General features: G+C 70.2%; 217 protein-coding genes, 1 tRNA gene, 1 other RNA gene and 1 riboswitch (2 of these 220 only partly in view). Of the genes, 131 read left to right on the top strand and 88 right to left on the bottom strand.

The annotated features are described in order from the left end of the window. Positions 1-1,134: the 5' portion of a DUF4340 domain-containing protein gene (locus G495_RS0104505; protein ID WP_028586817.1), read on the bottom strand. It extends 231 nt beyond the left edge of the window; the window shows 1,134 of its 1,365 coding nt (coding positions 1-1,134); it begins with the start codon at positions 1,132-1,134; its stop codon lies beyond the left edge, outside the window. 229 nt (positions 1,135-1,363) lie between these two features. On the opposite strand from G495_RS0104505, the gene G495_RS17650 reads away from it, so the two are divergent. From G495_RS17650 to G495_RS0104395, 22 genes are all read left to right on the top strand, one after another. Beyond that, a complete protein-coding gene (locus tag G495_RS17650; protein ID WP_084457842.1) occupies positions 1,364-2,176 on the top strand; it encodes a tRNA lysidine(34) synthetase in 813 nt (270 codons plus the stop codon). Between the two features lie 14 nt (positions 2,177-2,190). Beyond that, positions 2,191-3,093 carry a M23 family metallopeptidase gene (locus G495_RS0104495; RefSeq protein WP_028586816.1) on the top strand — a complete coding sequence of 301 codons (903 nt, stop codon included), beginning with the start codon at positions 2,191-2,193 and terminating at the stop codon, positions 3,091-3,093. 168 nt (positions 3,094-3,261) lie between these two features. Then, positions 3,262-5,232 carry an asparagine synthase (glutamine-hydrolyzing) gene (gene asnB / locus G495_RS0104490; RefSeq protein ID WP_028586815.1) on the top strand — a complete coding sequence of 657 codons (1,971 nt, stop codon included), beginning with the start codon at positions 3,262-3,264 and terminating at the stop codon, positions 5,230-5,232. Next, entirely contained in the window at positions 5,229-6,398 is a 1,170-nt protein-coding gene (locus G495_RS17645; protein WP_051445064.1) for a glycosyltransferase family 4 protein, read from the top strand. Before asnB ends, G495_RS17645 begins: the two co-directional genes overlap by 4 nt. Further along, on the top strand, positions 6,395-7,027 hold the full coding sequence (locus G495_RS0104480; RefSeq protein WP_281171686.1) for a sugar transferase: 633 nt from the start codon (positions 6,395-6,397) through the stop codon (positions 7,025-7,027). Before G495_RS17645 ends, G495_RS0104480 begins: the two co-directional genes overlap by 4 nt. 85 nt (positions 7,028-7,112) lie before the next feature. After that, positions 7,113-8,252 carry a DegT/DnrJ/EryC1/StrS family aminotransferase gene (locus tag G495_RS0104475; RefSeq protein ID WP_156939574.1) on the top strand — a complete coding sequence of 380 codons (1,140 nt, stop codon included), beginning with the start codon at positions 7,113-7,115 and terminating at the stop codon, positions 8,250-8,252. Between the two features lie 4 nt (positions 8,253-8,256). After that, positions 8,257-10,140: a polysaccharide biosynthesis protein gene (locus G495_RS0104470; protein ID WP_028586812.1), complete on the top strand. Its 1,884-nt coding sequence runs from the start codon at positions 8,257-8,259 to the stop codon at positions 10,138-10,140. Between the two features lie 66 nt (positions 10,141-10,206). Then, positions 10,207-10,986 (top strand): flagellar biosynthetic protein FliR, encoded by a 780-nt coding sequence (gene fliR, locus G495_RS0104465; protein WP_028586811.1) that lies wholly within the window; start codon positions 10,207-10,209, stop codon positions 10,984-10,986. Positions 10,987-11,008: 22 nt separating this feature from the next. Further along, a complete protein-coding gene (flhB, locus tag G495_RS0104460) occupies positions 11,009-12,076 on the top strand; it encodes a flagellar biosynthesis protein FlhB (RefSeq protein ID WP_028586810.1) in 1,068 nt (355 codons plus the stop codon). 37 nt (positions 12,077-12,113) lie between these two features. Next, the gene (flhA, locus tag G495_RS0104455; RefSeq protein ID WP_028586809.1) at positions 12,114-14,216 is read left to right on the top strand and encodes a flagellar biosynthesis protein FlhA; all 2,103 of its coding nucleotides are present in this window, start codon (positions 12,114-12,116) and stop codon (positions 14,214-14,216) included. Between the two features lie 38 nt (positions 14,217-14,254). Then, positions 14,255-15,340 carry a flagellar biosynthesis protein FlhF gene (locus G495_RS0104450; RefSeq protein WP_028586808.1) on the top strand — a complete coding sequence of 362 codons (1,086 nt, stop codon included), beginning with the start codon at positions 14,255-14,257 and terminating at the stop codon, positions 15,338-15,340. A gap of 55 nt (positions 15,341-15,395) precedes the next feature. After that, complete coding sequence (locus tag G495_RS0104445) at positions 15,396-16,181, top strand: MinD/ParA family protein (protein WP_425387594.1); 786 nt, start codon at positions 15,396-15,398, stop codon at positions 16,179-16,181. Then, a complete protein-coding gene (locus G495_RS0104440; protein ID WP_028586806.1) occupies positions 16,135-16,923 on the top strand; it encodes a FliA/WhiG family RNA polymerase sigma factor in 789 nt (262 codons plus the stop codon). The genes G495_RS0104445 and G495_RS0104440 overlap by 47 nt, the downstream gene beginning before the upstream one ends. 14 nt (positions 16,924-16,937) lie before the next feature. Next, on the top strand, positions 16,938-17,324 hold the full coding sequence (locus G495_RS0104435) for a chemotaxis response regulator CheY (RefSeq protein ID WP_028586805.1): 387 nt from the start codon (positions 16,938-16,940) through the stop codon (positions 17,322-17,324). A gap of 36 nt (positions 17,325-17,360) precedes the next feature. Further along, entirely contained in the window at positions 17,361-18,074 is a 714-nt protein-coding gene (locus G495_RS0104430; protein ID WP_028586804.1) for a flagellar basal body-associated FliL family protein, read from the top strand. Further along, complete coding sequence (locus G495_RS0104425) at positions 18,075-18,407, top strand: hypothetical protein (protein WP_028586803.1); 333 nt, start codon at positions 18,075-18,077, stop codon at positions 18,405-18,407. It begins immediately after the preceding gene. A 38-nt stretch (positions 18,408-18,445) separates the two neighbouring features. Beyond that, a complete protein-coding gene (locus G495_RS0104420) occupies positions 18,446-18,865 on the top strand; it encodes a hypothetical protein (RefSeq protein ID WP_028586802.1) in 420 nt (139 codons plus the stop codon). Between the two features lie 166 nt (positions 18,866-19,031). Then, on the top strand, positions 19,032-19,904 hold the full coding sequence (locus G495_RS20175) for a hypothetical protein (RefSeq protein WP_028586801.1): 873 nt from the start codon (positions 19,032-19,034) through the stop codon (positions 19,902-19,904). Positions 19,905-19,940: 36 nt separating this feature from the next. Next, a complete protein-coding gene (locus G495_RS0104410; RefSeq protein WP_342667794.1) occupies positions 19,941-20,972 on the top strand; it encodes a tRNA dihydrouridine synthase in 1,032 nt (343 codons plus the stop codon). Between the two features lie 49 nt (positions 20,973-21,021). Further along, positions 21,022-21,867, top strand: a complete 846-nt coding sequence (gene ispH / locus G495_RS0104405; RefSeq protein WP_028586799.1) for a 4-hydroxy-3-methylbut-2-enyl diphosphate reductase — start codon at positions 21,022-21,024, stop codon at positions 21,865-21,867. Between the two features lie 39 nt (positions 21,868-21,906). Further along, positions 21,907-22,878, top strand: coding sequence for a chemotaxis protein (locus tag G495_RS0104400; RefSeq protein ID WP_028586798.1), 972 nt, complete (start codon positions 21,907-21,909; stop codon positions 22,876-22,878). Positions 22,879-22,905: 27 nt separating this feature from the next. Beyond that, entirely contained in the window at positions 22,906-24,567 is a 1,662-nt protein-coding gene (locus G495_RS0104395) for an NAD+ synthase (protein ID WP_028586797.1), read from the top strand. A gap of 260 nt (positions 24,568-24,827) precedes the next feature. On the opposite strand, the gene G495_RS0104390 is transcribed toward G495_RS0104395, so the two are convergent. After that, positions 24,828-26,819: a FapA family protein gene (locus G495_RS0104390; RefSeq protein WP_028586796.1), complete on the bottom strand. Its 1,992-nt coding sequence runs from the start codon at positions 26,817-26,819 to the stop codon at positions 24,828-24,830. A gap of 790 nt (positions 26,820-27,609) precedes the next feature. Here G495_RS0104390 and G495_RS17635 point away from each other — a divergent pair. Continuing rightward, the gene (locus G495_RS17635; RefSeq protein ID WP_051445062.1) at positions 27,610-28,161 is read left to right on the top strand and encodes a TetR/AcrR family transcriptional regulator; all 552 of its coding nucleotides are present in this window, start codon (positions 27,610-27,612) and stop codon (positions 28,159-28,161) included. Continuing rightward, complete coding sequence (locus G495_RS17630) at positions 28,158-28,595, top strand: pyridoxamine 5'-phosphate oxidase family protein (protein WP_051445061.1); 438 nt, start codon at positions 28,158-28,160, stop codon at positions 28,593-28,595. The genes G495_RS17635 and G495_RS17630 overlap by 4 nt, the downstream gene beginning before the upstream one ends. Here G495_RS17630 and G495_RS20170 read toward each other — a convergent pair. The 3 genes from G495_RS20170 to hypD all read right to left on the bottom strand — a co-directional run bounded on the left by G495_RS20170 (position 28,588) and on the right by hypD (position 31,712). Beyond that, the gene (locus tag G495_RS20170) at positions 28,588-29,472 is read right to left on the bottom strand and encodes a sensor histidine kinase (protein WP_169734350.1); all 885 of its coding nucleotides are present in this window, start codon (positions 29,470-29,472) and stop codon (positions 28,588-28,590) included. The genes G495_RS17630 and G495_RS20170 overlap by 8 nt on opposite strands. 137 nt (positions 29,473-29,609) lie before the next feature. Continuing rightward, positions 29,610-30,617 (bottom strand): hydrogenase expression/formation protein HypE, encoded by a 1,008-nt coding sequence (hypE, locus tag G495_RS0104370; protein ID WP_028586795.1) that lies wholly within the window; start codon positions 30,615-30,617, stop codon positions 29,610-29,612. Positions 30,618-30,620: 3 nt separating this feature from the next. Then, positions 30,621-31,712 carry a hydrogenase formation protein HypD gene (hypD, locus tag G495_RS0104365; protein WP_028586794.1) on the bottom strand — a complete coding sequence of 364 codons (1,092 nt, stop codon included), beginning with the start codon at positions 31,710-31,712 and terminating at the stop codon, positions 30,621-30,623. A gap of 224 nt (positions 31,713-31,936) precedes the next feature. Between hypD and G495_RS0104360 the strand changes: the two genes are divergently transcribed. From G495_RS0104360 to G495_RS0104310, 11 genes are all read left to right on the top strand, one after another. After that, complete coding sequence (locus G495_RS0104360) at positions 31,937-32,623, top strand: HD domain-containing protein (protein ID WP_156939573.1); 687 nt, start codon at positions 31,937-31,939, stop codon at positions 32,621-32,623. Next, positions 32,580-33,497, top strand: a complete 918-nt coding sequence (locus tag G495_RS0104355) for a D-alanine--D-alanine ligase family protein (protein WP_028586792.1) — start codon at positions 32,580-32,582, stop codon at positions 33,495-33,497. Before G495_RS0104360 ends, G495_RS0104355 begins: the two co-directional genes overlap by 44 nt. A 3-nt stretch (positions 33,498-33,500) precedes the next feature. After that, complete coding sequence (locus G495_RS0104350) at positions 33,501-34,787, top strand: 3-deoxy-D-manno-octulosonic acid transferase (protein ID WP_051445058.1); 1,287 nt, start codon at positions 33,501-33,503, stop codon at positions 34,785-34,787. A gap of 6 nt (positions 34,788-34,793) precedes the next feature. Beyond that, positions 34,794-35,537: a 3-deoxy-manno-octulosonate cytidylyltransferase gene (gene kdsB, locus G495_RS0104345; RefSeq protein ID WP_028586790.1), complete on the top strand. Its 744-nt coding sequence runs from the start codon at positions 34,794-34,796 to the stop codon at positions 35,535-35,537. Then, on the top strand, positions 35,537-36,664 hold the full coding sequence (gene carA, locus G495_RS0104340) for a glutamine-hydrolyzing carbamoyl-phosphate synthase small subunit (RefSeq protein WP_028586789.1): 1,128 nt from the start codon (positions 35,537-35,539) through the stop codon (positions 36,662-36,664). The genes kdsB and carA overlap by 1 nt, the downstream gene beginning before the upstream one ends. 102 nt (positions 36,665-36,766) lie before the next feature. Further along, entirely contained in the window at positions 36,767-37,585 is an 819-nt protein-coding gene (locus G495_RS0104335) for a tetratricopeptide repeat protein (RefSeq protein ID WP_028586788.1), read from the top strand. 187 nt (positions 37,586-37,772) lie between these two features. Further along, entirely contained in the window at positions 37,773-39,194 is a 1,422-nt protein-coding gene (locus tag G495_RS17620; protein ID WP_051445057.1) for an FAD-binding protein, read from the top strand. A gap of 29 nt (positions 39,195-39,223) precedes the next feature. Beyond that, positions 39,224-39,838, top strand: a complete 615-nt coding sequence (locus tag G495_RS0104325; protein ID WP_028586787.1) for a winged helix-turn-helix domain-containing protein — start codon at positions 39,224-39,226, stop codon at positions 39,836-39,838. Next, positions 39,835-40,923, top strand: a complete 1,089-nt coding sequence (locus G495_RS0104320; RefSeq protein WP_028586786.1) for an N-acetylneuraminate synthase family protein — start codon at positions 39,835-39,837, stop codon at positions 40,921-40,923. The genes G495_RS0104325 and G495_RS0104320 overlap by 4 nt, the downstream gene beginning before the upstream one ends. Beyond that, entirely contained in the window at positions 40,920-41,903 is a 984-nt protein-coding gene (locus tag G495_RS0104315) for a hypothetical protein (protein WP_028586785.1), read from the top strand. The genes G495_RS0104320 and G495_RS0104315 overlap by 4 nt, the downstream gene beginning before the upstream one ends. Further along, the gene (locus G495_RS0104310; protein ID WP_169734349.1) at positions 41,896-42,864 is read left to right on the top strand and encodes a glycosyltransferase family 2 protein; all 969 of its coding nucleotides are present in this window, start codon (positions 41,896-41,898) and stop codon (positions 42,862-42,864) included. The genes G495_RS0104315 and G495_RS0104310 overlap by 8 nt, the downstream gene beginning before the upstream one ends. Here the strand turns inward: G495_RS0104310 and G495_RS17615 are convergent. From G495_RS17615 to G495_RS0104245, 13 genes are all read right to left on the bottom strand, one after another. Next, on the bottom strand, positions 42,816-44,510 hold the full coding sequence (locus G495_RS17615; RefSeq protein WP_051445056.1) for a glycosyltransferase: 1,695 nt from the start codon (positions 44,508-44,510) through the stop codon (positions 42,816-42,818). The genes G495_RS0104310 and G495_RS17615 overlap by 49 nt on opposite strands. A gap of 28 nt (positions 44,511-44,538) precedes the next feature. After that, on the bottom strand, positions 44,539-45,522 hold the full coding sequence (gene galE, locus G495_RS0104300; protein ID WP_028586783.1) for a UDP-glucose 4-epimerase GalE: 984 nt from the start codon (positions 45,520-45,522) through the stop codon (positions 44,539-44,541). Positions 45,523-45,524: 2 nt separating this feature from the next. Further along, a complete protein-coding gene (locus tag G495_RS17610) occupies positions 45,525-46,823 on the bottom strand; it encodes a glycosyltransferase family 4 protein (protein WP_035250910.1) in 1,299 nt (432 codons plus the stop codon). Next, positions 46,820-47,614 carry an FkbM family methyltransferase gene (locus G495_RS20165; RefSeq protein WP_051445055.1) on the bottom strand — a complete coding sequence of 265 codons (795 nt, stop codon included), beginning with the start codon at positions 47,612-47,614 and terminating at the stop codon, positions 46,820-46,822. The genes G495_RS17610 and G495_RS20165 overlap by 4 nt, the downstream gene beginning before the upstream one ends. Further along, positions 47,611-49,701: a glycosyltransferase family protein gene (locus G495_RS20160; protein WP_028586782.1), complete on the bottom strand. Its 2,091-nt coding sequence runs from the start codon at positions 49,699-49,701 to the stop codon at positions 47,611-47,613. The genes G495_RS20165 and G495_RS20160 overlap by 4 nt, the downstream gene beginning before the upstream one ends. A 104-nt stretch (positions 49,702-49,805) precedes the next feature. Then, on the bottom strand, positions 49,806-50,981 hold the full coding sequence (gene pdxA / locus G495_RS0104280; RefSeq protein ID WP_156939572.1) for a 4-hydroxythreonine-4-phosphate dehydrogenase PdxA: 1,176 nt from the start codon (positions 50,979-50,981) through the stop codon (positions 49,806-49,808). Positions 50,982-51,065: 84 nt separating this feature from the next. After that, positions 51,066-51,374 (bottom strand): isoamylase early set domain-containing protein, encoded by a 309-nt coding sequence (locus G495_RS0104275; RefSeq protein ID WP_028586780.1) that lies wholly within the window; start codon positions 51,372-51,374, stop codon positions 51,066-51,068. 60 nt (positions 51,375-51,434) lie between these two features. Then, complete coding sequence (gene glgA, locus G495_RS0104270) at positions 51,435-52,892, bottom strand: glycogen synthase GlgA (RefSeq protein WP_028586779.1); 1,458 nt, start codon at positions 52,890-52,892, stop codon at positions 51,435-51,437. Between the two features lie 45 nt (positions 52,893-52,937). Beyond that, positions 52,938-53,411 (bottom strand): NUDIX domain-containing protein, encoded by a 474-nt coding sequence (locus tag G495_RS0104265; RefSeq protein WP_028586778.1) that lies wholly within the window; start codon positions 53,409-53,411, stop codon positions 52,938-52,940. Between the two features lie 2,337 nt (positions 53,412-55,748). Then, a complete protein-coding gene (locus tag G495_RS0104260) occupies positions 55,749-56,378 on the bottom strand; it encodes an L-threonylcarbamoyladenylate synthase (RefSeq protein WP_245588364.1) in 630 nt (209 codons plus the stop codon). Next, a complete protein-coding gene (locus G495_RS0104255) occupies positions 56,366-56,956 on the bottom strand; it encodes a TrmH family RNA methyltransferase (RefSeq protein ID WP_028586776.1) in 591 nt (196 codons plus the stop codon). The genes G495_RS0104260 and G495_RS0104255 overlap by 13 nt, the downstream gene beginning before the upstream one ends. A gap of 268 nt (positions 56,957-57,224) precedes the next feature. After that, positions 57,225-57,623: a response regulator gene (locus G495_RS0104250; protein ID WP_028586775.1), complete on the bottom strand. Its 399-nt coding sequence runs from the start codon at positions 57,621-57,623 to the stop codon at positions 57,225-57,227. 7 nt (positions 57,624-57,630) lie between these two features. After that, positions 57,631-58,059 carry a response regulator gene (locus tag G495_RS0104245; protein WP_028586774.1) on the bottom strand — a complete coding sequence of 143 codons (429 nt, stop codon included), beginning with the start codon at positions 58,057-58,059 and terminating at the stop codon, positions 57,631-57,633. Positions 58,060-58,357: 298 nt separating this feature from the next. Between G495_RS0104245 and G495_RS17595 the strand changes: the two genes are divergently transcribed. The 13 genes from G495_RS17595 to G495_RS0104185 all read left to right on the top strand — a co-directional run bounded on the left by G495_RS17595 (position 58,358) and on the right by G495_RS0104185 (position 69,485). After that, positions 58,358-59,791 carry a sigma-54 interaction domain-containing protein gene (locus tag G495_RS17595; RefSeq protein ID WP_051445054.1) on the top strand — a complete coding sequence of 478 codons (1,434 nt, stop codon included), beginning with the start codon at positions 58,358-58,360 and terminating at the stop codon, positions 59,789-59,791. Then, positions 59,788-60,132 carry a NifB/NifX family molybdenum-iron cluster-binding protein gene (locus G495_RS0104235; RefSeq protein WP_028586773.1) on the top strand — a complete coding sequence of 115 codons (345 nt, stop codon included), beginning with the start codon at positions 59,788-59,790 and terminating at the stop codon, positions 60,130-60,132. The genes G495_RS17595 and G495_RS0104235 overlap by 4 nt, the downstream gene beginning before the upstream one ends. A 358-nt stretch (positions 60,133-60,490) precedes the next feature. Continuing rightward, entirely contained in the window at positions 60,491-60,871 is a 381-nt protein-coding gene (locus G495_RS0104230; protein WP_028586772.1) for a hypothetical protein, read from the top strand. Between the two features lie 76 nt (positions 60,872-60,947). Next, the gene (locus G495_RS0104225; protein ID WP_051445053.1) at positions 60,948-61,496 is read left to right on the top strand and encodes a hypothetical protein; all 549 of its coding nucleotides are present in this window, start codon (positions 60,948-60,950) and stop codon (positions 61,494-61,496) included. A 45-nt stretch (positions 61,497-61,541) separates the two neighbouring features. Then, positions 61,542-63,023: an SLC13 family permease gene (locus G495_RS0104220; protein ID WP_028586770.1), complete on the top strand. Its 1,482-nt coding sequence runs from the start codon at positions 61,542-61,544 to the stop codon at positions 63,021-63,023. 95 nt (positions 63,024-63,118) lie between these two features. Then, the gene (locus tag G495_RS17590; RefSeq protein ID WP_051445052.1) at positions 63,119-64,579 is read left to right on the top strand and encodes a transferase; all 1,461 of its coding nucleotides are present in this window, start codon (positions 63,119-63,121) and stop codon (positions 64,577-64,579) included. Positions 64,580-64,884: 305 nt separating this feature from the next. Further along, complete coding sequence (locus tag G495_RS0104210) at positions 64,885-65,526, top strand: hypothetical protein (protein WP_035250908.1); 642 nt, start codon at positions 64,885-64,887, stop codon at positions 65,524-65,526. Then, complete coding sequence (cbiQ, locus tag G495_RS0104205) at positions 65,523-66,284, top strand: cobalt ECF transporter T component CbiQ (protein ID WP_028586768.1); 762 nt, start codon at positions 65,523-65,525, stop codon at positions 66,282-66,284. Before G495_RS0104210 ends, cbiQ begins: the two co-directional genes overlap by 4 nt. After that, complete coding sequence (locus tag G495_RS17585) at positions 66,281-67,081, top strand: energy-coupling factor ABC transporter ATP-binding protein (RefSeq protein ID WP_051445051.1); 801 nt, start codon at positions 66,281-66,283, stop codon at positions 67,079-67,081. The genes cbiQ and G495_RS17585 overlap by 4 nt, the downstream gene beginning before the upstream one ends. Before the next feature lie 190 nt (positions 67,082-67,271). Next, complete coding sequence (locus G495_RS17580; protein WP_051445050.1) at positions 67,272-67,595, top strand: hypothetical protein; 324 nt, start codon at positions 67,272-67,274, stop codon at positions 67,593-67,595. Positions 67,596-67,993: 398 nt separating this feature from the next. Beyond that, complete coding sequence (locus tag G495_RS0104190; protein ID WP_028586767.1) at positions 67,994-68,782, top strand: sirohydrochlorin cobaltochelatase; 789 nt, start codon at positions 67,994-67,996, stop codon at positions 68,780-68,782. A 77-nt stretch (positions 68,783-68,859) separates the two neighbouring features. After that, positions 68,860-69,072 carry a type II toxin-antitoxin system HicA family toxin gene (locus G495_RS20905; protein ID WP_084457835.1) on the top strand — a complete coding sequence of 71 codons (213 nt, stop codon included), beginning with the start codon at positions 68,860-68,862 and terminating at the stop codon, positions 69,070-69,072. Further along, entirely contained in the window at positions 69,069-69,485 is a 417-nt protein-coding gene (locus G495_RS0104185; RefSeq protein WP_028586766.1) for a type II toxin-antitoxin system HicB family antitoxin, read from the top strand. The genes G495_RS20905 and G495_RS0104185 overlap by 4 nt, the downstream gene beginning before the upstream one ends. Positions 69,486-69,716: 231 nt before the next feature. Here the strand turns inward: G495_RS0104185 and G495_RS20900 are convergent, their stop codons facing one another. From G495_RS20900 to glgP, 3 genes are read right to left on the bottom strand one after another with little or no spacing between them, the layout of a single operon-like run. Next, positions 69,717-70,382, bottom strand: coding sequence for a CatA-like O-acetyltransferase (locus tag G495_RS20900; protein WP_084457833.1), 666 nt, complete (start codon positions 70,380-70,382; stop codon positions 69,717-69,719). Between the two features lie 11 nt (positions 70,383-70,393). Then, the gene (locus G495_RS20895; protein ID WP_084457901.1) at positions 70,394-71,626 is read right to left on the bottom strand and encodes a deoxyguanosinetriphosphate triphosphohydrolase family protein; all 1,233 of its coding nucleotides are present in this window, start codon (positions 71,624-71,626) and stop codon (positions 70,394-70,396) included. 47 nt (positions 71,627-71,673) lie between these two features. After that, the gene (gene glgP / locus G495_RS0104180) at positions 71,674-74,241 is read right to left on the bottom strand and encodes an alpha-glucan family phosphorylase (protein ID WP_028586765.1); all 2,568 of its coding nucleotides are present in this window, start codon (positions 74,239-74,241) and stop codon (positions 71,674-71,676) included. A 380-nt stretch (positions 74,242-74,621) separates the two neighbouring features. Between glgP and dut the strand changes: the two genes are divergently transcribed. The 4 genes from dut to G495_RS0104160 all read left to right on the top strand — a co-directional run bounded on the left by dut (position 74,622) and on the right by G495_RS0104160 (position 77,571). Beyond that, positions 74,622-75,113, top strand: coding sequence for a dUTP diphosphatase (gene dut / locus G495_RS0104175; RefSeq protein ID WP_028586764.1), 492 nt, complete (start codon positions 74,622-74,624; stop codon positions 75,111-75,113). A gap of 16 nt (positions 75,114-75,129) precedes the next feature. Continuing rightward, a complete protein-coding gene (locus tag G495_RS0104170; protein ID WP_028586763.1) occupies positions 75,130-76,329 on the top strand; it encodes an aspartate aminotransferase family protein in 1,200 nt (399 codons plus the stop codon). A 105-nt stretch (positions 76,330-76,434) separates the two neighbouring features. Beyond that, positions 76,435-76,632: a hypothetical protein gene (locus tag G495_RS0104165; protein ID WP_028586762.1), complete on the top strand. Its 198-nt coding sequence runs from the start codon at positions 76,435-76,437 to the stop codon at positions 76,630-76,632. Positions 76,633-76,710: 78 nt separating this feature from the next. After that, a complete protein-coding gene (locus tag G495_RS0104160) occupies positions 76,711-77,571 on the top strand; it encodes a 50S ribosomal protein L11 methyltransferase (protein ID WP_028586761.1) in 861 nt (286 codons plus the stop codon). A gap of 248 nt (positions 77,572-77,819) precedes the next feature. On the opposite strand, the gene G495_RS17575 is transcribed toward G495_RS0104160, so the two are convergent. Continuing rightward, complete coding sequence (locus tag G495_RS17575) at positions 77,820-78,635, bottom strand: substrate-binding periplasmic protein (RefSeq protein ID WP_035250905.1); 816 nt, start codon at positions 78,633-78,635, stop codon at positions 77,820-77,822. A 50-nt stretch (positions 78,636-78,685) separates the two neighbouring features. Then, a complete protein-coding gene (locus G495_RS0104150; RefSeq protein ID WP_028586760.1) occupies positions 78,686-79,027 on the bottom strand; it encodes a carboxymuconolactone decarboxylase family protein in 342 nt (113 codons plus the stop codon). A 290-nt stretch (positions 79,028-79,317) separates the two neighbouring features. Between G495_RS0104150 and G495_RS0104145 the strand changes: the two genes are divergently transcribed. Further along, positions 79,318-81,063 carry a YeiH family protein gene (locus tag G495_RS0104145; protein ID WP_028586759.1) on the top strand — a complete coding sequence of 582 codons (1,746 nt, stop codon included), beginning with the start codon at positions 79,318-79,320 and terminating at the stop codon, positions 81,061-81,063. Positions 81,064-81,155: 92 nt separating this feature from the next. Next, positions 81,156-81,422: a hypothetical protein gene (locus G495_RS17570; protein ID WP_035250903.1), complete on the top strand. Its 267-nt coding sequence runs from the start codon at positions 81,156-81,158 to the stop codon at positions 81,420-81,422. Positions 81,423-81,590: 168 nt separating this feature from the next. Here G495_RS17570 and G495_RS0104130 read toward each other — a convergent pair whose 3' ends face one another. From G495_RS0104130 to G495_RS0104120, 3 genes are read right to left on the bottom strand one after another with little or no spacing between them, the layout of a single operon-like run. Next, positions 81,591-82,379 (bottom strand): aminotransferase class IV, encoded by a 789-nt coding sequence (locus tag G495_RS0104130; protein WP_028586758.1) that lies wholly within the window; start codon positions 82,377-82,379, stop codon positions 81,591-81,593. Continuing rightward, a complete protein-coding gene (locus G495_RS0104125) occupies positions 82,376-83,641 on the bottom strand; it encodes a chorismate-binding protein (protein WP_028586757.1) in 1,266 nt (421 codons plus the stop codon). The genes G495_RS0104130 and G495_RS0104125 overlap by 4 nt, the downstream gene beginning before the upstream one ends. Then, positions 83,613-84,149: an anthranilate synthase component II gene (locus G495_RS0104120; RefSeq protein ID WP_028586756.1), complete on the bottom strand. Its 537-nt coding sequence runs from the start codon at positions 84,147-84,149 to the stop codon at positions 83,613-83,615. The genes G495_RS0104125 and G495_RS0104120 overlap by 29 nt, the downstream gene beginning before the upstream one ends. A gap of 163 nt (positions 84,150-84,312) precedes the next feature. Here G495_RS0104120 and bioA point away from each other — a divergent pair, with 163 nt between their 5' ends. Further along, a complete protein-coding gene (gene bioA / locus G495_RS0104115; RefSeq protein ID WP_245588363.1) occupies positions 84,313-85,647 on the top strand; it encodes an adenosylmethionine--8-amino-7-oxononanoate transaminase in 1,335 nt (444 codons plus the stop codon). Continuing rightward, positions 85,644-86,276, top strand: coding sequence for a dethiobiotin synthase (bioD, locus tag G495_RS0104110; protein WP_035250901.1), 633 nt, complete (start codon positions 85,644-85,646; stop codon positions 86,274-86,276). Before bioA ends, bioD begins: the two co-directional genes overlap by 4 nt. Before the next feature lie 77 nt (positions 86,277-86,353). On the opposite strand, the gene G495_RS0104105 is transcribed toward bioD, so the two are convergent. Then, positions 86,354-88,567 (bottom strand): STT3 domain-containing protein, encoded by a 2,214-nt coding sequence (locus G495_RS0104105; RefSeq protein ID WP_156939571.1) that lies wholly within the window; start codon positions 88,565-88,567, stop codon positions 86,354-86,356. Positions 88,568-88,715: 148 nt separating this feature from the next. Here G495_RS0104105 and G495_RS0104100 point away from each other — a divergent pair, with 148 nt between their 5' ends. From G495_RS0104100 to G495_RS0104050, 11 genes are all read left to right on the top strand, one after another. Next, positions 88,716-89,369, top strand: coding sequence for an endonuclease III domain-containing protein (locus tag G495_RS0104100; protein WP_028586752.1), 654 nt, complete (start codon positions 88,716-88,718; stop codon positions 89,367-89,369). Continuing rightward, on the top strand, positions 89,369-90,487 hold the full coding sequence (locus G495_RS0104095; RefSeq protein WP_028586751.1) for a murein hydrolase activator EnvC family protein: 1,119 nt from the start codon (positions 89,369-89,371) through the stop codon (positions 90,485-90,487). The genes G495_RS0104100 and G495_RS0104095 overlap by 1 nt, the downstream gene beginning before the upstream one ends. Before the next feature lie 66 nt (positions 90,488-90,553). Then, entirely contained in the window at positions 90,554-91,840 is a 1,287-nt protein-coding gene (locus tag G495_RS0104090) for a S41 family peptidase (protein ID WP_028586750.1), read from the top strand. A 37-nt stretch (positions 91,841-91,877) separates the two neighbouring features. Then, positions 91,878-93,260 (top strand): divergent polysaccharide deacetylase family protein, encoded by a 1,383-nt coding sequence (locus tag G495_RS17565; RefSeq protein ID WP_051445049.1) that lies wholly within the window; start codon positions 91,878-91,880, stop codon positions 93,258-93,260. Positions 93,261-93,277: 17 nt separating this feature from the next. Further along, entirely contained in the window at positions 93,278-94,246 is a 969-nt protein-coding gene (locus tag G495_RS0104080; protein WP_028586749.1) for an ABC transporter substrate-binding protein, read from the top strand. Between the two features lie 112 nt (positions 94,247-94,358). After that, positions 94,359-95,246 (top strand): ABC transporter permease, encoded by an 888-nt coding sequence (locus G495_RS0104075; protein ID WP_028586748.1) that lies wholly within the window; start codon positions 94,359-94,361, stop codon positions 95,244-95,246. Further along, the gene (locus tag G495_RS0104070; protein ID WP_028586747.1) at positions 95,240-96,034 is read left to right on the top strand and encodes an ABC transporter ATP-binding protein; all 795 of its coding nucleotides are present in this window, start codon (positions 95,240-95,242) and stop codon (positions 96,032-96,034) included. Before G495_RS0104075 ends, G495_RS0104070 begins: the two co-directional genes overlap by 7 nt. 63 nt (positions 96,035-96,097) lie before the next feature. Then, on the top strand, positions 96,098-96,520 hold the full coding sequence (ndk, locus tag G495_RS0104065; protein WP_035250898.1) for a nucleoside-diphosphate kinase: 423 nt from the start codon (positions 96,098-96,100) through the stop codon (positions 96,518-96,520). Positions 96,521-96,527: 7 nt separating this feature from the next. Then, positions 96,528-97,319, top strand: coding sequence for a pyrroline-5-carboxylate reductase (proC, locus tag G495_RS0104060; RefSeq protein ID WP_028586745.1), 792 nt, complete (start codon positions 96,528-96,530; stop codon positions 97,317-97,319). A gap of 261 nt (positions 97,320-97,580) precedes the next feature. Beyond that, the gene (locus tag G495_RS0104055; protein WP_051445048.1) at positions 97,581-97,913 is read left to right on the top strand and encodes a helix-turn-helix transcriptional regulator; all 333 of its coding nucleotides are present in this window, start codon (positions 97,581-97,583) and stop codon (positions 97,911-97,913) included. Next, the gene (locus tag G495_RS0104050; RefSeq protein ID WP_028586743.1) at positions 97,903-99,153 is read left to right on the top strand and encodes a type II toxin-antitoxin system HipA family toxin; all 1,251 of its coding nucleotides are present in this window, start codon (positions 97,903-97,905) and stop codon (positions 99,151-99,153) included. Before G495_RS0104055 ends, G495_RS0104050 begins: the two co-directional genes overlap by 11 nt. Before the next feature lie 125 nt (positions 99,154-99,278). On the opposite strand, the gene G495_RS21600 is transcribed toward G495_RS0104050, so the two are convergent. From G495_RS21600 to G495_RS0104040, 3 genes are read right to left on the bottom strand one after another with little or no spacing between them, the layout of a single operon-like run. Further along, on the bottom strand, positions 99,279-99,755 hold the full coding sequence (locus G495_RS21600) for a hypothetical protein (protein WP_156939570.1): 477 nt from the start codon (positions 99,753-99,755) through the stop codon (positions 99,279-99,281). 53 nt (positions 99,756-99,808) lie between these two features. After that, on the bottom strand, positions 99,809-102,007 hold the full coding sequence (locus tag G495_RS0104045; RefSeq protein WP_028586742.1) for a RelA/SpoT family protein: 2,199 nt from the start codon (positions 102,005-102,007) through the stop codon (positions 99,809-99,811). Between the two features lie 12 nt (positions 102,008-102,019). Then, positions 102,020-103,675 (bottom strand): peptide-binding protein, encoded by a 1,656-nt coding sequence (locus tag G495_RS0104040; protein WP_028586741.1) that lies wholly within the window; start codon positions 103,673-103,675, stop codon positions 102,020-102,022. A 229-nt stretch (positions 103,676-103,904) separates the two neighbouring features. On the opposite strand from G495_RS0104040, the gene G495_RS0104035 reads away from it, so the two are divergent. Next, positions 103,905-107,111 (top strand): DEAD/DEAH box helicase, encoded by a 3,207-nt coding sequence (locus tag G495_RS0104035; protein ID WP_028586740.1) that lies wholly within the window; start codon positions 103,905-103,907, stop codon positions 107,109-107,111. Between the two features lie 110 nt (positions 107,112-107,221). On the opposite strand, the gene G495_RS0104030 is transcribed toward G495_RS0104035, so the two are convergent. The 4 genes from G495_RS0104030 to G495_RS17555 all read right to left on the bottom strand — a co-directional run bounded on the left by G495_RS0104030 (position 107,222) and on the right by G495_RS17555 (position 110,777). After that, positions 107,222-107,980, bottom strand: coding sequence for a class I SAM-dependent methyltransferase (locus G495_RS0104030; RefSeq protein WP_028586739.1), 759 nt, complete (start codon positions 107,978-107,980; stop codon positions 107,222-107,224). Beyond that, positions 107,940-108,581, bottom strand: a complete 642-nt coding sequence (locus G495_RS21595) for an alpha/beta fold hydrolase (protein ID WP_051445047.1) — start codon at positions 108,579-108,581, stop codon at positions 107,940-107,942. The genes G495_RS0104030 and G495_RS21595 overlap by 41 nt, the downstream gene beginning before the upstream one ends. Beyond that, positions 108,578-109,768: an 8-amino-7-oxononanoate synthase gene (gene bioF, locus G495_RS0104020; RefSeq protein ID WP_028586738.1), complete on the bottom strand. Its 1,191-nt coding sequence runs from the start codon at positions 109,766-109,768 to the stop codon at positions 108,578-108,580. Before bioF ends, G495_RS21595 begins: the two co-directional genes overlap by 4 nt. Positions 109,769-109,829: 61 nt before the next feature. Further along, a complete protein-coding gene (locus G495_RS17555) occupies positions 109,830-110,777 on the bottom strand; it encodes a cation diffusion facilitator family transporter (RefSeq protein ID WP_051445046.1) in 948 nt (315 codons plus the stop codon). 348 nt (positions 110,778-111,125) lie between these two features. Here G495_RS17555 and G495_RS0104010 point away from each other — a divergent pair, with 348 nt between their 5' ends. From G495_RS0104010 to G495_RS0103995, 4 genes are read left to right on the top strand one after another with little or no spacing between them, the layout of a single operon-like run. Beyond that, positions 111,126-115,370: a response regulator gene (locus G495_RS0104010; RefSeq protein ID WP_028586737.1), complete on the top strand. Its 4,245-nt coding sequence runs from the start codon at positions 111,126-111,128 to the stop codon at positions 115,368-115,370. Continuing rightward, positions 115,367-116,278 (top strand): CheR family methyltransferase, encoded by a 912-nt coding sequence (locus G495_RS17550; protein ID WP_051445045.1) that lies wholly within the window; start codon positions 115,367-115,369, stop codon positions 116,276-116,278. The genes G495_RS0104010 and G495_RS17550 overlap by 4 nt, the downstream gene beginning before the upstream one ends. Continuing rightward, positions 116,275-116,856, top strand: a complete 582-nt coding sequence (locus G495_RS0104000; RefSeq protein ID WP_028586736.1) for a chemotaxis protein CheB — start codon at positions 116,275-116,277, stop codon at positions 116,854-116,856. The genes G495_RS17550 and G495_RS0104000 overlap by 4 nt, the downstream gene beginning before the upstream one ends. Beyond that, positions 116,849-117,853: a GGDEF domain-containing response regulator gene (locus tag G495_RS0103995; RefSeq protein ID WP_028586735.1), complete on the top strand. Its 1,005-nt coding sequence runs from the start codon at positions 116,849-116,851 to the stop codon at positions 117,851-117,853. The genes G495_RS0104000 and G495_RS0103995 overlap by 8 nt, the downstream gene beginning before the upstream one ends. Positions 117,854-117,895: 42 nt before the next feature. Here G495_RS0103995 and G495_RS0103990 read toward each other — a convergent pair whose 3' ends face one another. From G495_RS0103990 to G495_RS0103925, 14 genes are all read right to left on the bottom strand, one after another. Further along, the gene (locus G495_RS0103990) at positions 117,896-118,759 is read right to left on the bottom strand and encodes a YitT family protein (protein WP_028586734.1); all 864 of its coding nucleotides are present in this window, start codon (positions 118,757-118,759) and stop codon (positions 117,896-117,898) included. A gap of 77 nt (positions 118,760-118,836) precedes the next feature. Then, a complete protein-coding gene (gene ablB, locus G495_RS0103985; RefSeq protein WP_028586733.1) occupies positions 118,837-119,685 on the bottom strand; it encodes a putative beta-lysine N-acetyltransferase in 849 nt (282 codons plus the stop codon). Continuing rightward, a complete protein-coding gene (kamA, locus tag G495_RS0103980; RefSeq protein WP_028586732.1) occupies positions 119,675-120,991 on the bottom strand; it encodes a lysine 2,3-aminomutase in 1,317 nt (438 codons plus the stop codon). The genes ablB and kamA overlap by 11 nt, the downstream gene beginning before the upstream one ends. 29 nt (positions 120,992-121,020) lie before the next feature. Then, a complete protein-coding gene (locus tag G495_RS0103975) occupies positions 121,021-121,743 on the bottom strand; it encodes an amino acid ABC transporter ATP-binding protein (RefSeq protein WP_028586731.1) in 723 nt (240 codons plus the stop codon). Between the two features lie 9 nt (positions 121,744-121,752). Then, positions 121,753-122,412 (bottom strand): amino acid ABC transporter permease, encoded by a 660-nt coding sequence (locus G495_RS0103970; RefSeq protein ID WP_028586730.1) that lies wholly within the window; start codon positions 122,410-122,412, stop codon positions 121,753-121,755. A 48-nt stretch (positions 122,413-122,460) separates the two neighbouring features. Further along, on the bottom strand, positions 122,461-123,255 hold the full coding sequence (locus G495_RS0103965) for an ABC transporter substrate-binding protein (RefSeq protein ID WP_051445044.1): 795 nt from the start codon (positions 123,253-123,255) through the stop codon (positions 122,461-122,463). 788 nt (positions 123,256-124,043) lie between these two features. Beyond that, positions 124,044-124,547: a single-stranded DNA-binding protein gene (locus tag G495_RS0103960; protein ID WP_028586728.1), complete on the bottom strand. Its 504-nt coding sequence runs from the start codon at positions 124,545-124,547 to the stop codon at positions 124,044-124,046. Positions 124,548-124,559: 12 nt separating this feature from the next. Further along, a complete protein-coding gene (locus tag G495_RS17545) occupies positions 124,560-124,940 on the bottom strand; it encodes a hypothetical protein (protein WP_051445043.1) in 381 nt (126 codons plus the stop codon). An 8-nt stretch (positions 124,941-124,948) separates the two neighbouring features. Continuing rightward, positions 124,949-125,599, bottom strand: a complete 651-nt coding sequence (locus G495_RS0103950; RefSeq protein ID WP_028586727.1) for a biotin/lipoyl attachment domain-containing protein — start codon at positions 125,597-125,599, stop codon at positions 124,949-124,951. Between the two features lie 42 nt (positions 125,600-125,641). Then, a complete protein-coding gene (locus tag G495_RS0103945) occupies positions 125,642-127,903 on the bottom strand; it encodes a carboxyl transferase domain-containing protein (protein WP_028586726.1) in 2,262 nt (753 codons plus the stop codon). Between the two features lie 90 nt (positions 127,904-127,993). Then, a complete protein-coding gene (locus G495_RS0103940) occupies positions 127,994-129,409 on the bottom strand; it encodes a biotin carboxylase N-terminal domain-containing protein (RefSeq protein ID WP_028586725.1) in 1,416 nt (471 codons plus the stop codon). Positions 129,410-129,428: 19 nt separating this feature from the next. Continuing rightward, positions 129,429-129,821, bottom strand: a complete 393-nt coding sequence (locus G495_RS0103935) for a PilZ domain-containing protein (RefSeq protein WP_028586724.1) — start codon at positions 129,819-129,821, stop codon at positions 129,429-129,431. Between the two features lie 11 nt (positions 129,822-129,832). Further along, positions 129,833-130,570, bottom strand: a complete 738-nt coding sequence (locus tag G495_RS0103930; RefSeq protein ID WP_028586723.1) for an OmpA/MotB family protein — start codon at positions 130,568-130,570, stop codon at positions 129,833-129,835. Continuing rightward, positions 130,560-131,318, bottom strand: coding sequence for a motility protein A (locus tag G495_RS0103925; protein ID WP_028586722.1), 759 nt, complete (start codon positions 131,316-131,318; stop codon positions 130,560-130,562). The genes G495_RS0103930 and G495_RS0103925 overlap by 11 nt, the downstream gene beginning before the upstream one ends. Before the next feature lie 123 nt (positions 131,319-131,441). On the opposite strand from G495_RS0103925, the gene G495_RS0103920 reads away from it, so the two are divergent. Next, on the top strand, positions 131,442-132,266 hold the full coding sequence (locus G495_RS0103920; RefSeq protein WP_028586721.1) for a purine-nucleoside phosphorylase: 825 nt from the start codon (positions 131,442-131,444) through the stop codon (positions 132,264-132,266). A gap of 47 nt (positions 132,267-132,313) precedes the next feature. Here G495_RS0103920 and G495_RS0103915 read toward each other — a convergent pair whose 3' ends face one another. After that, positions 132,314-132,637 carry a hypothetical protein gene (locus tag G495_RS0103915; RefSeq protein WP_028586720.1) on the bottom strand — a complete coding sequence of 108 codons (324 nt, stop codon included), beginning with the start codon at positions 132,635-132,637 and terminating at the stop codon, positions 132,314-132,316. Positions 132,638-132,914: 277 nt separating this feature from the next. Between G495_RS0103915 and G495_RS0103910 the strand changes: the two genes are divergently transcribed. Beyond that, positions 132,915-133,235, top strand: coding sequence for a YbjQ family protein (locus G495_RS0103910; RefSeq protein ID WP_028586719.1), 321 nt, complete (start codon positions 132,915-132,917; stop codon positions 133,233-133,235). An 80-nt stretch (positions 133,236-133,315) separates the two neighbouring features. Here the strand turns inward: G495_RS0103910 and G495_RS0103905 are convergent, their stop codons facing one another. The 6 genes from G495_RS0103905 to G495_RS17535 form a co-directional block, all read right to left on the bottom strand. Further along, complete coding sequence (locus tag G495_RS0103905; RefSeq protein WP_028586718.1) at positions 133,316-133,864, bottom strand: hypothetical protein; 549 nt, start codon at positions 133,862-133,864, stop codon at positions 133,316-133,318. A gap of 134 nt (positions 133,865-133,998) precedes the next feature. Further along, a complete protein-coding gene (locus G495_RS17540) occupies positions 133,999-135,765 on the bottom strand; it encodes a putative bifunctional diguanylate cyclase/phosphodiesterase (RefSeq protein ID WP_051445041.1) in 1,767 nt (588 codons plus the stop codon). Between the two features lie 605 nt (positions 135,766-136,370). Continuing rightward, entirely contained in the window at positions 136,371-136,994 is a 624-nt protein-coding gene (locus G495_RS21590; protein ID WP_156939569.1) for a hypothetical protein, read from the bottom strand. Then, complete coding sequence (locus G495_RS21585) at positions 136,978-138,033, bottom strand: hypothetical protein (RefSeq protein ID WP_156939568.1); 1,056 nt, start codon at positions 138,031-138,033, stop codon at positions 136,978-136,980. The genes G495_RS21590 and G495_RS21585 overlap by 17 nt, the downstream gene beginning before the upstream one ends. 243 nt (positions 138,034-138,276) lie before the next feature. Continuing rightward, positions 138,277-138,363, bottom strand: a tRNA-Leu gene (locus G495_RS0103895). Positions 138,364-138,400: 37 nt separating this feature from the next. Then, complete coding sequence (locus G495_RS17535) at positions 138,401-138,850, bottom strand: PaaI family thioesterase (protein ID WP_035250896.1); 450 nt, start codon at positions 138,848-138,850, stop codon at positions 138,401-138,403. A gap of 249 nt (positions 138,851-139,099) precedes the next feature. Between G495_RS17535 and G495_RS0103885 the strand changes: the two genes are divergently transcribed. Continuing rightward, positions 139,100-139,780 (top strand): DUF554 domain-containing protein, encoded by a 681-nt coding sequence (locus tag G495_RS0103885; RefSeq protein ID WP_028586717.1) that lies wholly within the window; start codon positions 139,100-139,102, stop codon positions 139,778-139,780. Between the two features lie 321 nt (positions 139,781-140,101). Continuing rightward, positions 140,102-141,142 (top strand): sensor domain-containing diguanylate cyclase, encoded by a 1,041-nt coding sequence (locus G495_RS17530; protein ID WP_035250894.1) that lies wholly within the window; start codon positions 140,102-140,104, stop codon positions 141,140-141,142. Between the two features lie 102 nt (positions 141,143-141,244). On the opposite strand, the gene icd is transcribed toward G495_RS17530, so the two are convergent. Both icd and G495_RS17525 read right to left on the bottom strand, forming a co-directional pair. Next, positions 141,245-142,396, bottom strand: a complete 1,152-nt coding sequence (gene icd, locus G495_RS0103875) for an NADP-dependent isocitrate dehydrogenase (protein WP_028586716.1) — start codon at positions 142,394-142,396, stop codon at positions 141,245-141,247. Positions 142,397-142,747: 351 nt separating this feature from the next. After that, entirely contained in the window at positions 142,748-145,174 is a 2,427-nt protein-coding gene (locus G495_RS17525) for a GGDEF domain-containing protein (RefSeq protein ID WP_084457830.1), read from the bottom strand. A gap of 305 nt (positions 145,175-145,479) precedes the next feature. Between G495_RS17525 and recQ the strand changes: the two genes are divergently transcribed. Further along, entirely contained in the window at positions 145,480-147,696 is a 2,217-nt protein-coding gene (recQ, locus tag G495_RS0103865) for a DNA helicase RecQ (protein ID WP_028586715.1), read from the top strand. A gap of 347 nt (positions 147,697-148,043) precedes the next feature. Next, a complete protein-coding gene (locus G495_RS0103860) occupies positions 148,044-148,433 on the top strand; it encodes a response regulator (protein WP_028586714.1) in 390 nt (129 codons plus the stop codon). Between the two features lie 250 nt (positions 148,434-148,683). Here G495_RS0103860 and G495_RS17520 read toward each other — a convergent pair whose 3' ends face one another. After that, positions 148,684-149,562, bottom strand: a complete 879-nt coding sequence (locus G495_RS17520; RefSeq protein WP_156939567.1) for a TonB-dependent receptor — start codon at positions 149,560-149,562, stop codon at positions 148,684-148,686. Positions 149,563-149,737: 175 nt separating this feature from the next. Here G495_RS17520 and G495_RS0103850 point away from each other — a divergent pair, with 175 nt between their 5' ends. From G495_RS0103850 to G495_RS0103785, 14 genes are all read left to right on the top strand, one after another. Beyond that, positions 149,738-151,132, top strand: coding sequence for a sigma-54-dependent transcriptional regulator (locus G495_RS0103850; RefSeq protein WP_028586713.1), 1,395 nt, complete (start codon positions 149,738-149,740; stop codon positions 151,130-151,132). 970 nt (positions 151,133-152,102) lie between these two features. Further along, complete coding sequence (locus G495_RS17515) at positions 152,103-152,273, top strand: Flp family type IVb pilin (protein ID WP_035250891.1); 171 nt, start codon at positions 152,103-152,105, stop codon at positions 152,271-152,273. A gap of 142 nt (positions 152,274-152,415) precedes the next feature. Beyond that, on the top strand, positions 152,416-152,964 hold the full coding sequence (locus tag G495_RS0103840) for an A24 family peptidase (protein ID WP_028586712.1): 549 nt from the start codon (positions 152,416-152,418) through the stop codon (positions 152,962-152,964). Between the two features lie 18 nt (positions 152,965-152,982). Next, positions 152,983-153,828 (top strand): Flp pilus assembly protein CpaB, encoded by an 846-nt coding sequence (cpaB, locus tag G495_RS0103835; protein ID WP_028586711.1) that lies wholly within the window; start codon positions 152,983-152,985, stop codon positions 153,826-153,828. Next, positions 153,812-155,299, top strand: a complete 1,488-nt coding sequence (locus tag G495_RS17510) for a type II and III secretion system protein family protein (protein ID WP_051445039.1) — start codon at positions 153,812-153,814, stop codon at positions 155,297-155,299. Before cpaB ends, G495_RS17510 begins: the two co-directional genes overlap by 17 nt. Before the next feature lie 11 nt (positions 155,300-155,310). Next, the gene (locus tag G495_RS0103825) at positions 155,311-155,589 is read left to right on the top strand and encodes a hypothetical protein (protein ID WP_028586710.1); all 279 of its coding nucleotides are present in this window, start codon (positions 155,311-155,313) and stop codon (positions 155,587-155,589) included. Positions 155,590-155,603: 14 nt separating this feature from the next. Next, on the top strand, positions 155,604-156,815 hold the full coding sequence (locus tag G495_RS22745) for a CpaE/TadZ family protein (protein ID WP_051445038.1): 1,212 nt from the start codon (positions 155,604-155,606) through the stop codon (positions 156,813-156,815). A gap of 2 nt (positions 156,816-156,817) precedes the next feature. Next, a complete protein-coding gene (locus G495_RS17500; RefSeq protein ID WP_035250886.1) occupies positions 156,818-158,275 on the top strand; it encodes a TadA family conjugal transfer-associated ATPase in 1,458 nt (485 codons plus the stop codon). Then, positions 158,272-159,237 carry a type II secretion system F family protein gene (locus G495_RS0103810; RefSeq protein ID WP_028586709.1) on the top strand — a complete coding sequence of 322 codons (966 nt, stop codon included), beginning with the start codon at positions 158,272-158,274 and terminating at the stop codon, positions 159,235-159,237. The genes G495_RS17500 and G495_RS0103810 overlap by 4 nt, the downstream gene beginning before the upstream one ends. A 9-nt stretch (positions 159,238-159,246) precedes the next feature. Then, the gene (locus G495_RS0103805) at positions 159,247-160,188 is read left to right on the top strand and encodes a type II secretion system F family protein (RefSeq protein WP_028586708.1); all 942 of its coding nucleotides are present in this window, start codon (positions 159,247-159,249) and stop codon (positions 160,186-160,188) included. A 14-nt stretch (positions 160,189-160,202) separates the two neighbouring features. Continuing rightward, complete coding sequence (locus G495_RS20155) at positions 160,203-161,762, top strand: SPOR domain-containing protein (protein WP_051445037.1); 1,560 nt, start codon at positions 160,203-160,205, stop codon at positions 161,760-161,762. Between the two features lie 26 nt (positions 161,763-161,788). Continuing rightward, entirely contained in the window at positions 161,789-162,220 is a 432-nt protein-coding gene (locus tag G495_RS0103795; RefSeq protein WP_245588362.1) for a TadE/TadG family type IV pilus assembly protein, read from the top strand. Between the two features lie 46 nt (positions 162,221-162,266). Then, on the top strand, positions 162,267-163,466 hold the full coding sequence (locus G495_RS0103790) for a vWA domain-containing protein (RefSeq protein ID WP_028586706.1): 1,200 nt from the start codon (positions 162,267-162,269) through the stop codon (positions 163,464-163,466). A gap of 14 nt (positions 163,467-163,480) precedes the next feature. Then, entirely contained in the window at positions 163,481-163,978 is a 498-nt protein-coding gene (locus tag G495_RS0103785) for a TadE/TadG family type IV pilus assembly protein (protein WP_051445036.1), read from the top strand. Here G495_RS0103785 and G495_RS0103780 read toward each other — a convergent pair. After that, positions 163,975-164,514, bottom strand: a complete 540-nt coding sequence (locus G495_RS0103780; RefSeq protein ID WP_028586704.1) for a hypothetical protein — start codon at positions 164,512-164,514, stop codon at positions 163,975-163,977. The genes G495_RS0103785 and G495_RS0103780 overlap by 4 nt on opposite strands. A 171-nt stretch (positions 164,515-164,685) precedes the next feature. Here G495_RS0103780 and G495_RS17490 point away from each other — a divergent pair, with 171 nt between their 5' ends. Continuing rightward, positions 164,686-166,989, top strand: a complete 2,304-nt coding sequence (locus G495_RS17490; RefSeq protein ID WP_035250883.1) for a PAS domain-containing hybrid sensor histidine kinase/response regulator — start codon at positions 164,686-164,688, stop codon at positions 166,987-166,989. Between the two features lie 88 nt (positions 166,990-167,077). On the opposite strand, the gene G495_RS0103770 is transcribed toward G495_RS17490, so the two are convergent. From G495_RS0103770 to G495_RS17465, 8 genes are all read right to left on the bottom strand, one after another. Next, positions 167,078-167,440: a PilZ domain-containing protein gene (locus G495_RS0103770; RefSeq protein ID WP_028586703.1), complete on the bottom strand. Its 363-nt coding sequence runs from the start codon at positions 167,438-167,440 to the stop codon at positions 167,078-167,080. 15 nt (positions 167,441-167,455) lie between these two features. Further along, complete coding sequence (locus tag G495_RS0103765; RefSeq protein WP_028586702.1) at positions 167,456-167,731, bottom strand: HU family DNA-binding protein; 276 nt, start codon at positions 167,729-167,731, stop codon at positions 167,456-167,458. A 466-nt stretch (positions 167,732-168,197) separates the two neighbouring features. Next, complete coding sequence (locus G495_RS0103760; RefSeq protein ID WP_028586701.1) at positions 168,198-168,893, bottom strand: response regulator; 696 nt, start codon at positions 168,891-168,893, stop codon at positions 168,198-168,200. Next, positions 168,883-171,288, bottom strand: coding sequence for a PAS domain-containing sensor histidine kinase (locus G495_RS20150; protein WP_051445035.1), 2,406 nt, complete (start codon positions 171,286-171,288; stop codon positions 168,883-168,885). Before G495_RS20150 ends, G495_RS0103760 begins: the two co-directional genes overlap by 11 nt. 256 nt (positions 171,289-171,544) lie before the next feature. Continuing rightward, entirely contained in the window at positions 171,545-172,678 is a 1,134-nt protein-coding gene (locus tag G495_RS20885; protein WP_084457826.1) for a GNAT family N-acetyltransferase, read from the bottom strand. A gap of 97 nt (positions 172,679-172,775) precedes the next feature. Then, entirely contained in the window at positions 172,776-174,008 is a 1,233-nt protein-coding gene (locus G495_RS17470) for a M20 family metallopeptidase (RefSeq protein WP_051445034.1), read from the bottom strand. A gap of 3 nt (positions 174,009-174,011) precedes the next feature. Then, a complete protein-coding gene (locus G495_RS0103735) occupies positions 174,012-175,580 on the bottom strand; it encodes a KamA family radical SAM protein (RefSeq protein ID WP_035250881.1) in 1,569 nt (522 codons plus the stop codon). 20 nt (positions 175,581-175,600) lie between these two features. Next, positions 175,601-176,977: an ATP-grasp domain-containing protein gene (locus G495_RS17465; protein ID WP_035250880.1), complete on the bottom strand. Its 1,377-nt coding sequence runs from the start codon at positions 176,975-176,977 to the stop codon at positions 175,601-175,603. 314 nt (positions 176,978-177,291) lie between these two features. Between G495_RS17465 and G495_RS0103725 the strand changes: the two genes are divergently transcribed. From G495_RS0103725 to G495_RS17455, 3 genes are all read left to right on the top strand, one after another. Then, complete coding sequence (locus G495_RS0103725) at positions 177,292-178,275, top strand: TAXI family TRAP transporter solute-binding subunit (protein ID WP_028586699.1); 984 nt, start codon at positions 177,292-177,294, stop codon at positions 178,273-178,275. A gap of 143 nt (positions 178,276-178,418) precedes the next feature. After that, complete coding sequence (locus G495_RS17460; RefSeq protein ID WP_051445033.1) at positions 178,419-180,614, top strand: TRAP transporter permease; 2,196 nt, start codon at positions 178,419-178,421, stop codon at positions 180,612-180,614. Then, positions 180,611-181,018: a zinc ribbon-containing protein gene (locus G495_RS17455; protein WP_051445032.1), complete on the top strand. Its 408-nt coding sequence runs from the start codon at positions 180,611-180,613 to the stop codon at positions 181,016-181,018. Before G495_RS17460 ends, G495_RS17455 begins: the two co-directional genes overlap by 4 nt. Positions 181,019-181,097: 79 nt before the next feature. Here the strand turns inward: G495_RS17455 and G495_RS17450 are convergent, their stop codons facing one another. The 3 genes from G495_RS17450 to ribB form a co-directional block, all read right to left on the bottom strand. Next, positions 181,098-183,077, bottom strand: a complete 1,980-nt coding sequence (locus G495_RS17450) for a methyl-accepting chemotaxis protein (RefSeq protein ID WP_156939566.1) — start codon at positions 183,075-183,077, stop codon at positions 181,098-181,100. Further along, positions 183,074-184,429, bottom strand: coding sequence for an HD domain-containing phosphohydrolase (locus tag G495_RS17445; RefSeq protein ID WP_169734348.1), 1,356 nt, complete (start codon positions 184,427-184,429; stop codon positions 183,074-183,076). Before G495_RS17445 ends, G495_RS17450 begins: the two co-directional genes overlap by 4 nt. 424 nt (positions 184,430-184,853) lie before the next feature. Beyond that, positions 184,854-185,546, bottom strand: coding sequence for a 3,4-dihydroxy-2-butanone-4-phosphate synthase (gene ribB / locus G495_RS0103700; RefSeq protein ID WP_028586698.1), 693 nt, complete (start codon positions 185,544-185,546; stop codon positions 184,854-184,856). 118 nt (positions 185,547-185,664) lie between these two features. Next, positions 185,665-185,816: riboswitch (FMN riboswitch) on the bottom strand. Positions 185,817-186,332: 516 nt separating this feature from the next. Here ribB and G495_RS20145 point away from each other — a divergent pair. After that, the gene (locus G495_RS20145; protein ID WP_051445030.1) at positions 186,333-188,771 is read left to right on the top strand and encodes a methyl-accepting chemotaxis protein; all 2,439 of its coding nucleotides are present in this window, start codon (positions 186,333-186,335) and stop codon (positions 188,769-188,771) included. 383 nt (positions 188,772-189,154) lie between these two features. Further along, on the top strand, positions 189,155-189,691 hold the full coding sequence (locus G495_RS0103690; protein ID WP_028586697.1) for an HPP family protein: 537 nt from the start codon (positions 189,155-189,157) through the stop codon (positions 189,689-189,691). A 245-nt stretch (positions 189,692-189,936) separates the two neighbouring features. Here the strand turns inward: G495_RS0103690 and G495_RS0103685 are convergent, their stop codons facing one another. The 16 genes from G495_RS0103685 to G495_RS0103620 form a co-directional block, all read right to left on the bottom strand. After that, positions 189,937-190,272: a Mor transcription activator family protein gene (locus G495_RS0103685; protein ID WP_028586696.1), complete on the bottom strand. Its 336-nt coding sequence runs from the start codon at positions 190,270-190,272 to the stop codon at positions 189,937-189,939. Continuing rightward, positions 190,269-190,736: a gp16 family protein gene (locus G495_RS0103680; protein WP_051445029.1), complete on the bottom strand. Its 468-nt coding sequence runs from the start codon at positions 190,734-190,736 to the stop codon at positions 190,269-190,271. The genes G495_RS0103685 and G495_RS0103680 overlap by 4 nt, the downstream gene beginning before the upstream one ends. 316 nt (positions 190,737-191,052) lie before the next feature. Continuing rightward, positions 191,053-191,322: a hypothetical protein gene (locus G495_RS0103675; RefSeq protein WP_156939564.1), complete on the bottom strand. Its 270-nt coding sequence runs from the start codon at positions 191,320-191,322 to the stop codon at positions 191,053-191,055. A gap of 12 nt (positions 191,323-191,334) precedes the next feature. Beyond that, a complete protein-coding gene (locus G495_RS22975) occupies positions 191,335-192,312 on the bottom strand; it encodes a DNA cytosine methyltransferase (RefSeq protein ID WP_425387599.1) in 978 nt (325 codons plus the stop codon). A gap of 16 nt (positions 192,313-192,328) precedes the next feature. Then, positions 192,329-192,395, bottom strand: an RNA gene (locus G495_RS20875) — hammerhead ribozyme type II. Then, positions 192,394-192,645 carry a hypothetical protein gene (locus G495_RS0103670; RefSeq protein WP_028586693.1) on the bottom strand — a complete coding sequence of 84 codons (252 nt, stop codon included), beginning with the start codon at positions 192,643-192,645 and terminating at the stop codon, positions 192,394-192,396. The genes G495_RS20875 and G495_RS0103670 overlap by 2 nt, the downstream gene beginning before the upstream one ends. Before the next feature lie 12 nt (positions 192,646-192,657). After that, positions 192,658-193,344 carry a DUF2786 domain-containing protein gene (locus G495_RS17435; RefSeq protein WP_051445028.1) on the bottom strand — a complete coding sequence of 229 codons (687 nt, stop codon included), beginning with the start codon at positions 193,342-193,344 and terminating at the stop codon, positions 192,658-192,660. Continuing rightward, positions 193,337-193,612, bottom strand: coding sequence for an HU family DNA-binding protein (locus G495_RS0103660; protein WP_028586692.1), 276 nt, complete (start codon positions 193,610-193,612; stop codon positions 193,337-193,339). Before G495_RS0103660 ends, G495_RS17435 begins: the two co-directional genes overlap by 8 nt. Positions 193,613-193,629: 17 nt before the next feature. Next, positions 193,630-194,142, bottom strand: a complete 513-nt coding sequence (locus G495_RS0103655) for a host-nuclease inhibitor Gam family protein (protein ID WP_051445027.1) — start codon at positions 194,140-194,142, stop codon at positions 193,630-193,632. Between the two features lie 20 nt (positions 194,143-194,162). Beyond that, complete coding sequence (locus G495_RS0103650) at positions 194,163-195,317, bottom strand: AAA family ATPase (protein ID WP_028586690.1); 1,155 nt, start codon at positions 195,315-195,317, stop codon at positions 194,163-194,165. Beyond that, a complete protein-coding gene (locus G495_RS0103645) occupies positions 195,310-197,058 on the bottom strand; it encodes a DDE-type integrase/transposase/recombinase (RefSeq protein WP_028586689.1) in 1,749 nt (582 codons plus the stop codon). The genes G495_RS0103650 and G495_RS0103645 overlap by 8 nt, the downstream gene beginning before the upstream one ends. Further along, a complete protein-coding gene (locus tag G495_RS0103640) occupies positions 197,055-198,170 on the bottom strand; it encodes a hypothetical protein (RefSeq protein WP_028586688.1) in 1,116 nt (371 codons plus the stop codon). The genes G495_RS0103645 and G495_RS0103640 overlap by 4 nt, the downstream gene beginning before the upstream one ends. 9 nt (positions 198,171-198,179) lie before the next feature. Next, positions 198,180-198,494 (bottom strand): helix-turn-helix domain-containing protein, encoded by a 315-nt coding sequence (locus tag G495_RS0103635; RefSeq protein ID WP_028586687.1) that lies wholly within the window; start codon positions 198,492-198,494, stop codon positions 198,180-198,182. Then, positions 198,494-198,694, bottom strand: coding sequence for a hypothetical protein (locus tag G495_RS0103630; RefSeq protein WP_028586686.1), 201 nt, complete (start codon positions 198,692-198,694; stop codon positions 198,494-198,496). Before G495_RS0103630 ends, G495_RS0103635 begins: the two co-directional genes overlap by 1 nt. Continuing rightward, positions 198,691-198,864, bottom strand: a complete 174-nt coding sequence (locus G495_RS21580) for a hypothetical protein (RefSeq protein WP_156939563.1) — start codon at positions 198,862-198,864, stop codon at positions 198,691-198,693. Before G495_RS21580 ends, G495_RS0103630 begins: the two co-directional genes overlap by 4 nt. Beyond that, a complete protein-coding gene (locus G495_RS0103620; protein ID WP_028586685.1) occupies positions 198,854-199,192 on the bottom strand; it encodes a hypothetical protein in 339 nt (112 codons plus the stop codon). Before G495_RS0103620 ends, G495_RS21580 begins: the two co-directional genes overlap by 11 nt. An 88-nt stretch (positions 199,193-199,280) precedes the next feature. Here G495_RS0103620 and G495_RS0103615 point away from each other — a divergent pair, with 88 nt between their 5' ends. Next, a complete protein-coding gene (locus G495_RS0103615; RefSeq protein WP_028586684.1) occupies positions 199,281-199,652 on the top strand; it encodes a hypothetical protein in 372 nt (123 codons plus the stop codon). 159 nt (positions 199,653-199,811) lie between these two features. On the opposite strand, the gene G495_RS0103610 is transcribed toward G495_RS0103615, so the two are convergent. Both G495_RS0103610 and G495_RS0103605 read right to left on the bottom strand, forming a co-directional pair. Next, on the bottom strand, positions 199,812-200,258 hold the full coding sequence (locus G495_RS0103610; protein WP_156939562.1) for a hypothetical protein: 447 nt from the start codon (positions 200,256-200,258) through the stop codon (positions 199,812-199,814). A gap of 43 nt (positions 200,259-200,301) precedes the next feature. Then, positions 200,302-200,532, bottom strand: coding sequence for a DNA-binding protein (locus G495_RS0103605; protein WP_035250874.1), 231 nt, complete (start codon positions 200,530-200,532; stop codon positions 200,302-200,304). A 112-nt stretch (positions 200,533-200,644) separates the two neighbouring features. Between G495_RS0103605 and G495_RS22970 the strand changes: the two genes are divergently transcribed. The 32 genes from G495_RS22970 to G495_RS0103445 form a co-directional block, all read left to right on the top strand. After that, positions 200,645-201,010: a helix-turn-helix domain-containing protein gene (locus G495_RS22970; protein ID WP_084457823.1), complete on the top strand. Its 366-nt coding sequence runs from the start codon at positions 200,645-200,647 to the stop codon at positions 201,008-201,010. Positions 201,011-201,127: 117 nt separating this feature from the next. Further along, positions 201,128-201,688: a hypothetical protein gene (locus tag G495_RS0103595; protein ID WP_028586681.1), complete on the top strand. Its 561-nt coding sequence runs from the start codon at positions 201,128-201,130 to the stop codon at positions 201,686-201,688. Between the two features lie 211 nt (positions 201,689-201,899). Further along, positions 201,900-202,220, top strand: a complete 321-nt coding sequence (locus tag G495_RS0103590; protein WP_028586680.1) for a putative holin — start codon at positions 201,900-201,902, stop codon at positions 202,218-202,220. A 50-nt stretch (positions 202,221-202,270) separates the two neighbouring features. Continuing rightward, positions 202,271-202,879: a transglycosylase SLT domain-containing protein gene (locus G495_RS0103585; RefSeq protein WP_028586679.1), complete on the top strand. Its 609-nt coding sequence runs from the start codon at positions 202,271-202,273 to the stop codon at positions 202,877-202,879. Next, the gene (locus tag G495_RS0103580; protein WP_156939561.1) at positions 202,876-203,394 is read left to right on the top strand and encodes a hypothetical protein; all 519 of its coding nucleotides are present in this window, start codon (positions 202,876-202,878) and stop codon (positions 203,392-203,394) included. The genes G495_RS0103585 and G495_RS0103580 overlap by 4 nt, the downstream gene beginning before the upstream one ends. A gap of 1 nt (position 203,395) precedes the next feature. After that, on the top strand, positions 203,396-203,518 hold the full coding sequence (locus G495_RS22740) for a hypothetical protein (RefSeq protein WP_281171683.1): 123 nt from the start codon (positions 203,396-203,398) through the stop codon (positions 203,516-203,518). Positions 203,519-203,616: 98 nt separating this feature from the next. After that, the gene (locus G495_RS20140; protein WP_156939560.1) at positions 203,617-203,883 is read left to right on the top strand and encodes a hypothetical protein; all 267 of its coding nucleotides are present in this window, start codon (positions 203,617-203,619) and stop codon (positions 203,881-203,883) included. Beyond that, a complete protein-coding gene (locus tag G495_RS0103565) occupies positions 203,880-204,173 on the top strand; it encodes a VpaChn25_0724 family phage protein (RefSeq protein WP_028586677.1) in 294 nt (97 codons plus the stop codon). The genes G495_RS20140 and G495_RS0103565 overlap by 4 nt, the downstream gene beginning before the upstream one ends. Before the next feature lie 2 nt (positions 204,174-204,175). Next, entirely contained in the window at positions 204,176-204,736 is a 561-nt protein-coding gene (locus G495_RS0103560; RefSeq protein WP_028586676.1) for a DUF3486 family protein, read from the top strand. Beyond that, on the top strand, positions 204,733-206,094 hold the full coding sequence (locus tag G495_RS17420) for a terminase large subunit domain-containing protein (protein ID WP_084457819.1): 1,362 nt from the start codon (positions 204,733-204,735) through the stop codon (positions 206,092-206,094). Before G495_RS0103560 ends, G495_RS17420 begins: the two co-directional genes overlap by 4 nt. Beyond that, entirely contained in the window at positions 206,094-207,629 is a 1,536-nt protein-coding gene (locus G495_RS0103550; protein ID WP_028586675.1) for a DUF935 domain-containing protein, read from the top strand. Before G495_RS17420 ends, G495_RS0103550 begins: the two co-directional genes overlap by 1 nt. Further along, a complete protein-coding gene (locus G495_RS0103545; protein WP_028586674.1) occupies positions 207,616-207,849 on the top strand; it encodes a hypothetical protein in 234 nt (77 codons plus the stop codon). The genes G495_RS0103550 and G495_RS0103545 overlap by 14 nt, the downstream gene beginning before the upstream one ends. Further along, a complete protein-coding gene (locus G495_RS17415; RefSeq protein ID WP_245588361.1) occupies positions 207,842-209,227 on the top strand; it encodes a phage head morphogenesis protein in 1,386 nt (461 codons plus the stop codon). Before G495_RS0103545 ends, G495_RS17415 begins: the two co-directional genes overlap by 8 nt. A gap of 375 nt (positions 209,228-209,602) precedes the next feature. Continuing rightward, positions 209,603-210,673 carry a phage protease gene (locus tag G495_RS0103535; protein ID WP_028586673.1) on the top strand — a complete coding sequence of 357 codons (1,071 nt, stop codon included), beginning with the start codon at positions 209,603-209,605 and terminating at the stop codon, positions 210,671-210,673. Between the two features lie 9 nt (positions 210,674-210,682). Beyond that, the gene (locus G495_RS0103530; RefSeq protein WP_028586672.1) at positions 210,683-211,084 is read left to right on the top strand and encodes a hypothetical protein; all 402 of its coding nucleotides are present in this window, start codon (positions 210,683-210,685) and stop codon (positions 211,082-211,084) included. Positions 211,085-211,095: 11 nt separating this feature from the next. Continuing rightward, positions 211,096-212,139: a Mu-like prophage major head subunit gpT family protein gene (locus tag G495_RS0103525; protein WP_211234128.1), complete on the top strand. Its 1,044-nt coding sequence runs from the start codon at positions 211,096-211,098 to the stop codon at positions 212,137-212,139. A 9-nt stretch (positions 212,140-212,148) separates the two neighbouring features. Continuing rightward, entirely contained in the window at positions 212,149-212,382 is a 234-nt protein-coding gene (locus G495_RS17410) for an HI1506-related protein (protein WP_035250872.1), read from the top strand. Continuing rightward, positions 212,382-212,798, top strand: coding sequence for a gp436 family protein (locus G495_RS0103515; protein ID WP_028586670.1), 417 nt, complete (start codon positions 212,382-212,384; stop codon positions 212,796-212,798). The genes G495_RS17410 and G495_RS0103515 overlap by 1 nt, the downstream gene beginning before the upstream one ends. Positions 212,799-212,800: 2 nt before the next feature. Further along, on the top strand, positions 212,801-213,244 hold the full coding sequence (locus G495_RS0103510) for a phage virion morphogenesis protein (RefSeq protein ID WP_028586669.1): 444 nt from the start codon (positions 212,801-212,803) through the stop codon (positions 213,242-213,244). Then, positions 213,244-213,765 (top strand): phage protein Gp37, encoded by a 522-nt coding sequence (locus tag G495_RS17405; protein WP_051445024.1) that lies wholly within the window; start codon positions 213,244-213,246, stop codon positions 213,763-213,765. The genes G495_RS0103510 and G495_RS17405 overlap by 1 nt, the downstream gene beginning before the upstream one ends. A 3-nt stretch (positions 213,766-213,768) precedes the next feature. Continuing rightward, the gene (locus tag G495_RS20865) at positions 213,769-213,942 is read left to right on the top strand and encodes a DUF2635 domain-containing protein (RefSeq protein ID WP_084457817.1); all 174 of its coding nucleotides are present in this window, start codon (positions 213,769-213,771) and stop codon (positions 213,940-213,942) included. Then, positions 213,943-215,415: a phage tail sheath subtilisin-like domain-containing protein gene (locus G495_RS0103495; protein WP_028586668.1), complete on the top strand. Its 1,473-nt coding sequence runs from the start codon at positions 213,943-213,945 to the stop codon at positions 215,413-215,415. It begins immediately after the preceding gene. 9 nt (positions 215,416-215,424) lie between these two features. Next, positions 215,425-215,772, top strand: coding sequence for a phage tail tube protein (locus tag G495_RS0103490; protein ID WP_028586667.1), 348 nt, complete (start codon positions 215,425-215,427; stop codon positions 215,770-215,772). Between the two features lie 2 nt (positions 215,773-215,774). Continuing rightward, positions 215,775-216,173: a phage tail assembly protein gene (locus G495_RS17400; RefSeq protein WP_035250869.1), complete on the top strand. Its 399-nt coding sequence runs from the start codon at positions 215,775-215,777 to the stop codon at positions 216,171-216,173. Between the two features lie 127 nt (positions 216,174-216,300). Next, complete coding sequence (locus tag G495_RS0103480; protein WP_028586666.1) at positions 216,301-218,244, top strand: phage tail tape measure protein; 1,944 nt, start codon at positions 216,301-216,303, stop codon at positions 218,242-218,244. After that, positions 218,241-219,491, top strand: a complete 1,251-nt coding sequence (locus G495_RS0103475) for a DNA circularization protein (protein ID WP_028586665.1) — start codon at positions 218,241-218,243, stop codon at positions 219,489-219,491. The genes G495_RS0103480 and G495_RS0103475 overlap by 4 nt, the downstream gene beginning before the upstream one ends. Then, positions 219,484-220,518: a phage baseplate assembly protein gene (locus tag G495_RS0103470; RefSeq protein WP_028586664.1), complete on the top strand. Its 1,035-nt coding sequence runs from the start codon at positions 219,484-219,486 to the stop codon at positions 220,516-220,518. The genes G495_RS0103475 and G495_RS0103470 overlap by 8 nt, the downstream gene beginning before the upstream one ends. After that, positions 220,518-221,156, top strand: coding sequence for a phage baseplate assembly protein V (locus G495_RS0103465; protein ID WP_028586663.1), 639 nt, complete (start codon positions 220,518-220,520; stop codon positions 221,154-221,156). The genes G495_RS0103470 and G495_RS0103465 overlap by 1 nt, the downstream gene beginning before the upstream one ends. A gap of 1 nt (position 221,157) precedes the next feature. Next, positions 221,158-221,592, top strand: a complete 435-nt coding sequence (locus G495_RS0103460; protein WP_028586662.1) for a phage GP46 family protein — start codon at positions 221,158-221,160, stop codon at positions 221,590-221,592. Further along, positions 221,593-222,651: a baseplate J/gp47 family protein gene (locus tag G495_RS0103455; protein WP_028586661.1), complete on the top strand. Its 1,059-nt coding sequence runs from the start codon at positions 221,593-221,595 to the stop codon at positions 222,649-222,651. Then, positions 222,651-223,250, top strand: coding sequence for a YmfQ family protein (locus tag G495_RS0103450; protein WP_028586660.1), 600 nt, complete (start codon positions 222,651-222,653; stop codon positions 223,248-223,250). The genes G495_RS0103455 and G495_RS0103450 overlap by 1 nt, the downstream gene beginning before the upstream one ends. A gap of 1 nt (position 223,251) precedes the next feature. Beyond that, a protein-coding gene (locus G495_RS0103445; RefSeq protein WP_028586659.1) for a hypothetical protein crosses the window boundary here: on the top strand, positions 223,252-223,739 show its 5' portion. It continues 145 nt past the right edge of the window; 488 of the gene's 633 nt are visible here — the first part of the coding sequence; the start codon lies at positions 223,252-223,254; the stop codon falls past the right edge of the window.

Genomic DNA, 223,739 nt, shown 5'->3' with positions numbered 1-223,739 from the left:
CTTCTCGCCGCCGCGCAGGCCCAACTCCAGGCGCAACCGCTCGCGCGCGCCGGGGGGCGGCGTCTCCAGCGGCCCGAATTCGTACTGCAAGTCAGTAAGACGCCACAGGAGCATGTCAATCCCCGTCAGGGCGCCGGGGAGCCCCTGGACCCGCCAGCGCCTGCCGTCGCGCTCGGCGCGCAGCTCCTGGCCGGAAACCGAAAGCACCAGCCGATCGACCGCGCCCGGATCGAGGGCGGCCAACCGGCGGTCGGCGAACGAAAAAGCATTTCTGTCTACTTTGGCGACCTGCCCCGGGTCAAGCAGAAAGTAGGCCTCCTGGCGGCTGGAGAGCGCCGTCCAGGGCCCGGCGCCATCCGCCGGGGCGAACAGTTTCAGGGCGTGCTCCCCGGCGCCGCGCTGGCGCAGGGTCACCAGCAGGTCGGGCTCGCGGCCCGGGGCGGGGGCCTCGGGGGCGGGCCCCAGGGCCTGCAGGGTGCGCAGCTCGTGCAGCCACAGGTCCAGGGCCTCGGCCAGGGCGGGCTGCCCGGCGCGCTCGGCCGGGCGAACGAACGCGGGGCCCGCCGCGCCGCGGGCGATCTCCACCGCCTGGGAACCCCGCCCCAGGGTCACCGCCTCCACCTGCCCGGGATCGAAGTCCAGCAGCCGCAGGTCGAGGTAGTGCCCGGCGGGGCGGCCCAGCACCTGGGCATACTCCCGGGCCAGCAGGACGACCCCGCCGCCCCCGCGCCGGGCGAAGACCCCCGCGCCCTTGGCATCCGGCGCGCCGATTTCCAGGCGGTCGGCGTCGTTGATGGTCAGGCTGGCGGCAGATCCCAGGCCGGAGCGCTCCGGCCCGGGATCGTCCACCCGGGCCAGCGGCCGGTTGCGGGCCAGGAAATCCAGCAGCGCCTCCACCCGGACCGGATCGGCCAGGGGCTGCCCGGCGGCGCCGGGCACGCGCAGGGCCCAGCCCCCGCCCCGGGCCTCCAGGGCGTATTCCCCGGCAGGCCCGCTCACGGCGATGCGCACCACCTCGCCCGGGGCGTACTCCGGCCACGCCCCGCCAGGGCGGGACGGCTTCCTGCCCGGCAGGGCCAAAAGGGCCACAAGAGCCAGGGCGGCCACAAGAGCCAGGGCAGCGTGCTTCTTCATGGTCATTCCGTGGGGCAGGCCCGGGCGGGCGGTTCGTCGCGCCGGGTGGCGCGCGAGGACATGACTATGTCCACGCCTTCCGGGTGTCAAGGCGCGCGGCGCGCCTCGCGGCGGGCGGGGGGCGGTTGCGTCCGGCCCGGGTTTGCCGTACACAGGCCCCGGGTGCCCGCCGCCGCGCGGCCCCGCTCCGCACCATCCCGAACACACCCGCGAGGTCACAGAAAACGCCATGGCACAATGGGGAAAGCTCAACTACGCCCAGCAGCAATGCCTGGGGGCCGTGGGCAAACTGATGCAGCAGGCCGCAATGCTCGCCCCGGGGGCGCGCGTGGGCGTGGCCGCCTCGGGCGGGGTGGACAGCTGGCTCATGCTCCAGGTGCTGCTCATGCGCCAGCGCATCGTGCCCTTCCCCTTCGAGCTGATGGTGCTGCACGTGAACCCGGGATTCGACGCGGGCAACCACGCGCCCCTGGCCCAATGGTGCCGCGACAACGGCGTGGCCGCGCACATCGAGCTGACCGACCACGGCCCGCGCGCCCACTCCGAGGAGAACCTCAAGGCCTCGGCCTGCTTCTACTGCGCCCGGCTGCGGCGCAAGGCGCTGTTTGCCCTGTGCCGCACCTACGGGCTGACCCACCTCGCCCTGGCCCACACCGCCGACGACCTGGCCACCACATTCTTTATGAATCTTTTCGAAACGGGCAAGGTCCACGGCCTGGGCATGGCCGAGGACTTCTTCGGGGGGCGGCTCAAGGTCATCAGGCCGCTGCTTTATCTGGAGAAAAAGATCGTCATCAAAGCCGCCAAGGCCTTCGGCCTGCCCGTGTGGTCCAACCCCTGCCCCAGCGCCGGAGCCACCCGCCGATCCGACTGGGAAGCGTGGCTGGACGAGCACTACCGCCGCGCCCGGCACATCCGCCCCAACGTGCTCCAGGGCCTGCAGCGCTGGCAGCTTGACAGAACCGCCGGGAAGCAAGTAGGTCATGGTAGCTCTTCCGGAGGGATTCCCGGCCCGCAAAAATCCACGGCCTTTTCCGAGTGATGATTGGGAGGCGTATGCTTTTTCGAAAATACCACATCGTGGTCTTCAAGGATAACGAAGGGTGTTCCCGAAAGCTCCGCCTGCGGGGTTGGCTGCTGTTCGTCCTGGCGGGCCTGACTGCGGGGCTCATCGCCGGCAACGTCTATTTCTGGCGCACCTACTCCGGCTACTCGTCGGCCCAGACCGCCCTGGACGAGGCCCAGAAGACCGTCCAGGAACAGCGCACCCAGCTGCTGTCCCTGGCCTCCAAGATCAAGAATCTCGAAAAAGACCTCATGCGCATCCGCGACTTCGACTCCAAGCTGCGGGTGATGATCAACCTCGACCAGGAACGCGACGGCGGGACCTCCCTGGGCGGCAGCACGCCGTCCGACTTCTCCGAGAACTACCTGCCCATGCACCGCCAGGAACTGCTGGCGCGCAAGATGCACAACTTCCTGCACCAGCTGAACACCGACACGCAGATGGAGGAAGTGCGCCAGCAGCAGCTGATGCACGTCATCCGCGACAACCGCGAGCTGTGGGCCGCCACCCCGAGCATCTGGCCCACCCAGGGCTGGATTTCCTCCGATTTCGGCTACCGGACCTCGCCCTTCACCGGCAAGCGCGAGTTCCACAAGGGCCTGGACATCTCCGCGCCCCAGGGCACGCCCATCTACGCCCCGGCCAAGGGCGCCGTGACCTTCTCGGGGCGCGACGGCAGCTACGGCCTGGCCCTGACCGTCAACCACGGCTCGGGCATTGCCACCCGCTACGCCCACCTGCACTCCGCCGCCGTGAAGAGCGGCCAGAAGATCACCCGCGGCCAGCTCATCGGCTACGTGGGCAGCACGGGCCGCAGCACCGGGCCGCACCTGCACTACGAGGTGCGCCTGAACGGAGTCCCGGTGAACCCGATGCGCTATATCCTGAACTAGCCGGCCACCGGCACCACGAGCCCCCAGCCCTCTTGCCGGTTCGCCAACGCAAGAGGGCTTTCTCTTGGGCCCGGCCCGGCGCTCCCCTGCCCGGGAGCCCGAAGGGCCGCCAGGAGCCAGCCAGGAACCCACCATGACCCAACGCCCCGCCCCCCGCAGGAACACGCCATGTGCGGCATAGCCGGATACTGGAGCCCCACCCCGCCCCCGGGCGGGCATGAGCCGGTCCTCGAAGCCATGGCCCTGGCCATGGGCCACCGGGGCCCCGACGCCAGCGGCGGCTTTGCCGACCCCCAGGGCGGCCCGGCCCTGGCCCATGTGCGGCTGTCCATCCTCGACCTCTCCCCGGCGGGCGCCCAGCCCATGCACTCCGCCGACGGCCAGCTGACCATCAGCTACAACGGCGAGGTCTACAACTACGAGGCCGTGCGCCGCGAGCTGGAAGACCTGGGCCAGGCCCCGGCCTCGGGCTGGCGCGGCCACTCGGACACCGAGGTCATCCTGGAGGCCGTGCGCGCCTTCGGGCTGCACGGCGCCCTGTCGCGCTTCGTGGGCATGTTCGCCTTCGCCCTGTGGGACCGGCGCGACCGCTCCCTGACCCTGGTGCGCGACCGCCTGGGCATCAAGCCCCTGTACTACGGGTTCGCCGGGCCGAGCCTGCTTTTCGGCTCGGAATTCAAGCCCCTGCGCCGCCACCCGCACTGGACCGGCGGCGTGGACCCCGGCGCCCTGGGCCTGTTCCTGCAAACCCTCTACGTGCCCGAGCCGTGGAGCATCCACCCCGGCTTCCTCAAGCTGGAGCCCGGGCACAGCGTGCGCCTGACCGCCGCCGACCTGGCCGCGCGCACCCTGCCCGCGCCGCGGGCCTTCTGGTCCCTGGACGAAGCCGTGCGCCGGGGGCGCGAGGCGCCCTTCGCGGGCTCCGACGCCCAGGCCGTGGAGGCCCTGGAGGCCCTGCTCACCGACGCCGTGCGCCTGCGCACCGTGGCCGACGTGCCCCTGGGGGCCTTCCTCTCCGGCGGGGTGGATTCCTCCACCGTCACCGCCCTGCTGCAAAAAATCAGCACCCGCCCGGTGAAAACCTTCACCATCGGCTACGCCGAGGCCGGGTACGACGAGGCCGCCCACGCCGAGGCCGTGGCCGCGCACCTGGGCACCGAACACACCACCTTGCGCGTGAGCCCGGCCCAGGCCCGCGAGGTCATCCCCCTGCTGCCGCGCTTCTACGACGAGCCCTTTGCCGACGCCTCGCAGATTCCGACCTACCTCGTCTCGCGGCTGGCCCGCGAGCAGGTGGTGGTGGCCCTGTCGGGCGACGGCGGCGACGAACTGTTCGGCGGCTACAACCGCTACCTGCTGGCCCCCGCGCTGTGGGCCCGGGCCGTGCGCCTGCCCCGGGGCCTGCGCCGGGCCCTGGGCGCCCTGCTCGAAGGCCCGGGCGGCGGCGCCGTCAGCGCGGCCATCGAGGCCCTCCAGCGCCTGCGGCCCCCGGCCCGGCGCCAGCTCATCGTGCGCGACAAGCTGCACAAGCTGGCCGCCGCCCTGGGCGCGTCCTCGCGCGAGGCCTTCTTCCACGCCCTGGCCTCGTGCTGGGCCCACCCCGAGGCCGTGGCCCTGGGGGCGGCCCTGCCGCCCACGGCCTTCACCGACCCCGCCCGCTGGCCCGGCCAGCCGGACTACGCGGCCTGGATGATGGCCATGGACATGCGCACCTACCTGCCCGGCGACGTGCTGCACAAGGTGGACCGCGCGTCCATGGCCGTGGCCCTGGAAGCCCGCGTGCCGCTCATCGACCACCGCGTGGCCGAATTCGCCCTGACCCTGCCCCTGGCCATGAAGCTGCGCCAGGGGCGCGGCAAATGGCTGCTGCGCCAGGTACTTTACCGCCACGTGCCGCAGGAGATCTTCGACCGGCCCAAGCAGGGCTTCGGCGTGCCCATCGACCAGTGGCTGCGCGGCCCGCTGCGCGACTGGGCCCGGGGCCTGCTGGAGCCCGCGCGCCTCGCGCGCGAAGGGTTCCTGGCCCCCGCCCCCGTGGCCCGCGCCCTGGACGAGCACCTTTCGGGCCGCGCCAACCGCCAGTACCAGCTCTGGGCCGTGCTCATGTTCCAGGCCTGGCTGGAGGAGTACGGCTCGTGAGCGCGCCGCGCGTGCTGCTGGCCTCCCACGCCGGGGTCAACGTGGCCCTCATGCGCCGGGCCCTGGTGCGCCGCCTGCTGGCCGAAGGCGCCGAGGTCCACGTGGCCGTGCCGCGCGACGCGCACTTCGACGCCGTGGCCGCCCTGGGGGTCCGGGTCCACCCCTGGGCCATGGCCCGGGGCAGCCTGCGCCCGGGCGCGGCCCTGGCCTCGGTGGCCGCCCTGCGGGCCATCGTGGCCGCCGCGCGGCCTCAGGTGGTCCACGCCTTCACCCACCAGCCGAACATCTTCGCCCGGCTGGCCGTGGGCCGCGCCCGGCCATTGGTCAACTCCGTCACCGGGCTGGGGTCGAATTTCCTGGGCCAGGGCGCGGGCGGGGCGCTGCGCCGCGCGGTGTTCCACACCCTGTACCGCGCCACCCGCGCGCGCTGCGCGGCGCTGATCTTCCAGAACGACGACGACCGCGCCCATTTCGCGGCCCACGGGCTGATCGGCGCCGCGCCCGCGTTCATGGTCCGCGGCACGGGGGTGGACGTGGCCGCCCTGCGCCCCGGGGCCGAGGACGCGGCCCGGGTGACCGCAGCCCGCGCGGCCCTGGGCCTGGGCCCGGAGCATGTGGTGCTGACCCTGGCCGCGCGGCTCATCCGCGACAAGGGCGTGTTCGAATTTCTGGACGCCGCCCGGGCCCTGGCGGCGCGCCACCCCCGGGCGCGCTTCCTGCTCGTGGGCGAGCCCGACCCCGGCAACCCGACCTCGCTCTCCCCCGAGGCCATGGACGCCACGCGCGCCGACGGCGCCGTGGTCTTCGCGGGCTGGCGCGACGACATGCCGCTCATCTGGGCCCTGTCCGACGTGGCCGTGCTGCCCTCCTACCGCGAAGGGCTGCCCGTGAGCCTCCAGGAGGCCCTGGCCTGCGGGCTGCCCGTGGTCACCACCCAGGCCCCGGGCTGCCGCGAGATCGTCGCCCCCGGCGAAAACGGCCTGCTGGTGCCCGTGGGCGACGCCCCGGCCCTGGCCCGGGCCATGGCCACCCTGCTGGACGACCCGGCCCTGCGCCAGCGCATGGGTCAGGCGGGCCGCCGCCGCGCCGAGGCACTCTTCAACGCCGACACCCTGGCCGGGGAGATCGTCGCGGTCTACCGGCGCATCTGCAAGGAGTTCCCGTGAACACGGAACACATGGCCCTGTACGCGCGCATCCCGGCCTGGAAGCGCTGGATGGACGTGATCCTGGTGCTCGCCCTGGCCCCGCTGTGGCTGCCCCTGGCCGGACTGGTGGCCCTGGCGGTGCGCGCCCGGCTGGGCGCCCCGGCGGTCTTCCGCCAGCAGCGCGCGGGCCTGGGCGGACGACTCTTCACCATCTACAAGTTCCGGACCATGACCGACGAGCGCGACGCCTCGGGGGCGCTGCTGCCCGACGAGCGGCGCCTGCCGCGCTTCGGGCGCATCCTGCGCGCCACCAGCCTGGACGAGTTGCCCGAGCTGTGGAACGTGCTGACCGGGGACATGAGCCTGGTCGGCCCCAGGCCGCTGCTGCCCCAGTACCTGCCGCTGTATTCGCCCGAGCAGGCCCGGCGCCACGAAGCCCTGCCGGGCATCACCGGCTGGGCCCAGATCCACGGGCGCAACGCCATCACCTGGCCCGAGGTCTTCGCCCGCGACGTCTGGTACGTGGACAACATGAACCCCCTGCTGGACCTGGCCATCCTGGCCCGGACCGTGGGCGCCGTGTTCGCGCGCCGGGACGTCAACGAGCCCGGCGCCGCCACCCGCACCCCGTTCTCCGGAAACGGATAACCAGGCGTTGTCTGCGCCCGGGTTTTCGGATACACCCCCCGGCAGCGGCCCCGTCCCGGGGCCACGCAGCAAGGAGCGGACAATCGTGCACGACAGAATCTTCCTGTCCTCCCCGCACATGGGCGGCAGCGAACTGCGATACGTCGAACAGGCTTTTGCGGACAACTACATCGCCCCGGTCGGCCCGCACATCCCGGCCTTCGAGCAGGAGTTCGAGGCCGTCATCGGCCACGGGCACTGCGTGGCCGTGGCCTCGGGCACGGCGGCCCTGCATCTGGCCCTGCGCCTGGCGGGCGTGAGCCCGGGCGACGAGGTGCTCTGCTCGGACCTGACCTTCATCGCCTCGGCCTCGCCCATCGTCTACCTGGGCGCGCGCCCCACGTTCATCGACGCCGATCCCGCCACCTGGAACCTGGACCTCGAGGTGCTCGAAGCCCACCTCTCGGCCCGGCGCCGCGCGGGCGGGCCCATGCCGCGCGCTCTGGTGGTGGTGCACCTCTACGGCCAGCCCTGCGACATGGACGCCGTGGGCGCCATCTGCGCCGAGTACGGCGTGGCCGTGGTCGAAGACGCCGCCGAATCCCTGGGCGCCCTGCACCAGGGCCGCCAGACCGGCACCTTCTCCACCACGGCGGTGTTCAGCTTCAACGGCAACAAGATCATCACCTGCGGCGGCGGCGGCATGTTCGTCGCAAAGGACAAGGCCCTGGCGGATAAGGCCCGTTTCCTGTCCACCCAGGCCCGCGACGCCGCGCCGCACTACCAGCACTCCGAGCTGGGCTACAATTACCGCATGAGCAACATCCTGGCCGCCGTGGGCCGGGGGCAGATCGAGGTGCTGGCCGCGCGGGTGGAGCAGAAGCGCGCCCTGTTCGCGGGCTACGTGGAGCGCCTGGGCGCCCAGCCCTGGATCGAATTCATGCCCGAGGTGCCCACGGGCCGCGCCAACCGCTGGCTGACCTGCGCCCTGCTGGGCGACGACGCCGCCTCGGGCTACCGCATGCGCGAGGCCGTGCGTCTGGCCCTGGAAGAAGCCAACATCGAGTCGCGGCCCATCTGGAAGCCCATGCACATGCAGCCGGTCTTCGCCCAGGATGCCTTCGCGGGCCCCGGCGCCGACGAGGCGATGTTCGCCCGGGGCCTGTGCCTGCCCTCGGACACCAAGATGACCGAGGCCGACCTGGACCGTGTCTGCGAGCTGGTCGTCCGCGCGGCCAGGGGCTAGCCCGATGATCCACAGGCTGAAGTCGTACAACTTCTATGTCTTGCTGGTCATGGACGCCGCCCTGGTGCTGGCGGCCCACGGCCTGAGCTACCTGATCCGCTTCGAGGGCGCCCTGCCCGCCGAGCACGCCCAGCGCCTGCTCGACACCCTGGGCCCCCTGCTGGTGGTCAAGCTGCTGTGCTTCCTGGCCTTCGGGCTGTACCGGGGCATGTGGCGCTACACCAGCCTGTCCGACATGGCCAACATCGCCAAGGCCGCCTCGGCGGCCACGCTGCTCATCGTCGGCTACCTGGTGCTGTCGCGCAACTTCGCGGGCTATTCGCGCTCGGTGTTCGTGCTCGACTGGTTCTTCACCATGGCCTTCGTGGCCGGGCTGCGGGTGGGCATCCGCCTGTTCTACGGCATGGGCTTCGTGGACCTGCCCTCGGTCTTCAGGCGCCACTGCCCCGCCAGCGTGGCCACACGCTGCGTGGTCATCGGGGCGGGCAACTCCGCCGAGCGCCTGCTGCGCGACATCGGCGGCAACCCCCGGGCGGGCATCCAGGTGGCGGCCCTGTTCGATGACGACCCCGGCAAGCAGGGCCGCGAGCTGCACGGCGTGCCGGTCATCGGACCCGTGCGCGCCCTGGGGCGCTGGATGGAGTCCGACCAGTTCCGCGCCCGCGAGGCGCTCATCGCCATCTCCAACATCTCCGGCCCGGGCATGCGCGAGGTCATCGGCCACTGCGAGGCCTCGGGCCTGGCCTACCGGCGCATCCCCAGCCTGGCCGAGCTGGCCCAGGGCAAGGTCACGGTCAAGGACCTGCGCGACGTGGACTACAAGGACCTGCTGGGCCGCGAGCCCGTGCACCTGGACATGGAAGGCATCGCCGGCTACCTGCGCGGGCGCACGGTGCTGGTCACCGGGGCGGGCGGGTCCATCGGCTCGGAACTGTGCCGCCAGATCGTGGCCTTCGAGCCCGGGCGCCTGCTGCTGCTCGACGCCAGCGAGTCCAACCTCTACGCCATCCAGATGGAGATGGAGCACGAGCGCGGCTTCAAGCGCTACGAGGCCCTGCTGGGCTCCCTGCAGGACACGGACTGGACCGCCCACGTGCTCGACACCTACCGCCCCGAGGTCATCTTCCACGCCGCGGCCTACAAGCACGTGCCCATGCTGGAGGAAAACCCCTGGCAGGCCGTGCTCAACAACGTGCTGGCCACGCGCAACCTCGTGGAGGCCGCCGTGGCCCGGGGCGTGGAGCGGCTGCTGGTGGTCTCCACCGACAAGGCCGTGCGGCCCACCAATGTCATGGGCGCGTCCAAGCGCATCACCGAAAAGATCATGCAGGCCAACTGCGGACGCGGCACGCGGCTCATGGCCGTGCGCTTCGGCAACGTCATCGGCTCGGCGGGCTCGGTGATCCCGCTCTTCCGCCGCCAGATCGAGCGCGGCGGCCCGCTGACCATCACCCACCCCGAGGTCACCCGCTTCTTCATGACCACCGAGGAGGCCTGCCAGCTCATCCTCCAGGCCGGGAGCATGGGCGAGGGCGGCGAGATCTTCGTGCTCAAGATGGGCAAGCCCGTGCGCATCGCCGACATGGCCGCCGACCTGATCCGCCTCTCGGGCAAGGAGCCCGGGCGCGACATCGAGATCAAGTTCATCGGCCTGCGCCCCGGCGAAAAGCTCTACGAGGAGCTGATCACCGCCGACGAGGGCGTGGTGCCCACCGGGCACGAGCAGATCATGGTCCTGCGCAGCGAGGCCTGCGCCCACGCCGGGCTGGACGCCGCCCTGGAGGCCCTGCGCCGGGCCGCCGAGGCCCGCGACCACGCGCGCATCCGCCAACAACTTGTCGAGATCGTGCCCGAGTACGTGCCCGACCACAGCCACGACAGCAAGTAATCCCGGCCACTTGGGCGCCCACCGCCCCGGGGGCGCCCCTGGCCCGGCCTTTGCAACAGGCCGGGCATGGACCTGTTCACCTTCGCCCCCGCCCACGCCCTGAGCTTCCTGCTGACGCTCATCCGCGTCAGCCTGGTGCTCTTCGTGCTGCCCTTCTTCGGCGGGGAGACGGTGCCCAACGCGGTCAAGGCGGCGCTGTGCATCGTGCTGTCCTGGGCCCTGTGGCCCCACCTCTCCTTCCCCGGCGAACTGTTCCCCAAAAACCCCTGGCTCATCGGGCTGATGGTCCTTGGCGAAATGGCCATCGGGCTGTGCCTCATGCTCGTGGTGCGCTTCCTGTTCGCGGCGGTGCAGACGGGCGGGCAGCTCATCGGCTTCCAGATGGGCTTTTCCATGATCAACGTCATCGACCCGCTCACCGGGCAGCAGGTGGTCATCACCTCGCACTTCCTCTACATGACCACCCTGCTGACCTTCCTGGCCCTGGACGGGCACCTCTACCTGCTCCAGGGCCTGGCCGACAGCTTCACCCTGGTGCCCCCGGGCGGGGTGGTGCTCAGCGCGGCCCTGGGCCAGGGCCTGCTGGATCTGGCAGGCAGCATCTTCGTGCTGGCCATCAAGATCGCGGCCCCGGTGATGGCCGCGCTGTTCCTGGTGGACCTGGCCCTGGCCCTGGTGGGCCGCGCCGCGCCGCAGATGCACGTGCTGATCCTGGGCTTCCCCATCAAGATCGCCGTGGGCTTCTTCTTCCTGAGCATCCTGTTCACCACCCTGGCGCGCTACGTGGGCAACTTCATCATCGACATGGGCCCGACGTTCCGGGGCCTGCTCGGCACCATGGCCTGACCCGGGCCCCAAGGACGCAACCGTGGCCAAAGATCCCAGCAAAACAGAACGCGCAACGCCCAAGCGGCGCAAGAAGGCCCGCGAGGAGGGCAACGTCGCCAAGGGCATGGAGCTGCCCAAGGCCACGGTGCTGCTGGCGGGGCTGGCGGCCCTGCACCTGTTCATCGGGCTCATCGCCGGCGAGCTGCGCAAGATCTTCTCGCTGTTCCTCAACCGCGCGCCGGAAATGGAGCTGGGCACCGAGAGCGTCTACGCGCTGCTGCTGGACATGAGCGGCAGCCTGGCGCTGATGGTCCTGCCGCCCATGGCCCTCATGGGCGCCGTGGCCTTCCTGACCCAGCGCCTGCAGGTCGGCCCGCTGTGGACGACCAAGGTCTTCGAGCCCAAGTTCGCCAAGATGTTCAACGTGCCCGCCTCGCTCCAGCGCATGTTCTTCTCGCCCAAGACCGCCGTAAACCTGGTCAAGAACATGCTCATGGCCGTGGTCATCGGCATCGCCCCGGCCATCGTGCTGACCCAGGAGATCGAGAAGGCGGGCGGGCTGTTCTACGCCAACGCTGCGGGCGTGGCCTCCTACATCCTGGCCGCCGGGTCCAAGATGGTGCTCTACGCCCTGGTGCCCATGCTGCTCATCGCCATCGCCGATCTGCTCTACATGCGCTGGGACTACGAAGAGAACATCAAGATGAGCAAGGACGAGGTCAAGGACGAGCACAAGCAGCAGGAGGGCGACCCGGAGATCAAGCGCAAGCAGCGCGAGAAGATGATGCAGTCCATGGCCAAGCGCATGCTCCAGAACGTGCCCAAGGCCGACGTGGTGGTCACCAACCCCACGCACATCGCCGTGGCCCTGCAATACGACCCGCTGCAAAGCCCGGCGCCGCTGGTGCTGGCCAAGGGCGCCGACCACCTGGCCGAGAAGATCAAGGAGGTCGCCCGCGAAAACCGGGTGCCCATCCGCGAGAACGTCACCCTGGCACGGGCCTTGTATAAGAGCTGCGAAGTGGGCGACTCGATCCCCGAGGAACTCTTCCAGGCCGTGGCCCAGATCCTGGCCCAGGTCTACAAGATGAAGCGCAGACGGAACTGACGGCCCCCGGGAACCCCAGCCACAAGGTGTCAAAGCAATGGCTTCAAACAGCGGCGCGCTGAATCTCGATTACGGGCGCTTCGAAAAGCAGGGCGACGTCCTGCTGGCGACGGGCGTGGTCATCATCCTGTTCGTGATGCTCATCCCCCTGCCCACCATTTTTCTAGACATTCTTTTGACATTCTCCATCAGCCTGAGCCTGGTGGTCCTGGTCACGTCCATGTTCATGACCAGCCCCCTTGAATTCTCCATATTTCCCACGTTGTTGCTGGTAACGACCATGCTGCGCCTGGCCCTCAACGTGGCCTCCACGCGGCTCATCCTGCTCACCGGCGACACCGGCCCCGAGGCGGCAGGCAAGGTCATCCAGACCTTCGGCCAGTTCGTGGTCGGCGGCAACTACATCGTGGGCATGGTCATCTTCCTCATTCTTTTCGCGCTGAACAAGATGGTCATCGTCAACGGCACCACGCGCATCGCCGAGGTGGCCGCACGCTTCACCCTGGACAGCCTGCCCGGCAAGCAGATGGCCATCGAGGCCGACCTGAACGCCGGGCTCATCGACGAGAAGGAGGCCACCTCCCGGCGCCACGCCATCCGCAAGGAGGCCGACTTCTACGGCGCCATGGACGGCGCGGGCAAGTTCGTCTCCGGCGACGTGAAGGCCGGCATCCTCATCACGGCCATCAACCTCGTGGGCGGCATCCTCATCGGCACCCTGCAAAAGGGCATGAGCTGGTCCGACGCCGCCCAGACCTACACGCTTCTGACCATCGGCGACGGCCTGGTGGCCACCATCCCCTCGCTCATCGTCTCCACCAGCGCGGGCATCATCGTCTCGCGCGCGGCAGCCGAGGCGCGCATGGGCCAGGAGTTCCTGGCGCAGCTGACCTACCACACCCGAGCCCTCAAGCTCGTGTCGGTGATCCTGGTGGTCTTCTCCCTGGTGCCGGGCATGCCGACCCTGGTTTTCCTGGCCCTGTCGGGGCTGGTGTTCTTCATGTCCACCCTGTCGGCCCGCCACCGCGAGGCCCAGGGCGACCAGGCCCGGGCCAAGGCCCAGGCCCCGCAGACCCTGGACACCCCCGAGGAGGTCCAGACCCTGCTGCCCCTGGACATGCTGGAGCTGGAAGTCGGCTACGGGCTCATCCCCCTGGTGGACGAGGAGCAGGACGGCAACCTGCTGGCGCGCATCCGCTCCATCCGCCGCCAGTTCGCCCTGGACATGGGCGTGGTGGTGCCCTCGCTGCACCTGCGCGACAACCTCCAGCTCAAGCCCGGGCAGTACTCGGTGCTCATCAAGGGCAACCAGGTGGCCTCGGGCGAGATCATGGTGGACCACCACCTGGCCATGGACCCCGGCGACGCCAAGCACCGCATCCAGGGCATCGAGACCATGGAGCCCGCCTTCAACCTCCCGGCGCTGTGGATTCCCGAGGCCCAGAAAGAGGAGGCCATGCTCGCCGGGTACACGGTGGTCGATCCCTCCACGGTCATCGCCACGCACCTGACGGAAATCTTCAAGCGCAACCTGCACGAGTTCCTGGGCCGCCAGGAGGTGCAGGAGCTGCTGGACAACCTGGCCAAGCGCACCCCCAAGGCCGTGGAGGAGCTGGTGCCCGGCACCATGGACCTGGGCGCGGTGCAGAAGGTGCTGCAAAACCTGGTGCGCGAGCACATCTCCGTGCGCGACCTGCTCACCGTGGTGGAGACCCTGGGCGACTACGGCCGCACGGTGAAGGACACCGACCAGCTCACCGAGTACGTGCGCTCGCGCATGGGCCGCACCATCATCAAGCCCTACCTGGACTCCAAGGGCACCCTGCCCATCGTGACCCTGGCCCCGAAGATCGACAAGGCCTTCAGCGAGAACCTGCGCCAGACCGAGCACGGCGCCTACCTGGCCATGGACCCGGCCCTGGCCCAGCGGATCATCAGCCTCATCAACGACGCCGCCGAGCGCGCCGTGAACACCGACGGCCAGCCCGTGCTGCTGACCACCCCGGCGGTGCGCCCGCACATGGCACAGCTGCTGCATAGGTTCATCCCGAACCTGCCGGTCATCTCCCAGGCCGAGATTCCGGCGGACGTGAAGTTGCAGACCCTGGCCCACGTGGACATGCCCGGCAATGGCAACTGATTTGAGAGCGCAACCCACAGACCGCACGGACAGGCCCCATGCAGGTTAAGACGTTCACAGCCAAGGATGCCCAGGCCGCCATGGCCCGGGTCAAGGCCGAGCTGGGCGGCGACGCCGTGATCCTGGCCACCCGCAAGTGCGCCGAAGGCGGCAGGAGCTGGTGCGAGATCACCGCCGCCCTGGACTCCCCGCTGCCCCAGGCCGCGCCCGGCGACGACGCCCTGGCGGCCCCGGCCCCGGGCTGGGGCGAGTGGCACCGCGAGTGGGACCAGATCAAGGCCCACCTCACGGCGCTCATGCGCCCGCAGCTCGACCTGGGCGCCCTGGCCCCGCGCCAGCGCCAGGCCCTGGAGCACCTGGAGGCCGAGGGCGTGGGCGAGGGCGCCGTCATGGCCCTGGCCGCAGGTCTGCGCGCCGACCGCCAAGCCTCCATCCTGGCGCCCCTGGGCGCCATGGTCAGCGCCGTCCCCTTCGACGCGCGCCACTGGCCCCAGCGCCTGCACGCCGTGGCCGGGCCCAGCGGAGCGGGCAAGACCACGACCCTGTTGCGCCTGGCCCTGGCCTGCCAGCAGGCCCGCCCCGGGGCGCGCATCCTTATCGTCAACGCCGACGCCGCCCAGGCCAAGGGCCGGATGTTCCTCAAGCATTACGCCGAGCTGTCGGGCATCACCTTCCGCGAGGCCGCCAGCCCGCGCGAGCTGGCCGCCGTGCTCGCCGCCGGACAAAAGTTTGACAAGGTCTTCCTGGACCTGCCCCCCGTGGGCACGGGGCTGACCCTGGACGGCTACCTGAAGCTGCTCGGCCTGTCGGAGCGCGACGACCTGGCCGTGCATCTGGTGCTCTCGCCGCTGTACGCCGGCGCCCAGCTCTCCCGCTACCTGCGGGCCTACAAATCCCCGAAAACGGCGTCCCTCGTCTGGACGAAGCTCGACGAAGCCTGTAACTACGGGGACATCGTCAACGCCGCGTACGCTACGGGCCTGCCCGTGTCGGCCCTGTCCTTCGGGACGGGGCTGCGGGGCACCCTGGTGCCGGCCAAGGCGGTCATGCTCTGGAAGCTCCTGTTCAAGCACGAGCTGCCGCAAAGCCCCATCGAGGAAAAACGTGGCCGATACGCTCACTAGGGAAAGGCCCGCCCCCCGCGCAGGACGCGCCAAGGCCACACCGCAGGTCATCTCGGTGACCTCCGGCAAGGGTGGGGTCGGCAAGACGAACATCGCCGTGAACCTGGCCTGCCTGCTGGCCCGCGCGGGCAAGCGCGTGGTGCTGCTCGACGCCGACCTCGGCCTGGCCAACGTGGACGTGGTCCTCGGGCTGACGCCGGAGAAGAACCTCTTCCACCTCTTCCAGGAAGGGGCCGAGCTGGCCGACATCCTCCTGCCCACGCCCCACGGCTTCTCCATCCTGCCCGCCGCCTCGGGCGTGGGCGAGATGCTGGAGCTGCACACCGGGCAGAAGCTCGACCTGCTGGAATCCATGGACGCCCTGGAAGACACGGTGGACTTTCTCATCGTGGACACCGGCGCGGGCATCAACGAGAACGTGCTCTACTTCAACCTCGCCGTGCAGGAGCGGCTGCTGGTGCTCACCCCCGAGCCCACCTCGCTGACCGACGCCTACGCCCTGATCAAGGTGCTCAAGGCCGAGCACGACGTGGACCGCTTCCGCGTGCTCGTGAACATGGCCCGCACGCCCAAGGCCGCCCGCGAGGTCTACGCCAAGCTGCACGCCGCGTGCGACCATTTCCTGTCGGGCATCTCCCTGGACCTGGCGGGGGTGGTACCCTTCGACCCCGGGGTACGCGCGGCGGTGGTCCGCCAGATCCCGTTCACGGTGCTGGACCCGGACGGTCCGGCCTCCACAGCCCTGGCGGATGTCGCCAGGAAGGCAACCTCATGGAAGGGAACGGCACAGCTCGATGGAAACATTAAGTTTTTCTGGAAAAAGCTCCTCTTCCAGAACTGAGCCGTGGAAGCTCCTCGAAACCGGGGAGTGCCCGTGGGTCCAGTTCAGCCCCAGGGAGCAGGACGTCATCGTCCGCCACTTCGCCCCCAAGGTGAAGATCCTGGCCCTGCGCCTCAAGGGCAAGCTGCCCCAGCAGGTGGACCTGGGCGAGCTGATGTCCGCCGGAACCCTGGGGCTCATCGAGTGCCTGCGCAAATACAAGCCCGAGCTGAACATCAAATTCGAAACCTACGCGGAGAACCGCATCAAGGGCGCCATGCTCGACGAGCTGCGGCGCATGGACTGGTTCTCGCGCGGGCTGCGGGCCCGGGTGCGCCAACTCGAGGACGCCACCCTGACCCTGGAACGCCAGACCGGGCACAAGCCCACCCAGGAGGAGCTCATGCGCGAGACCGGCCTGTCGCGCAAGGACGTGGAGTCGGGCCTGGCCGCCCTGCAGAACCAGCTCTGCCTGAGCCTGGAAACCATCCAGGACCACTTCTCTGCCGAGAACGGGGCGCACAACGACAACGAGCCCTACCGCTCCGCGGCCATGCAGGATGTTGTTGACAAAATCGCCAAGCTGATAGACGAGTTGACCCTCCGCGAGAAACTGGTATTATCCCTCTATTACAGCGACGAGTTGAACATGCGGGAAACTGCGGAGGTCATGGGCATCACCGAGGGTCGGGTGTCCCAGCTCCACTCCCAGGCCCTCAAGAAGCTGCGACACAAATTCCGGGCCGCCTACGGCCTCGATTAGAGCGGGAGATTTTCATGGCTTACGACAAAAACATGCGCGTCCTCGTCGTGGACGACTTCTCGACCATGCGCCGGATCATCAAGAACATCCTGCGCCAGCTCGGCTTCAACAACATCGTCGAGGCCGACGACGGCAGCACGGCCTGGGAAGTCCTCAACAAGGACAAGATCGACTTCATCGTTTCGGACTGGAACATGCCCGAGATGCCGGGCATCGACCTGCTGCGCAAGGTGCGCGCCAGCGAGGAGTTCCAGCACATCCCGTTCCTGATGGTCACTGCCGAGGGCTTGCAGGAGAACATCATCGAGGCGGTCCAGGCCAAGGTGTCCAACTACATCGTCAAGCCCTTCACCGCCGAGACCCTGTCCCAGAAGATCGACAAGATCTTCGAGCGCAAGTAGCGGCCTCCGTAGGCGCCTTGCGCACCGGTGGTCCCCATGGTTCCCGACGCCAACATCGCGGACGGCCTCGCCGACAACGTCAAGGCTGAACTCGATGCCGAGGAACTGACCGCCAACCTCCCCAAGGAACAGCAAAAAGTCGAGCTGGACCTTGAGGATGCCCCGTTCCTTGAAGAAGAGGAGGAGGAAGAGGAGGAGCAGCCCCAGGAGCAGCCCGCCGCTCCTGTCGCCCTCGAATCCGCCGCCGACGGGCCCAAGCCGTGGTTCCGGCGCAAGGAGATCATCATCCCCGCCGGGGCCGGTGCCCTGGCCCTGCTCGTGCTGCTGCTGTGGCTTGTGCTGCGCGCCGCCCCCGAGCCCGAGGCCCCGGCGCCCGCGCCCGAAGAGCTGGCCACGCAGCCCGGGGACGAGCCGCTCCCCCCGCCCGCCGAAGAGGCGCAGCCCCAGGAGTACATGGTCACGCTGGCGCCCTTCTGGGTGGAACAGCGCGACGACAAGGGCGCGGTCCGCTTCCTGGTCTGCCAGTTCACCGCCGTCACCAACGACGAGAAGCTCTCGTTCGAGATAACCCAGAAGACCACCATCCTGCGCGATGCGGTTTTCTACTATCTCAAGAACAAGGACCTGACCTACCTGTCCGACAAGACCAACGTGGAGGCGCTCAAGACGGACCTGTTGTCCGTCATGAACCAGTACCTGAGCGTGGGCAGGCTGGAAACCATCCTGGTGGACCAGTATCTGGTGAAATAGATGCCTGCGACCATCAACCTCCCGGTCCTGCTGGCCCAGCTGCCGCACCTGGCCAAGCTGACCAGCGCCGAGCAGTCGGGGCCCGCCAACCAGGCGCGCTTTTCCGAGGCCCTGTCGCGCCAGCAGCAGGAGTTGGCCAAGGACCAGGTCCAGCAGATCGACAAGAAGGAAAAGACCGCCGTGGCCGACGAGCATGGCCGCGGCGGCGGCGCCCCCCCGCAGCCCCGCCGCGAGGCGCGCCGGAGGGCCGACGCCAAGGACGCCCCGGACGCCCAGGACGAGCCCCAGCCCAAGTCCCCCTGGGCCGGGAACATCATCAATCTCAAGATCTGAAACCCGGCCAGCCGCGCCCCAACCCCCAGGACCGCCGCATGTCCCCGTCCCTGCTCCTGCTCTTCCTGGTCAGCCTCACCGAGCTCGCGCTGCTGGTGGTGGTGCTGGTGTTCTTCCTGCGCCTGCGCCGCTCCGAGGCTCTGCTCGGCGCCCTCCAGGAAAAACAGGAACTGCTCCTGCGCAAGCTGCACTTCAACGCCGAGCTGGAGCAGGAGCTGGTGTCCACCTTCGCCAAGCGCCAGGAGGTGCTCGCCGGGCTGGACCAGCGCCTGCAGGACCGCGCCGCCGAGCTGGAAAAACTGCTGCGCCAGGCCGAGCAGGTCAGCCGCTCGCCGCGCTTTCTGCGCGAGGTGGTGCTCTCGGGCCACCGCCAGGGCAAGTCCGCCCAGGCCCTGGCCCTGGCCACCAGCCTGTCCGTGGACGAGGTCGAGCTGATCATCGGCCAGGCCGAGGGCTAGCTGGCCGTTGCCCCATTCCTTTATTCCAGGCCGTTCGACAATGGTGAACTGCAAGGCGCAAAAACAATCCAGGACCGCCGCGTGCCCGGACGGACGCGGGGGCCCGGCCTGGTTGCGCGCCGCAGCAGGTCGTCATTTCGGGGCGGCCCGCTAGGGGCCGGGCGCCATGCGCATCCAGGGCGACGGCGCGGGATCGGGCGGCGGCAGCCACGGCGGCGGCGACCGCCCCGGGGCCTTCCGCCGCAGGCACCGCCCCGGCGAGCGCCTTGCGGGCCGCGTGCTGCGCCGCGAGGCGCCCGGGCTGGCCTGGGTGGACATCCAGGGCCTGGAGCTGCTGGCCAGCATCGCCTCGGACCCCGCCCCCGGCACGGTGCTGCTCTTCGAGGTGCTGCGCACCGACCCCGACATCCTGCTGCGCGAGCTGCATGTGGCCCGCGCGGCGAACGACCCCCTGGGCCCGGCTGCCGACGCCTTCTGGGCGGCCCGCTCGCGGTTCGAGGCCCATGCGGGCGCCCTGCGCGAGGCCATGGCCGCCGCCGGGGCGGACCCTGCGGCCCGCCAGGCGGCCTTTGCCCGGGCCCTGGCCGCCGACCCCGGGCTGGACGCCCTGTTCCAGACCCTGGAGCAGGCCCGCGCCGCCGCCAGCGCCCTGACCGCCGCCCGGGGCGCAGGCAGCCTGGAATACCGCCCCTGGCTGCTGCCCTGGGCCCTGTCGGGCGAGATGCTCGTCGCCGCGCGGCCCGCTGCGGCTGGCGCCGCCGCCCTCGTGGAAACCACCTTCGCCTTCGCCGTGCCCGGCCCGGGCCAGTGCGAGCTGCGGCTTCTGGAAAGCCCGCCCCGGGCCAGCGCCCGGCTGCTGGCCGAGCACCCCGACCGCGCCCGCGACGTGCTGCGGGCCATGCAGGACGCGGGCTGGCCCGGGCCCGGGGCGCGCCTTTTCGCCCCCGCGCCCCTGCCTGCGGCGGCCCGGGCCGGAGTGCTGGCCCCGCTGCTGTGCGCCGCCTCCCTGGCCCGCCCGCGCCTGTCGCGCAGGGTCTGACCCGCGCACGCCTTGTGTTCCGCGTCCCGGGATGCTATGCGCGCCCTGTACGCCCCGGCGCCGGGGCCCACCTCCAGCCCGCCCGTGCCCATGCACCACCCCGACAGCCCGCCCATCACCGCCGACGCGCCCTGGCTCGCGCCCCTGGCCGGATTCTCCGACCTGCCCTTCCGCCTGCTGTGCCGTGAGCACGGCGCCGCCGTGGCCGTGACCGAGATGGTCAGCGCCAAGGGCCTGTGCCACGACAGCTCCGGCACCGCCGACCTGCTGGCGACCACCCCCGCCGACGCGCCCCTGGTGGTGCAGCTCTTCGGCTCGGAGCCGCAGTATATCGAGCGGGCCGTGGGCCTGTTGCTGGAGCGGGGCTTTGGCTGGTTCGACCTCAACGCGGGCTGCCCGGTGCGCAAGGTGGTCAAGACCGGGGCCGGGGCGGCCCTGCACAACGACCCCGACCTGCTGGTGGCCCTGGCCGGGCGCATGGCGGCCCTGGCCGGGCCGGGCCGCTGCGGGGTCAAACTGCGCCGGGGCTGGGCCGCCGGGCAGGACAACTACCTGGAGCTGGGCCGGCGCCTGGCCGACGCGGGCACGGCTTGGCTGGCCCTGCACCCGCGCCACGCCCGCCAGGGCTACTCCGGCGAGGCCGACTGGGCGTGCCTCGCGGCCCTGGCCCGGGCCGTGGACATACCGGTCATTGCCAGCGGCGACCTGTTCGACCCCGAGGCCGGGGCCCGCTGCGTGCGCGAAACCGGCGTGGCCGGGGTCATGTTCGCCCGGGGGGCGCTCTACGGGCCGTCCATCTTCGCGCGCTACCGGGCCCTGCTGGCCGGGCGCGAACTGCCCGCCCCCGCCCCGGCCGAGCTGGCGGCGACCATCCGCCGCCACGCCGCCCTGGCCCGCGAGCACCTGCGCGAGCGCCACGCCCTGCTCCAGATGCGCACCATCGTGCCGCGCTACGTGCGGCACATGCCCGGAGCCCGGGCCCTGCGCGCCCGGCTGGTCCAGTGCCGCACATGGGACGAGCTGGACGCGCTGGTATCCGCCTTTCTCCTGGACAGTTCCCCGCAATAGTTTCATATTGAACAGATTGCGTATTCCAAAAGCAGCACAAGGACCCGCAATGCGCGTCATTCTCGCCGAAACAGCCGGATTCTGCATGGGCGTCAGCCTGGCCCTGAAGCGCCTGGACGCCGTTCTCGAAGGCGCCGCTGGCGCCCCCATCTGCACCCTGGGGCCGATCATCCACAACCCCCAGGTTCTCGAAATGTACGAACAGCGCGGCGTGCAGCGCATCAACGGCCCCGGGGAGGCCCGGCCCGGGAGCACGGTCATCATCCGCGCCCACGGCGTGCCCGTGGGCGTCGAGCGGCTGCTCAAGGAGCGCGGGGTGGACATCGTGGACGCCACCTGCCCCAAGGTGAAAAAGGCCCAGCTGCTCATCGAGCGCCAGGCCCAGCGCGGGCGCACGCTGCTGCTCTACGGCGAGGAGAACCACCCCGAGGTGCAGGGCCTGCTGTCCTACGCCTCCACCAAGGCCCTGGTCTTCGACAGCCCCCAGGCCCTGGAAGGGCGCCTGGAGCGCGACCGCGAATACGTGCTCGCCGCCCAGACCACCCAGGACAAGGAAGTCTTCCGCCAGATCAAGGAATACGTCCAGGCCCGGACCTCGCGCCCCCTGCCCGTGCTGGAAACCATCTGCAACGCCACGCGCGTGCGCCAGGAGGAAGCCATCGCCATCGCCCGCAGGGTGGACCACATGGTGGTGGTCGGCGGCTACGAGAGCGGCAACACCCGCCGCCTGGCCAAGGTCGCCGCCGAACAGGGCGTGCCCTGCACCCATGTGGAGACCGCCGCCGAGCTGCGCAGCGCCGATTTCGAGGGTTGCACCACTGTCGGCTTGACAGCGGGCGCCTCCACCCATGATAAGACAATCGAGGAAGTACGCGCCCTGCTCGAGGCGCTCTAACCGGACCCGCGCGACCGGCAGGCCGCGACTGGAGGCTCCATGTCCCAGACCAACATCCTTCTCGAAGCCGGAACCAACGAGCTGGAGATCGTCGAATTCTACATCGACGAGGTCTCCCCCTCCGGGGCCTCCTACCAGGGCTACTACGGCGTCAACGTGGCCAAGGTGCTGGAGATCATCCGCAAGCCCAAGATCACCGAGATGCCCGAGGTCAACCACCCCTCGGTGCTCGGGGCCTTCAACCAGCGCTCGCACATCATCCCCCTGGTGGACCTGGCCCTGTGGCTGGGCAAAAGCCGCACCGAGGCCGACTCGCCCAAGGTCGTGGTCACCGAGTTCAACCAGGTCACCACCGCCTTCCTGGTCTCGGGCGTCACGCGCATCCACCGCATCAGCTGGGAGGAGGTCGAGCAGCCCAACCGCTACGTGTCCTCGCTGTCCAACAACTCCATCACCGGCGTGGTCAAGCTCGAAGGCCGCATCGTCTTCATCCTCGACCTGGAGAAGATCGTCGCCGACTTGAACCCCAGCCTGGGCCTGCGCCTGGACGAGACCATCGACTGGACCTCCACCCAGGGCTACAAGGCCCTGGTGGCCGACGACTCGGCCCTGGTGCGCGAAATGCTCAAGGACCTGCTGCAAAAGGCGGGCTTCGCGGTGGAGACCGTGGTCAACGGCCGCCTGGCCTGGGAACGCCTGGAACGCTTCCGCGACGCCGCCCAGGCCGAGGGCCGCCCCCTGTGGGACTACGTCAACGTCCTGGTCTCGGACATCGAAATGCCCAGCATGGACGGCCACAACCTCACCGTGCGCGTGCGCCAGGACCCCTTCCTGAAGAACCTGCCGGTGATCCTGTTCTCCTCGCTGATCACCGACAAGCTGCGCCACAAGGGCGACTCCGTGGGCGCCGACGAGCAGGTCTCCAAGCCCGAGGTCTCCCGCCTGGCCCTGCGGGCCCGCGAAATCATCGAACAGCGCATGGCCGCCGGGGGGGCGCCCGCCCAGGGCTGACCGCGGCCCGCCCCTGCCTCCGCCGCCATGCGCATCGCCCTGCTCCAGACCGACCCCACCGTGGGCGACCTGCCCGGCAACGCCGCCCTCATCGCCGAGGGCGTGCGCGCCGCTGCCGCCCAGGGGGCGGACCTGTGCCTGACCCCCGAGCTGGCCCTGCTGGGCTACCCTCCGCGCGACCTGCTGCTGGTGCCGTCCTTCGTGCAGGCCGCCGAGGCCCGCCTGACGGAGCTGGCCCGGGAGCTGGCCGCGCTGCCGCCCGTGCTGGTCGGCACGGCCTGGCCCACCCCCGGGGCGCCGGGGCGCCCGCTGTACAACGGCGCGGCGCTGCTGCGCGCCGGGCGCGTGCAGACCCGCTTCCCCAAGACCCTGCTGCCCACCTACGACGTGTTCGACGAGGACCGCTACTTCGAGCCCGGGCCCGGCCCGGGCTGCTTCGAGCTGGACGGGCGGCGCGTGGCCGTGACCATCTGCGAGGACCTGTGGAACGACTCCCAGTTCTGGGAGCAGCGGCGCTACCCCGGCGACCCCATGGGCGCCGTGGCCACCCTGGGCGCCGACGTGGTGGTCAACCTCTCGGCCTCGCCCTTCACCCTGGGCAAGCAGCAGGTGCGCCAGAAGATGCTCGGCCACCTGGCCGCCAAATACCGCGTGCCCGTGCTCTACGCCAACCAGGTCGGCGGCGCCGACGACCTCGTGTTCGCCGGGCGCAGCATGGCCTTCGGGCCGGACGGCGCCCTGCTGGCCCGGGCCCGGGCCTTCGAGCCGGACCTGCTGGTGGTGGACCTGGGCGCCGGCGGCGCCCCGCCCGCCCCCGGGCGCGTGGAGGCCGACGACTTCGCCCCGGAAAGCGAAGCCTGGCGCGCCCTGGTGCTGGGCACGCGCGACTACGCGCGCAAGTGCGGCTTCACGCGGGTGCTCCTGGGCCTGTCCGGCGGCATCGACTCGGCCCTGACCGCCGCCGTGGCCGCCGCCGCCCTGGGGCCGGACAACGTGCTGGGCGTGCTCATGCCCTCGCCGTGGTCCAGCCCCGGCAGCGTGGACGACTCCCTGGCCCTGGGCCGCAGCCTGGGCATCGAGACCATGACCCTGCCCATCGCCCCGCTCATGGCCGCCTTCGACGCCGCCCTGGCCCCGGCCTTCGCGGGCGCCGCGCCCGATGTGACCGAGGAGAACATCCAGGCCCGCATCCGCGGCAACCTGCTCATGGCCCTGTCCAACAAGCGCCGGGCCCTGCTGCTCACCACGGGCAACAAATCCGAGCTGGCCGTGGGCTACTGCACCATCTACGGCGACATGTCCGGCGGGCTGGCCGTGATTTCCGACGTGCCCAAGACCCTGGTCTTCCGCCTGTGCCGCTGGCTGAACGCCAGCCAGGGTCGCGAGGTCATCCCCGCGCCCATCATCACCAAGCCGCCCTCGGCGGAGCTGCGCCCCGGCCAGAAGGACGAGGACTCCCTGCCGCCCTACGACGTGCTGGACCCGATCCTGGAAGGACTGGTGGAGCGCCGCCAAAGCCCCGACGAGGTGGCCGCCCGGGGCTTCGATCCGGCCCAGGTCCGCCGCGTGGCCGCCCTGGTGGCCGGGGCGGAGTTCAAGCGCCGCCAGGCCGCCCCGGGCCTGAAGATCACCGACCGCGCCTTCGGCACCGGCTGGCGCATGCCCCTGGCCAGCCGCCTGCGCACCTGAGCCCCGGCAAGGGGACACCGGGACGCAGCGCCCAAACCCGGACAGCAGCAAGAGACACTCCAAAACTGCGGGCCCCCGCAACGGGCGCAGCCCCTGCCCGGTCACGGCTGCCGCCCCAGGCGGCCTGTCGGATGCCCAGGCCGTCTGGAAATGGTAGGCGGCAAGGCGGGGAAAAATCCAGGACACGCAGTGCATCCCGTCGCCACACGTGTTCAGGATGTTTGCACTGGCGCAGCAGATCGCCGCTTTGGGGTTGCCCGCTAGCGCAGGACCTTGATGCCCTTGGTCCGGCGGCTCCAGGTGAAGGCCACGCCCTGCATGGGCTCCTCCAGGCGCAGGGCCGCCCCGCCCATCTTGATGACCACCCCCGGATGGGCCGTGCCGCGCACGGTGATGCGCGCCGCGTCCACCGTTTCCATGAGCATCCGGGCCAGTTCGGCCAGGGCCTTGCCCACCTCGGCCACGCGCGCGGACAGCTCGCGGCGCACGGCCAGCACATGGTCCAGGGTTTCGCGCCGGGCCGGGGTCAGGGCCGCCAGTTGCTCGGGGGTCAGGCGGGCCAGCCCGGCGTCGATATGCGCCAAGCGCCGCTTGAGGGCGCGCTTTTCCTCCACCAGGGGCCGGGCCTCGGGCACATCCTGGGACAGGGCCAGCACCGTGGCCACCCCCAGGGTGGACCCGGCCTCGTCGGTCTCGATGCCGCGCCCGGCCACCACCGTGCCGCCCATGATCCGCCCACCCGGGCTGGTGACGCGCACCAGCCCGCCCGCGCGGACCATGAACCCCGCGTGCACGGTGCTGTGGGCGATGTAGCGCGCCACGGTCACATCGCCTCCGGCGGTGATGCCCGCGTTCTGGGCGAACAGCGCGCGCACGGAGCCCCCGGCGCGGATGCCGGGCCCCTCCTGGCTCGCCCTGGCGCCGGGCGCCTCGCCGGACATGGCGATGCCCCCGCCCACCACCACGTCGCCGCCGCAGTCGATGGCCGCGTCCTCCACGGTGCCGTCCACCAGCACGCTGTGCGGGGCGTACACGGCGAACCCTGCGCCCACGCCCCCGCGCACATGCACCGACCCCTCGCTGACCCGCACATGCCCCGTGGAGAGATCCACGTTGCCGGGCACCACCAGCAGGTCCGAAATTTCCAGATGATTGCGCAGGCGCAGCACCACACCCGTGGCCGTGGCGCGCAGCAGGGCGTCGTCGTCCGGGACAGGCTCCACGCCCCGGCCCAGGCGCAGGCCCAGGGGCTGCCCCTGGCGCGCGGGCACCACGGCGCCGAACACGTCCATCCCCGGCTCGCCCGGCGTGGGCGGATGGATGCGCGCGATGTCCTGGCCCGTCTCCACCACGGGGCTGAAGCCGCGCTCGCGGTAGTCCATGCGCCCCTGCTCGTCCATCTGCCCCAGGGTGCTCTTTTCGGCCACCAGCAGTTCCAGGGCCTCGTCTGTGCCGTGCTTGGGGGCCCGGCCTGCGGCCAGCGTGACCCCGGCCACGGGCCGCCCCGTGGCCCAGGCCTCGTCCAGGGCCCGGGCGATGGCCCCCAGGTCCACGCCCTGGACCACGCCCAGGCGCACCAGTTCCTCCTCCACCCGGCTCAGGGTGATGCGCTGGCCTGCGGCGTCGAAGCCGTGCAGGGTGCCCGTGACGGCCAGCCGGTCGTTGGAGACGACCAGCAGCGGCTCCACGCGCACCTGGCCCTCGTCGGCGCGCACCGTGCCCGCCACGGTGGCCATGAGCGTGCCGTCGGCCTCGCGACGGCACCCGGCGTCGCGGGGCAGCACCAACTCGCCCGGGGGCTCGTCGCCCGGCGGGGGCACGGGGGCTCCCAGCAGGTCGCGCCCGGGCCGGGCCTCGCGGGCCGGGTGCAGCCGGGCGAAGGCCATGTCCGGCATCACGGGCCGGGTCAGGTCCACCAGCGGCTCGAACACCGCGTCGCGGCCCGCCTCGGGCGCGCGGCCCCGGGCCAGGGGGACGGCGCGGGGGTCGCCGCCCGCCGCCAGCAGGGCCACCACGCGGTCCATGGCCTCGGGGTCAGCTTCGGCGGCAACACCCGCCTGACGCACGGCGCGACGCAGGGCGGCGGCGTCCAGGGGCCGCCCCTGGCCCCGGGCCGGGCTGTGGCACTCCACGGTCAGGGTCATGCGGTCGTCGGACAGGCGCAGGCCGACCACGGCGTCGCGGTCGGGGCCGCCGGGGTGCTCGGGGTCGGGCGGACAGGGCGGCAGGGTGGGGGAACGCTTGAAGACCATGGGGCTTCCGGTGCGCGCAATGCCCCGGGGCCGGGCGCGATTCCCAATGGCCCCAAGGGGATGGAGAACGTCTTACCCTCGTGGTAGCACCCCCGGGGCGGACCTGCAAAGGGAATCTCACCCCGCGCCCCGGACGACGGGCTGCCTCTCTCAGGAGCACTGGCGCCAATCCCAGTGGCGCCCCGCGCCCGGGTAGCCCGACCCCGCTTCCCCTGCCTCTCCGCCCGGCACGGGGCGAGGCCGGGTTGACCGTGCCAGGAGCCCCGCTCCCCCGGGGCTCCCCGCCCGATGCCACGGAGACGGCAAACGGCGGGTGGTCCACAGACCGCGCCCGGGAGGCACCGCCACAGACACAGGCCAGATGGTCAGGCCACACCCCTGGACCATCCGGAACAGACCGCTCCCCCTGCTTTTCTTCTCTTTTCCCGCTCAGGCGCATTGACAACAGGCCCGCGACGCAGTAGACAATACCATACCGTATGGTATTCAATAAAACAAAACCGCCGGGAAGAACCGCAACGCCTCGGATGCGTTGGCAGTCACGGCAACCGACAAAGGCCGACGGCGAGCGGTAGTCCCGGGGTGAAGGCCAAAAGCAAGCGATACGCCCAGGGCAAAAACCGCCGCCAAGCGGCACGCCCGGGGCGGAAGTCAAAGGCGAAAGGCGCGCCCGGAGCGAAGGCCGACGGCGATGCACAAGACGACAGCGGGGACGGGGAAGCGAAACATGCGGCGCGTAAAGGCCATTACCCCCAGGGTGCCGGGCCCTGCCAAAGGAAGCACGGCCCCCGTGGCCCCGGCGCCCCGCCGCAGCCGCGACGACCTGCTGGCCCAGGGTCTGGCCCTGCTGGCCGAGGGCGGCATCGACGCCCTGACCATCGACGCCCTGTGCGCGCGCATGGGCGCGACCAAGGGCTCCTTCTACCACCACTTCGCCGGGCGGGACGACTTCCTGCGCGCCCTGCTGGAACACTGGGCCGCGCTGCGGCCCGCACGCGCCTCCCGCGCCCGCAGCCCGCGGCGGCGCATGGAGGCCCTGCTGCCCGCGGCCCAGGGCCCCGAGGCCGCCATCCGCGCCTGGGCCATGCGCGACCCCACCGCCCGCGACTACCAGCGGCGCGTGGACGCCCGGCGCCTGGGCGAACTGGAGGCCCTGCTGGGCGAGGCCACGGGCGACCCCGCCCGGGCGGCCCTGCTGGCGCGCATGGGCTACGCGCTGCTGCTGGGCGCCCAGGCCCTGGCGCCGCCCGCGGGCCCCGCCCAGCGCGCGGCCATGCTCGACCTGCTCTGGAAGGAACTGTGCATCCGCCCGGCCCGGGGCCGCGGCAAGGAGGATTCATGACCGGCGAGATGTCCTGGACCGAAGTGAAACGCACCCTGGCCGGCGCGCGCTTCCGCGCCCTGGCCACCGTGGGCGAGGACGGCGTGCCCCAGGTCACGCCCATCGGCTCGGTGGTGCTCACCGCCGAGGGCCGGGGGTTCTATTTCGAGGACGATGCGGCGGTGCTGCCGGGCAGCCTGGAGCGCGCGGGCGAGGTGGCCATCCTGGCCGTGGGCGGCGCGGGGGGCTGGCTGCGGCGGCTGGTGCGCGGCGCCCTGCCGGGCGGCCCGGCCCTGCGGCTTCGGGTCCGCGCCGGACGGCGCCGGGCGGCCACCGGGGCCGAGCGGGCCCTGCGCCTGTCCGGGGCCGGGCTCCTGGGCCGGGGGGTGCGCTTCGTGCGCGAGTTCACCGTGCAGGGCGTAACCCCGGTGCACCTGGGGGCGCTGCTCAAGTAGCGCCTGCGCCCGCCGTTTCCCCGGGCCCGGCCAGGGGCACGCGCAGTACGGCCCGGGTGCCCGCCCCGGGCAGGAAGTCCAGGCTGCCGCGCATCTGGGCCGTGAGCCCGCCGAGGATGGTCATGCCCATGGACTGGGCCGTGTCGGGGTCCAGGTCCGTGGGCAGGCCCACGCCGTCGTCGGCCACCTCGGCCTCCAGCCAGCTGCCATCGGCCCGCAGGGCCACGCGCACCGTGCCGCCCTGCTCCGGAGGAAAGGCGTGCTTGAAGGCGTTGGTCAGCAATTCGGCCAGGGCCAGGCCCAGGAAGGTCGCCCGGTCCACCCCCAGCACCACACCGCCGCCATCGGTGTGCAGGGCGATGCCCCGGCGCTGGCCGTCGTAGGCGCCCAGCAATTCGCGGCCCAGGGTTTCCAGGTAGCGGCCCATGTCGATGCGCCCCTGGCCGTGCTCGCGGCCCAGGGCGTCGTGGACCAGCCCCAGGGCGCGGATGCGCCGGGCGCAGTCGGCCAGCCGGGCGCGGTCCTGCGGGTCGGCGAACTGGGCGGCCTGGAGCTCCACCAGCCCCACGGCGGTCTGCATGTTGTTCTTCACCCGGTGGTGCAGTTCGGAGAACAGCACGTCCTGCTCACGCAGCAGCGCCCGCAGCCGCGCGCGGTCCTCTTCGCGTGCGCGCAGCTCGCCGTGCAGCAGCACGAAAAGCAGCCCGGCGGTCACGCAGACGAAGAACGCGCCCTTGTAGGTCTGCACCAGGGCATGGGCGCGCGGGTCGGGCACCAGCAGGGCCACGGCCTGATCGGAAAAGACGATCCACAGCCCGGCGAACAGGGCGTACAGCGCAGTGATGCGCACGGCGGGCCACAGGAACGATGACGGCACGGCGTCTCCGGCGGCGGGTCGCAGGGGCGCGCCCCATGCGCGCCGCCCGGCCCAGGCCTGCATTCTAGCAAAAAAGCACGCGGCCCGCAGCCGGAAAACCGACGGCGGGCCACGGAAAACAGCAGGCCACGCCGCGCCTAGCAGATGCGCGGCAGCTGCTCGCCTTCGAGCATGTTCAGCAGGCGCTTGCCGCCCAGGGCCGTGCGCAGCACGACCTTGCCGGGGTTGGCCGCCGCGACCGTGCCCACGCGCCGCGCGCCCGCGCCCTTGGGGTCGGCGTGCAGCAGGGCCAGCGCGGCCTCGGCCTTGGCCTCGGGCAGGATGCAGATGAGCTTGCCCTCGTTGGCGAGATACAGCGGGTCCAGCCCCAGGAAGGCACAGCCCGAGCGCACGGCGGGAGTCACGGGAATGGCGCCCTCGTCCAGCTCGATGCCCACGCCGGACTGCCCGGCGATCTCGTTCAGGGTGGTGGCCAGCCCGCCGCGCGTGGGGTCGCGCAGCACATGGATGTCGCCCACCTCCAAAAGCAGCCGCTCGGTCAGGCCGTTGAGGGCCGTGCTGTCGGAGAGCACGGGGGTCTCGAAGGCCAGGCCCTCGCGCTGGGCCAGGATGGCCAGCCCGTGGTCGCCCATGGTCCCCGACACGAGCACCGCGTCGCCGGGCGCGGCGCGGTGGCCGCTGGGGTGCTCGGCCACGAGCATGGTGCCCACGCCGGTGGTGTTGATGAAGATCTTGTCGGCCATGCCCCGGGGCACGACCTTGGTGTCGCCGGTGACGATGCTCACCCCGGCGTCGCGCGCGGCCTGGCCCATGGCCTGCACGATGCGTTCGAGCTTCTCCAGCTCGAAGCCCTCCTCCAGGATGAAGGCGCACGACAGGTACAGCGGCCGCGCCCCGAGCATGGCCACGTCGTTCACCGTGCCGTGCACGGCCAGCGAGCCGATGTTGCCGCCCGGAAAGAACACCGGATCGACCACGAAGGAATCGGTGCTCATGGCCAGGGGGCCCTGGATGTCCAGGAAGGCCGCGTCGTCCATGCGCGCCAGCACGGGGTTGTCGAAGTGGCGCAAAAAGAGTTCGCTGATCAGCCGCTGCGAGGCCTTGCCGCCGCTGCCGTAGTCGAGAAGGATATGCGTGGCGTCCATTGTCTACATCTCCAACTGGTACTTGTAATAGGCGGCGCAGGAGCCCTCGGTGGAGACCATGCACGGCCCCACGGGCTTGGCCGGGGTGCAGGCCTTGGCGAACAGCGGGCAGCGGTCGGGGGTCAGCTTGCCGCGCAGCACATCGCCGCAGCGGCAGCCGGGGATGGGCTTGGCCTCGGCCATGGTCAGCCCCAGGGTCTTCTGGGCGTCGAAAGCCTCGTATTCGGGCCGCAGGGCCAGCCCCGAGCCGGGAATCATGCCGATGCCGCGCCACAGGGCATCGGCGGGCGTGAACACGGACTCCATCACCGCCACGGCCTTGGGGTTGCCCAGGTCCTGCACGGCGCGGCGGTAGAGATTGACCACCTCGGCCCGGCCCTCCTTGCGCTGGCGCACGATGTCCAGCAGCGATTGCAGGATGTCCAGCGGATCGAAACCGGTGATGGCCGCAGGCAGGTGGAAGTCCTCGGCGATGAAGCGGTAGGGCTCCAGGCCGATGATGGTCGAGACATGGCCGGGCATGACCAGGGCGTGCAGGTTCAGCTCCGGGTCGCCCAGCAGCGCGCGCAGGGCCGGGGGCACCAGCTTGTGGAAGGACAGCACCTGGAAGTTACCCACCCCCGCAGCGCGCGCGGCCTGGAGGGTCGCCGCCACGGTGGGCGCCGTGGTCTCGAAGCCGATGCCCAGGAAGACCACCGTGGCCTGCGGGTTTTCGCGGGCCAGGGTCAGGGCGTCGAAGGGCGAGTAGACCACCGCCACCCGCGCCCCCTGGGCCATGGCGTCCTTGAGGCAGGTGCCGCCGGGCCCGGGCACGCGCACCAGGTCGCCGAAGGTGGCCACGATGACCCCGTCGCGCCCGGCCAGGTCCATGTACATGCCCACCTCGCTCTCGTGGGTCACGCACACCGGGCAGCCCGGGCCGGACAGGTGGACCACCCCCGGGGGCAGCATGGAGCGCAGCCCGCTGCGGAAGATGGCTACCGTATGCGTGCCGCAGACTTCCATGAAGCGCAGCTCGCCGTCCAGCTCGCGGTGGATGGCGTCCAGCACAGCCTTGCAGAGTTCAGGATCACTGAATTTGTCGAATATGCTCACGTGCGCTCCCAGGTCCGGTCGCATCCGGTTGCAGGTTGGGCGCAGGCGGCCTGCGCGCCGGGGCGCTCCCGCCGGACCATCGCCCCGAGGCCCGGCCATACTACGAAAGCCGCCACGACCTCAAGGCCGACCCCTTTCTTTTTCACGGTGACGCTGGTAGAACCCTGGGCACCGGACGCACGGCGCGCCCGGCGTGCCCCCACAAGCCCCGGACCACGCGACGCATGACCCCCCAGCCCCAGCACGCCGCCCCCACAGGCCCCGCAGCCCGCCCCCACGGCGAACGGGCCGCGCAGGACCCGGCCCTGCTGGCTCCGGCCCTGCCCCCGGACCCCACGGAATTTCCCGTGCCGTCGGACGCCGAGTGCCGGGCCCACTGGGACCGCTGCGCCATGCCCGCGCACATCCGCGCCCACAGCGCCCTGGTGGGCGAGATCGCCTGGTCGCTGGCCGCGCGCGCCGAGGAGCGCGGCGTCATCGCCCCGGGCTGGGCCCGGGCCGTGCGCGCCTCGGGCCTCTTGCACGACCTGGCCAAATTCTACTGCGTGCAGCACGGCGGCGACCACGCCCAGCTCGGCGCAGCCTGGGTGCTGGCCTGCACGGGCAACCCGGCCCTGGCCCAGGGCGTGATGCACCACGTCTGGTGGCCCTACCCCATAGACCCCGCGCGTTATTTCCTGCCCCTGGCCGTACAGTACGCCGACAAGCGCGTGCGCCACGACACCGTGGTGTCCCTGGGCGCGCGCTATGCGGACCTCTTTGAACGCTACGGCAGAAACGAGACGGCCCGCGAGCGCATCGACGCCGCCTTCCGCCAGGGCCGGGCCGTGGAACACACCCTGAGCGAACTCCTGGAGGTCAAGCTCCATGCGTGTCCTTTTGATAGCGGGCGGCTGGTCGCCCGAACGTGAAGTCTCCCTGTCGGGAGCGCGGGGCATCCGCCGCTCCCTGGCCCGCCTGGGCCACGAGGTGGCGGACCTCGACCCCGTGGCGGACCTGGGCGGCCTGCTGGACGCCGCCCGCCGGGCCGACTTCGCCTTCATCAACCTGCACGGCGCCCCCGGCGAGGACGGGCTCATCCAGGCCATGCTCGACGTGGCGGGCTGCCCCTACCAGGGCTCGGGCCCGGCGGGCTCCTATCTGGCGCTGAACAAGAACGCCTCCAAGGCCGTCTTCCGCGACCGGGGCCTGCCCACGCCGGACTGGGAATTCGTCCCGCGCGACCCCGGGCCGGACTTCGCGCCCCGGCTGCCCTACCCCCTGTTCGCCAAGCCCAACACCGGCGGCTCCAGCGTCTGCGCCACCCGCGTGCGCGGCGGGGACGAGCTGCCCGCCGCCCTGGGGGCCATCTTCGCCTCGGGCTGCGAGGCCCTGCTGGAGCCCTACCTGCCCGGCGACGAGCTGACCTGCGGCGTGCTGGGCGACGAGGCCCTGCCCCTGGTGGCCATCCGCCCGGCGGGCGACGCCCCGTTCTTCGACTACGCCAGCAAGTACGAGGTCGGGCGCTGCGAGGAGATCTGCCCCGCGCCCGTGCCCCGGGAGCTCAGCGAGGAAATCCAGGCCATCACCCTGGCGGCCCACCGGGCCCTGGGCCTGTCCGGCTACAGCCGGGCGGATTTCCTGGTCCGCGACGGCAAGCCCCTGCTGCTGGAGATCAACACCCTGCCGGGCATGACGCCCACAAGCCTCCTGCCCCAGGAGGCCGCCGCCGTGGGCCTGGACTTCGACGCCCTCATCGCCCGGCTCATGGAGCTCGGGCTGGCGCGCGCGCGCGGGGAGGCCTGAGCCATGGGCCTGACCGGCAAATGCAAGGCCCTGCTCGGGCTGTACGACCTGCTCTGGCCCGTGGCCATCCCCGCCCTGTGGCTGGCCCCGCGCCTGCGCGAGGGCTTTTCCGAACGCCTGCTGCGCAACGCGCCCGACGGCTTCGTGGACGTGTGGATGCAGGCCGCCTCGGGCGGCGAGGCCTACCTGGTGCGCGAGCTGGCCCTGGCCCTGCCGCAGGCCCTGCCCGAAGAGCGGCCCCTGCGCATCCTGGCCACCACCAACACCAGCCAGGGCCGCGAGGTGCTTGCGCGCGCCGCCGCCGAGGTGGCCGAGCTGCGCCCCGGGGTCAGCCTCATTCCCGCCTACTGCCCCTTTGACCAGCCCGCCATCATGGCCCGGGCCATGGAGCACGCCAGCCCCCGGGTGCTGGTGCTCCTGGAGACGGAAATCTGGCCCGGGATGCTGGCCGCCGCGCGCGAATTCGACGTGCCCGTGATGCTGGTCAACGCGCGCATGAACACCCGCAGCCTGGCGGGCTATCTGTGCGCGGGGGCCCTCTTGCGCCAGCTCGCGCCCGAGCACGTCCTGGCCGTGTCCGACGACGCGGCCCTGCGCTTCTCCATCCTCTTCGGGGCCTCGCGGGTGGAGCGCATGCACAACATCAAGTTCGACCGCTTCCCGGCGCAGCCGCCCCGGGAGCCCGAGGGCGGGCCCGTGCGGGCGGTCATGGGCGACGGCACGCCCTGGGCCGTGTGGGCCTCGGTGCGCCAGCAGGAGGAGCCCGACGTGCTGGCCGCCCTGCGCGAGGTCCGCGCCGCCGAGCCCGGGGCCAGCCAGGCCGTCTTCCCGCGCCACATGCACAGGCTCGACTTTTGGCGCCAGGCGTTGTATGAGGCCGGGCTGTCGCCAATCATGCGCTCGGCCCTCGCGGCAGCGCCCGCGCCCGGCTCGGTGGTGGTGTGGGACACCTTCGGGGAGCTGGCCGGGGCCTACGAGTTCTGCACTGCGGCCTTCGTGGGCGGCAGCCTGCGCCCGCTGGGCGGGCAGAACTTCCTCGAACCCCTGGGCCACGGCGTGGTGCCCGCCATCGGCCCGCACTGGTCGAACTTCGCCTGGGTGGGCCGCGAAATCGTGGACCAGGGTCTGGTCATGGAAGTGCACGGCCCCCGGGAGCTGGCCCAGGCCATGCTCGGGGCCCTGCGCCGCCCCGCGGCGCGCGACGACGTGCGCGCCAGGGTCGCGGCCTACGTGGACGGCCGCCGGGGCGGAACCCGGCAGGCCGCCGAACGCATCGCAAGCTACCTCTAGAACGCCATGCCGCAACTGCCGCCCTGCTACGGAATCATCCCCGCGCGCTACGAATCGTCGCGCTTTCCGGGCAAGCCCCTGGCCGATATCCTGGGGCGGCCCATGTTCTGGCACGTCTATCAGCGCGCCATCCAGTGCCCGCTGCTGGGCCGCGTGGTCCTGGCCACCGACGACCACCGCATCTACAACGCCGCCTGCCGCTACAACGTGCCCGTGGTCATGACCGGGGCCGACCACGCCAGCGGCACCGACCGCGTGCTGGAGGCCGCCGAGCAGCTGGGCCTGCCCCAGGACGCCGTGGTGGCCAACATCCAGGGCGACGAGCCCCTGCTGGCCCCGGAAATGCTCACCGAGCTGCTGGAGCCCTTCGCCGACCCGGCCATGCGCGTGACCACCCTGGCCGCGCGCATCGACGCCGCCCAGGCCGCCAGCCCCGATCAGGTCAAGGTGGTCTGGACGAAGCGCGGCGGAGCCTTATATTTTTCCCGGGCGCCCATCCCGTACGACCGCGACGGCGTGCCCGGGGCCTTCTGGGGCCATGTGGGCCTGTACGCCTTCCGCATGGAGGCCCTGCGGCGCTTCGTGGCCCTGGGCCCCAGCGAGCTGGAAACGCGCGAGCGCCTGGAGCAATTGCGCCTGCTGGAAAACGACATCCCCATCTACGTGGTGCCCACCACCCACCGCACCTGCGGCGTGGACCGGCCCGAAGACGTGGACAAAGTCATAGCGAGACTCTCGGAGAACGCCTGATGAAAGCATTCCTGGCACTGGAAGACGGTACCTTTTTCGAGGGCCTCTCCTTCACCGGCAAGGGCAACGCCCAGGGCGAGGCCATCTTCAACACCGGCATGAGCGGCTATCAGGAAGTGCTCACCGACCCGTCCTACGCGGGCCAGATGGTGTGCATGACCTACCCGCTCATCGGCAACTACGGCGTGAACCTCGACGACGTGGAATCCAGCCGGGTGTGGGTCGAGGCCTTCATCGTCAAGGAATGCTGCAAGGCGCCCAGCAACTGGCGCGCGAACAAGAGCCTGCCCGATTACCTGGCCGAGCACGGCGTCATGGGCATCGAGGGCATCGACACCCGCGCGCTCACGCGCCATCTGCGCATCCACGGCGCCCAGCGCGCCGTCATCAGCACCGACGACGCCACCCCCGCCGAGCTGGTGGAGCGCGCCCGGGCCATCCCGTCCATGGAAGGCCAGGACCTGGCCTCGCGCGTCTCGCCCGCCGAGCCGTACGTCTGGACCGGCACCCAGCCCGCCCCGGCCGCCATCACGGACGGCAGGCACCAGTGGCGCGGCACCGGGCCCAAGGTCGTGGTCTACGATTTCGGCATCAAGTGGAACATCCTGCGCCTGCTGGCGGAGCAGGGCTTCGACATCCTGGCGGTGCCCGCCGGAACGTCCGCGGCCCAGGTCAAGGCCCTGGCGCCCGACGCGGTGTTTCTCTCCAACGGCCCCGGCGACCCGGCGGCCATCGAGGGCGTGGTGGAGGCCGTGGCCGAGCTGGCGGAGCGCTACCCCACGGCGGGCATCTGCCTGGGCCACCAGATCCTCGGCCTGGCCCTGGGCGGCAGGACCTACAAGCTCAAGTTCGGCCACCACGGCCTGAACCACCCGGTCAAGGACCTGACCACCGGGCGCATCGAAATTTCCTCGCAGAACCACGGTTTCTGCGTGGACATCGCCAGCCTGAAGGACGTGGAGATCACCCACGTGAACCTGAACGACCAGACCCTGGAAGGCTTCCACCATACCAAGAAGCCCATCCTGGCCATCCAGCACCACCCCGAGGCCAGCCCCGGGCCCCACGACAGCCGCTACTTCTTCCACCGCTTCCGGGAGATGGTCCGCCAGCACGCAGGCATCTAGACTTTACGCCCCGAAAGAGGCAATACTCCTGGCACTGCATTGCCGGGCCGTGAGCGGACGCGGCCCGCGCAACGCCGCCAAACAGCGGGAGGGGCACACTGCATGTCCAGCGAGCTCATCAAAGCCAGGTCAAAAATATCCAGCATCAAGAGCTACCTGAAGCAGGACAAGCTCTTCCCGGCCATTGTTTCCCTGCACGAAGCCATCGGCATCATCGTGCGCACCCCGCTCATCAAGCACGAAAAGGACGAGTTCGCCCGCAGCCTGGACAGCGCCCTGGATCTGTTGAACAACGACCCGGGGTTCCGCAAGATCTGCCCCATGGTCCTCAAGCACACCGAGGGCCAGGAAAAGGAGCTGCTGACCACCCTCAAGGAGCTGCTGGACGACCTGCAGGGCTCGGCCGTGGCCGAGGCCCAGCAGATGCTCCAGGCCCTGGATGACACCAAGCGCCTGCAACTGGCCCGGGGCGGGGAGCTGCTGGCCCAGGGCAAGATCAAGGACGCCAAGTTCGTCTTCAACAAGCTCGTCCTGCAATTCCCCGACGACACGGACCTCAAGTACGAGATCTCGGAGCTGTTCCTGCGCCACGAGCGCAACAAGGAAGCCCTGCAATGGCTCACCGAGGCCCTCAAGGACTTCCCCGAGTCCGCCCACCTCTACAACCGCGTGGGCATGGTCCTGCGCAAGATGGGCGAGTTCGAGATGAGCGAGAAGTACTATATGAAGGCCGTGCGCCTTTCCAAGGACGACGCGGGCCTGTTCTTCAACATCGGCAGGCTGTACATCGACTGGGAGCGCTGGGAAAAGGTGGACGAAATGGCCACCCGCGCCCTGGAGATCAACGACAGATTCACCGAGGCCCGCAAGATGCGCGCCTTCGCCACCAAGAAGCTCAAGAAGACCGAAGAGCAGGCCTGATTCCGCCCGCGCCGCCGCCACAGACGGGACGAAGGGAGCCCGGGGCGGGGCCGGCCCCCTGACGCAGCATGCTGTCCCTGTTGCGTGAACCGGCAGCCCGGGGCGGAAGCCCGGCCCCTGCGCCGGTTCCGGCCCCGGCCCGGCGGGCCGACGCGTTTTCCCCCACCCCAGCCCTGCGTGAGGCCCCATGCCCGACCAGCCCCTGCGTTGCGACGTGCTCGTGCTCGGGGCCGGGCTGGCGGGCCTGCGCGCCGCCTGGGCCGCCGCCGAGGCCGCGCCCGGCGCGCGGGTGCTGCTGGCCGCGCCCCTGGCCGGGCCCTCGGGCTCGGCCCTGGCCAACGTCAACGCCCGCCTGGGCGTGCTGGCCCCGCCCGCCGACGCCCAGCGCGAGGCCCTGGCGGCGCGCATCCTGGCCCTGGCCGCCCCGGGCCGGGCCGATCCCGCCCTCGTTGCCGCCCTGCTGGAAGACGCCCCCGCGCGGGTGGCCGAGCTGGCCGCCCTGGGCGTGCCCATGGAGCGCACGCAGGGCGGCGCCCTGCGCCTGCACCCGGCCTGCTTCGCCCAGGACCACGCCTGCGCCGCCCTGCTCACCGAGCTGCCCCGGGCCCATGCCCTGCTGGCGGCCCGCGCCCGGGCCCTGGGCGCGGCAACACTGCCCGGGCTGGCCGCCACGCGGCTGCTTGCGGGCCCGGACGGCGCGGCCTGCGGGGCCCTGCTCACGCGCTTGGCCGACGGCGCACCCGTGGCCGTGGCGGCCCGGGCCGTGGTCGCCGCCCTGGGCGGCCCGGCGGGGCTGTTCGGCGCCACCCTGGCCGGGCCCGGGAGCCTGGGCCTGGGCCCGGGGCTGCTGGACGGCACCGGGGCGGCCCTGGCCCACTGCGGCTGCGTGCAGTTTTTCTGGAGCGAGGTGCCCGGCGGGGCGTTCTTCCGCGTCCACACCCTGGCCGCGCCCGGGGCCGGGCTGCGCGGGCCGGGCGGCGCCGTGCGGCCCCTGCCGCCGGAACTGGCGGCCCACGCGGCCGCGCGCGCCACGCACTGCCCGGCCTCCTGGGGCCTGCCCGACGCGGCCCTGGACCGCTTCCTGGCCGCCCGCCTGGACGAGGCCGGAACCCTGGCCGTGGCCCTGGCCGATGGCCGGGCCACGCGCATCGCGCCCTGGGCCCACAGCGGCAACGGCGGCGCCCTGGTGAACCCGCACGGCGCCACCACGGTGCCGGGGCTGTTCGCCGCCGGGGAGTGCGCCACGGGCATGCACGGCGCCGACCGCGTGGGCGGGGCCATGGTCGCCGCCGCCCTGGTCTTCGGGGCCCGGGCCGGGGCCAGGGCCGCGCGCCACGCCCTGGCCGCCGCGCCCCTGCCGGATAAAATGTTCACCGACTTAATGAACAACCCCAGGGAAAAACCTGCCCCCGGGGCCCGCACCGCGCGACCCGCCGCCGCGCCCCTGCCCGCAGACGCCCCGGGTGCGCTGCTGACTGGCGACACTCATTATATTGAAATAATAAAGCAAAATACTCTCATCGCCCTGATGGAATCCCCCTCGCCCCTGGAGGAGGCGGCCCTGCGTTCGGCTTTGACTGTGGTGCGCGATTTGCATACGATCGATTGACCACTGAACGATTTGCCGGGAGGTCCGCCATGCTGCCCCACCAGGGCCGGTTCGTCCGGCCCAGCACCGCCCAGCGCACCCTGACCTTGCTCGAAGCCCTGGCCGAGGCGCCGGACCTGTCCCAGTCCGTGCTGGGCGAGCGCGCGGGTCTGTCTCCGGCCATGGTCAACACCTACCTGCGCGACTTCCAGACCCAGGGGCTCGTCGAGGCCCGCCCGGTCAACGGCAAGAGCTTCCGCTACGAGCTGACGCCCCGGGGCGAAGGCGAACGCCGCGCCCTGCTGGGCGACTACTGCGCCGAAATCGTGCGCAGCTACACGGCCATCAAGGCCCTGGTGCGCGCCAAGCTGGCACGGCTGGAAACCGCCGGGCACACGCGCCTGGCCCTGTGGGGCGCGTCGGAAACCTGCGAGGTCGTCCTCGCGGCCCTGGGCGCCACGGGCCTGACGGTGCTGGCGCTGCTCGACAGCGACCCCGCCAAGCACGGCACCGTGCTCGGCGGGCATCCCATCCTGCCGCCCGAGGTATTGCCCGGCCTGCGCTGCGACGCCGTGGTCATCACCTCCTTCGGGCGCGGCGACGACATCGAGGCCCGCCTGCGGGCCATGCCCGGCGCCGCCGGGGTGGAGGTGGTCCGGCTATGAACGCGCAACGCCCCGTGCGCCTGGCCTCGGGCCGGGCCATCGGCCCCGGGCAGCCCTGCTTCCTGGTGGCCGAAATCGGCAACAACCACCAGGGCGACGAGGCCACGGCCCGGCGGATGATCGAGGCCGCCGCCGCCGCCGGGGCCGACGCCGTGAAATTCCAGAAACGCGACGTGCGCGCCCTGCTGACCCGCGCCGGGCGCCAGGCGCCCTACACGGGGCCCAACAGCTTCGGCCCGACCTACGGCGCCCACCGCCAGGCCCTGGAGCTGCCCCAGGACGCCCTGGCCCGGCTCAAGGCCCGCGCCGAGGCCCTGGGCCTGGTCTTCTTCGCCTCGGCCTGGGACGCGCCGAGCCTGGACGCCCTGGCCGCCCTGGGCGTGGAGCTGCTCAAGATCGCCTCGGCGGACCTGCCGACCCTGCCACTCTTGCGCCGCGCCGGGGCCCTGGGGCTGCCCGTGGCGCTGTCCACGGGCATGAGCACCATGGACGAGATCGCCGTGGCCGTGGCCGAGCTGCGGGCTGCGGGCACGCCGCTCATCCTGCTGCACTGCAACTCCTCGTACCCCTGCCCGCCCGAGGACGCCGCCTTGCCCGTGCTGCCCGCCCTGGCCCGGCGCTTCGGGCTGCCCGTGGGCTATTCCGGCCACGAGGCCGGGCTGGCCCCCAGCCTGGGCGCCGTGGCCCTGGGCGCCTGCATGGTCGAGCGCCACTTCACCCTGGACCGCGCCCTGCCCGGCACGGACCACCAGGCCTCCCTGGACCCCGAGGGTTTCGCGCAACTGGCGGGCATGGTCCGCGAGCTGGAAGCCGCCCTGCGCGTGCGCCGCAAGACCGTGACCCCCGCCGAGCGCGCCACGGCGGCCAAGCTGCGCAAGAGCGTGGTGGCCGCGCGGCCCCTGGCCCCGGGCACGGTGCTCACCCCCGCCGACCTGGCCGTGAAGTGCCCGGGCACGGGCCTGTCGCCCCTGCACTGGGACGCGCTGCCCGGGCGCGTGCTGCTGTGCGCCCTGGAAGCCGACGAGCCCCTGGCCTGGGACGACCTGGCCCCGGCCCGGGCCGCCGGGGCCGGAGGCGGCACGTGAACATCCTGATGATCGCCGTCAACGACCCGGCGGGCACGGCCAGCGGCCTGGCCGACGCCCTGAACCGCCTGACGGCGCACCGCTGCCGCGTGGCGACCCTGGAAACGCGCTACAACCACGGCTGGCGCAAGGACCTGCACCTGCCGGACCTGGACGAGGCCGGGCTGGCCGAGCTGGAGGCCGCCCTGCGCGGGGCCGATGTGTTCCATTTCCACATGACCGCCGACGAACACCTGCGCCTGGGGCCCTTCCTCCCGGCGGATTTCCTGCGCGGCAAGCTGGTGGTCCACCACCACCACGGGCACCCCGACTTCCGGGCCCACCCCGAAAAATACCGCGCGCGCTACGCCCGGCGGGGCCGGCGCAACCTGCTGGTCTCCACGCCGGACCTGTTGCGCCTGCTGCCCGAGGCGCGCTGGCAGCCCAACGCCGTGCCCGAGCACGCCCCGGCCTACCGGCCCCCGGCCCGGCGCCCCCCCGAGCCGCCCCGGGTGGCCCACGCGCCCACGCGCAAGGAGCTGAAGAACACCGCCGACCTGCTGGCCGTGGTGGCCGAACTGCGCGCGGACGGGCTGGACCTGGAGCTCGAACTCATCGACGACGCGCCCCACGCCGAATGCCTGCGCCGCAAGGCCCGCTGCCACATGGCCTTCGACCACATGCAGGGCTACTACGGCATGAGCAGCCTGGAATCCCTGGCCCAGGGCGTGCCCGTGGTGGCGGGGCTGGACGACTGGTGCGCCGGGCACATGCGCGCCTTCGCCGGACGCGCCGAGCTGCCGTGGATCGTGGCCCGCGACCGGAGCGAACTGCGCGCGGCCCTGGCCCGGCTGGCGCGCGACCCCGAGGCCCGCGAGGCCGCCGGACGCGCCGCGCGCCGCTTCATGGAAGAGTGCTGGTCCGAGGCGCGGGTGGTGGCGCTGCTGGACAACTTCTACGCCGGGCTGCGCCCCGACCATGCGGGGGCAGGCCGTGCGTAGCGCGCTGCACCCCACGGGGCTGGCCCTGGTGGTGCCCTGCCGCGACTGCGCCGCGTTCATCGGCCCCTGCCTGGACTCGGTGCTGGCCCAGGACTGGCCCCACTGGCGGCTGCTGGTGGCCGACGACGCCTCCACCGACGGCACGCAGCGCGCCGTGCGGCCCTACCTGGACGACCCGCGCATCACCTGGCGCAGCCTGCCCGCGCGCGGCGGACTCATGGCCAACACCCGGGAGGCCCTGGCCCGGCTGGCCCCGGCCCCGGCGGAGGTGGTGGCCGTCCTCGACGGCGACGACACCCTGCTGCCCGGGGCCCTGGCGCGGCTCATGGAGGAACACGCGCGCGGGTTCGACGTGGTCTGGACGGACATGGAGATCGAAGGCCTCGCGGGCTCCACGGGCCGGGCCCTGCTGCCCGGGGTGCCCGTGCGCCAGCAGCTGTGGTGCCTGTCGCAACTGCGCAGCTTCAAGGGCTACCTGCTGCGCGGGCTGCCGCCCGCCTGCCTGTGCGACCCCACGGGCCAGCCCTGCCGCGCGGCGGGCGACCTGGCGCTGTATTTCGCGCTCATCGAACGCGCGGGCGCGGCCAAGGCCGCCTTCGTGCCCGAACGCCTCTACCGCTACCGCCGGCACGCGGCCAACAACTGCCGCGCCCTGCGCGCCGAGCAGCTCGCCAACAACCGCCACCTGCGCGCCCTGGCGCCCCTGCCCATGCAGACGGAATTTTTCGATTTCACCGAGACGCTGCATGACCCGGACGGCAACGCGCTGGACAAGCTCGGCCTGCGCGAGTTCGGCCAGGCCGTGCGCGCGCGCCACCCCGAGCCCTTCAGCGTGCGCGTGGCCCACGTCATTCCCCGCGCCCGGGAGGACTCCTGGCGCGCGTACCACGGGCTGTGGATCGCCCCGGGCGTCTATCTGGACGGGGTATTCGAGGACGAGGCGGGCTCCGGGGAGCCCTGAGCGGGCGGGTCCATGGCGCGCACGGTGGCGGCCAGGGCGGCCCCGCCGCGCGCGGCCAGCACGGCGTCGAAGCGCCCTCCGGCGCTCCGGGCCAGGGCGGCGTCGCGGGCCAGGGCCAGTTCCTCCAGGCCCTGGACCAGACGCATGGCCCGCAGGTTCGCCAGGCCCAGTTCCAGCCCCAGGCGCCAGTCGCCGGGCGCGCGCAGCCCGAGCCAGGAGAGCACCGACAGGCGGAACTCCGCCGCCCCGGGGTGGCGCGCGGCCACGGCGTCCAGGCGGCGCATGATTCCGGGCCGCCCGGGGGCCAGCTCGTTGGCCCACAGCAGACATTCCAGGGCCGTGCCGGGCACGGTGCGCGCGGGGTCGAAGCGCAGCCCGGGCTGCATGTCCCGCCCGGCACGCTCGCACTCCCCGGCCCAGGCCAGCAGCAGGTCCACGGGGCCCGCCCCGCCCTGGTCCCCCAGGCTCCGGGCCCGGGCGTGGGCCAGCCAGAAGGCCCGGGCCAGCTCCGCCTCTCCGGCGCGCAGGGCCGCGCCCGAGGCCGCCAGCCCCGCCTCCAGGTCGCCCGTGAAGCGGCCCTGGTCCAGGGCGGCCCGCAGCAGGCGCAGCAGTTCCCCGGTTTCGCCCGTGCGCCACAGGGTGCGCACCAGCCCGGCGAAGGCCCAGGCCTCGGCCCAGACCAGGGGCCCCAGGGCCCGCACCACGGGTCTGGCCGGGGCCTCGACCATGCCGCCCTCGGCCAGCCGCGCCACGGCGTGCCAGGCGTGGGCGTCGGCCCCGGGCCCCCGGGGCGCCGTGCCCGCCGCACGGGCGGCCAGGTCCAGGATGGCCGCGCAGCGGTGCCCGGGCAGGTGCTCGCGCTGCACGCGCTCCCAGGCCGCGCGGCCCATGGCCTCGGCCCGCCAGGGGTCGGCCAGCAGGCCCCGCGCCAGAGCGTCCAGCTCGTGGATGTCCGCGAACTCGGCCACCTCCGCCCCCGGCTCGAACAGGTGCCCCACCCCGCCCTCGGCGGCCTGGTTGAGCACCGCGCAGCCGCACGAGGCGGCCTCGAAGAGCCGGAAATTCACCTCGCTGCAAATGGCCTCGTTGGGCACGATGCGCGTATCGCAATACACGTCGAGCATGGCCTCGGTGTCCAGCCCGTCCAGGTGCGTCAGGCCGTGGCGCTGCGCCAGATGCCCGACCATGCGCCTGCGCGCGGGGCGGTCCGCCGTGACACGGGCCACGAGGCACAGGGCCCGCCCGCGCGCGGCCCAGGGCCGCCAGGGGCGCGCCGTGCCGAACCACGGCAGGCAGGCCACCCGCCCGGCGCCCAGGGCTTCCAGGCGCCGGACCCAGGGCAGTTGCGAACAGAGCACGGCGTCGAACTGCCGGGCGTAGGCGTGGTGCCACCAGGCATTGAGATGCACGTCCACGGCCCAGAAGAGCTTGGGGCAGGCCAGCTCGCCCAGGCCCATGAGGATGGTGCGCGGGGACAGGCGCTCCACTTCGAGCACCAGCTCCGGCCACGCGGCGTCCAGGCCCCGGGCCGCCAGCTCCGCGGGCAGGTTGCGCGGCCCGGGCTCCAGGGCCAGGTCCAGCACCTCGTGGCCCAGCGCCCCGAAGGTCCGGGCCATGACCCGCTGGTTGACGACGACGATGCGCATGGCGGTCAGTCCCGTGCTCCGGCGCGGCTCAGGCCCGGGTGGCGTGCCAGCGCCAGGCCGTGCCCACGATGGTGTCGATGTCCGTGAGCTGCGGGGTCCAGCCGAGCACCGCGCGGGCGCGCCCGGCGGCGGCCACCAGGGCCCCGGGGTCGCCCGCGCGGCGCGCGGCGGCCTCCCAGGGCACGGGGCGGCCCGCGGCACGCTCCACGGCGCCCAGCACCTCGCGCACGGAGTTGCCGCGCCCGGTGCCCAGGTTGAGCATCCCCGGCGCGCCGCCGCCTTCCAGATGCCCCAGGGCCAGCACATGGGCCCGGGCCAGGTCGGTGACGTGCACGTAGTCGCGCACGCAGGTGCCGTCGGGGGTCGGATAGTCGGTGCCGAAGACCCGCAGCGGCCCGCGCGTACCCAGGGCCGCGCCGATGGCCAGCGGCACGAGGTGCGTCTCGGGGTCGTGGTCCTCGCCCAGCTCGCCGTCGGGGTCGGCCCCGGCGGCGTTGAAATAGCGCAGGCTCATGTGCCGCAGCCCGTAGGCCGCGCCGTAGTCGGCCAGGATGGTCTCGATCATCAGCTTGGAGCGCCCGTAGGGGTTCACCGGGGCCTGGGGGTGGGCCTCGTCCATGGGCGCGCCGGGGGTCACGGGCTCGCCGTAGGTGGCGCAGGTGCTGGAAAAGACCACCGTGGCGCACCCGGCGCGGCGCATGGCCTCCAGCAGGGCGATGGTCCCGCCCACGTTGGTGGCGTAGTACTTGCCGGGGTCGGCCACGCTCTCGCCCACATAGGCGAAGGCCGCGAAATGCAGCACGGCCACGGGCCGGAACAACGCGAACACCGAATCCAGCAGGTCCGCGTCGCGGATGTCGCCCTCCACCAACGGGCCCCACTGCACGGCCCAGGGGTGGCCGTAGACCATGTTGTCCACGGTCACGGGCGTGTATCCGGCCCCGGCCAGGGCCTTGCAGGTGTGGCTGCCGATGTATCCGGCCCCGCCGGTAACCAGGACATGCCCGGGCATGGTCACCCCCTCCGGCCCGCGCGGCGCGCGAGCAGCTCCGCATACAGGTTCACGTAGGCCCGGGCCTGCGCGGCCAGGGGGTAGCGCTCCAGGGCCACGCTGCGGCACAGCCGGGCACGGCCCGGCCCGGCAGGCCCGCCCAGGGCCCAGCGGATGCCGTCGGCCAGCCCGGCGGCGTCGCCCGGGGGCACGAGCCAGCCGGTGCGCTTGTGCTCGACCATGTCGGGGATGCCCCCGGTGTCAAAGCCCACCACCGGCGTGCCGCAGGCCAGGGCCTCCAGCACCACGTTGGGCAGGTTGTCCTCCAGGGAGGGCAGCACGTACACGTCGGCCATGGAATACAGCAGGGCCAGCTGCGTCTCGTCGGTGACGTAGCCCGCCGGGAGCACGGGGAACGGCAGGCGCGGGGCCTGGCCGCCGAATTCGCCGAACATGGCCAGCACCACCGGGGGCGTGCGCCCGTCCGCAGCCAGCAGCTCCAGGGCGCGCACCAGAAAGCGCAGCCCCTTGCGCCGGTTGTGGACCCCCGCCGCGCCGAACAGCACCACCCGCGCGCCCTCGGGCACGCCCAGCTCGCGGCGCACGGCCTCGCGGCTGTAGGGGCGGAACACGTCCACCGGCAGCCCGTAGGGGATGACCCGCACGGGGAACCGGCCCAGCAGCGCGCTGGCCCCGGCGCAATCGCCCAGCCAGCGGCTGGGGGTGACCACCGTCAGGTCCAGCCCCGCGTAGGCCGCGCGGCGGGTCTCGAAAAAGCGGCGCGAGGCGTCGGCCTCGTCCGCCGAGCCCAGCAGCGGGCAGGCCCCGCAGGCCTCGCGCCAGCGCTGGCAGCCCACGCTGTAGTGGCAGCCGCCGGTGAAGGGGTTCATGTCGTGCAGCGTCCAGACCACGGGCCTAGAGGCCAGCAGCGGCACATCGCGCGCGAAGTCCACCATACCCGCCACCCAGTGCAGGTTGAGCACGTCGGCCTCGCCCACGGCGGCCACGGCGTCCAGGGGCGTGTCCGCCCAGGGGTCGCTGAACAGCTCCAGGTCCGCCGAGCGGTTGGGGTACGGCCCGAGCAGTTCCTGCCAGCGGCGCGAGGCCGCCGTCCAGCCCGGGGCGATGGTCTCGCCGCCGGGGGTGGCCGCCGGGGCCTGGCCGCCGGGGCCCGGCAGCAGGCGGATGCTGGCGTCGTCGCCGCGCCGCTTGAGCACGAGCATGGTGCTGTCCACGCCCTCGGCCAGCAGGCCCGCGTGCAGGCGCTGGGCGCTGGTGCCCGCGCCGCCGTAATGCTGCATGCACAGATGCACGACTTTCACGTTCCGGGCCTCCAGGCAAAGACGGTGAAGCAGAATTTGTCGCTGGCCAGGCGCGGGAACGGCGGGCGTTCGTCCGGCGCCAGCCAGGAGGCGTTCTCCAGGTCGGCCAGCACATAGCGCAGGCCCGCGGCGTCCAGCACGCCGAAGATGTCGCGCAGGGCGCCCGCCTCGTGCCCGAAGCGGTGGACCTCCATGACCAGCCGCCCCACGGAGCCGAGGACATCGGCGCAATCGGCCAGCAGCTCGTATTCCGCGCCCTCCACGTCGAGCTTGAGCAGGTCCGGCGGGCGGGCGGCGATGAGGTCACGCAGGCGCACGCTGGGCACGGCCACCGCGCCGGGCCCAGCCCCGCCCACATGCCCGGAGTCATCCATGGTCATGGCGAAGCGCACGCCCGCGTCGTCGGTCCACAGCGCGCCGTGGTGCGGGGTGACGTTGCCCAGGCCGAAGGAGGCCACGTTCCTGGCCAGCATGGCGAAGATGCGCGGGTCGGCCTCGTAGGCGTGGACCTCGGCCCGGGGGAAGCGCGTGGCGAAAAACAGCGCGGCGATGCCGATGTGCGCGCCGCAGTCCAGGATGTACGGTGCGTCGTGGGCGGGGCGGAAGTCGTAGTACCCGCGCCCGAGGATCTGCACGCACTGGTGGTAGAAGCTGTGCAGGTCGGCGTAGTGCAGCTCGCGCCCGTCGATGCGCGCCCGGCCCGGCACGCGGCGCGGCAGCCCGCCCAGCACCGGGGCCAGCCGTTCCAGCACCTCGCGCAGGCTGCCGTCCAGGGAAACGGCGGTGCTCATGGCGCGACCTCCTGCCCGGCGGGGCTGGCCTGCGGGGCGCTCCGGCCCTGGCCACCACGCTCGCGGGCCAGATGGCGGCGCACGATGGCGTCGAAGAGCACGGCCTTGCGGCGCATGGAGTGGTCGCGCAGGCAGCGCTGGCGGCCCCGGGCGGCGATGGCCTCGCGCTCCCCGGGGTGGGCTAGGTAGTGGCGGACCTTGTCCAGCAGCTCGCGGGCGCTGGAATAGGTCTCGATCTCCAGGCCGGGAGTGAAGAATTCCGCAAGGTTGTCCATGGCCTCGGTGAGCACGAAGACCCCGGCGCCCGTGGCCTCGAACAGGCGCATGTTGGCCGTGTCGCGCCCGCCGATGTCCACGGCCATGCCGGTCTGTGGGTCATGGCCGACGTGGGTGGCCCGGGCGTCGAAGGCGATACGCCCGCTGCGCAGGGCGCGGTGCATGGCCACGCCGTAGACCGGGGGCCGCTGCCAGCGCGCCAGGTGTTCGGGCAGGCCCCGGGTCTGGCCCGAGAGGTACAGCCCGCAGGAGAAGCCGCCCTCGGGGCGCCCGGCGGCGCGGGCCAGGGCCTCCAGGTAGCGCCCGCGCCTGCGGTGCTGCCCGGGGGTGAACTGGCCGGAGAAGACCACGTCGCAGTCGGGCTCCACGCCCTCGGCGGCGCGGGCCAGGGCCTCGGGCACGCCCGGCGAGAAGGCCTCCGCCGCCCCGGCGCCGATGCGCAGGGCGAACTCGCGCAGCGGGCCCATGGACGAGAGCAGCACGTCGATGCCGCGCCAGTCCGTTCCGGGCGGGATGTCCGCCGCGCGCCAGCCCAGGGTCAGGGCCGGGCGCAGGGCCAGGGAACGCACGAAGGGCCCGTCGAAGGTGATGGAATCGCTGCAATAGAGCACGTCGGGCGCGAATTCCTCGATCTGCCTGCGGGCGATGGCGCGCACCCACTCGCCCTGGGGCAGGGGCAGGCCGCGGTCGGCCATCCAGCGCCGCTGGGCGTGGGGGTTGTTGGCCACAACGAGCCGGGCTTCGTAGCCCTGGGGCCCCAGGTGCGGGGCGACCATGTGCACGCCGCTGAAGCCGTCGTCCACCAAGGCCTGGACCTGGGCCTCGTAGCGCGCCCCGGCCAGGCGGGGCATGCGCTCGTACACGCCCTGGATGCTCTGGGGGTAGAAGGTGTGCACCTGCATGAGCCGCAGGGGCCGGGCGACGGCGGGCCGGGGCTCCACGGCCTCCAGGCGCCCGGCGTCCGGGGCCTGCTCCGGGGCCTGCGGGCCCAGGCCCACGGCCCAGTTGCGCCGCCAGCGCACCTCGTAATCGAAGCGGCCCTCCCACAGCAGCATGGTGTTGACCACCGAGGCCCGCAGCAGCATGAGCGCCGAAAACGCCTTCTCGCGCAGGGTGGACGGGGCGGTGTGCATGTCCAGCAGCACCGGGGACTTCAGGCCCCGGCGCGTCTCGGCGTCGTATTCCTCGAAGACCAGCGCGCCGTTCCACAGCCGCACCTGCCACAGGTGGTTGGAGACCTCGGCGGTGTTCAGGAACATGTCCTTGCCCGGCGAGGGCGTCTCCACGTAGCCCCGGGGCGCCACGCGCATCAGCTCCTCGCAGGCCCGGGCCGGGTCGGCGCTGTGCTCCAGCACATGACAGCAGGAGACGAAATCGAACTCCCGGTCGGCAAAGGGCAGGTTTTCCACGGCGCAGCGGTGGACCCGGCGGCCTTCCAGCGCCTTGAAGGGCTGCCCGGCCCGGCCCACGGCGTCGTCGTCGGGGTCGAGGTCGGCCAGGTCCGTGGCCAGGGGAAAGGGCACGTTGCCGCTGCCCACGTCCAGCACCCGGTCGCCCTCGGCCACCGGGAAGCGGAAATGCCGCCGCTGGTAGAGGGTGTAGCGGTCGCGCCCGGGCAGGGCCTGGTAGCAGTCGTGGCACAGGGCCAGGATTTCCACATGGGCCTGGGGCCAGGTTTCCAGCAACTGCTCGAAGAGGTCGAAGGCCTGGATCTCGCGCCCGTGTCGGAAAAGTGCCACCGCCCGGGCCAGGCCGTCGGTCAGGCTGTCCAGGGGGATGCGCAGGGGCCGCCTCAGGAATTGTTCATTCATTGCACGTCCTTGTGCCCGGCGTGAAAGAAAAGGAAGCGCCGCGGGAAGGACCGGCACGGTCCTCCCTGCGGCGCAGGTAGCAATAAGTGTACCGGACGGCGGGGTCAGGCCAGCAGGCGCTCGGCCAGGGCCAGGGCCGCGCGCAGGCTGCCCGTGTCGGCCACATCGCGGCCCGTGAGGTCGTAGCCCGTGCCGTGGTCCACGCTGGTGCGCACCACGGGCAGGCCCAGGGTCACGTTCACGGCCTCGCTGAAATGCAGCAGCTTGAGCGGGGCCAGGCCCTGGTCGTGGTACATGGCCAGCACCGCCGAGTAGCGCCCGGCGGCGGCGAAATGGAACACCGTGTCCCCGGGCAGCGGGCCCACGGCGTCGATGCCGCGCGCCCGGGCCGCCTCCACCGCCGGAGCGATGATGTCGCGGTCCTCGGTGCCGATGCGCCCGGACTCCCCGGCGTGGGGGTTGAGGCCGCACACGGCCAGCGGCGCGCCCGCAAGCCCCTGGCGGACCATCAGCGCCCAGGTCAGCTCCAGGCAGCGCAGGATGCGCTCCCGGGTCAGCAGGCGCGGCACCTCGGCCAGGGGCGGATGGGTGGTGGCCAGGCTGACGCGCAGCCGGGGCCCGCACAGGTGCATGCAGACCCCGTCGCGGCCCACGCCCAGGCGCTCGGCCAGGAACTCGGTGTGCCCCGGGAAGTCGAAGCCCGCCTCCTGGAGCATGGCCTTGTGCAGCGGGCAGGTGACCAGCCCCGGGGCGGCCCCGGCGCGCAGCAGGTCGCAGGCGGCGTCCAGGGTCAGCCCGGCGGCGCGTCCGCCCTCGGGGTGGGCCTGGCCCGGGCGGGGGGTGAAGGTTTCCAGCCCCGGGGGCACGCGCAGCCAGACCCCGGGCCCGGGCGCCAGGGGCCCGGCGGGGTCGGCCTCGGCCCAGAAGCGCGGCAGGCCCAGGCGGGCGCGGTGCAGCTCCAGGACCTGGCGCGGGCCGATAAGCACCAGGGGCCGCGCCGGGGCGGCCCCGGCCCCCAGCACGCGGCAGACCAGCTCCGGCCCCAGGCCGTTGGGATCGCCCAGAGTCAGCAGCAGGGGCGCCCCGGCGCCGGAGGCCGTGGCGGCGACGCCCCCCGAGGACGCCGCACACGGAGCCGCCCCCGTCGCCCGGGGCGCGGGCGCGTGGGCCGTGGCAGGCGCGGCAGGCGCAGGGGTTGCAGAGGGCGCGGCAGGCGCGCCGGGCGCAAGGGTCGCGGAGGTCGCGGGAGCCTGGGCAGGCGCGGCGGTGGTGGCGGTCATGGCGGGCCCTGTTCTACGGCAAAGCGCCGCCGTGGTCCAGCCCGTGGACCCCGGCGGCGCGAGGCTTTGGAGGCGGCAGGTGCCCTACACGTCCACCACGGAGTTGTCGCAGTTGCCGAAGACGCTGCGCACGTAGCGGTCGGCGTCCCAGTCGTTCTCCCAGCGCATCTCGTCGATCAGGTAGCGGTACTCGTAGGCGCGCCCGGAATCCAGCTCCACGGTGACGGTGAAGTCGCCGTTCTTGAGCTTCTTCATCTGGGTGGCGTAGACGTTCCAGTCGTTGAACTCGCCGACCAGGGCGGCATTTTCGGCATCGGGCGCGGCCTCCCGGGGCAGGCGGAAGGTCACCTTGGCCCGGGCCTTGGACTTCAGGTACTGCTTCTTCAGGCTCATGGTCTCGTTCCTCCCGGGCACGGGCGGGCCGGGCACGGCATGTGCCGGCGGCCCGCGCCCCTAGATTTTCGCTCCCAGCGAGCGGTAGACATCCAGGTATCCCTGGGCCGAATCGTCCCACGAAAACGCCGTGCGCATGCCGCGCTCCTGCAGGGCCTGCCACGCGGGGGCGTCCTCCCACACGGCCACGGCCCGGCCCACGGCCTCCACCAGCCGCGCCGGGTCGGGCGCGTCGAAGGTGAAGCCCGTGGCCCCGGGCGCGGGATGGGGCACGATGGTGTCGCGCAGCCCGCCCACGGCAGTGGCCACCGGGGGCGTGCCGAAGCGCAGGGCGTACATCTGGGTCAGGCCGCAGGGCTCGTAGCGCGAGGGCATGAGAAAGATGTCCGTTCCGGCCTGGATGTAGTGGGCCATCTCTTCGGTGTAGCCGATGTGCGCCCAGACGCGGCCCGGGTAGCGCTCGGCCATGTCCGCCAGACGCGCCTCGAACTCCAGGTTGCCCTCGCCCAGCACCACCAGCCCGACGTTCAGGCGCATCAGCTCGTCCATGGCCGCCAGCACGAGGTCGATGCCCTTCTGGCGGCGCAGGCGGCCGATGAAGCCCAGGATGGGGCGCCTGGCCAGGGCGGGGTCCAGGTCGTAGGCGGCGATGAGGTGCTCCTTGCAGACCTGCTTGCCCGCCAGGCTGCCCGGGCCGTAGGGCATGGGCAGGTAGCGGTCCGCCCCCGGGTCCCAGACCTCGTAGTCCGCGCCGTTGAGGATGCCGTGCAGGCAGCCCTTGCGGCGACCCAGGATGCCTTCCAGCCCGCAGCCGAACTCGGGGGTGACGATCTCGCGGGCGTAGCCGGGGCTAACGGTGGTGATGCAGTCGGCGTAGGCGATGCCCGCCTTGAGCAGGTTGAAGTCGCCGTAGAACTCCACCCCGTCCATGCCCCAGGCCTCCCAGGGCAGGCCGCTGGTTTCGAACAGCCGCGAGGCGAAGCGGCCCTGGAAGGCCAGGTTGTGGATGGTCAGCACGCAGCGGGTGTCGGCCAGCAGCGGGTCCTTGGGCCGGGCGAAATGCAGGAAGGCGGCGGCCACGGCGGTCTGCCAGTCGTGCAGGTGGATGACCGCCGGGGGCGTCTCCAGGCGGCGGGCCCAGGCCAGGGCCGCCCGCGCCAGGAACACGAAGCGCTCGCAGTTGTCGAAGTAGTCGCCGTGGTGCGTGCAGTAGTAGTAGCGGCGGTCGAAGAACTCGGCGCGGTCGATGAAATAGACGGGCACGCCCTGGAAATTGGCCATGTACACGTCGCAGGTGATGGGCGCCCAGGGATAGCCCACGGGCACGCCGGGGCGCACCAGATGGATGGGGTGCCCGCCCGTGGACATGCGCCCGTACAGCGGCGTGACCACGGCCACGTTGAGGCCCTGGCGCGCCAGGGCCGCAGGCAGCGCGCCCAGCACGTCGCCAAGGCCCCCGGTCTTGGAGAAGGGGTATATTTCAGAGGTAACGAGCAACACGGGCGGTGCGCTTGGCATGGGGCGGTCGTCCTGCGTCGGCAATCGGGCCACGCTAGCAGCGGTTCATGACGGTTTCACGGCAAGGCGCGCCAGCCCGGAGGCGAAATCCTCCAGGATGCGCCCGTGGTCGAAAGCCAGGGGCGCGGGCAGGCCGTCCAGGGGCCAGAAACGGGCGCGCGCCGCGTCGTCCCCGGCGCGCAGCCGGGTGAGGTCGGCGGCCTGGGCCGTATAGACCACGCTCAGGGTCTGCCCGCGCGGGTCGCGCCCGGGGTCGGAATACACGCCGAGCAGCCCGGTGAGCGTCACCTCGAGCCCGGTTTCCTCGCGCGCCTCGCGCACGGCGGCAGCCGGGGCGCTCTCGCCCAGGTCCACGAACCCGCCGGGCAGGGCCCAGCCATGGGGCGGGTTGGCCCGCTCCACCAGCAGCACCCCCCGCGTGGGGTCGTGGATCACCACGTCCACCGTGGGCAGCGGGTTGCGCCGCCGGGCGGCGGCCCCGCCGCACAGCGGGCAGACGTCAGGACCTTCCTGGGCCATGGGGCTCGCCTCCGGGCAGGCGGACAGACCCGCCGGGCTTGCGCTCCGGTCCCGTCGCGTCCGGGCCGGGTGGCGGTTGTGAAAACGCTATCATGCTCAGACATATGACAATGACAGCAGAAAGACAAGAATGATTCCCAGAAACCGGGCTCCAAGGTCCGCCAGCGCAACCCGGCGCAGGCACCCCAGGATTGTTCTCCCGGCGGGCATCCCCCTGGCCGCAGGGTCGGAAACCGGCCTGCGGCGGCGCTTTATGGGTAAAAGATTTTGGCCCCGGGCCAAGCCGGGGCCGCAGACGGCGGGAACGGCAAAGGCCGCCGGGCCCGGCCGGGCGGCAGCGGGCAGCGCCAGGGCGGGCATGACATCCAGCCGGGGGGGGCCGAGGGGCCCCGGCGCGCCGGGCCCGCAGCGGCCCGGCAGCACACCCGCGCAGGCCGGGAACCGGGGCCCCACCCCCAGCGCCCGCGCGCAAACGGCGTCCCTGGTTGCAAACCAAGACTCCCCTGTACACCCTGCCCGCGCCCCCACGCAAAAACTGGAAACCGGCTTCCAGGCCACCACACCCGAAAGCCGATTTCCAGCGAAGGTTCGTCAAAGGACAACACTCCTCTAGCACGGAGCGTGCCAAAGGGGCCGCGCGGGACACAATTCATTTTAGGCAAATGAAATCAATATCTTGACTCCTGTCCGCTCGGCCCGCCCCACTCCCCGAACCCTGGGCGGGGGCAAGATTTTTGTACCGCCCGGGCCCCGGATGCGCCCCCGGCCCGGGTTGCGGCAAATTTTTTGTACCCCAGCCGGACACGCAGTCCGCAGGGCGGCCAGGACGCCCGCAGCCGCGCAAACCCGGAAATCGGGGCAGCCCAGGCCGCGCGCCGTCCATGATGTACTGACCGCCCCGGAGCCCCGGCAAAGCCCAGCCCACGCGCCCGCGCAGCCCGCGCCCTTGGCCAGGGCGCCCCCGCAAGCAACCAACGTCCGGCTGCGCATGCGCAGCAACCACCTCGCGCCCCGCCCGCGCAGGCCCGCGCGCCGGACCCTGCTGCGACAGATGGACGCCGAGGCCCGCGCCGCCCGCGCACGCGCCACCCGCAGGTTTCCGTCATCGTGGTGGATTCCACCGGCCGCGCCCCGCACGCGCACGCGCCACCCGGAAGCCAGGCGCCCTCCCCGCCGCGCCCCCACGCAAAAACTGGAAATCGGCTTCCAGGCCACCACACCCGAAAGCCGATTTCCAGCGAAGGTTCGTCAAAGGACACCACTCCTCTAGCACGGAGCGTGCCAACCGGGGCACGCACGGAGGCAAACAATACTAAATCAAATAAAATAGCGACTTATACCCATAGACAGCCCCAGCGCCCGCGCCCCGAAGCCTCGGGCGGGGGCAAGATTCTTGTACTGCCCGGGCGGCCAGGGCCTGCCCGGGCCCGGGCGCGGTAAAAATCTTGTACCGCCCGGCCCGGCCCGGCTGGCGTTGCCCGGGTCGGGGGACAGGCCGATGGGCAGGCGAAGGACGGGGCGAGGGGCAGGCCGATGGACGGAGCGACGGGCTGGGCGAGGGACGGAGCCGCATGACGCAGGCCCAAACGGAAACCGGCTTCCGGGCCACCACAACCCGAAAGCCGGTTTCCAACGAAGGAAGGAAAGATGCTTTTGCTCTAGCATGTCCCGTGCCAAACCATGTCCGGATGACCAGTTAAAAAATAGCCCTTTTATTCAGGCACATTACTGGCAAAGCCGCCGAAAGCGCCAGGCGGACGAGGCCAGGAAGGGTTCAGGATATTCTACTCCCCCCGGGGCCTGCCGGGCTGCGGGCGGCCCGGGGGCAAGGATCTTGAACCACGTGCCCGGGGCGGGCGGTGGTCCGGCGCGTCCTGCTGCCCGCGCGGGGCCTGGGCGGGCGGCACCGCGCACCGCACAGAAATCGCAAGGCTGGGCAGGCGGCGCGGTGCCAGGACAGAAGGCACGGCCCCGAAGCGGGAAGCGCGGCGGCGGGACAGGCGGCGCGGCGCCGGAGCGGAAAACGCGGCGACAGGGCGAGGGACGCCGGAAAGGGTTCAGGATATTTTACTCCCCCCGGGGCCTGCCGGGCTGCGGGCGGCCCTGGGGCAAGGATATTGAACCGCGTGCCGGGGGCCGACGGCGCAGCGCACCGCGCAGAAGCGAGCAAGGCCGGGGTGGGCAGCGCGGCGCCGGGCGAAAGCACCGGGGAGGGTTCAGGGCATGCGCTTCCCGGGGGCTTCCGAGTTGCGCGCGGCGCCGGGCAAAGATCTTGAACCACGCGCCCGGGGCGGCGGCGGCCCGGTGCGTCCTGCTGGTCGCGCGGGGCCGGGGGAATCAGGCTGCCGGGCGCGGGTCGAAGCCCGCCCGGCGCAGGGCGTCCAGGTCCACGGCACCCAGGCGATGGACCACCAGCGCGGCCCCGCCCAGGGGTTCGACCACCGTGGACGGCGCTCCGCCAGCCGGAGCCGGGCCCAGGCCGACCACGCAGTCCACCCGGGCGACCAGGGCGGGGTCCAGCTCCTGCTGCCGGGCTGCGGCGGGCCTGCCGCTCAGGTTGGCGCTGGTGGCCACCAGGGGCCGCCCTGACTGGTGGCACAACTGGGCCGCCACGGGGTGCGACGTCACCCGCACCGAGGTCAGCCCGCGCGCGTCGCACACCCCCGGGGGCAGGCCGGGCGCCGCGCGCACCAGCACCGATAATGGCCCCGGCCAGAACAGCTCGCCCAGACGGAAGACCTCGGGCGTGGGCCGCGCCGTGACCAGGGGCAGCTGCTCGGGCCCGCAGATGACCAGGGGCAGCGGCTTGGCCGGGTCGCGGCCCTTGATGCGCCCCACGCGCGCGGCCACGGCCCGGCTCGTGCCGTCGCCGCCCAGGGCGTAGAGCGTTTCGGTGGGATAGACCAGACAGCCCCCGGCGGCGATGACCTCCAGGGCGCGTTCCAGGCCGGGCTCTAGCGGGCGCACCAGTCGTGCTCCATGGCCGCGATTTCGGCCTCGGAAAAACTCGGGGTGTCGTACAGGCCCGCCGCGCTGCGCTGGCGGAAGGCCTCGTAGAGGATGATGGCCGCAGCCACGGACACGTTCAGGCTCTGGACCATGCCCATCATGGGGATGAAGATCTGGTCAGGCACCAGGGCCTCCAGCTCGGGCGACACGCCCCGGTGCTCGTTGCCCAGCACGATGGCCGTGGGCCGGGTCAGGTCCCAGTGGGTCAGGGGCCGGGCGGTCTCGGAAAAGCCCGTGGACAAAAGCTGGAACCCGCGCGCGCGCAGGTCGCCCGCCAGGGCCGCCGCGTCGCTGTGGCGGCGCTGGGCCACCCATTTGCGGGCCGACGCCGAGGACTTGGCCCCCAGGTTGGGAAACGCCGTGTCGGTGTAGTACAGGTCGATCTCGTGGACCCCGAAGGCGTCGCAACTGCGCAGGATGGCCGAGACATTGTGCGGGTCGTGGATGTTGGCCACCACCAGCCGCAGGTCCTTCTGCCGGCGCATGAGCACCTGGCGCACGCGGGCTTTGCGGTCGTCGGTCCTGCATTCGGGGATTCGTTTCACCGCGCTCCTCGTGCGGCGCACACGGCTGCGCTCCTTGCGGGGGGCCGCCGCGGCCATGGCGTCGTCGTTCATGCTCCACCTCCGGGTCGCGGGCGGCCAGCGCCGTGCCCGCAACCCGGCTGGGCATACACGTTTTTCCGGCGCTTGGAAACCGTTCGCGCTCCGGGCCCGGGGCGCAAGACTCCGGGCCAAGGACGCAAACCCCCGGGGCGCGGGGCGCCCCGGGGGTGCGGAAGATGCCCGGCCCGCCGGGCGGGCCTCAGGCCGGTGCGCTCTGGGCGGCCGCCTGGCGGATCGTGGCCAGCAGGTCGTCCAGTTCGCAGGGTTTGAGCAGGTAGTCAAAGGCCCCCAGGGCCAGTCCCTCGCGGGCGGCCCGCTCCGAGCCGTGGCCGGTGAAGATGATCACCGGCAGCTCCGGGGCCATGGCCTTGACTATGCGCAGCAGTTCGATGCCGTCCATGCCCTCCATTTTCAGGTCCACCACGGCCACGTCGAAATCGGCCCGCCGCAGGGCGCGGATGGCCTCGCGGCCCGAGCCCGCCATGTGGACATCCAGGCCCCGCCGGGCCAGGCGCCTGCCCAGGGCCTCGACGAACCCGGGTTCGTCGTCCACCAGCAAAAGGCGCAGGGCCTGGTCTGTCGTGGCCGTCCGGGTCATGGCCGCCCTAGTCGCCCCGGCGCAGGGCGATGCTTTCGGCCTCGGCCTGGAGGATGCGCGCCTCGTGGCCCTGGTGGCGCTGGGCGGCCTGGCCGACCTTGGCCACGAGGTCCTCGATCTCGCAGGGCTTCATCAGGTAGTCGAAAGCCCCCAGGCGCATGCCTTCGATGGCCGTCTCCACCGTGCCGTGCCCGGTGAGCATGATGACCTCCACCAGGGGGAATTCGGCCTTGATGCGCCGCAGGGTCTCGACGCCGTCCATGCCGGGCATTTTCACGTCGAGCACCACGACCTCGGTGCCTGCGGTCTGCAGCGCCTCCAGGGCCGCCTCGCCGGACAGGGCGGTACGCACCACCATGCCCCGCTTGGTCAGCCGCTTCTCCATGGCCTCCACGAAGCCCTGCTCGTCGTCCACCAACAAGACCTTCTCGTGCATGTTGCCTCCTCGCGGATCGTGGCGGGGCCGGGGCCTTGCCCACCCTGCGCCCGTCGCGTTGTCCTGGGCCCGCCGGGCCCCTGTTGTTCCACCTTGCACCCGCCGAAGCGGGTGTTCCGTTCACTTCTTCACATAGGTCCATTGCACAGGAAACAAGCGATATGTCAACAAAAACCCAAGGGTTCCCCGCACCCGACCCAAAATTGCCCCTTGCCAACCCGTTTCAAAATGTTTCATAATCAGGTCAACTGATGGACCCAACCCAACGAAAAACAAGGACCACGACGGCACCACGCCCATGACAGACACCCCCCCGCCCCGGGCCGCCTCGCGCATCCACGGCGTGTTCGACGTTCCGGTGCCCTTCCTGGCCCTGCTGGACGAGATTCCCCTGGCGGTGCTGCTGCTGGACCGCCAGCGCACCGTGGTGGCCCTGAACCAGGCCGCCGAGGTGCTCACGGGCTTCTCGGCCCGGCGCGCCGTGGGCCTGCCCTGCCGCCATGTGCTGCGCGCCAACACCTGCGTGCGCGGCTGCCCGGTGGCCGAGCTGTCGCGCGGGTCCGGCCCGCTGTGCCGCGAGGGCGACATCATCAGCGCCGACCGCCTCAAGCTGCCGGTGCGCATCACCGCCTCGGCCCTGCAGGACGAGGCCGGGCGCCTGGCCGGATACATGGAAACCATCGAGGACCTGCGGCTGTTCCAGCACCTGGAGCCCAAGAAGATGAACGCCCTGGGCTACGCGGGCTTCATTGGCCAGAGCCCGCGAATGGGCGGGGTGTTCAAGCTTCTGCCCAGCATCGCCCAGACCGACTCCTCGGTGCTCGTCACCGGGGAGACCGGCACCGGCAAGGACCTGCTGGCCGAGGCCCTGCACCAGGCCTCGGACCGGGCCAAGGGCCCCTTCGTCAAGGTCAACTGCGGGGCCCTGCCCGAAACGCTGCTGGAATCCGAGCTCTTCGGCCACGTCAAGGGCGCCTTCACCGGCGCGGTGGAAAGCAAGAGCGGGCGCTTCAAGCTGGCCCACAACGGCACACTGTTCCTGACGGAAATCGGCGACCTGCCCCTGTCGCTCCAGGTCAAGCTGCTCTCCTTCCTGGACGACAAGACCGTCCACCCCCTGGGCGGCACCAAGGGCCTCAAGGTGGACGTGCGCATCATCGCCGCCACCCACCGCGACCTGGAGGCCATGGTCCGCGAGGGGCGCTTCCGCGAGGACCTGCTGTTCCGGCTCAACGTGGTGCGCATGCACCTGCCGCCCCTGCGCGAGCGCGGCGGCGACGTGGAAATGCTGCTCGACCACTTCCTGAGCCAGTTCAGCGCCACGTTCCAGAAGCGCATCGGCGGCTTCGAGCCCGCGGCGCGCAAGCTGCTGCTGCGCTACCCCTACCCCGGCAACGTGCGCGAGCTGCGCAACATCGTCGAATACGCGGTCAACGTCTGCGACGGGGAGATCGTCTCCCTGCGCCACCTGCCCACGTACATGACCCGCCCCGAGGCCCTGCGCGCCGATGCCCTGCCCCTGCCGCCCGCCGACGCCCTGCGGCCCCAGGCCGTCCGGGCCCCGGTGTCCAGCTGGCGCGAGGCCGAGCGCGAGCTGATCCTCGACGCCCTGACCCAGGCCCGGGGCAGGCGCGGGCGGGCCGCAGAAATCCTGGGCTGGGCGCGCAGCACCCTGTGGCGCAAGATGCGCGCCCACGGCCTGGAAACCGCCGCCGAGGAGCCCCGGACATGAAGGCGCTCATCACCCTGGACCTGGACACCGTCGCCCCGCGCTTCGACCTGACCGCCGATGTCTGGATCGGGCGCATCGACCCCGACGGGACGGTGCGCAACGCCAAGACGCTGGTGCTCTCCTCAGCCTCGGCGGACGAGCTGTGCAAGCTGGTGCTGACCGAGAAGATCGAGGTGGTCGTCTGCGGGGCCATCGAGGACAAATACTACGAATACCTGCAATGGAAGGACGTCACGGTCCTGGACTCCGTGGTCGGCGCCCTGGACGCCGTGGTCCAGGCCCTGGCCCGGGGCGCCCTGGAGCAGGGCGCCGCGCTCCCGCTGCGGCCCGGGGCGGACTGACCCTGCGGGCGCCCGCCTGCCCCCGTCCCGCGTCTTTTCCGCGCACGTTCCATTCACGAACAAGCAGATGGCGCTTGTGCGACGCTCTGTAAAAACAGAGAGTTCCAGTTGCAAACCATTTTTTTGTTCCATTGTGTTTCATAATGAATCGTTCATTTTGTTTCAAATAGTCGCAACATTCCCGCCCCCTGTATCCCCTCCAGTATAACAACCTGAAAATAAAGTATCTTTCCCCTTGGCACGCTTCGTGCTCAAGGGGAATGGCTTGTGAATTTTGTGTCCAGAATTTTAGTAAACAAAATCAACGCTATGCCGTGTGGCCGCCCAAAATCCCACGGCTGGCGCGGATGGAAGACGGATGGACTACCGCGTGCTGTTCATAGCGCCGGAAGACGGCTTCAGGCTCAAGGTCGCGGACAGGCTTGCGGACTGCGGCCTGGACGTGCAGGCCGAGGCCGACCCCGACGAGGCCGTGCGCGCGCTGGCCGACCGGGGGGCCGAGGTGGTGCTGTTTGCCGCCGGGGAGGAGCACGACAAGGACCTCGCGCTGCTCACGCGTCTGCTGGCCGCCGCGCCCCGGGCCGGGATCATCCTGCTCGAGCCCGGCGGCGACGTGGACTTCGCCATGCAGGCGCGCCGCCACGGCGTGTTCGACGACATCCTCATGCCCTTCGAGATGGCGGACCTGCTGGCCAGGATCGAGCAGGCCGGGCGCGCCGCCCGGGGCACCCAACGCTGAACGGGCGCCCCCGGGGCGCCGCAGGGCACACAAGGCCAGCCTGGGGCTGGCCGCAACTTCGCCAGGAGGCAGGCTCATGGAAATGACCATCAAGGAACTCATGATTCCCGTCGCGGAGTACGTCACCGTGCGGACCGGGGACACCCTGGCCCAGTACTTCCAGGCCCTGGAGGCCGACAAGGCCGCCAAGGGCGGCGCCCACAGCCACCGCGACGCCCTGGTCATGGACGCGCAGGGCCAGGTGGCGGGCAAGGTGACCATGCACGACGTGTTCCTGGCCCTGGAGCCGGGCTACAAGAGCATCCTCGACTCCCTGTCCGAGACCTCGGTGCTCACCCCGGCCTACCTGGCCGGAATCTATAAGGACTTCGACCTGTGGGCCAAGCCCCTGCCCAACCTGTGCCAGCGCGCCGCGCAGCTCACCGTGGGCGAGATCATGCATGCGCCCGAGCAGGCCGAATTCGTGGACGAGGACGCCACCGTGGACGTGGGCCTGCACCGCTACGTCATGGGCGTGCACCAGCCGCTGCTGGTGCGCGGCGCGGGCGGGCGCGTCACGGGCGTGCTCCGCTTCGGCGACGTGTTCAAGCGCATCAAGGACCTGACCCTGGCCTGCGCCCTGTAGGCCAGACACCCTTTTCAACCGACCACACAGAGGGAAACCGCAATCATGAACGCAGCAGCTACGGCACCAAACCAAGGCTTCGACTGGAAGCGGCTCGTGTTCCTGCTCACGGGCGTCACGCTGTTCACCATCGTCTACTTCTCCCCGGCCTGGCCCGACGCGGTGGACCCCATGGGCGAGCATTTCGTCCTGACCCGCGAAGGCAAGGGCGCCCTGGCGGTGTTCCTGCTGGCCGGCATCTGGTGGGTCTTCGAGGTCGTGCCCATCGGCGTCACCTCGCTGATGATCGGCATCCTCCAGGCCGCCTTCCTCATCCGCCCGGCCAAGGTCGCCTTCAAGGACTTCATGGACCCCTCGGTGCTGTTCATCTTCGCCTCGCTGGTCATCGGCGCCGTGTTCACCAAGACCGGCCTGACCAAGCGCATGGCCTACAAGATGCTCGACGTCGTGGGCGAACGCACCTCCATGATCTACCTGGGCTCCTTCGTGGTCTGCGGCCTGCTCACGCTCATCATGGCCCACACCGCCGTGGCCGCGACCCTCTATCCGCTGCTGGTGGCCATCTACGGCCTGTATTCCGACGACCCGCACAAACCGACCAAGTTCGGCAGGGGCCTGTTCATGGGCATGGCCTTCGTGGCCGGGGCGGGGTCCATCGTCACCCTGCTGGGCGCCGCGCGCGGCGCCGTGGCCCTGGGTTTCTACAAGGACATCATGGACAAGGACGTCAGCTTCTTCGAACTGACCTACTACATGGCGCCCATCGGCTGGCTGATGATCTTTTTGCTGTGGGGCTTCTTCATGGTCGTGTGCAAGCCCGAGAAGAAGACCATCCCCGGCCTGCGCCAGAAGGCCCGCGAGCTCAACGCCGGCCTCGGGCCGCTCTCGCGCCACGAGATCCTGGCCGCCATCATCGTCGGCACGGCCATCCTGGCCCTGAGCCTGCGCTCCTTCATCCCGGCCCTGAACGCCATCGACAAGACGGCCATCATCCTCCTGTCCACGGTGCTCTTCTATGTCTTCCGCATCCTCGACCTCAAGGACCTGGAAGAGGTGCCCTGGAACATCGTGCTGCTCTTCGCCGGGGCCATGTCCATCGGCTTCTGCCTGTGGGAGACCGGCGCGGCCAAGTGGCTGGCCGTGAACTGGCTGGCCATCTTCAAGGAGGCCCACTGGTTCGTGTTCGTCATGTCCATCGCCTTCTTCGTCATGGTCATGACCAACTTCATCATGAACGTGGCGGCCATCGCCATCTCCCTGCCGGTGGCCCTGGTCATCGCGCCCTACCTGGGCGTGACCGGCGAGGTCATCCTGTTTGCCTCGCTGGTCACGGCGGGCATGCCCTTCCTGCTGCTGGTGGGCGCGGCGCCCAACGCCATCGCCTACAACTCGCGCCAGTTCACCAGCGGGCAGTTCTTCATGCTCGGCATCCCGGCCAGCATCATCCTGATGATCGTGGTCGGCCTGGCCGTGTTCGTCATCTGGCCGCTGATGGGCATGCCCACGACCCTGCCCTCCGGGGGCTAGACCATAAAAGACCGTTCGCGTAGACAACAGGGGCGGCGCCGGGTCGGGCTGGCGCCGCCCCTGCCCTTCGCGAACCAAAGAAAGGCGGTACATCCATGAATCAGTTGAATAATCTGCTTGAGAGCATCATCACCCGCGTCAACGTCAACCTGCGCGAATACGCCGACGTCGGGCCGCACATCCGCGACCTTGTGCCCCACGAGCATTTCGCCAGCTTCTACGCCTTCTACGCCCTGACCCTGCACCATCCCCTGCATTTCATGTTCCGCGAGTCCTGCCTGTCAGGCACCTATTTCCTGGGCAAGTGCGAAGTCCAGCGCTCCATCCTCTACAAGAGCGACATCCGGGGCGACGAGCTCAAGCGCCGGGGCGACGTGTTCGACGTCGATGGCATGAAGATCAAGCTCTACACCGACGAATTCATCGCCATCCGCGACAGCTTCCTGCTCAAGACCCTGGTCCACAACTACTCCCACGACCCGGAAAACCTGGAAAAATTTGCCATCCGCAACACCGTGGCCCTGCACTGGTCCAACATCCACGGCTCGCCCGTGGAGGGCTGCCTGCTCGAGCCCTTCGCCACGGTGGACTTCACCAGCGCCCACAACTGCGTGTTCGGCGCCCACAGCTACGTGCAGGTCGGCGAGCTGTCGCACACCTACGTCAAGCCCGGGCGGGTCTGGGTCCGCTCCGAGGGCGCCTTCGAGTTCGACTACCAGTTCCCCCAGGAGGTCCTCGACCGCTTCGTGCACTACGAGGTCGGCAGCTGCCCCTCGGGCATCATGATGGACTACGTGGAGGACCGCAAAGAGGACTTCATCCCCGTCTACTCCTCCGTGACCCAGGCCGCGTCCATCCCCGTGCCCCGGGGCGCCTCGCTGTCGCCCTACGCCGTGGTCAAGGGCGAGACGAGCATCGACGAGAACGTGCTGGTCTGCCAGCGGGCCTACCTGGCCGAAGCCTCCCTGGGGCGCGGCGCCAACGCCCAGGAGAACTGCTACATCGTCCACTCCCGCCTGGACGGCTATAACGTCACGGCCCACGGCGGCAAGATCATCCACGCCCACTGCGCGCCCAACTGCTTCGTGGGCTTCAACGCCTTCGTCCACGGCACCCCCGAGCACCCCCTGCAGATCGGCAAGGGCTGCATCGTCATGCCGCACACCATCATCGACGCCACCGAGGCCCTGGTCATCCCCCCGGGCACCCTGGTCTGGGGCTTCATCCAGAACGCCGAGGACCTGCGCAACAACTCCATGCCCCTGGCCCGGCTGCGCGACTTCAGCGGCGAGACGCGCTTCGGCACCATGCGCTTCTCCGGCAGCGGCCGCGCCTTCGTGGACGCCTTCTCCAACCGCATCCAGCACATCCTGGAGGCCAACGGCGCCTACTACGACCCCGCCACCGGCCAGGGCGCAGGCCACGCCCAGATGAACAACGACATGGCCTACAACATCGTCCAGCCCTACCCCGCCGGGGACAAGCAGGGCCTCTACCCGACCCTGGAGATCAGCCCCGCGCGAGAGAACATCTTCGGGGACGACGGCGACGACTAGCCCCGGCCCCGCCGGACCTGCCCATGCCTTCCGCCCCGGGCCGCGCTGCGGCCCGGGGTTTTTTCCGCCTGTGTCCCGGCGGGCGCCGGTTCCATGCCGCCGCGCGCGCCTCCCGCGTCCCGGCGCGCATGCGCCGCGTTGGCGCCCCGCCGCACCCGTGCCCGGCGCGCGCGCCCAGGCCGCCCCGCCCTCCCGGGGCATGCCTGCGCTATGGCACTTCGCCCGGGAATGTGATACGCGCCATCCACCGGGCGCCGCGCCCGGCAACGCGCCGCCTGGGGCGGCCATGCCGACGGAGAACCGCCATGTACCCTGCCCGCACCTTGCGCGCCGCCGCCCTGGCGGCCCTGGCCATCCTGACCCTGGCCGCCCTGCCCGGCGCGGCCCTGGCCCACCGGGCCAACGTCTTCGCCTATGTCGAAGGTGACACGATCCATGTCGAAACATCCTTCAGCGGCGGCAAACCGGCCATGAACAGCCCGATAGAGGTCTACGACGCCGCCTCGGGCGCCCTGCTGCTGACCACGCAGACCGACGCCAAGGGCCTGGGCGCCTTCGCCGTGCCCCAGGCCGCGCGCGAGGCCCGGGCCGACCTGCGCCTGGTGCTGCTGGCGGGCGAGGGCCACCGCGGCGAGTGGGTCGTCAAGGCCGGGGAATACCTGGCGGACCAGGAAGCCGCCGCGCCCGCCGGAGGCGCCGCGCCCCAGGCCGCCGCAAGCCCCGCGCCCCAGGCCACCGGGGCCGCCCCCGCCGCCCTAGTGGACGAAGCCGCCCTCAAGCGCATCGTGGCCGAGGCCGTGAGCCACGAGCTGGCGCCCCTGCGCCGCTCCCTGGCGGCCATGGCCGAGCCGGGCCCCACGGTCCACGACGTGCTGGCGGGCATCGGCTACATCCTGGGCCTGTTCGGCATCGCCGCCTGGATGCACAGCCGCAAGGCGTCCCGGTGATCGAGGAGCGCCTCCAGGGCGGCCACGGGCCGCTGCACCGCCTGGACCCGCGCGCCCGCCTGCTGGCGGCGGCGGCGTGGTCCGTGGCCGGGGCGGTGGTCCAGGGGCTGCCCGTGGCCCTGGCGGCCCTGGCGGCCTCGGCCCTGCTGCTGGCCGCCGCGCGCCCGCCCCTGGGCGAGGTGGCCCGCCGCCTGGGCGCGGTGAACGTTTTCATCGCCTTCTTGTGGCTGCTCATGCCCTTCAGCACGCCCGGCGACCCCACCTTCTCCGTGCTCGGGTTCGCCGCCACGCGCCAGGGCCTGGAGCTGGCCGCCCTCGTGACCCTGAAGGCCAACGCCATCGTCCTGGCCTTCATGGCCCTGGTGGCGACCATCCCGGTCCAGGACCTGGGGCACGCCCTGCGCAAGGTGGGCGTGCCGCACAAGCTGGCGCTGCTTCTGGTCTTCACCCACCGCGCCATCCAGGCCATGGCCGACGAGTACCGCCGCATGCGCCAGGCCATGACCGTGCGCGGCTTCGTGCCCCGCACCGGCCTGCACACCTGGCGGGCCTACGCCTGCCTGGCGGGCATGATCCTCGTGCGCGGCATGGACCGCGCCGAGCGCGTGCGCGAGGCCATGCTCTGCCGGGGCTTCACCGGCGAGCTGCGTTCCACCAGCCCGCTGGCCGCCCGGCCCGTGGACCATATCTTCCTGGCCGCCATGCTCTGCGCCTCGGCGCTGCTGGCCTGGGCCGGGCTTTGGAGAGCCGCGCCATGACCGCTCCGCTGTTCGAGCTGCGCAAAATCACCTACGGCTACCCGGGGCGCCAGCCCGTGCTGCGCGAGCTGGATTTCGCCTTCGCCGGAACCGAGCGCATCGGGCTCATCGGCCCCAACGGCTCGGGCAAGACGACCCTGGCGCGCATCGTCATGGGCCTGGCCCGGCCAAGCGCCGGGCAGGTGCTGCACCACGGCCAGCCCCTGGAGCACGACCGCGACTTCACGGCCATCCGCCGCGAGGTGGGCCTGCTGTTCCAGAGCGCCGACGACCAGCTCTTCTATCCCTCGGTGCTCGAAGACGTGGCCTTCGGGCCGCTGAACCTGGGGCTCGCGCCCGCCGAGGCGGTGCAGCGCGCGCGCGAAACCCTGGAGCGCCTGGGCCTTGCGGGCTTCGAGCGGCGCATCACCTACAAGCTCTCGGGCGGGGAGAAGAAACTCGTGTCCCTGGCCGCCGTGCTGGCCATGCGGCCCCGGGCGCTGTTCCTGGACGAGCCCACCAACGCCCTGGACACCGACACCCGCGCCCGGCTCATCGCCATCCTGGACGAGCTGGACATCCCGCGCATCATCATCTCCCACGATTTCGACTTCCTGGCCCAGACCACGCGGACGATCTACGCCCTGGCCGACGGGCGCGTGCACTTCGACGGGCAGACCGCGACCCACGAGCACATCCACGCCCACGTCCACGCCCATGTGCACACCCACGCCCACGGCGGCGTGCCCCACGTCCACGAGGGCGACCACGAGCACGCCCCCGGGCCTGGATGCGCGGGCGGCGGCGACCCCGCCTAGAAAACTGCGGAAAAAGTCCTTTTCCGGGCCGCGCAAACATGATGAGGTGGCGGCGCGGACAATCCCGGGCCGACGCGCGGCAGGCCAGCCGCCGGGGCCCGGATTTCTTGCGCGCCCCGGCCTGCGGCCCCGAAACGGCGGCCGGCCCGGCCCGCGGCGGCGCCATGCACGGACACGACAAGGAGCATCCATGGCCTTTCATCTGCGCGAGCACAGTTTCGACGCCACCCTGGAGGCGGCCAGCGAGTACGAGGACGCCGTGGTGGTCCACGGCTGGGTGAACCAGGGCGGGTTCTGGCACGTCCACGCCTGGGTGCAGACCGGGGCGGGCGTGGTGGACCTCACCGAGACCCGCGAGCCCCAGGACCCGGCGGCCTACTGCGCCCGCCTGGGCATCGACCCCGCCCACACCGTGCGCTACGGGCGCGTGGAGTTCTTCACCCTGTTCGCCGAGCACGGCCACATGGGCCCCTTCGACCCGGCCTTCGAGGCCGCGCGGCCCGAGGGGGAGTAGCGGCGCGGGGCGCCCGCGCGGCGCCGGGGCGGCAACGGGGTGGCAGGGCTCGGTTCCCGCGCGACACCGGGGCGGAGCCGCTGCGACAGGACGCGCGGCATCCGGACGGCGATGCGCCGGGCGCCAAGCGCGCGAGGCGGGCGGACGGCCCGGATTTCGCCCACGCCCCGGCCCAGGGGGCGCGAAGCCTCCCGGGGCGTGCCTGGCCGCGCGCCAGGGGCAGGCCGTTCCCCGGCGGCAGGAACCGCGCGCCCGAGGCCCACACGCAAGACGCGCCCAGGCTTGTGTGGCCGCGCCCGGGGCGTGTCTGGCCGCGCTGGCGGGCAGGCCGTTCCCTTGCGGCAGGAACCGCGCGCCCGGGGCTTCTCGCCGGGCGCGTTGTCTGCTAGGAAAGGCGGATGAAGAAAGGAATCCTGCTGGTTGCCTTCGGTTCAAGCCGCCAGGAGGCGCATCTGACCCTGGACCGCTTCGACGTGCGCGTGCGCGAGCGCTTCCCGGGCCTGCCCGCGCGCTGGGCCTTCACCTCGGGGGTCGTGCGCGGCAAGCTGGCCGAGTCGGGCATGAAGACCGACTCCGTGCCCAAGGCCCTGGAAAAGATGTGGTTCGAGAAGTACACCCATGTGGCCGTGCAGTCGCTGCACGTCATCACCGGGCGGGAATACGACGGGCTGGCGGCGGATGTGGCGGGTTTCAACGCGCCGGGGCGGGCCTTTGCCGGGCTGGCCCTGGGCGGCCCGCTGCTGCGCGGCCCGGCAGACGTGCCCCCCGCCGTGGAAGCCATCCTGGCCAACCTGCCGCCGCAGCGCGAGCCCGGCGACCCCGTGGTGCTCATGGGCCACGGCACCTGGCACGCGGGCGACAGCCTCTACGACCTGCTCTACGACGCCCTGCGCGCCCGCACGAATGATGTGTTCCTGGCGACCATGGACGGGCGGCTGACCATCGCCGAGGTCCGCGACGCCCTGCTGGCACGCGGCGCCACCCGCGCCTGGCTCCAACCCCTGCTGGCCCTGCCCGGCCGCCACGTCCACCACGATATGTGCGGCCCCCAGCCAGGCTCCTGGGCCACCATCCTGCGCACCTCCGGCATCACCCCCATCTGCGCCACCACCGGCACCGCCGAATACCCCCAGTTCGCCGCCCTCTGGCTCGACCATTTGGAGGAGGCGGTGCGGGAGTTGGGGTGATTTCTATATAGAGTGCGCACAATCTGCATTCTCCCAGAAGCCTTGACACCAATGCGCATAATGCGCATCATCCCCTCATGACCAGCCGCGAAGTCATCCGCAAACTGGAGCAGGCCGGATTTCAAAAGGTCGGGCAGCGTGGCAGTCATTTGAAGTTGCGCCATCCGGACGGCAGGACGGTGATCGTTCCGGACCCGCGCAAGGACATCAAGCTTGGGACTCTGCGCAGCATCGAGCGGCAGGCGGGCGTCCCGCTCCTGCCCACGCGGCCCCCGCGAGGTACGTCATGAAGTATCCTGTCATCGTCCATACCGACCCGGACAGCCCGGGCTACAGCGCCAGCATCCCGGATTTCCCGGGCTGCTTCACGGCGGGCGACACCCTGGAAGAACTGGCCGCCAACGTCCAGGAGGCGGTGGAACTCTACCTGGAAGACGAAGCCCTGGCTCCTCCCGCCCCCTCCCCCCTGGAAACCGTCCTGGCCAGCGAGGACGCCCGGGACGGCGCGGTGCTGGTCATGGACGTGGACATGGCCTTCCTCAAGCGCAAGGCCGTGCCCGTGAACATCACCATGCCCATGCATGTGCGCAACGCCATCGACCGCGCGGCCAAGGCCCGGGGCATGACCCGCTCGGCCTTCATGGTCGAAAGCGCCCTGCAGGCCGCTGGCCGCCGGGGTGGCGGCGCGGTGGGCGTCGGATAACGCACGCACCGGACGCTTCCATCAAACAAAACAGGCCCTGCCGCCAGCGGCAGGGCCTATTCTTTTTCCTTTCTCTTCTTCAAACAAACCGGGCCGACGCTCCGCCCCTCCTTCACCATCCACCCCACGCCCTTCTGCGCCACCACCGGCACCGCCAAATACCCCCAACTCGCCGCCCTCTGGCTCGACCATTTGGAAGAGGCGGTGCGGGAGTTGGGGTAAGGGCACTGGCTATAAAAAATATCGATGTGGTGAGATTAAAATTTCACTCATCGCATCATAAAACTTCCCCAGATGAACACCGTCGATAAAACTATGAAGAGCTTCGACAGCAACAGACATTGTATGATTGTCTTTAGAAATTTTTCCGAATATCACCCTGGGAACAGTATCATGCCAGGGGTCTCCCCACGGATTACCAACAGAATAAAAATCAACCATCCTCACGCCACTAATATAAATCAAACCCTGAGAATCGCCCCCGCACGGGGTCAATGTATAGTCATATATGCAACTAGATTTTGCCTTTTCAACATTTTCGTTGAATGATGAAAATTCATCAGAATACTTTGCAATACAGTTGCAGTGAAGAGATTTTCCAGGAATAGAGTGAGTAAATGCGGCGTCAACACGACTAAAAACAACAGGGCGTAAATCTATAATTCGCATTTTAAACTCTGGAATGGCATTCACAGCGCGCATTATAGAATAATAAATGCACGTTGACAAAGAAGGTCTCACCTCACCTTTCTCGAGTCGAAACTTCAAAAGTTCTGCGACGGACACTTTCGCAGTGATGGAAATCCGAGGATCTCTTCTTTCTTGAAAAAATGAAAAATGCCTAGCTCTCTCCCATTTTTCGATATCAATATTTTCAAAACTGAAATTCTTTGGCATTTCATTCAACCTCAAAACGTAATTGTTTCTTTGAATTTTTTAATTGCATACTGATCTGTCATTCCTGAAATAAAATCAATACACGCAATAATCCTGTCTTCTACATTTTTCAAATTATAAACCTTTTCGATCTCAGCATACTTTTCTTCGACGCCAGGAATTCCGACAGAATAGACGGACAAATAGAATTCAAAATCTTTAAACAGTGACGGATAAAAACCACGCAACTCATCACACAGATTTTTTTGGTCATGAGCTACTGCATCAACCATTTCCATTAACACCTCAAAGAGTCCATTGATAATCCGCTCGACAAAAAGCTTGTATCTTTCAATATTTTTATGTCTATATATCTTCTCGTAACAAAAATCTTTAACATCTTTCATCAATTGAGCTGCATTTTGAGAAAAACATATACCGCCACGGATAGAACTTTCCTTACACAAATCAACAATGAAGCAATGGATTAGAACCGTATTATTCGCTCGGAGGCTGCCTTCAAAGCCACCCCTACTGAGCATTTTATCTACCTGATCAACGTCTGATGCTTTTAAAATGTTCAGATTGAGGGCGTCCTCAATGTCCCTCCCAAGGTAAGCAATTTTATCAGAAACCTTTACAACACATCCTTCCCATGTATAAGGCTGAACTTGACTAGCCTTTTCAATATCATATAAATTTATTTTATCCTCACGCGGAATAATTTTGTGGTCGTCAACTTCACCACAGTGACACACAATCCCATCTCGCACAGCATATGTCAGATCAAGATTCACATATTTGCCTTCTGGCCCCTCTAGAATCTCTATACTATCGACAAATCTAAGACTATTTTTTTCGTGCCAAAAAGTTCTGCCAGGAAGTCCTGCAGAGACTATCCTCTTGAGAACCTCTTCACCTTTGTGTCCAAAAGGTGCATGACCTAAATCATGCCCCAATGATATTGCATCTGTTAGCTCATGATTGAGTCCAAGGAATGTCGCGATAGTTCTGCTTATAGAACTGACGTGATTGACGTGCTCTATTCTTGTACAGACATGATCATTAGTCGTTGCAAAAAAGACTTGGGTTTTGTGTTTCAACCTCCTATATGCCAAACTGTGCAAGATGCGGGTATAATCGCGTTCAAATTCAGTCCTGATCTCATCTTTTTTGCTATAAAGTTTGTGTGCCCTGCTAATTGCATCTTCCCATTTCCGAGCCCCTGGGACCATTGCCTCAGCTTGAAAAAGCCCTTTTTCCATACCCTCAAACTCCTCAAAATTTAAAACAACATACGGACAATCCCCCCTCACGCCCAGCGAATCAACCCCAGCGACCTCGGGTCGAGGAGGTTGGGGTGGCGGGGGAGCATGCGGATGGTGAAGCCGAAGCGGCCCGGTTCGCCGGGCTTGAGCATGCCCGCGTAGCGCAGCCAGCCGTCGGAGGTGTTGCCTGCCGGTTCCATGACCTTGGCCTTGCGGGCGGTGAAGGAGCCGTCCTGGTCCAGCGGGCCCGCGTAGATTTCCACGCTCACATGCTCCGGGGCGATGCCGTTGAGGTCCACCTCGCAGACCACGTCCACCGCCTCGCCGACGAACAGCCGCCCGGCGGCCTCGCGGGCCTGCACGGCGCGCACCGCCGTGCCGCCCCAGCGGGTCATCATCTCCATGCGCCACTCGGCCAGCTCGCGGGCCTTGGCAAAACCCTCGGCGGACAGGGTGCGGAAGTTCTCCGAGGCCGGGATGTAGGCCATGCGCGCGTAGTCCTCCACCATGCGGTGGGCGTTGAACACCGGGCCCAGGGCGAACAGCGCGCGCTTCATGCGCCGAATCCAGTTGCGCGGCAGGCCCCCGTGCCCGCGCTCGTAGAACTCGGGCACGATATCCGTCTCCAGCAGGGTGTGCAGGGTCTGGCTTTCCACGAAGTCCTGGTGCTCGGGGTCGTCGTAGATTTCGCCCTGGCCGATGGCCCAGCCCAGGCTGTTGTCGCGGCGGTAGGCCTCGGCCCACCAGCCGTCCAGGGTGCTGACGTGCAGCACGCCGTTGGCCATGGCCTTCATGCCGCTGGTGCCGCAGGCCTCCAGGGGCACGCGCGGCGTGTTCAGCCACACGTCGCAGCCCTGGACCATATAGGCCGCGCTCTCCATGTCGTAGTCGGGCAGAAAGACCATCTTGTTGCGGCACTCGGGGCTGCGGCACAGCTGCACCAGCTCCTGGATCAGCCGCTTGCCCTCGTTGTCGCGCGGGTGGGCCTTGCCCGCGAAAATGAACTGCACGGGCCGCCCCGCGTCGTTGATGAGCCGCAGCAGGCGGTCCTTGTCGCGCAGCAGCAGGTTGGCGCGCTTGTAGGTCGCAAAGCGCCGGGCAAAGCCGATGGTCAGGGCCTGGGGGTCGAGCACGTCGTCGGCGGCCTCGATGTCCTTGTGGCGCGCGCCCCGGGCGATAAGCTCGTCGCGCAGGCGCTGGCGCACGAAGCCCACCAGACGCTCGCGCAGCCGCTCGTGGGTCCGCCACAACTCGGCGTCGGGGATGGTCTCCGCGTTGCGCCACACGCGCTCGCAGTCCGGGTCCTCGCGCCAGTTGCCGCCCAGGAAGCGGTCGTACAGCAGGGCCATTTCGTCGGCCACCCAGGTGGGCTGGTGCACGCCGTTGGTCACCGCGCCGATGGGCACATCCTCCAACGGGAACTGCGGCCAGACGCGCTCCCACATCTTGCGCGAGACCTCGCCGTGCAGCTTGCTCACGCCGTTGTTGAAGCGCGACAGGCGCAGGGCCAGCACGGTCATGCAGAAGGGCTCGGCGTCGTCGCGCGGGTCCTCGCGGCCCAGGGCCAAAAAGACCTTGAACGCCAGGCCCATGTCGCGGGCGTAGGGCTCGAAGAAGCGCTGCATCAGGTCCGGCGGGAAGCGGTCGTTGCCCGCCGGGACCGGCGTGTGCGTGGTGAACACGCAGCTCGACGCCGTCAGCTCCATGGCCGCCTCCAGGGGCAGGCCCTTGTGCTTCATGAACACGCGGATGCGCTCCAGCCCCGCAAAGGCCGAATGGCCCTCGTTCATATGGATCACCGAGGGCGTGAGCCCCAGCGCCGCCAGGGCCTTCACCCCGCCGATGCCCAGCAGGATTTCCTGCTTGAGGCGCATTTCCAGGTCGCCGCCGTACAGGCGGGTGGTCAGCTGGCGGTACTCGGGCGGGTTCTCGGCGATGTTGGTGTCCATGAGATACAGCGCCACGCGGCCCACGGCGGCCTTCCACAGCTGCACCGTCACGCCCTGGCCCTGGTAGTCCAGCGCGAACTGCACCGGGTGGCCCTGCTCGTCGGCCACCAGCGTCAGGGGCATCTGCTCGAAATCGTAGACCGGGTAGCGCTCGTTCTGCCAGGCGTCGGGCGTCAGATACTGGCGGAAATAGCCCTGCTGGTAGCACAGCCCGATGCCCACCAGGGGCAGGTTCAGGTCGCTGGCGGACTTGAGGTGGTCGCCCGCCAGGATGCCCAGGCCGCCGGAATAGATGGGCAGCGAGGGCGCGATGCCGAACTCGAAGGAGAAATAGGCCACCACGGGCTGCCCGGCCTCGCGGGCCTTGAAGTCGATGGCCGAGGCCGTCTTGCCCAGGTAGCTCATGAGGTCCGCGTGGGTCTCGCCCAGGCGGTCCAGGAAGAGCTGGTCGTTGGACAGGTCCGTCAGTTCCTGCTGCGACATGGCGTTGATGAAGGCCACGGGGTTGCCGTCGCTCTCGCGCCAGCGCCGGGCGTCGATACGCGAAAACAGCGCCTCGACCTTGTCGTTCCACGAGAACCAGAAGTTGAAGGCCAGGTCCCACAGGGGTTTGAGGTTCCTGGGCAGCTTGGGCACGACGCTGTAGGTCTGGATGGGCTTCATGGAAGGCTCCTCCCCGAGGGGGGTCATCGTCATGGTGCGCGGCGCCCGGGCGCACGCGGCGCGGGAAGCGCGGGGGGCGCCCGGACGCGCGGCGCGGCGCTCTGCCGCGGCGGGTCCGGTTGCCGGTTCGATTCGCCGTTCTCCCTATCTGCCAACCCGGGGCGGAAAAGGCAAGGCCGACGGCACCGCCCGCCCGCGCCCCCGGGCCCGGAGCGGCTTGGGGCCGGGGTTATTCTGGACAAGAACGCAGCGCGCTCCCCCGGCCCGGGGGCCCGCCCGGGCTTTGACTTCGCCGGGCAATGGGGCTACTGCAATCCGACCGCCCGGCGCCCCTCCCCGGGGCCCCGGGCCATGCCCCGCACCGCAGCCAGGAGCCGCCCATGCCCCCCGCCCCGCCGTCCGCCGCCCCGGCGCTCCCCACCGTCGAGGTCAAGGTCAAATACCTGCGCCCCCTGCTGGAGGACGCCCCGCCGCGCCCCGGCACCCCGGGCAGCGCAGGCATCGACCTGCGCGCCTGCATGGACGAGGACGTGGTGGACATCCCCGCCGGGGGGCGCCACGCCTTCCCCACGGGCATGGCCATCGAAATCACCACCCCCGGGGTGGCGGGCTTCGTGTTCTCGCGCAGCGGCCTGGGCACCCGCCAGGGGCTGACCGTCAGCCAGGGCGTGGGCGTCATCGACCCCGACTACCGCGGCGAAATCATCGTCTCGCTGCTCAACACCTCCGGCGAACGACGACAAATCCGGCGCGGGGAGCGCATCGCGCAGCTTGTGCTGCTGCCCGTGTACCTGGCGGCCCTGGTGCGGGCCGAGGAACTTTCCGACACCAGCCGCGCCGCCGGCGGGTTCGGTCATACCGGAACCGTGTAACGCCACGGAGACATTCATGAGCGCTTTCGACGACCTGAAGGCCAGGGACGAACAGTCCATCTGCAACACCTATGGCCGCTATCCCCTGGCCATCGACCGGGCCCAGGGCTGCCACGTCTGGGACCTGGACGGCAAACGCTACCTCGACCTCGTGGCGGGCATCGCCGTGTGCAGCTTGGGCCACAGCCGCCCCGAGCTGCTGGAGGTCATCACCCGCCAGTACGCCAAGCTGGTCCACGTCTCCAACCTGTTCTACCAGCGCGAGCAGTCCGAGCTGGCCGAAAGGCTGCTGGCCACCAGCCACGCGGGCAAGGTCTTCTTCTGCAACTCCGGCGCCGAGGCCAACGAGGCGGCCATCAAGCTCGCCCGGCGCTTCATGCGCACCGTGCGCGGGCGCGAGGCCTACGAGATCCTGACCCTGTCGGGCTCCTTCCACGGCCGGACCCTGGCCACCGTGACCGCCACCGGGCAGGAGAAATTCCGCCAGTATTTCGAGCCGTTGCCCGGCGGGTTCACCACCGTGCCCAAGGGCGACCTGGAGGCCATGCGCGCCGCCATGGGCCCGCAGACCGCCGCCGTGCTGGTGGAGGTCGTCCAGGGCGAGGGCGGCGTGCGGCCCCTGGACGGCGACTACCTGCGCGCCGTGCAGGCCCTGTGCCGCGAGCGCGACGTGCTGTTCATGATCGACGAGGTGCAGACCGGCATGTGCCGCACGGGCCGCTTCTGGGCCCACCAGCACCACGGCCTGACCCCCGACGTGTTCACCGTGGCCAAGCCCCTGGCGGGCGGGCTGCCCATGGGCGCCATGTTCGCCACCGACGAGGCCGCGCGCGGACTGACCCCCGGCACCCACGCCACGACCTTCGGCGGCGGCGCCCTGCTGTGCGCCGTGGCCGCCAAGGTCGTGGACATCATGCTGGACGAGGATCTGGCAGGCCGGGCCGAGGCCATGGGCGCCTACGCCCGTGAGCTGTTCGCGGGCATCGCCGCGCGCAACCCCGGGGCCATCGCCGAGGTGCGCGGCCTGGGCCTGATGCTCGCCGTGGACCTGGGCCGCCCCGCCGCCGACGTGTGGCGCGCCCTGCTGGACCGGGGCTTCATCTGCAACCTGACCCAGGAAACGGCCCTGCGCCTAGTGCCACCCCTGGTCATCACCCGCGAGGACCTGGACGCCTTCGCCGCCGCCCTGGAAGACATCCTGCGCGCCCGACCCTAGCGGGGCGCCACGCGCCAAGGGCCGCCGGAGCACCCCGGCGGCCCTTGACCGCCCTGGCAAAAGCCCTTAGTTGGGAGGCAGAACCCCGGAGCAGGACGCACCGCCATGGTGAGCATGAACACCGAAGACCGCAGCGTGGAGCCCGCCAGCCCGGCGGCGGACACCGCCCCCGTGGGCACGGCCCCCCAGGCCGCCCCGGCGGGCCAGGAGCCCGCCTACGCCGCGCCGCCGCCCCTGAGCCCGGCCCCGCCCCTGCACTACCCCGAACAGATGACCGGCAGCGTGGTGGACACCCTCGTCTGACCGCCCCGCGCGCCCCCGCGCGCCCCGGCCCCTGGCCGCCCTGCCCCCCGACCCTTTTTCCTCGCCCCACGGAGCCCCATGAAGACCCTGCTGCGCATCACGGCCCTGGTGCCGCCGACCCTGGTGGACGACCTGACCCTGCATCTGACCCTGCACGTTCCCGGCGGCTGGCAGGAGGAGGAACAACCCGACGGGCGCACGGCCTTCACCCTGCACCTGGAGCAGGGCGCCGCCGCCCAGGCCCTGGTCCAGGACCTGGCCGCCCGCTGGCCCGAGGCCGAAATCACCCGCGACGAGGTGCAGGAGCAGGACTGGGCCCTGGCCTGGCGCGAATTCTTCACCCCGGTCCACGCCGGGAGCACCTTCACCGTACTGCCGCCCTGGCTGGCGGACCAGGCCCCCGAGGGGCGCATCCCCATCGTCATCGAGCCCAAGCAGGCCTTCGGCACCGGGCACCACGGCACCACGGCCCTGTGCCTGGGCGCCCTGGCCGGGCTGCGCGAGCGCGGCCTGCTGCACGCGGGCGACGATTTCCTGGACCTGGGCACCGGCTCGGGCATCCTGGCCCTGGGCTGCTGCCTGCTGGGCATGCACGGCGTGGGGCTGGACATCGACCCCCTGGCCGTCGAGAACGCCGTGGAGAACCGGGCCATCAACGGCGCGGACGACCGCCTGCATCTGGCCGTGGGCAGCCTGGACGCCCTGGCGCCCGGGCGCACCTTCCGCCTCGTGCTGGCCAACATCCTGGCCGGGCCCCTCAAGACCATGGCCCCGGAGCTGCGCGCCCGGGTGGCCCCGGGGGGCTGCCTGGTGCTCTCGGGCATCCTCACCGAGCAGGCCGACGCCGTGGCCGAGGCCTACATGGCCCTGGGCCTGCCCGCGCCGCGCCGCGAGCACAGCGCCGAATGGACGGCCCTGGTCTGGGAGCGGGTGGACTGACGGAGCGCCGCAACGCCGAACGCCGCAGGCCGGGCCCGTTTCCGGGCAGCCTGCGGCGTTGGCCGTTGCAATGCGCCGGAAAGCGGCCCCGCCGGCGCCCGGAGGGCCGTTGCAGCGCCTGTGCGCAGGCCGCCCGGCACTGGGGCGGCTGACGGCACGGAAGACCTCCGCATTTGCTGCGTCCATGCCGAACGCGAAGCGCGGATGTTCTGCGGCAATGCCGCCGGGAGCCGGTGCAGGACGCTCCGCTAGGGCACCAAGGCCCTGGCTGCCAGGGCCCGGCCTTGGGGCGAGGCGCGAAACGCCGCCAAGGCGGCGGCAAAGCGCAGGGGCAGGTCGCCGCCCCGGGCGGCGGCGATGGAAAAGGCCAGATACTGCGGCTCCTGCGACACCGGCGGCTCAAGAACGACCAGCCGCTCCAGGACCGGGTCGCCCTGGAAATGGCCCAAAAAGCTCCGCTCCTTCACCAGGGCCAGATCCACCCTCCCGCGCAGCAGCAGCCCGGGCAGCGTCTGCGTGCTTTCCACCTCCACCCGCCGCAGGTCCGGGGCCGTGTCGATGGGCCCGCCGAAGGCGACCTCGCGCACCAGCCCCACCCGCAGCCCGGCCAGGGCCGCCAGATCGCCCGTCCAGCGCCGCGCTGCGGCGCTCCCGCGCAGGGCGACCAGCACGCTGCGCGCGACATGCAGCACGTTGCCCTCCAGAAACAGCATGTCCGCCTCGCGCTCCGGGGTCCGGGTCACGAAGCTCACGGCGTCCACCTGACCCACGCGCGCCAGGTGCAGCGCCCGGACCCAGGGCACGCTATGGAATTCCACGGTCATGCCCAGGCGGGCCGCCGCACCGCGCAGCAGATCCGCGTGCAGGCCCAGGACCTCGCCGTCCTGCTCGTATTCCAGGGGCGGGGACGGGATGTCCCCCCGGGCCACCACCAGCACGCCCCCGGGGCCTGCCAACGCCGGGAGGCACCACGCCGCCCACAGCAGCGCGGCGCAGGCCAGGGCCGTCAGCAGGCGCGCCGCCCCACGGGCCGAAAGGGTCGAAAGGGTCGAAAAGTCCATCATGCCCTTCCATGCCCCATCGGGCGCCCGGCGTCAAACGCCCCGGCGGGCCATCAGGCCCCGAACACGGCGTCCATGACCTCCAGCGCGAAGCGCGCCGACACCGTGGCCGGGCCGCCGCCCATCTCGATGCCCACCTCCACGGCCTCGAGCACCTCCTCGCGCGTTGCGCCCGCCTCGGCGGCTTGGCCGATATGCCACTGCATGCACGACTCGCAGTCGATGACCACCGAAATGCCCACGGCCACCAGCTCCTTGGCCTTGCGCGGCAGGGCGCCGTCGGCATAGGCCGCGCGTTCCATCTCCAGGAACGCCGCATAGACCTTGGAACCCGTGCCCACCAGCCGGGTGTGCGCCAGCTTGCGCCGCCTGTTCATCTCTTCCAGCTTGCCCATGGTCAGCCCTCCCGGGGTGCGGTTGCCGCGCCTGGGTGCAAACCCGGGTTTGCACCGACGCACCGCGAGTTTGCACCAGCCCGGTCCGGGGCGCAAGATATATCCTGCAATACCAGGGCGATATGCGCTTGCCCCAACTGGCACAAACCTTGCCTAGGGCCCATCAACACGCGCGTTCAGCAATCGGCGCCGCCCCCGAACCCTCGGGCACCCGCGTCGGAGGCGCTGCCGCTTGCGGAACGCGACCGCACCCTCAACACCGTTTGCACATACCGAGGAGGAATCCGCACATGGCTGAAAACACCGCAAAGGCCAACGTTGTCGTCGACAACGCCAAGGCTTCCTGGTCCGACCTGTGGACCAAGGAAGACTACTGGGCCATCTGGCTCGGCGCCCTGCTGCTCATCGTCGGTTGCATGATCTTCCTGCCCCGCCCGCCCGCGGGCATGGGCGAGGTCTTCGACAAGTCCAACGCCATCATGCAGGCCGAGGCCGAGCGCGCGCCCATCAAGACCGTGACCTGGTACCAAGCCCAGGACGCCAAGGAGAAGATCAAGGCCAGCGGCGAGCCCTACGCCAAGGCTCTCTCCAAGTGGCTGACCAAGCCCAAGGGCTGGTCCGACAATCCCCTGGATTCCGTGATGCTCACCCAGGCGCAGGCCGACGCCAAGAACGCCAAGGCCATGCCCAAGTACGAGGAGGCCAAGCAGAAGGCCGCCGCCGCCCTGGAGGCGGCCCTGGCCGCCGAATCCCTGGCCGCCGGCGCCGGCTTCCAGGACGAGGCCCTGAATCTGGCCGCCGAGGAAAAGATCGACGCCTGGCGCAAGGCGCGCAACGCCGAGGGCAAGGCCAAGTCCAAGACCGAGGGCAAGGCCTACAACATGATCCCCAGCCTGCTGGCGCTGATGGTCGGCCTGGGCCTGTTCTTCTCCATTGGCATCAAGGCCATGGGCAAGGACACCGTGGGCTTCCTCAAGGGTTTCGTCGTGGTCTTCGCCCTGGCGACCCTGGCCTTCCTGCTGGGTGAGCAGTCCACCATGAAGCACTACGGCGTGGGCGATGCGGTGTGGGCCATCTTCATCGGCATGCTCATCGCCAACACCATCGGCACCCCCAAGTGGGTCAAGCCCGCCCTCGAGGTGGAGTTCTTCATCAAGACCGGCCTGGTGCTGCTGGGCGCCGAGGTGCTCTTCAACAAGATCATCGCCATCGGCGTGCCGGGCATCTTCGTGGCCTGGGTGGTCACGCCCATCGTGCTCATCTGCACCTTCATCTTCGGCCAGAAGGTGCTGAAGATCCCCTCCAAGACCCTGAACATCGTCATCTCCGCCGACATGTCCGTGTGCGGCACCTCGGCGGCCATCGCCACCGCCGCCGCCTGCCGGGCCAAGAAGGAAGAGCTGACCATGGCCATCGGCCTGTCGCTGGTCTTCACGGCCATCATGATGATCGTCATGCCCATGTTCATCAAGGCCACGGGCATGCCCTACATCCTGGGCGGCGCCTGGATGGGCGGCACCATCGACGCCACCGGCGCCGTGGCCGCTGCGGGCGCCTTCCTCTCCGAGAAGGCCCTGTACGTTGCCGCAACCATCAAGATGATCCAGAACGTGCTCATCGGCGTCACCGCCTTCGGCGTGGCCGTGTACTGGTGCACCCGCGTGGAATGCGAGGGTGGCCGCACCGTGGGCGTGGGCGAAATCTGGAACCGCTTCCCCAAGTTCGTGCTGGGCTTCCTGGCCGCCTCCATCGCCTTCTCCTGGATCTACGCCTCCATGGGCGAGGACGCCGGGTTCACGGTGATCGACCAGGGTATCCTGCGCGTCTTCACCGGCTCCTTCCGCGGCTGGTTCTTCTGTCTGTCCTTCGCCGCCATCGGCCTGGCCACCAACTTCCGTGAGCTGCGCCACTACTTCAAGGGCGGCAAGCCGCTCATCCTGTACGTGTGCGGCCAGACCTTCAACCTGATCCTGACCCTGCTCATGGCCTACATCATGTTCTACAAGGTGTTCCCCGAGATCACCGCGCAGATCTAGGCCTCACCTCGCCTCATCCCCGCCCGGCGGGTGGCTGCGGCCACCTGCCGGGCGCAACCCCCGGCCCCCGGGCCGGGCAGCGGAGCCCGAACATGGAAGAAAAAAGCACCCTGCGCCGCTGGACGAGCTTCGTCCTGGCCCTGGCCGCCACCTGGGCGGTCTGCTTCGTGGCCGCGCCCGCCTTCGTGGAGCACAACCAGACCATGGCCCAGATGGCGCGCTTCATCGACGAGTCGGGCATCAACACCGGCAAGTTCTACTACACCGACGTGGAAGCCTGCGCCGTGGCCAACCACAACGCCCGCAACACCGTGGCCTTCCTGCCCCACGGCCCCGGCCCCGCCCAGGGCGTGGACTAGCTTTCCAGGCGCCCGGGGCGCCGCGCAGCGCGAAACCTCCACCCTCCCGCGCCAGCGGCCTCCCGTCACCGGCCCGCCCGGCGCCCGGGGCACAGCAAAGAAGAAGCCCGGCATGGCCCCCCATGCCGGGCTTCGCCTTGCCCGGGCCCCGCGGCGGCCCGCGCCGCTTCAGCGGGCGTGGATCAACGCGTCGGCCCCGGCGCAGGGGCCGAACTCGGGCGCAAAGCGCACCTCGCCCAGCCGTGCCACCGGGCGCATGCCCATGAGCGAATTGAGCGCCCAGGCGTGGGCGTAGCGCCCCAGCTCGTCCAGGCGCACCGGGCGCGCCTCGACGCCCAGAGCCCCAGCCACGCAGGCCAGGGCCACGCTGGGCAGGATGCCCGGGGCCGCGTCGCCCGCTCCGGGCGGGGCCGGGGTCACCAGTCGCCCGTGGTCCGCCAGGACCAGGGCCGCCGTGGCCGTTTCCAGCAGGTGCCCGTCCGGCGCGGCCAGGGCCGCGCCGTCGAAGCCGCGCTCCAGGGCCGCCCGGTGCTCCAGGTGGTAGAAGAGGTGGTTCATGGTCTTGTGCGCCCCCAGCCAGCTGTGCAGCGGGCGCGGCGACAGCGCCAGGCGCAGGGCACGGTCCGGCGCCAGGGGCTCGTAGGGCGCGGCGCAGACCACGGGCCGGGCCACGCCGTCCTGCACCGGGAACAGCAGGTTCACCCGCCCGGGCCGGTGCAACAGCCCGCTGCGCGCCGCCACCTCGGGGATCACCGCCGCCATGTCGCAGCGCTCGCAGCCCGCGCCCAGGGCCTCCAGGCTGGCGTGGGCCCGGGCCAGGTGCTCGCGCAGGCGGCAGGGCGCCGCCCCGTTCCAGTACAGCGTCTCGAACACGCCAAACCCGTAGCGCAGCGCCTCGGCGCCCACGTCCAGGGCCAGGCCACCCTCGCGCATCTGCCCGTCGTGATAGAAGATCATCGCGCCCCCAGGGCCAGGAACTTCTCCGCCTTGGCCATGGTTTCGGCATACTCCATTTCCGGCACGGAATCCACGACGATGCCGCTGCCCGCGAAAAAGGAAAACACACCGTCGCGCGCGTCCTTCCAGCCGGTGCGGATGGCCACCGAGGAATCCATGTCGCCCTCGCCGCGCACCACCAGCAGGCAGCCGCAATACAGCTCGCGGGCGTGGGGCTCCAGGGCGTCGATGATCTCCAGGGCGCGGCGCTTGGGGCAGCCGGTGACCGAGCCCGGGGGGAAGGCCTCCAGCAGCAGATCCAGACAGGTCCGCCCGGGGCGCAGCCGACCGTGGACCTCGGAATACATCTGCAACAGCCCGTCCACGGCGAAGATGGCCTTGTGCCGCCCCACGCGCACCGAGCCGTACTCGCAGGAGCCCGACATGTCGTTGCGCACCAGATCGACGATCATGGACAGTTCGGCGTCCTCCTTGGGCGAGGCCGCCAGGCGGCTCTCGCAGGCCGCGCGGTCCCCGTCCAGGGCCAGGGTGCCCTTGATGGGCTGCGAGAGCACCGCACCCCCGACCACGCGCAGGAAGCGTTCCGGCGAGGTGGAGACGATCTCGAAGGGCCCGTGGCGCAGCAGGGCGTAGTACGGCGCCGGGCGCGTGCGCCACAGGTGAGTGAAGAGCCCCGGCGCGTCCAGGTCCGGCGCGTGGAGCCCGAAGCGGATGGACAGGTTGAGCTGGTACACGTCCCCGGCGCGGATGTGCTCCAGGGCCCGGGCCACCCCGGCCTCGTACTCCGCGCGCGACAGGCTGGCGGTCACGGGCCCGGGCGCGGGGGGCGTGAAGAGGCGCGGCGCGGGCGGGGCCTGGGCCAGGCGCTCCAGGCGGCGCACGGCGGCGGCGTCGGGCCCGCCGATGCTCGCCCGGCGGCTGGCGGCGTCGTATTCCAGCCAGGCGCCGTACTTGCGCAACAGCACCCCGGGCAGCGCCCCGGGCCGGGCCGAGGGCACCCCGCGCAGGGCCAGGCCGTGGCCGTAGCCCACAAAGCCCAGGGCCGGGTCCGGCGTGGCGAAGCAGAAATCCGCCAGGGCCCCCGCCGGGGTTCCGGCAGGGGCCGCCAGCTCCGCGCGCGGGGCAAAGCCGATCATGCTGCGCGTGGCCCCCGGGCAGCCAGGGCCGGAGAGGAACAGGTCCGCCCCGCCCTCGCTGGCCAGGGTCCCGGCCAGCGCCGCGAAGGCGGCGGGCTCAAGACAGCCCGAGGTGTTCCAGGGCATGGCGGATGAAGAAGCCCCCGTCGGGGGTCAGGAAGGATTCGGGGTGAAACTGGTAGCCCATCAGGGGCCGGGAGACGTGACGGGCAGCCATGGGCGCGCCGTCACGGTTCACGGCCAGGACTTCGAGCCCCTCGGCCACGCGCTCCAGGTACAGCGAGTGGTAGCGCGCCACAAGGCGCTCCCGCCCGGCGAAGACGATGGCCTCGGCGCGCCCGTGGACGCAGCCCGGCAGCCGCCCCGTGGCGCCGCCCAGATGGGCGTTGATGATCTGCAAGCCCAGGCAGATGCCCAGCACCGGGAGGCCGGAGTCCAGCAGCGGGCCGTGGCCGGGATGGTCCTGCGGGCTGCCCGGCCCGGGCGAGAGCACCACGAGATCCCAGCCCCCGGGGCGCACCCCGCCCAGCCGGGCGCGCGGCAGCACCACCACCCGCGCCCCGGTTTCGGCCACCAGCAGGTGTTCCAGGTTGCGGGTGAAGCTGTCGTCGTTGTCGATGAGCAGAATGCGCATGGGGGTTCCGCCTGAAGGTCGCCCGCAGGGCGCAGGCCGCAGGCAGTGTGCGCGAGGGCCGTTGCGTTGTCAACGATTCCGGCCCCGGGCGGCGCGGCCCCGGCGCGGGCCGGGCGATTGACAACCCGGCGCCCATGGGCAACAACCGGGGCACGGAGCGCCCATGACCCATTCCCCCGACGGCTCCCCGCCGCCCCCCGTGCCCATGACCGACCGCGAACTCATCGCCTACGACCGCGCCCACATCTGGCACCCCTACGCCAGCATGGCCGACCCGCTGCCCGTGCACGCCGTGGCCTCGGCCTCGGGGGTGCGTCTGCGGCTGCACGACGGGCGCGAGCTGGTGGACGGCATGGCCTCCTGGTGGGCGGCCATTCACGGCTACGGCCACCCCGTGCTGGTCCGCGCCCTGCACGAGCAGGCCCAGGCCATGGCCCACGTCATGTTCGGCGGGCTGACCCACCGCCCGGCGGTGGAGCTGGCCCGGCTGCTGGTGGAGCTGACCCCCGCCCCGCTCACGCGCGTGTTCTTCGCCGACTCGGGCTCCGTGGCCGTGGAAGTGGCCATCAAGATGGCCCACCAGTACTGGCTCTCGCGCGGGGAGACGGGCCGCACGCGGCTTCTGACCGTGCGCGGCGGCTACCACGGCGACACCTTCCAGGCCATGAGCGTGTGCGACCCCGTGACCGGGATGCACCAGGCCTTCGAGGGCGTGCTGGCGCGCCAGGTGTTCGCGCCCGCGCCGGGCCCGGCCTTCGGCCAGCCGTGGGCCGAGGCGCATAGTGCCGAATTCGCCCGGCTGCTGCGCGCCCACCGCCACGAGCTGGCGGCGGTGATCCTCGAGCCCGTGGTCCAGGGCGCGGGGGGCATGCGCTTCTACAGCCCGGACTACCTGCGCCGGGTGCGCGAGCTGTGCGACGAGACCGGCGTGCTGCTCATCGCCGACGAAATCGCCACCGGCTTCGGGCGTACCGGGCGGCTGTTCGCCTGCCAGTGGGCGGACGTGGCGCCGGACATCCTGTGCCTGGGCAAGGCCCTCACGGGCGGGACCATGACCCTGGCCGCCACCCTGGCCACGGACCATGTGGCCGAGACCATCTCGCAGGGTCGCCTGGGCACGCTGATGCACGGGCCGACCTTCATGGCCAACCCCCTGGCCTGCGCCGTGGCCCTGGCCAGCGTGCGCCTGCTGCTGGACTCACCCTGGCAGCAGCGCGTGGCGGCCATCGAGGCCGGGCTGCGCCGGGGCCTGGAACCCTGCGCCGGGCTGGGCACCGTGGCCGACGTGCGCGTGCTGGGGGCCATCGGCGTGGTGGAGACGACGCGCCCGGTGAACATGGCGGCGATCCAGGACTTTTTCGTCTCCCGGGGCGTGTGGGTGCGGCCCTTCGGCAGGCTGGTCTACCTCATGCCGCCCTACTGCATCGCCCCCGCCGACCTGGACCTGCTGACTGCGGCCCTGGCCGAAGCCGTGGCCCGCAAGGAGCATTTCGCATGAGCGCCCCCCTGCCCCCGCGCCTTTTCGTCACCGGCACGGACACAGGCGTGGGCAAGACCGTGGTCAGCGCCGTGCTGCTGGCCGGGCGCGGCGGGCACTACTGGAAGCCCGTGCAGAGCGGCGCGGATGAGGACTCCGACAGCCAGACCGTGGCCCGGCTGTCCGGGCGCGGGCCGGGCTGCCTGCTGCCCGAGGCCTACCGCCTGGCGGCGCCGCTCTCGCCGCACCGGGCCGCGCTGCTCGAAGGCGTGCGCATCGACCCCGCGCGGCTGGCCCTGCCCGAGGTGCCCGGCGGCGGGCCGCTGGTGGTGGAGGGCGCCGGGGGCGTGCTGGTGCCCCTGGCCCCGGGGCTGCTCATGGCCGACCTCATGGCCACCCTGGGCCTGCCGGTGCTGGTGGTGGCCAGAAGCGGCCTGGGGACCATCAACCACACCCTGCTCACCGTGGGCGAACTGCGCAGGCGCGCCCTGGACGTGGCCGGGGTGGTGCTGTGCGGCCCGCGCGACGCCGCCAACCGCGAGGCCATCGAGAGCTACGGGCAGGTGCGCGTCGTGGCCGAGCTGGAGCCGCTGCCCGAGCTCTGCCCCGCCGCCCTGCGCGCGGCCTGGGCGCGCTGCTTCCCGGGCTAGCGCCCGCCCGCGCAACGTCAGGCGCCCCGCCCCGGGTCATCCGGAGCGGGGCGCCCGCGTTTGCGCCTGGGGCGGCCTCAGTTCACGCGGTAGGCCCGGCACCAGGGGCCATTGTCCACCACCAGGGTGAAATGCGGCTCGAACTCCCGGGGGTCGTCCAGCAGCATGCGCACCATCATGGAATTGTAGACCCGGGCCTCCATGATGAAGGCCTCGCCCGTGGCCCGGTTGACCACGGCGAAGGGCGCCCCGGGGCGCAGCCAGTCGCGCGTGCGCACGCTGCCGTCCTGCTCCACCAGGGTCAGCCCGGCCAGCTGGGCCGTGCGCCCCGTGGCCGCGCGCAGGGCGCCTCCGGCCAGGTCCAGCGCCGCCCCGGGCAGCGGCGAGGACTTGCCGCCCCACGCGGCCCCCGTGGCCAGGCTGCGGTTGCCCAGGGTGCTGATCACGCCCAGGTAGGCCATGTTCTCCCAGGCCAGCACCAGGTACTGCTCGGGCGGCGCCACGGGCAGCGCGGGCCGCTCCACGGCCAGGCGCTCCACGAAGGCCATGGCCGCCTCGCCGCCCATCTCCGCCAGCCCGCGCACGGGGTCCACGCTGAAGAATTCCACCAGCGCCCCGGCCCGGGGCAGCTTGCCCGAGGCCTTCTGGAGCCGGATCTGCTGGGCCATGTCCGCCCCGGTGTAGGCGATGATGCCCGCCGCCTGGGCCGGGGAGGTGCTGGCGTGGGCCAGGGCCAGGGGGTAGATCCAGCCCCCGGAGTGCCGCCCGCCGTCGCCGAAGGTCTCGCGCCGGGCGTAGTACTGCGCGGCGTAGCCGTAGTCCCACCATTGCCAGAGCACGGCGTCCGGCGCGGCCAGGGTGTCCAGCTCGCGCAGGGTGTCGGCGAAGACAGGCGACAGCACGCGCTGGGGCGGCAGCCCGCGCGCGGGCAGGCCCAGGGCCAGCAGGCAGGCCGCCAGCAGCACGCCCTGGGCGCCCAGGCGCAGCACCTCGCGCCGCGAGGCCGCAGCCGCCAGGTCGGCCACCAGCAGCCCCAGGCCCAGGCCGATGGCCGCCCCGCCGTACATGGCGAAGCGCGTGCCCAGCCACAGGCTGGCCAGCCCCAGCCCCAGCAGCGGGGCGAAGGCCAACAGCAGCGGCCTGAGCACCACGGCCAGGACGTACCCGGCCAGCCCAGCCCAGAACAGCCACGCCGCCCCGCCCACCAGCAGTTGCATGTTGGCCCAGCCCACGCTGGCGGTCTCGCGCACGGTGGAGATGACCGACGGCAGGGCCAGCCCCTGGCGGACGTGGGCCGCGCCCACCTCCGCGCCCGTGGGGTCGAGGTAGACCAGCAGCAGGTTGTAGGCGCCCTGGGCCCGGGGCAGCAGGCTCGTGGCGCCGAGGGCGGCCAGGGCCACGCATCCGGCCACGGCGCCCAGGTGGTGCGCCCGCACATCCTGCGGGCGCTTCCAGGCCAGGGCGGCCAGGGCCAGCCCCGCAGCCAGGGCGGGCCAGCCGTGCTCCATGATCCCCAACAGGGCGGCCAGCCCCAGCAGCAGCCCCGTGCGCTGCCCGGGCCGGGCCAGCAGCAGCCCCAGGGCGCCCATGCCCCAGATCATCGCCAGCAGCAGCGGGCGGCCGGACACATAGAAACGCGCGGAGCACAGGGCCAGCAGCCCCAGCAGCACGCCCCCGGCCAGGGCCAAGTGCAGGGGCAGCCCCCCGCCCTCGCGGGGCCCGGCGGCGCCCCCGGGCAGCCAGCCCGGGCGGCACTGGGGCACCAGCCAGACGTACAGCCCCGCCGCCATGGCGCAGGCGAAGAACAGGCTGAGCATGTCCGTGTCCAGAAAGCCGATGCGCGAACGGATGAAGAAACCGAAGCACGAGGCGGCCACCAGCCCGGCCACGGCCCCGGCCTCGGGGCGGCCCGCCCGGGCGGCAGCCAGGCACAGGGGCAGCGCCGCCAGCCCTGCGGCCAGGGGCGGCAGCCAAAAGCCCAGGTCGCCCAGGGCGATGCCCGTGGCCGCGTGCAGCAGGGCCAGGGCCCGGGCCAGGGGTTCGCCCAGGTCGCGGCTGGTCAGCTGGGCCCCGGCCAGGAAGGCGTAGCCGTCGTGGGTGGCCAGCATTCGCTCGCCGCCGGAAAGGAAGGACTCGTCCAGGAAGGTGCCGAGTTCCATGAGCCGCAGGCCCACGCTGGCGGCCCAGGCCAGGGCCGCCGCAAGCCAGAAGCGCGGCCCCAGGCACTGGCGCAGGGCGGCGGGAGCGGGAACAGGGGCGAGCAGGGAACGCAACGACGGCAATGGCTGCATGGACGGCCTCAACGGTGAGGTTGCGGGAAATCGTCCCGCGTTCTACACTGGGCCCCGCCGGGAATCCCCCCGGCGCAACCCAACGGGCCCGGCACCAACCCCCCGGCCCACCCGGACCCACCCGGGCCCACCCGAACCCACCTGGACAATGAAACGCCCGCAACTGCTCCTGGCCATGCACGACGCCATGCTCGACGCCCTGGGCCCCAGCGGCTGGTGGCCCGGCGACACGCCCTTCGAGGTCGCAGTCGGCGCCGTGCTGACCCAGAACACCAACTGGAAGAACGTCGAGAAGGCCATGGCCAACCTGCGGGCGGCGGGGGCGCTGGAGGCCCGGGCCATGGACGCCCTGCCCGCCGGGCGGCTGGCCGAGCTGGTGCGGCCCTCGGGCTCCTTCAACGTCAAGGCCGCGCGGCTCAAGAACCTGCTGGCCCTGCTGCGCGACGAGGCCGGCTACGACATCGCCGCCCTGTCCGGGCGCGGGCTGGACGCGCTGCGTCCGCTGCTGCTCTCGGTGCGCGGCGTGGGCCCGGAAACGGCGGACAGCATCCTGCTCTACGCCCTGGGCGAGCCGACTTTCGTCGTGGATGCCTATACCAGACGCATTCTCGCCCGTCACGCCCTTATTCCCGAGGACGCCCACTACGACGAGGTGCGCGAATTCTTCATGGACGCCCTGCCCGGCGACGCGGCGCTGTTCAACGAGTACCACGCGCTCCTGGTGCGCGTGGCCAAGGACTTCTGCCGCAAGGCCGCGCCCCTGTGCGCGGGCTGCCCGCTGGAACCCTTCCTGGACCGCTGATGCCCACGCGCGCCCTCCTGCCGACCCTGGCCCTGGCCCTGACCGCCCTGCTGCTGGCCGCCCCGCGCCCCGCCCCGGCGGGCAGCGTGGAGCAGTCGCTGCGGGCCAACGAGCAGCTCGCGCGCCAGGGCAAGGAAAGCCTGACCCGCCTGACGGCCCAGGAGCGCGGGCTGCACGGCGACTTGGCCCGCATCGAGGACGACCTGGACGCCCTGCGCGCCAGCCTGGGCAAGCACGAGGCCGAACTCAAGACCCTGGACAAGCGCATCGCCCAGGCCCGCGCCGGGCACGACGCCCTGGCCCGCGAGCAGCAGGCCGCCTCGCGCGACCTGGGGCGGCTGGCCCGGGCCCTGTGGCCGCTGCGCGTGGCCGACCTGCACGCCCGCTCCGCCGCCCGCGGCTGGGACGAAGCCGACCGCCGCTTCACCTGGGGCTCGGCCCTGTACGCCGACGCCCGGCGCACCGCCAAGGACATGGCCGCGCGCAGCGAGCGCATGGCCCAGAGCATCGCCGAGCAGCAGCGCCTGCGCGCCCAGGCCGAAACGGCCCTGGCCGCCGTGAACGCCGACAAGGACGCCATGCTCGGCAAGCGCCTGGACTTCGTGCGCCGCATCCGCGAGGTGCGCGCCGAACGCCTGAACCAGGAACAGGCCCTGGAACAGCTCCTGGCGGCCATCGAGGACCTGGAATACCGCATGCAAGCCACCGGGGCGGGCAAGTTCGAGGATCTCAAGGGCAAGATGCCCTGGCCTGTGGAGGGCCAGCGCCTGTCGGCCAAGGCCATGGCCGAGTCCGGCGCGCGCGGCCAGGGGGGCGGGACGGGCTTCGCCACAGCCGACGGGGCGGCGGTGCGCGCCGTGTTCCCGGGCCGGGTGGTGCTGAGCGACCTGCTGCGCGGCTACGGGCACGTGGTCATCGTGTCCCACGGCGACAACTGGTACACCCTCTACGCCTTCCTGCGCGAGGACGCCGCCGAACAGGGCCGCGAGGTGGCCGCCGGAGCGGTGCTCGGCCACACGGGCTACTACCCGGCGGCCAAGGGCCCCGGGCTGTATTTTGAGTTGCGATCCGGCCAAAAAGCAATTAACCCTGTTCAGTGGCTCGCGCAACGGCCCTAGCCTGTTCGCGGCCTCCCCACCCGAACCAAGGCCCCCAGCGCGGGGCATGACTCCGGAGGCATCTTCATGCGTTTCGCCGCCTGGCTTGGCACCTTCCTGCTCCTTGCCCTGCTGACCCTCGCCACGCCGCCCTCCATGGCGACGCAGGACGACCCCTACGCCGCCCTGGGCCGCTTCAGCGACGTTCTCGACCTGGTGGAAAAGAACTACGTCCACGAGGTCACGCGCGACGAACTGGTCAACGGCGCCATCAAGGGCATGCTCGAGCAGCTCGACCCGCACTCCACCTACATGGAGCCCGAGGAATTCCAGGAGATGCAGATCCGCACCACCGGCGAGTTCGGTGGCATCGGCATCGAAATCACCCTGCGCGACGGCCGCCTGACCGTCATCGCGCCCATCGAGGACACCCCGGCCTTCGAGGCCGGGCTCAAGTCCGGCGACATCATCCTGGAAATCGACGGCCAGAGCACCCAGGGCATCTCCCTGCTCGAAGCCGTGAACAAGATCCGCGGGCCCAAGGGCTCCACCGTCTCCCTGACCCTGATTCACCAGGGCGAGACCAAGCCCTACACCGTGTCCATCAAGCGCGCCACCATCCCCATCCGCGGCGCCAAGAGCAACGAACTCGAGCCCGGCTACCTCTACCTGCGCCTGATGAGCTTCAACGAGAACACCACCAAGGAGATGCGCGATGCCATCTCCGACTACACCAAGAAGAACGAGCTCAAGGGCATCGTCCTCGACATGCGCGGCAACCCCGGCGGCCTGCTCAACCAGGCCGTGGCCGTGGCCGACACCTTCCTGTCGGGCGGCAACATCGTCTACATCAAGGGCCGCGACGAGGCCTCGCGCGAGAACTTCGACGCCCGGCCCTCGGCGGCGGACGTGGCCGCGCCCATGGTCGTGCTCATCAACGCGGGCTCGGCCTCGGCCTCGGAAATCGTGGCTGGCGCCCTGCAGGACCGCAAGCGCGCCCTCATCCTGGGCGAGCGCAGCTTCGGCAAGGCCACGGTGCAGACCATCATCCCCCTGTCCGACGGCTCGGGCATCAAGCTGACCAAGGCCCTGTACTACACCCCCGGCGGGCGCTCCATCCAGGCCGAGGGCATCGTGCCCGACATCGTCGTGCCCTTCGAGGAGCCCGGCGAAGCCCAGGGCAACGGCCCCGTGATGCGCGAAAAGGACATGCGCGGGCACATCGAGGTCGGCGGGACCGACAAGCCCAGGCATGGCCAGGCCGAGCTCACCGACGAGGTGCGCCTGCGCCTGGAGCGCGACAACCAGCTGCGCATGGCCCTGCAGTTCGTGAAGAAGCTGCCCGACATGGGCCTCATCGGCGCGGGCAAGTAGGCCCGCGCCCAGGGCCGGGCCAGGACGCCACACGCCCATGAGCGACGACACCAGCGACACCCGCCCCGAGGGCGCCCGGCCGGGCGCCCCCGGCGAGGCGCCCGGCGGCGCGGCCCCCGCAGCCGCCCCCGGCGCCCCCGGCAGCAGGAGCGCGGCCAGGGCCGCCCTGCGCCGCGTTCCGGCCTGGGCCTGGGCCGCCGGAGGGCTGGCCGTGGCCGTGCTCGTGGGCATGCTGGCCGCTGCCGCCCTGCGCCCGGCGCCGCCAGCGGACCCGGCGCCCCTCCCGGACCCGCAGGCCGCCGCCCCCGCCCTGCCCGCGCCCGGGGCCGGGGCCGAGGCTCCCGCACTGCCCCCCGCCGCCCAGCCCGGGGCCGACGCCCCCGCCCTGCCCTACGAGGAGCCCCAGGACCCGGGCCTGGAGCGGACCATCCGCCAGATCGACTTTGCCCTGCTGGAGACCCTGCTCTTCACCGGCTACGACCCGCACGCCATGACCATCCGCGAGACGCGCCTGGAGACCCGGGGCGAGGACCGCTACCACTTCCAGGTGGTGGACATCGAACTGGAAAACGGCCCGGAGCGCTTCGTGGACATCCTGGCCCGCTCGCTGGCCAAGTGGGCTCCCGAGGCGGCCCTGGCCTCCGGCGGGCAGGGCAGCTACACCGTCGCCGTGGCCGGGGTGCCGACCCATGTGCTGGAGTTCGCCACCCCCGCGCCCGCGCCGGGCCCGGCCGAGCCCCGGCCCGCGCGCCGGGGCGGGCTGCTGGCCATCGTCATCGACGACATGGGCCAGGACCTGCGCTACGCCCGCGAGCTGGCGGCCCTGCCCTTCCCGGTGACCTTCTCGGTGCTGCCCGGCACGCCGCACAACCGCGAGGTGGCGGCCCTGGCCGCGCGCTCCGGGCGCGAGCTGCTGCTGCACCTGCCCATGGAGCCCAAGGGCTGGCCGGGCATCAACCCCGGCCCGGGCGCGCTGTTCACCTTCATGGTGCCCGACGAGATGCGCCGCGTGCTGGCCGCCGACCTGGCCGAGATTCCCGGGGCCGTGGGCGTGAACAACCACATGGGCTCGCGCTTTACCAGTGACGCCGACGGCATGGCCGTGGTACTCGACGAACTCAGGGCCCGGGGGCTGTTCTTCCTGGACAGCCTGACCGCCCAGGGCAGCACCGCCGTGCGCCTGGCCCGCGAGATGGGCCTGCCGGTCTACCGGCGCAGCGTCTTTTTGGACAACGTGCGCGACGTGGGGGCCATCACCCGCCAGATGGAAAAGGCCGCCCGCTCCGCCGCCGCCACCGGGCAGGCCGTGGCCATCGGCCACCCCTATCCGGAAACCCTGGAAGCCCTGAAGCAATGGGCCCGGCGCGAAGGCCGCACGGAGACCATCGTGCACCTCAAGGAACTCAAACCGCTCAACTGACCAAGGGAGAATCCGCCATGAAACGCCTGTCCATTCTCACCGTGCTGGCGCTCGCGGCCTGCCTGACGGCAACCGCCGCCTGGGCCAAAACCTACACCGTGTCCGTGAACCAGTTCGTGGAGCACCCCGCCCTGGACGCCGTGCTCAAGGGCCTGCAGGACAGCCTCAAGGAGCAGGGCTTCGAGGTCAAATACAACGTCCACAACGCCCAGGCCAACATGGCCACCGCCAACCAGATCGCCCAGGCCATCGCCGGCGAGAAGCCCGACATGGTGGTGGCCATCGCCACGCCCAGCGCCCAGGCCTGCGCCCAGATCATCAAGAAGGCCCCGCACATGGCCCAGGTGCCGCTGCTCTTCTCGGCGGTGACCGACCCCAAGGGCGCCGGGCTGGTGGATGACCTCCAGGCCCCGGGCGCCAACATCTCCGGCGTGTCGGACATGACCCCCGTGGACCGGCACCTGGAAATGATCATGGAGATCATGCCCGGCCTGACCGACCTGGGCGTGGTCTACAACTCCGGCGAGGCCAACTCCAAGACCCTGGTGGGCATGCTGCGCGAGGCCTGCCAGGCCAAGGGCGTGACCCTGCACGAGGCCTCCGTGGCCAAGACCGCCGACGCCTACCAGGCCACCAAGAGCCTGGCCGGGCGCGCCCAGGCCGTCTACGTGCCGACCGACAACACCGTCATCGCGGCCCTGGAATCCCTGGTCAAGGTCTGCGAGCAGAACAAGATGCCCCTGTTCGCCGCCGATGTGGACTCCGTGCCCCGCGGCGCCGTGGCGGCCCTGGGCTTCGACTACTACCTGCACGGCAAGCAGACCGGCGCCATGGCCGGGCGCATCTTCGGCGGCGCCGCCGTGGCCGAAACGCCCGTGGAGTTCCAGCAGGGCATGAGCCTGCACCTGAACCTGCCCGCCGCCGCCGCCCAGGGCGCGAACATCCCCGAGGCCGTGCGCGCCAAGGCGGACAAGGTCGTGGAATAAGGGGCCCCTTGCACTTGGCCGCAATACACGGTAAGGGCGCGGCCTGGCCGCGCCCTGCCTTTTTTCCGGCCCCGGCGCCCCCAAGCACCCTTTTGCAACCGGATTACGCCCCATGAGCCTTTTCGCCCTTCTGGGAGCCCTGGAGCAGGGCCTCGTCTACGGGATCATGGTCCTGGGGGTCTACCTGACCTTCCGGATCCTCGACTTCCCGGACCTGACCGTGGACGGCAGCCTGCCCCTGGGCGCCGCCGTGTCCGCCGTGTGCATCACCAGCGGCATGCACCCCGCCCTGTCGCTGCTGGCGGCCATGGGCGCGGGTTTCGTGGCGGGCATGGTCACCGGGCTGCTCAACACCAAGCTGGGCATCCTGCACCTTCTGGCCTCCATCCTGACCATGACCGCCCTGTATTCCATCAACATCCGCATCATGGGCGGGCCCAACGTCTCGCTGCTGGGCGTGGACACGGTGCTCGACCCGCTCATGCGCGCGGGCCTGCCCGGCTACTACGCCTCGCCGCTGCTCTTCGCCGCCCTGGCCGGGGCCGTGGTCCTGGCGCTGATCTGGTTCCTGTACACCGAGCTGGGCCAGGCCATGCTGGCCACCGGCGACAACCGCCAGATGATCACCAGCCAGGGTGTGGACACGCACAAGGTCATCATCTTCGGGGTCGGCCTGTCCAACGCGCTGGTGGCCCTGGCGGGCGGGCTCATCGCCCAGAACCAGGGCGCGGCGGACGTGAACATGGGCGTGGGCACCATCGTGGCCGGGCTGGCCTCGGTCATCGTGGGCGAGACGGTGTTTGGCAACCGCTCCCTGCCCCGGGCCGTGGTGGCGGCCATCGTCGGCTCCATCATCTACCGCGTGGCCATCGCCCTGGCCCTGGGCCTGAAGGTCGGCTCCTTCACCTTCACCCCCAGCGACCTAAACCTGATCACCGCGCTGCTGGTGGTCGTGGCCCTCACGGCGCCCAGGCTCAAGAAGAGGCTGCGCAAATGCTAGAACTCTCCGGCCTGACGCTGTATTTCCACAAGGGCAGCATCAACGAGGTCCGCGCGCTGTCGGGGGTGGACCTGACCGTCCACGAGGGCGATTTCATCACCGTCATCGGCTCCAACGGCGCGGGCAAGTCCACGCTTTTGAGCGCCCTGGCGGGCACCTACGCGCCCCACGGCGGCAGCGTGACCATGCGCGGGCAGGACATCACCCGCTGGCCCGAGCACAGGCGCGCCCGCTTCATGGGCCGCGTGTTCCAGGACCCCCTGCGCGGCACCTGCGCCAGCCTGTCCATCGCCCAGAACATGGCCCTGGCCCTGCGCCGGGGCAAATGGCGCGGGCTGTCGCGCGGGGTCACCGCCGCCGACCGCGCGCTGTTCGCCACCGAGGTCAAGAAGATCGGCCTGGGCCTGGAGTCGCGCCTGGACGACCGCATCGGCCTGCTTTCCGGCGGCCAGCGCCAGGCCCTGACCCTGCTCATGGCCACCATGGTCCGCCCCGACCTGCTGCTGCTGGACGAGCACACCGCCGCCCTGGACCCCAAGACCGCCAACCAGACCCTGCTGCTCACCGAGCATCTGGTGACCTCGCAGAACCTGACCACCCTCATGGTCACCCACAACATGAACCAGGCCATCAAGCTCGGCAACCGCCTGATCATGCTGCACCAGGGCGAGATCATTCTGGATATTTCCGGCGAGGCCAAGGCCGAGCTCACGGTCAACGACCTGCTGGCCCAGTTCTACAAGGTCAAGGGCGAGGAATTCAGTTCCGACAAGATGCTGCTCACGTAATCCCCGGCGGCCCGGTTCTTCCCTCCGGGCCGCCGTTTTCCGCAACCAACACTGGAGGATACAATGGCTCTGGAACGCACCTTTTCCATCATCAAGCCCAACGCCGTGGCCAAGAACAAGGTCGGCGCCATCCTGGCCATGATCGAGGCCGCCGGCCTGAAGATCGTGGGCACGCGCATGATCCACCTGACCCGCGCCCAGGCCGAAGGCTTCTACGCCGTGCACCGTGAGCGGCCCTTCTTCGGCTCGCTGTGCGACTTCATGTGCTCGGGCCCGGTGGTGGTCTCCGTGCTCGAAGGCGAGAACGCCGTGGCGCGCTACCGCGAGATCATGGGCGCCACCAACCCGGCCAACGCCGCCGAGGGCACCATCCGCAAGCTCTACGCCGACGACATCGAGGCCAACGCCGTGCACGGCTCCGACGGCCCCGACACCGCCGCCGTGGAAATCGCCTACTTCTTCAACGCGCTGCAACTGGTGAGGTAAGACGACCATGACCTGCATCGGCTTCATCGGCGTGGGCAACATGGGCAGCGCCATCATCCGCGGCCTGGCCCCGCGCGGCGACGTGACCCTGATGGGCTACGACCTGAACTCCGCGAGCCTTGCGGCCCTGGCCCCCGTGGGCCTGCGCGCCGCCGCCTCGCCCCGGGAGCTGGCCGAGGGCTGCGACATCGTCCTGCTGGCCGTGAAGCCGCACCAGGTCAAGGCCGTGCTGGAGGAGATCGGCCCGGCCCTGAACCCGGGGCGCACCGTGCTGTCCATCGCGGCGGGCGTGACCATGAAGAAGCTCGTCAAATGGGCCGACCCGGCCCCGGTGGTCCGAGTGATGCCCAACACCCCGGCCATGGTCGGCGCCGGGGTCTTCGCCCTGTGCCTGGAGGACGACCGCCTGGGCCAGGAGCGCAAGGACTTCCTGGTGGCCCTCTTCCAGGGCCTGGGCCAGGTCCATGTGCTGCCCGAAAAGCTCTTCGACGCCTTCACGGCGGTGGCGGGCTCGGGCCCGGCCTACGTGTTCTACTTCATGGAGGCCGTCATCGAGGCGGGCGTGACCCTGGGGCTCACGCGCCAGCAGGCCACCGAGATGGTCCAGGGCCTGTTCACGGGCTCGGCCAAGCTGGCCGCCGAGTCCGGCCAGCACGTCAGCGTGCTGCGCGAAATGGTCTGCTCCCCGGCGGGCACGACCATCGCAGCCCTGAACGCCTTCGACAAGAAGGCCGTGCGCGCCGCCATCGTCAAGGGCGTGCTCAAGTCCGCCAAGCGCAGCCAGGAGCTGGGCGACTAGCCCGGCGCAGGCGAAGCGAGAAAACCAGGGCCCGGTCCGCGTTTGCGGGCCGGGCCTTTTTGCGCGGGGCGCGGGCGCGGCTGGGCGTTGCGCCCTGCGTGGCGGTTTCCGGACGCCAGCCGTTTGCGCGACTGTGGGCTGCGCGGGCGCGGGCTGGGCGGGCAACGCGGCGGGCGCGCTGCTGCGCATGACAACAATTTGCAAACTTTAATTTGCATTATCATTAACAATGCAATATAAACATTGCAAATGGAGGACACCGTGAAGGGCTACGACACCATCCCGGACACCGTACTCCGGCGGCTCAAGCAGGTTGGCGAGAACATCCGGGTCGCCCGCCTCAACCGGAATTACACCGCCGAAAAGCTCGCCGCGCTGGCCGGGACGAACCGGGAAACCCTGCGCCGCATCGAGAACGGCCACCCGGGCGTGGGCATCGGGTATGTGGCGAGCGTGCTGTGGGCCTTGCAGCTCGACGAGGACCTGGGGCTGATCGCCGCGCCGGACCGGGACGCCCTGGGCCTGACGCTGGCGGCCCCGGCCCGGGGCAGGCGCGCCAGAACGGCGCAGGACGGCGCAAAGTATGACTTCTGAAGCCACCGTGTACATTCATCTGCCCGGGGACGGCTTCGTGCCTGCGGGCATCCTCGAATTCCTCCCCGCCCGGAACCAGAGCGTCTTCACCTATGGCCGCCGCTACGTGCAGCGGCCCAACGCGGTGCCCATCGACCCCGTGCACCTGCCGCTCTCCTTCACCGGCCAGGCCGTGACGCCCCGGGGGGTGCCGATGTTCAACGCGCTGCGCGACGCCGCGCCCGACCGCTGGGGCCGGAAGGTGCTGGGCCTGCTGGCCGGGCGCCCCGCCGAAACCCTCACCGAGTTCGAGCTGCTGACCGCCCACCACAGCCCCCGGCGCATCGGGGCCCTGGCCTTCGGCCCGTCGCCAACCTCGGGCCCGCAAAGCATGGCCCCCTGGGCGGGCGCGCAGGACCTCTTCGCCCGCGACGAGGCGCAGCTCCGCGAACTGGCGCCCCTTGTCGAACGCATCGCGGGCGCCTCCGAGGAGGAGCTGGCCGACCTGCGCGGCGCGCTGCCCGACGACGCCTTCCTGAAGGCCCTGACCTCGCTCTACAGCGTCGGCGGCGCGCGCCCCAAGGCCATGGTCGAATTCGAGGGCGAACCCTGGATCGCCAAGTTCCCCAAGGGCGACGACGCCTGGAACGAACCCCTGGTGGAGCACGCCACCATGACCCTGGCCGCCCGGTGCGGGCTCGACGTGGCCGCGACCCGGATCGCCCAGGTGGGCGGGGCCACCGTCCTGCTGGTCCGGCGCTTCGACCGCGACCGGGAGGGCCAGCCGCAACACATCGTTTCCGGGTTCACCGTCATGGACGTGCAGGAGGACGGCGACTGGGGCAGCTACCAGGACCTGGCCCTGGCCGCCCGGCGCCTGGGCGACGACAAGGCCGCGCAGGAGCTGTTCAGGCGCATGGCCTTCAACGCCCTGTGCGCCAACACCGACGACCACCCCCGCAACCACGCCTTTTTCGTCACCCGCAACCAGGTGCGCCTGACCCCGGCCTACGACCTGGTGCCGCGGCAGACCCGCGCGGCCCGCTACGACCTGGCGCTGCGCTGCGGCACCTACGGCCCCGAAGCCTCCACCCGCAACCTCCTGAGCGCCACCGCCCCCTTCGGCCTGCCCCCGGCCCAGGCACGCCAAATCCTGGACGAAATGCGCGACGTCGTTGCAGGCTGGCGCACCCACTTCACCCAACTCGGCGTCCCGCCCAGGGACATGGAAGAGCTGTCGCAAAGATTTCAGGCAAGGTAGCCCAGAAAAACCAAGGCCCGGCCCGCGTTTGCGGGCCGGGCCTTCTTACATCCTATGGAACCCAGCACAAACGAAGAAGAACAAATACACTTCATTTAAATATACATCATCAAACAAAAGGATTGTCAATAACTTGACAAAGACCTGGCCGTAGCCAATGCATCCCATCTTTTCAAGACAGGATGCACTCTTGTCGGCAAACAATCAATATGATGAGCACAGCAGTTTTTTATATTTTGCATTCCTTCTCCATCAACAAAATTACCAACACTAGAATTATCACATCCAGTCACACGCTGAAGTGTGGAGAATTTTAACACATATATTTGGTTACAATAGTAATACGTTGAATTATCCACCCAGCGCCTATCACCAATTTTGTATTGCGAACAAATCTCTCCATGCTTCCCTCCTGTGTCTCGAGAAAAGAGAGGCAGCCAAAAACTTGTCATCCTTTTGTGTTTATAACCGATGCACAACGCATAATGCGGGCTATCAACATGATTCACCTCACTTGTGCAGCAACATCGATCAACAAAACCAAAATCAAAGAAAAATACACGTCCCCTTGCAACATCATACAACTTTTGAATTCTCGACATCGCTTCATCCTCCTATATGCAAACAAATTTCACATTAAATCAGCGTATCCCCCTCACCCCTCCCCCTTGCCCGCCTCGCGCACGGCTTCCAGCACGTTTTCCAGTGATGAAAGCTTGTTCAGCGCCAGGTAGAGGTGGTCGGTGTCGCGGACCTCGATGGTCAGGTGCAGTTCGCTGTTGCCGTCCACGTTGGAATTGAAGGCGCCCGCGTCGATGTTCACGTCCACCTTGTCCAGGGCGGAGGCGATGCGTGAGAGCATGCCGCGCGCGTTGCGGCAGACCACGCGGATCTTGGCCGGGAAGGGCTGTTCCTGCTGGCCCTCCCAACTCACGGCCAAAAGCCGCTCGGGCTCCATGGTCTGCACGTTGGGGCAGTCGGTGGTGTGCACGGTCACGCCCCGGCCCCGGCTGATGTAGCCGATGATCGCGTCGCCGGGCACGGGGTTGCAGCACTTGGAGAAGCGCACCAGCACGTCGTCCACGCCCTTGATGCTGATCTTCTCGCCAGGGGCGGCGGGGCGCTCGGCGGGCTTGTCCGCCCCCGGGGCCGGGGTGCGGCGGGCGCCGTCCTCGGGGCGGCGCACCTCCTTGCGCTCGTCCTCGTCCAGGCGCGGCACCAGCCGGTTGAGCACCTGGCGCGGGGTCAGCCGCGAATAGCCCACCGAGGCGAACAGCTCCTCCACGTCCTTGAAGGAAAAGAACTCGGCCACCGGGCCCAGCAGGCCTTCCTTGTGGACCTTGGCCACGTTGACGCCCATGCGCCGGCCTTCCTTCTCCAGCATTTCGTGGCCCAGGGCGATGGCCCGGGCGCGCTCCTCGGTGCGGATGAAGTGCTTGACGCGCGTGCGGGCCTTGGCGGTCTTGATGAACTTCAGCCAGTCGCGACTGGGGCGGCGGTTCTTGTCGGTGATGATCTCGATGGTGTCGCCGTTGCGCAGCTTGCGCGACAGGGGCACCAGCCGCCCGTTGATCTTGGCCCCGGCGCAGTGGTCGCCCACCTCGGAGTGGATGAGGTAGGCAAAATCCACGGGCGTGGCGCCGTCGGGCAGCTCGCGCACCTGGCCCTTGGGCGTGAACACATACACTTCGTCCTTGAACAGGTCGAAGCGCAGCGATTTCATGAACTCCTTGGGGTCGGCCTCGTCCTTTTGCCAGTCCATGATCTGCCGCAGCCAGGAGTAGCGCTCCATGTCGCGGCTGGCGGTCTTTATCGAGCCCTTTTCCTTGTAGCTCCAGTGGGCCGCCACGCCCAGCTCGGCCAGCTTGTGCATCTCCTCGGTGCGGATCTGGATCTCGATGCGCTCGCCCTCGGGCCCGACCACGGTCGTATGCAACGACTGGTACATGTTGGCCTTGGGCATGGAAATGTAGTCCTTGAAGCGCCCGGGCACGGGCTTCCAGTCGGCGTGGACCAGGCCGAGCACGGCGTAGCAGTCCTTGATGGTCGCCACCACCACGCGGAAGGCGATGAGGTCGTGGACCTCGTCCAGGGTCAGACCCTGCTGCTCCATCTTGCGCCAGGTGCTGTAGACGTGCTTGACCCGGCCCGACACGTCGGCCTTGATGCCGTTGTCCTTGAGCTTGCGCAGGATGAGCTGCACCACGCGCTCGATGTAGTCGCGCCCGTTCTCGGCGTAGTGGTCCAGCCCCTTGGTCACCTGGTCGGACACGTCGGGGCGGATGTGCTTGAAGGCCAGGTCTTCCAGCTCGGTCTTGAGCAGGTGCAGCCCCAGGCGGTTGGCCAGGGGCGCGTAGATGTCCATGGTCTCCTGGGAGATGAGCTTGCGCTTGTGGGGCTTCTGGAAGTCCAGGGTGCGCATGTTGTGCAGGCGGTCGCACAGCTTGACCAGGAGCACGCGGATGTCCTCGCTCATGGCCATGATCATCTTGCGCATGTTCTCGGCCTGGGCTTCCTCCTTGGAGTCGAAGGACATCTGCATCTGGCTGATCTTGGTCACGCCGTCCACGATGTCGGCCACGTCCTCGCCGAACTGCGCGTCGATCTCCTCCACCTCGGCCTTGGTGTCCTCCACCGTGTCGTGCAGGAGCCCGGCGGCGATGGTCGCGCCGTCCAGGCGCATCCCGGCCAGCTCGTAGGCCACGTCCAGCGGGTGCGAGAGATACGGCTCGCCGGACAGGCGCACCTGCCCGGCGTGGGCCGCGGCGGAGAACACGTAGGCCTTCTGGATCAGCGCCCTGTCCGCTTCGGGCAGGTAGCTGCAACGGTCGAGAATGTCCGTGATGCGGATCATGCGCGCGGTGCCCTACTGCTGCATGGTGGAACGCTGGAGTGCCTTGGGAATCCACCACTTCTCGAAGTTGTGGCTGATGCCCGCCGGGGCGGGCTCGATGCCCTGGATGCGCGCGGCCACCACGGGCAGCGCCAGGGGGCAGTACAGGAACGTGTAGGGCTGGTCCTCGTGCAGGAGCTGCTGGACCTTGTCGTACACGGCCTTGCGCTCGGCCTGGCCCAGCAGGTGGCGGCCCTCGTCCAGCAGGGCGTCGAGCTCGGGGTTCTTGTAGCCCACGAAGTTCAGCCCGCCGGGCTCGGCCTGGGAGGAATGCCACACGTTGTACAGGTCGGGGTCGATGATGATGTTCCAGCCCATGACCAGGGCCTCGAAGCGGCCCTTGTCGATGAACTCCTTGATGAAGGCCGACCACTCCACGGTGCGGATCTTCACGCGCACGCCGATGGCGGCCAGGTTGGCCTGGATGATGGTCGCGGCCTTGATGCGCGACTCGTTGCCCTGGTTGGTCATCAGGGTGAACTCGAAGGGCCGCCCGTCCTTGTCCAGCACGCCGTCGCCGTTGGTGTCCGTCCAGCCCGCCCCGGCCAGGAGCGCCCGGGCGGCCTCGGGGTCGAAGGGATAGTCGCGGATGGCGTCGTTGTAGACCCAGGTGCCGGGCTTGTAGGGGCCGATGGTCGGCTGGCCCAGGCCCAGCAGCACGCCCTTGACGATGGCCTGCTTGTCGATGGCGTGGGCGAACGCCCGGCGCACGCGCACGTCGGCGAACATGGGGTTGGACAGGTTGTAGCCCACATAGGTGTAGCCGAAGGACAGATACTGGTACTTGCGGAAATTGGCCTCCCAGTCCGGCCCGCTGGTCTGGAAGCTGTACTGCTGGGGGGTCAGGTCCATGAGGTCGAGGTTGCGGGCCTTGAGCTCCATGAACATGGTCGCCTGGTCGGGGATGATGCGGTAGATCACGCGGTCGAAGTGCGGGCGGCCCTCGAAGTAGTCGGGGTTGGCCGTGAGCACCAGGCGGCTGCCCTGGGTCCACTCCGTGAGCCGGTAGGGCCCGGCGCCCACGGGCGCGCGGGCAAACGGCGTGTCCAAGATGTTCTGGTTCTCCAGCACGTGCTTGGGCAGGATGTCGAGCATCCACGAGGTCAGGGCCCGGGCCAGGGGCTTGTCGTAACGCACCTCGAAGGTGTAGCGGCCCGTGATCTTGAACTCCCTGACCTGCTTGTAGCTCTCGGCATAGGCCGTGGGCACCTCGGGGTCGATGTAGAGCTTGTAGGTGAACTCCACGTCCTCGGCGGTCAGCTCCTGGCCGTCGTTCCACAGGATGCCGGGGCGCAGCTCGAAGCGGATGAGCCGCCCGCCGTCGAGCACTTCGAAGGATTTGGCCGCCCGGGGCTCTATTTCAAGATTCTTGTTGTACTTGAGCAGCGAGACATATAACAGACTGGCCACCTCATGGGAGGCCGAATCCGAAGCCAGGGGCGGGATGAGGTTCGACGGCTCGCCGATGCTGGCGGTGACGTAGGTGCCGCCGTCCTCGGGGGTTTCGGGTATCGCCACGGCCTTGCCCGGACCGTCTGCGGGCCGCTGCCCCTCGGGGGCGGAGTCGCAGCCCCAAAGCAGCAGGCCCAACACAAGGAAAAAGCAGGAAAAGAAACGTCTGTCGGGCATGGTCTTTCCGGTCTTGCCTTTCTTGTGAAATGTGCTATTTACATCCGCCCCCGCACGGCGCACGGCGCATTGCCGGGACTTGCGAGTATGGACCACGGCGCCCAAAAAGCCAAGGGGCTCTTGCCAACCCCGCAAATTTTGGTACCATCACGGACCAGGGCGCCCGATCCCCCGACCCCCACAGCCCACCGGAAAAACCCGGCCGGGCGCACACGAGGCCAAGGCACACATGGACAGCGGAGAAGAGAAGGTCGTCGAGAGCCTTCTCCAGGAATTCATCAATTTTACCGTCCCCGAATACATCGTCGAGGGCGCCCACGCCATCCTCGCCGCAGGCGGGGTGCAGAAGCTTTCGCTCAACAAGCGCGAGGGCTACTGGGACGTGGAAGGCCAGATCGAGGGCGACGACTTCCAGTCGTACAGCCCCGAGCTGGGGCTGAACCTCGCCGGCGGCGCGGTGAACTTCTACTGCAACTGCCCGGACTCGTTCTCGGGGGTCTGCCGCCACGTCGCGGCCACGGCCCTCAAGCTCTACCAAACCTTCGAGGTCAAGGATGAGGCCGCGCCCGTGCGGCCCCACGCCGACTGGCGCCAGACCTTCCGCGCCTACTTCTCCACCGAGCCGGACCCCGAGGCGGGCAAGCACTATCTGGTCTACCGCTTCTACCCCGAGCACGGGCGCCTGCAGGTGGCCTTCTTCCGCGCCCGGCAGAACAAATCCGGCCTGTCCAACGTGCAAAACGAGGTCACCCTCGCCCAGATCATCGAGAACCCCGACTGGTGCGAAATGGCGCCCATGCTGCCGACCCTGGCCCGGCAGATCGCCCACTACCTCGACTATGCCGGGCACCGGGTGGAGATCCCCTCGGGCCTGCACTCCTGGTTCTTCCGCGCCATCCGCGGCGAATACTACCTCTTCTGGCAGGACACCGAGCAGCCCGTGCGCATCGAGGTCAAGACCATGCGCCTGCGGCTGTCGCCAGTCATCGCCGACGAGGGCCTGTCCTTCGACGTGATGCTCTCGCGCGAGGGCAAGGTGCCCTTCTCCATCCGCGGGCAGGAGGTCTTCCTCTACGGGCGCATGCCGCTGTGGGTCTGCCTGAAGCAGACCTTCTACCCGGTGCAGACGGGCCTTGAGCCCGAGCTGATCAAATCCATGGTCGAGTCCGCCCCGGTCATCCCCCAGGAGGACATCTCCGAGTTCCTGGACCGCGTCTGGACGCGCCTGCCCGCCTCGGACCTGCACGGGCAGGAGGAATTCATCGAGCGCATGAAGCCCATCTTCGTGCCCGCCGCCTACAGGCCCAAGCTCTACCTCGACGAGGAAGGCAGCCTGCTGACCCTGCGCATCCAGAACATCTACGACACCGAGCACGGCGAAGCCTCCCTGCCCGGCCCCAACCCCGACCTGCAGACCGGCAGCTACCAGTACGGCGGCAAGTCGTACCTCATCCTGCGCGACCAGGGGGCCGAGGGCGAGCTGACCCAGATGCTGGTGGACATGCACTTCCAGCCGCGCAACAACGAGAACTGGTTCCTGGAGCCCGAGGAGGCCATCGCCTTCCTGCTCGACGCGTACCCCTCCCTGGTGGCCAAATACCGCGTCTACGGCGAGAAGAACCTCTCGCGCTACAAGGTCCGCCTGACCACGCCGACCATCGTCGCCGAGGTGCAGACCGAGGAAGAGCAGAAATGGTTCAACCTCGAACTGGCCGTGGACTACGACGGCCAGCGCGTGGACATGGACACCATCTGGGAGGCATGGACCAGCGGCAAGCGCTACGTGCAGCTCAAGGACGGCACCTACACCAGCCTGCCCGAGTCCTGGCTGGAAAAGCTCGGCCACAAGCTGCGGGCCATGGGCCTGGACCCGGCCAAGCCGCCCAAGAAGGAGTTCCAGCAGTTCGAGGCCCCGGTGCTGGACAAGATCCTCGAAGACCTGCCCGAGGCCCGGGTGGACGGCTTCTGGGAAGAGCTGCGCACCAAGATCCACAACTTCACGGCCATCCGCCAGCTCGACGCGCCCAAGGGCCTGAACGCCAGCCTGCGGCCCTATCAGGCCCAGGGCCTGTCGTTCTTGAACTTCCTGCGCGAGTACGGCTTCGGCGGCATCCTGGCCGACGAGATGGGCCTGGGCAAGACCATCCAGACCCTGTCGTTCATCCAATCCATGGTCGAGCGCAAGATGGAGGGCCCGAACCTCATCGTCGTGCCCACCTCAGTGCTGCCCAACTGGGAGCGCGAGGCCGAGAAGTTCGTGCCCGGCCTGACGCGGCTGACCATCTACGGCTCGCGGCGCGACAACCTCTTCCACCACATCGGCGAGTCGCACCTGGTGCTGACGACCTACGCCCTGTTGCGCCACGACCTGGAAGAGCTCCAGAAGTTCGAGTTCAACTCCATCATCCTGGACGAAGCCCAGAACATCAAGAACCCGAACACCATCACCGCGCGCAGCGTGCGCAAGCTCGACGCCAAGCTGCGCGTGTGCCTCTCGGGCACGCCCATCGAGAACAACCTCTTCGAGCTGTGGAGCCTGTTCGAGTTCCTCATGCCCGGGTTCCTGGGCTCGCAGCACTCCTTCCAGCGCGGCGTGGTCAAGCCCATCAAGGACGGCGACGAAGAGACCCTGGATTTCCTGCGCACGCGGGTCAAGCCGTTCATCCTGCGCCGCACCAAGAGCCAGGTGGCCAAGGACCTGCCGCCCAAGATCGAGAACGTGCAGTACTGCGCCCTGGCCGACGAGCAACTTGAACTCTACGCCAAGCTGGCCAAAAAGCTCAAGGAGCAGGTGCTGGCCGATGTGGACGAGAAGGGCATGGCCAAGAGCCAGATGTCCATCCTCGACGCGCTGCTCAAGCTGCGCCAGATCTGCTGCCACCCGCGCCTGCTCAAGCTCGACATGCCCGGGGTGTCCACCAACCTGCCCTCGGGCAAGTTCGACGCCTTCAAGGACATGGTCACGGACATCATCGAGGAAGGCCACAAGGTGCTGGTCTTCTCGCAGTTCGTGCAGATGCTGCACATCATCCGCTCCTGGTTGCAGATCAGCGACATCCCCTTCGCCTACCTCGACGGCGCCTCCAAGGACCGCTTCGAGCAGGTGGACCGCTTCAACCAGGACCCGGACATCCCCATCTTCCTGATCTCCCTCAAGGCGGGCGGCACGGGCCTGAACCTGACCAGCGCCGACTACGTGATCCACTACGACCCATGGTGGAACCCTGCCGTGGAATCCCAGGCCACGGACCGCACCCACCGCATCGGCCAGACGCGCCAGGTCTTCTCCTACAAGATGATCTGCCAGAACACGGTGGAGGAGAAGATCCTCCAGCTCCAGGACATGAAGCGCGGGGTGGCCGAGTCCATCATCCCCGGGCAGGACTCCTGGAAGTCCCTGACCCGCGACGACCTGGAGATGCTCTTCGAGGTCTAGGGGTTCGGGCGAAATCCGAAAACACCAACGGCCCGCCGCGTATCGCACGCGGCGGGCCGTTTGGCGTTGAGGCCTGCCCTGTTGCCTCCGCCCGGGGCCGGGCGGACGCCCTACCCCTCCCGGCGGCCCCACAGCAGCACGGCGCGGTACGTCACGCGCACCCCGCCGGGCACGGCGAACAGCTCCGCGTAGCGCCGGGCGAAGGCCTGCCAGCGGGCCGGGGCGTGGGCGCGCGGGGCCGGGGTGGCCGTGGCGCCGGTGCGGCGCAGCCCGGCCAGGGCCTCGCGCACCGTGGGCGCCACCTGCACGCTCTCCCACTCGCGCCACTGGAAGGCGATGCCCGGGGCGGCGCCGAGGATGGCCGCATACTCCCGGGCCGGGCGCAGGGGCAACACGGAGCCGAAGCCCGTCTCCGCGCTGGCCCGGGCCAACTCGGCCAGGGTGCCCTCCACGAACAGCGCCAGGGCGAAGGCCCCGCCCGGGGCCAGCAGTCCCAGGTTGGCGGGGATGGAGCGCCACGGGTCGCGGTACCACTGCATGGCCGAGGCGCTGAGCAGCAGGTCCGCCCGGCCCGGGCGCAGGGGCGCGGCCTCGCCGTCGGCCACCAGGGCCGCCTCGTGCGGGCCGCGCAACGCGAGCCGGGCCAGCATGCCCGGGGCGAGGTCCAGGCCCACGTAGCGGCTCCAGACGCAGCGCGCGCGGGCCAGCTCCGTGAGCAGCCCGCCTCCGGCGCCGATTTCCACGGCCAGGCCGCAGGGCCCGGCGGGCAGCGCCGCCGCGCAGGCCCGGGCCGCCTCGGCCTGGGCCTGGGCCGCCCCCGCGTAGGTCTCAGCCGCGCGGCTGAAACGCGTCGCAACCCGTTTCTTCATGCAGGATGGCCATGAGGATGTCTTCGGGAACATGGTGCCCGGCGTCCACCAGCGAACGCCAGGAGCCGGACAGCAGCCCGGCCACGTGGGCCGAGGCCTCCAGGGGCAGCACGCGGTCGCCCGCGCCGTGGACCACGCGCACCCGCGCGCCGTCCTCCCCGGCGGCCAGCACGGCGCGCGAGGTCAGCAGGTAGTCCAGGCCCCGGGCCAGGGCCGGGCCGTGGGCCTCGGGGGCCTCGGGCAACGCCCCGCGCAGCCCGCAGGAGCGGTGGAAGGCGCGCACCGTGCGCCGGGGCCCCTCGGCGGCCACGGCCTCGCGCATGGCCCGCACCGGCTCGCGGGGCACGTAGTCGCAAAAGGCCACGAAAGGCGCCACCAGCACCACCCGGCGGAACAGCGGGAACAGCCCGGCCCGCAGGCGCAGCACCATGTGCGCCCCCGTGGACCACGCCACCAGCACCTGCCCGCCGCCCGCCAGCCGCGCCGCCAGCCCGGCCTCGTCGGCGTCCACGAAGGGCACCACGAAGTCCAGGGCCTGCGCCAGGCGCGGATACAGCGCCGCGTACCCGGCCCAGCCGGAAACAAAGGCCCCCAGGCTCACGCCAGCCCCCCGCGCGAGCGGGCCACGGCCAGCTCCTCGAAGGCCGTGTGCACGCGCTCCATGTCGGCCTCGGTGAGGTCCGCCCGCAGGGACACGCGCAGCCGCGCCGTGCCCTCGGGCACCGAGGGCGGGCGGATGGCCGGAACGAGCACCCCGCGCTCCATGAGGAAATCGCGCGCGGCCAGGGCCGTGGCGTTGTCGCCCAGGATCACGGGGATGATCTGCGTCACCGAGCGCCCCGTGGAGAAGCCCAGGGCCGCGAGGTGGTGGCGCAGGTCGGCGGCGCTGTCCAGCAACCTGCGGGCCTTGGCGCCCCCGGCGGCCACCAGCCGCAGGGCCGCCAGGCTGGCCCCGACCACCGCCGGCGGCAGGGCCGTGGAAAAGATGAAGGGCCGCCCGAAATTGCGCAGCATGGCCACCACGTCCTCGCGCCCGGCCACGTAGGCCCCGTGGGAGCCCAGGGCCTTGGAGAAGGTGCCCATGTGCACGTCCACGGCGTCGGAAAGGCCCAGCTCGTGGGCCAGCCCGCGCCCCTCGCCCAGCACGCCCGTGGCGTGGGCCTCGTCCACCACCGTCAGCGCGCCGTGCTCCTGGGCCAGCTCCACGATGCGCGCCAGGTCGGCCACGTCGCCGTCCATGCTGAACACGGTGTCGGTGACGACGATCTTGCGCGGGGCGTCGCCGTGGCGTGCCAGCAGCTCCGCCAGGTGCTCCATGTCACCGTGGCGGTAGCGCGCGTGGACCGCGCGGGCCAGGGCGATGCCGTCCACGATGCTGGCGTGGTTCAGGCGGTCGGAGAAAACCACGGTGTGGCGGTCGGCCAGGGCGGCCATGACGCACAGATTGGCCGCGTAGCCCGAGCCCAGGAGCAGCGCGGCCTGCTGGCCCTTGAACCCGGCGGTCAGGCGCTCCAGCTCGTCGCACAGGGCGAAGTTGCCCGTGACCAGCCGCGAGGCCCCGGCGGTGGTGCCGTATTCCTCCACCGCGCGCACTGCCGCCGCGCGCAGCTCGCCGCGCCCGGCCAGGCCCAGGTAGTTGTTGGAGGCCAGGTTCAAAAGGCGCCGCCCCTGCCACAGCACCGTGCGGTCCGCCCCGCGGTCCACGGGGGGGATCTCGCGCCACAGGCCCCGGGTGCGGGCCTCGGCCAGGCGGGCGGCCATGTGCTGGTTCCAGTCGAATGCGCTCATAGGAGGTGTACGGCTACCGGAAAACGCGATGATGCGCAACGCCGGGCCGGGGCCGGGCGCCTCAGCCCGGCCCGGGCGGGCAGCTCCCGCAATTGCCGCTTCCGGCGCAGGCCCCGCCCACGGCGTGGCCGTCGAAGGAGGTCGGCTCCTCCACGGGCTCCACGTGGATGGTCACCAGGGTGCCCGGCAGGCGCGAGATGATGGCCAGCTCCACGGCGTCGCACAGGGCGTGGGCCCGGGCCACGGAGGTCGAGCCGGGCATGAGCAGGTGGAAATCCACGAAGCGGCGCGCGCCGGACTTGCGGGTGCGCAGGCCGTGGTACAGGGCGTCCTGCCCGGCCACGGCGCGGATGGCCTCGTGGATGGCGCGCATCTCGGGCTCGGGCAGGGCCTTGTCCATGAGCCCGCCCAGGGAGCGGCGCACCAGCCCCAGCCCGGTGCCCACGATGTTCACGGCCATGACCACGGCGATGACCGGGTCGAGCACGGCCCACGAGGGCGGAGCCACCAGCAAAACGGCCAGCCCACCCACCAGCCCCACCGAGGTCCACACGTCGGTCATCAGATGCCTGGCGTCGGCCTCCAGGGTGATGCTGTCGTAACGCCGCGCGGCGCGCAGCATGCCCCGGGCCGTGAACCAGTTCACCCCCGAGGCCGCCAGGGCCATGAGCAGGCCCAGGCCCAGGCTTTCCAGGGGCTGCGGGTTCAGGAAGCGGCCCACCGCGGCCCAGACGATGCCCCCGGCGGCGACGATGATCAGGACGCCCTCGGCGCCGCTGGAAAAATACTCGGCCTTGCCGTGGCCGTAGGCGTGGCCGTCGTCGGCGGGCTGCACGGCGACGGTGAGCGCCCACAGCGCGAGCATGCCCGCCGCCAGGTTCACCAGCGATTCCGTGGCGTCGGAGAGCAGCCCCACGGACCCGGTAAGCGCCCAGGCCCCGAACTTCAGGCCCAGGGTCAGCAGCGAGGCGGCGATGGAATAGTACGCGTAGCGCACGGGCGAAGGCATGGCGGCTCCCGGCCGGAAGATGCGCGCCGCTCCCCGGGCCGGGCCCGGCGGCGCAGGCGCCCAGTATAGGCCCCCCGGGCCCCGGATTCAAGGCCGCAGGGGCACCGGGCGCCGCCCCCCGGGGGCAACACGGGCCTTATGCACATGTAGAAAACTCCAAAAACCATGCAACACCGGCCAGAGTGGGGCATTACGCTTGCAAAAATCGCATGTTACATGTATGTGACGGATTGTTCTCCGGCTGGCCGAAACGCGGGTTTTGTGAAAAACCCCCGCACCGCAGGCCGACGCCCCAGCCAACCGCCGCACCCGAGTTCCGGCGCGGCCCCAGCGCACGCGAGGCAGCCCATGCTCCGATTCGCAGACATCCGCATGAAGCCCAAGCTGGTCCTTTTGTTCCTGATGACCGGCGCCCTGCCCCTGATTTTCGTCGGCTGGCTGGGCACGCGGCTGGCCTCCCACGCCCTGACCACGCAGGCCTTCGAGCACCTGCGCACCGTCCAGCACATCAAGGCCGCGCAGATCGGCGACTTCTTCCGCGAGCGCGAGGACGACCTGCGCATGCTGGCCGAAAGCCTGCAAACCGCCGCCGCCCTGCAGGAGCTGGAGCAGCACAAGGCCGGGGCCAGCGGCCTGGCCGAGCACGCCATGGAAGCCCGCGTGTTCCAGGCCGTGCGCAGCCAGTACCTGCCCTACTTCACGCAGTACGTGCGCACCTTCGGCTACCACGACGTGTTCCTGGTCTCCCGCGAGGGCCAGATCCTGTTCTCCACCCGCTCCGACGCCGCCCCGGGGACCATGCTCGCCGTGGGCCCACTGGCCGACTCCAACCTGGCCGATGTCTGGCGGCAGGTGACCACCTCCTTCCGCCTGCGCTTCGTGGATTTCGCGCCCTTCACCCCGGGCGGCGGCATCGAGTCGGCCTTCATGGGCCACCCCGTGTTCGCCCCGGGCGGCGAACTGCTGGGCATGGTGGCCGTGCAGCTCTCGCCCGACACCTTCGAGTCGCTGATGCGCACCCGCCAGGGCATGGGCGAGCGTGGCGAGTCGTACATCATCGCGCGCGATGCCGACCGCGGCACCTACGCCTTCCGTTCGTCCATGCAGACCATGGGCGGCGGGTCCTACGTCATCGGGCGCGTCCTGGCGCCCACGCCCTACTGGATCCAGGCCTTCCAGGCCGGGCCCGAGGGCGGCGCGGGGCAGTATCTGGACAGCGAGGGCACCCCCGTGCTGGTGGCCTACACCCCGCTGCACCCCCACGGCCTGGACTGGGCGCTGCTCTCCAAGATGGACGTGGCCGAAGTCACCGCTCCGGCCAAGGTCCTGCTCGGGCGCCTGTCCCTGGCTGGCGGGTTCCTGCTGCTGGCCGTGGCCGTGGGCTCCTTCCTGTTCACCCGCCGCCTGGTGCGGCCCATCGACCAGGACGTGGCCTTCGCCCAGGCCATCGCCGACGGCGACCTTTCGGCCCATCTGGACCTGGACCAGCGCGACGAGCTGGGCACCCTGGCCCGGACCCTGAACCGCATGGCCGGCAGCCTGCGCGACATCGACTGGCTGGCGCGCGGCAAGCAGGGGCTGGACGACGCCCTGCGCGGCGTGCACGACCCCGAAGACATCGCCCGGCGCTTCATCACCTATTTCGCCTCGTTCTGCCAGGCCCAGGTGGGCGCGGTGTATGTGCGCCCCGAGGGCGCCGATTTCCTGGACCTGGTGGCGGGCTACGCCTTCTCCGACCGCCAGGGCAACCTGTCGCGCTTCGCCATGGGCCAGGGGCTGGTGGGCCAGGTGGCCCTGGAGCGCCAGACGGTAGTCTTCTCGCAGCTTGGTCCGGGCGAGGCCCCGCCCATCAGCTCCGGGCTGGACGAGCGCGTGCCGCCCTACACGCTCATCGCCCCGGTGGTCCACGAGGCCGAAGTCCTGGGCGTGGTGCTGCTGGGCGCCACCGCACCCTTCACGCCGCTGGCCCGCAGGCTGGTGGCCGAAAGCCTGGACAACCTGGCCGTGCATTTCCTCACCGCCCGCTCGCACCAGGTGATCCAGGACCTGCTCGACCAGGCCCAGGAGCAGGCCGAAGCCCTGCGCAGCCAGCAGGACAAGCTCGCGCGCGCCAACGAGGACCTGGAAGGCCAGGCCGCCGCCCTGCGGACCTCCGAGGCCGAACTCCAGGCCCAGCAGGAGGAGTTGCGCGTCACCAACGAGGAGCTGGAAGAGCAGACCCGGGCCCTCAAGGCCTCGGAGGAGAAGCTCCAGGCCCAGCAGGAGGAGCTGCGCGTCACCAACGAGGAGCTGGAAGAGCGCACCAAGGCCCTGGAAAAGCAGCGCTCGGCCCTGCGCCAGAAGAACATCGACCTCTTGCGCGCCCAGGACCTCATCGAGCAGAAGGCCCACGACCTGGAGGTCGCCAGCAAGTACAAATCGGAATTTCTGGCCAACATGTCCCACGAGCTGCGCACGCCGCTCAACAGCATCCTCATCCTCTCGCAGCTCCTGGCCGACAACGCGGCGGGCAACCTGACCCCCAAGCAGGTGGAATCGGCCCGGGCCGTGAACTCCTCGGGGGCGGACCTGCTCTCGCTCATCAACGAAATCCTCGACCTGTCCAAGGTCGAGTCGGGCAAGGTGGAGGTGGTGCCCGAGGAACTGCCCGTGCGCCGCGTCACCGCCGACCTCTCGCGCATCTTCGCCGAGATCGCCGCCGACAAGGGCGTGGCCTTCGTGGTGGACGTGGCCGAGAACGTTCCGCCCGTGCTGACCACCGACGCCCAGCGCCTGCAACAGGTGCTGCGCAACCTCATCTCCAACGCCTTCAAGTTCACCGAGCAGGGCTCGGTGACCCTGGCCATCGCCCGCCCGGCCCCGGAGGCCAACCTCGCGGCCAGCGGGCTGGTCCACGCCTCGGCCCTGGCCTTCGCCGTCACCGACACCGGCATCGGCATCCCCGAGGACAAGCAGGCCGTGATCTTCGAGGCCTTCCAGCAGGCCGACGGCACCACCAGCCGCAAATACGGCGGCACGGGCCTGGGCCTGTCCATCTCGCGCGAGCTGGCGCGGCTTTTGGGCGGCGAACTGCAACTGCAAAGCGCCCCGGGCCAGGGCTCGACCTTCACCCTGTTCCTGCCCGAGACCTACACCGCCCCCGAGCCCGCCCCCGGCCAGGAGCAGGCCCCCAAGACGCGCGCGGCCCGCGCCCGCGCCCAGGCGGCCCCCGAGCGGGCCGTGGCCGACCCCGCCCGGGCCGAGGCCGCAGCCGCCCCGGCACCCGCCCCGGCCCAAAAGCCCCGGCCCGCCCCGGCCCCCGAGGCCCAGGCCGAGCAGGCGCCCGAGCCCCGGCCCGCCCCCGCCGAGGCCGCCGAGCCCACCGCGCCCCTGGAATCCACGGACCAGATTCCCGACGACCGCAAGTCCATCAAGAAGGGCGACCGCGCGCTGCTCATCGTCGAGGACGACCCCAACTTCGCGCGCATCCTCGTGGACATGGCCCACGACCGGGGCTTCAAATGCCTGGTGGCGGGCGACGGCGAAACCGGCCTGCACTTCGCGGACTACTACCGCCCCAGCGCCGTGGTGCTGGACATCGGCCTGCCCGGCATCGACGGCTGGACGGTCATGGACCGCCTGAAGAGCAACCCCGAGCTGCGGCACATCCCGGTGCATTTCATGTCCGCCGCCGACGAAACCCTGGACGCCATGCGCATGGGCGCCGTGGGCTACCTGACCAAGCCCGTGACCCTGGACGCCGTGAACAAGGCCCTGGCGCGCATCGAGGGCGTGCTCTCCAAGCCCGTGAAACGGCTTCTGGTGGTCGAGGACGACAAGCTCCAGCGCGAGAGCATCCGCGAGCTCATCGGCAACGGCGACGTGGAGACCGTGGCCGTGGAGACCGGCGAGGAAGCCTACGAAATGCTCGAGACCGAAACCTTCGACTGCATGATCCTCGACCTCGGCCTCAAGGACATGTCCGGCTTCGAGCTCTTGCGGCGCATCCGCAACGACGGCGTGGCCGGGCGGCTGCCCATCATCGTCTACACCGGGCGCGAACTGAGCCGCGAGGAGGAGGAGGAGCTGTCGCGCCACGCCGAGAGCATCATCATCAAGGGCGCGCGCTCCCCCGAGCGCCTGCTGGACGAGACCACCCTGTTCCTGCACCGCGTGGAGGCCAACCTGCCCGAGGACAAGCAGCGCATGCTGCGCATGGTCCACGACAAGGAGGCCATGCTCGCGGGCAAGAAGATCCTGCTGGTGGACGACGACATGCGCAACGTCTTCGCCCTGTCCAGCGCCCTGGAGGCCCATGGCATGGAGGTGGCCATCGCCCGCAACGGCCGCGAGGGCGTGGAAAAGCTCTCGGCCAACCCCGAAACCGACCTCGTGCTCATGGACATCATGATGCCCGAGATGGACGGCTACGAGGCCATGCGCGCCATCCGCAAACGCAAGCGCTTCCAGGACCTGCCCATCATCGCCCTGACCGCCAAGGCCATGAAGGGCGACCGCAACAAGTGCATCGAGGCCGGGGCCAGCGACTACATGGCCAAGCCCGTGGACACCGACAAGCTCTTCTCGCTTTTGCGCGTGTGGCTGTACCGATGACCAGGAGCAACGGCCAGCCCCCCGCCCCGCCGCCCGAGGCCCCCGACGCCCCCGACGCCGGGGCCGACGTGCTGGGCATCGAGATCGACTGCCTGCTGGAGGCGGTCTTCCGGCGCTGGGGCTACGACTTCCGCAACTACTCGCGGGCCCATGTGCGCCGCCGCCTGCTGCACCGCATGGAACTATCCGGCATGCCCTCCATCCCGGCCATGATGCACCACGCGCTGACCGAGCGCGAATTCTTCGGCTCGCTGCTGGCCGCGCTGTCCATCAACGTCACCGAAATGTTCCGCGACCCGCCCTTCTACCGCGCCCTGCGCGAGGAGATCGTGCCGCGCCTGCGCACCTGGCCCTTCGTGAAGATCTGGCACGCGGGCTGCGCCACGGGCGAGGAGGTCTACTCCATGGCCATCGTGCTGCGCGAGGCCGGGCTGGAAGGCCGCGCGCGCATCTACGCCACGGACTTCAACCCCGAAGCCCTGCGCCAGGCCAGGGACGGCATCTACCCCCTGGACGCCATACGCAACTACACGCGCAACTACCAGGCCGCCGGGGGCGAGGCGTCCTTCTCGGACTACTACACCGCGCGCTACGACTCGGCCCTGCTCGACCGCGCCCTGCGCGAGCATGTCGTCTTTTCCGAGCACAACCTCGTCACCGACGGGGTCTTCGGCGAGATGCACCTCATCTTCTGCCGCAACGTACTCATCTACTTCAACGCCCAGCTCCAGGCCCGGGCCCTGGACCTGTTCCACGACAGCCTGTGCCCGGGGGGCTTCTTGTGCCTGGGCACCAAGGAGAGCATGCAGTTCTGCGGGCACCCCCAGGCCTTCGAGCAGGTGCTGCCGGGGCAGAAGATCTTCCGCCGCAAGCTGGCCCACGGCATGCCCGAAGGAGCCGAACCGTGAGCCCGCGCCGCCTGCGGGCCGTGGTCATGGGCGCATCGGCGGGCGGGCTGGAAGCCCTGGCCCGGGTGCTGGGCGCCCTTAAGGCCGACTTCCCGCTGCCCATCGCGGTGGTGCAGCACGTGAGCCCGGTGGCGGACGGCTCCATCCCGGCGCTGCTCGACGACCGCTGCCGCATCCGGGTCAAGGAGGCCGACGAAAAGGAGCCCCTGCAACCCGGAACGGCCTATTTCGCGCCCGCCAACTACCACCTGCTGGTGGAGCAGGACGCGACCCTGTCCCTGTCCACCGAGGCGCGGGTCTGCTTCGCGCGGCCCTCGGTGGACGTGCTTTTCCAGTCCGCTGCCGTGGCCTTCGGCCCCGCCCTGGCGGGGGTGGTGCTCACCGGAGGCAACGAAGACGGCAGCCAGGGCCTGGCGGCCATCGCCCGCGCGGGCGGGCTGACCATCGTCCAGGCCCCCGAAACCGCGACGGCCCCGGAAATGCCCCGGGCCGCCCTGGCGGCCACACCGGTGGACCATGTCCTGCCCCTGGAGGACATCGGGCCCCTGCTTGCAAGGATGGCGCACGACCATGACTGAACGCATCAAGATCCTGGCGGTGGACGACCGGCCCGAAAACCTCCTGGCCATCGAGGCCCTGCTCGACGGCCCAGAGGTGGAGGTGGTCAAGGCCCACTCGGGCCAGCAGGCCCTGGGGCTCATGCTCGGCGAGGATTTCGCCCTGGTACTGCTCGACGTGCAGATGCCCGAGATGGACGGCTTCGAGACGGCGGAGCTCATGCGCGGGCACAAGAACACGCGCAGCGTGCCCATCATCTTCGCCACGGCCATCAGCAAGGAGCAGAAGCACATCTTCCGGGGCTACGACGCGGGCGCCGTGGACTACATGTTCAAGCCCCTGGACCCCGACATCCTGCGCAGCAAGGTGGACGTGTTCCTGCGCCTGTACCGCCAGCGCCGGACCCTGGAGGACAAGACCCGCGAACTGGACGCCAAGGTCCACGAGCTGGAGGAACTGCGCCGCCAGCTCGAGCGTTCCAACGCGCTGCTGGAACGCCTGTCGGCCATCGACGGCCTGACCGGCATCTACAACCGCCGCCGCTTCGACGAGGTGCTGGACATGGAGTGGCGCCGCGCCCAGCGCAACAAGACGCCCATCGCACTGATCTTCGTGGACCTGGACTGCTTCAAGAACTACAACGACCACTACGGCCACCTGGCCGGCGACGACTGCCTGCGCCACGCGGCGGAGGTCATGAGCAGCGTGCTCAAGCGCCCGTCGGACACCATGGCCCGCTACGGCGGCGAGGAGTTCGCGGCCATCCTGCCCGGCACCACGGCCAAGGACGCCGCAGCCCTGGCCGAGCAGATGCGCGCCGGGGTCCAGGCCCTGGACATGGACCACGCCTGCTCCTTCGTCACCCACTGCGTGACCGTGAGCATGGGCGTGGCCAGCATAATCCCCGAGCGCGGCGCCCAGCCCTCGACCCTGGTGGCCGCTGCGGACACGGCGCTCTACGAGGCCAAACAGACCGGGCGCAACCGCGTGATCATCCACCCCGACGCCGCGGCCTGAGCCGGGCCGGGGCCGCGACTCCGGCCCGCGCCCGGCGCCCGGTCAGTAGATCTTGCGCCGCGAGAACGACGAGCCCAGGACGTTGAACGTGTTCTCGGCGATGAACAGGGCGTGCTCGTCGGTGGTGAAGACGACCTCCTCCAGGCGCTTGAGCTGCACGTTGTTGACCACGGTCATCAGGATGTCCTTGGGCCTGCCAGTGTAGGCGCCCCGGCCCTGGATGAACGTGCCCCCCAGGCCCATCTCGGCGCGGATGCGCTCGCAGATCCGCCCGCTGGCGTCGGAGATGACGTAGACCACCTTGCGCTGGGAGAACATGGCCAGGCAGTAGTCCACCACCACCGAGGTGATGAAGACCATGATCAGCGAGGCGATGACCAGGTCCACGTCCAGGGTGGTGAAGCTCAGGGAAAACAGCCCCAGGTTGAAGACGAAGTAGAACTTGCCGATGCCGATGTTGTAGCGCTGGAAAAGCAGCACGGCCACGACGTCCAGGCCGCCGTTGGACCCCAGCGACCGCAGCACCATGCCCGCCCCCGCCCCGCAGACCACCCCCGCCGCGATGGCCGCGTGCAGCGGATCGCGGATGCCGAAATCGGCCTGGATCAGCTCGAAGGCCGCCGAGGCCACGACCATCGCCCACAGGCTGTAGTACAGGAAGCGGCGGCTGACGAAGACCCAGGCCAGGGCGAACAGCGGGATGTTGAGCAGCAGGTACAGCACCCCCGGGCTGGCCAGCCCGGTGGCGTAGTGCACCAGCAGCGCCACGCCGAACACGCCCCCGGCGATGAACCCGTGGGGCGCCACGATGGCCTTGGCCCCCAGGGCAAACAGCACCGACCCGGCCAGGATCAGCGCCAGGTTCCAGGGCACGGAGTAGGTGTAGTCGAAACGCGAATGGGCCATGGAGTTCCTCGCACCGCGCGGGCGCGGCGGGCCACCCCGCCGCGCCCGCGCGCTTGGTTCTGCCGGAGGCCGCGCCCTCAGGCCCGGCGCCGGTACCAGACGTTCATGCTCTCGATGCCGCCGGCGATATGCGTGTTGTTCACCAGCGTCCCGGCGAACTGGTAGCCCTGGCGGGCGAAGGTCACGTTCATGCCGTAGGACGCGCCCCGGGCGATGGTGTAGAACAGGTCCACCCCGCGCCGGGCCATTTCGGCCTCCAGGGCGCGCAGCAGGTGGCGGGCCAGGGCCAGCCCCCGCTGCCGGGGCAGCACGGCGAAGTCGGTCATCTCGACATTGCGCGCCGCGTAGTCCGGCTCGGCGGAGGCCAGGCCCACCAGCTCCGCCCCGCGCCAGGCGCCCATGAAGACGACGCCCAGCTCCATGGCCCGGCGCAGGTAGGCCGGATCGTGGATGGGAAACGGATAGCTGGCAAAGACCCGGGCGTACAGCGCGGCCATGGCCTCGACGTGCTCCGGGCCGGGGCAGGCCAGGGTCAGCCCCGGGGGCAGCGCGGGTGCGCGGCGCGGCGCGGCGGCCTTGGCCCGCGCGGCGCGCACCACGCTGGCCAGCTCCGCCGGGTCGGCGGGCTCGCGCCGCCGGGGGCAGAGATACTTGCCCAGGAACGCCCCGTCCTCGCGCCCGGCGAAAAACCCGGGCACGACGGCCTCCTGGCGGTAGCCCCGGCGCAGGAAATAGCGCTTCTCGCGCGCGGGCACCTTGGCGAAGACCTTGGTGTAGCCCCGGCGCCGGGCCAAGTCGTCGAGCACGTCCACGATCTGCGGGCAGTCGTCGGGGTCCAGGTGCATCAGGTACACGCGGTTGGACAGCGGCCCATGCTGCACCGTGGAGCCGCCCAGGGCGGTGATGCGGTCGGCGCTAGTGGTCATGGCGCCTCCGCTCCAGGCGCTCGTTGCCCCGGGGGGTCAGGCTGCGCGTGTCGTCCCAGTCGGTAATCAGCTTCTCGATGCCCACGGCGGTCCATTCCTCGGCGTCGTCGGTCTTCAGGCTCAGGTTGCAGGCGTCGCAGCGGCGGTCGCATTCCGTGGCCTGGTAGGCGTCCGGCTCGTCGTAGGTGGTGATCACGCCCTCGTAGTTGCGCAGCACGATCTTGTTCACGCCCCAGGACAGGATGTAGTTGGGCATGACCGGAATCTTGCCTCCTCCGCCCGGGGCGTCGATGACGTAGGTGGGCACGGCAAGGCCGCTGGTGTGCCCGCGCAGGCTCTCCATGATCTCCATGCCCTTGCCCACGGGGGTCCGGAAATGCGTCAGCCCCTCGGAGAGGTCGCACTGGTAGAGGTAATAGGGCCGGACCCGCGCGCGCACCAGCTTGCGCACCAGCTCGCGCATGATGCGCGGGCAGTCGTTGACCCCGGCCAGCAAAACGCTCTGGTTGCCCAGGGGGATGCCCGCGTCGGCCAGCCGCGCCAGGGCCTGGCGCGACGAGCGCGTCAGCTCGCGCGGGTGGTTGAAGTGCGTGTTCAGCCACAGGGGGTGGTGGGTGCGCAGCATGGCCGTCAGGTCGTCGGTGACGCGGCAGGGCAGCACCACGGGCATGCGCGTGCCGATGCGCACCACCTCGACGTGGCCGATGCGCCCCAGCTCGCCCAGAATCCAGTCCAGCCGCTCGTCGGAGAGCATCAGCGGATCGCCGCCGGACAGCAGCACGTCGCGCACCGCCGGGGTGTTGCGGATGTAGGCCAGCCCGGCTTCGAGGTCGCGGCGCGAGGGCACGCCCTCGGCGTCGCCCACCTTGCGTTTGCGCGTGCAGTGGCGGCAGTACATGGAGCACAGGTTGCTGACGTGGAAGAGCACCCGGTCGGGGTAGCGGTGGGTGATGCCCGGGGCGGGGCTGTCGCGGTCCTCGTGCAGCGGGTCGGCCATGTCGTGGGGGCCGATGTCCAGCTCGCGCGGCGAGGGGAAGGCCTGGCGGAACACGGGGTCCCCGGCGTAGTCCGCCCCGTCGATGAGCGAGAGGTAGTACGGCGTGACGGCCATGGGGAAGCGTTCGACGGTGGCGGCCACGCGGGCCTTGTGCGCGGCGTCCAGGCGGATGCCCGCCAGGCGCTCGAAGGTGTCCACGTCGCGCACCGAATGCCTGATATGCCAGCGCCAGTCGGTCCAGTTGCCCTGGTCGGCCCCGGCGCTGATGCGACGGGCGACCTCGCGTTGGTGTGCGTTGAAAACCTGCATGGTCCTCCTGGGGTTGGGGTTGCGGCGGCCTACAGAATCTGGGCGAGGAACTCGCGGGTCCTGGGCTGCTCGGGGTTCTCGAAAATTCGTTCGGGCGGGCCCTGCTCCACCACCACGCCCTGGTCCATGAAGTACACACGGTCGGCCACCTCGCGGGCGAAGCCCATCTCGTGGGTCACGACCATCATGGTCATGCCTTCGGTGGCCAGTTGGCGCATGACGCCCAGCACCTCGCCCACCAGCTCGGGGTCCAGGGCGCTGGTGGGCTCGTCGAAGAGCATGGCGTCGGGCTCCATGGCCAAGGCCCGGGCGATGGCCACGCGCTGCTTCTGCCCGCCCGAGAGCTGGCCGGGATAGGCGTCCACCTTGTCGGCCAGGCCGACCTTGTCCAGGTAGGCCAGCCCGGTTTCGCGGGCCTGGGCCCGGGGCACGCCCTTGACCTGCACCGGCCCCTCCATGACGTTGCCCAGCACCGTCATGTGCGGGAACAGGTTGAAATGCTGGAAGACCATGCCCACCCGGGTGCGCATGCGGTTCAGGGCGCGTTCGTTGTCGGGCAACGGCTTGCCGTGGATGTGCACTGCGCCCTGCTGGAAGTCCTCCAGCTTGTTCACGCAGCGCAAGAGCGTGCTCTTGCCCGAGCCGCTGGCGCCGATGACCACCACCACCTCGGACTGGTCCACCCGCATATCCACCCCGCGCAGGACGTGGTTGTCGCCAAAATACTTGTGCAGGCCGCGAATATCGATCATGGCGCCCTCCTAGGCGTAGCCCCCGGCCTCCAGGCGCCGCTCCACCCTGCGGAAAAGCACCGTGAACAGCCCCGTGTAGAGCAGGTAGAACAGCGCGGCGATGGTCAGCATCTCCATCATCATGAAGTTGCTCGACGCCAGTTGCTGGGACTTGAGCAGCAGCTCGTTGATGGTGATGGTGCTGGCCAGGGACGAATCCTTGAGGGCGATAATGAACTGGTTGCCCAGGGGCGGCACCGCGCGCTTGAGGGCCTGGGGCAGGATGATGCGGCGCATGGCCCGGGCGTGGGTCATGCCCAGGGAGCGCGCGGCCTCCATCTGCCCGCCGGAGATGGAGCGGATGGCCCCGGCGAAGATCACCGCGATGTAGGCCCCGTTGTGCACGCCCAGGGCCAGCACCGCCGAAGGAATCGCCGCCAGCCCCAGCACCCCGCGCAGGCCGTAGTAGATGAACAGCAGCTGGAGCAGCAGCGGCGTGCCGCGAATGACGTAGATATACAGCCGGGCCGGGCCGTTCAGGGCCAGGCGCGGCGACAGGCTGAGGAAGGCCGTGCCCAGCCCCAGGCCCAGGCCCAGGGCGATGCCCAGCACGGTGACCTGCAGGGTCATCCACGCGGCGGGAAGGAAAAAGGGGAAGTAGTGCGTCAGCGCCGAAACGTCGTAGTGCATGGCTGTGCCTCGGGAAGCGGGGCGGCGCGTGCCGCCCCGGTGGAGATGCTAGCGGACGGAAACGTCCACCCCGAGCCACTGCCTGGAGAAGGCCGTGAGCGTGCCGTCCTGGTGCATGGCCGCCAGGGCGGCGCTCACCGCGTCGCGCAGGGCGCCGTCGTCCTTGCGGAAAGCCACGCCGATGTCCTCGCTGCGCAAGGGGCCGCCCAGCAGGCGGATGGCGAACTTGCCGCTGTTCATGGCCCCGATGCCCACCACGCGGTCGGTGATCACGGCGTCCACCACGCCGCTGTTCAGTTCCGTCAGGGTCTGGGTGTCGTCCTTGTAGAGCCGGATTTCCCCCGCGCCCAGGGCCTTGGCATCGCCCTCGAAGGTCGTGCCGGTGACCAGGCCCACCGTGCGGCCCGCCAGCTCGGCGGGGTCTGCGAAGGACACGTCCTCGCGCACCAGGAGCTGGGCCCCGGAGTAGTAGTACGGCACCGAGAAATCCACGACCTTGAGCCGCTCGTCGGTGATGGCCATGCTGCCCAGGATGCCGTCGTAGGCCCCGGCGCGCAGGCCTTCGATGATGCCGCTCCATTCGGTGGTCACAGGCTTGAGGGCCACGCCCAGCCGCTTGGCAACCTCGCGGGCCACGTCCACGTCGAATCCGACCAGCTCGTTGTTTTCGTTGTAGAAGTTGAAGGGAGGATAGCCGCCACTCATGGCGAAGCTGATCTCCCCGGTGGCGCGCACGCGCTCCAGGGCGTTTTCGGGTTCCTTGCCGCACCCGGCCAGCAGCAGGGCCGCAAGGCCCACAGCCAGCAGCGGCAGGACGCAGGATCGTTTGACGATGGTCAGCATGGGCTGCTCCTTGGTTGAGGAAACGCGCCGGGAGACCCGCAGCGACCCGGCCCGGCCAGGGCGGCGCGGGCCCGGGGGCAGGCCGGGTGTCCGAAAGGGGCGCGAAGGGGGACGGTGCGCGGCGTGGCGGCCCGTGCCGCAACGCCTCTCATGCACCAGAATCGAGCAGGGAGACAGGAATTTGAGGACGAACAGAAACGCGGAATCCACCTCTCAATCCTGAACACTCGACGCAAACCTCGTCATTGTATACAGGCATATCGCGGTCAAGTCAAATCAACACCAAGACATGAAAATCGCCACAAATGGACACAACAGAACTCTATTTCATGCGTAAATCAAAATATGAAACGCAAAAAAATTCAAATTTGAAAACTATGAACATACTCTGTGCAGCAAAAGACATACAAGAACATATGCGCCACGGCCATCCACCGCGCCGCCCGGCGCCACGCAGCCCGGGAGTCCGCAACGCTCTGCCTCGCCTCGCCTTGCGCCCGCCCCGGGCCCCCTCCCCGACCCCAGGCCAATGCAGTGGCGCGCCTCAAAAAACAAGGCGAACGCACAAGATGCAGCACGCTTGGTCTTGAATATTCAGCACCCATACCCAGGGACACAACTCCGCAAGCAGGACAGGGGCGGCGCAGTCCATGGCCCCGCAACGTCCGTGCGCAACGCGCAAAAAAGGGAAGGGCGGTGAACCGCCCTTCCCAGTGCATCAAGTCCTGTTGCTGGCCGCGCATCGACGCTGGCCCAGCGCGCCATCGAGCGCCATGCGGAACAAGGAATCAGAACGGCACGTCGTCCATGCCGCTGGCCTCGCTGGGGAAGGCCGGTCCGAGATCCTCGTCAGCGGGCGGGCCCTGGTACTGCTGCCTGCGGTTGCCGCCCTTGGCCGGAGCGGCCTGGCGCGCGGGGGCCTGCTGGGCCTGGGGGGCGTCGTAGCCGCCCTGGGAGGCGCCCTTGGGGTCCAGGAACTGCACGCGCAGGGCCTTGATCTCGGTGGTGTAGCGGTCGGAGCCGTCCTTGTCCTGCCATTTGCGCGTCTGCAGGCTGCCCTCGACGTAGACCAGGCTGCCCTTGTGCAGGTAGTTGGCGCACAGCTCGGCCTGGCGGCTGAACACGGCCACGCGGTGCCATTCGGTCTGCTCCACGCGCTGGCCCTGCTTGTCGGTGTAGCTCTCGTCGGTGGCCACGTTCAGGTTGCAGATGGCCGCGCCGCTCTGGCTGTAGCGCAGCTCGGGGTCACGCCCCAGCCTGCCGATGATCATGACCTTGTTCAGCGATGCCATGTCGTTCTCCAGTTAACGTTTTTCCTTGGGCCTCGATACGACGAAAGGCGCTTCGGGCGCAAGAGGTTCAATGTCGTCCAATGTGGCCTCCAACGTGTCGGACAGGCGGTTGGCCAGGGTCGCATCCCAGGCGGCCAGGGCGCGCTCCAAGTCGTCGGCCAGGGCCTGGGCCCGGGCGGCGCCCTGCTCCAGGGCCTGGCGCACCTCGGGCGGGGCCTCCAGGCGCAGCACGTCGGCCAGGTCGCGGGCCAACTCCAGCACCCCGCGCGCGGGGCCGCCGGGCAGGGCCTGCTCGCCGCGCCAGGCCAGATGCACGAGCCGGGGCCAGTCGCGGGCCACGTCTTCGGGGCGAAAAGTGGTGGCCACGACGCGGATCTGGAGGTTCCTGCCCATGGGCCGCGCTAGGTGCGCTCCTCCCATTCGCTGCGCACGCGGTTGACCACGTCCTGGATCACGGGCAACTGGTCGGGCGGGCACACGCCGATGAGCGGCTGCCCGGCCTCGACGCTGTTGTTGTCCTTGAAGTACACGGCGTAGATCATGCCCTCGGGGCCGCTGTAGTGCAGCGCGGCTTCGCGCTTCATGCGCGAAACGATGAACAGCTCCTGCCCGTCGCGCACGCGCACGGACTGCGGGCCGTAGGCCTTGATCTTGGTGTCCACCTCGGGGAAGAAGTAGTACTTGGCCTGCTCGCGGGCATGGAACAGGTACAGCGTCTTCTTGAGGATCTCCTGGATCACCTCGTCCTTGGTCAGGTAGTGGCGCAGGGTGAAGAGCACCGTGCCCGCCTCGACGAAGCGCCCGGCGTGCTCGGAATAGACCTTCTCCACCTCGCCGCGCATGGGCGCGCGCACGGGTTTTTTGTTGCGCTCGCGCTCCAGGTGGGCCAGCAGCGTGCCGGGGCGCTCGCCCCAGGTGCCCTCGGGCCCGGTGACCTTGGCGCCCGGCTCGGTGATCACATGCTCCACCACGCCCGTATGCGGGGCCGCCACCTCTACCAGCTTGTAGGGGGCGGACTTCATTTCCTCAAGCAAAGCCTTGACATCCATCACAGGGGATTCCGTCCTGTTGTCGTTTTGCGCAGGCCCGGTCGCCTAGCGGTAGTAGAGATTGCGCCCGCCCATGGTCTGCAGGGCCTGGTGCAGGTTGGCGCGCAGCTCGCGGCGGTCCCAGATGCCATGGATATGCCCGCGCGACAGGGCCTGGTGGGCCACATGGTAGTTGGGCGGGATGTCCATGCCGGTGGTCTCCTTGATGACCCCGGGCCCAGCGAAGCCGATATTGGCGCTGCGGATGGCGAACTGGTAGGGCGAGCAGCCCAGGAAGCTGGCCACCGGCCCCGCGTAGGAGTTGGTGTCATAGACCACGATGTACAGCCCGCCCGCCTCGATGTAGCGGCGCACGGCCATGGTGCAGCGCGGCATCTGGATGACGCCGTTGACGCCCTCCTGGATGCGGATGCCCGCCGTGCCGTGGACGTAGGCGATGAAGGGATAGTGCTTCTTGCGCGCGCGCTCGGCGGCGCGGATGAACTTCTCGCCCTCGGCGGCGCCCACGCTGCCGCCCCGGAAGGTGCCCACCAGGGTGGCGCAGATGACGTTCACGTGCTTGATGCGGGCCTCGAAGGTCACGCAGGCGGACTTGAGGTTCGTCTCGGCCTTGGCCTTTTCCAGCTTGGCCGACAGGCCGTCGTAGTCCAGGGGGTTGCCCGACTCCACGCTGCGCGAGAATTCGAAGATGGACCCGTAGTCGAAGACGTTTTGCAGGTACCACTGGTATTCCATGCGGAAATGGTGCCCGCAGGTGGGGCAGACCCCGGCGAAATCGCCGAACAGATCCGGGGCCCAGATGTCCTTGCAGCCGTGGGTTTCCGCGTTGGTACAGGTCAGCACGCGGTCCTCGCGGGCCTGCGGGCTCACGTAGACGCCGGGGGCGTCGCAGGTGCCCTGGTCCCAGCACGACAGCTCGGTCAGGCTCTTGCCGGCCTCCTCGGCGCAGCCCGAGGCGCGATCCAGGGCCAGCACGCGGCGCACCCAGCGCACGGGCACGGCGGCCTTGTCGCGCACCACCTGGATCTCGCTGCCGATCTCCTCCATCATGTGCGTGAACTTCTTCTTGTGCTTGCGGAAGAAGTCGTACTTGAAGAACGAATAGGCCGACCAGCCTGCCTCGCGCGCCAGGCGCTCGACCTTCTTGCGCAGGGGCGAGTTGTCGATGTAGGCGTGGCGGCTCATGCGCCGGAAGCGCTGGTAGCGCCGCCAGGTCAGGCGGTCGCGCGCCCCGGCGGAGAGGCTCCAGCGCACGTAGATGTCTTCGGCGCTGGCGTTGCGCTTGTTGCGCTGGGCCGACAGGGTCATGGCCCGGAAGAACTTCCAGCCGCGCACGTTGAGCACCACCTCGTCCGTGGCGCGGATGATCTCGGAGCGCAGCACCTTGAAGAAGTCGAAATGCTCGGGGCGTGCGCCCAGCGGCGGCTCCTGGATCACGCGGTCCACGTAGCCCATGGCGCGGTTGTCGTCGGCGGTCATCTTCAGGCGCCGGGCGCAGGTCTCGATGAGCTCGGCGCTGGCGCGCTGGCCGTCGCGCAGGCGGCCCTCGATGGCCGCCGCGCCCTCGGGGCTGATCACCGAGTAGTAGCCGTGGGAGAGCATAAGCCGCACGTCCGCCAGGCCGATGGCCTCGGCCCCGCCCGAGCCGCCCTCGGAGAACACGGCGATGACCGGCACCTTGAGCCCGGCCATTTCGTAGAGGTTGCGCGCGATCTGCTGCGCGGCACCCGGGTAGTCCTCGATGGGGTAGGACCCGGGGGTGAAGACGTAGGTGTGGATGGGGATGTTCTCGGTCTCGGCCACCTGCATGTAGTGCTGGGCCTTGGCGTTGCCCCAGGGCTTGACCGAGCCGCCGTTGCGGAACTCCTCGCCGTGGCCCTTCTCCTGGCCGATGACCATCACCGGCTGGTTGTAGACCTTGCCACCCACGCGGCGGGCGATATAGGCCCGGGCGATGAGCATGCTCGGGTCGATGTTGTACTCGCCCTCGCCGCCGATCTCGGTGTAGTTGTCGTAGACGTTTTCCAGGATATCCTTGAGGCAGATGCGCTGGGGATGGCGCACGATGCGCACCTTGTCCATGGGCGTCAGGTCGCGCTCGAGCTTCTTCTCCAGGAAGACGTAGAGGTCTTCCAGGGCTTCGAGCTGGCGGCCGGCCTCCTGGGCCGACATGTCGGCGCCGTTGGCCGCAAAGTCCGCGAGCTTGGATTGCAGCAGCTCGATGTTGGCGTTTTCCTTCTCGGCGAAGATGTCCTTGATATAATTGAGCCGTTCCGTGAGGCTCAGGATGCGCTTTTCGATGTCCATGGCTGTCCGGGGGATGGCCGACGCGGCGGTGCGCCCCGCGCGAGGATTCGGGCGGGGCGGGCTGGCGCCGGGGGTTGAGGCGCGGCGCGCCTAGAAAACCAGCAGGTTCTCCGTCTTGTGACGCAGAAATTCCACGTTGGACTTGAGCTCCACGCCTGTGGAATCTGTACCGTCCAACACCAGCTTGTCAAGGAACTCAAGGCCGCGCGCCTTGGCCTCGGCCAGGTCCTTGCCCCAGATGATGGCCAGGGCCAGGTTGGGGTCGAAGTCCGTGGGAATCTGGTAGGGCTCGTCGGTGGGCACCTGGGTGTACACCGACAGCCAGGGCGCGGGCTCCCAGGCGAAGGTGTCGATGCGCCCGGCCCAGGGGGTGAACTTGTTGTCGGGGTCCTCGGCGATGAGGCGGTACTCGATGCCCACGCCCTCGAAGGTGATGTCCTTCTGGGTGTAGCCGGGGCGCTCGCCCAGGGCGCAGCGAATCTGCTCGGCGATGAGGTCCACCCCGCCCTTGCCCGCAATGCGCGAGATGACGGCGGACACGCCGTTCTCCACCTGGATGCGCGTGTTGACCTCCATGAGGAACGGCTCGCCCTTGGGGGTCACGATCCATTCCCAGGTGCCCACGCTGTCGTAGCCCGCCTCGCGGGCGATGGCCAGGCTGTGGTCCTTGATGGCCTCGAGCACCCCGGCGGCGTCGAAGCCGTAGCGCACCTCGGCGGGGGCGAACCCCGGGGCGACCTCGATGCGCTTCTGGCGGCCCGTGGACTGCACGGAGCAGTTGCGGGTGCCAAAGTGCAGGGGCTCGCCGCCGTGGCGGTCGCCCAGCACCTGGACCTCCAGGTGGTTGAAGTCGAAGATGCGCTGCTCCACGAGCACGCCCTCGTCGCCGAACTGGCGCTTGGCGTAGTTGCGGATGCGCCGGTAGGTCATGCGGAAGGAATCGATGTCGTGGATTTCCTCGATGCCCATGCCGCCGCCGCCCGCCGAGGCCTTGAGCAGCACCACGGGCCGGGCCACGCCCTGCTCCTGCTGGAAGCTGAACAAATTGGCCGCGATCTCCTCGGCCTCGGGCTCGTCGTAGAGCGGGCGGTCGGACCCCGGCACCGTGGGCACGCCCAGCCCGCGGGCCAGGCGCTTGGTATTGATCTTGTCGCCCAGCTCGCGGATCACGCGCCAGGAGGGGCCGATCCACGTCAGGGAACGCATGCGCTCGGTGACGCGCCGGGCGAAACGGAAGTCCTCGGCGAAGAATCCGTAGCCGGGGTGGATTGCCGTTGCGCCCGCATCGTCTGCTACCGCAAGTAATTCATTGGCGTCCTGATAGGACGAAATCCTGTACAAAGAACCCGGGCCGCCCTTTTCCCGGGCCAGGCGCACATGCCCGGAGTGGGCATCGGCGGCGGTATGGACACAAACAAAATCCAGGCCCAATTTGATACAGGCCTGGGCTATCCTCATGGCGATCTCGCCCCTGTTGGCTACCAGTACTTTTCCTTTGGTGGGCACGTTCCTTGTCCTGGTTGGATCATTGGCTCTGCTGCTTCTTGCGCAGGGCGATCATGCGCTTTTGGACCTCGAGGACGAGCTTGTCGAGCTTGACCTCCTGGCGGCGTTCCAGGGCTTCGAAATTGCAGCCCACAAGGCCGTTGTCCAGGATGCGCATGACCTTGGCGCGCAGCTTGGGGATGAACACCTTCTTGTTGATGAGCAGGTCGAACTCGAGCTGGGCTCCCGGCGCGTAGGGCGCGCCCCCCGGGGCCTTGAAGGCCAGGCCCATGGCGGACACGTCCATGACCTCGCAGGTCGCGCCGCGCTCGGGGATGAAGACCCCAAGTCCGGGAATCTTGGCGCGGAAGGCCCGGCGCTGGGCGCCCTGCTCGTCGCCGGCGATGGAAAAGGACAATTCCTCGGAAGACATGGCGACTCCTGCTACTTGCTCACCTGCTTTTCGAGCACGATCTCGACGCGGCGGTTGCGGGTGCGGTTCTCCTCCGTGTTGTTGGGGAACAGGGGCTCCATGTCGGCCAGCCCCGTTGCTGTCAGCCGCTTTTGGTCGATACCGAGCTGCATTAAATAGCGCAAAACATACACGGCCCGCAAGGACGAAATTTCCCAGTTATCCTTGAAGCGTGAGCGCGGGCTGGGGGGCACGTCGTCGGTGAAGCCCTTGATGTTGATCTGCTGGTCGTTGGCCTTGACCAGGAAATCCTTGAGCTGGCGCAGGACCTCCTGGCCGCGCTCGTTCAGCTCCACCTCGCCGCTGGCGAACAGCACGTCGCCGGGCAGGCGCAGGGTGATCTTGCCCTCTTCGAGCACGGCGCCGACCACGCCCTCCACGCCCTTGCGGGTGATGAAGGTGCGCACGTCGGAAAAGACCTTGCGCTGGGCCTCGATGAGCTGCTTTTGCAGCATCACCGTGTCCAGGATGGCGGCCTCCTCGCTCTTGACGCGGGCGGTCATGAGCTGGTCGTCCTTCTTGCCCAGGGCCAGCTTCACGGACAGGAACGAGTCCGTGAACTTCTTGGGGTCCAGGGTGGACATGGAATAGAGCAGGATGAAGAACACCAGCAGCAGGGTGACCAGATCCGCGAACGTCAGGATCCATTCGTTCCTTTCGGGCTCCAGCTCCTCGGTGCCGAGGACGGATTCCCACTTGTCATCGGCCACTGCTCTTGCGCTCCTTGGGCGGCTCGAACGAGGACAGCTTCTCGTACACCAGCCGCGGGTTGTTGTTCTCCAGGATGGACTTGGCGCCCTCGAAGATGATCTGCAGGTGCAGCTCCTCCTGGCTGGTGCGCGCGCGCATCTTGCCCGCGAAGGGCAAGAAGATCAGGTTGGCCATGATGGTGCCGTAGAAGGTGGTCAGGATGGCCACGGCCATGGCCGGGCCCAGGGAGGTCGGGTCCGAAAGGTTGGAGAGCATCTGCACCAGGCCGATGAGGGTGCCGATCATCCCGAAGGCCGGGGCGTAGCCCGCCAGCTTCTGGAACACCTCGATGGAGATGTTGTGGCGGCGCTTCATGGTGCCGATTTCGATGGTCAGGGTGTCGCGGATGAGCATGGGGTCGGCGTTGTCGGCGATGAGCTGGCAGGCCTTCTTGAGGATGGGGTTCTCAGTCTGGATGTTCTCCAGGGCGATGAGGCCCTCGCGGCGGCTGATCTCGGCGATGCGCACCATGATGTTGACCACGTCCTCGACCTTGCCCTTCTTCTTGGCGAACATGGACAAGGCGCCCATGTGCGAGTCGATGACGTCCTTCAGGGGGAAGGTCACGCAGATGGCCGCGAAGGTTCCACCCACGACGATGAGCAGGCCCGGCCCGTTGTAGAACAGGCTGAGGTCCCCGCCCATGGCCATGGCCCCGATGACGAGCACGAAGCCGAGTATGGAACCAAGTAGGGTGACGATATCCATGCGTGATGCTCCGCTAGTGTTGCTCCGGCGTTGACACACAGGTGGAATGCGTCAACACTCTCCCCCGGATGGCCGCCGGGGCCGACCAGTTCCGCCAACCCCGTCCCGAAGACTCATACAATTATGCAAAACATCGAAAAAGTCCAGAAAGCTGCGGACTTCATCCGCGCGGGCCTGCCCGCGCCCCATGCGGCGCGCATCGCGGTCGTCCTGGGCACGGGCCTTGGCGCCTGGGCCGACGGCCTGGCCGAGGTGGCCTCCTTCGACTACGCGGCCATCCCTGGCTTCCCGTGCTCCACCGTGCAGAGCCACGCCGGAAAGTTGACGGCGGCCCTGGTGGGCGAGGTGCCCGTGTGGGTCCAGCGCGGGCGCTTCCACCTCTACGAGGGCTGGTCGCCCGCCGAGGTCTGCATGGGCGTGCGCACCCTGGCCGCCCTGGGCGTCTCGCGGCTGATCATCACCAACGCCGCAGGCGCCCTGAACCCCCAGTTCGACGCGGGCGGGCTGATGCTCATCACCGACCACATCAACTTCACCGGGGCCAACCCGCTCATCGGGCCCAACCAGGACGCCTGGGGCGAGCGCTTCCCGGACATGAGCCGCATCTACGACGCCGGGCTGCGCGATCTGGCCCTGGAGCGGGCCCGCGAGCTGGGCATTCGCCTGGAGCGTGGTGTCTATATCGGCGTAAGCGGGCCAAATCTTGAGAGCCCGGCGGAAACCCGCGCCTTCCGGCTGCTGGGGGCCGACGCCGTGGGCATGTCCACCGTGCTGGAGGTCATCGCCGCGCGGCATATGGGCCTTGCGGTGCTGGGCATCTCGTGCCTGACCAACAAGAACCTGCCCGACTGCATGGGCGAGACCTCCCTGGCGGACGTCATCGCCCAGGCCGAGGCCGCCGCCGGGCGCCTGTCGCGCCTGCTGGGCGCCGTCATCGCCTCGGCCTGACCCGGCCCGCGCCCGGGGCTGGCCGCCGCCCCGGGCCGCGCCCGGCCTCAGGCCTGGGAGTTAGGGTACGGCGCCACCACGTCGTCCATGTCCATCTGTTTGGCGCGGAAGCCGTCGGCCTCGATCACGTAGCGGGTGAGCAGGTTCTCGTCGTGGTCGATGATGTCCAGGCCGCTCTCGTGCCCGTCGGCCATGGCCTCCATGACCCGCAGCACCACGTCCTCCACCTGCTCGTACTCGCCGTCGTGCTCGATGGTCACGGTGCCGTCCGCGTAGCTGACCTCGTCGAAATCGAGCACTTCCTCCAGGCGTTCGAAGGCCTGGGGCGAGATGCCGTTGAACGTGCCGAAAATCTTCACACCCTTGCGCATGGCCTCTTCTCGCAGACAGGTTCCCGGGGCGCCCCGGGGTTCGGGTTCCTGCCCTTTACCTAATTCCCCGGTTTTTGAAAGTCGAGGGAAAAGCGGACCCTTGACGCCGCAGGCCCCGCCGCCGCGCCCCCCGGGGCAACGATTCCTGACAAATCTTTGGTTTACGGCATGTTGCCCCGTTGGCAAGGTGTTTGCTTGAAGGAGGGCGATCCGCGCGGCCAGTGCCAGCGGTTCGACACCTCGCATCCCGCAAGCCCAGTTTCCAAGGAGGACCACCATGCTCTCGCTGCTCAAACGCCCCGAGCCCGAAGGCGCCCAGAGACAGAAGATCGACAGCGCCAAGGACCTGTTCACCTCCGGCCAGTTCCAGGTCGTGACCACCGGGGACATGCCGGGCAAGGCCGTGCGCCGCATCATCGGGCTCGCCGCCTTCCGGGCCTATGACATGGAGCAGGCCTTCTACGGCATGATCACCCGCGCCCTGACCAACGGGGCCAACGCCATCGTCGGCTACCAGGAAAACGTGGCCTTTCATCCCGACGGCAGCAAGTACATCTCCTGCTACGGCACCGCCGTGCGCGTGGTGGACGCCAAGTAGCGCCAAAGCCCCTCGCCGAACGCAAACGGGGTGCGGCCTTGCGGTCGCACCCCGTTTTTTTGCATGGCGTGGGCGGGGCCCTAGAGCCCGGCCTTGCGCTCGAGCAGCAGCTCGTAGGCCTTGAGCCCCGCGTAGGAGGTCAGGTCGCGCCCGTCGAGCACCGTCTGGTCGAGGATGATGCCGTCGATGGTGCGCCCGGCGCTGACAAAGCGCGTGAGGTGCATCAGGAAGGAGGCCTCGGCGAAGCGCTCCGAGCCCAGGGTGAAGTCCAGGGCGTCCACCTGGAACCTGCCGCTGCCCAGGTAGTTCACGCGGTGCGCCCGGGCCGTCTCGTTCAGCCAGGCGCGGAAGTCGGCCAGGGTCAGGTCCTGCGCCGCCTTGCGCACCGCAGTCTCGCTCACGCCCAGGCGCGTGACGCGCACGACGATGTAGCTCATGTCGCGGCCATCGGGCAGCAGGAACATGCGTTTGTCCAGGTCGGCCATGGGGTCGGCCTGGACGGCAGGGGCGGATGAGGCCGCAGGGGCGGCCTTCTGCGCCCCGGCTCCTGTGGTCTGGCAGCCCGCCAGGGCCAGCCCCGCGACAAGCAGCAGGGCCAGCAGCGCCCCGCCCAGGGTAAACCGTGCCATCGTCCGCCTCCGGTATGCGTCAGGGTTGCGGGCCGGGGCGGCGCCCCGGTCCGCGCATTGGATACACCGGGGCGCGGCGTTTGCCAAGCCCGGCCCGCAGGGCCGTGCGGCCCGGGGCCCGGGCGCCCTGGCCCTCAGGCCCCCACGGCCAGCGGCGCGCTCCCCGGCCCGCCCTCGCGCCCCCCGGCGTACAGCGCCCTGCCGAGCAGGGCCCCGGCGGCGTGCGCGTCCACCGCGCGGGCGTAGAGCCAGCCCTGGGCGCGGTCGCAGCCCAGGGCCCGCAGGGCTTCGGCCTGCCCGGGCGTCTCCACGCCCTCGGCCACCACGTCCATGCCGAAGGTGCGCCCCAGGCCGATGATGGCCCGCACGGTGCCGCCATGGACCGGGCTGTCCACCATGCGCGCGATGAAGGAGCGGTCGATCTTGATGGTGTCGAAGGGGAAGCGGTGCAGGTTGGACAGCGACGAGTAGCCCGTGCCGAAATCGTCCATGACCAGGGACGCGCCCATGGCCCGCACGGTGCCGATGGCCTGCTCCACCTCGCTGGAGGGGTCCAGCAGCAGCGATTCGGTGATCTCGATCTTGAGGCGGCTGGCCGGGGCGCCGCTGGCACGCACGATGGCTTCGAAGTCCCTGGCCGCGTCGTGGCGCATGAAGAAGCGCGGCGACAGGTTGACGCTCACCGTGGCCTGGCCGGGCAGCCCGGCCCCGGCCCAGGCGCGCAGCTGGCGGCAGGCCTCGCCCAGCACCCAGCGGTCGATGTCCATGATCAGCCCGGCCTCCTCGGCCAGGGGGATGAACTCCCCCGGGGGCAGCAGACCGCGCTCGGGGTGCTGCCAGCGGATGAGCGCCTCCACCCCGGACACCGCCGCGCTCTCCAGGTCCACTATGGGCTGGTAGTGCAGGATCAGCTCGTCGCGCGCCAGGGCCCGGCGCAGCTCGGCCTCGCACTCCAGCAGGCGCAGCGCGTGGCGGTGCATGCCGTCGTCGAACAGGGCGTAGCCCGCCTTGCCTGCGGCCTTGGAGCGGTACATGGCCGTCTCGGCGTCGCGCATGATGTCCTCGGCGCTTTGGTAGCGGCCCGCGCCCAGCACCACGCCGATGCTCACGCTGCTGAAGAACTCGCGGTCGCCGAAGCGCACCGGCTCGCCCAGGGTTTCGCGGATGCGCTCGATGACGCCCCTGACCTCGCGCAGCTCCCAGGCGTCGGGCAGCAGCACGGTGAACTCGTCGCCGCCAAAGCGCGCCAGGGTGTCCACGTCGCGCAGGCAGGAGCGGATGCGCGCCGCCGCGCAGTTCAGGAACTCGTCCCCCGCGCGGTGGCCCAGGCTGTCGTTGACCAGCTTGAAGCGGTCGAAGTCCAGGAAGAGCACGGAAAAATCGTAGTCGTCGTGGCGCCGGGCCAGGCGGTGGGCGCTTTGCAGCCGCTCCATGAACAGCGTGCGGTTGGGCAGGCCGGTCAGGGCGTCGTGCAGGGCGGCGTGGCGCAGGCGGACCTCGGCCCGGCGCACGGCGGAGCGGTCCTCCAGGGCGGCCACAACGCACAGGGGCCGGCCCTGCCCGTCGCGCAGCACGGCCCCGCTGCGGCGCACGGTGAGCGCCTCGCCGTCCGGCGCGGGCAGGTCTTCCTCCACGACGAACTCGTCGCGCAGGCCCTGGGCGCATTCGCGCAGCAGCTCCGGCAGGTGGGCCGCGCCGCCGCCGTTGCCGTTGCCGGAGCACAGGCAGCGCCCCCGCCAGCAGTCGTCGTCCCCCAGGCCCAGCAGGCTGCGGGCCGCAGGGTTGCACTCCAAAAGCCGCCCGCCCATGTCCAGCACCTGCAACGGCGTGCCCAGGCGCTCCATGAGGGGCCACAACTCTCGAACCGGATCGTGCGCCAGATGCGAATTGACCTTGCCCATCGCCACTCCTTTGGCCGGGGTTCACCAGGGCCGGAGCCATAAATATTGAAAATGAAAATCAGTGTCAACACAAGGCGGCGGGATTTATTGACGCAGGCCAGGAACTTGCGCGCGGGGCGGGGCGTCCGGGCAGGCCCGGGCCGACGGTACGAACGCGCAGCCCGCTCCAGGTCCGTGGACGCCCGGACCCGCCCGGGCCCGGCCAGGGCAGGGGTCGAGGCACGGGCAAAGGCTCGGGGCGCAGAACGCCGAGCCCCGTCTCCAGCGCTGCCCAGGCCCATACCCTGGTCACGCCCGGGCATGGCCAGAGCGCCGGGCGTCATCCTGGGCTGCGGCGCGCGGAACCCAGAGCTCTGCCGAGGCCCTGCCTGCCCGGCCCGGTCAGGGCCTGCCGCCACGGCCCCACCCCGCTCCGCCGGAATCCCACGCCCAAAAAACAACAGGTCCCCGCACCCTTTTCGGATGCGGGAACCTGTTGCCAGAGGGGTGTAGAGGCACAACCGCAATGTGCTGGGCCTAGAAGGAATACAAAAGAAAGCCAAAGAAACTATCCCACATGTTGTCCTGCCTAACGCCTCTGCGCTTTGGACAGTCTCCGTTCGCTATCAGGTGTCCGCTGAGTGAGAAGCGTCTTCATCCTTCTTTGGAGTGATCATTTTCCCATACCCATCAGGAACAATTGGCCTTGCAGAAGCAATGATGTTCTGATTATCAAAGGCCTGGGGTCGAACCCGCTCATGATGTTTGGCCGCTTCTATGTTCAATCTGCTGCGAATTCTCTGCAAGCTCAATACACCAGGAATCAATGATAATGCACGGATGGCTACATACCACACCATGAAGGCAATCGCACCACTTAACCAAGGGGCGGATAAAGAACGCAAAGAGTCTGCTGCCAAGACTTCCTTATCGTGGGGGGCGACGGCTACGCCTAGGACGAGCACCAAGACTGACACGAAGGCTATCCCGAGCAACGCAAGCCATAGCTTTTGCTGAATCTCGAGAGCGGTCCCAAGTTTCTTCGCCTCGGCAGGTGACACGAAGTCGGGCTGGGTAAATCCGGCGGTAATCGGTATCACCTGAACCAGCGCGGCCACGAGTAGTCCAAGAAAGGCGAAGAGCCCATTGGCCATGCCTTCCCAAACTGAAAGGTTCACCCAGCGGTGGGCGGCAATGCCTACCGCAACCGCTGATACCAGTTGAAAAATATGCTTAAGTCTGCTGTCCACGTTGCACGCCGTCTGTTATTTTCCCATTGGAGACAAAAACATTATAGGCTTCGAGCATCGATCGCAAGACATCTTCTGGTTGGAGCAGGCTGGTTGGCCTTTTGGCTTCCCCTTCACCGTGGGTAACAAAAAGGACACTCGCAGGATGTTGTAAACGCACCGTTCCATCTGGAGCCTGCCGTCCATCTTTGCCACGAACCTGCAGTTGGCTATCAGGGAGATTCCTCAATCCAACTTCCAGATCCTTCAGTATGGCACGGCTCATTTTCCGCTTTTTTGTTTTATATCCGATGTGAACTTCCACTGAAAGTGAGCCATCTTCAGGTAATTTTTGCATTATTTTTTCAACATCGGCCTCATTATCAATCAGGGCAACAAGAACTTTTCGGGCCTTGAGCCAGCCAGCTAGCAACGTTTGGCTCAACCCCCCCGACTCTTCAACCACGGTCTCTGTTGGAAGCGACTCCGGTCCAGCCTGCCGCGTGACCGTTCCTCCGACGATGACTTCCCTAATGTCCTCGAGATCACCTCCTACCGCCTGTGCGTCGAACTTGCTGGCAAAGACGACCTTGACCCCTTTAGGCAGGACGCCCGTTTTATCTGCCAATAGCCACGAAAAATATTCTTCCGCAGCTTCGGTCCGAAGAGACTGACTTTGCAGGAGAAATACATGGTCATTTTTGACCATCCAGTACATCAGCGAGTGGATCAGTTCACCATTCTCCGGCTTCGGCAATTGTTGGACATCCGCCATAGGAGCGTCTTCTTTGCTGTCATCGAAGAGTGCTTGAGTTTGGTCTTTCGTAAAGTGTGTGATGTCCCCAAAAAGGTAGTCTTTTTCGACCGCCAAAGCGTTGATAAAAAGGCTATCTTCATCTCGCCTCAACATCCTGAGCCGGTACCTCTCTTTGAGCTTCGCGGGAGAACCTTGAGGCTGGTGCTCAGCGGCCTGCCTAACGAGTTCTTCAAAGCTCTTCCTTGGCGGATTCGTGTCCCATGTGAAACGACGGTAGTGGACGGTCACAGGCTTGCGCCACATGCAGCAGAACCTCCAAGGGATTTAGACAATGCGGTTGAAAGTCATTGATCAATAAAGCTCTATGTGTCATGACGCATCCGTTGTCAAGGGGCGTGGATAGGCCCTCGGCGTATAGATTTCGGCGAAGTCACTGCGCGGTCACGCCGCTTGGCCGCCCACGGCACCACCCCGCTCCGCCGGAGTCCCACGGCCAAAAACAACAGGTTCCCGCACCCATTTCGGATGCGGGAACCTGTTGTTCAATGGTACCGGGGGCGGGAATCGAACCCGCACATTGTCGCCAATGCCAGATTTTGAGTCTGGTGCGTCTACCAGTTCCGCCACCCCGGCCAGTGCCCGGTTTTCCTATGGCATCGCCCGGGCGGCGTCAAGGGGTATCGGGCGCGGCGGCCTCGGGGCCGGGCCTGCGGGGCATGACCAGGAAGGAGCCCGAGGCGCGGGCCAGCAGGCGGCCATCGCTGTCGGTGACGCTGGCCTCGGCGAAGACGATGGTCCGCCCCCGGCGGACGACCACGGCCCGGGCCCGCAGCGCCGCGCCGGGCCGCGCGGGCGACAAAAAGCGCACCGAGCACTCCACCGTGGCCGTAATCAGCCCCTCGGCCAGCCCGCCGATGACCGCGTGGGCCATGGCCTCGTCGGCCAGGGTCGCCAGCACGCCCCCGGCCACCACGCCCCCGCCCTGCACCAGCCCCGCGTTGGGCGGCAGGCGCAGGGTCGCCTCGCCGTCGGTGACGTGCTCCACCTCCACCCCCAGGGTGGCGAACAGCGGGTTCACCGTCTGCCCAGGCTGCTGCAACGCGTCGAGATAGCTGCGCATCGTTTCCTCCTTTGGCCCGCTCTCCCCTGGGGCCACCATGCCCGCGAACCGCCCCGGGCGCAACCCCGCGCGCCCGCGGTGCTGTTCGTGGACCACGCGGCTTCGTGCATCCGCAACCCCGCGCGCCCGCGCCCCGCCGTGGGGCAGCTCCAGGCTTTTGCGCCGGGTGGCGCAACCCCGCGCGCCCGCGCGCCCGCGCCGCCCACCCGGGGCTTGTGTTTCGCGGCGCCATGGCCTAACAGCGTCCCGATGCTGCCTGTGGGAACCATCGTCAACGTGCTGGCCGTGCTGGTCGGCGGGGCCGCCGGGCTGCTGGCGGGCAACCGGCTGCCCGAGCGCTTACGGCTGGTGGTCTTCCAGGGGCTGGGGCTGTGCACCCTGGCCATCGGCGTGACAATGATCCTCAAGATGCACAACCCGCTGGTGGTCATCTTCAGCGTGGTCATGGGCGCGGTGGCGGGCGAGCTGCTCGGGCTGGAGCGGCGCTTCGAGGCCCTGTCGGAACGGCTCAAGGCGCGGCTCAAATCGGACAACGAGCTGTTCACCGACGGGCTGGTCACGGCCTTCCTGATCTTCTGCGTGGGCTCCATGACCATCCTGGGCGCCTTCGACGAAGGCCTGCGCGGCGATCCCACGCTGCTGTTCACCAAATCCATGCTCGACGGCTTCGCGGCCATCGCCCTGGCGGCGACCTACGGGCTGGGCGTGCTGTTCTCCGTGGTCCCGCTGTTCCTGTACCAGTATGGCCTGACGCTGTTCGCCGGGCTGCTCCAGCACCTGTTCACCGAGGCCATGATCGCCCAGCTCACGGCCACGGGCGGGGTGCTCATCCTGGGCATCGGGCTGAACCTGCTCAACATCAAGCGCATCCCGCTGACCAACTTCCTGCCCGCCTTGCCCCTGTGCGTGCTGCTGTCATTCTGGTTCTAGCCTTCCCCCACAGGCCTCCCCGTCCCTTGCGGGGCACCCTGCGCACAGGGGTGCCCGCTTTGTAAAAACATAACCTTGCGCACCCCCCTGTACGCATGCAAAACATATTAACGATATAGCAAAGCCGACATACCGTATCAGCGAACGAAACACCATCAGCATGCGGCGTCTCGTCACGGTTACTGCGGCGAAACTGGCTTTACGGGCTGCGCGACGCTTGCCTCCCACTCCACCCTTTGGCATGCTCCGCTAACACCACACCGCTTTGCGGAGGCGATGCGCCGCGCCCAGGCCTCCCCCCGCAGCCCAAGGAGGCCCCCGATGCCAGACCCCAGTGCCGGGACGGTTCTCACGCCGGACGTCCTGACCCAAATCATCGACACCCAGACCGCCATCGTGAAGCTGGGGCAGGATCTGGGCGCCGTCATGCACCTAATGGCCGAGCGGCTGCCCCTGCTGACCGGAGCCGGCGGCGCCATCGTCGAACTGGCCGAGGGCGAGGAGATGGTCTACCGCGCGGTGTCGGGCATCGCCCAGTCCAACCTGGGGCTGCGCCTGCGCCGCCAGGGCAGCCTCTCGGGCCTGTGCGTCGCAACCGCCGACATCCTGACCTGCCACGACAGCGAGCAGGACCAGCGCGTGGACCGCGACGCCTGCCGCAAGGTCGGGCTGCGGTCCATGGTCGTGGCTCCGCTGCTGCACGCCGAGACAGTGGTGGGCGTGCTGAAGATTCTCTCGCCCGAGGCGAACCACTTCAACGAGCTGCATATCGAAATCCTTTCCCGCATGTCCGAGCTCGTGGCGGCAGCAATGTTCTATGCGGCGCGCCACGAGCGCGACGAGCTCTACCACCTGGCAACCCACGACAGCATGACGGGGCTAGCCAACCGGGCCCTGTTCTACGACCGGCTGCGCCAGGCCATGACCATGGCCAACCGCAACGCGTCGTGCCTGGGCGTCATGATCCTCGACATGGACGGCCTGAAGGCCATCAACGACACCCACGGCCACCGCGCGGGCGACGCCGCCATCAGCGAGCTGGCCGAGCGACTGCACGCCGTGTCGCGCCAGTCGGACACCGTGGCCCGCCTGGGCGGCGACGAGTTCGGCGTGGTGCTGCCCGAGGTCCAAAGCCTGGACAACGCCCGCAAGCACGCCGAGCGAGTGGAAAGCGCCGTCTGTCGCCCGTTCAGCTTCGAGTCCACGCCCCTGGAGCTCGGGGCCAGCATCGGCGTGGCCTTGTTCCCCACCGACGGCACGAACGTGGAAGGCCTGCTGGAGAAGGCCGACCAGGCCATGTACCGCGTCAAGCGCACCCGCAAGAGCCGCGACGGCGGCCCCCGGAGCACGGGCGAACAGTAGCCCGCCCCGGCAGGCTCGCGCGGCCATGAAAAAGCCCCCGCTTTCCACGAAGGCGGGGGCTTTTGCCTGCCGCACGGGCGGGCGTTCTGGGCGCACCGGGCGCTACAGGGCCTGGCCCAGCAGCTCGCCGAACTCGCGACAGCCGACCACCGTGGCGCCCTCGATCTGCCCGGCCAGGTCCACGGTGACGCGGCGGCGGGAGATGACGGTATTGACGGCGGCGTGGATCAGCGCGGCGGCCTCGGGCATCCCGGCGTGCTCCAGGAGCATGGCCCCGGAGAGGATCAGGCTGCCGGGGTTGGCCTTGTCCTGCCCGGCGATGGTCGGCGCCGTGCCGTGGGTCGGCTCGAAGAAGGCCAGCTCGTCGGACATGTTCACGCCCGGGGCCAGCCCCAGGCCGCCGACCTGGGCCGCCAGGGCGTCGGAGATGTAGTCGCCGTTCAGGTTGGTGGTGGCGATGACGCTGTAGTCGCGCGGGTACATCAGCACGTTCTGGAACATGGCGTCGGCGATGCGGTCCTTGATGACCACGGGCTTGGCGCCCCCGGCCTTGGCCTCGTCCTCGGTCATCACGCTGGCGGCGAACTCCGCGGCGGCCACCTCGTAGCCCCAGGCCCGGAAGGCGCCCTCGGTGTGCTTCATGATGTTGCCCTTGTGCGAGAGGGTCACGCTGGGCTTGCCGTGGTCCAGGGCGAAGCGCAGGGCCTTGCGCACCAGACGCTTGGAGCCCTTGGCCGTCATGGGCTTCACGCCCACGCCCGCCAGTTCGTCCACCTGGGCGCCCAGCTCGTCGCGCAGAAAGGCGATGAGCTTTCTGGCCTCGGGGGTTCCGGCGGCGTATTCGATGCCCGCGTACACGTCCTCGGTGTTCTCGCGGAAGACGACCATGTCCACGTCCTGCGGGCGCTTGACGGGCGACTCCACGCCCTCGAAATAGCGGATGGGCCGGATGCAGGCGTAGAGGTCCAGCACCTGGCGCAGGGTCACGTTCAGGCTGCGGAAGCCCTTGCCCACCGGGGTGGTCAGCGGGCCCTTCATGGCCAGGGTGGCGCCGCGCAGGGCGGCCATGGTCTCGTCGGGCAGGTGGCTGCCGGTCTCGCGGTAGGCCTTCTCGCCCGCCAGCAGCTCGACCCACTCCAGGGCGCGCGCCCCGCCGTAGGCCTTCTCCACTGCGGCGTCCAACACGGGCCGCCCGGCGGCCCAGACTTCGGGGCCGATGCCGTCCCCCTCGATATAATAGACCTTGGTGCTCATGGACCCTCCGAAAAATCGATTTTGGCAACAGGTGGTCGTGTGCCATACCGAAAAGGGCCCGCTTTGTCCATTGGCGCACAAGCCGCGCCCCCGCAGGGGCTGGGCGCCGGGGGCCAGGGCGACGCTGCGGGCGCGGACAGCAGGCCGGGGCCGCCATTCGCGGCCAGCCCGCGCCGCAGCGGCTGCGCGGGCCAGAAGGGCGGCCCGGGTGCGGCCCGGGAAATGCGAACACGCGGCAAAGGGTGGCAGAACTCGCGGTGGCCCGGGCCGCCAGGGGCGGGGCGGCCCGGGCCGGGCGTTGCGCGGCGGGCCTCAGGGCGGGGCCTGCATCGAGGGAGGAAAACCCGGCGGTTACTGCCCGGCGGCGGCGGCCAGGGGCGCGGGCAGCGGCTCCGCCCGGGGGGCGGCGGGCGGCGCCCCGAGCGGGCAGGCGGCCTTGGCCTCGGCTCCGGGGGCCCCGGCCACGCCGCCGCGCCGGTCGCGCACGTAGGAGTTGCCGTCGATGCTCTTGGCGTACTTCTTGACCTCGGCGGCGCGGTGGCCCAGGGCCGAGAGGTCGCACACGCCCATGCAGTCCACGATGGCCAGGGACACGGAAATGAGCGGGAAGCGGCGCGTCTCGCCCTCGCGGCCCTTGCATTCGATCCAGCCGCGCTCGCGGTCGCTGGGCATGTAGCAGCGGCGGATGAGCCGCCCGAAGCAGCGCACGATGGCCTTGCAGATGCGCTCGGCGCGGTCCTGCTCGCACATGATGACCATGTCGTCGCCGCCGATGTGGCCCACGAAGTCGCGCTGCACGCCGCCATGGCGCCGCGCGGCCCAGTCCATGATCCGCGCCAGCATCAGGATCACCTGGTCGCCGTTCTTGAAGCCGTAGGTGTCGTTGTAGACCTTGAAGTTGTCCAGGTCGGCGTAGATGACGGCGAACGGCGTGCCCGTGTTGCAGCGCCGCTCCAGCTCCAGCTCGATGGCCACGTTACCCGGCAGGCCCGAGAGCGGGTTCATGCCCTTGGCCATTTCCACCTGGGCCGTGGCGATGACGTCCATCATGTGCTGCACGGAGACCACGCCCAGCAGATGCCCGCGCTCGGTGACCACGATATGGTCGAAGACCTTGGCTTTCTTGCGCTTCATGGCCTCGCGGGCCACGTTTTCCACGGCGGTGGTGCCCTCGGCGTACAGCGGCGAGGGGTCCATGATCAGGCTCACGGGGCGGTTGTAGTACAGCGCCAGGCCGTACTGCGACGACAGGGCCTGGTCCAGGTGGTGGTTCATGACCAGCCCCACGGGCCGGTCGGCGCGCATGACGACCACCGAGCCCATGAGCCCGGCGCCGCGCAACAAGTCCTTGACCTCGCTGACGCTGGTGTCCTGGGTCACGGTGGGCGCCTTTTCCACCAGGTCGCGCATCACCGCCGAAAGCTTACGGTCGGCGACCATGCCGCGCCCGCCGCGCGAAAAATGGCGCTGCACCTCGGGCGGCAGCCCGGGCTTGGGGTAGCCGGGCCGCGCCAGGAAGAACCCCTGGCCGTAGTGCACGCCCATGCGCATCAAGGTGGCCAGCTCGCCCTCGTTCTCGATGCCCTCGGCGATGAGCTGGCAGCCGATGTTGTCCGAGAACGTGACCAGGGTCTCCATGAGCGCGCGCTTGACCGGGTTGTGGTCGATCTCGCGCACCAGCGACATGTCCTCCTTGAGGAAGTCCGGGCGGATCTCGGCGATGGACCACAGCCCGGAATAGCCGGTGCCCACGTCGTCCACCGCCACCTGGAAGCCCTGGCTGCGGTAGTGGTCCAGGGTGCGGTGGAACAGGGCGAAATCGCGCACGCTGTGGCGCTCGGTGATTTCCAGCACCACGTCGGAGGGCGCCAGGCCGCTCTTGCCCAAAAGGCGCACGGTCTCGCCCGGCGAGAAGGCGGGATCGACCATGGTCCGGGGGTGGACGTTGAGGAAGAGCTTCTGCTCGGGGCCGATGGTGCCCAGGCGGTGGATGGCGCTCTCGCGGCAGGATTTCTCCAGGGCGAAGACCTGGTCCACCTCCTCGGCGAAGTCGAACAGCACGGCGGGGGACTGGAAATGCGAGCCCTCGGGACCCCGGGCCAGGGCCTCCCAGGCCAGGATGGAGCCGGTGTCCAGGTCCACGATGGGCTGGTAGGCACTGCGGATGAGCCGGTCGCTGACGATCTCGCGGAACTCCTTGAGCAGCGAGAGCTTGGTCACGTCCAGCGCCCCGGCGGCCACGCGCCGGGCGTCGGACAGCGCGCCGAACACCGCGTCGCCCAGGCTGCCGGCGGTCCTGTCGAACAGGCCGTAGCCCGCCAGCACGTTCAGGCTCTGGCCCGTGAGGTTCAAAGATTCCTGCTTGACCCGGCTCTTGACGCGCAGGCGGATGGCCAGCACCAGTTCGCCCAGGTAGCCCTCGTCCCAGTGGGGGCCGCCACACAGCAGCAGGTGCCGCCCGGGCTCCAGGGTCTCTATGTAGCTGATGCGGCAATCCACGAGCTTCTCGTCGCGCAGGGTTTCCAGCTCCTGCTGCACGATGTCCTGGATGCGCCCGGCCACCAGGCCGCCGTACACGTCGGAAAAAACCTGGAAGTTCTCCACCTCCAGGTAGATGAGCGCCAGCATGTTGCCCGCGGCCAGAGAGCCCTCCAGCCTGCGGCGCTCCTCGGGCATGAGGAAACGCAGGGTCCGCCCGCCCTGGTAGGCCGTAGCGGGCGGCGGCGCCTGCTCGCGCATGAAAAGACCCGATCCAAAACCGCGCAGGGTTTCGAGCATATGCACTCCTTGGAAGGAAGCGGAAATGGAGTCCTTGCGCCTTTTCACGACCGGAACCTCCCGTCATCAAGGCCAGTTGGGTGTATCCCAATTGCATCCACCCGGGTAACGGGACCATGGACATTGGGTGACGTTTGCGCGACGCCGCGCAAGCGTCACAAGGGGCCGGGGCCGAAATCCCCCGCCAGCCCAGGCGCCCCGGGGCGTAACTGGCCCCGCCGCCCATTTGTCACCCGCGCCGACATGGGGTACACCAGGGCCCTCGGCCAAGCCCCGCCCCGACCACCCCAGCCCCAAGGACGACCATGCTCGCCCGCGCCCAGGCCCAGCTGCGCACAACCTTCGGCTTCCCCGACTTCCGGGGCCTGCAATGGCCGGTCATCGAACACGTGCTCGCGGGCGGCGACGCGGTGGTGCTCATGCCCACGGGCGGGGGCAAGTCGCTGTGCTACCAGCTCCCGGCGCTGCTGCTGGACGGCGTGTGCGTGGTGGTCTCGCCGCTCATCGCGCTGATGCGCGACCAGGTGCAGGCCCTGCACCAGATGGGCGTGCGCGCGGCGGCCATCAACTCCGCCCTGACCCCCGGCGAGGCCGCCCAGGCCGAACGCGCCATGGCCGAAGGCGCGCTGGACCTGGTCTACGTGGCCCCCGAGCGGCTGCTGACCCCGCGCTTCTTGGAGCTGCTAGGCCGCACGCCCCTGGCGCTGTTCGCCATCGACGAGGCCCACTGCGCCTCGCAATGGGGCCACGACTTCCGGCCCGAATACCTGCAACTGGACGTGCTGGCCGAGCGCTGGCCCGCCGTGCCGCGCCTGGCGCTGACCGCCACCGCCGACGGCCCGACCCGCGAAGACATCATCCGGCGCCTGCGCTTCGAAGGCGCCCGCGTCTTCTCCGCCGGGTTCGACCGGCCCAACCTGCGCTACACCGTGCTGCCCAAGGACCACCCGCGCAGGCAGCTCTTGGCCTTCATCACCGAGCGCCACCAGGGCGAGGCGGGCATCGTCTACCGCCTGTCGCGCAAGAAGGTCGAGGACTGCGCCCGCTGGCTGGAGCAGAACGGCGTGCCCGCCCTGCCCTACCACGCCGGGCTGCCCCCCGCCGTGCGCCAGGACAACCAGGACCGCTTCATGCGCGAGGAAGGGCTGGTCATGGTCGCCACCGTGGCCTTCGGCATGGGCATCGACAAGCCCAACGTGCGCTTCGTGGCCCACCTGGACCCGCCGCGCAGCCTGGAGGCCTACCACCAGGAAACCGGTCGCGCCGGGCGCGACGGCCTTCCCGCCGACGCCTGGATGACCTTCGGCCTGGCCGACGTGGGCGCCATGCGCGCCATGCTCGACGCCGGGGACGCCCCGCCCGAGCGCAAGCGCGTGGAGTCCACGAAGCTCACGGCCATGCTCGGCTACTGCGAAACGGCGGGCTGCCGCCGCACGGCGCTGCTCGGGCACTTCGGCCAGCCCCACCCCGGCGGCTGCGCCAACTGCGACAACTGCCTGACCCCCGTGGACACCTGGGACGGCACCGTGGCCGCGCAGAAGGCGCTTTCCGCCGTCTACCGCACGGACCAGTGCTTCGGCGCCGGATACCTGGCCGACCTGCTGCTGGGGGTCAGCACCGAGCGCATGACCCGCTTCGGCCACGACCGGCTCAAGACCTTCGGCTGCGGCCCGGAGCTGGACCGCCGGGGCTGGATGTCCGTGTTCCGCCAGCTGGCCGCCGGGGGGCTTTTGGAGGTGGACGCGCTGGGCCACGGCGGCCTGCGCCTGACCCCGGCCAGCTGGACGGTGCTGCGCGGCGAGCGCACAGTGACCCTGCGCCGGGACCCCGTGCGCCAGCGCGGGAAGAAGGGCCGCGCCGGGCGCGCGGGCGCCCCGGCCACCCTGGCCGGGCTGGACGCCGAGGCCCGCGAGCTGTTCGAGGCCCTGCGCGCCCTGCGCCTGGAGCTGGCCCAGGCCCAGGGCGTGCCGCCCTACGCCGTGTTCCAGGACCGCACCCTGCTGGAAATGGTCGCCGCGCGCCCCGGGGACGCCGACGGGCTGGCCGCGCTGTACGGCGTGGGCGAGCGCAAGCTGGCGGCCTACGGCGCGACGTTCCTGGCGGCCCTGGACGCCCACGAGACCGCCCACGGCCGGCCCCGGGCCGCCGCCCCCGCCGCGCGGCCCCCGGCCCGCGAGGACGCAGAGCCCTGGGAGCCCAGCCCGACCCAGGCCGAAACCCTGCGCCTGTGGCGCGAGCTGGGCGACGCGGACGCCGTGGCCCGCGAGCGCGGGCTGACCGGGGGCACCGTCTGGGCCCACCTGCACGCCCTGGTCGGCGCCGGGCTGGTGGACCCCCTGGCCGCCGCCGGGCTGGACGCGGCGCAGGAACGCGAGGTGCGCGCAGCCCTGGCGGCCAGCCGCGCCGCAGCCCTGACTCCGGCCCACGAGGCCCTGGGCGGGCGCTACGGCTTCGACCAGTTGCGCATGGTCCGCGCGGCCATGGAGCGCGAGGCCCGCGAGGACGCGGGGCCCCAGGCGTAACGCCACAGGCGCGGGCCGGGCCGCAAGCCAAAGGCACGGAGCCAGGGGTGCGCGACAGGGGCCCGGCCCCCGGCGCAATGCCGAGGACGGGCGCCAAAAGCGCGGCGCCTCCGGCCCAAGGCCCCTGGCCCGCGCCCCCGGCCCAAGGCCCCCGGCCCGAGCTCCGGCCCGGTTCCCGGATCCTGGCGCGCAACCCCGCCTATTCGTTCTTTTCCCTTCCGTGGGCCGCCTGTCTGTGCTAAATAAGGCCATGACGGTGCCAACGATGCGCCACCCGCCCGGGCCGGGCGGGCCAACTTCGGCGCAAACGCAGCGGTTCTGACGGCCCAAGGCATCCGGGAGCGACAATGAGCGATCTCTCCGACGTGACCATGCTCATCCTCGACGACGAGCAGATGGTGCGCGAAAACCTCGAAGCCTTCCTCGAGGACGAAGGGCTGAAGGTGCTCACCGCCAGCAACGGCGAGGAGGCCCTGAACCTCCTGGCCGGAGGCGCGGTGGACGTCGGCGTGGTGGACATGCGCCTGCCGGGCATGGCGGGCAGCGAGTTCATCGTCAAGGCCCACGCCATCAGCCCCGCCACGCGCTTCATCGTCCACACCGGGTCCACCAACTACAAGCTGCCCCGCGAACTGCGGGCCATCGGCATCACCCACGACGAGGTGTTCATCAAGCCCCTGGCCGACATGCAGATCATCCTCGACACGGCGGCCCGCCTGCTGGGCCGCAGCGCCTGAACCGCCCGCAACCGCCCTTCCCCCTTCGCCCCCGCTCCGCCCGAACAAGCCAGGTCGCGCCCCGCGTCCGCCGCGCCGCACAGCTCCCGGCCCGGAGCCCTGCACTTCCGTTGCACGCGCCCGCAGTCCGGGACCGGCCCTGCCCCGTTTGAAAAAAAGGGCGCCATGGTTTTCCAGAGCCCGGAAAAATTCGGGGCTGTCCCTGCTGGCAAGGACAGCCCCGTTTCCGGACACCATAAGACTGCAAGCCCTAGAAGGCCCAGCGCAGCCGCGCCGCCAGCCCCGGGGCCGCGTCCACGCCGTAGGAGTCCTGCTCGTCGCCGTCCTTGTTGTAGAGGGTCAGCGAGCGCGCGAAGTGCCACTCGGGGCCCGCGCTCAGGGTCAGCCCCGGGCTGGGGGTCCAGTCGGCCATGAGTGCGGCGGCCACGCCGGACTGGCGCACATAGCCCTTGCCGGCCACGACGCTGTCGTCGGCCAGGCGGTAGGTGCCGCCGTCCAGGCGCGCGCCCAGGCGCACCATCCAGGCGGGGTTGAAGCGGTAGCGCAGCCAGGTCTGCGGCGCGCCGAGGGTGGCCGAAAAGCCCGGGTCATCCTGGGAGCCGTAGTTCAGGGCCAGCACGGGCAGGACGCGCAGGCCGGTCTTGTGGGCCCAGGCTCCGGCGCCCAGGCTCAGGGTCAGCCCCGGGCCCAGGGCGCGCAGCACGCCCCCGCGCACGTGGGCCGTGCCCGAGTCGCCCATTTCCTCTTCCCAGTCGGCGGACAGGCCGCCGCCCGCGAAATAGCCCCAGTTCTCGTCCACCATGTCCTGGTGGCTCAGGTCCAGCCCCAGGGAATGCAGGGTGTCCCAGGGGTCGTCCGCGCCATTGCCGAACGGCAGACGGGACACGTCGTCCCAGTGGTAGGCCGCCGCGCCGTAGGACAGGGAGAGCCAGCGCCAGCTCGCCGTCACCCCGGCGCTGCCCACGGCCACGGAGCCCCCACCGTCGTCCACGTCGGCCCCGGCCACGGCTCCGGCCTGCAGGCCCACGCTCCAGTCCGCCCCCTGCCCCGGGGCGCCGCCCCCGGCCAGGGCCGGGTTCCAGCCCAGGCACAGGACCAGGGCCCAGGCCAGGCACACGCGTCTCGTCATCGGCATCATGTGTTCTCCGCCCGGTACGTTTGAAACAAAAACGTACTCGATTTCAGACTGTTACAAGGCAACAGCACGCAGATAGCCCGCGCCGGGCCGCCCTGTCAACGCCGCGGCCAGCCTTCCGGGCCCGGGCCTTTGAGTTTTCCCGGGAAAGCGGATAGCATCCGCCACCATGCACGCCCGCATCCTGCTCATCGAAGACGACGCCGCCTTCCAGGCCATGATCCGCGAGGCCCTGGAAGGCCGGGGCCACGGCGTGGCCTGCGCCTCGCGCGCCGAAGAGGGCCTGGCCCTGCTCGCGGGCGGGGCCTTCGATATCGTGCTCACCGATGTACGCCTGCCAGGCATGTCCGGCCTGGAGGCCGTGCCGCGCATCAAGGCCGCCGCCCCCGAGGCCGACGTCATCGTCATGACCGCCTTCTCCTCGCGCGAGACCGCCGTGGAGGCCGTGCGCCTGGGCGCGTCGGACTTCTTCGCCAAGCCCTTCTCCCTGGGCGAGATGGAGATCGTCATCCGCCGCGCCCTGGAACGGCGCAGCCTGCGCGGCGAGGTCCACCGCCTGCGCGAGGCCCTGCGCCGCGAGGGCCCGGCCCGGCGCATCATCGGCGAGAGCCCGCCCATGCTGGAACTCAAGGCCCTGGTGGAGCGCATCGCGCCCTTGGACACCACGGTGCTCATCACCGGCGAGTCGGGCACGGGCAAGGAGCTGGTCTCGGACACCATCCGCGCCCTGTCGCCGCGCGCCTCGGGCCCCTTCGTCAAGATCAACTGCGCGGCCATCCCCGAGCACCTTTTCGAGAACGAACTCTTCGGCCACGAGCGCGGGGCCTTCACCGGCGCGGGCACGGCCCAGCCCGGCAAGTTCGAGCTGGCCCACGGCGGCACCATCCTGCTGGACGAAATCGGCGACATGCCCCTGGCCATCCAGCCCAAGCTGCTGCGCGCCGTGGAGCAGAAGCAGGTCGAGCGCCTGGGCGCCCGCCGCCCCACGGACGTGGACGTGCGCATCATCGCCGCCACCAACCAGGACCTGGCCGAGCGCATGGCCGACAAGCGCTTCCGCGAGGACCTCTACTACCGGCTGAACGTGGCCGCCGTGCACCTGCCGCCGCTGCGCCGCCGCCGGGAGGACGTGCCGCTCTTGGCCGAGCATTTCCTGCGGCGCATCACCGCCACCCTGGGCCTGGGCGTGGACGGCCTGGCCCCCGGCGCCCTGGCCCTGCTCGTGGCCCACGACTGGCCCGGCAACGTGCGCCAGTTGGCCAACGTGCTCGAAGGCGCGGCCATCCGCGCCACGGGCCGGGCCGTGGCCGAGGCCGATGTGGCCGCCGCCCTGGGCCGGGGCGGGCCTGCGCCGTGCGCCGCCCCGTGCGCCCCGGCCCAGGCGGGCGGCGCGGGCATCGACCTGCGCCAGGCCATGCTCGCCGCCGAGCGCGGCTTCCTGGAAAACGCCCTGCGCGCCGCCCGGGGCCGCCAGACCGAGGCCGCCCGCCTGCTGGGCCTGACGCCCAAGAACCTCTGGGCCAAGCTGCGCAAGCACGGCATCGACCCCAAAACCCTGCCCTGACCGGCTGTCGAGCGATGCCCTTCCCGGGCCGTTCAGGAACTGTCAGGGGCCAGGGGCGAAAAAAATCCAAGGCCGACGCGCAGCAAGACAAGCGCGAGGGCCTGGATTGCCTGAGCGCCGCAGCCGGTCGCCAGTGCAAGGCGGCCTGCCGGGCCCGGCCCCACGCCGCCCGCCATAAGCGCAGAAACCGGCTTCCGGGCCACCACACCCCGAAGCCGGCTTCCAACGAAGGAACGAGAAGGCCCTGTCCCTTCAGCAGGTTCCATGCCAACGCCCCCCCCTGGCGAGCGGTACAGAACAATCATTATTGATTTCGTGGTGATGGCACGTCATTGCCCAGCCTCCTCCGGCCCCGCCCGCCGCACCCCCGGGCCGCCGCCCACCGGAGCCCTGGCCCAGGCCCCCGGGCCGTCAATCCTGACTCCCGCCCCGCCTGGCCCGCCCCCGGAGCCGCCCGCCGCGCCCCGGGCGGAAACCACCCGGCGAGGGCCCGGCCTGGTCCATGAATCTAGTAATCCTAGATTCCCGCCGTCCTCTGCCCCGCTCCGGCGCCATGGCCGGGGGCAGGGGCTTTCGCCCCTGCCCGGCCCCGCCCCGGTTGCCCCCCGCCCCGGACGGCCTGCAAGAATCAAAATAAATTAGATTCCCCGGCGTGCTGCATTTTTCTCCCTTCTTTGCAGACCGTTGACAGCACAACGCCCACCCGGTGCCCATAGCCGGAATCGAATTTTTCGAGATTAACGGGACTGCCCCGGGAGCCGCTCGGCGCCCCGCCCGGGGGTCCGGGGCCGCCCTCCCGGCGCCGCGCCTGGCCCAGAGAAAATTTAATTTCTTTGTAAACCAATTGGTTACATCGCAGCCCCGCGCCTTTGTGCGCCCTGCGCCCCGCCTCGTGGCACGCGCCTTGCCTTTCCAGAAGCGAAACCGGCGGCCAACCCGCCCAAACCACAAGCCAGAAAGGAGACGAGCCATGACCAAGCTGAGAACCCTGATCCACGGCGAAGAGGGCGTGACCGCCCTGGAGTACGGCCTCATCGCGGCGCTCATCGCCGCCGTCATCGTCGGCGCCGTGACCCTGCTCGGCCAGAACGTGCAGAACACCTTCAACACCATCGCGGGCAGCATGCCCACGGGCGGCTGATCCAGGCCATTCCCGCACGGGACGAATTTGCGCACAGCGTGCGCAACGTGGGCGGAGGCGCCCACCCCCCTCACCCCCGCGCCTCCGCCCGCCTTCCCGGGCAGCCCGCCCCGGCGTCCCGCACCGCTCCCAGGAGACCGCCATGGACGCCATCACCCACCTGATCCTGCTGACCATCCTCGCCGCCGCCACCGTCACCGACCTGCGCTCGCGGCGCATCCCCAACCTGCTGACCTTTCCGGCCATGGTCCTGGGCCTGGCCCTGCACGCCGCCACCGGCGGCTGGAGCGGGCTGCTCCTGGCCCTGGGCGGCCTGGGCCTGGGCCTGGGGTTGATGCTCGTGCCCTTCCTGTTCGGGGTCATGGGCGCGGGCGACGTGAAGCTCATGGCCGCCGCCGGGGCCTTCCTGGGCGCCGGGGCCGTGCTCAAGGCCTTCGTGTTCACCAGCCTGGCGGGCGGGGTCTACGCCCTGGCCGTGCTGGCCCTGCGGCCCGCCATCCTGGCCCGGAGCCTGGGCGCCATGCGCGACAGCCTGAACCTTTTCCTGGCCACGCGGCAGTTCGCCTACGCCCCGGCGCCCACCGGGAGCCTGCCCAAGCTGGCCTACGGCGCGGCCATCGCCGCCGGAACCGTGGCCTCCCTGCTGCACAGCGGCGGCGTGGCGGCCTTCATCCCCCACTGGTGGGCCTAGCCCCGCCGGGAGCACGCCATGCGCAGAACCGCCCTCGTCCAGATCACCGTGGCCCTGATGCTGTCCCTGGCAGCCGGGGTGCTCATTTTCCGCTGGATGGAAGCCCGCACGGCCCAGGCCCCGGCCCTGGACGGGCCCCAGGGCCAGGTCATGGTCGCCGTGGCCGCCCAGGCCCTGCCGCGCGGCGAGCGCCTGGGCGCCGAGCACCTGCGCCTGGTGCCCTTCCTGGCCCAGAGCGTGCCCCAGGGCGCCTTCCACGACGCCGCCGCCCTCGCCGGGCGCATGACCGCCACGGACATCGGCCCCGGCGAACCCGTGACCGAGGCCCGCCTGCTGGGCGCCGAAACCGCCGCCGGGGGCGTGAGCACGCTCATCGCCCCGGGCATGCGCGCCGTGGCCGTCAAGGGCAATATGGTCATGGGCCTGTCGGGCTTCGTGCGCCCCGGCAACCGCGTGGACGTGCTCGTCACCGTGGACATCCAGCGCGAGGGCCGCGACGTGCCCTTCACCAAGACCGTGCTGGAAAACATCAAGGTCCTGGCCACGGGCGCGGACCTGGAAGTCTCCGGCGGCGACGGCGAGCTGGCCCCGGTGGACATCTACACCCTGGAACTGTCTCCCGCCGAGAGCGAGAAGCTGGCCTTCGCCGCCACCAAGGGCACCCTGAACTTCGCCCTGCGCAACCCCGACGAGGGCACCGGGCTGACCACCCCCGGGGTCCAGGCCAGTGACATCCTCGACTCGCTGCGCGCCCCGGCCCGCGCAAGCGCCGCCGCGCCCCGGCCCCGGCCCGCCGCCGAGGTGGAACTCATAACCGGCTCCAGCCGCCAGGTGCTGAGGTTCGCCAATGCCCAGGTCAACTGATCGTTTCGCCCGCCGCCCGGCCCAGGTGGCCCTGGCCGTGGCCCTGGCCCTGACCCTGGCCCTGGCCGCCCCCGGGCCCTGCGCCGAGCCCTTCGCCCCCGCCTCCGTGGCCCTCACGCGCGGCAAGTCCCTGGTGCTCGACAGCGCCGAGCCCATCCGCCGCCTGTCCCTGGCGGACCCCGAGGTGGCCGACATCCTGCTGCTCTCGCCACACCAGATCTACCTCACGGGCAAGAAGCCCGGGGCCACCAACCTGACCCTGTGGGACGGCGCGGGCCGCGTGGCGCGGGTCTACGACGTGACCGTGGGCCCCGATGTGGCCGCCCTCAAGGAAATGCTGCACAAGCTGCTGCCCGCCGAGGAAGGCATCCGCGTCCTGCCCGCGGGCGAGTCCGTGGCCCTGTCGGGCACCGTGTCCAGCGCCGCAGCCCTGACCACGGCCCTGGACACCGCCGAGCTGTACGCCCCCGGCCAGGTGGCCAACATGCTCAGCGTGGGCGGGGTCCACCAGGTGATGCTCGAGGTCAAGATCGCCGAGATGCACCGCACGGTGATGGAGCGGGTCGGCATCGACCTGTCCTACTACGCCAACGGCAACTTCGCCTTCACCCTGCTCAACGACCTCTTCGCCCTGGACAACAACGGCCCGCTGCCCCTGAACTCCCAGGCCGCCGCCAACAACGGGGCGCTGTCTGCGGGCAACATGCGCGTCAGCTCCACGCGCAACGGCATGTTCCGCCTGCACCAGGGCCAGCAGACCCTGACCGGCTTTCTGGACGTGCTCAAGCAGAACGGGCTGATCAAGGTGCTGGCCGAGCCCACGCTCATCTGCCGCAGCGGCGAGGAGGCCCGCTTCCTGGCCGGAGGCGAGATTCCCGTCCCCGTGCCCCAGGGCCTGGGCACCGTGGCCATCGAGTTCAAGCCCTACGGCGTGGCCCTGGCCTTCACGCCCACGGTGCTCTCGGGCGGGCGCATCAGCCTGAAGGTCTTCCCCGAGGTCTCCGAGCTGGACTACACCAACGCCATCCAGATTTCGAGCTTCACCATCCCGGCCATCACCAGCCGGCGGACCTCCACCACCGTGGAGCTGGGCGACGGCCAGAGCTTCGCCATCGCCGGGCTGCTCCAGGACCATGTGCGCGAGACGGCCAAGAAGTACCCCGTGCTGGGCGATGTGCCCGTGCTGGGCATGCTCTTCCGCTCCAACGAGTTCCAGAAGGCCGAAACCGAGCTGGTGATCATCGTCACCCCGCACCTGGCCAAGCCCCTGGACATGGCCCGCCAGAGCCTGCCCACGGACCACTACGTGGAACCCACGGAATTCGAGTTCTTCGTCATGGGCCGCATGGAAGGCCAGGGCCCGGCCACCGGCGGCGCCATCCGCCCCGTGGCGGCCAGCGTCGGCGACCCCGCCGCCCAGGGGCCCGCCTCGGGCCTGGAAGGCGACTTCGGCCACATCCTGAACCAGTGAGGCCCATTGCCATGACCCTGCGCACCTTCGCCCTGACCGCCCCCGCCCTGGCCCTGGCCGCCGCCCTGCTGGCGGGCTGCGCCGTGCAGGAAACCCCGCGCCCCTTCGGCCAGGCCTACACCGAGCAGTTCCAGCAGCAGATCGTCGGCGAGCCCTACGCCGCCCCGACCCCCGTGGAAGGGCTGGACGGCCAGCAGGCCCGGCGCGCCGTGGAGGCCCTGCGCAACCCCGAACAGGACAAGAGCCCGAGCTTTACCCAGGTTCTGGAAAGCCTGGTGGACCGGAAGTGACCCAAGGAGCCGCCATGAACACCAGCCACACCGTGACCCTGATGCTGCACACCCCCGGCGCCCCGGCCAGCCTCGGCGCGCTGGTGCAGGCCCACGGGGCCTTCGCCCTGGCCCCGCAGGGCGCCGCGCCCGCCGGGCTGGTGCTCCTTGAGCTGGGCGCCGACGTGGACGGCGGCTTCGCCCTGGCCGGGCGCCTGCTGGCCGACCCGGGCGTGACCGAGGTCTTCCTCGCCGCCCCGGCCTCGGACCCCGAATACATCCTGCGCGCCATGCGCGCGGGGGTAGACGAATTCCTGCCCTGGCCCGTTCAGCCCCAGGACCTGCGCGCCGCCCTGGACCGCTACCTCACCCGGCGCGGCGCCGCCCAGCAGCCCCGCCCGCGCGACACCTCCGGCCCCCGGGGGCGGATCATCCACGTCATGGGCCCCAAGGGCGGCACCGGCGCGACCACCGTGGCCGTCAACATCGCCGCCGAGGCCGCGCGCCTGGGCGGCGCCGGGTCCACGGCCCTGCTGGACGCGCGCACGACCATGGGCGAGGTGCCCCTGTTCCTGGACCTGGACTGCCCCTCCACCTGGGCCGACGCCGCGCGCAACCTCGCCCGGCTGGACACGACCTTCCTGGAGAGCCTCATGGTCCGCCACGCCAGCGGGCTGGACGTGCTGGCCGCCCCGGCCTCCCTGGACGACGCCGCCGCCGCGACCCCCGAGGCCGCCAGCGCCGTGGCCGGGCTCTTGCGGCGCATGTACGCCACGGTGGTGGTGGACGGCGGGCCCTTCCTGGACGAGGCCGCCCTGGCGCTGCTGGAAGAGGCCGACGACATCCTGATGGTCCTGGCCCTCAGCCTGCCCTGCCTGGCCGGAACGCGCCGGATGCTGGAGACCTTCCGGGGCCTGAACCCGGCCCTGGAAAGCCGGGTGCGCCTGGTGGTCAACCGCCACCTGTCGCGGGCCGAGATCACCGTGGCCGAGGCCGAGGAGTTGCTGGGCCGCCCGGTGGCCTGGAAGATTCCCAACGACTACGAGGCCGCCATGGCCTCGGTGAACCAGGGCCGCCCCCTGGGCCAGGCCGTGCCGCGCTCGCAGGCGGCCCGGGCCCTGGCCGGGCTGGCCGCCAGCCTGGCCCCGGCCCGCGAGGCCCGGCCCGCGTCCGCCGGGCTGCTGGCGCGGCTCATGGGCCGCCCCGGCGGCGCCGCAGCCGTGGCCCTGGGCGGGGCGAGGAGCTGACCATGGGCCTGGCCGACCGCCTGCACCGCGAAATTCTGCGCGCCGCGCCCGCGCCCGCGCCGCGTGCGGCCCTGGCCGGGGCCTGCCCCGCCCCGCGCCCCGCGCCCCAGGCCGCCCGGCCCGCGCCCCAGGCTCCGGCCCAGCCCGCGCCGCTGCCCGAGCAGCCCCGCGAGGAGAGCTACTACGCCATCAAGGCCCAGATCCACGAACGCCTGGTGGACCGCCTGGACCTGGGCGCCGTGGAAACCCTGCCCGCCGACCTGCTGGGCGCCGAGATCGCCCGGCTGGTGGAACGCATCCTGGCCGAGGAATACCGCGCCGCGCCGCTCAACGCCGTCGAGCGCGCCCAGATCGTGCGCGAGGTGCAGGACGAGGTGCTCGGCCTGGGCCCGCTGGAGCCGCTGCTCCAGGACCCCACGGTCAACGACATCCTGGTCAACAACTACCGCATGGTGTTCGTGGAGCGCCGGGGCAAGCTCGAGCGCGTGCAGACGCGCTTCAAGGACGACGCCCACCTGCGCAAGATCATCGACCGCATCGTGACCCGCGTGGGCCGCCGGGTGGACGAGTCCTCGCCCATGGTGGACGCCCGCCTGGAAGACGGCAGCCGCGTCAACGCCATCATCCCGCCCCTGGCCCTGGACGGGCCGAGCCTGTCCATCCGCCGCTTCTCGCGCGACCCGCTGGAGCTGGACGACCTCATCGGCTTCGGCGCCCTGACCCCGGGCATGGGCGAGGTGCTGCGCGGCATCGTGCGCGCCCGGCTGAACATCATCGTCTCCGGCGGCACGGGCTCGGGCAAGACGACCATGCTCAACTGCCTGTCGCGCTTCGTGCCCCACGACGAGCGCGTGGTGACCATCGAGGACGCCGCCGAGTTGCAACTCAAGCAGGAGCACGTGGTGCGCCTGGAAACCCGCCCGGCCAACATCGAGGGCCTGGGCGAGGTCACCGCCCGCGACCTGGTGCGCAACTGCCTGCGCATGCGCCCGGACCGGATCATCGTCGGCGAGGTGCGCGGGGCCGAGGTGCTGGACATGCTCCAGGCCATGAACACCGGCCACGACGGCTCGCTGACCACCATCCACGCCAACTCCCCGCGCGACGCGCTGATGCGCCTGGAAACCATGGTGGCCATGGCCGGGCTGTCCATCAGCACCGAATCGCTCAAGCGCTACATCGCCTCGGCGGTGGACGTAATTTTGCAAATCTCGCGGCAGTCCGACGGCTCGCGCAAGATGGTCAGCATCCAGGAGATCACCGGCATGGAGGGCGACGCCATCACCATGCAGGAGCTCTTCCGCTTCCGCCAGACGGGCGTGGACGAGCGGGGCAAGGTGCTGGGGCATTTCGAGGCCGGGGGCATCCGCCCGCGCTTTTCCGCGCGCCTGGAGGCCCAGGGCATCACCCTGGGCGCCGGGCTCTTCGACCCGGCCCTGGCCCGGGAGGCCCAGTCATGACCGCCCTCATCGTCGCCCTGTGCGTCCTGGCGCTGTTCGCCCTGTGCATGGGCGTCATGGACGCGCTCTACGGCGCGCGCAACCAGGAGCGCGCCCAGGTGGGCAGGCGGCTGGACGCCCTGCGCGGGGCCGGGCAGGACGCCCGCGCCGTGGACATCGAGCGCAGGCACACCCTCTCCGAGGTGCCCTGGCTGCACCGCGCCCTGTCCGCCCAGGGCTGGACCGCGCGGCTGGACCAGGCCCTGACCCAGGGCCAGACCGGGCTCAACGTGGGCACCCTGGTGCTGCTGTGCCTGGTGCTGGGCGCCGTCGGGTTCTACGCCGCGCGGCTGTTCACCGTGAGCCCCCTGCTGCTGGCGGCCCTGCCCCTGGCCCTGGCCTGCGCGCCGCTGTGGTGGGTGGGGCGGCGGCGCAGGGCGCGCATGGGCCGCTTCCAGCGCCAGCTGCCCGATGCCCTGGACCTCATCGCCCGGGCCCTGCGCGCGGGCCACGCCTTCCCCCAGGGCCTGCGCATGGTGGCCGACGAATTCGAGGACCCCATCGGTCCCGAATTCGCCACGACCCTGGACGAAATCAATTTCGGCGTGGCCTCCGACCTGGCCCTGCTGAACCTCACCCGCCGGGTGGACTGCCCGGACCTCAAGTTCTTCGTGGTCTCGGTGAACATCCAGCGCGAGACCGGCGGCAACCTGGCCGAGATCGTGGGCAACATCGCCACCCTGGTGCGCGAGCGCTTCAAGCTCGAAGGCAAGGTCCGCGTGCTGTCCGCCGAAGGGCGGCTCACGGCCTGGATCCTGCTGGCCCTGCCCTTCGCCGTGGCCCTGGTCATCTCCGTGATCAACCCCGAGTACATGTCCGTCCTGCGCGACACCCCCCAGGGCCGCGTGCTGTCCACCCTGGCCATGATCTGGATGGCCGTGGGCGCCGTGGCCCTCAAGCGGCTGACGCGCATCACGGTCTAGGAGGCCGCCATGGACCTGTTGCGACACGACATGCTCCTGCCCCTCGCGGCTGCGGCCCTGGGCTTCACGGCGGTGCTGCTGGCCGTGCTGGCCGTGGGCGGCATGTTCGCGGCCAAGAGCCGCTCCGAGCGCGTGCGCAGCCGCCTGCTGGGCGACGGGCCCGAACAGGGCCGCAGCCTGCCCGCCGCCCTGGCCGCCGGGGCCGCCCGCCTGGGCCGCACCCTGGGCCCCAAGGACGAGGACCAGCTCCAGGACACCGCCCTGGCCCTGGTGCGCGCCGGGCTGCGCGGCCCGGGGGCGCCCCTGGCGTTTTTCGGCGCCAAGGCGGCCCTGGCCGTGGGCGGGATGCTGGCCGTGGGCGCGGTCAAGGTGCTGGCGGACATCCAGGTGCCCCCGGGGCTGCTGGCCCTGGCCCTGCTGACCCCCGCCGCCCTGGGCATGTACCTGCCCAACGTCTGGCTGCGCACGCGCATCAACCGCCGCAGGCGCGAGCTGCTCAACGCCATGCCCGACGCCCTGGACCTTCTGGTGGTCTGCGTCGAGGCGGGCATGGGCCTGGACCAGGCCCTGGCCCGCGTGGCACGCGAGATCACCCTGACCAGCCCGGCCCTGGGCCAGGAGCTGCACACCGTGATCCTGGAACTGCGCGCGGGCAAGCCGCGGGCCGACGCCCTGCGCAACCTGGCCCGGCGCGCCGACCTGGAGGACGTGACCAGCCTGGTGACGCTCATCGTCCAGGCCGACGCCTTCGGCACGAGCATCGCGCGCACCCTGCGCGTCTACTCCGACGCCCTGCGCACCACGCGCTACCAGCGCGCCGAGGAAGTGGCCGCCAAGATGCCGGTAAAACTGCTTTTCCCCCTGGTGTTCTGCATCCTGCCCGCGCTGCTGGTGGCCATTCTCGGCCCGGCGGGCATCCGGCTGATGCACACCTTCGCCAGCATGGAATAACCACGGAGGACGCCATGCACCGCAGACTGACCCATATCCTCATCCTGGCCGCCCTGGCCCTGGCCCCGGCCCTGGCGGGCTGCGCCGCCTCGGGCGCCCCCGGCGCCTCCGGGCCCTCGCTCATGGAGCGCTTCCACAACGGGCAGGACCTCATGGCCGACGCCGCCGCGCCCGGCAGCCCCGCCGAGCAGGCCCGCCAGCACTACGCGCGCGGCCAGGCCCACCTGGCCCAGGGCCGCCAGGAGCTGGCCTTCGAGCAGTTCTCGCGCGCCGCGAAGCTCGACCCCGCGCTGGCCCCGGCCCGCGAGGCGCGCGGGCACATCCTGCTGGACAAGGGCCTGCTGGACGAAGCCCTGGCCGAGTTCCAGCACGTCATCGCCGCCCTGCCCGACTACGCCCCGGCCCACGAGGCCGCCGGGATGGTCTACTTCCGCGCCGGGCTGCACGCCGAGGCCCGGGAGCACCTGACCCGGGCCGTGGCCCTGGACCCCACCCGCGTGCGCGCCCTGGTCCACCTCGGGGCCCTGCACAACGCCCGCGGCGACCACGCCGAGGCCGTCAAGGCCTTCGAGGCCGCCCTGCGCGCCGCGCCGCACGACGGCACCGTCCACAACAACCTGGGCCTGACCCACTCCCTGGCCGGGGACCACGAAAAGGCCGTGGCCGCCTTCCGCGCCGCCCTGCGCCTGGGCGCGCCCTCGGCCAAGGCCTACAACAACATGGGCCTGGCCCTGGCGCGGCTGGGCCGCGACGCCGAGGCCCTGGAAGCCTTCCGCTGCGCCGGGGGCGAGGCCGGGGCCTACAACAACCTGGGCTACTTCTACTTCATGGAGGGCCGCTACGCCCAGGCCGTGGCCAGCTTCCAGCGCGCCATCGAGCTGGAGCCCACCTACTACGCCCGGGCCCACGAGAACCTCAAGCGCGCCCGCCTCGCCCTGCGCTTCGAGGAAGGCACGCCCGGCGGCCCGGCCCCGGCGGCCCTGCGCCAGGACATCCCCGCCCTGGACGGCGCGGTGGTGGCCCTGGTGCCAGGCGGGCCGCTGACCGTGGCGGGCAGCGCTGCGGCCCTGCCCGCGCCCGCCGCGCCCCGCGCCCCGGCCCGGACCGCCTTCGTGGACCTCGGCCCCGAGCCCGGCCCGGCGCCCACCTTCGCCCTGGAAGACCCCGCCCCGGACGCGCCTGCCCTGAGCGCGCCCTCCGGCCCGGCCCAGGCAGCCGCCACCCCCGTGGCCTTCACCCCCCAGGCGCCGTCGGCCCCGGCGCCCGCCCTGGCCCCCGCCCGGCCCGAGGCCGCCCCGCAGGCCGCCTACACCGTGCATTGCAGCTCGTGGCGCCAGCAGGACAACGCCCGGCGCGAGGCCGAGCGCCTGCGCCAGGCCGGGCATGACAGCGCCGTGGTGCCCGTCGAGCTGGCCGGTTCCGGCCAGTGGTGGCGCGTCACCGTGGGCGCCTTCGCCACCCAGGGCGAGGCCCGCCAGGCCCTGGACGCCCTGCGCGCCGAGCGCGGCAACGCGGGGGCGCGCGTGGTGCGCGCCGCCCGGCCCGCCCCGGCCCAGGCCACCCCGGACCTCTAGCCGCAACGCAGCAGCAAGGAGCCGCCATGACCGCCCGCATGCCCGACACCGCCCCCGCCCCCCGGCCCCGCCCCCGCGCGGCCCGCAGGCGCGGCGTGGCCGCCCTGGAGGTGGCCCTGCTGCTGCCCGTGCTGGCCGGGCTGCTGTTCCTGCTGGTGGAGGGCGGCGCCGTGCTGCGGGCCTACTCGGCCATTTCCGAGGCCAGCCGCGCCGCCGCGCGCCAGGTCATCGTCTCGGGCAACGCCAGCGCCGAGGCGGCCAGCGCCCTGGTCCGCTCCCTGGCGCCGGACCTGGCCTCCGCAGGCCTGACCACCACCGTGACCACCGATCCCACCGGTTCCACCGTAACCGTCGAGGTGAGCTATGCGTACCAGTCGTTCTTCCGCGACAACCCCACCGGCCTGGGCCATGAGCCGCTGCTTACGCTGGTGGCGCACACGAGCATGCCGGTTCCCTAGGGCGCTGGCGTTTTGTTCGCGCGGGTCGGCGGCTGTGTTCGCCGCCGTGGCCGTGCCCGTCATTGTCGGCCTGGTAGGCCTGGGCATCGACTCGGCCCGGCTCTACCACGCCCACTCGCGCCTGCAGGCCGCCACCGACGCGGCGGCCCTGGCCGGCAGCCTGCAACTGCCCTTCGACCCCGACCTCTCCAAGGGCCTGGTCAACGCCGCCGTGGCCGAATACCTGGGCCGCAACATGCCCGAGGCCGAGGTGGTGGGCGTGGTCCCGGGCACCGAAATCCGCAGCGTGCGCGTCAGCGCCCGGGTGGAGGTGGACGTGCTGCTGCTGGGCGTGGTCGGCGCCTCGGCCAAGACCCTCACGGCCTCGGCGGCGGCGGGCTTCAACAACCTGGAGGTGGTCTTCGTCATCGACAACTCCGGGAGCATGAAGGGCTCGCCCATCAACGAGACCAACCAGGCGGCCATCGACCTGGTGGAGCTGATGATGCCCCCGGGCGCCCACGCCACGGTCAAGGCCGCCGTGGTGCCCTTCCGCGGCAAGGTGCACATCCCGGACGGCGTGGACGGCCTGCCCGCGGGCTGCCGCAACGCCGACGGCACCTGGAACTGGGACCTGCACGAGGAGTACACCAAGTCCAAGTACCGCTACCCCAGCGGCAGTTCCCTGCGCGTGAGCACCGGCACCTGCTCCTCCATCCCCCGGACCCAGGCCCTGACCGACGACCGCGACGTGATCATCGCCGCCATCCGCGCCCAGGACGCCCTGGGGGCCGCCTCGGGCACGGTCATCTCCGAGGGCCTCAAGTGGGCCCGCCACGTGCTGACCCCCGAGCCGCCCTTCACCGAGGCCTCCGACCGCGACGACATGCGCAAGATCATCATCCTGCTCACCGACGGCGACACCGAGGACGGCAAGTGCGGCGGCAGCTACGCCGTGTCGTACACGCCCAACGACTACTGGACCAACGCCTACTACGGAATGCTGGACACGACCTCGCACTGCGAGAACGGCGGGGCGCTCAACAACGCCATGCTCCAGGAGGCCCAGAAGGCCAAGGACGCGGGCATCGAGATCTTCAGCGTGCGCTTCGGGGTCTCGGACTCCACGGACGTGGCGCTGATGAAGGCCGTGGCCTCCAGCAGGCCCGGCACCAACGACCACTACTTCGACGCCCCGTCGTCCTACGACATCGGCGGCATGTTCAAGCTCATCGGCCGCCAGCTCGGCTGGCGATTGCTGAACTAGGCAGGAGGCGGACCATGGACCGGACAACGACGCGCATCGCCCGCGCGGGCCGCAGGCTGGGGCGCTGCTCCCGGGGCGTCAGCGCCCTGGAGTTCGCCCTGGTGCTGCCCCTGCTGCTGGCCATGGTCCTGGGGCTGGTGGAATTCGGGAACATGATCTTCCTGTCGGCGGCCATGGACAAGGCCGCCAAGGTCGGCGCGCGCACCGCCGTTACCGGCCAGGGCGAGGACGACGGCTCGCGCCTGGGCAGGATCGTGCAGGCCGCGCGCGCCGTGGCCGAGCCCGCTGCCGGGGCCATGCCCGTGAGCGTGCTGGTGCGCTCCTGGCCGGGCACGGACCCCTCCGCCGCCGCCAGCGCCGACGACGCCGGGCGGCCCTGCGCCATGGTCGAGGTGGAGGTGCGCTGCGACTACCGGCCCATCACGCCCATCGTGGGCGACATGCTGCCGGACTCCATCCCTCTGCGCGGCCAGGGCCGGATGATCAACGAGCCCTGGACCCCGTGCGGCTAGCCCAGGGGCCAGCCGGGGCCAGCCGGGGCCCCGGGCCCGCGCAGGGCGCGGGTGAACTCCTCCCGGCGCCGCAGCTCCGCCTGGAACTCCTCGTAGCCGAAGTCCGAGAGGTCCTTGGCCATGCCCCGGCAGCGCAGCAGGTGGTTGGTGAAGGTCAGCACCGAGCCGGGATACAGCGCGGCGCGCAGCTCCACGGGGCTGCGCAGGGTGGCGAAGGGCCGGGGCAGCCCGGCCAGCAGGTCGAGCACCACGCGGCCCGGGGCGGCGCCGTCCGGGCCCTTGTCGCGGATCATGCCCAGGATGTTGAAGGGCTTGACCTGGGCGCGGAAGGCCTCGGGCAGCCCGCCCAGCTCCAGCACCTGGGCGCGCGGGCGGAACAGGTAGGCGGCGGTCAGGGCCTCGTCGTCGGCGACCTTGGCCGTGAATTCGCTGCGCCGCCCCTGGCGCTGGAAACCCTTGGCGATGCGGAACAGGTCCGCCGCCTGGGAATCGAGGACCAGGGCCGCGACGCGCGGGTCGATCTCGGGGGCCTGCATGGCTGTGGCGCTCCTTGCTGCGGGGGTGTGGCGGGCCGTGCGGCCCGGCGTCCACCCCTAGCCCCCTTCCCGGAAAAAGGAAACCCCCGGCGCGCCACGCATTGTTTTACCTTGGGCGCCCCTTCTGCTAGCATCGGGTCCGCCACGCCCCCGCACCCTGAGGACCGCGCCATGGGAACCCGCTTCAGCCTGCTCTTCGCCACCGCCTTCGAGGACCGCGCCGCCGCCCTGGCCGCCACCCTGGCCAGGGCCGGGCTGGAGCCCGCCTACACCGTGGTGGACAACATCCACGACCTCTCCATGGCCCTGGCCGAGGAGCCCTGGGACGCCGTGGCCTCGGACCAGGACGTGCCCGGCCTGCCCTGGCGCGAGACCATGGCCCTGGCCCGGGCCGCGCGCGAGGACGTGCCCTTCGTGCTCATGGCCCCGGGCCTGGAGCCCGCAGCGGCGCGCGCCGCCGTGCGCGAGGGCGCCGACGACGTGCTGGCCGAGGCCGACTGGCGCGCGCCCGCCGTGTTCACCCGCCTGCTGCGCGACGCCGCGCGCCGCCGCAGGCTGGCCCGGCAGTGGGAGCGCCTGCACGCCGACGAAGGCACCTACCGGGGCATGATCGAGAACTCGGTGCTGGGCATCTTCCAGTGCACGCCCTGGGGCGCGCTGGTGACGTTCAACCCCTCCTTCGCGCGCATCCTGGGCCACGACGGGGCCGAGGCCCTGGGCCGCCACCTGGCCGGGGCCGACCGCAAGCTGCCCCTGGCCGACGAGCGCGCCCTGGAGGCCCTGCTCTTCATGGTCCGCGAGCGCGAGTTCGTCTCCGACTTCGAAACCCGCGTGCTGCGGCGCGACGGCGCCCTGGCCTGGGTCTCCATCACCGCCCGGGCCATGCGCGGCGAGGCGGGCGAAGTGGCGGGCATCGAAGGCACCATCGAGGACATCGGCAAGCGCAAGGCCGTGGAAGACATGATCATCCGCGCCAAGCAGGAATGGGAGAAGACCTTCGACAGCGTGCCCGACATCATCGCCATCCTGGGCGAGGACCTGACGGTGCGCCGCCTGAACATGGCCCTGGCCGCGCGCCTGGGCGCCCACCCCAAGGACATGGTGGGCCGCCCCTGCGAGGCGGTCTTCGACCCCGGCGACGGGCCGCCCCTGGCCGGGCCGCGCATCCGGCGCATGGTCCGCGAGGCCGGGCAGCCCGAGGAGATGCACATCCCCGCCCTGGGCGGCTGGTTCCTGGTCACGGTGTCGCCCTTCGACCTGGGCGAGGGCGCGCGCGGCGGCTTCGTACTCACGGCCCACGACGTGTCGCGGCGCAAGGAGCTGGAAGCCCGGCTGCGCCAGTCGCAGAAGCTGGAAGCCATCGGCACCCTGGCCGGGGGCATCGCCCACGATTTCAACAACATCCTGGGCGTCATCATGGGCTACACCGAGATGAGCCTGGAGGAGCCCGACCTGCCCGCCCCGGCCCGGCGCAGGCTCGCCGAAGTGCTCACCGCCGGGCGCCGCGCGCGCGACCTGATCCACCAGATCCTGACCTTCAGCCGCCAGGAGGAGCCCGACCTGCGGCCCCTGGCCCTGGACAGCGTGGTCAAGGAGGCCGTGAAGCTGCTGCGCGCCTCCATCCCGGCCAACGTGGACATCGCCCTGGACCTCGCCGGGCCCGGCACCGTGCGCGCCAACCTCTCCCAGGTCCACCAGGTGCTCATGAACCTGTGCACCAACGCGGCCCACGCCATGCGCGAGGGCGGCGGCAGGCTGTCCATCGCCCTGGAGCGCGTGGAGCTGGACGCGCTGGGCGCGGCCCAGCACCCCCCGCTGGCCCCCGGGCCCCACGTACGCCTGACCGTGGCCGACACCGGGCACGGCATTCCCGAGGCCATCCGCGACAAGGTCTTCGACCCCTTTTTCACCACCAAGGGCCCCGACGAGGGCACCGGCATGGGCCTGGCCATGGTCCACGGCATCGTCACCGGGCACGGCGGGGCCGTGTCCGTGCGCAGCGCCCCGGGCCAGGGCGCGGCCTTCGAAATCCTGCTGCCCGAGGCCCCCGGGGCGCCCGACGCCCTGGCCGAGGCCGGGCCCGACCACGTCGCGCCCCGGGGCGGGCGCGTCCTGCTGGTGGACGACGAGGCGCCCCTGGCGGCGGTGCTGGGCGAGATGCTGCGCAGCCTGGGGCTGCACGCGCACATCGAGACCGACAGCGCGCGGGCCCTGGAGCTCCTCCGCGCCGACCCCGGGGCCTTCGACCTGCTGGTCACCGACCAGACCATGCCCGGGCTGACGGGCACCGGGCTGGCGCGCGAGGCGCGCGCCCTGCGCCCGGAGCTGCCCGTGATCCTGTGCACCGGCTTCTGCCGCGAGCCCGCCGCCGGGGCCGCCCGCGAGCTGGGCATCGCCGTGACCCTGCACAAGCCCGTGCAGAAGGCGGACCTGGCCCGCGCCGTGCGCGCCGCCCTGGGCCGCGCCGGGGGCTGACGGCCCCGCGCTCCCGCCGCCGCACCGGAAAAACGACGAAGGCCGCGCACGGCGTCCCGTGCGCGGCCTTCCTGCCTCGTGCGCCCCCTCAGAGCAGGGCCCGGTCGGACCTGATCCGCGAGGCCACGTACCGTTGCAAGGCCTGGTAGCTGTCCTGGTCGCCGCCGGAGAAGGCGGCGCCGATGTCCACCGCCTCGCCGCCGACCAGCTCCACGGTCCAGACCGTGCTGCACGGCAGAACGATGGGCCAGGGCACCCCCGGCGCGTAGAACACCGCCTCGAATCCCGTGAACCCGCCGGGCGGAAGCCCGCCCCGCCATGGCGCATGCACGCGGCAGCCCAGCGTGGACAGATCCGTGACCGTGGCCGAAACCTGGCTTCCCGGCGCGCCGAACATCGCCGCCGGAAGACAGACCGTCACCCTGGGCTGGCGCCTGCGATCCTGGTGCATATCCCCTGGTCCCGGCTAGCCGATGGCCTTCTTGATACGCTTGCCCATGGTGTACTTGACCACCTTGCAGGCCGGGATGCGGATGGCCTGGCCGGTGCCGGGGTTGCGCCCGGTGCGGGCCGCGCGGCTGACGACCTTGAAGGACCCCAGGCCCGTGAGAATGGCCGAATTGCCGCCGAGCAGCGCCTCGCGGGCGCAGTCCATGATGCAGTCGAAAACCTTCTCGGCCTGGACCTTGGTGCCCAGGCTGGCCTTGTCCTTGATCAGTTCCACCATAACCGCCTTGGTCATCTCCCAAACTCCTTGCTGTACGGTTGAATATCCATTTTCCACCGTGGTGTAAGGATTTTTGGGCGCCCCTGTACATAGGGGGAAAAACCAAATGCGTGGGGGGATTTCCTGGGGAGCTTCGGGAGATTTCCCTAACTGCCGCAGGGGAATTGCGGCAACAGACTGCAATGGATGGAGAAAAAGGAAACCCCGCGTCTGGGGCCGCGGCCCTGCTTCGGGAAAAAACCCCGGGGCGCAGCGGGCAAGAAGGAAACTCATCCCGGCGGCGCGGTGTCCGCACCGCTGGCGGGCAAGGGCGGGCGCCCCGGGCAGGCCGCCCGGGAGCCGGAATGCGGAGCAAAGGCACTCCGCCCCACGCGGAGCCACCGCACGCCAGGGCGGCGCGGGCGCAGCGGCTGTGGCTCCGGCGCGGGCGCGGGCACGGCGCGATGGCCGGGGCGGCGGGTTGCCCTCCCGGGGTGGCCTGCTAGACGGGCTCCCCGGAGTCGATCCACAGGTCCAGGTCGATGAGGCCCAGGCGGGCGGCGTAGCGGATCAGCTCGACGTTGCTGTGCAGGTTGAGCTTCTTCATGAGGTTGGCGCGGTGGTTCTCGGCGGTCTTGGGGCTGATGAAGAGCTTCTCGGCGATCTCCTTGGACGAGAGCCCCTCGGCCAGGTAGCGCATGATCTCCTGCTCACGCGGGGTCAGGGTGCCGTAGTCGGCGTCGCGCGAGACGCCCTTTTGCAGCGGCGAGGTCATCAGGCTTTCCACCACCGTGGGCGACACCGAGCTGTCCAGGAAGTATTCGCCCCGGGCCACGGTTTCCAGGCCCTTGAGCAGGCCGTCGGAGGCCGACTCCTTGACCAGGTAGCCCGAGGCTCCGGCCTTGAAGGCCTCGGCGATGTGCTCGATCTTGGAGTGCATGCTGACGATGACCACGCGCACCCCGGCCACAAGCTGCTTGAGCTCGCGGGTCAGGCGGATGCCGTTGATGTCGGGCAGGGAGATGTCCACCAGGGCCATGTCGGGGCGACGGCGGGCGGCGGCCTCCAGGCCCTCGCGCCCGTTGCCCGCCTCGGCCACCACCTCGTAGCGCGGGTCGCGCTTGAGGATGGCCTTGAGACCCTCGCGGAACATGGGGTGGTCGTCGATGATCAGGACGCGGATGGTCTCATCGTGCATGGTCGTGCTCTCCCAGAGGGATTTGTACGAAAATCCTCGTCCCCTTGTCCACCTTGCTGACGATCTGGAACAGCCCGCCCAGCAGCCGGGCGCGTTCCTCCATGCTTTGCAGGCCCATGTGCCGGTCGCCGTGCAGCTCGGCGCGGCGGGCGTTCACGTCGAAGCCCCGGCCATCGTCCTCCACGCGCAGGATGAGGTTGGGCGAAGAGGCCACGAACTTGACCGCCACCCGCCCGGCCCGGGCGTGGCGCACGGCGTTGCGCAGGGCCTCCTGCACCAGGCGGTAGAGGTTGATCTCGGCGTCGCGGCCCAGGCGCAGGCCTTCCATGCCCGCCACGGTCAATTCCACGGGGGTGCCCGTATCGTGCTCGACCTCGCGGCAGAACTGCTCCAGGGCCTGCACCAGCCCGAGCTGCTCCAGGCCCGGCGGGCACAGGGCGTAGGACATGTCGCGCACGGAGTTGATGCACTGCTGGAGCGTGTCCGCCAGGGCCGCCGCGCGCCGGTGCAGCCGCATGGACACCACGCCCTCGTCGTCGAAAAGCGTCTCGCAGCCGATCTTGAGCGAGGACAGGTTCTGGGCCACGTTGTCGTGCAGTTCCAGGGCGATGCGCCTGCGCTCGTTCTCCTGGGCGCGCAAAAGCTCGTGGGTCAGGGCGTGGACGCGGCGCTCGGCCTTGCGCACGTCGGTGATGTCGATGCCCGCCTCCCAGACGGCCCAGCCCGGGATGGGGCTGCGGTCGGACATGACCGTCCAGCGGATGGTGCGCAGCTCCCCGGATCTGGACACGGTGTCCAGCTCGTGGTCGCGCACCTCGCCCTCGCGCCGGGCGCGGTCGATGCGCGCCATGGGCTCGGGGTCGGGGTAGAGCCGGGCGCGGATGCCCGGGGCGGTCATCACCTCGTGGGCGGTGTAGCCCAGCACGCGCTCGCTCTCGTGGTTCCAGAACACGTAGTTGTCCTGCTCGTCGTGGGCATGGACCAGCACGGGCAGGCTGTCCACCAGCAGCCGCAGGCGGCTTTCGTTCAGCCGCAGGCGGCTTTCCACGGCCTGGCGTTCGGCGATCTCGCGGCGCAGGTGGGCGTTGACCTCGGCCAGGGCCGTGGTGCGCTCCAGCACCCGGCGCTCCAGGGCGTCGCGGGTCTCCTCCAGCTCGGCCCCGATGCGCCGGATCTCGGTAATGTCCAGCAGCGAAACCACCACCCGGCCCAGGTTCTCGCGGTATTCCGGGGCGACCTTGAAATGCACGGCCACGCGGATGATCCTGCCGGTCATGGTCCTGTGGTCCAGCTCGCCGGAATAGCTGTCGCCGCCGTGGGCCAGGATGGCGAACTCCTGCCTGGCCACGCGCAGCGAGTCCTCGGTGAACACGCGGTCCAGCCCGGCCAGGAGCTCCTGCTTGTCGCGGGCCTCCAGCAGGTCCACGGTGGCCTTGTTCACGTCGATGATGCGCACCAGGCGCACGCAGTGCAGCAGATCGTCGGGGTGGGCGTCGAAGTGCGCGCCGAAGTCGCGCACGCCCCGGGCGCGCAGGGTGTCGAAGAAGCCCTTGACCGCCGAGAGGTCCTCCTCCCACAGGGACAGGGGGCACTCCTCGAACAGCGAGCGGTAGCGGCTCTCCTGGGCGGCCAGGGCGCCCTTGGCCCGCTCGCGCTCGGTCATGTCCCGGGCGAAGGCCGAGATGTACTCGCGGCCTTCCAGCTCCAGGTGGTTCAGGGTCATCTCCACGGGAATGAGCCCGCCGCCGCGCGCCAGCACCGGGGTTTCGAGCACGGCGCTGCCCGTGGCGCACAGCTCGGCCCACAGCAGGGGCCAGCGGGCGCGCGGCATGGCCGGGCACACGTCGAAGACGGTCATGGCCCCCAGGTCGGTCCGGGCATAGCCGAGCATGGCCCCGGCGGCCTCGTTGGCGTAGAAGAAGCGGCCCAGGGAGTCGAGCCAGAACACGGCCTCCACGGCCTTCTCGATGGAAAAACGCGAGAACTGGCGCAACCGCGCCTCGTCGCGGCCCAGGCGCGCGGCCCGGGCGCGGGAAAGGGCGCGGGCCAGGGCCCGGGGCAGCCGGGCCAGATCGTCCAGGCGCACCACGTCCGCCGCGCCCTGGCGCATGGCGCGCACGGCGTCGTCCAGGCCGCAGCCCTCGGCCAGCACGAGCACCGGAGGGGCGGCGCTGTGCAGGGCCGCGCGCCCCAGCAGCGCCTCCAGGCCCAGGGGCGGGGCCTGCATGTCGGCCAGCACCGCGTCCCACGGCCAGCCCAGCAGGGAATCCACATCCCCGCCCGCGCCCACGCTGGCGAACTCCGCGCGCAGCCCGGCTTCATGGAGGACCGGGCCGATCATGTCGGCCCACCGGGCGCGGGAAAGGGCGAGGAGGATCTGCAGCGGCTCGTTCATGGGCACCCGAAAGGAGTTTTTCGGACCCTATACCGCATCGCGCGCCGGAAGCAAGCCCGGCGGAAATCGGGCGGGGCCGGGGCGGACGGGCGCGGCCCGCCGGACGGCGCACCTGCGGGGCGGGCCGCCCGGCTCAAGGCGCCGGGGCGGCGTGCGCGGCGCAACCGGGAGGCCGGAGCCGCCGGGGCGCGGACGCCGGGGCAGGCGCAGGCGCACCGGGGCGGGCGACCTCGCGCCCCGGCCCCGGGTCGGGGCCTCAGCCGCCCTCGCGGGCCAGCAGCAGGCGCATTTCGTTGGTGGCGGCGAATCCGAAGGACTCGTAGAGCGGACGCCCGGCGGGCGAGGCGTGCAGGCTGGCGCAGGGCACACCCAGGGTCCGGGCGAAGGCCATGCACTCCCCGAACAGCTGGCGGGCCAGCCCCCGGCGGCGGTGGCCCGGGACGGTGTACATGCTGCTCACGTAGAGCACGCGCCCGTCCAGGGCCCAGGGCTTGGGCGGCCCGGCCAGCAGGCTCACCGCCACGCAGGCCACGGCCTCGCCGGCGCCGTCCAGGGCCAGCCAGGCCGCGGCCTCGCCGCGCTCCATGCGCGGCAGGAAAAACGCGCCGTCGTGGGCGGCCAGGGTCTCGGGGTCGAAGCTGCCGGTCCACAGCTCGGCGAACATGGCCCGGCGCAGGCGCAGCAGCCCGGCCACGTCCCGCGCTGCGACGCGGCGCACGGCGTAGTCCCCGGGCGGGGCCGGGGCCGGGGCCGGGGAGGAGCGGGCCTGCGGCGGGCTGTAGTTGGCGGGGTCGATGCAGGTGTCGTAGGTCTTGCGGTCGATCTGGATCCAGTCCGTGCTGTTCACGCCGCGGCGGTTGGGATAGTCCGGCCCGGCGGGGTAGGCCGAGGCGACCTTGATCCAGCGGTCGCGCTCCACGGAGATGCGCCGCACCTCGGCGGCGGCCTCGGCCAGGTCCTGGTCCTGGGAAAAGAGCAGGGCCACGTCGCAGGTGCCCTCGCGGGCCATGCGCACCACGTCCAGGGCCATCTTCACGTCGATGCCCTTCTCCAGACCCATCTGCAGGGTCACCTCGCCGCCGTCGGCCATGCGGATGACGCGGTTCTGGTAGCGCAGTTCGCGGGTTTCCGTGCGGATGCCGCGCGAGCCCAGGGCCGCGAGCTTGGCGGTCCAGAAGGCGTGCCAGAAGGCGTTGTCGGCCTCCGAGGGCACCCCGGTGTAGAAGGTGATGCCTGCCAGCTGCCAGTCCATGCGCTGGCAGACGGCGGCGGCCAGCCGGGCCACGTCGTAGTTGGGGTAGGTGTAGCCGAAGGCGCTTTTCACGGCGTGGAACAGGTTCTGCCCGTCCACGAAGACATGGGCCCGCTTCAGGGCCGGTTCAATGGGCATGCGTTCCCCTTGGGAGACAAAACCCCGCCGGAGGCCTCGCGGCTGGTCCGACGGGGAGTAAATTGTGTCTTGTGCGTATCCGCTTTTCTATGCACCGTCAAGCCTGTTCCGCCCCGCAAACACGGCCTTCGCGGGCCATGGCGTCCCAGATGCGCCGGGCGGCCACGGCGGCCAGGGCCGCGCGGCTGGCCAGGGTACCGGTGATCATGTACTCCTCGGGCGAATGGTCGCGCTCCCCGCCGGGCCCCAGGCCGTCGAGCACCGGGGTGCCCACGTGGGCGATGTAGTTGGCGTCGGACACGCCGCCCCGGTAGTCCTCGGCCACGGGCACGTCCAGCTCGCGCCCGGCGGACATGACGTGCTCGAGCAGCCTGCGGTTGCCCGGGCCGGGCTCCATGGGCGGGCGCCCGGGCACGACCTCCACCTGCACCCCGGTGCCCGGCACGCAGGGCCGCGCGGCGATGTCCAGGGCCGCGCGCACCAGGGCCTGGCCGTCGGCCTCGGTGCGGTAGCGGCACTCCACGGTGGCCTCGGCGTGGGGCGCCACGGTGTTGGGCCCCACGCCCCCGGCAACCAGCCCCACGTTGACCGACACCCCCCGGGCGGCGTCGTTGAGCGCCTCCAGGGCAATGGTCTTGTGGGCCAGTTCCAGCACGGCGCTGGGCTTGGCCTGGCCCAGGTTGCCCGCGTGCCCGGCGCGGCCCGTGGCGCGCACGTGCAGGGTGGTCTTGCCCTTGCGCCCGGTGGTGGTCTCCCCGCCCGGGCCCGAGCACTCGAAGACAAAGGCGAAGGCGCTGCGCGCGGCCTCGGCCATGATCAAGTCCCGGGAGTGGTAGGAGCCGGTCTCCTCGTCGGAGTTGAAGACGAAGGCCACGGGCATGCCGTCCAGCAGGCCGTGGGCGTCCAGGGCCGCCAGGGCGTAGATGCCCGCCACCAGCCCGCCCTTCATGTCGATAACCCCGGGCCCGGTGACGCGGTCGCCCTCGTTGACGAATGCCTCGAAGCCGCCACCGGGCGGGAACACGGTGTCCATGTGTCCGCAGAAGAGCACCTGGCGCTGGCCGGGGGGCAGCTTGCGCGCGCCGGGGCAGCGGGCCACCAGGTGGTCGCCCACCTCGGCCTGGGGCACGGCCTGCACCACGAAGCCCAACCCGGTCATCACCTCGCGCAGCACCGCGCCCACGGCGTCGGTGCCAGCCTTGTTGGCGGTGTGCGAGTTGATGCGCACCAGGCGCTCCAGCAGCGCGAGCATCTCGGGCTCGCGCTCCCTGGTCCAGCGCAGGATGGATTGTGCGGTCCGCGACGTGACGCCCGCCGTGCTGCGACTCATGCCCTACTCCTTGCCGTACTTGTTGAAGGCGAAGTCCGTATCGTCGGCGTAGAGCTCGGGCAGGGCGTCGGGGTAGGCCGTCTCTTCGCCGCTCCAGGGCTTGCGCAGCACCACGGCCCCGCCCTCGCGGCGCACCACGTTGTCGCGGTGCAGGGGCACCTTGCCCCCGGCGGCGGCGATGTAGCGCGGCACGGCGTCGCCGGAGATGTTGCCGTACATGCCCTCGACGATGTCACGGCCCTTTTCGATGGGCACGCGCATGTGCGTGTACTGCGGATTGCGGTACGAGCAGTTGAAGACGTAGTACGGGCGGACGTAGGCTTCCTGGATCGTCTCGCACAGCTTCCACATCTTGACCTTGGAGTCGTTGATGCCGCGCATGAGCACCGCCTGGTTCAGCACGGCCATGACCCGCCGCGAAATGCGCCGGAAGGCGTCCTTGGACACGGGGGTGATCTCCTGGGCGGTGTTGATCTGCGTGACCACGCGCACGGGCCCGCGCTCGTTGGAAGCCTCCAGGATGTCCAGAAGCTCGCTGTCCACGCGCTGGGGCGTGGTCACGGGCACGCGGGTGCCCAGGCGCTTCACGCGCACGTGGTCGATGGCGTCGAGCTGGTCCAGCAGCCATTTGAGGGTCGCGTTGGGCAGCATGAAGGCGTCGCCGCCGGTGATGAGCACGTCGCGGATGGCCGGGTTGGCCGCGATGTAGTCCAGGGCCTCCTGGTAGGCGGCCTTGGAGAAGGTGCGGTCGGCGGAGCCGATATGCGCGATGCGCAGGCAGTGCGTGCAGTACATGGCGCAGATGTTGGTGACCTTCACGGCCACCACGCGCGGGTAGAACTGGTCGATGAGCCGGGCCGGGGAGTGGTCGCTGGCCACGGGCGGCAGCTCCAGGCCCACGTTGTCCACCATCTCGCCCGTGGGCACGCTTTGCAAAAGCACCGGGTCGTTGGCCACCCCGGGGCGGATCAGGCTCGCGTAGTACGGCGTCAGGCGCATGCGGTATTTGCGCGTCACGCGGGTCACGTCGCGGATGGTGTCGGCGGGCAGGTCGATGCAGCGGGCCAGGGTGTCCACGTCGTTGATGGCGTTGGCCAGCTGGCCGCCGAAGGAATTCCAGGTGGCCTCGTCCAGGCCCAGGGCCTTCCTGATGCGCGCCTGGTTCTCCAGGATCTCGTCCCACAGCTCGATGCCGCTGGGGGCCTCCTCGCCCTTGCGGGCCAGATAGTCGGCCACGCGCGGGTTGGCCTGGGCGATGATGTCCAGGGCGCGGCCCACGCGCCCGCCCACGGTGACGCCGTGCTCGTCCATGGCCGCATGGCGCAGGGCCAGGGCCTCCAGGTCCGCCCGGCCCAGGCCGAAGGCCTCGTGGCCCAGGCCTGCCTCGGCCTTGGCCCGGCGCAGGGCGGCGAACAGGGCCACGATGGGCGCCGTGCCCTGGGCGGCCTCGGCCCCCTCGCGCAGGGCGGCAATCTGCGCCCGCAGGTCCGCCGGGGCGTCGCCGCCTCCGGCCAGGTGGTCCAACAGGTCCGTGGTGAATTTGTCCAGTGCGGCCTGGCTGGTCTGTGACACGATGTGCTGCCTCCTCGCGTTCAGGCGCCCATGATGGACGCCGCAAGCTGGTTGCGCCCCCCGGCCAGTGCGGCGAGCATCTGCTCCCGGGTGGGGGCCACGGCGGCCACCCGGCCCAGGAAGGTGCCGGGCATGACGGCCACCTGGCCGCCGACGTGCTCCAGCACCACCGCCCCGCCCGGCCCGTCCGCCGCCACACGGCGGAACAGGTCGCGTTCGGGCATGTCCTGCAACACGGCGCGCGCGGTGCGCACGCCGGGTGTCTCCACCTTGTGGTTGTAGGTGCCCCAGTGGATGCCCAGATGCGCGGCCAGCTCATGGTCCGGCCCTTCGGGCGTCCCCTCGGGGAAGCGCCCGTCGAGCACGGCGCAGATCTCCAGCTCCGGCAGGTTGGGCGCGCCGTCGGGCAACAGGTGCTCCAGGGTGCAGCAGAACTCCATGGTCGTGCCCTGCTTGCGGGGGTTGACCTCGATGAAATAGACCCGTCCATCGGGCGTGACGATGAAGTCGCAGCCGAAGATGCCCCGGAAGCCCATGCGCCCCAGCACCCGGCCCACGGCGGCGGTCTGCTCGCGCAGGGTGCGCTGCACGTCCGGCGGCAGCTGCGAGGGGAAGGTCGAGCCCCGGAACTTGTTGCCGTCCTCGATGGTCATGTCGGCCACCCCGGCCACGAAGACCTCGCGCTCGTTGCCCACCACGGCGAGCACCGTGGGGTCCCAGACATGGGGCACATAGCGGCTGACGAGGAAGCAGCCGTCCTGCGCGAAACGCGCAGCGGCCTGGGCCGGGTCGAGCACCACCATGCTCGACACGCCCCCCGCGCTGTACGGGCAGGACACGAACGCCCCCTGGCCCCCGGCTCCACCCAGGCGCACACAGGCGGCAAGCATGGGGTCGCGCCCGGTGCATATCTCGAAGTCCGCCATGGGCACCACCGCCGAAAGGGTGCGGTACTGCCAGGTCTTGTCGTTCACGGCGTGGACCACCGCCGGGTCGGGCCCCAGCAGCGTCAGCCCGCGCACGTCGCGCAGCAGGAACTCGCGCTTGGGCTCGAACATCCACACGAACAGCCGGCCCTGGGCCGCGAGCAGGCGCTCGGCCAGGGCGCGGAAGTAGCGGTCGCACGACAGGTAGTGGGCGAAGGCGTCCATGGGCCTGCGCTCGGCCACGTGCCCCCCGCCCCGGGCCAGCCAGGGGTTCACGGCCAGCACGTTGCCGGATGGGTAGGTCTGCAGCACGTCGGGGCACACGGTGATGGCCCGGAAGGGGCGGTCGAAGCGCCGCTCCAGGCCCCGGCGCACGAAGTCGTTCAGGCCGTGGGCCTTGATCTCGCCCACATAGAGAAAATACTCGAAACCCGGCTCCAGCCGGATGCTTTCAAATACTACGTCGTCCATGGCCCTCCCCTCGGGTCTGTCGGGGTTGTATAGTCCGGCCCCGCCCGGGCCGCAACCCCGCCCTGGGGGAGTTGCGCGTGGCCTGCCTGCCGGGCGGGGGACCGCCCTTCCGGAACCGAAGGATTGCAATTTATTTTCGATTTTGCTACCCCTTTCCTTTCAAATCGGTTCGTTTTCCTTTGGTCACGCCGGGCAAACCGGCCACACCTTGGGCGGACACCGCCCGTCATCACCGGGCGGCAGGAGGAGGAGAGGAGCGGCCCCGGGCCCATGCCCGGGCCATGTGCCAACCATTTTCCGGACAGGAGGCAAGAATGCGGAAAGTCACCTACCTCATCGCGGCCCTGTGCCTTGGCGTGCTGCTCGGCGGCCTCGCCAGCGCCCCGGCCCAGGCCAAGAACGTCTTCGCAACCATCGGCACCGGCGGCATCACCGGCGTGTACTACCCCACCGGCGGCGCCATCGCCCGCATGGTCAACGAAAAACGCGACGTCTACGGCATCCGCGCCACCGTCGAGGCCACCGGCGGCTCCGTGTTCAACGTCAACGCCGTCATGGCTGGCGACCTGGAGTTCGGCGTGGTCCAGTCCGACCGGCAGTACCAGGCCATCCACGGCTTGGCCGAGTGGGAAGGCAAGCCGCAGGACAAGCTGCGCTCCGTGTTCTCCCTGCACCCCGAGACCGTGACCCTGCTCGCCGCCGAGGATTCCGGCGTCAAGGACATCACCGACCTCAAGGGCAAGACCGTCAACATCGGCAACCCCGGCTCCGGCCAGCTCCAGAACTCCATCGACGCGCTCACCGCCGCCGGCCTGAAGCACGACTCCGACATCAAGGCCGAGCAGGTCAAGGCCGCCGAGGCCCCGGGCCTGCTCCAGGATGGCCGCATCGACGCCTTCTTCTACACCGTCGGCCACCCCAACGGCGCCATGAAGGAAGCCACCGCCGGTACCCGCAAGGTGCGCTTTGTGTCCATCACCGGCCCGGGCGTGGACGCGCTCATCAAGGAAAAGCCCTACTACGCCAAGGCCTTCGTGCCCATGAGCAACTACGAGTCCGCGGTGAACACCGAGGACGTGCCCACCTTCGGCGTGCTGGCGACCTTCGTGACCAGCGCCGACGTGCCCGACGACGTGGTCTACGCGGTGACCAAGGAAGTCTTCGAGAACCTCGAGGAGTTCAAGGCCCTGCACCCCGCCTTCGCCTCCCTGACCAAGGAAGGCATGCTCCAAGGCCTCACCGCCCCCCTGCATCCGGGCGCCGAGAAGTACTTCAAGGAAGCCGGGCTGCTGAAGTAGCCCATCCCGTGGCCGGGCGCCCAGCGGCGTCCGGCCACGTTCTGCCCTCCGGCCCCACAGGCCCCGCGCCGCTGGCGGCGGGAACCGTCCACGATGCCCCCTCCGGGGCGCCATGAATTTCAGCCTTATCCGGGACTTCGCAGATGGCACCAGACAGAACCAGGGACGAAGAGAACAACGTCAAGGGCGTGGAATACGCGCAGAAGCTGGCCGAGGCCGAACACGGCCTGCAGGGCGACTTCGCGGGGGTGACCAGGAACCTGACCATGATCGTGGCCATCAGCTGGTCGCTGTTCCAGCTCTCCGTGGCCAGCTGGCTCATCGTGGACACGGTCTTCATCCGCGCGGCGCACCTGGCCTTCGCCATTTTCCTCATCTATACCAACATCCCGACCTTCAAGTTCTCCCACAACTGGAGGCCGGACCTGCGCTTCTTCCTGGCCATGCACCGCGTGACCATCCTGGACTACATCCTGGCCTTTCTGGCCGTGGCCGCGTCGCTGTACATCATCCTCGACTACGAGGGCATCACCACGCGCATCGGCAACCCCACCACGCGCGACATCATCTTCGGTGTCATGCTCGTGGTGCTGCTGCTGGAAGCCACGCGGCGGGTCATCGGCCCGGCCCTGCCGGTCATCGCCATGGCCTTCATCGTCTATTCCTTCTGCTCGCAGATGTCCTTCATCCCCGACGTGATGCTGCAAAAGGCCGTGTCGCTGAACCGCTTCATCGGCCAGATTTCCATGGACACCGAAGGCATCTACGGCATCCCCCTGGACGTGTCGGCGACCATCGTCTTCCTGTTCGTGCTCTTCGGCACCATGCTGGAAAAAGCCGGGGCCGGGCAGTTCTTCATCCGCGTGGCCCTGTGCCTCTTGGGCAGCTTCAAGGGCGGCCCGGCCAAGGCCGCCATCCTCGGCTCGGGGCTGACGGGCATGGTCTCCGGCTCGTCCATCGCCAACGTGGTCACCACCGGCACCTTCACCATCCCGCTGATGAAAAAAGTCGGCTACCCGCCCACCAAGGCCGCGGCCATCGAGGTCGCCGCCTCCACCGACGGCCAGATTGCCCCGCCCATCATGGGCGCCGCAGCGTTCATCATCGCCGAATACTTGAGCGTATCCTACATTGAGGTGGTCAAGGCCGCCGCCATCCCGGCCTTTGCGTCCTACGCGGCGCTCCTGTGGATCTCGCACGTCGAGGCCTGCAAGCTCGGGCTCCAGGGCATCCCACGCCGCGAGCTGCCGCCGTTCTTCGCCACCCTGCTCTCGGGGCTGCACTACATCCTGCCCCTGGCCATGCTGCTCTACGAGCTGATCGTGGTCCGCCACAGCCCGGAGCTGGCGGCCTTCCGCGCCATCTGCGTGCTGGCGGTCATCATGCTCGCGCAGCACCCCATCCGCGCCTGGCGCGCGGGCCAGCCCCTGCGCCCGGCCTTCATGCTCGGGGTGCGCGAAATCTTCCGGGGCCTGGCCGACGGCGCGCGCAACATGGCCGGCGTGGCCATGGCCACCGCCTCGGCGGGCATCATCGTCGGCATCGTGGCCATGGGCCTGGGCGGGCTGATCACCGAGGTCATCGCCGTGCTCGCTGGCGACAGCGTCTTCCTGCTTTTGACCATCACGGCCATGGCCAGCCTGCTCATCGGCATGGGGCTGCCCACCACGGCGACCTATATCGTCATGGCCTCCCTGACGGCCCCGGCCATCGTGGCCGTGGCCAGCCTGCAGGACTTCTTCGTGCCGCTCATGGCCGCACACCTGTTCTGCTTCTACTTCGGCATCCTGGCCGACGACACCCCGCCTGTGGGCCTGGCGGCCTACGCGGCGGCGGCCATCGCCGAGGGCCCGCCCATCCCCACGGGGCTGCAAGCCTTCATGTACGACATCCGCACGGCCATCCTGCCGTTCATGTTCATCTTCAACACCGAGTTGATCCTGCACGAGATATACAGCTGGCCGCAGGGACTGCTCATCTTCGCCATGGCCTGCCTGGGCAACTTCGCCTTCGCCTCGGCCACCCAGGGCTGGTTCATCGCCCGCAACAAGGCCTGGGAAATCCCCATGCTGCTGGCCGTAACCTTCATCCTCATGCAGCCCATGAACGTGCTGCCCGCCCTGGGCAACATCGCCGGACACGTGGTGAGCCTGTTCAGCGCCACGGCGGTGGACTACGACTGGACCAGCCCCTTCCACCCCTACTGGTTCTACCTGCTGGGCACGGCCCTGCTGGGCGGCCTGTGGCTGCTGCAAAAGCCCAGGCAGGCGGCGGACGAGGCCCGCATCGGCACCAGACTCGCGACCATCAACCCGCTGGCCGGGGAGAACAAGTCATGAAGGTGCAAGGCGACGTGATCATCCGCAAGATGCTGCACTGCGAGAAGTGCGGCGAGGTCTTCCCCAACGAGTTCGAGCGCTGCCCCAAGTGCAAGGGCACGCGGTTCTCGGGCTACACCGTGGTCAACCCCGTGGCCCGGCTGCCCGTCGAGTCCATCCTGCGGGTCATGGCCCACCTGACGTGGATGCTGGGCACGGCGGGCTGCCTGGCCCTTTTGTGGCAGACCGACTCGCCCGACGTGGACCACAACATGCTGCTGCTGGTGGCGGGCTTCGGCGTGCTGGTGGCCAGCGTGTTCATCTCCGTGACCCTGTTCGGCATGAGCGAGATGCTGCGGCGCATCGTGCGCATCCAGCTCCGGCTGCGGGCCATGTTCGAGGACCAGCAGGCCCAGGGCAACTGACCGCGCCCGGGCGCGAAACGACGGCGCCGCCGCCCCCAGCAGGGACGGCGGCGCCTTTGCGTGGCCGGGCGGGGGCGGCTCAGGCCGGGTCGGGCGCGCCGCCGGTTTCCAGCATGGCGCCGACCATGCGCTTCAGATCCCCGGCCAGCTCGTGCAGAGCGGCCACGGCCTCGTAGGAGCGGTTCATGCCCTCCATGGACTCCCCGGCGATGCGGTTGACCTCGTCCACAGCGCGGTTGATCTGCTCCGATGAGGCCGACTGCTGCTCGCTGGCCGAGGCGATGCCCTCGGCCTGCACGGTGTTCAGCTCCACCAGGCGCACGATCTCCTCCTGGGCGCGGCCCGACTCCGTGGCCAGCCGCGCGCTCTGCTCCACGGCGCGCAGGGCGGCGTGCATGGTCTCGATGTTGCGCTCCGTGGCCTCGCGGATGGACAGCACGCTGCGGTCCACCTCCTGGGTGGCGGCCATGGTCTTCTCGGCCAGCTTGCGCACCTCGTCGGCCACAACGGCGAACCCGCGCCCGGCGTCGCCCGCGCGCGCCGCCTCGATGGCCGCGTTGAGCGCGAGCAGGTTCGTCTGGTCGGCGATCTCGCTGATCACGTCCATGATCCGGCCGATGTCTTCCACCTGCCGCCCCAGGGCCTGCATGCCTTCGCGCATGCCCGTGGCGTGGCCGTCCACCTCGGTGATGGCCGCCACGGCCCGGTCCACCATGGCCGCCCCGGCGGTGGCCTTGTCCTTGGCGTCGCGGGCGTTCTGCGAGGCCGCGCCCGCGCTCTGCGCCACCTCCACCACCGCCAGGTTCATCTGGTCCATGGCCGTGGCCGTTTCGGACATGCGCGTGCTCTGGGTCTCGGCGCCGCGCCGCACCTGGGCGATCATGGCCGACAGCTCGGCCACGGCGTCGCCCACCCGCCCGGAGAACTCGTCCACGCTGCGGGCCGACTCGCGCATGCGCTCCCACAGGCCCTTGGCCCGCTCCTCCTGGCGCTGGGCCTCGCGCATGGCCTCGCGGGCGGCCTCGGCCTGGGCAGCAGCCTCGTCCTGCCTGCGGCGGACCTCCTCCAGGCGCGTACGCAGCTCGGCGACCATGGAGGTGATGTCCGCCGACAGGACGGCGAATTCGGGGGGCATGCCCGTGCCGGGCCGGGCCTCCAGGTCGCCCGAGGCCACGGCCCGCGAGTAGGCCGTCAGCTCCGCCAGGGGCCCGTTGATGCCCCTGGCCGTGCGGTAGAGGAACAGCCCGAGCAGCAGCACCAGGAACACTTCGACTCCCAGGATGGCGTGCTCCACCAGCCCGGAGACGCGCAGCGCCCCGGCGGCGTAGTGGTCGCGCAGGCTGGTGATGGCCGGCTCCAGGGCCCGCCCGTCGGTGGCCAGGGCCTGGTCCATGGTGCCCATCTGGCGGTACAGGCGCACGTAGTCGGCGAAGGCCCTGTCGTAGCCGTGCAAAACGCCCATGAGCCGCGCGTGCGCCCCGGCCTCCAGGCCCAGGCCGTCCAGCCGGGCCTCCAGCCCCTTGCGGGCCGTAGCCGCGCGCTCCAGGTACTTGTCGTCGCCGCGCAGCTGGAAGTTCTTCTCCTGGCGGCGCAGTTGCAGCAGGGCCACCAGGGCCTCGCGGTCGCCCACCTCGTCGATGCCCGCCTCCAGGGCGCGCCCGGCGGCGATGAACTCGCGGCGTACGCCGAGCTCCTCGTTCAGGCCGATGGCCCGCGCCGTGTCCACCGCGCGGGCGAAGGTGCCCGCGAAGGCGTCCACCAGGCGGCGCGCGGCGGCGCAATCCGCGGCCTTGTCCGCGTCCAGCGCCCCGATGCGCTCCAGGGCGGCGTGAACCAGGGCGGTGTGCTCGCCCACTTTGGCGGCGTAGGTCTCGTCACTGCGGATCAGGAAGTTCTTCTCGTGGCGCCGGGCCTGGAGCACATCCACGAAGGCGCCTTCGGCCAGGTCGCGCAGGGCGAAGCTGCGGGCCACCAGCACGTCGCCCGCCTTGTTCACGCCAAAAACCACGGCCAGCCCCACCAGCGACACGACAAGCACCAGGATCAGTCTTGCCTTCACGGACATAGCGTCAACTCCCCTCGGATTTCAGAAACACGGTGTTCATCCACAAGCGCCCGGGCCGCGCGGCAGACCTCGCGGTCCAGGGTCGCGCCGGCCTGGTGGCCGATCTCCTCCATGGCGCAGGCCAGCCCCAGGGCGGGCCTGTAGGGCCGGTGCGACGACATGGCTTCGAGCACATCGGCCACGGCCAGCACCTGCGCCTCGGGCAGGATGTCCTCCCCCGACAGGCCCCGGGGGTAGCCGGTGCCGTCCATGCGCTCGTGGTGCTCCAGCACGGCCAGGCCCACGGGCCAGGGAAAGGGAATGTTGCGCAGGATCTCGAAGCCCGTCTCGGGATGCTGGCGCATGAGGGCCAGCTCGCCGGGCGACAGGCGCGCGGGCTTGGAGAGGATGGCCATGGGCACGCAGACCTTGCCCATGTCGTGCAAGAGCCCGGCGATGCGCACCGTCTCCACCTGGGCCGCGTTCATGCCCATGCGCCCGGCCAGCAGGCAGGACAGCCGCGAGACCATCTGCTGGTGGCCCGAGGTGTACAGGTCGCGCTTTTCCAGCGTGGCCGACAGGGCCTTGACCGTCTCCTCGATGAGCTGGTTCAGGTTCTCGTTGGTGCGTTGCAGCTCGCCCTCGACCCGCTTGCGCGAAGTGATGTCGCGCGAGATGGCCGAGATGGCCCGGACCCTGCCGTCGCGGAAGATGGGCGAATAGGTCACCGAAACGGGAAACACCGTTCCCGAGCTGTGGCGGCGCAGGGTCTCGTAGCGCGACACCGGGCGCCCGGCGGCGATCTCATCGAAGATGAAGTGCATTTCGCCTTCGAGCCCGTCGGGCACCAGGGCGAAAATGGACATGCCGCGCAGAGCCTCGGGATCGTAGCCGTAGTTGCGCCCGGCGGCGCGGTTGGCCGAGAGAATGCGCCCGTCCAGGGCGATGCTGACGATGGCGTCGTCGGAGGAGTCGACGATGACCGCCAGGCGGGCGATCTCTTCCAGGGTCCGGCGGCGCTCGGTGATGTCGGTGAGGATGACGATGACGCCCAGGCGCGCGTCGGAGCTTTCCAGCCGCGCCAGGCGCACGCGGTAGTAGCGCGGGCTCTGGCCGAAGCCCTGGTGCTCTTTCTCGTAGGTCCTGGCCTCGTCGCAGGAGCGGCAGAAGGCGTCCACATCGGCGCACAGCCAGGGCCCCAGGGCAGCGCTCACCTGGTCCAGGCGCTCGCGGCGCGAAGGGCTGCGCCCGCCGAACAGCGTCAGGGCCGCATCGTTGGCATCGGCCAGCCTGTCGCCCGGAGTCAGCACCAGGGCTGGCTGCGGCAGGTGGCGAAAAACCCTGCGGTACGGAATCACGATGGGCACCGTCCTTTCCCGCGCGTGCCACTCCCGGTGCGGCTCGCGGGTCATGGAGGTCGAAGGCAAGGGGCGTGCCAGCTTCGCCTTGCGCGATGCGCCTCGTCGCGCAAGGCGGCTGCACCCTGGCGCACAGGCAAGGCTGGGCAAGCCTTCTGGCGGAGGCGCGTCAAAAAGAAAAACCGATTTCCTACACAATCGCGCATCGTGCAAGGCCGCAAGGAGCGGCAAATCAGCCCGCCGCGCAAGGCGTTGCGCACGTTGGCGCGATGAACAGCCCTTGAAGCGGGGAGTCTATTGCGCGTTCGACCGTCCGGACGATCGCGCTGGCCCGGCCTTGCGGCGCCCCCGGCGGGAGGGGAGGCGCCCCGGGCAAAAAAAACGGCCCGGCCAGCAAGGCCGGGCCGTCCGGGGAAGCGGGATCGAGGGCCAGTCAGGTCAGGGGCGCCCGTGGCCCGGCGGCCAGCCCGGCCCGGGGCGGCGCAGCCTCCAGGCCCAGGCGGTAGTCCGCCACGTCCTGCACCGTGACCACGGGCATGGCATGGCGCAGGGCGAAGTCCACCACGCCGGGCAGGCGGGCCATGGTGCCGTCGGCATTGGTCAGCTCGCAGAGCACCCCGCAGGGCTCCAGCCCCGCCAGGCGCATGAGGTCCACGTTGGCCTCGGTGTGCCCGCGCCGCTCCAGCACGCCCCCGGGCCGCGCGCACAGGGGGAACACATGGCCGGGGCGGCGCAGGTCCTCGGGCCGGGCGCCGGGGGCCACGGCGGCGCGCACCGTGGCCACGCGGTCGGCGGCGGACACCCCCGTGCTCACGCCCCGGGCGGCCTCGATGGACACCGTGAACCCCGTGCCGTAGGCGCTGGTGTTCTCGGCGACCATCATCGGCAGGTCCAGGGCGCGGACCCGCTCCGGGGTCAGGCACAGGCAGACGATGCCGCTGCACTCGCGGATGAGCAGGGCCATCTGGGCCGGGGTGACGCTCTGGGCCGCAAAGAACAGGTCGCCCTCGTTCTCGCGGTCCTCGTCGTCCACGGCCAGCACGCCCCGGCCCGCGCGCAGGGCGGCCAGGGCGGCCTCCACCCGCTGGCGGGGGGAGCCGAATGGGGCAAGAAGGGATTGCTGCATGACGTCGCTCCTTGTTCGGGTTGACACAACCAGGGCCAAACAGGAGAGACGCCGCCGCCCCCGAAAGCCGGGCACGACACGGCGCGCACGGGCCAAGGGCCCGTGGCGGGACGATGTGTCCTCTCCTCTTCCATCCGGACTGTAACCGTCGGCCCCGGCATCGCACCGGGTCTGCTGACCCCGCCCCGCAAGGGGGCGGGCGCTCGCGGGCTCCCCGGCCATGGCCGGGATACCGCCGGTGGGGAATTCCACCCCGCCCTGAGGATAAGGCCCGCACGCTACCGCCGCCCGGCGGCGGGGTCAACGCAAAACCCCGCCCCGCCGGAGCCAGCCGCTGCTCTGCCCGGCGCCCCAGGGGGAACGCGAGGGCTCAACACAGAACCCCGCCCAAGGGCCCCGGCGAACGTAAAAAAAAATAAAGCCCCTCCCGCAGGACCCGCATCCCCCAGCCTTGGAGCGGAAAGGAGCGGGCCAAAACACTACTGCCAGAGGGGTTTCCTGCACAGGACAGCAAAAAGACAATCTTTCAGTATAGCACGAACGACAGACACTGTATATGGTGTTTATTTTCCGTTTGTATTACAATAGAATCGTCCAGCCATGGAGCCTACAATATTGTAGGCACAGCAATACAATATTGTTCAAGCAGACCGAAAACCCTGCTCCAGGGCCGCGTCGGACAGGACCACTCATGCAACCGCCCGCTTCCGGCGCGCCAGGATGTGCCGGAACCCGAGGCGAACGAAACTTTGCCAGGAACCATGGACCCGCTGGAGGCCGACGATCATGTTCATCTCGCGCTTGAACATCTCCACCAAACTTGCAGTCAGCAGCTTCGCCTTTGTCCTGCCGATCGCCGTCCTGCTGTATTTCATGATCGCCGGAGTGAACGCGAGCATCCGCTTCTCGGCAATGGAATATTATGGCGACGCGTACCAACGCCCGCTGGCCGGGCTGCTGGAAGCCGTGCCCGCCCACGGGCGGCTGCTCACTCGCCAGGCCCTGGGCCAGGGCGGCCTGGACGGCGAACTCGCCGCCATCCGCCGCAGGGCCGACCAGGCCTTTGCCGACCTGGAAGCGGCGGACAAGGCCTACGGCGAGGACCTCCAGGTCACCGACGCGGGCCTGGCCATGCGCCAGCGCAGCCACCTCACGGTCGCGCGCCTCAAATCGCAGTGGGCCGCCCTGCGGGCCCTGACCCGCCCCGCGCCCGACGACCACGCGGCCCTGCTCCAGGACGTGCGCGGCCTCATCGCCCATGTGGGTGACACGTCCAACCTGATTCTCGACCCCGACCTCGACAGCTACTACATCATGGACATCACCCTGCTGGCCCTGCCCCAGACCCAGGCGCGCTTGGCCGAAATCCTCGACTTCGGCCTGACGGCCCTGCCCGCCGGGCCTCTGGACGAAGCCCAGCGCCGCAGGGTCATGGTCATGGCCTCGATGCTGCGCGAGTCCGACATGGCCCGGGTGCTGGCCAGCGCCGCCGTCTCCCTCAGCGAGGACCAGAACTTCTACGGCACGAGCCCCTCGCTCCAGGCCGCCCTGCCGCCCCGGCTGGCCGCCTACGAACAGGCCACCACCGACTTTCTGGCCCTGCTCGACGCCCTGGCCGCCCAGGACGCCCAACGGACGGACGAGGCAACCTTCCTCGCCAAAGGCGAGGCCGCCCTGGCCGCCAGTTTCGCCCTGTGGTCCACCGCCGTGGACGAACTCGACACCCTGCTCCAGGTGCGCATCGACCACTACAAGACCACGCGTCTGGTCTCCCTGGTCTGCACCGCAGCGGCCCTGCTGGCGGCCGGGCTGCTGGTGCTGCTCATCGGCCGCAGCGTGACCCGGCCCCTGCGCCAGGTCCAGGCCTATGCCCAGGCCGTGGCCGGGGGCGACCTCAAGGCCGAGGTTCAAGGCACCTTCGGCGGTGAGCTGGGCGCCCTGGCGGCCCACGTCCAGGCCATGGTCAGCCAGCTCAAGGTCCGCCTGGGCTTCGCCCAGGGCATCCTCGGCGCCCTGGGCTCCCCCTGCCTGGTCACCGACAACGGCGGCCTGGCCACCTTCATCAACCCCCAGATGACCCGCCTGCTGGGCTGCGCCGCCCTGCCGGGCGGCGGCCTGGGCCGCCCGGTGGACGAGCTCTTCCCCCGCGACCAGCACCACCGCGACATGATCCGCCAGGCCGTTTCCACGCGCCATCAGTTCGCCGATGTGGAAACCGAGGCCGTCATGCGCGACGGCTCCCGGACGCATGTGCTCTCCTGCGTGGCTCCGCTCTACGACCTCGACGGCAACCTGCTCGGCGCCTTCACCCTCATGCAGGACATCTCGAACCTCAAGGCCCAGGAACAGGCCATCGCCCTCAGCCACCAGACCCTGCTGGAAACCGCCACCCAGGCCGAAACCATCGCCCGCACCGTCCTCGACACCCTGGGCGACCTCGCCGCGCACGTCCAGGCCGCCGACCAGGGCTCCGAACTGCAACGCGAACGCACCAGCCAGGCCGCCTCGGCCATGGATCAGGTCAACGCCAGCATCCTCGACGTGGCCCGCAACGCCCAGCAGGCAGCCTCCCGCGCCGACCAGTCGCGCGACAAGGCCCAACAGGGCTCCGAGGTTGTCGGCCAGGCTGCCACAGCCATCGCCGAGGTCGCCGTCCTGGCCCGCGACCTCAAGCAGAACATGGGCGCCCTGGGCCACCAGGCCGAGTCCATCGGCGCCATCATGAACGTCATCAACGACATCGCCGACCAGACCAACCTGCTGGCGCTCAACGCGGCCATCGAGGCCGCCCGCGCCGGGGAAGCGGGCCGCGGCTTCGCCGTGGTCGCCGACGAGGTGCGCAAGCTGGCCGAAAAGACCATGCACGCCACCCGCGAGGTCGGCACGGCCATCGCCGGAATCCAGACCAGCACCCAACGGAACATGGAAGGCATGGACCGCGCCGTGGCCGCCGTGGAGCGCGTCACCACCCTGGCCGACCATTCCGGCAACGCCCTGGCGGAAATCGTCCATCTGGCCGACTCCAGCTCGGACATGGTCCGGGGCATCGCCGCCGCCAGCGAGCAGCAGTCCGCCGCCAGCGAGCAGATCGGCAGGAGCGTCGAGGAGATCAGCACCATCTCCGCCCGCACCGCCGACGGCATGGCCCGCTCCCGCCAGGCCCTGGACAGGCTCTCCCTCCAGGCCCGCGACCTCCAGGAGCTCATCACCCACATGCGCGGCTAGCTGCCGCCCGGCCCTGCAGACCGCCCCGGTCCCGCGGCAAAACGCCACAGGGCCGGGGCGGGGCATTCTGAAGCGGGAGGGCGCGGGCCGGGGCGGGCGGCCTGCGCAGGAAACAGGCCAGGCAGCGCGGCACCGCTGCCGCGAACCGCCCCGCCATATTGCCAGGGCGCACCTGGGCCGTGCGGATGGCTGCTGCCCGCACGGCCCAGGCGTGGCTCCCGGGCGCAGCGCCAGGCGCCGGGCCGCCCCTTTGGCCAGCCCGCGCCCGTGCCATTTCCCGCCCGCCCCGGCCATTCCCGGGCCACGCCCCCATTTGACCCTGGTCAAGGTCCGCCGCCCCCGGGCCGCGTAGCGTGGCGGCGACACCAATGAGGAGGCTCCCCGTGAACTACTTCCGCAAGATGTGCGGCTGCGGCACCAACGGCTTTTGCGTCAACTTCCGCGAGACGTTCTGGTCGTTCCTGGGCTCCCTGGCGGGCATCACCGCCGTGGGCGCGCTGAACGCCGTGCTGCTGGACCAGACCGGGGCCATGCTGCTCATCGGCTCCTTCGGGGCCTCGGCGGTGCTGCTCTACGGCGCGCCCACGGCGCCCCTGTCCCAGCCGCGCAACCTGCTGGGCGGGCACGTGCTCTCCGCGCTGGTGGGCGTGGCCTGCGCGGCGCACCTGGGCCATGTGCCCTGGCTGGCCGCAGGGCTGGCCGTGTCCACGGCCATCGCCCTCATGCACCTCACCGGCACCCTGCACCCCCCCGGCGGCGCCACGGCCCTCATCGCCGTCATCGGCGGCGAGCCCGTCCGCGCGCTGGGCTACCTCTACGCCCTGGTTCCCGCCCTGGCCGGGGCCCTGGTGCTGCTGGCCGTGGCCCTGCTGGTCAACAACATCCCCAAGACCCGCCAGTACCCGGTCTACTGGTACTAGCGCACCGGACCGCCCACGACCCGGCCTGGCCGAGCCCGGCCTGACCACGCGCGCAAGGGCTGGTGCTGGCTGGGCGGGCGTCTCAGCCTCGGCGCTCCCGGTGCCTGGCGCCCGTGCGCTGCCTGAACAGCCTCAGGATAATTGGAGGGGAACGGCGAGATAAACGGGATGTGCCGGGATGATCCGGGAACAGGTGGGACGGGGGAAAGTGTAATTGAGTTGCAGCATGTGAAATCCCAGAAGGGCTAGAACAGGGTGTGCTGGGCTGGGCGGCGGGCCTCGCGCTCGGCTCGCAGGATACGATAGATCGCCTGGATGCTCAAGCTATGCCGCGCGGCCAGATCGGCGACGTTGCCGCCGTTGAAGTCTTTGTAGATTTGAGCGTTGCGCTCACTATTGCGGGCCAGCATATCCATAGGGAAATAGACCTGCTGGCCGCCCCACTCGTCGGCCATGCGTGTGGCGACGGCGTCACCGAGGCGCTGGGCGCGGATTGCGTCCAGCCCATGCGCCTCGGCCAACTCTCTGGTCTTGGCCGCCAAGTCGGTCAGCAGTTCCGCCCCGGGTTGGCGATCGCTCATAGCAGCTCACCTCCAGCTCGGATCACCCACGCCTTGAGCGCCTCGATGACGCTACTGGCCGCAGCTGTACTGAGCCACTCCAGGCGAGAAATATGCGTCTGACGTTGGACGAATCGCGCCAGGGCCAGCTCTCCCGGATCGCGCACCTGGCCGAGGTCATGCAGCTGCAACCACAGGGCGCGGATCATCCGGGATTGAGGATCGTCTGCCAACATCTCCACTTTTGGACCGCCCCTGCCTGCCTGTGCCTGGAAGCCCTTACGGCGCAGGTGATCCACCACGCGCTCCAGCTGGGGGCCCGTCAACCCCTTTGCGCTGGGCTGCCCGGTCAACTGATCCAGCATGGCCCTGTAGGTGGGATCATCCAGAGACAACTCACGCTTGGCCACATGGATCAACTTGATCAGAGATTTGAGGTAGCCCTCGGAATATGTGCGGTGAGAGCGTCGGGGCGTTGCGCTCATCTCGTCCTCCCGGCCAGCCACGCAGCCTTGCGCAATCCGTCCCATGCATCCCAGTCAGCAGGCAGGGGACGACCATCAGCGGCCAAGCGTGGAGGCGTGGTCATTGGACCAGAAACCTGCGGCGGCTCGTAGCCCGGCCAGACCTCGGACAGGTGACGAGCGATCTCCCGCGCTACCGCCTCGGCGGCATCCGGGCGCAGGCGATCCGGAGGGCACAGCGCCACCACTCGGGCCGGGAACATCCCGTCGCGCAGGTCCGTCACGGCCCACTGCCCCTGATGCGCGTGGCGGGCCGCATATCGGGGAGTGCGGTCCATCACAGCTCCTCGGGGCTGCGCTCGTCCAGCTCCAGGGCCACGGTGGAAACCGTGGCGAATTGAGTCCGCAGAGGCCGCACTCGGCCCAGCTCCACGTCGCCCACGTCCAGCCGGACGCGCCCCAGGCGCTGGTCCAGCAGGTAGGCGTGGCCCGTGGTCACGCCGGGCGTCTCGCCGCCCTCAGCACCACGCACCAGGACCGCCGTCCCGGGCTGGTAGTGCCGGTTCCAGAGTTCCACGCGGATTCGTTCCTGATAGGGGGTGCTCACGGGGGGCCTCACTTATAAATGCAGTCGTTGCCACAAATCCACGAACGCCAGCGCCGCAGCCACCGGGACCACTCCGTTGCCGAGCAGGTACAGGCGCTCAGACCTGCTGGCCAACCCATGAGTTGCTCCACCCAATCCGGGTTCAATTGTTCGCGGCGCCTCCCAGGGGTGCTGCGGAGAGGCGGCATTGGCCGGCCATGGCCAAGCACGGTTTGGGCAGGCAGACCCAATACTGCTGTGGCCAGGCCGTCGCCGCTCTTGGGACTGAGCCCTTTGCGGTTGTTGTTGCCGCACGCTGTTGGGGTGGGCCACAGCCTCTCGACCTGCGCAACCACGGCAGGCAGGCTGGTGCTCTGCTGGGATACTCCCCTCAACCGATATTTCGTGTCCGACGCCAGGGGGGTAGGCCACGCCAGTACCGCATAGTCCAGGTCTGGTTGGTTGCGGCGAACTGCACAGGGAGATGGTGTCCTGCGGGAGGCCTTGGGCGTCGGCCAAGGCCTTGACAGCCAAGATGAATACTCGGGCGCGAACATGCGGCGCGCCACATTCTGCCGCGCTGTAAAGTCCCGCCTCAATTCGGTAACCCAAAGCGAGGAGATCAGCGTGGACGGCAGCCAGTCCGCGCCTAACGTGCCCTGAAACATTCTCGAAGAAACAGATTGGCGGTTGAACTTCTGTAACAATCCTCCTGACCTCAGGCCACAAATGGCGCTGGTCATCTTTTCCACGACGCCGACCTGCGTCACTGAACGGCTGGCACGGGTAGCCCGCAGAGACGATATCCACAACTCCACGCCACGGGCGGCCTGCGAACGAGTGTAGGTCAGACCAGACAGCCGGGAGAGGTAATCCCGCCGCTTCCACCCCCGCCAAGAAAGCGGACGCAGCGTGTCCCGACCGTTCGACAGCACAGACAGTGCGGTATTCTCCTGGGAACAGCAGGTGGAACCCAAGTTCGAGGCCGCCTGCCCCGGCACATAAAGCCATGCCATTCATGCTATCCTCCCGGCTGCTCATCAGGCCGAGGGCGCCACCCCTCGGCGACCGCCCCGCAGGGGGCGGTTTCGCTTAATTGAGCTGCGCCCTTACCATTTCCCGAAACGTCGTCAGTGCCTGGAGGGCCTCGTCGCCAGAGGACGCGGTGGGTAACCCGGGAACGATGAGGGTTTCACCGTCGTAGCCATGGACGGCCAGCACCTCGACGGCGTCGCGCAGGCGCTTACTGAAGTCCCTGGCAATAGGCAGCGCCCCTTTGGGGAGCTGATTGCCGAAATCAATCTTGCCGTTTCTCCAGCAGTAGACGACCACCTTGTTTGCCATGCTTCATCTCCTTTATTGGATTGCCCGGGAGGGTGCGGGCCCGGTCACGGGCGTGGACAGCGGCACCGTGGCCCCGTCCCGCACGCCGTCCCACCGGGCGGGCGACTGCGGCGCGGATATCTGACGGATACGCAAGCCCGGCGGCATAGCCTCCTGGATCGCCGTGTCCTTGAGCGGGACCAGTGCCGCCTCGGTCGCGGGTGTGATCAGGCTCTGCGCCTGGAGGCGCTGCCCTACCGTCTGCGCCAATCCATAGAGGTATGCGGCCCGCGCCCGGTTTTTGGACCGGCTGCCCCGGAACCGCCGCCGGGAATCGGGGCGGCCCATATACCGCGACCCGAGGCGCAGCAGCGTCCGGTACAGGTAGCCGAACGTCCACGCGCACACCTCGGGATCGGCGCCGCAGCCGACAAAGGACGTGCGCCCGTTACAGTCATGGAAGTACTGGCAGCCGAAGGCCTCAGCGGTGTGGAAGGCCAGCCGATGCGCCCACTTCTCCAGGCATTTGCGGGTGCGGTGTTCGGCTGTCCACGCGGACGTGCCCGTCTCGTCAGCAGGCACGTCCGCCAGGGAGAGGTTGTGCTCCGCCAGCAGCGCCTGGGCTTTTGCCGCAGCGGCTGCCGCCTCGTGCTCATTGTCACTCCCCGCCAGGGCCAACAACTTGCGGACCTTGTCCAGGAGCCTGGCTTGGCTATCCATTCACCGCCCCCTTGAGGCCCTTGGCGGGGGCGAACCGCACGGTGCGGGAGGCCGGGATAGAGATGGGCTCGCCGGTCTTGGGGTTGCGGCCCTGCCGGGCGGGGCGGGTCGCAACCGAGAACTTGCCAAAGCCGGTGAGCATGACCTCGCCGCCACGTTGCAGCTCCTGCGTTATGACCGCGAACGTGGAAGTCAGGATTTCCTCATTGGTCATGCCCCGGTAGGAATTCCCCTTCGTTACCGCAGCGATCAGTTCCGTCTTGTTCATGTTGTGCTCCTGTGGTGTTACGCCTCACCCTTGAGGGCTTCGGCGGAGATTTCGATGAAGAACTGATCCGTCACCTTGCGCTCCATGCCCACGGCATCGAGCTTGCCATCGGTCCAGTCGCGCATGGCTTCCTTGTTCACGGTCTCGCTGGTCTTCACGGCGTCGAGCCAGCCCAGGTCTTTGAGCTTCTCCAGCACGTGGCCCATCTTGACCTTGGCCCGGGCCACAATGCTGGTGGACTGGCGCCAGCCGATGACGCCGTGGGGCAGCTCCAGGCTTTTGCGCCGGGCGAACAGCTCGGCCCGGTTGACCTCGGCGAAACCGTTCAGCGCCGTGCCCAGGGCCTTCTGGCGCTCCTTGTGCGGCGCGGCCTCGGCGTCCGCGTTGGCCTTGATGACGTCCATGTTCTCGTTCATGTCCGCCTCGATGGCCCGCAAGCGCCGTTCGAGTTGCGCCATTTCGGCCAGGGCGGCCTTGGCCTGTTCCATGGTGGTGATGATTTCGCCTTGCGGCTTGAGTCTCTTGGTCACGGTTTCCTCCTGTGTTTGCGTTAGACGCTCTTGATCACATCTGCGGTCACCAGCGGGGAGCCGAGGTCGGCGGCCATATTCATGCTGGCGGTGAGCATGTTCCCGACGGCGAGCGGGTAGACCAGGGACACGCTGTCCCGACTGCCGCGCAGGCTGTTGGGGCCGGTGAGCTTGGCGCGCAGGGCCTCGACGGCGTCCTCGGTGATGACCTTGGCCAGATCCACTCCGACCCGGGAAAACTTGAATTTCAGGTAGTCAATCAGGGAGCCATTCATGGGCCGCAGCTCGACCATTTCGCACCGCTGGACCACCTCGCGGACCTCGTGCGAGCCCTCGCTGAGTTTCTGCTTCAGCTCGGGCTGGCCCAGCAGGATCACGCCCAGCAGGCGCTTGAAGCCGTCCTCCAGCTCCAGGAACCGTTTCAGGTGCTTGAGCGTCGGGATGCTCAGACCGTGGGCCTCTTCGATTATTAACAGGTGGCTGTTCCCCGCCTGGCTGGATTCGCGCAGGGCGGTGTGCAGCTGGCGGAACCGCGCCTCGGGGCTGGAGGCGACCTTGCGCAGCGGCGCGACGGTGGCCATTATGGCCTCGGTTATGTGCAGCGCCTTCAGCGTCTTGCCGATCTTGTCGTTGTCCTCCATGCCCAGGACGTAGGGCTCAATGACCAGCACGGGCTGCCCCTCGCGCGAAATGCGGTCGACCAGGTCGCGCCGCAGGGTGGATTTGCCCGACCCGCTCTCGCCGACCACGGCGAGGAACCCCCCGTGGCGGGCGACGTGATACATGGACTCGCGCACATAGCGAATGTCCTTGGACAGGAACACGTCCTCGTGGGTGCGCACGTCGTCGGAGAACGGGTCGACGGGCAGGCTGAAATGGCGCCGGGTCTCGGGGAACAGGCCTTGTCTACGAAGCAGCATGGTTTCCTCCTGTGCAGCCGGGCGGGCTGCGGTTGTGCCGACCTTGTCGAATGCGGCATCCAGGGCGTCGGCGGGAGCCCCGTGCTGCCGCAAAAAGTCCATCACCTGCTGGCGGATTTCGCCTCGGCTGCGTCGCTTGGGCCAGCGACCGTGCCGGACGAGCTGGGTCAGAGCAGCCGGGGATATCCCCGCCGCGTCCGCGACCTCGCGCTGGGAAATGCCCAGCGCCTCGATGACGGCCTTGAGCCTAAGCATTGTGCCCTCCCACAGCGCGCAGGACCGCTCCGGCCCGAGGCTCGGGGGCGGCCAGGCGCGCGGCAATTGCGTCTATCTCGTCGGCGGGGACGCCGCCGGGGTAGCGTTGCACCAGCCAGGCGTATCGTTCCGCAGTCCAGGCGGCGCCCAGGGCCGCCTTGAGGGCGCGGGCGGCCTCGATGTGCGACAGCGGAGCGACCTCGCGCCGGGCGGCGTCCAGGCCCAGATCGCGCCCGCGCCGGGGGATGTAGGTGGGGGCGGCCTTGAGGTCGGCCATAACGTCGAGGCCTTCGGGGGCTCGCAGGTTTTTGCGGTCCGCACCGCCGGTCAGCGCCTCGATCTCCTTCGTGCGCATGTCGGCCTGGGTGTCCGGCAGAGCCTGGAATTCCTGGCCAATGATCGGGGCCGCCGCCCAGAACCCCGCATCGGTCTTGGCGACAGGCTCGACGGTCCAGACCGATTCGCCCGCCACCGGGTCGGGCACGATCACGTCCACCGCCGGGGCCCGGTAGGGGTTGACCACAACCTGGACCTTGGACTGGGGCACCAGCCCGGGGACGTAGCGGAGATCGTAGTCGGCGCGCCCGTAGCCCCGGACGGCGTGGCTGATGGTCATGTCCGCGCGCACGGTGGCCTCCTTGGGCTTGGTGGTCACCAACTCCCTGCACAGGTCCAGAGGCGGGGCCAGGCGCAGTTGCGCCTCGGTGATGGTCAGCCAGAGGTCGTTGCGGGTGCGCCCGGTGCGGGAGTGGCGCTCGTAGGCGTTGAAGTGCTTGCGCCAGCGGTCGGCCTCGGCCTGGAGCTGCTCCAGGGACTCCACGCGCAGGTAGGCCAGCCGCCCCTCGAAGCGCCGCTCGACGATGTTGTTGGCGACCTCCACGGCCCCCTTGGCCCGGGGGTTGCCGGGCAAGTGGGTCAGGTGGCGGACACCCAGGCGGTCCAGGAGATTGAGGAACAGGTGCGAGGTGTTGGCGGAGCCGCAGTCCATGAGCAGCTGCGCCGGAACCCCGTGCAACGGGTCATCCGCACTCCGCTTGCTGATGGCCTCCAGGAACACGTCCACCAGACCCTGGGCCGTCTCACCCGGGGAGAGGACGTATTTGACGAAGATGGAGCCGGAGTAGTGGTCCACGATCACATAGCGCCACACGCGCTCGTTGGCGATGCGGGCCATGTTGCCGGGCTTGTTCTTGTAGAAGGCGGCTTCGTCCATCACGGCCAACCCGCCGGTGCGCAGGTAGAACAGTACGCAGAGCGATGGGTCCACCTGCCAGGTGTGGTTGGGGTGCAGGCTGCGCATGTGGACGCACGGCTTGCCTTGGGCCAACTGACCGGGGTGGCACCCGAAGCGGCGCATGGCCCGCGCCAGCGTCGTCGGGGACTTGGGCAGGACAACCTCGCCTGTCGCGGGGTTCACCACGCCGTGGCCGTTTTCGCGCATGATCTCCAACGAGTCGGAGATCGTCAGCGTGCGCTTGCCATTGGCGCGCACGGCCTGGCGCACCAGGGCCGCCGCGTGGACGGCGACGTCTTCGGGGATGGAGAGGCGACCACGGTCGGCCCGGGCTTTGCGCCCGCTGGCCCAGCCCACGTCGCGCAGGCGCCGATAGAGCTGCTGGCGGGAGCAGCGCAGCAGCTCGGTGGCCTCGGCCACCACAGCCCCGCGCTGCCCGTGCGGCGCGTCGGCCAGCCGTTCGGCTACGTCGCGCAGGTAGTCCAGCTCGGCCAGTTGCGGGTTCATGCCGTCGCCCCTTCGTCGGCCACGCCCAGGCCCCGGGCTGCCTCGGCACGCGTCCACTCAGGGCGCACGATGCCCTCGAAGTCCACAGCCACGCCGTAGTTGGCAAAGTGGTTGCCCACGCCCTCGGCCCAATAGCGGGCCAGGTTGTGCGCGTAGTCGCTCGTGTGGGGGGAGCAGCCGTCGGCCTCCAACAGATCGGCCAGCTCGCCCAGGAACTCGTTCACCGCAGCACTGGCCTTGACCTCGGCCAGGGACAGACGCTCGACCGCCGCCGCCTCGCGCTCCAGGGCCAGGCGCGCACGCTGGGCCGGGGGCAGGCTCTTGAGCCGCTCCAGTTCCAGCTGGGTCTTGTCCAACTGCTGGGCCTTGGTCTGGAGCAGCCTGTCGCGTGCGTCCAGATCGGCAGCCAGATCCTCGGCCTCCTTGCGCGCGGCGGCCTGCTGGGCGGCGTGGCGCTCGGCCATGTCCTGGAGCAGGGACAAGGCATCGTCCTTGGTGGCGTCCTCAGCCAGGGCGCGCTTGACGGCCTCCTGGTCCTCGGCGGGCAAGGCCTTGAGGGCCCGGTAGTCGCGGTTGCGGAACCCGACGCGCTCGGCGGCCTCGTACAGGTCCGGGCCCAGGGTGTGCATGTGCTGCGAAAGTTCTTGGAGCCGCTGGTAGGACTTGCCGAGTTTGACCTCGCAGAACTCTTTCAAATCTGCGACGTGTCGCACATTTCCGGCCTCGTCGCGGATGGGTATCTTTTGGTAAGCCTTCTCTTTCTTCATTTTTTCAAAAATCTGCACGAGCATGGAATCTGCGACGGTCGCATAAAACAACGTCGCATCCAGCCGCCCGAGGTCGCGCAGCACGCCTTCCACGTCCATGACAGCCTGGGAGACCGCGGCGGCGGTGTTCTGGTCCTGGGCCAACTGCGCGGCGCGCGCGGCGCTGATCTCGGGCACGGAATCCGGCCCTTTGCCGGGGCTCATGTCTTTGCCCCAGGCTTTGCGCGCCTCGGGGCACAGGCCCGTGGGGCACATGCATTTCGTTTCCCAGGCGGGGATCTGCGCGCCAGGGGTCGGGTCGTCCAGCGGGGCGCGGTACTCGCAGGTTGCGCAGGGGTAGGTCATGCTCTCTCCTTATCGCGCGCCAGCCGCGACGCGCTGTCTCAGTTCGTGGATGCGGGCAAGGGCGGACTCGGTTTCCCGGGCAAAATGCTCCGCCGTCTGGAGCAGCCAGACGCTATGGGCCCAGCGGCCATCGTCCAGGCGCAGGGCGAGGCCTTCGGCCTCCAGGGCCTCCAGGGCCCGGCAGACGTTGACGGGGCTGTCGCCGACCGCATCGGCCAGCTCCTTGTTGGACAGGCCCGTCAGGGCGTGGCCCCGCAGGGCCTTGAACACACGCAGGGCGCGGCGGGCCGAGCCGGGGCCAGTGCTCTTGGGGGTGCTATCCATCACGCGCTCTCCCGCAGCACCTGGGCGAAGCCTTCGGCATCGCAGCGCAGATCGAAGAACGCCGGGCCGCCGTCGCGGCAGACGTTCATCCACTTGGCTCCGGCAAAGCGCACCTGCACGCCCCACCAGGTGCGGTGGGTCATCGTGTCTATCCACTGGGCGGCGCGGACCTTCATGGGGCGGGATTGGGGCTGGGTCATTGCCCTGCCTCCAGGCCCTGCTCCTGCCGGGCGCGCTGGGGGACGTATTTGACGACGGTGGCGCCGGAGTAGTGGTCCACGATCACATGGCGCCACACGCGCTCGTTGGCGATGCGGACCAGAGTCAGGTCAGCATCCCACAGGCGCTGGGCCAAAGATCTAACCGGCATGGGCCACCTCCTGCCTCGTGCTGGAGGCCCAATGTGGGCAGCGGACGCCGGTGCAGGTGGGGGCCAGCCGGGGGTCGATCTGGCAGCGCGTCAGGGCGAGGTGGCGCGGGCCGTAGGGGCGCAGCCGCGCACAGGTGGGGCAGGAGCGGTTGGCGGGGTCGTGGACGCTAGCCCAGGCGCCGCAGCCGGGGCGGTCGGGCTCGACCCTGCTGTCGCCCTGTCGCGCGTCGTCGTACAGGGCGATACACAGGCCCTGGCCCGGGGAGCGCAGGGCGGAGCCCAGGTCGGGCAGGTAGTGGATGCAGGTGCTACACGATTTCTCTTGCATGGCTTCCTCCTTGATATTGTGGGTGCCGGCTCCCCCTGGTAACGGCTGGACGAAACGCAAACAGACAGCCTCAACAGGAGGAGCCGGGATGGTGACGAACGACGATCTCGCAGAGGTTCTTTGGGGGTTCCTGATGGCCTTGCCCAAGCTGCCCCTGGAGGAGAAAAGCCTTTTGGACCGGGAGTACGAGACACCGTTCTTCGAGGTGCTGGCAAAATCCGAATGCCTCACGGCCATGGACGTGTCTCTTTGGGCGAAGCCCATGCGGGCTTTGCTGGACCATCTGATATTCCAGTACATCTCTGTGCTCACGTCCGGTTACGAGTGGGATTTGCCGCCTGATCTATTGGCGGGATGTTCGGACGGGGTATGGCGGCGACCGCTGCTTTCACATCTCGCAAAACGTCGCTGGCCCGTGCCGAGCGAGGTGCCTTGGAAAGGACTCGTTCCACGGCACTGAACACGGCCTTGCGGTACTCCTGGGGAAGACTGTTGAACTCTTCCAGAGGAGTGGTTTTTCTTGATGTCTCCTCAACGCGCGGAACGAGGACGGTCCTGCCCCCGTAGCGGCGGCTGACATACTGAAACCACAGCCGGTAAACGAATTCCCGAAGATGCTTCATCCGATCTTCTCCCAGATTTCACGTTTGCGCCGCGCCCGGGCCTTGTCCTCGGCGGTCAGCTGCCCCAGCTCGTAGAGGGGCTTTTGGTCCTGGGTGAGGACCAGGATTTCGGCGGGGGCCAGGGCGGCGCGGGCCAGGGCCTCGGAGCCGGTGATGACGCACAGGGCCGCCAGTTGATCCAGGGGGATGCTCCGGTCGTGCTTGCCCGGGGCGGCCCAGTTGTTGACGGCATGGACGGACACGGGCTCCCCGGTGAGGCGGGTCAGCTCGTCGGCAACGGTTTCGCGGGACAGGCCGCAGGACCGCAGGGCCTGGCCCAGGGCCTCCTTGACGGCCTCGCTGGTGCGCAGGCTGCCCGCTGCGCGCTGGCGCGAGGGCAGGCTGGACAGGGGCAGGGTCAGTTGGACCAACCCTGTGTCTAATTTGTGCGGGCGCTTAGACATTGCGTGTCTGCCAGATTGCCGCTACAGATTTGGGCATGGCGGGCTAGATGGCCTCGGCAATGCGATCGTCGCTGACGACATCGCCGCGCTTCAGCCCCAGGTCCACCGCGATGGCGTGGCTCATGCCACGCTGGGGCGACCGATCCCCGTTGAGGATCATACGGGCCAGAGCCTCGGAGTATCCCCGCTGACGGGCCCAGGCGGCGATGGAGAGGCCCTTGCGGCGGAACTCGGCCTTTACCTCTTCAGGAGTGCGAATTGTGCTGTGATTCATAGTCGGTGAGCTCGTTTTTCCGTGTTTGTGGCAACCAGTTCAAACGTGTGCGAACAAGATATGCACCCAAACGGGTGCAACGTCAAGAACCTATTTGGGTTAATCTTGAGCTATGCCCGAAAATCCCCTAGGCGACAGACTTGCCCTCGTTCGAGGAAAAATGACGCAACAACAATTTGCCCAACGATTAGGGGTGAGTAGGAATACTCTGGTTCGATATGAAAAGGGCGACCGGATTCCGGACGCGACCTTCTTGGCGCAGGTCATTTCTGAGTTTGGGATAGATGCCAATTGGCTACTCTTGGGCGTCGGCGAGCCCCCCGCACCAAAGCTGACCCCGCGCGAGGCGGCGCTGCTGGACAATTATCGAAACAGCCCCGCCGAGGAACAACGGAGCCTCGAAACGATGTGCGCTCTGCTCGCGAAACGAGGGGGGGACGAGGAGACGGAGGCTGGGCGGAATAAGAAGGCGGGGTAAAAATCTCTGACGCGTCGGATATTTTATTGTTACCTTTTGGCTTAATGTGCTGTAATTATTGCTGACAACTCGGCAAGAAATCTCTGACGGTCAGATATTTTGAGCCAGGGAGGGAGTATGAGGAACCTTATTGTCGCAGTCCTGCTGGCAGCCCTGGCCCTGGGGTTGCCTGGGTGTGGGGCAGACGCCCCGCCGCCGCCCCGGAAGATTGCTCTGCCGACGGAGACGCCAGAGGCCACGGGGGCACTCTTGCCCAAGGGGCTGGGCCTCCTCCCTGAAGATGTGGAGCCGCTTTACAATGAAGCGGCAGCCAGGCTCGGCTCGACGGCCCTGACACCGCCAGCCGAGATCAGCGAGAGGGACTGGGGGACGCTGGTCAAACTCAAGTTTTCGCCAACCGTGTCGCTGATGGCAACGGCGCACGGGGGCGCGGTGGATGGCATCCTTTTGACGTTTGCCGGTGGAGGCGAGGCAGAGGCGGCCCGTTTCATCCTCTGCTCCGTAACGCTGTTGGAGACCGTGTTGCCTGGGCTGACAGAGGAAGAGCGGGATTCCGTCCTGAGCCAAATAGGTTTTTTTGATGCGTCAGCTCAGGAAGGAAGCGTTGTTTTCAGAGGAATAAAGGTAGGCCATTCCAAGGTCGGAGGCGCAGTCACCTTCAGCCTCTCGGAATCATAGCATCCCCCGCGCCATAGCCCCCACCGCCAGGCCGCCCCTCGGGGCGGCCTGGCCGCTTGTATCATTCTCGCCGCCCCCCTATCTTTTAACCCGCGTTAGAAGACGCGGCGCGGCTGCCGCCCTATGGTCGACCTGCATGGTTTCCCCGGCGGGTTCGGCGGTCGCGCCCCCTGCGACCGCCGGGCCCCCGGACATACCTGGAGGTTCGACGATGCGTGCTCCCCGGCTGTACCCCGCCTATCTGCTCGCCGCGCCGCTGCTGGTCGCGGTCTGGCTGCTGGCCCCGCAGCAGCTCGGCGTGATCCTGTACAAATGCGCCCTGGTCGTGCTGGCCGGGATTGCGGGCTATCTGCTGGACCGCTGGGCGTTCCCGTACGGGCGCCCGCATCTGGCGGCCCCCGACGCCACACCCGACGCCCCAGGCGCCGAGGGCCGGGGCCTGGACTGCTGGGCCTGGCTGTACATCGCGGCCACCCTGCGCCGGGCGCTGATCATCGCCGCCGCCATGCTGGCGGTGGGGCTGGGGCTGTGATGCCTCGTAACCGTCAGCCGCTTCCGCTGGGAGCGCGCATTTTCTGGGCCGTGGTCTTGGCGTGGGGCACCCTCACGCTGTTGGCCCTGGTCACGCTGGCTCAGGCCGCCGAGATCCCGCGCGAGGCCCTGGCCCACCGCAGCACCCTGGTGCGCGCGGCGCGGGCGGAGTGGGGCCTCGGGGCCCCGGTGGCCGTGATGGCCGCGCAAGTCCACCAGGAGAGCCGCTGGCGGGCCGACGCTGTATCGCCCGTCGGGGCCCAGGGGCTGGCGCAGTTCATGCCCGCGACGGCGCGCTGGCTGCCCGAAGTCGCACCGCAGACCGGCACCCCGGAGCCCTGGAACCCCGGCTGGGCCCTGCGGGCTCTGGCGGCCTACGACCTGTGGCTGTGGCGGCGCGTGGAGGCGGCGGACGACTGCAACCGCTGGGCGCTGACGCTGTCGGCCTACAACGGCGGGCTGGGCTGGGTGCGCCGCGATGCGGCCCTGGCCCGGGCCCACGGGCTGGACCCCTTGCGCTGGTGGGGCCAGGTGGAGGCCGTCAACGCCGGGCGCGGCCCGGCGGCCTGGAGGGAGAACCGGACCTACCCGCGCCGCATCATGCTGCACCTGACGCCGCTGTACGCGGCGGCGGGCTGGGGCCAGGGGGTATGCCCGTGACCTGGCTGCGCGCCGCGTGGGCGCTGGTGGGCTGGCGCGGGGCCCTGGGGGCCGCCGGGTTGCTGGCCGCCGTGGGGCTGGGCCTGGCGCTGTGGCTCACCCAGGCCCGGCTGGACTCGGCCCGGGCCCGGCTGGCCGCCGAGCAGGCCGAGTGCTCACGGGCCGTAGCGGCCCTGGAACTGCGCCTGGCCGCCGCCCAGGCCGAGGCCGCCGCCCTGGACGCGTCGGCCCGGGCCCTGGCCGGGCAGGTGCGCGCCACGGAAGCGGCCCAGGCCCGGGAGCGCCAGCGCCGCACGGCGGCCCGCGCGGCCCTGGTGGGCGCACAACCCGTGCCCGCATCGCGGGCGGAGGAGGAATATGCGGTGGTGGACCTGGCCAGCAGCGCGCGTGTTGCTGCTGTGCTCAATGATGTTTTTGGCGGGCTGCGCGACGACGCAGCCGACCCTGGCGCCGCCCCCGGCGCCCCCGGCCTGCCCGAGCCCGCAGCGGCCCGCCCTGGCGCCGCTCGACCCTGACATGCACCTGGGCAGCGAACAGAACCTGGAGACGCTGATGCACAACGTGATCGACATGGCGGGCTATGTGGAACGCCTGGAGGCGGCCCTGCGCTGCTGGCAGGCCCGGGAGGGGGCACAGTGAGCCTGGATTATGTGGCGTGGCGATTCTGGTGGGATTTGATCCAGACGGGGGCAACGCTCGCCGTCGGGGCCTACGTGTGGTTCGTGAACCGGGACCGCGTGACCCACTCACGGATCACGGTGCTGGAGCAGACGGTGGATAAGCGGCTGGACGGTGCCGAGGCCCGGCTGGCGAAGGTCGAGGCCGACTGCGGGCACCTGCCCAAGCACGGCGACCTGGCCCGGGTCTACGACCGCATCAACGGGGTGGCGGGGAAAGTGGGCGACGTGGGCTCCGCCGTGTCTGAACTGGGCGGGGAAATGCGCGCCATGCGCCGGAGCATCGACCTGATCAACCAGCACCTGATCAACCGGAGGGAGGGATGAGCTACGCCACGCTGCTGCAGGAAAACCGCAGGCTGGAGATACTGCGCGCCCTGGCCCAGGACCCGGACTACGAGCTGAACGCGCCGCTGTTGCAGGACGTGCTGCGCCTGACCGGCCTGGGGGCCAGCGCGGACCAGGTGCGCACGGATGTGGCCTGGCTGGCCGAACAGGGGCTGGTCACCGTGCGCAGCCTGGAAACCGTGCCGTTGGTGCGCCTGACCGGGCGCGGGTGCGACGTTGCCGCCGGGCTGGCCCTCGTGCCCGGCGTGGCTCGCCCGAGGCCGGAGTAGCCATGCCCCGGCCAAGCACCATCAAGGCCCTGCCTCCGGACATCCTGGAGCGGTTGCAGGAGCTGCTGCGCGACCCGCGCGTGTCCCAGTTGGAAGTGACGGCGCGGATCAATGACCTGCTGGCCGCCGAAGGGTACGACCTGCGCGTCTCCAAAAGCGCGGTCAATCGCTACGCCGTGCAGATGGAAGAGGTCGGCGCCAAGCTCCGGCAGTCCCGCGAGATCGCGGCGATGTGGATCGGCAAGCTGGGGGCTGCGCCCCAGGGCCAGGTCGGGCACCTGCTGAACGAGATCGTGCGCAATATGGCGTTCGACACGGCGATGCAGCTGTCGGAAGGCGAAGAGCCGGTCCATCCGAAGTTGATCAAGGAGCTGGCGCTGGCCGTCGCCCGGCTGGAATTCGCCGCGTCGTCCAGCGTCAAGCGCGAGTCTGAAATCCGGCGGCAGGAGCGGGAGCGCCTGGCCGAGTCTGTGGACGCCGTGGGCGAAGAGGCCCAGCGCGAGAAGCTGACCCCTGAGCAGGTGCTGGATCGCGTCAAGGCCATCTACCGGGGCGAAGCATGAGCGGCATCCTGACCCCGTATCAGGTGCGCTGGGTGAACGACAAAAGCCGGTTCAAGATCGGCATGTTCGCCCGCCAGACGGGCAAGACCTTCGGGACCACATACGAGATTGCCGAGGACGTGCTGGAGCACGACGTGGCGCGGAAGAAGACGCGCTGGGTCATCCTGTCGCGCGGCGAGCGCCAGGCGCGCGAGGCCATGAACGAGGGGCTCAAGCTGCACCTGCGGGCCATGGGCGCGGCCTGCGAGCTGCTGGAGGTCGACTCGGGCTACCGCTACGAGGACGGCAGCAGCATCCGGGCCCTGGAGACGGAACTGCACTACGGCTCCCGCGTGACGGCCCTGCCCGCGAACCCTGACACGGCGCGGGGTTTCTCGGCCAACGTCTTCCTGGACGAGTTCGCCTTCCACCAGGACTCGCGGGCCATCTGGTCGGCGCTGTTCCCGGTCATTTCCGCGCCCGGCCTGAAGCTGCGCGTGGTGTCCACGCCCAACGGCAAGGGCAACAAGTTCTACGACCTCATGACCTCCCAGGCTCTGAACGGCGTGTGGTCGCGGCATGTGGTGGACATCTACCAGGCCGTGCGCGACGGGCTGCCCCGCGACATCGAGGAGCTGCGGCGCGGCATCGCGGACCCCGACGCCTGGGCCCAGGAATACGAGTTGCAGTGGCTGGACGAGGCATCTGCCTGGCTGCCCTACGAGACCATCAACGCCTGCGAACACGACCTGGCCGGGCGGCCCGAGCTGTACGGGGGCGGTCCCTGCTTCGTGGGCGTGGACGTCGCGGCCCGCAACGACCTGTACGTCATCTGGGTCGACGAGCTGGTGGGGGACATCCTGTGGACGCGCGAGATCATCGCGCGCAAGCGGATCACTTTCGCCGAGCAGGACGCGCTCCTGGCCGACGTGTTCCGGCGTTACCTGGTGCTGCGCTGCTGCATGGACCAGACCGGCATGGGCGAGAAGCCGGTGGAGGACGCCAAGCGCCGCCACGGCGAGAACCGCGTGGAGGGGGTGCTGTTCACCGGGCCCAACAAGCTGCACCTGGCCACGGTCGGCAAGCAGGCGTTCGACGACCGCAAAAACCGCATCCCCCTGGGCGACGAAGAACTGCGCGCGGATCTGCACAAGCTCCAGAAGGTCACCGGGCCCACGGGGACGCCGCGCTTTGTCGCCGACTCGGACAGCGCCGGACACGCCGACCGCACCTGGGCCAAGTTCCTGGCGACCTACGCTGCCTCCGGCCCTGCCGAGGCTTTCGGGTACCAAGCCGTTTCCCTTCGCAATGCTCTCGACACAGACCGCATAACCCGGGCCGTGCGCTGCACGGCGGGGTTCCGGCGAGGAGCGATTTGATGCTGTACGATCATCTGGGGCGCCCGGTGGACACCGGCGCGCTGCGCCGCGAGCACGCGGCCCCGTCGCTGGTTGGGGTGCGCAGCGTCTGGCACGAGGCCAGCGTGGCCCAGGGGCTGACGCCCGAACGGCTGGCGCGCATCCTGCGCGACGCCGCCGAGGGGGAGCTGCGCGAGTACCTCGTGCTGGCCGAGGAGATGGAGGAGCGCGAGCCGCATTATTCCAGCGTGCTGGGCACGCGCAAGCGGGCGGTGGCAGGGCTGCCCGTGACGGTGGAAGCGGCCAGCGACGAGGCTCGCGACGTGGAGATCGCCGACGCGGTGCGCGAGGAGCTGGTGGGGCCGCCGCAGTTCGGCGATCTGGTGGATGACCTGCTGGACGCCCTGGGCAAGGGCTTCTCGGCCTGCGAGATCATGTGGGAGACACGGCCCGGGCGCTGGGTGCCGCGCGAGTATCGCTGGACCGACCAGCGGTTTTTCCTCTTCGACCGGGACAGGGGCCGGGAGTTGCGGCTGCTGGACCAGGCCGACATGTACCAGGGGCTGCCCCTGCCCGCGTTCAAGTTCGTGACGCATCTGCCGCGCCTGAAAAGCGGGCTGCCCGCGCGCGGCGGCCTGGCACGGCTGGCCGCAGCCGCCTACATGTGCAAGGCGTTCACCCTCTCGGACTGGATGCGCTTCGCCGAGGTGTTCGGGATGCCGATCCGCGTCGGGCGCTACGGACCGCAAGCCTCGGAGCAGGACAAGCTGACGCTGATCCGGGCGGTGGCCAACATCGGCACGGACGCGGCGTGCATCATCCCCGACGGGATGCGCCTGGAATTCGTCGAGGGCGGCAAATCCACCGGCGGGCAGGATCTGTTCGCGCGGCTGGCCGACTGGCTGGACCGCCAGATATCCAAGGCCGTGCTGGGCCAGACCATGACCACGGACGACGGGGCGAGCTTGAGCCAGGCCCAGGTGCATGACGAGGTGCGCCAGGACATCCGCGACGCCGACGCCCGGCAACTGGGCAACACCATCAACCGCGACCTGGTGCGACCGTTCGTGGACCTGAACTACGGGCCGCCCAAGGGGGGCTACCCCCGGGTGAGCTTTTTCCTGCCCGAGGCGCAGGATCTGAAGCTCCTGGCCGAGGCGCTGGGCATACTGGTGCCCCTGAATTTGAAGGTCGAGCAGTCCGTGATTCGCGACCGCTTCAACCTGCCTGACCCGGAGCCCGGGGCGGAACTGCTGGGGATACAGTCGCTGCCCCAGGAGCCGCCCGCCCTGAACCGCGCCCTGAACCGCCAGGGAGCGCCCCAGGAGCCGGACCCGGTGGAGGCCCTGGCTGACGTGGCTCTGGAGGACTGGGAGCGCGTGCTGGCGCCCATGGTGGACCCCGTGCTGGCGCTGGCCGAACGGGCGGAAAGCCTGGAGGCATTCCTGGCCGGGCTGACTGAACTGGCGGCAGGAGGGCTGAATTCCACGGCCTTGGTGCGCAGCCTGGCCGAGGCGACGTTCCGGGCCCGGGGGGTTGGCGATGCGGCGTCCTGACGCGTGCTGCGAGCCGGGGGAATACACCTGCCAGGTGCCCATGGCCATCAGCGGACGGCGTTGCGACATCGATCTGTGCATCGCCGACCTGGTCGCGGCTCTGACCGCCGCAAACATCCGCACAGTGATGAGCTGCTGCGGACACGGGCGCATGGACGGGATCATCATCCTGGCCGACGGACGGGAGCTGGTGATTCGCGGGGTGCGGGACCGTGCCTAGCCATACGCCCAAGCCCGGCTTCAACTTCCCGGGGCCGCCGCCCAGGGAGGCCATGGAGTGGTTCCAGGCCAAGGGGCTCAAGCCCGGATTCGACCACACGGACGTGTGGCGCGAGGAGCACGCCACGTCGTTCACCGTGGCCAAGGCCATGGAGCTGGACGTGCTGACCGCGATCCGCGCCGAGGCGGCCCGGGCCCAGGCCGAGGGGCGCACCATGCGGGAGTTCGCCAAGACGCTCACCCCGCGCCTGCAGGAGCTGGGCTGGTGGGGCCGCAAGGAGGCGGTGGACCCGGTCACCGGCGAGGTGCGCGAGGTGCAGCTGGGCAGCCCACGGCGCCTGGCGACCATCTACCGCACCAACATGCGCACGGCGCGCGCCGCCGGGCAGTGGGCGCGCATCCAGCGCACAAAAGCGTCGCATCCGTTTCTGCTCTACGAGCTGGGGCCCAGCCGTGCCCACCGCCCCGAGCATGTGGGCTGGCACGGGACGCTGCTGCCCGTGGACGACCCGTGGTGGGGCACGCACTACCCGCCCAATGGCTGGGGCTGCAAATGCCGGGTGCGCCAGGTGTCGCGCGCCGAGGCAGAGCGCCTGGGGCGCACGGGGGTGCAGGCGCCGGAGCCCGAGCCGCTTGTTGACGCCGGGACGGGACTGCCCACGGGGCACCGGGCTCCGGCCCGCGTGCGCGTGCAGCGCCAGGCGCCGCCCGTGCGCACCCGACCCTGGAAAAACATCCGCACCGGCGAGACGCACCAGGTGCCCGAGGGCATCGACCCTGGGTGGGATTACAACCCGGGGGCCGCTGGGCGCGGGAAGCACGCCGTGCGGTTGCTGGGCGATAAGATCGCCGCTGCGCCCGGGGAACTGGGAGGCGCCGCGTGGACGGCGTTGCCCGGGGAAGTACGGGATACCCTGGCTGCGGAGTACAGGGACTGGGCCGGGCGGATCCAGGCCGGGGAGCGTGTTGGGCTGGGCGGTCGCCGGACGGTGGGCGCACTGTCCTCCGCAGTCCGCGAGGGCCTGGCCACGCTGGGCGTTGTGCCGGAGTCGGCAGCCCTGACAATTGAGCAGCGCGAGGTTACGCACCTGTTTGCCGAGGCCCGCAAAGGCGCGAAGGCTGTGCCGGAGGGCGTGGTGCTGGATCTGGTACGGCTGCTGGACGCGCCCCTGGCCGTGATATGGGATGGGGCCGGGCGCCGCCCGGCGCTGCTGTATGTGGTGGAGGTGCCCGGGCGCGCCGAACTGGGGCGCATCGCCGTGCGCGTGGACTACGCGGTACGGGGAGGGGTGACCAACGCCGTTCGCAGCGCGGGCATGGTCGCCCCGGCGAACCTGAGGGCACCAGGAATGGTGCTGCTGGAAGGGGAGATCAAGTAGCCCCCGGCGGGACGCCACCCAGGTCATGCCTGGCACCCCCGCATGGAAGGTCGCAACCAACCACTGGCCCGGCGTTTTTCCAGTCTTCAGGGGCTACCGTCTCGAAACAAACATAACGCCGCCCGGGGGGCGTGTAAACCCCGGGGTGCGGAAAAACGCCCCTGGGCGGTCGCAGCCCAGCGCGGCGGCCCGAGGTGCGCGCCCCGGCCCGAACGGGCGGCACAGGGCGTTTATAAACGTTTTTGAACGGGCATCCTTGACGCAGCGGACGCCCCCCCCCTGCCCCTGAACCCTGCCTCGTATCACGCGGCGCCCGCCGCAACTGTTAACCCCCGTTAAAAGACCCTGCCCCGAGCGATGCGCTAGAGGGGCGACATGAGACGTATCGCTTTCAACACCGAGATGCCCGCAGGGCAGGCTCCGGAGTGGGTCGAGCTGATCCCGGCTGGCCCTGAGGTGCGTGGCATCGACGGGCGGGCCTGGGCGTTCGGCCCGGACGACGCCGCCCGGGTCGTCGCCGCGTACAACCGGCGCGGGCTGCCCGTACAGATCGACTGGGAACACGCGACCGAACACCGCGCGCCGAAAGGCCTGGAGGCCCCTGCTGCGGGTTGGATCACCGGGCTGGATATCCGGGGCGGTGCCGTGTGGGGCCGGGTCGAGTGGACCCCCCGGGCGGCGAATCAGATCGCCACGCGGGAATACCGCTACCTGTCGCCCGTGTTCTACCACACGAGATCAGTCCCGAGCCGCGTCGCCGAGCTGCTCTCGGCGGGGCTGACGAATCACCCCAACCTGCGGCTCAAGGCGCTGAACGCCCAGGCCGCCGAACCGGAGGACGAGATGAAGTTGACCAAAGCATTGTGCGCCCTGCTCGGCGTGGCCGAAGACGCCACCGAGGAGCAGATCAACCAGCAGGCGGGGGCCGTGCAGGCCGCCCTGGACAAGGCCAAGAACACCCCCGAAGTGCCCGCAGGCGTGGCCGCCGCCCTGGACCTGCCCGCCGGGTCCACCGCCGACCAGGCCGTGGCCAAGGCCCAGGCCCTGGCGAAGGCCGCCAACCAGCAGCAGCCCGGAGGCCTGGACAAGTATGTGCCCCGCACCGACCTGGACCACGCCCTGACCCGCGCCGCCAACGCCGAGGAGCGGCTGCGCACGATCGAGGCCGCCCGGCGCGAGGCCGACATCGAGGCTGCCGTGACCCAGGCCATCGCCGGGGGCAAGATCGCCCCGGCCAGCCAGGGCTACTACCGCGCCATGTGCGCGGCGGAGGGCGGCCTGGAGGAGTTCAAGAAGTTCGTGGCCACGGCGCCGCAGGTCATCAAGGATCCTGAGCTGCCCGGCAAGCCCGGGGACGCCGACCCGAAGGCCCTGAACGCGCAGCAGGCCAAGATCGCCGAGATGTTCGGCAACACCCCCGAAGACCTGGCCAAGTACGCCGGGTAAGGAGACGACATGGCGCTCACCAGTGACCGCAACACGCCCTACCGGGACGGCGAGCTGATCTCCGTGCCCGTGGCGGCGGGCGTCAAAATCTACGCTGGCAGCCTGGTGGTGGCCACTGCCACCGGCTACGCCGCACCCGGCAGCACCGCCACGACCCTGACCTACCTGGGCCGGGCCGAGGAGCAGGTGGACAACAGCGCGGGCGCCGACGGCGCGCGGACCGTGCTCGTGCGCCGCCGCAAGGCGTTCCTGTTCGCCAACTCGGCCACGGACGCCGTGGACCAGGCGTGCGTGGGCAAGCCCTGCTACATCGTGGACGACCAGACCGTGGCCAAGACCCACGGCACCAACACCCGTTCGGCCTGCGGGATCGTGCTCGGCGTCGGCGCCGAGGGCGTCTGGGTCGAGTAAAGGAGAGACACATGCCCATCAAACGCACTGTTTCCATCTGCCTGGCCTGGCTGCTGCTGTTTGCCGTGGCCCTGACCCTGTCCTTCCAGACGGCCCATGCGTCCCAGGCTGACCCCGGCGGCGCCTGGCCGCTGCTCGGCTTCGGCGGTCTGCTGGTCAACCGCGCGGTGCTGAACGACGTGTTCACCAACCTCAAGACCACCTTCCACAAGGCCTTCGATGCCGCGCCGAGCCTGTGGGAGAAGATCGCCATGAAGGTGACCTCCACGGGCAGCCAGAACGACTATGCGTGGCTGTCCAATTTCCCCCGGATGCGCAAATGGGTCGGGGACAAGGTCATCAAGGCGCTGGAGGGATTCCGCTACTCGATCGTCAACGACGACTTCGAGGCGACGGTGTCGGTCAAGCGCAGTCACATCGAGGACGACACCCTGGGCATCTACGGGCCGCAGGCCCAGATGGCCGGATTTTCGGCCAAGCAACTGCCCGACGAGATCGTGTTCGACCTGGTCAACCAGGGGTTCACCGCTCTGTGCTACGACGGCCAGTACTTCTTCGACACGGACCATCCGGTGGCCGGTGCGTCGGTCAGCAACAAGGGCGCAAAGGCGCTCTCTGCGGCCACCCTGGCCGCCGCCCAGGGCAGCTACGGCGCCGCCCGCACGGCGCTGCGCAAGATGCGCGACGACGAGGGCCGTCCGCTGAACATCACGCCCAACGTGCTGCTGGTGCCTCCGGCGCTGGGAGACACCGCGCGCCTGCTGATGACCACCGAGCGGCTGGAGGACGGCAAGCCCAACCCCTACAGGGGCACCGCCGAGGTCGTGGAAAGCGCCCACCTGACCAGCGACACGGCCTGGTTCCTGCTCGACACCACCAAGCCGGTCCGCCCGTTCATCTACCAGGAGCGCAAGAAGCCCGTCTTCGTGCAGCAGATCGACATGAGCGCGGACGACGTGTTCACGCGCGGGGAGTACAAGTTCGGCGCCGAGGCCCGGGCCGCCGGGGGCTACGCCTTCTGGCAGATGGCCTACGGCAGCACCGGGACCGAGTAAGGAGGCACCATGAGCATCATCATCACCAGCAAGAAGGACGGCTTCCGCCGGGCGGGCCTGCCCCACCCGGCGCAGGCCACCTCGTACCCGGACGATCGCTTCTCGCCCGCAGAGCTGGCGGCCCTCCAGGCCGAGCCCCTGCTCGTGGTCCAGGTGGTCGAGGATCCCGCTGCCGAGCAGCAGGCCGAAGACGAGCCCGGCGCCAAGGCCCAGGGCGCCAAGGCCAAGAAGGAGAGCCGCTAGTGCCCTACGCCAGCGCGCAGGACATCGTCGACCGCTACGGCGAGGACCGGCTGCTGGTCCTCGCCGACCGCGACGGCGACGGGCAGGCCGACCAGGACGCCCTGGACCGGGCCCTGGCCGACGCCGTCGCGGAGGTCGACGGGTATGTGGGGGCGCGCCACGCGCTGCCGCTGCCCGGTGTGCCCCTGGTGCTGACCAGGCTGGCGGTGGACATCGCCGTCTACCGCCTGGCGGGCAGCGCGGACGTGCTGACCGACGAAATCCGCACCCGCTACGAGGACGCCGTGGGCGTGTTGCGGCGCATCAGCTCCGGGGAGGTGTCCCTTGGGCTGGCGCCCACGCCCACGGTGTCGGGCGGGACGGTGGAAATGCTGTCCCAGCCCGCCCGTTTCGGGCGGGGGAGGTTCCGCCCGTGAGTATGGCGCTGCGGGTCGACCTGCGCGAGCTGGGCGCCCTGGCCCAGCGCATCGAGGCGCTGGCCGCCGTGGACACGCCTGGCCTGCTGGACGCTGTGGGCGCGGAGGTGGAGTCGCAGACCCGGCGACGCATCGCCGAGGAACGCCAGGCTCCCGACGGCACGCCCTGGGCGGCGTGGTCGCCGCGCTACGCGGCAACGCGGCACGGCGGGCACAGCCTGCTGCAGGCCGAGGGCGGGCTGCTGGACTCCATCCAGTATGTGGTGGCCGGTGACGCGGTGGAGGTCGGGTCCAACCTGGTCTACGCGGCCATCCACCAGTTCGGCGGGGCGGAGGTGGGCAAGCAAACCCCCGCCCGGCCCTACCTCGGCCTGTCGCCCGACAACCTGGCCGATCTGGGGCGCCTGGTGGACGAGTGGGCCGCCGGGCAGATGGAGGCCAGGTGATGCAACAGATTTTGGACGCGGTGCGCGACGGCCTGCAGGCTCAGGTGCCCGGCCTGCGCACCTGCGAGGTGCATGGCGGGCGGTTCGACGAGGAGGAACTGCGGCGGGTGTGCCAAGCCGCACCCGCCGTCTATGTGGCGGCGCTGGACGTGCGCCTCGTGGACCGCAGCCTGGAGTTGACCCTGGCGGCGTTCGTGGTCGCCAAGGACTCCGCCGGGGCGACGCGCGACCGGGCCGCCCTGGCCATGGTCGCCGCCACGCTGCGCGGCCTGGACCGGCAGGATTGGGGCCTGGCGGCCACCGAGACCGCCCCGGCCCAGGTCCAGGCCCAGAACCTGTTCGCCAGCCGGGTCGCGCAGCGCGGCGTGGCCATGTGGGGCGTGAGCTGGCGGCAGCGGTTCGAGCTGCCCGGGGCTCTCGACCCCGCCACGATCGACGTGCTGGCCACGGTGTTCGCGGAGCAGGCCCAGGCCGACGGGGCGCCCGTGGCCCAGGACCATATAACCCTGCCTCAGGAGTGACGCATGAAGACGCTCTACCTCAAGCCCGGCGCGGGACTTGCCGTGCTGGACCCCGCGACGGGGCAGCCCCTGCCCCAGGACGGGGCCGACGTGCCCGACACCACCTATTGGCGCCGCCGCCTGCGCGACGGCGACGTGGCCCGGGCCACCCGGCCCAAGGCCAAGAAGGAGGCCTAGATGACGATCAGCTTCAACCAGATCCCGGACACCATCCGGGTGCCGCTGTGCTACGTCGAGTTCGACAACAGCATGGCCGTACAGGGTACGCCCAACTACATGAGCAAGATCATGGTGTTCGGGCAGATGCTGGAGACGGGCGCGGCAACGCCGGGCAGCCCCGTGCAGGTGCTGTCCGCCGACCACGGCGTCAAGCTCTTCGGGCGGGGCTCGATGCTGGCGGCCATGTTCGCGGGGCTCAAGGGCGCCAACGCCTACACCGAGACCTGGGCCGTGCCCCTGGCCGACGATGCCGAGGGTGTGGCGGCCAGCGGGGCGCTGACGGTCACGGGCCCGGCTACGGGCTCGGGCACCCTGGCCCTGTATGTGGCCGGGGTCCGGGTGCGCGTCGGCATTGCGGCTGGGGACACCGCCGCCGCAATCGCCACCAAGATCGCCGCCGCCATCGCCGCCGAGCCCGACCTGCCCGTGACCGCCGCCGTGAACGGGGCCGTGCCCGAAAAGGTGGACCTGACCTGCCGCTGGAAGGGCGAGACGGGCAACGCCATCGACCTGCGCCTGGGCTACTACGGCGAGACGCTGCCCTCCGGCGTCGGCGTGGCCGTCACCGCCATGAGCGGCGGCACGGCCAACCCGGACCTGGCCGACGCCCTGGCGGCCCTGGGCGACGGCTGGTGGAACTACCTCTGCACCCCGTACACCGACGCCGCGAACATGGCGGCCCTGGAAGCCGAGCTGGACGCGCGCGGCGGACCGCTCAAGATGGTGGACGGCGTGGCCTTCGCGGCGCTGGCCGGATCGCACGCCGCCGCGACCACCTGGGGCGCGGCCCGCAACCACCAGGCCGTCAGCTGCATGGCCATGGGCCAGAGCCCGACGCCGCCGTGGACCTGGGCCGCCGTCAACTGCGGCGTGGCCGCGTATCACCTGGACATCGACCCGGCCCGGCCCCTGCAGACCCTGGAGCTGCCGGGCTGCCTGCCCCCGGCGGTGGAGGATCGCTGGACCATGGTCGAGCGGAACCTGCTGCTGTACAGCGGGTTGGCCACGCACACCGTGACCCGGGACGGGGCCGTGCAGATCGAACGGCAGATCACGACCTACCAGACCAACAGCTACGGCCTGCCCGACCCCAGCTACCTGGACGTGACCACCCCGGCGACCCTGTCGTACCTGCGCTACGCCATCCGGACGCGCATCACCCAGAAGTTCCCGCGCCACAAGCTGGCCGACGACGGCACGCGCTTCAGCCCCGGCCAGGCCATCGCCACCCCGCGCATCGTGCGCGCCGAGCTGCTGGCGCTCTTCCGCGAGCTGGAGGCCAAGGGGCTGGTGGAGAACTTCGACTCCTACAAGGCCACCCTGCTGGTGGAACGCGATCCCGACGACCGCAACCGCCTGAACGTGCGGTCCAACCCCGACCTGGTCAACCAGCTGCGCATCTACGCCCAGCAGGTCCAGTTCATTCTCTAGGAGCAGTCCATGAAGTACACCGGCAGCGCCATCATCCGCGTGGACGGGGCGGAAATCCCCTCCGACGGCAAGGGCTCCCTGACGCCCGGCGGCATGGCCCGCGAGGTCGCCACCGACGGCACCAAGACCCTGGGCTACACCGAGAACTACGAACCCCCCGTGCTCAAGTGCAAGGTGCGCCACGGGGCGGACCTGTCGATCACGGCCTTGCAAAACCTGACCGACGCCACCGTGATGTTCGAGACGGACACGGGCAAGGTGTTCACCCTGCGCGGGGCGTTCACCACCAACGCCCTGGAGCTGTCCGAGGGGCAGGTGGACCTGGAAATGTCGGCCCTGAGCTGCGACGAGGAGTAGCCATGCACGAGACCGCGACCGTCACTGTTGCATTGAAGCACGGGTACCGGCTGGGTGAAACCGCCCTGCGCCAGGCGGTGCTCCGCGAGTTGACCACCGGCGACATCCTGGACGCCCGGGCGGCCTCGGAGCGGCTGGTCATGGTGCCGGGCGAAGGGCCGGCCCTGGTGTGCAGCCCCTCGGGCATGGGCGTGGAGACCCTGCGGCGGCAGATCGTGCGCCTGGAGGACGGCGGGGAGCCGCTGCAGGGGCCGCTGTCCGTCGCCCAGATGGGGCGGCTGCACCCCGACGACTTCGCGGCCATCCAGGACGCGGCGGACCGGATGGACGCCGCCAGCCTGCAGGCCGCCGAGAGGGCCGCCGCCCGGGGGCGAGCTGACGGGGGCGGCGGCGGCGCTTGAGCCCCTGCCCCTGATCCTGGCCAGCCGCACGGGCTGGGGCCCCACAGAGGTGGGCGCCCTGCCCGTGCGCCGGGCCCTGGCCTACCTGCGCCTGCTGAACCCCTGACCAGCCTGAAACGAGCGACACATGAGCGACCTGCGCACATCCATCGTCCTGTCCCTGACCGGCAACCTCGAAGCCCGCGCGCGGCGCTACGGCAGCGCCGTGGGCCAGTTCGCGGGCGGGGCCGAGCGGCAGCTCGGGCGCGTGGCGCGCTCGGCGGCGGCCCTGGGCCGGGGGCTGGACGCGCTGGGCAACAAGTACACGGCCATGCTGGGCGGGGTCAGCGCAGCAGGCACGGCCAAGATGCTGGCGGACCTGCAACTGCGCTTCACCCGCCTGGGCATCCAGGCGGGCGTGTCCGACGAAGCCGTCCAGAACCTCAAAAAATCCATATATGATGTGGCCCTGGCCCCGGACATCCGGGCCGACCCCTCGGAAATCACCTCCGCCATTGAGGCGATCGTCGAGATGACGGGCGACCTGGGGTTCGCGCAAGAGAACATCCGCAACATCGGCGTGGCGATCCAGGCCACCGGCGTGGCAGGGGCGGACATCGGCGGCCTGTTTGCCGAGTTCCAGAAAATGGACATCAAGGCCCCGGACGAGGTGCTGCGGGCCCTGGACACGCTGAACCAGCAGGGCAAGATTGGCGCGTTCACCCTGCGGGATTTGGCAGGCCTGGGGCCCCGGGTGATCACGGCCTATACGGCCATGGGCCGGGGCGGCACCGACGCCCTGCTTGAGATGGGCGCGGCGCTGCAGATGGTCCGGAGGGGCACGGGCAATTCGGAGCAGGCGGCGACGGCCTTCGAGGCGACGATGCGTACCCTGCGCGACCCCACCAAGCTGAAGGCCCTCCGCAAGGCGGGTATCCAGGTGTTCGACCCCGAGCGGCTCAAGGCGGGCCAGCGGGTGTTGCGGCCCATCAACGAGCTGATGGCCGAGATCATCGAGCGCACGCGGGGTGACAGTGTAAAGATGGGGAGCATTTTCGACGCCGAGGCGATACGGGCGTTCAACCAGGCGGCAGGCGAATTCCAGCGCACGGGTGCGCTGGGCAGCCTGGACACGTTCATGGCCGTTCAAGGGGACGGCACCACAACCCTGGCCGATTCCGCGCGTGCTGCAAGCAAGGCGGCATCGGCCATGACGGCCCTGATGACGGCCTGGAAGCAGGTGATGGACGAGGAGTTGAGCAGTCCGATCCAGGCGGCTGCAGACGCTCTCAACGCCCTGGGGCCTGAGAACACGGGGCGCATCATCAAGGGCATCGCGGGCGTCGGCGTGGCCCTGGGCGGGCTGGTGCTGGCGCGCAAGGCCTGGACCATGGGCCGGGGGGCGTGGAGCTTCCTGCGCGGCGGCAAAGGCGGAGGCGGCGGGGCCGCCACAGGCCTGGGCGGCCTGCCCGTGCCGCTGCCCGTGTATGTGGTCAACAGCCGGATGAGTCTGCTGCCCGGCGAGTATGGGGGCGGCTACGCGGGGGGCGCTGCGGGCGGCGCCAAGGGCGGGCGGAGCACCCTGGGCAAGCGCGGCGGGCGCGTGGGGCGACTGTTGGCGCGCTTTGGCGGCATGGGGCGCTACGCCGGACGCCTGGGCGGAGCGGCGTCCATTGTGGCCGCCGGTGTCGGCCTGGCCGACGTGCTGACCGACGACAGCCTGACGGGCGGAGAGAAGACCACAGCTGCGGGCGGCTACGCGGGGGGCGCTGCGGGCGGCGCGCTTGGGGGCTGGGGCGGCGCGGCCCTGGGCGCGGCCATCGGCACGGCCATCCTGCCCGGCATCGGCACCGCCGTGGGCGGGGCCCTGGGCGGATTGGGCGGTTCCCTGGCGGGCTACCTGGGCGGCGAGTGGGGCGGGGCGAAGCTGGCCGAGTGGTTTGCCGGGGGCAAGGGCGCGGAGCCTGAACCGGCGCAGGCGTCTGTGCTCGTCTCCATTAGCGACGACCGCGTGCGGGTCAAGCGCATGGAGGCCCAGGGGATGGATCTGGACGTGGATACCGGCGTGGTGCTCGGGGGGGTGGGCCGATGAGCTGGCGCGAGAACCTGCGCAGCGCGTCGTTCCGGGGCGCGCCGTTCCACGTCCGGTCGCACGACGCGACCCTGGGGCGCCGCACGGTGCAGCACGAGTACCCGCTGCGCGACACGCCGTACACCGAGGACATGGGGCGCCTGGCGCGCGGCTGGCGGGTGGAGGCTTTCGTGCTGGGGCCGGACTACATGGCCGCGCGGGATGCGCTGCTCGCCGCCCTGGAAGAGCCCGGCCCGGGCACGCTGGTCCACCCCTGGCTGGGCAGCCTGCGGGTGTGTGTGGCGCGGGCAACACTGCGCGAGACCACGGACAAGGGCGGCATGGCCACGGTGTCCGTGGAGTTCCTGGAAGCGGGCGAGGACAGCGCGCCGAGCCGCAGCGTGGACACGGGGGCCCTGGTCGGCGAGGCAGCCGATGCGGCGACCGGCACCCTGGCCGAGGATTTCGTCGCGCACTACGACACGCAGGGCTACCCGGAGCATGTGCGCGAGGACGGGGCCTGGAGTCTGGGCGCGGTGAGCGATGCGCTGTCGCAGGCGCTGGGTGTCGTGCGGGCCCCCAGCGGGACGCTGGCCGCCATCCAGGGCCAGACCACGAGCCTGGCGGCCCAGGCGCTGACGCTGGCCGGGGCTCCGGGCGCCATGGCCTCGGGGGTGCTGGGCACGCTGGCGGCGCTGTCCGGCTCCGGGAGCGGCGTGCTGGCAGCCTTCCGGACGATGTGGGATTTCGGGCTCTCGCGTTCCTGGGGGGCGACGGGCACGGCGGCGCGGGGGTCCGCATCGCTGTCCACCGCCGCCCTGGTCGTGCCCGCCGGGGCCGAGGCCACAACCGCCACCCGCACCCTGGCCAACCGCGCCGCCGTGGCGGCACTGGTGCGCCGGGCGGCAGTGGTCGAGGCCAGCCGGGCGGCGGCGAGCCAGGACTACGCGTCGGCCAACGACGCCCTGGCCACGCGCGAGGAACTGGGGGAGCGCCTGGACCTGGAAATGGACAGTGCCAGCGACAGGGCGTTCCGGGCGCTGGGCGCCGTGCGCACGGCGCTGGTGCTCGACCTGACCGAGCGCGGAGCCCGGTTGCCCGCGCTGCGCTCCTATCGGCCCGGGGCCACCCTGCCTGCGCTGGTGGTGGCCCACAATATCTGGGGCGACGCGACGCGGGCGGACGAAGTCGTCAGCCGCAACCGGGCCGTGGTGCGCCACCCGGGCTTCGTGCCCGGCGGCGTGGATCTGGAGGTGCTGGATGCCTAGGGCGGTGCTGCAGATCGGCTCGTCCCGCTACGAGGGCTGGACCCGTATCAGCGTGGCCCGGGCCCTGGACAGGGTGTCCGGGCGCTTCGACCTGGCGCTGACGGAACGCTGGCCAGGGCAGCGGACCACGCGTCCGGTGCGCCCGGGGCAGGCCTGCACCGTGGCCCTGGATGGGCACACCGTCATCACCGGCTATGTGGACGAGGTGTCGGTGGACTACGACGCCACCGCGCACACCGTGAGCGTGCAGGGCCGTGACAAGACCGGGGATCTGGCCGACTGCAGCGCCCCGGCCTCGCAATTCACAGGCCGCACCCTGGCCCAGGTGGCCCGGGATCTGTGCGCGCCCTACGGCGTTCAGGTCCGCGATCTGGCCCAGGCCGGGGCACCGTTTCGCACATTCAAGGGCGGCGAGGGCGACAGCGTGCTGGAGGTGCTGGAGGCCGCCGCACGGGTGCGGGCCGTGCTGCTCACGTCGGACGGCGCGGGCCACCTGGTCCTGACGCGCAGCGCCGGGGCCAGCCGGGGCGGCGCCCTGACCCTGGGGGACAACGTGGTCAAGTGCAGCGCGCGGTTCAGCGAACGTGACCGGCACCATCTCTACACCATTAAGGGCCAGGCCGCCGGGGACGACGACTGGTCCGGCGAAGCCGCTGCGCACCCCTGCGCCACGGCCCGCGACCAGGGCGTGACCCGCCACCGGCCCAAGACGATCATCGCCGAGGAGAGCATCGACCAGGCGGCGGCCACGGCCCGCGCGGCCTGGGAGCGCGACGTGCGCTACGGGCGGTCGCGGACCGTGACCTACACCGTGCAAGGCTGGACGCACCCGGGCGGACTCTGGGAGCCGGGCGTCCTGGCCAGGGTGGAGGACGCCTTCCTGGGCTACGACGGGGCCGAATTGCTGGTGTGCTCCGCAACCTGGCTGCTGGACGACGAGGGCTGCCGCACCGAGCTGGAGCTGTGCCCGCCCGAGGCCTTTGCGCTGGTGGAACTGCCCGAACCCGGCGAGGAGGAGGGCTGGTGATGCTGCGCAACCTGCACAAGCTGCTCGACCCCGTGCGGCGCGCGGTGCGCCTGTTGCTGACCCGGGGCGTGCTGCGCCTGGTGGCCGACGACGCCACGCTGCAGCGCGTGCAGGTCACCGCGCTGGCCGGGGAGACCCTGGACGGCCTTGAGCGGTGGCAGGACTACGGCATCACCAGCGTGCCGCACCCCGGCGCCGAGGTGCTGGTGGGCTCTGTTGGCGGCAACCGCAGCCACGCTGTGGTGCTGCGGGTGGATGACCGCCGGTACCGCCTGCGCGGCCTGGAAGACGGCGAGGTGGCCCTCTACACGGACGAGGGCGACGTGATCCACCTGGCGCGGGGCCGCCGGGTGCGTATTTCGACCCTGCACCTGCACATCGACGCCGCCGAGGACGTGGCCGTGCAGACGACGCGCTACGAGGTGACCGCCTCGGAGGCGGTGGAGTTCGTGACGCCCAGCCTGACTGCCCGCGCGGCGGGCGGGGGCGCGTCCGTCGCGCGGTTCGAGGGGGCAGTGCATGTGACCGGCGACGTGACCACCGATGCGGATGTGCGCGCGCAGGGCGTTTCCCTGCGCGGGCATGTCCACCCCGAGAACGACGGCGGCGGCCCCACTGATCCGCCGCAGGAGAGCTAGGATGGACGCGGCCCTGGTCTGGACCGACACCGGAGGCGACCTGCAGGTGCTGGGCGGGGATCTGCTGGCCGAGGAGAGCCTGGCCACCGCCGTGGTGCTGTCGTTGTTCCTGGACAGGCGGGCGCTGCCCGAGGACGAACTGCCGCACGGCGGGACGGACCGGCGCGGCTGGTGGGCCGACGCCTTCGGTGATGCCGACCTGACGGGGTCGCGGCTGTGGCTGCTGTGGCGGCGCAAGCAGTTGCCCGAGGTGCTGGCCGAGGCCCGCGAGTACGCCGAAGAGGCCCTGGGCTGGCTGGTGGAGGACGGCGTGGCCACCAGCGTGAGCGTGGCCACCAGCTTCCCGCGCAGGGGGATGTTGCAGTGGAACATCCGCATCACCCGCACCTCCGGCTCGGAGTCCACCTATTCATTCACCAGGGCATTGGAGGGATAAATGCCGTTTGACAGACCGGACTTCCAGACCCTGCTGGACCGTGCCCTGGCCGATATCCAGAGCCGCCTGCCCGACGCCTCGCCGCAGTTGCGGCGGTCGCTGCTGGGCGTGGTGGCCAGGATGCACTCGGGGGCGGTGCATGGGCTGTATGGGTACCTGGACTGGCTGGCCAGGCAGGCCATGCCCGACACCGCCGAGGCCGAGCACCTGGAACGGTGGAGCAGTTGGTGGGGCGTGACGCGCAAGGCCGCCAGCTGCGCCAGCGGCGAGGTGACCCTCGCGGGCACCTCCGGCGCGGTGGTCCCGACGGGCACGGTGCTGGCCCGGGCCGACGGCGCGACCTACGCCACCACCGCCGAGGTAGCGATGAGCGCGGCAGGCACGGCCACGGCCCCCGCCGTTGCCGACGAGCCCGGGCAGAGCGGCAATGCCGACGCCGGGCTGGCGCTGACGCTGGTGACGCCCCTGGCGGGGGTCCGGGGGGCGCTGGCCGCAGCGGGGTTCGGGGGCGGCGCGGACGAGGAAGGCGACGGCTCGTTGCTGGCCCGGCTGCTGGCGCGCGTGCGCAACCCGCCCCAGGGCGGCGCGGCACAGGACTATGAGGCCTGGGCCCTGGGTGTGGCCGGTGTGACCCGGGTGTGGGTTGCCCCGCAGGAACAGGGCCCGGGGACCGTGGTCGTGCGCATCATGACGGACGACTCCACCCCGGATGGCATCCCCACGGCCCTGGACGTGGCCGCCGTGCAGGCCGTCATCGAGGCCGCCCGCCCCGTGACGGCGGAGGTGACCGTGGTGGCGCCGCTGCCCGTGCCCCTGGACATGACCGTGCGCCTGGCCCCCAACACCGCAGCCGTGCGGGCCGCCGTGCAGGCCGAGGTGACGGCGCTGATCCGGCGGCAGGCCCGCCCGGGGGGCACCATTCCACTGTCGCACCTGCGCGAGGCCATCAGCGTGGCGCCCGGGGAGACGGACCACCAGCTGGTCAGCCCTGCGGCGGACGTGGCCCACGGGCCGGGAGAGATCGCTGTTCCCGGGGCCATCGTCTGGGAGGATATGTAATGGGCCGCAGCGCACAGGATTTCCAGGCCCAATTGCAGGCCTTGCAGCCGCCCGGCGCCGCACTGCCCCAGGACATGGACTCGACGTGGGGGCAGTTCCTGGCCGCGCTGGCCGGGGAGCTGGCCCGGGTGGACGCGCGCTCGGACGACCTGCTCGACGAGGTCGATCCGCGATCGACCCTGGAACTGCTGCCCGACTGGGAGCGGGTCTGCGCCCTGCCCGACGCCTGTACTGGGGACGCCACCACGCTCCAGGAGCGTCGCCGCGCCGTTGTGCGCGTGCTGACCGCGCGCGGCGGGCAGAGCCCCGCGTATTTCCAGGCCGTGGCCAGCGAGCTGGGATACAGCGTGATCATCGAGGAATTCCGGCCATTCATCGCCGGGGCCAGCCGCTGCGGCGACGTGCTGAACGGTCCGGCGACGGTGCGGCATACCTGGCGGGTGCGCGTGCTGGGTCCGCGCGTGACCTGGTTTCGCGCCGGGGCCAGCCGCTGCGGCGACCTGCTCGGGGCCATCGCCCGCGCCCAGGACCTGGAGTGCGTCCTGGGACGATTGGCTCCGGCGCACACCCATCTGATCGTAGCCTACGAGGAGGATTGACATGCAATACGTTCCCCCGCTCGGCGCTGAAGCCGACGCCGCGTATGTGGACGCCCAGCCCGCGCTGGGCATCGAGGGCAGCGTGGTGCCCGCCGCCGCCATCGAGCACCCCCAACGCGAGATCCTCGACGTGATCGAGGCGGCAGAGCTGGAGCCGGACGGCGCCACCCTGACGCAACTGCGCGCCGCCATCATGGCCCTGGCCGGGGCCGAGGTCGGCGCGCACGCCACCCGCACCGACAACCCCCACGCGGTGACCGCCGCGCAGGCCCTGGCCGTGCCCCTGGCGGGCCCTGCGACCCTGACGGGGGCCTATGCGGCGCCGCCGCTGGCCCTGGGCGAGGTTGCCACCGAGCAGGTGCAGCTCACCCTGGGGGCGCGCAGCCACCAGAGCGTGACCGTGACCCACGCTGCCGCCGTTTTTGCCGACCCGGCGGACCTGGCCACCTGGCCCGGCGGCGAGGTCAGGCTGTGGCTGACCATGGGCCC

The organism is Desulfocurvus vexinensis DSM 17965, assembly GCF_000519125.1.
Taxonomy (GTDB): domain Bacteria; phylum Desulfobacterota; class Desulfovibrionia; order Desulfovibrionales; family Desulfovibrionaceae; genus Desulfocurvus; species Desulfocurvus vexinensis.
The sequence above is the reverse complement of the archived record's forward strand: the minus strand, read 5'-3'. Positions and strand labels throughout refer to the sequence as shown.

What these genes read in the sequence shown, in the direction of transcription:
- G495_RS17650 (WP_084457842.1), top strand. Translation starts at nt 1,364, where the DNA reads ATGGCACAATGGGGAAAGCTCAACTACGCCCAGCAGCAATGCCTGGGG.
- G495_RS0104495 (WP_028586816.1), top strand. Translation starts at nt 2,191, where the DNA reads ATGCTTTTTCGAAAATACCACATCGTGGTCTTCAAGGATAACGAAGGG.
- asnB (WP_028586815.1), top strand. Translation starts at nt 3,262, where the DNA reads ATGTGCGGCATAGCCGGATACTGGAGCCCCACCCCGCCCCCGGGCGGG.
- G495_RS0104470 (WP_028586812.1), top strand. Translation starts at nt 8,257, where the DNA reads ATGATCCACAGGCTGAAGTCGTACAACTTCTATGTCTTGCTGGTCATG.
- fliR (WP_028586811.1), top strand. Translation starts at nt 10,207, where the DNA reads ATGGACCTGTTCACCTTCGCCCCCGCCCACGCCCTGAGCTTCCTGCTG.
- flhA (WP_028586809.1), top strand. Translation starts at nt 12,114, where the DNA reads ATGGCTTCAAACAGCGGCGCGCTGAATCTCGATTACGGGCGCTTCGAA.
- G495_RS0104450 (WP_028586808.1), top strand. Translation starts at nt 14,255, where the DNA reads ATGCAGGTTAAGACGTTCACAGCCAAGGATGCCCAGGCCGCCATGGCC.
- G495_RS0104440 (WP_028586806.1), top strand. Translation starts at nt 16,135, where the DNA reads ATGGAAACATTAAGTTTTTCTGGAAAAAGCTCCTCTTCCAGAACTGAG.
- G495_RS0104435 (WP_028586805.1), top strand. Translation starts at nt 16,938, where the DNA reads ATGGCTTACGACAAAAACATGCGCGTCCTCGTCGTGGACGACTTCTCG.
- G495_RS0104430 (WP_028586804.1), top strand. Translation starts at nt 17,361, where the DNA reads ATGGTTCCCGACGCCAACATCGCGGACGGCCTCGCCGACAACGTCAAG.
- G495_RS0104425 (WP_028586803.1), top strand. Translation starts at nt 18,075, where the DNA reads ATGCCTGCGACCATCAACCTCCCGGTCCTGCTGGCCCAGCTGCCGCAC.
- G495_RS0104420 (WP_028586802.1), top strand. Translation starts at nt 18,446, where the DNA reads ATGTCCCCGTCCCTGCTCCTGCTCTTCCTGGTCAGCCTCACCGAGCTC.
- G495_RS20175 (WP_028586801.1), top strand. Translation starts at nt 19,032, where the DNA reads ATGCGCATCCAGGGCGACGGCGCGGGATCGGGCGGCGGCAGCCACGGC.
- G495_RS0104410 (WP_342667794.1), top strand. Translation starts at nt 19,941, where the DNA reads ATGCGCGCCCTGTACGCCCCGGCGCCGGGGCCCACCTCCAGCCCGCCC.
- ispH (WP_028586799.1), top strand. Translation starts at nt 21,022, where the DNA reads ATGCGCGTCATTCTCGCCGAAACAGCCGGATTCTGCATGGGCGTCAGC.
- G495_RS0104400 (WP_028586798.1), top strand. Translation starts at nt 21,907, where the DNA reads ATGTCCCAGACCAACATCCTTCTCGAAGCCGGAACCAACGAGCTGGAG.
- G495_RS0104395 (WP_028586797.1), top strand. Translation starts at nt 22,906, where the DNA reads ATGCGCATCGCCCTGCTCCAGACCGACCCCACCGTGGGCGACCTGCCC.
- G495_RS0104390 (WP_028586796.1), bottom strand. Translation starts at nt 26,819, where the DNA reads ATGGTCTTCAAGCGTTCCCCCACCCTGCCGCCCTGTCCGCCCGACCCC.
- G495_RS17630 (WP_051445061.1), top strand. Translation starts at nt 28,158, where the DNA reads ATGACCGGCGAGATGTCCTGGACCGAAGTGAAACGCACCCTGGCCGGC.
- hypE (WP_028586795.1), bottom strand. Translation starts at nt 30,617, where the DNA reads ATGGACGCCACGCATATCCTTCTCGACTACGGCAGCGGCGGCAAGGCC.
- G495_RS0104360 (WP_156939573.1), top strand. Translation starts at nt 31,937, where the DNA reads ATGACCCCCCAGCCCCAGCACGCCGCCCCCACAGGCCCCGCAGCCCGC.
- G495_RS0104355 (WP_028586792.1), top strand. Translation starts at nt 32,580, where the DNA reads ATGCGTGTCCTTTTGATAGCGGGCGGCTGGTCGCCCGAACGTGAAGTC.
- G495_RS0104350 (WP_051445058.1), top strand. Translation starts at nt 33,501, where the DNA reads ATGGGCCTGACCGGCAAATGCAAGGCCCTGCTCGGGCTGTACGACCTG.
- kdsB (WP_028586790.1), top strand. Translation starts at nt 34,794, where the DNA reads ATGCCGCAACTGCCGCCCTGCTACGGAATCATCCCCGCGCGCTACGAA.
- carA (WP_028586789.1), top strand. Translation starts at nt 35,537, where the DNA reads ATGAAAGCATTCCTGGCACTGGAAGACGGTACCTTTTTCGAGGGCCTC.
- G495_RS0104335 (WP_028586788.1), top strand. Translation starts at nt 36,767, where the DNA reads ATGTCCAGCGAGCTCATCAAAGCCAGGTCAAAAATATCCAGCATCAAG.
- G495_RS17620 (WP_051445057.1), top strand. Translation starts at nt 37,773, where the DNA reads ATGCCCGACCAGCCCCTGCGTTGCGACGTGCTCGTGCTCGGGGCCGGG.
- G495_RS0104325 (WP_028586787.1), top strand. Translation starts at nt 39,224, where the DNA reads ATGCTGCCCCACCAGGGCCGGTTCGTCCGGCCCAGCACCGCCCAGCGC.
- G495_RS0104320 (WP_028586786.1), top strand. Translation starts at nt 39,835, where the DNA reads ATGAACGCGCAACGCCCCGTGCGCCTGGCCTCGGGCCGGGCCATCGGC.
- G495_RS17615 (WP_051445056.1), bottom strand. Translation starts at nt 44,510, where the DNA reads ATGCGCATCGTCGTCGTCAACCAGCGGGTCATGGCCCGGACCTTCGGG.
- galE (WP_028586783.1), bottom strand. Translation starts at nt 45,522, where the DNA reads ATGCCCGGGCATGTCCTGGTTACCGGCGGGGCCGGATACATCGGCAGC.
- G495_RS20165 (WP_051445055.1), bottom strand. Translation starts at nt 47,614, where the DNA reads ATGAGCACCGCCGTTTCCCTGGACGGCAGCCTGCGCGAGGTGCTGGAA.
- G495_RS20160 (WP_028586782.1), bottom strand. Translation starts at nt 49,701, where the DNA reads ATGAATGAACAATTCCTGAGGCGGCCCCTGCGCATCCCCCTGGACAGC.
- pdxA (WP_156939572.1), bottom strand. Translation starts at nt 50,981, where the DNA reads ATGACCGCCACCACCGCCGCGCCTGCCCAGGCTCCCGCGACCTCCGCG.
- G495_RS0104275 (WP_028586780.1), bottom strand. Translation starts at nt 51,374, where the DNA reads ATGAGCCTGAAGAAGCAGTACCTGAAGTCCAAGGCCCGGGCCAAGGTG.
- glgA (WP_028586779.1), bottom strand. Translation starts at nt 52,892, where the DNA reads ATGCCAAGCGCACCGCCCGTGTTGCTCGTTACCTCTGAAATATACCCC.
- G495_RS0104265 (WP_028586778.1), bottom strand. Translation starts at nt 53,411, where the DNA reads ATGGCCCAGGAAGGTCCTGACGTCTGCCCGCTGTGCGGCGGGGCCGCC.
- G495_RS0104250 (WP_028586775.1), bottom strand. Translation starts at nt 57,623, where the DNA reads ATGACCCGGACGGCCACGACAGACCAGGCCCTGCGCCTTTTGCTGGTG.
- G495_RS0104245 (WP_028586774.1), bottom strand. Translation starts at nt 58,059, where the DNA reads ATGCACGAGAAGGTCTTGTTGGTGGACGACGAGCAGGGCTTCGTGGAG.
- G495_RS17595 (WP_051445054.1), top strand. Translation starts at nt 58,358, where the DNA reads ATGACAGACACCCCCCCGCCCCGGGCCGCCTCGCGCATCCACGGCGTG.
- G495_RS0104235 (WP_028586773.1), top strand. Translation starts at nt 59,788, where the DNA reads ATGAAGGCGCTCATCACCCTGGACCTGGACACCGTCGCCCCGCGCTTC.
- G495_RS0104230 (WP_028586772.1), top strand. Translation starts at nt 60,491, where the DNA reads ATGGACTACCGCGTGCTGTTCATAGCGCCGGAAGACGGCTTCAGGCTC.
- G495_RS0104225 (WP_051445053.1), top strand. Translation starts at nt 60,948, where the DNA reads ATGGAAATGACCATCAAGGAACTCATGATTCCCGTCGCGGAGTACGTC.
- G495_RS0104220 (WP_028586770.1), top strand. Translation starts at nt 61,542, where the DNA reads ATGAACGCAGCAGCTACGGCACCAAACCAAGGCTTCGACTGGAAGCGG.
- G495_RS17590 (WP_051445052.1), top strand. Translation starts at nt 63,119, where the DNA reads ATGAATCAGTTGAATAATCTGCTTGAGAGCATCATCACCCGCGTCAAC.
- G495_RS0104210 (WP_035250908.1), top strand. Translation starts at nt 64,885, where the DNA reads ATGTACCCTGCCCGCACCTTGCGCGCCGCCGCCCTGGCGGCCCTGGCC.
- G495_RS17585 (WP_051445051.1), top strand. Translation starts at nt 66,281, where the DNA reads ATGACCGCTCCGCTGTTCGAGCTGCGCAAAATCACCTACGGCTACCCG.
- G495_RS17580 (WP_051445050.1), top strand. Translation starts at nt 67,272, where the DNA reads ATGGCCTTTCATCTGCGCGAGCACAGTTTCGACGCCACCCTGGAGGCG.
- G495_RS0104190 (WP_028586767.1), top strand. Translation starts at nt 67,994, where the DNA reads ATGAAGAAAGGAATCCTGCTGGTTGCCTTCGGTTCAAGCCGCCAGGAG.
- G495_RS20905 (WP_084457835.1), top strand. Translation starts at nt 68,860, where the DNA reads ATGACCAGCCGCGAAGTCATCCGCAAACTGGAGCAGGCCGGATTTCAA.
- G495_RS0104185 (WP_028586766.1), top strand. Translation starts at nt 69,069, where the DNA reads ATGAAGTATCCTGTCATCGTCCATACCGACCCGGACAGCCCGGGCTAC.
- G495_RS20900 (WP_084457833.1), bottom strand. Translation starts at nt 70,382, where the DNA reads ATGCCAAAGAATTTCAGTTTTGAAAATATTGATATCGAAAAATGGGAG.
- G495_RS20895 (WP_084457901.1), bottom strand. Translation starts at nt 71,626, where the DNA reads ATGGAAAAAGGGCTTTTTCAAGCTGAGGCAATGGTCCCAGGGGCTCGG.
- glgP (WP_028586765.1), bottom strand. Translation starts at nt 74,241, where the DNA reads ATGAAGCCCATCCAGACCTACAGCGTCGTGCCCAAGCTGCCCAGGAAC.
- dut (WP_028586764.1), top strand. Translation starts at nt 74,622, where the DNA reads ATGCCCCCCGCCCCGCCGTCCGCCGCCCCGGCGCTCCCCACCGTCGAG.
- G495_RS0104170 (WP_028586763.1), top strand. Translation starts at nt 75,130, where the DNA reads ATGAGCGCTTTCGACGACCTGAAGGCCAGGGACGAACAGTCCATCTGC.
- G495_RS0104165 (WP_028586762.1), top strand. Translation starts at nt 76,435, where the DNA reads ATGGTGAGCATGAACACCGAAGACCGCAGCGTGGAGCCCGCCAGCCCG.
- G495_RS0104160 (WP_028586761.1), top strand. Translation starts at nt 76,711, where the DNA reads ATGAAGACCCTGCTGCGCATCACGGCCCTGGTGCCGCCGACCCTGGTG.
- G495_RS17575 (WP_035250905.1), bottom strand. Translation starts at nt 78,635, where the DNA reads ATGATGGACTTTTCGACCCTTTCGACCCTTTCGGCCCGTGGGGCGGCG.
- G495_RS0104150 (WP_028586760.1), bottom strand. Translation starts at nt 79,027, where the DNA reads ATGGGCAAGCTGGAAGAGATGAACAGGCGGCGCAAGCTGGCGCACACC.
- G495_RS0104145 (WP_028586759.1), top strand. Translation starts at nt 79,318, where the DNA reads ATGGCTGAAAACACCGCAAAGGCCAACGTTGTCGTCGACAACGCCAAG.
- G495_RS17570 (WP_035250903.1), top strand. Translation starts at nt 81,156, where the DNA reads ATGGAAGAAAAAAGCACCCTGCGCCGCTGGACGAGCTTCGTCCTGGCC.
- G495_RS0104130 (WP_028586758.1), bottom strand. Translation starts at nt 82,379, where the DNA reads ATGATCTTCTATCACGACGGGCAGATGCGCGAGGGTGGCCTGGCCCTG.
- G495_RS0104125 (WP_028586757.1), bottom strand. Translation starts at nt 83,641, where the DNA reads ATGCCCTGGAACACCTCGGGCTGTCTTGAGCCCGCCGCCTTCGCGGCG.
- G495_RS0104120 (WP_028586756.1), bottom strand. Translation starts at nt 84,149, where the DNA reads ATGCGCATTCTGCTCATCGACAACGACGACAGCTTCACCCGCAACCTG.
- bioA (WP_245588363.1), top strand. Translation starts at nt 84,313, where the DNA reads ATGACCCATTCCCCCGACGGCTCCCCGCCGCCCCCCGTGCCCATGACC.
- bioD (WP_035250901.1), top strand. Translation starts at nt 85,644, where the DNA reads ATGAGCGCCCCCCTGCCCCCGCGCCTTTTCGTCACCGGCACGGACACA.
- G495_RS0104105 (WP_156939571.1), bottom strand. Translation starts at nt 88,567, where the DNA reads ATGCAGCCATTGCCGTCGTTGCGTTCCCTGCTCGCCCCTGTTCCCGCT.
- G495_RS0104100 (WP_028586752.1), top strand. Translation starts at nt 88,716, where the DNA reads ATGAAACGCCCGCAACTGCTCCTGGCCATGCACGACGCCATGCTCGAC.
- G495_RS0104095 (WP_028586751.1), top strand. Translation starts at nt 89,369, where the DNA reads ATGCCCACGCGCGCCCTCCTGCCGACCCTGGCCCTGGCCCTGACCGCC.
- G495_RS0104090 (WP_028586750.1), top strand. Translation starts at nt 90,554, where the DNA reads ATGCGTTTCGCCGCCTGGCTTGGCACCTTCCTGCTCCTTGCCCTGCTG.
- G495_RS17565 (WP_051445049.1), top strand. Translation starts at nt 91,878, where the DNA reads ATGAGCGACGACACCAGCGACACCCGCCCCGAGGGCGCCCGGCCGGGC.
- G495_RS0104080 (WP_028586749.1), top strand. Translation starts at nt 93,278, where the DNA reads ATGAAACGCCTGTCCATTCTCACCGTGCTGGCGCTCGCGGCCTGCCTG.
- G495_RS0104075 (WP_028586748.1), top strand. Translation starts at nt 94,359, where the DNA reads ATGAGCCTTTTCGCCCTTCTGGGAGCCCTGGAGCAGGGCCTCGTCTAC.
- G495_RS0104070 (WP_028586747.1), top strand. Translation starts at nt 95,240, where the DNA reads ATGCTAGAACTCTCCGGCCTGACGCTGTATTTCCACAAGGGCAGCATC.
- ndk (WP_035250898.1), top strand. Translation starts at nt 96,098, where the DNA reads ATGGCTCTGGAACGCACCTTTTCCATCATCAAGCCCAACGCCGTGGCC.
- proC (WP_028586745.1), top strand. Translation starts at nt 96,528, where the DNA reads ATGACCTGCATCGGCTTCATCGGCGTGGGCAACATGGGCAGCGCCATC.
- G495_RS0104050 (WP_028586743.1), top strand. Translation starts at nt 97,903, where the DNA reads ATGACTTCTGAAGCCACCGTGTACATTCATCTGCCCGGGGACGGCTTC.
- G495_RS21600 (WP_156939570.1), bottom strand. Translation starts at nt 99,755, where the DNA reads ATGTCGAGAATTCAAAAGTTGTATGATGTTGCAAGGGGACGTGTATTT.
- G495_RS0104045 (WP_028586742.1), bottom strand. Translation starts at nt 102,007, where the DNA reads ATGATCCGCATCACGGACATTCTCGACCGTTGCAGCTACCTGCCCGAA.
- G495_RS0104040 (WP_028586741.1), bottom strand. Translation starts at nt 103,675, where the DNA reads ATGCCCGACAGACGTTTCTTTTCCTGCTTTTTCCTTGTGTTGGGCCTG.
- G495_RS0104035 (WP_028586740.1), top strand. Translation starts at nt 103,905, where the DNA reads ATGGACAGCGGAGAAGAGAAGGTCGTCGAGAGCCTTCTCCAGGAATTC.
- G495_RS0104030 (WP_028586739.1), bottom strand. Translation starts at nt 107,980, where the DNA reads ATGAAGAAACGGGTTGCGACGCGTTTCAGCCGCGCGGCTGAGACCTAC.
- bioF (WP_028586738.1), bottom strand. Translation starts at nt 109,768, where the DNA reads ATGAGCGCATTCGACTGGAACCAGCACATGGCCGCCCGCCTGGCCGAG.
- G495_RS17555 (WP_051445046.1), bottom strand. Translation starts at nt 110,777, where the DNA reads ATGCCTTCGCCCGTGCGCTACGCGTACTATTCCATCGCCGCCTCGCTG.
- G495_RS0104010 (WP_028586737.1), top strand. Translation starts at nt 111,126, where the DNA reads ATGCTCCGATTCGCAGACATCCGCATGAAGCCCAAGCTGGTCCTTTTG.
- G495_RS17550 (WP_051445045.1), top strand. Translation starts at nt 115,367, where the DNA reads ATGACCAGGAGCAACGGCCAGCCCCCCGCCCCGCCGCCCGAGGCCCCC.
- G495_RS0103995 (WP_028586735.1), top strand. Translation starts at nt 116,849, where the DNA reads ATGACTGAACGCATCAAGATCCTGGCGGTGGACGACCGGCCCGAAAAC.
- G495_RS0103990 (WP_028586734.1), bottom strand. Translation starts at nt 118,759, where the DNA reads ATGGCCCATTCGCGTTTCGACTACACCTACTCCGTGCCCTGGAACCTG.
- ablB (WP_028586733.1), bottom strand. Translation starts at nt 119,685, where the DNA reads ATGACCACTAGCGCCGACCGCATCACCGCCCTGGGCGGCTCCACGGTG.
- kamA (WP_028586732.1), bottom strand. Translation starts at nt 120,991, where the DNA reads ATGCAGGTTTTCAACGCACACCAACGCGAGGTCGCCCGTCGCATCAGC.
- G495_RS0103975 (WP_028586731.1), bottom strand. Translation starts at nt 121,743, where the DNA reads ATGATCGATATTCGCGGCCTGCACAAGTATTTTGGCGACAACCACGTC.
- G495_RS0103970 (WP_028586730.1), bottom strand. Translation starts at nt 122,412, where the DNA reads ATGCACTACGACGTTTCGGCGCTGACGCACTACTTCCCCTTTTTCCTT.
- G495_RS0103965 (WP_051445044.1), bottom strand. Translation starts at nt 123,255, where the DNA reads ATGCTGACCATCGTCAAACGATCCTGCGTCCTGCCGCTGCTGGCTGTG.
- G495_RS0103960 (WP_028586728.1), bottom strand. Translation starts at nt 124,547, where the DNA reads ATGGCATCGCTGAACAAGGTCATGATCATCGGCAGGCTGGGGCGTGAC.
- G495_RS17545 (WP_051445043.1), bottom strand. Translation starts at nt 124,940, where the DNA reads ATGGGCAGGAACCTCCAGATCCGCGTCGTGGCCACCACTTTTCGCCCC.
- G495_RS0103945 (WP_028586726.1), bottom strand. Translation starts at nt 127,903, where the DNA reads ATGGACATCGAAAAGCGCATCCTGAGCCTCACGGAACGGCTCAATTAT.
- G495_RS0103935 (WP_028586724.1), bottom strand. Translation starts at nt 129,821, where the DNA reads ATGTCTTCCGAGGAATTGTCCTTTTCCATCGCCGGCGACGAGCAGGGC.
- G495_RS0103925 (WP_028586722.1), bottom strand. Translation starts at nt 131,318, where the DNA reads ATGGATATCGTCACCCTACTTGGTTCCATACTCGGCTTCGTGCTCGTC.
- G495_RS0103920 (WP_028586721.1), top strand. Translation starts at nt 131,442, where the DNA reads ATGCAAAACATCGAAAAAGTCCAGAAAGCTGCGGACTTCATCCGCGCG.
- G495_RS0103915 (WP_028586720.1), bottom strand. Translation starts at nt 132,637, where the DNA reads ATGCGCAAGGGTGTGAAGATTTTCGGCACGTTCAACGGCATCTCGCCC.
- G495_RS0103910 (WP_028586719.1), top strand. Translation starts at nt 132,915, where the DNA reads ATGCTCTCGCTGCTCAAACGCCCCGAGCCCGAAGGCGCCCAGAGACAG.
- G495_RS0103905 (WP_028586718.1), bottom strand. Translation starts at nt 133,864, where the DNA reads ATGGCACGGTTTACCCTGGGCGGGGCGCTGCTGGCCCTGCTGCTTGTC.
- G495_RS17540 (WP_051445041.1), bottom strand. Translation starts at nt 135,765, where the DNA reads ATGGGCAAGGTCAATTCGCATCTGGCGCACGATCCGGTTCGAGAGTTG.
- G495_RS21585 (WP_156939568.1), bottom strand. Translation starts at nt 138,033, where the DNA reads ATGTGGCGCAAGCCTGTGACCGTCCACTACCGTCGTTTCACATGGGAC.
- G495_RS17535 (WP_035250896.1), bottom strand. Translation starts at nt 138,850, where the DNA reads ATGCGCAGCTATCTCGACGCGTTGCAGCAGCCTGGGCAGACGGTGAAC.
- G495_RS0103885 (WP_028586717.1), top strand. Translation starts at nt 139,100, where the DNA reads ATGCTGCCTGTGGGAACCATCGTCAACGTGCTGGCCGTGCTGGTCGGC.
- G495_RS17530 (WP_035250894.1), top strand. Translation starts at nt 140,102, where the DNA reads ATGCCAGACCCCAGTGCCGGGACGGTTCTCACGCCGGACGTCCTGACC.
- icd (WP_028586716.1), bottom strand. Translation starts at nt 142,396, where the DNA reads ATGAGCACCAAGGTCTATTATATCGAGGGGGACGGCATCGGCCCCGAA.
- G495_RS17525 (WP_084457830.1), bottom strand. Translation starts at nt 145,174, where the DNA reads ATGCTCGAAACCCTGCGCGGTTTTGGATCGGGTCTTTTCATGCGCGAG.
- recQ (WP_028586715.1), top strand. Translation starts at nt 145,480, where the DNA reads ATGCTCGCCCGCGCCCAGGCCCAGCTGCGCACAACCTTCGGCTTCCCC.
- G495_RS0103860 (WP_028586714.1), top strand. Translation starts at nt 148,044, where the DNA reads ATGAGCGATCTCTCCGACGTGACCATGCTCATCCTCGACGACGAGCAG.
- G495_RS17520 (WP_156939567.1), bottom strand. Translation starts at nt 149,562, where the DNA reads ATGACGAGACGCGTGTGCCTGGCCTGGGCCCTGGTCCTGTGCCTGGGC.
- G495_RS0103850 (WP_028586713.1), top strand. Translation starts at nt 149,738, where the DNA reads ATGCACGCCCGCATCCTGCTCATCGAAGACGACGCCGCCTTCCAGGCC.
- G495_RS17515 (WP_035250891.1), top strand. Translation starts at nt 152,103, where the DNA reads ATGACCAAGCTGAGAACCCTGATCCACGGCGAAGAGGGCGTGACCGCC.
- G495_RS0103840 (WP_028586712.1), top strand. Translation starts at nt 152,416, where the DNA reads ATGGACGCCATCACCCACCTGATCCTGCTGACCATCCTCGCCGCCGCC.
- cpaB (WP_028586711.1), top strand. Translation starts at nt 152,983, where the DNA reads ATGCGCAGAACCGCCCTCGTCCAGATCACCGTGGCCCTGATGCTGTCC.
- G495_RS17510 (WP_051445039.1), top strand. Translation starts at nt 153,812, where the DNA reads ATGCCCAGGTCAACTGATCGTTTCGCCCGCCGCCCGGCCCAGGTGGCC.
- G495_RS0103825 (WP_028586710.1), top strand. Translation starts at nt 155,311, where the DNA reads ATGACCCTGCGCACCTTCGCCCTGACCGCCCCCGCCCTGGCCCTGGCC.
- G495_RS22745 (WP_051445038.1), top strand. Translation starts at nt 155,604, where the DNA reads ATGAACACCAGCCACACCGTGACCCTGATGCTGCACACCCCCGGCGCC.
- G495_RS17500 (WP_035250886.1), top strand. Translation starts at nt 156,818, where the DNA reads ATGGGCCTGGCCGACCGCCTGCACCGCGAAATTCTGCGCGCCGCGCCC.
- G495_RS0103810 (WP_028586709.1), top strand. Translation starts at nt 158,272, where the DNA reads ATGACCGCCCTCATCGTCGCCCTGTGCGTCCTGGCGCTGTTCGCCCTG.
- G495_RS0103805 (WP_028586708.1), top strand. Translation starts at nt 159,247, where the DNA reads ATGGACCTGTTGCGACACGACATGCTCCTGCCCCTCGCGGCTGCGGCC.
- G495_RS20155 (WP_051445037.1), top strand. Translation starts at nt 160,203, where the DNA reads ATGCACCGCAGACTGACCCATATCCTCATCCTGGCCGCCCTGGCCCTG.
- G495_RS0103795 (WP_245588362.1), top strand. Translation starts at nt 161,789, where the DNA reads ATGACCGCCCGCATGCCCGACACCGCCCCCGCCCCCCGGCCCCGCCCC.
- G495_RS0103785 (WP_051445036.1), top strand. Translation starts at nt 163,481, where the DNA reads ATGGACCGGACAACGACGCGCATCGCCCGCGCGGGCCGCAGGCTGGGG.
- G495_RS0103780 (WP_028586704.1), bottom strand. Translation starts at nt 164,514, where the DNA reads ATGCAGGCCCCCGAGATCGACCCGCGCGTCGCGGCCCTGGTCCTCGAT.
- G495_RS17490 (WP_035250883.1), top strand. Translation starts at nt 164,686, where the DNA reads ATGGGAACCCGCTTCAGCCTGCTCTTCGCCACCGCCTTCGAGGACCGC.
- G495_RS0103770 (WP_028586703.1), bottom strand. Translation starts at nt 167,440, where the DNA reads ATGCACCAGGATCGCAGGCGCCAGCCCAGGGTGACGGTCTGTCTTCCG.
- G495_RS0103765 (WP_028586702.1), bottom strand. Translation starts at nt 167,731, where the DNA reads ATGACCAAGGCGGTTATGGTGGAACTGATCAAGGACAAGGCCAGCCTG.
- G495_RS0103760 (WP_028586701.1), bottom strand. Translation starts at nt 168,893, where the DNA reads ATGCACGATGAGACCATCCGCGTCCTGATCATCGACGACCACCCCATG.
- G495_RS20150 (WP_051445035.1), bottom strand. Translation starts at nt 171,288, where the DNA reads ATGAACGAGCCGCTGCAGATCCTCCTCGCCCTTTCCCGCGCCCGGTGG.
- G495_RS20885 (WP_084457826.1), bottom strand. Translation starts at nt 172,678, where the DNA reads ATGCCCATTGAACCGGCCCTGAAGCGGGCCCATGTCTTCGTGGACGGG.
- G495_RS17470 (WP_051445034.1), bottom strand. Translation starts at nt 174,008, where the DNA reads ATGAGTCGCAGCACGGCGGGCGTCACGTCGCGGACCGCACAATCCATC.
- G495_RS17465 (WP_035250880.1), bottom strand. Translation starts at nt 176,977, where the DNA reads ATGGACGACGTAGTATTTGAAAGCATCCGGCTGGAGCCGGGTTTCGAG.
- G495_RS0103725 (WP_028586699.1), top strand. Translation starts at nt 177,292, where the DNA reads ATGCGGAAAGTCACCTACCTCATCGCGGCCCTGTGCCTTGGCGTGCTG.
- G495_RS17460 (WP_051445033.1), top strand. Translation starts at nt 178,419, where the DNA reads ATGGCACCAGACAGAACCAGGGACGAAGAGAACAACGTCAAGGGCGTG.
- G495_RS17455 (WP_051445032.1), top strand. Translation starts at nt 180,611, where the DNA reads ATGAAGGTGCAAGGCGACGTGATCATCCGCAAGATGCTGCACTGCGAG.
- ribB (WP_028586698.1), bottom strand. Translation starts at nt 185,546, where the DNA reads ATGCAGCAATCCCTTCTTGCCCCATTCGGCTCCCCCCGCCAGCGGGTG.
- G495_RS20145 (WP_051445030.1), top strand. Translation starts at nt 186,333, where the DNA reads ATGTTCATCTCGCGCTTGAACATCTCCACCAAACTTGCAGTCAGCAGC.
- G495_RS0103685 (WP_028586696.1), bottom strand. Translation starts at nt 190,272, where the DNA reads ATGAGCGATCGCCAACCCGGGGCGGAACTGCTGACCGACTTGGCGGCC.
- G495_RS0103680 (WP_051445029.1), bottom strand. Translation starts at nt 190,736, where the DNA reads ATGAGCGCAACGCCCCGACGCTCTCACCGCACATATTCCGAGGGCTAC.
- G495_RS22975 (WP_425387599.1), bottom strand. Translation starts at nt 192,312, where the DNA reads ATGGCTTTATGTGCCGGGGCAGGCGGCCTCGAACTTGGGTTCCACCTG.
- G495_RS0103670 (WP_028586693.1), bottom strand. Translation starts at nt 192,645, where the DNA reads ATGGCAAACAAGGTGGTCGTCTACTGCTGGAGAAACGGCAAGATTGAT.
- G495_RS17435 (WP_051445028.1), bottom strand. Translation starts at nt 193,344, where the DNA reads ATGGATAGCCAAGCCAGGCTCCTGGACAAGGTCCGCAAGTTGTTGGCC.
- G495_RS0103660 (WP_028586692.1), bottom strand. Translation starts at nt 193,612, where the DNA reads ATGAACAAGACGGAACTGATCGCTGCGGTAACGAAGGGGAATTCCTAC.
- G495_RS0103650 (WP_028586690.1), bottom strand. Translation starts at nt 195,317, where the DNA reads ATGCTTAGGCTCAAGGCCGTCATCGAGGCGCTGGGCATTTCCCAGCGC.
- G495_RS0103645 (WP_028586689.1), bottom strand. Translation starts at nt 197,058, where the DNA reads ATGAACCCGCAACTGGCCGAGCTGGACTACCTGCGCGACGTAGCCGAA.
- G495_RS0103640 (WP_028586688.1), bottom strand. Translation starts at nt 198,170, where the DNA reads ATGACCTACCCCTGCGCAACCTGCGAGTACCGCGCCCCGCTGGACGAC.
- G495_RS0103635 (WP_028586687.1), bottom strand. Translation starts at nt 198,494, where the DNA reads ATGGATAGCACCCCCAAGAGCACTGGCCCCGGCTCGGCCCGCCGCGCC.
- G495_RS0103630 (WP_028586686.1), bottom strand. Translation starts at nt 198,694, where the DNA reads ATGACCCAGCCCCAATCCCGCCCCATGAAGGTCCGCGCCGCCCAGTGG.
- G495_RS21580 (WP_156939563.1), bottom strand. Translation starts at nt 198,864, where the DNA reads ATGCCGGTTAGATCTTTGGCCCAGCGCCTGTGGGATGCTGACCTGACT.
- G495_RS0103620 (WP_028586685.1), bottom strand. Translation starts at nt 199,192, where the DNA reads ATGCAAGAGAAATCGTGTAGCACCTGCATCCACTACCTGCCCGACCTG.
- G495_RS0103615 (WP_028586684.1), top strand. Translation starts at nt 199,281, where the DNA reads ATGGTGACGAACGACGATCTCGCAGAGGTTCTTTGGGGGTTCCTGATG.
- G495_RS0103610 (WP_156939562.1), bottom strand. Translation starts at nt 200,258, where the DNA reads ATGTCTAAGCGCCCGCACAAATTAGACACAGGGTTGGTCCAACTGACC.
- G495_RS0103605 (WP_035250874.1), bottom strand. Translation starts at nt 200,532, where the DNA reads ATGAATCACAGCACAATTCGCACTCCTGAAGAGGTAAAGGCCGAGTTC.
- G495_RS22970 (WP_084457823.1), top strand. Translation starts at nt 200,645, where the DNA reads ATGCCCGAAAATCCCCTAGGCGACAGACTTGCCCTCGTTCGAGGAAAA.
- G495_RS0103595 (WP_028586681.1), top strand. Translation starts at nt 201,128, where the DNA reads ATGAGGAACCTTATTGTCGCAGTCCTGCTGGCAGCCCTGGCCCTGGGG.
- G495_RS0103590 (WP_028586680.1), top strand. Translation starts at nt 201,900, where the DNA reads ATGCGTGCTCCCCGGCTGTACCCCGCCTATCTGCTCGCCGCGCCGCTG.
- G495_RS22740 (WP_281171683.1), top strand. Translation starts at nt 203,396, where the DNA reads ATGCACCTGGGCAGCGAACAGAACCTGGAGACGCTGATGCACAACGTG.
- G495_RS0103565 (WP_028586677.1), top strand. Translation starts at nt 203,880, where the DNA reads ATGAGCTACGCCACGCTGCTGCAGGAAAACCGCAGGCTGGAGATACTG.
- G495_RS0103560 (WP_028586676.1), top strand. Translation starts at nt 204,176, where the DNA reads ATGCCCCGGCCAAGCACCATCAAGGCCCTGCCTCCGGACATCCTGGAG.
- G495_RS17420 (WP_084457819.1), top strand. Translation starts at nt 204,733, where the DNA reads ATGAGCGGCATCCTGACCCCGTATCAGGTGCGCTGGGTGAACGACAAA.
- G495_RS0103550 (WP_028586675.1), top strand. Translation starts at nt 206,094, where the DNA reads ATGCTGTACGATCATCTGGGGCGCCCGGTGGACACCGGCGCGCTGCGC.
- G495_RS0103545 (WP_028586674.1), top strand. Translation starts at nt 207,616, where the DNA reads ATGCGGCGTCCTGACGCGTGCTGCGAGCCGGGGGAATACACCTGCCAG.
- G495_RS0103535 (WP_028586673.1), top strand. Translation starts at nt 209,603, where the DNA reads ATGAGACGTATCGCTTTCAACACCGAGATGCCCGCAGGGCAGGCTCCG.
- G495_RS0103530 (WP_028586672.1), top strand. Translation starts at nt 210,683, where the DNA reads ATGGCGCTCACCAGTGACCGCAACACGCCCTACCGGGACGGCGAGCTG.
- G495_RS0103525 (WP_211234128.1), top strand. Translation starts at nt 211,096, where the DNA reads ATGCCCATCAAACGCACTGTTTCCATCTGCCTGGCCTGGCTGCTGCTG.
- G495_RS17410 (WP_035250872.1), top strand. Translation starts at nt 212,149, where the DNA reads ATGAGCATCATCATCACCAGCAAGAAGGACGGCTTCCGCCGGGCGGGC.
- G495_RS0103510 (WP_028586669.1), top strand. Translation starts at nt 212,801, where the DNA reads ATGGCGCTGCGGGTCGACCTGCGCGAGCTGGGCGCCCTGGCCCAGCGC.
- G495_RS17405 (WP_051445024.1), top strand. Translation starts at nt 213,244, where the DNA reads ATGCAACAGATTTTGGACGCGGTGCGCGACGGCCTGCAGGCTCAGGTG.
- G495_RS20865 (WP_084457817.1), top strand. Translation starts at nt 213,769, where the DNA reads ATGAAGACGCTCTACCTCAAGCCCGGCGCGGGACTTGCCGTGCTGGAC.
- G495_RS0103495 (WP_028586668.1), top strand. Translation starts at nt 213,943, where the DNA reads ATGACGATCAGCTTCAACCAGATCCCGGACACCATCCGGGTGCCGCTG.
- G495_RS0103490 (WP_028586667.1), top strand. Translation starts at nt 215,425, where the DNA reads ATGAAGTACACCGGCAGCGCCATCATCCGCGTGGACGGGGCGGAAATC.
- G495_RS17400 (WP_035250869.1), top strand. Translation starts at nt 215,775, where the DNA reads ATGCACGAGACCGCGACCGTCACTGTTGCATTGAAGCACGGGTACCGG.
- G495_RS0103480 (WP_028586666.1), top strand. Translation starts at nt 216,301, where the DNA reads ATGAGCGACCTGCGCACATCCATCGTCCTGTCCCTGACCGGCAACCTC.
- G495_RS0103475 (WP_028586665.1), top strand. Translation starts at nt 218,241, where the DNA reads ATGAGCTGGCGCGAGAACCTGCGCAGCGCGTCGTTCCGGGGCGCGCCG.
- G495_RS0103470 (WP_028586664.1), top strand. Translation starts at nt 219,484, where the DNA reads ATGCCTAGGGCGGTGCTGCAGATCGGCTCGTCCCGCTACGAGGGCTGG.
- G495_RS0103465 (WP_028586663.1), top strand. Translation starts at nt 220,518, where the DNA reads ATGCTGCGCAACCTGCACAAGCTGCTCGACCCCGTGCGGCGCGCGGTG.
- G495_RS0103460 (WP_028586662.1), top strand. Translation starts at nt 221,158, where the DNA reads ATGGACGCGGCCCTGGTCTGGACCGACACCGGAGGCGACCTGCAGGTG.
- G495_RS0103455 (WP_028586661.1), top strand. Translation starts at nt 221,593, where the DNA reads ATGCCGTTTGACAGACCGGACTTCCAGACCCTGCTGGACCGTGCCCTG.
- G495_RS0103450 (WP_028586660.1), top strand. Translation starts at nt 222,651, where the DNA reads ATGGGCCGCAGCGCACAGGATTTCCAGGCCCAATTGCAGGCCTTGCAG.